We start from the raw sequence: 218,851 nt of genomic DNA, 5'->3' as shown, positions 1-218,851 counted from the left end.
GAATTCCGAGCTACGTGGAGTGCAGCTTCAGGCTGTGACCGTTTGCCGAGAGAGTGTGAGAAATGCGGGTTAGCGCTTTGCGGGTCGTCATTGGTTCAGCGCCCGTCGCCCGTCTTCACGAGGCGGATTCCAGCAGCGCCTCGCCGTCCGCCGCCTTCACTACGCGATAAAAGCACGTGGGACGCTTGGTGTGGCAGCAGCCACCGCCGTGCTGCTTCACCCGCAGCACCAGGGCGTCCTGGTCACAATCCGTGCGGATCTCCACGACTTCCTGGAATTCGCCGCTGGTGGCCCCTTTGTGCCACAGCTGGTTACGGCTGCGGCTCCAATACACGGCCTGTCCGAGTTCCAGCGTCATTTTGAGGCTCTGCTCGTTCATGTAGGCGAGCATCAGCGGCGCTCCGGTCTCCGCGTCCACCGCCATGGCGGGCATCAGGCCGTGTTCGTCAAACTTCGGGGCGAAGAGCATGCCTTCCTCAATGGCCTGCTTGGATTCACGGGCGGCGAACGAGATGGGAGCTTTGGCGGACATGTCGGGCGCATGCTAGCGGCTCTCCGAACGCGTGCAACCATTGGCTCCGACCCTCATTTGCCCGGGAAGATGGGCAGCATCTTGTTCAACAGGCCGGCGCCGGCCTTGACGCCGTTCTCCAGCACTCCACTGGCCCCATCGATGACTTTGCCGGGCACTTTGGCAGCCTCATCGCCCAGGATCGGCTTCAACAGCGTGTCGGCACCTTGGTTGATGAGGTTGCCTGGGGTGTCGAACACCAGCGACATGCCGGCCGCACCCATCAATCGCGCACTCAAGTCCTCCTTCGGCGAATCCATCGTCCCAGCAATGCGAACGCGGGTCCACTGCAAGCCGGGCGGTCCGTTCGGGTTCAGGGAGGTGAAGACGCGGTTGTCGGCCCCGGGGATGGATCTCAGCGTCTCCGGCGTGACTCCGAGCATGAAATCGCCTTCCACAGCCCTGCCAATGAAGGTCATCCGGCCTTCGATGCGCAGCAGGCCGTTCGACTGCACGATGACGTCCTCCACGTGCAAGGCCTCGCCCTGGGGGCGAAATGACGCGCTGCAAGCATCCAGGACGATTCGCTTGAAACGGGGGACCTTGGTGTACTCGACCAGTTTGTCGAGGATCGGCAGTCCCTGGAGCACTCCGCCCTGCAGGGAGGCGGCGGCCTTCCATGTCACGGGCGCTTGCGGCAGGCCGGAGGCCTCGATGTCGCCATCGATTTTGCCGGAGAGCCGGGGTTTCCAGGAGGCATCGAGGAATTCCTCCAGGGGGGCGCCTTTCACATGCGTGAATGTCTGCCACGCGCCGTGCTCCGCCTTCCAACTGCCGCGCACGGTGACCTCCGTCCCTTGTTTCCACCGCAGCACCGCGTTGCTCAACTGGACCTGCCCGGTCCCTACGCGCACCGAAGCCTGGGTGAGGTCCAGTTTCAGCGGGTCCTTCTGCTGCGGGGCGTTCAGGGGCGTTTGCAGCGTGCCACCATTCAATTTGATGCCCGCCGAGTTCTCGCCGCTGCTCCATCCGTTCATCCGCAGTCGCGAGTCCGCGATCTTCCAGCCTCCTTGCTCAAAAATGAAGCGTTGCGCATCGAAGCCTCCCAACTGGCTCTTCGTCGGGATGTGACGCCGCAGAAAGGCGGGGAGCCGCGCGAGGCCATCTTCATCGCTGCTGGATTCGCCGGACCACGAATCATCGCGCTTCGAAAACCGCAGGGCCAGATCATCTGCTCCCGCGTTCTGAATGCTCCACACACCCTGGCGGATGGCGCCGAAGTCGAGGCTGAAACGCACCCCGCCCGCGTCGATGTGCCATCCACCCGCGGTTTCGATCATCATTTCTGCGATGCCTGCGGCGTCATCACTCCACCGGACGGGAGCGATCCGTGCGCTGCCGCCGAACTTCGCCACGATCCTGGCCTCCAGCTTCTGGTGAAAGTCATCCTGGTGGACAAACGAGCGCAGGTAGTTCGTCACCAGCGTCGGGGCCAGCAGCATGAGCAGGAGGCCGGAGACAAGGATCAATCCGGCCAGCCACCACAGCCAGCGGAAAGGCGGGGACTTGGGCTGGCTCCTGCGGGCACGACGTTGCATTTTGGCAAAGAGTGAGATTTTTTCATCGCCACGGCCGCAGTCTCCGGCCTAGCTTGGCGCACCTTTTAACCGCTATGCTGAAAGCGCACAACGTCTGTCTTGAAGTCGATGGCCCGGGGGATTCGGAGGCGAATGCGTCGCTCCATCTCCTGCGCGAGGTCTCGTTTGAGGTGCCTCCTGCGCATCTCGTGGCGATCGTGGGGCCCTCCGGCTGCGGCAAGACCACTCTGCTGAAGGTGGTCACCGGCATCCTGCAACAGACTGACGGCGAACTGCTGTGGGACGGGCGCAATCTGAGTGAGGAGGAAGATCTGCACCCAGGCGACCTGGGCTATGTGCCGCAATTCAGCATCGCCTACGACCTGCTGACTGTGGAGGAAAGCATCGCCAGCGCGATGGCACTGCGCACGCAACTGGCCCAGACGGACGACTTTCTCGCATCACTCGATTACATCCTGGAGATCACCGGGCTTACCCATCTGGCCGAGCGGCAGGTGAAAGTGCTCTCAGGCGGTCAGAAACGTCGCCTCGGCCTCGCCTTGGAACTCGTGACCGACCCGTGCCTGCTGCTGTGCGATGAGGTCACCAGCGGTCTCGACCCGAAATCGGAACGTGAGATCACCGACCTGCTCCGGGTGCTTTCGCGTGGCCATCCGAAGCGTGTGGTCATCAATGTCACGCACAGCCTGGCCAGTCTGGATGCCTACGACAGCGTCATGGTGATGTACCAAGGTGTGCTGACGTATCACGGACCGCCACACTCCATGACGCACTATTTCGGCGTCGAGCATCCGGAGGAAGTGTATTTGAAGCTGACCGAGCGCAGCAACGGCGACTGGCACGAGTCCTGGGAGAAGTACCGCGAGACGTATTACAAGCGGCATGGCTTCGACGGCACGCGGGTGCTTCCTGAAGACGAAAATGCCGCCGTGCCGGCTGACGGACCTTCCCGCACCACCGTCCGCGAAAAACGCACCGTGGTCAGCCATGAGGCGCTGCCAAAGCCGCATGTCGATGTCATTCCGGAGCACCACGAGTTCCCGCCGATCGAGATGCCGTCGATGGTTTTGCAGTTGATCGAGCTGCTGAAACGGCGCTGGACCATTTTCCGCCGGGACAAGGCGCAGGTGTGGCTCCACCTTGCCATGCTGTTCGGCTTTCCTTTGCTCGTCGTCATCTTCGCCCTGGATGGCATCAAGCCGCTGCGTTCGCTCTCCACGCATCAGGAGGACAACATCGAAGTCGAATACCGGCAGCAGCAGCAGTTTGCCAGCGAGCAGCTCAAAGCAGGCGGCCTCGTCTCCGGTCTCGTCATGCTGCAGGTCGTGCTGGTCACCCTCATGGCCAGCAACAATGCCGCGCGCGAGATCGCATCCGAACGGCTCATCATGGAGCGGGAGAAGCTCGGCGGGCTGCATCCCTTCGCCTATGTCGGCAGCAAGGTCATCTTCCTCGGCCTGTTCGTGCTCGGACAAAGCCTGTGGATGGGATTCTTTGTCGATCTGGTCGTCGGCGGATTGCCTGGAGACCTCATCATCAAGCTGGCGCTGCTGGTGCTCGCGTCGGCCGCCATGACCAGCGTGTGTCTCGGCATCTCGGCGCTCAGCAGATCTCCTGAAAAATCGACCATTCTCTGCATCTACCTCGTCGGCTTCCAGCTTCCGCTCTCCGGAGCCGTCCTGACGCTTCCCGACTGGCTGGAAAACTGGGTGCAGCCCTTCATCGCGGCGTTCTGGAGCTGGAGCGGCAGCCTTTCCAGCATGCGCAGCACCGCGTTCTTTGACGCCGTCAAACGCGTGACCGACACCGATCTCGTCACACCCGGCATTGCGGCCTTCGTCTTGTTCGTCCACGTCGTCGTCGGCCTCGCCATGGCCTTCATCGGTGTGCAGAAAAGCCAGTGGGATTCATGAAGCCGGCCAGATCAAAGGTTCGGCAGGTTGTTCGCACACTGGCCTCCCCGGCATGTTTTGCCGTGCTTCTCACCTGTCTGGGCCTGCAGGGCGCGGAAGCGCAGATCTGGCAGGAACGCGCTGCGGAGCATGCAAGGTTGCTTTCACAGGTGAAATGGACGCCCGTGGCTGGGACGATGCCAAACCGGAAGGGCGGGTTCATTGAAGCATGGAAGGAGAACACAGGCGTGCTCTACTCCAGCGTGCGATCACAGGGGCGCTACATCGGTTTTGACCTCGGGCTGCGCACCTTCCTCGCGGCGGTGGAGAATCCGAAGAGCGTGCTCTACACCGAAGATCTCATGGGCAAGGTCTCGAACGCCGCCGCCTTCTATGGCGCCGTTTGCTCATCTTACACGAGTTACGCGCTCGGCTGCGGCATCTGGGAGGTGAGCCGTCGCTACGGGCCGCAGGTCAGTGAAGGAATCGTGCTGGTGGAACCGCAATCGGCTAAGTCTGCGCAGGTGGGGGACGTCAACTACACGCACTGCGAAGGGACATCACGACGATCCCATGATTAACTCGCTCCCGTCAAACGTCGTTGCAAGCGGCCGCCTGCCGCGAGCGTGGCTCATCGTCGGCGTGCTGTGGGTCGTCGCGGCGCTGAACTACCTCGACCGCATCATGATCACCACGATGCGGGATTCGCTCACGCAGGCGGTGCCGATGACGGACGCTCAATTTGGCCTGCTGACCTCCGTTTTTCTCTGGGTGTATGGTTTGCTCAGTCCGCTGGCGGGATTCCTGGCGGATCGTTTCAATCGCAGCCGCCTCATCGTGCTGAGTTTGCTCATCTGGTCGCTGCTGACGTGGCTCACGGGGCATGCGCGGAGTTTTGAGGAACTGATCGTCGTGCGGGCGCTCATGGGCGTGAGCGAGGCGGCGTATCTGCCAGCGGCACTGGCGTTGATTGCGGATTATCATCGCGGCAGCACGCGTTCGTTCGCCACGGGCATTCATATGACGGGTTTGAGCGTCGGCACGGGACTCGCGGGACTCGGTGGATGGCTGGCGGAGAAACAAGGCTGGCGCTTTGCCTTCGATGTCTTCGGTTGGTTCGGCATCGTCTATGCCATGGCGCTGTGGTTTGTGCTGCGTGATCCTGCGAAGCAAAGTAGCCCTCTCGCTCCGCGAGAGGAGCCGAGGACTGGCGATAGCTCTCCGAGTTCGCGAGAACACAATGCTCATCTTGCGGAGCAAGATGGCTACTCTGCTGCCGCCTCGACACCACGACTCGGTGATGCGCTCGCCAGCCTGTTTTCCAACCGCTCCTTCTGGCTGCTGCTCGCGTTCTGGGGGCTGCTGGCGCTTGCGGGATGGGCCGTGGCGGGATGGATGCCCACCTATTTCAAAGAGCAGTTCTCGCTCGGGCAGGGCGCGGCGGGGATCTCCGCCACGAGCTATCTCGCGGTGGCGATGTTTGCCGGAAAGCTCATAGGCGGTGCGTGGGCGGATCGATGGAGCCGCACGAATGATCGTGCTCGCATCCTGGTGCCTGCCATCGGCCTTTTCATCGCCGCTCCGGCCACGCTGATGCTTGCGAACACCAGCGTGCTCGCGCTCGCCATCGCCGGGCTGTGTTTCTATGGCCTCATGCGCTCGTTTTCGGATGCGAACCTGATGCCCATCCTGTGCCAGGTGGCCGACAGCCGCTACCGCGCCACCGGCTACGGCGTGCTGAATCTCTTCTCATGCCTCGTCGGCGGGATAACAGTCTATCTCGGTGGCGTGCTGCGGGATGCGCACATCAACGTGAGCACCCTTTTCATGGCCGCGGCAGCAGGAATGCTCGTTTGTGGCGTCTTGATGATCAGTGTGAAGCCCACGGCTTCAGCTTGAATGTGGTGGTAGCTTGTCGAGGCATGCGAATCGGCATCAGAGCATGACCGGCCGGATCACCTCGCCATAGACATCCGTGAGGCGAAAATCACGCCCGGCGTAGCGGTAGGTCAGCTCCTCGTGGTTGATGCCGAGGAGGTGGAGGATCGTGGCGTGCAGATCGTGGATGCTGGTCGGGTTTTCCTGCGCGGCGAAGCCGAACTCGTCCGTGCTGCCGTGCACGGTGCCGCCTTTGATGCCGCCGCCGGCCATCCACACGCTGAAGCCGTAGTGATTGTGATCGCGGCCGAGTTTCGACTTCGAGCCGCTCATCTCGACGGTCGGCGTGCGGCCGAATTCGCCGCCCCAGAGCACGAGCGTGTCCTCCAGCATGCCACGCTGCTTCAAATCGCTCAGCAGCGCCGCGATGGGCTGGTCGATGTCGTTCGAGAGCTTGCGGTGGTTCGTTTCGATGTTGTCGTGATTGTCCCACGGCTGGCCCGCGCCATGCCAGAGCTGCACCATGCGCACGCCGCGCTCCAGCAGGCGACGCGCGATGAGCGTCTGCCGCGCGTGTACGCCCTCGCCATACATCTTGCGGATGTGCTCGGGCTCCTGCGACACATCAAAAGCGTCCGCCGCCTCCATCTGCATGCGGAAAGCGAGTTCGAAGCTCTGAATGCGTGCCTCCAGCCGCGGATCGCTGCGCTCGGCCTTGTGCGCGGCATTGATGCGACGCAGCAGCTCGAGCTGGCGGAGCTGCACGCTCGTGTCGGCATGCGGGCTGCGGATGTTTTCGATCAAACGGTCCACCGCCTCATGCTTTGAATCGACATACGTGCCCTGAAACGCGCCGGGCAAAAACGCCGCCTGCCAGTTCTCCGCGCCTTTGATCGGCATGCCGCCGGGACACATCGCGATGAAGCCCGGCAGGTTCGAGTTCTCGCTGCCGAGGCCATACGTCAGCCATGCGCCGAGGCTCGGACGCGGCTGGATCGAGTCGCCGCAGTTCATGAGCATCAGCGATGGCTCATGATTCGGCACCTGAGCCTGCATCGAGCGGATCACCGCGATGTCATCCATGTGCGCCGCCGTTTTCGCGAACAACTCGCTCACCTCGATGCCGCTCTGTCCCCGTGGCTCGAATTTGAACGGCGAAGGAAAGGCCGCGCCCGTCTTTCGCTCCGTGATGCGATGACTCGGCACCGGTTTGCCTGCATACCGTGCCAGCGCCGGCTTCGGATCAAACGTGTCCACATGCGACGGCCCGCCATTGAGGAAGAAATGAATCACTCGCTTCGCCTTCGGCGCGTGGTGAGGCTTCGCCGCCTGCAAATCCGCCAGACCGAGCGCTGCCAAGCCCATGCCCGAGCGGGCGAGGAAGTCTCGGCGGGTGAGTGCGGGAGGCATGGGAGGGATACGCTTGGGTTATGCGCATGCTTGCTGCGCGAAGCGTCGTGGAGTGCGGCGGCAAGCGTTAGCGCGACACCGCTGTCGCCTGCCGGACGGTGCCCAATGGCCATAGAACACGTTCGCTGCGCTCGACGGCGGTGTCGCCGATGCAAGGTGCCCTTGCATCTCTGCCACCGCACTCCACGACGCTGGCGCGAGATTCGGTGCTCAATCCACAAACATGAACTCGTTCGAGAGCATGAGCACCGGCGCGAGCTGCCCTCACTACGCAGGGCTTGCGGGATTCAAGCGTCCAGCATCTCGTTCTCTTTTGAGAAACGGTCCCGGCTTCAAGACTGGCATCCCATAAAAGGATTCACCGAGCAGTTCGCCAAAGTCCGCGTGGTCGAGCGTGAGGAGCACGTCTGCCCATGCCAGTGCGCCAAAAAGGATTGGTTTGTCTTTCGGCACGGGAAAAACCACCGGGCGATTGATCGTGAGGACATCGTCCATGATGAGGATGGATGGACGCATGGCCGCCCAGTCCGCACTGGCTTGAAGAGGCAGATCAGGCAAATGACGCAACACCTCATCAATCGCGTAGTGAGTGGTCACCAGCAGCCAGCCATTGATTGAGGCCAGACGAAACACCTCGCGCGAGGCTCCTGTGGCAGAGGCAGCCGCCGAAAGCATGACGCTGGTGTCGAGGAAGAGCCTCATGCGCTTTGGCGAAATTGCTGCATGTCAGCCTCGTCCTCGGCGAACCATGCCGCCATCCGCTCTTTGCTGAACTGCCGCGGCGGTGGCAGTTCCCCACCCTCCGCACGCAGTCGGGCGGCCACAAACAGGATCAATTCCTGCTTCTGCTCCGGAGGCAGCGCTGCGGCGGCTTTTTCAATTTCAGCGAGTGTGCTCATGCGTTCAGTTTGAGGCAATGGAGCCCGTTAATCAACAAACATGAACTCGTTCGAGAGCATCAGCACCTGCGCGAGCTGCTCCCAGGATGTCAGCGTCGTTTTCGGCGAGGCGGTGAAGTCTTTTTTCGCGTCCCAGACTTCAGCGGGCACGTCGCCGCCGGAGCCGGCGATGGTTTGAGTGGTGCTGACTTGCGGTGACCAGAGGAATTGGTCGCTGTTCAGGCCGATGTCGATATCGACGATGAAATCGAGGGTGTCACCTTTCTGGAAGGCGATGGAGGTGAGGCTGAGGTCGGCTTTGGAGCCGTGGAGCTTGGTGCCGAGTAGTTTGCCGAGTCGGGAGTGGCTAACAAAGGCGCGGATGCCATCGCCGACCTTCGGTTCATGGATCAAGGTGGAGCGGAGGTCGTAGCGACCATCGGCAGGCGCGATCCAGCGACGCACGACGGCGTGCTGGCGGTTGTTGCCCGGGTGGCCGCCTTCGGCGGTGAGCTGTGCCCAGCCGAGCTTGGCATTCGGCCAGTCTTCGTCGCCTTGCCAGGCATGACCGGTGAAGTGCGGAAGCGGCGTGAAGGTCTTCACGCGGCCTGTTTGCTCATCCCATTCGCCAAAACCATGCTGCCAAGCTTTCGCCTGATCGTTTTCGACGACAACGGGCTTTTCATCGACGGCAACGAAGGACAGCGCGGAGGCCATTTCATCGGTTTTGGGGCTGCGTTGGAACAAATAGCGATACAGCAGGCCAATTCGCGCTTCGGGCGACTTTTCGGTCGAAACGCGTTTCACGAGCGCTTTGGCCTGCTGGACGAGAAACGGGTGATTGAGGCCAAATAGCGCCTGCTGCGGCACGGTGGTCTCGGTGCGTTGTGGGATGGAGAGGTCGGGATTCGCGAAATCGAAGGTGCGCATCACGGCGGGCAGATTTTCGCGATCGACGAAGGCGTAGAGCGTGCGGCGTGTGTTGCTGGCGGCGAAAAGCCGCTCGGGACGGCCACCGAGGCGCGGATTGAGCCGACCAGCGGCGGCTAGCCAGGCATCGCGGGCTTCTTCGAAGGTGAGACGATGCGGGACGTAGGACGAACTTCCAAGTTCGTCCATGGAACGAGCTTGGAAGCTCGTTCTACGATACGCCTCCGACATCATGATGAGCCGATGCATGTGCTTGATGCTCCAACCGCTGCGAATGAACTCGGTGGCGAGCCAATCGAGGAGTTCGGGATGAGTTGGCGCGCTGCCTTGCTTGCCAAAGTCGCTCGGGGTGCTCACCAAGCCACGGCCGAAGTGATGCTGCCAGATGCGATTCACCATGACGCGGGCGGTGAGTGGGTTGCGCGGGTCGATGATGGCCTGCGCGAGTTCGAGTCGGCCGCTGCCTTTGGTGAAGGGCGTTTGGTTGCCGAAGAGGCTCAGGAACTGACGGGGAACGGCATCGCCTTTCGTGAGCGGATTGCCGCGGGTGAAGACGCGTGGTGTGCTGGGTAGCGCGCGGTCTTTTAGAATGGTGGCGTAAGTCGGCGCGGTGCTTGTTTTGATGAGATGGCGGTCCACATCGCCCTGCGCCTTCCACAGCTCGGTGGTGACGCCGGTGGGGAAATACATTTCGATGTTCGCGATGTGCTCGTCGGGCACGAAAGCGGGCGAATCGGGCTGCTTCAGGCGTTCTTCGGTCAATTCGATGCCGGGATGCTTTTCGAGCCACGCGACGAAGCGATGGACGATGAAGGGATTGAGGTCGTTCGCGTCGAGGATCTGCCCGAAGACCTCCTCGGGATACTTGTCGAGCTCGCGCGTGGCCTGGAGGTAATCGGCGACGCGCTCACGCGTGCGTTTCATCTGCTCCTCGCGGCGTTTCGTCATGAGTTCGCGATTCTTTTGCTCCAATGCGGCGAGTTCGGCGTTTTCGCCGCTCGCGCAGGGCACGAGAGCCTCGGCGCAGCTTTGGAAGACACCGTAGAGCGCGTAGTAGTCGCGCGTGGGGATGGGATCGAATTTGTGATCGTGGCAGCGTGCGCAGGCGACGGTGAGCGCCTGCGTGCCGCGCATGACGACGTCGATGCGGTCGTCGATGATGTCGTGCGTGACGCCGAGGAAGCGCCGCCCGAGCGTAAGAAAGCCCATCGCGGCGAGATCGGGTGAATTCGGCGGCACGACCTGGTCCGCAGCGATTTGCAGGAGCAAAAAGCGGTCGTAGGGCATGTCGGTGTTTAATGCGTGGACGACCCAATCGCGGTAAGCGGAGGCATGCACCCAGTTCTTTTCCTCGCGGGCATAGACGTAGCCTTTGGTGTCCGAGTAGCGCGCGATGTCCAGCCAGTGGCGGGCTTGTTGTTCGCCGTAGTGCGGAGAGGCGAGGAGGGTTTCGATGAGCGTGGCGTAAGCTTCGTCGGACAGATCGGACGAGTCGGACGGTGGGAGGCCGGTGAGATCAAAGTGAGCGCGGCGAATCAGCGTGCGGGCATCGGCGCGAGTGGCGGACGTCGTTTGAAGATAGGCATCGATGCTGTTGGCTTTGCCGGGCTTCAGCGGCTGAAAGGCCCAGTGCTCCGCCGAGAAGAGACTCGCGGAGACTGACAGGACACTCAGTTGGAGGAGGCGGCGGAGCACGGCGGTGCTATTACGGCATCGACAGCGGCGCTTTGTCCGTTTATCTCGACGCATGTTCACAGGTCTCGTTGAATCCACCGGCAGCGTCATTTCCCTGGAGCCTCGCGGCGACAGCGCGCGACTGACCGTGAACGTGGGCGCGATGGCCGCCGAGCTGGTCGATGGCGAGAGCGTGGCGGTGAATGGCTGCTGCCTCACGGTGACGGCGAAAGATGCTGCGGCGCAGACGGCGTGCTTTGATCTGCTGATGCAGACGCTGAAGGTGACGAGCCTGGGTGATCTAAAGGCCGGATCGCTGGTCAATCTGGAGCGTGCGATGGCGATGGGAGCGCGGTTTGGAGGCCACTTCGTGCAAGGGCACGTGGATGCGACGGTGAAAATTCTCGATTGGAGCGAGCATGGGCAGGATCACCGGTTGGAAGTGGAGATTCCGGTGGAGCAGCGCGGTTTGATCATTCCGAAGGGCTCGATCTGCCTGGATGGCATCTCTTTGACCGCTGCGGAGGTGACGGAGAGCACGGTGGTGTGCTGGATCATCCCGCACACGTTCCAGGTCACGAATCTTCACACGAAAAAGCCAGGTGACCGGCTGAATGTTGAATTCGACATGCTGGGCAAGTATGTGCGCGAACTGATGCGGGCGATGAAGTGAGCGTCCATGAGGCCGGGCAGGCCGTTTCCTTTTCTCATGCCTGTTCTCGAAGTCGAATCCCTTACCAAAGCCTACGCGGAGCGTCCGATCCTGCGCGGCGTGTCGTTCAAGCTGGAGCAAGGCGAGCGTGTGGCGCTGCTGGGGCCCTCGGGCAGTGGCAAGACGACAGTGTTGAACTGTGTCGGCGGTGTGGATCGTGCGGACAGTGGTAGCGTGATGATCGCAGGCCAGGTTCTTGGCGATTTGAGCGCAGACGGGCTCGCGCAACTGCGGCGCAAGCACATCGGCACTGTGTTCCAGTTTTATCATCTGCTGCCGACGCTGAGCGCGGCGGAGAACATCGAGCTGCCGCTTCAATTACTCGGTGTGCCGACGAGCGAACGTGAGGCTCGGGTGCGGGAATTGCTGGAGCGTGTGGGCATTTCGCATCGGGCAGGGGCATTGCCGGGGCAGCTCTCGGGCGGGGAGATGCAGCGCGTGGCGATCGCGCGGGCGGTGGTGCATCGACCGACGTTGATTTTGGCGGATGAACCGACGGGAAGCCTGGATTCAGCCACGGGCGTGCAGGTGCTGGAGCTGCTGGCAGAGATCGTGAGTGAAACCAAGGCGGCGCTGCTGCTGGTGACGCACAGCCCGGAGGCGGTGAAACACTGCGAGCGTGTGCTGCGCATGCAGGACGGTCAAATCGTCGAAGGCGCATGAGTGCGGTGCTTCTCATCTTGAGGCGTTGTGCTTTGCGGCACTGGCGGCTGGCTTTGCGGCAGCAGATCGCGCTGATGTTGATCCTGGCGCTGGGGTCGAGCGTGTATCTGGCAGTGCGGCTGGCGAGCAACGCGGCCTTGTCGGGTTTTGAGACCTTCACGGATGGCATCACGCGGCAGCCGGACTGGACGGTGCAGGCCGTGAGTGGTGCTCTGCGCGAAGATGATGTGCGAGAGATGCGCGAGGTGCTGGGGCATCGTCCGGTGAGTTTGCTGCCGGTGGTGGAGGAGACGGTGACGCCAGCGGATGAGGGCGGAAATGGCGAGATCGGTTCGCGGGCGACGTGGCGGCTGCTGGGCGTGGATTTCGTCGCACTGCTGAATCTGCGTGGCGAGGCGCCGGCCGGTCTGGGCGCGAACTTGCAAGCGGTGCGTTCGGGCGTTTACGTGAGTCCGAAGCTCGGTGTGAAGGTTGGTGATGAGTTGAGGCTGATCGTGGATGATCGCGTGATCACGCTGACCGTGGCCGGTGTGGTGCCGGAGACGCCGGGAGTGCCGAGTTTGCCCAAACATCTGCTGCTGATGGATTTGCCGGGGGCGCAGTCGGTTTTGATGCGTGGTGACAAGGTGGATCGCGTGGAGGTTTTGGCACACGACAGTGCGTTGTTTCCGCAGTTGCGTGAGGAAACGGGTGAGTCGCTGAAATCGCGCTGGCAGGTGACGGGCGGGGCAAACCGGCGGCAGCTCGCAGGGACGATGACGCAGGCGTTCCGGCTGAACCTGACGATTCTCTCCCTGCTGGCGCTGCTGGTGGGCGGTTATCTCATTTTTCAGGCGCTGGATGGCGTGGTGCTGCGAAGGCGGGAGGAGATTGGGATTTTGAAATCGCTCGGCGTGACGGATCGGGCGATTCAAATGGCGTTTCTCATCGAGGCGGGGCTGCTGGGGCTGTGCGGTGGTGCTTTGGGCGTGTTGCTGGGCTGGTTCGGGGCACAAGGTGCTGTCGGTGGTGTGACGAAGACGATGAACGCGCTGTATGGCGCGACGAGCGAGCAGCAGGCGGCGCTGAGCTGGAGCGAAGCCCTGTTGGCGCTGTCGATCTCGATCCTGGCGAGCCTCATCGCCGCATGGTGGCCGGCGCGGATGGCCGCACGCACACCACCAGCGCAGATGCTCGGGCGACACGCGACGCCGTTTGAAGGCGGAACCGTGTGGCGTGTGGAATGGATCGGCTGGGCATTGATGCTGGCGGCCGTGTTGCTTGCGCAATTGCCGGTGTTGCGGCTGGCGAGCGGCACGCGGCTGCCGCTGGCGGGCTATGCGGCGGCGTTGCTGTGGCTGGTGGGTGCTGGATTGGTGGCGGGTGCGATGCTGAGAGGAATGGGCAGGATGGGACGGATGAGCGGAGCCGTGGCGAGAGTCGCGCTTTCGCATTTGCGGCGACCGACAGTGCGGCATCGCTTTGCGGTGGCTGCACTGGCCAGCGCGGTGGCGATGACGACGGGCATGTCAGTGATGGTGGCGAGCTTTGATCACACGATGCGCGGCTGGATCGACCGCACGATGAAGGCGGACATCTACGTGAGCAGCGCGGGGGCGCAGAGCGCGTCATCGACGCATTTGATTTCGTCGAAAACGGTCGAGACACTTGGGAAGGAGCCGGAGGTGGCGGAGCTGGCTTTTGTGCAGGCCAGGACGCTGCTGTGGAGCGGCGGTGAGGTGCTCATTCTCGGCGTTGATCCGGTGTTTGCGCGCAAGCATGGGCTTTACGCGTGGGTGGAGGCTCCGAAGCGTGGGGAATGGTGGAAGGCGGATGATGGCATCACTCCGGCGATCATGAGCGAGAGCTGGAGTGAGCGCTTCGGGACGCAGGTGGGCGATGTGATCGAGCTGGTGGGCCGCAAAGTGCGTGTGGTGGCGATGAATGCCGAGTATGGAAATGAGCGTGGATCATTGACGCTGCCTGCTTCAGCGTTTCGCGAGTGGTTTGAGACGGATGAGGCGTGGCGTGTGGCGATCATGCTGAAGCCGAACGTGGATGCGGAGGCGATGCGGGATCGCATGCAACGCCAGCAGCCGGGTCTGAGCGTGTTCACCAATGCGCACCTGCGGAGCGAGGCGCTGCGGATCTTCCGCCAGACGTTCGCGGTGACGCATGCGCTCGAGGTGATCGGCGTGATCGTGGCTGTGGCAGGTCTCGGACTGGCTTTGGCGAGCCTGATGCTGGAGCGGCGGGCGATTTTGGCGACGTTGCGATCGTTGGGCATGACGCGCAGGGAGCTTGCCAAGTCGGCGGCGCTGGAAGGGCTCGGCGTCGCCTGTGCGGGTGCGTTCACGGGCATTGTGGCGGGTTTGTGGCTGGGATGGTTGCTCGTCTATCGCATCAACAAGCAGTGCTTCGGCTGGACGCTGCAATTTCATGCCGTGTGGTGGCATCTGGCGGTGCTGGCGGCCGCCGTGATCGCGGTCGGCGTGCTGGTGGCCGCGCTGGTCGGACGATGGGCGGCGATGCTGCCGGCAGAACACACGGAGGAATGACATGCACGAGAATCTCATGATACCGAATGCGCGACAGCGTCCTGGAGTACTCCAGCGCTCTGGAGCTTTGCGAGAACCAGAAGGCACTCGAAAGCGCCGGAGGGCCGGCGCAGTCCAAAACGCTGTCGCGCTGATCGCATGCCTTTGCTTTTCAAGCTCCTTGGCCCAGACGACGGCGGATGGTTTTGCAATTCCGCAAGCGGGGCGTGTGTTTGAGTTTCCGCGTGATCATGGGAGCCATCCTGAGTTCCGCACCGAGTGGTGGTATGTGACGGGGCACCTGGATGCGGAGGCTGGACGGCGTTTTGGCTTTCAGGTCACGTTTTTCCGCCAGGCGAGGCGCGAGGATGGCAGGACGCTCCATTTGCATCTGGCGCACGCGGCGCTGCTGGATGCGCAAACGGGGCGGTTTGTGCATGAGGAGCGGTTGAACCGCGAAGGATGGGATGCGCAGTCATCTGAGACGACGCTGGCCGCGAGAAACGGGAACTGGTCGCTCAAGCTGGACGAGGCCACGCAGCGGATGCGCATCGCGGCGACGGTGAGGAGCGAGGTTTTGCTGCAACTGGAGCTGGAGGCGGTGAAACCACTGGTGGTGTTCGGAAAGGATGGCGTTTCGCGCAAAGGAGCGAGCGCTGAAGCGGCGAGCCATTACCTGACCTGGCCGCGTTTGAAGACCACAGGAACTGTCAAAGTGGGCACTGAGGAACGTCAGGTGAGCGGCGAGGCGTGGATGGATCACGAGTTTAGCAGCAGTCAGCTTGAGGCTGGGCAGGTGGGCTGGGACTGGGCGGCGATCCAACTCAAGGATGGCCGGGAGATCATGGTGTATCGCATGCGGCGGAAAGATGGCACCACGGACGCTTTCTCGACACTCGCAGTGGTGGAGCGCGATGGCAAAACGCGGCATGTGGCGAGCGATGCATTTTCCTGGGAGGTGCTCGGGAAGTGGAAAAGCCCCCGCAATGGCGCTGAGTATCCGATCCGGGCACGCATTCGGTTTGAAGGCGAATCATTTGAGCTGCGACCGCTGGCGGAGGACCAGGAGCAGGACGGCGGCATCACGCGGCTGCCGTATTGGGAAGGAGCCTGCGACGTGCTGGACGCGCACGGGCAGGTGGCAGGCCGGGCTTTCCTGGAACTCGCGGGCTATGCCGGTGACCTGGCGGGGCATTTGCGGTCCCAATGACCGGCTGGAGCGAACGGATTCGACTGGCAGCCGAATCTACGAGTATTTGACGTCCTTGCGCGGCTCCATCTCGAAGGCGGTCGATTCCTGCTCGGAGATGTTCGGCTTGAGGACTTCCTCGCGGAACTTGATGTAATGCGGGTCGTCCTGACAGATGGCGAGCTTGTCCATCGTCTCGACTTCGAGATAGACGAACCAGGGCCATGCGTCGGCCGGATTCACGCGCTTGCCAGTCTTGACGGCGAGCACCTCCGGCACGCGCAGGAGCATGACGCGAGTCTGCGACATCATCTGCTCCAGTTTTTCCTCCGTGACCTGGGGTTTGAGCTGAAACAGGCTGAGATAGGCGATCATGGAGGCGTGAAGGCGGGCTGAAGGAGCGCTGCGGACCGGCGGATCACGACTTCCAGTCGAGCACGCCCTTCTTCCAGGCGTAAACGAAGGCGACGAGCAGGATGGAGACGAACCCGGTGGCCACGGCCAGGATCGACGGACCGTGGGCGGCGATGAAGTCCTTGTAGATCACGGCCCAGGGGTAAAGGAAGACGACTTCGATGTCGAAGAGCACGAAGAGCATCGCCACGATGTAGAACTTCACACTGAAGCGGGGCTGGCTGTCGCCGACCGGGAGCATGCCGCACTCGTAGGCGGAGTCCTTGATCTCAGTGCGTTTGGCGGATTTGCCGAGCAATGCGGATGCGACCAGGGTCACGACGGCGAAGCCACCGGCGATGACGATTTGCAACAGGACAGGCAGGTAATTCTCAAACATGGGGGCGGAAAAAGACGCAGGATGGGTAGCGGAGGGCCGGGGCAGCGTCAAACCCGTAGAAAAGCAAAAGGGGCCGTCGTGCGCTCGGCAGGACGGCCCCAGTTTGGAGAAACGACGATTAACGACGGGCTGCCACCGCAGCAGTGCGGGCGGCGATCGCGGCGTTGTGGGCGGCACGGAGGCCTTCCAGGCCGCGGTAGGTCTTGCCCACCTTGGCGCAAAGGCCGCGGCTGACGAGGTTCTGCAGCTTCTCATAGGAACGCAGGCGGAGCATCTCCTCACCACCGCTGACGGCGTTCTTCAGCTTCAGGTTGTCATAGACCAGACCGAACAGGGTGTTGAACTCATATGTCTCCGGCTTGGAAAGGACATTGACGAGCTCGTCGGTGACATGGTCAGGGACTCGGCGTGAGAAACGTGTCTTGCGGGTCGGAGTGGTAGTAGCCATAGAGATGTTAAGCTAGCACGCCTTTACCAGGTCTGCGACGGATTTGTGCTCACCGCCCGATTTTTCTCCTACGCCGGGCATTGAGCACGAGAAATCTCCGCTTGACCACGTATGAACCTATTCGCCAATGCCTTGGGGTATGCACAACGGGTGGCCGGAGTGCCATGAATCGCACAGCACTGACCGTGCCCTGGCTGGGAAATTCCCTATTTTGCAGCAATCTTGTAAAGCGCGCCTTTCGCCCGCAGGAACAGCGCTCCATCAGCCACCACGGCGGAGGCCGTGATGGGTTCGGCCACCTGGTTTTTGCCGACCAGTTCGAACTTTTCAGGGGAGACGCGGACGATGAAGGTCTGGCCACGGTCGTTTGAGAACAGCAGCTTGTCCCCCACTACGACGGGGCCTGGCAGATGCTGGCCCTCCATGCGGTCCTCCCAGAGATCCTTGCCCGTTTTTGCCTCAACAGCGCTCACGATGCCGCCGCGGGTGGTTTGATACAGGACACCGCCCACCAAAACGGGCGCGGACTCGCTGGCGTTGCGCTTCTCCCGATCCCACAACACGTGGCTCTCGGTGATGTCACCGGTCATTTTGTCATCGATGCGAACGCCGAGCGTGTGAGCACGCTCCGAGCCGGTGTTGAGGATGAGCAGGTCACCGACACGCAACGGAGGAATGGCCGCGTTGAATCCGCCATGGCGGATCGTCCACAATTCCCGTCCCGTTTTGATGTCGTAGCCGAATGCCGCGCGCGACCCCACTGACACGAGCACCTCCTTGCCGCCGATCTCAAACACGCCGGGAGTATGGTAGGCTTTGCGCATGTCGCCATCGCGGGTGGGATGGCCGTCCTTGTCCAGGTCACCGTAGTCAGTGGTGCGGGCGGTCTTCCACACCGTCTTGCCGGTCTTTTTGTCCAAAGCGGTGACGAACTGCTGATCGATGCCATCGAAGGTGAGGATCAACAGGTCCCCATGAATGATCGGCGATGATCCAGGGCCGCGGTAGTGACGCACATTGATGTCGCGACGCTCCCAGACCTTTTCACAGGTCACCGGGTCGATCCGTGCGGTGCCGTAGGTGCCGAAGTGGACATACAGCGCATCGGCCTCCAGCACAGGCGACGGCGCGGCGTAGTTGTTCAGCGGGTTGCCCAGATCCTCCGGAGCCGCATTTTCAAAGACGACTTTGTGGTGCAGCACCTTCCCGCTGTGGCGGTCGATGCCATAAACGAACTGCTGCTTGCCGTCGGCGGTGGCAGCGGTGAACCAGATCAAATCCCCGCCAATCACCGGAGTTGAGTGACCTTCACCTTCGAGATCGATCCGCCAGGCGATGTTCTTCCCGGAAGCGCCGTCCCATTCGAGCAAAACCCGCGCCGCCTCGGCCGCCGGCACGATGCCATCACGCGTGGGGCCATTTTTCGCCGGCCAGAACAGCGGTGTGGTTGCCGGCTGGGCACCGAGCAGAGCGGGCACGAGGGCGAGCGAAAAAGCGGAGCGGAGGAGCGCGGTGGTCATGAGAGGGTGGAGATGGACGGAAACTGGAGAAGTTTCTTTCGCCCGGAAGAGAGCACGCACGGGCTCCCGCTCCAGCCGTATCCTTCACCAGCGTGAAATTGCTGTGCGAAACGCGCCCGCTGACGGCACAAAATCGGCGGCAGTCACGACAACCGCACAGGAGCATTGCCTTTGCTCCGGCTCTATGCTGGAATCGAAAACTCAACCACACCTCACCATGAAACACCTTCACCACATCATCGCGGCCATCGATTTCACGCCATCCTGCCGCAACGCGTTGCGTGAGGCTGTGCGCCGGGCGTCTCTGGATGGCGCGGCTGTCACCGCCGTCCATGTCATGGATGAGTTCCTCGTGCATGAGCTCAAAAAGGCGCTTGTCACAGACCAGGCCGCCGTCCGGGCCGACTGGCTGGAGCGTTTGAAAAAATTCGTCGCCGAGTCCGATGTCGGCGATGCGGCAGTGAGTGCCGAGGTGCGCATCGGTCATCCGTTTGTCGAACTCGTGGAGGCCTGTCGCGCCCACACAGCGGATCTGCTGGTCATGGGAGCCAAAGGATCGAAGAACGAGCCGCATCGCATCGGTGCGATTGCGGCCAAGTGCGTCCGCAAGGCGCCAGTCGATGTGCTGGTGGTCCGCGAAGACGCGCAAGGGCCCTTCAAGAAGATCGTCACCTGTGTCGATTTCTCCGAAAACTCGGCCAAGGCGGTGCAATACGCCCTCCATGTGGCCCGGCAGGATGGCGGAGCGGTGGACTGCCTGCATGTGTATCAAAGCGCGCTGGCCATGTCGCTCGATTACGGCGGCTTCGCCCCTTCCCTGCCTGGAACGATCGATCCCGAGGCGGTGGACAACTGGCGCAAAGACCTCGACGGCTTCCTCGCGCCTCTCATCCGGGACAGTGGCGGCGTGCAGGTCAACGCCTTGATCAAGGAGCGGGTGAACATCCGCGAGGCGATCCTCGATCACGTCGCTGAGACGCACGCGACGCTGGTCGTGCTCGGCACGCGTGGAAAAACCGGCCTGCGTGAGATGCTGATCGGCACCACGGCGGAAAAGATCGTCCAGAACGCCCCTTGCTCCATCCTGGCGATCAAACCGGATGGATTTGCCCCGGCGGCCGATTAAACACACCCCATGCCTCAAAAAGCACCCGTCGAGCCCAGCATTGCCGAATTGCAAGCTGCCCTCCAGGCCAGCGAGCAACGGGCCGCGGCCATCGTCGAGACCGCGGTGAACGCCATCATCACGATCGATGAGAACTGCATCATCGAGACGGCGAACAGCGCCACCGAACGACTGTTCGGCTACCGCCGTGACGAGATCATCGGCCACAACATCAGCATGCTCATGCCCCAGCCTTACCGGGAGAGGCATGACAGCTACGTGAACAATTACCTGCGCACCGGCAAGAAGCGCATCATTGGCATCGGCCGCGAGGCCGTGGGGCAGCGGAAGGACGGCTCCGTCTTCCCCCTGGACCTCTCCGTGGGCGAGGCGGTGCTGCCGAGCGGGCGGCGCATCTTCACCGGCATCATCCGCGATCTGACTGAGCGCAAGGCGCTCGAGGACAAGATCCTCCACATCAGCGAGGAGGAGCAGACCCGCATCGGTCAGGACATTCACGATGATCTTTGCCAGCAGCTCGCCGCCATCGGCTGCCTGGCCAAGGTGGCGCAGAAAAGCCTCAGCAACAGCGGCAGTCCCGAGGCGGCGAGCCTGGAGGAGATCGTCAAACTCATCGCAAAGGCCAACACGCGCGCGCGTGAGACCTCGCGCGGCCTGATGCCGGTCGTCCTCGATGCTGGCGGCCTCATGGCGGCCTTGAAGGAGCTCGCCGACAGCACCGCGCGCGCCTTTGAGATCCACTGCGAGTTCCGTTACGACAATCCGGTGCACATGCAGAGCACCCAGATGGCCGTGCAGCTTTTCCGCATCGCCCAGGAGGCTGTGTCAAACGCGATGAAGCACAGCCAGGCGAAGCGGGTGGACATCCACCTCGCCCGGCACAGCGGAAACATCGTCCTTACGGTTCGCGACGACGGCGTCGGCATTCCGGACAAGGCCTCCAAAGGCACCGGCATGGGCCTCTTGACCATGAATCATCGCGCTCAAATGATGGGCGGCACTGTCAAAGTCACACCACGCCCGACGGGCGGCACCCAGCTCACATGCAGCGTTCCCGCACCAGCAAAGCAGCCGTAAAAAACATCATCCTCGTCGATGATCATCCCATCATGCGTCACGGGCTCGCGCAGCTCGTGCGTGCCGAGGCGGGCCTGGCCGTCGCTGGCGAGGCCGGCAGCGCACGTGAGGGTTTGGAGGTTGTGGAGAAGCTCAAGCCCGATCTCGCCGTCATCGACCTCACCCTTCCGGACAAGAACGGGCTGGAACTCGTGAAGGACATCCGCGCCATGCATCCGGCCACCCAGTGCCTCGTGCTTTCGATGCATGACGAGACGTTGTATGGCGAACGTGCGTTGCGCGCCGGAGCGCGTGGCTATGTCATGAAGGAGGCGGCGGCGGATCACCTCATCACGGCCATCCACAAGGTGCTCTCCGGCGGACTGTTTGTCAGCGAGGCTCTGAACCTGCGCATGCTCGAGCAGGTCACCGGCGTCTCACGCAACAAGGCCTCCGGCATGGACGCGCTCACTGACCGTGAGCTTGAGATTCTCACGCTCATCGGCAAAGGCGTGCCCACGAAGAACATCGCAACGCAGCTCAACATCAGTGCCAGGACCGTGGAAGCTCATCGCGCCCACATCAAAGAAAAGCTCGCCATCACGGACGGTGCCGCGCTGGTGCGTCATGCGGTGCAGTGGGTCGAGAGCAGGTCGAAGTTATGAGCCCGCCTCGTCATTCCGCATGTTTGAAGGCCGTTTTTGAATGAGCTTTGCGCAATGCATCAACACCCCTTTTTTCGAAGGGCCGCTGGCGGATTTACGAAGGGAAAACAAGCCCAAAGATTGATTAAATTTGCGTTGACGCTCCTTGGGGCGCTCTCATAACCTCCGCGCACGGCAACAGCCGCCAACAACACTATGGCCAAGAAAGCAACCAAAGCAGCTAAGAAAGCTCCAGCTAAAAAAGCAACCAAGCCCAAAGCTAAACGGAAACCCAATCCTGCCCTCATGAAGCCGGTGCAGCCTGACGCGGTCCTCGGTGCCGTCGTCGGAACCAAGCCCGCTCCGCGTGGTCAGATCACCAAGAAGCTCTGGGACTACATCAAGAAGAACGGTCTCCAGGACGCCAAGAACAAGCGCAACATCAATGCCGACGACGCATTGAAGGCCGTGTTCGGCGGCAAGAAGACGGTGACGATGTTTGAGATGACCAAGCTGGTCTCCAAGCACATCTCCTGATTCAGTCCTGCATTCCTCGTCGCCGCGTCCGGCCCAGCCGGCGCGGCGCTTTTTTTGCCCGCGCATCACACCGTGTGCGGCACGTAGTCGATCTCCATGAACTCCGCCACCTCCGGAATCCAGCGTTGCCGCACGAAGGCCGTGTGATCCGGATGATCGTTGTAAAGCGCATACGCCGCAGAGTCATCGAACTCCATCGACAAGCCGAAGGTGTAGCTGTTCTTCACGCTTGTCTGCCGCAGGCACTCAAACTTCTTCACGCTGGGAATGCTGGCGAGTTCACAGGCGGCATTGAGAAATTCACGCTCGGCCTCGGAACCTGGGGCGTGTTTAAGACGGAAGACAACAGTGTGGCGTATCATGCGTGCCATCCAACGCGCTCAGAAGTCCCAGCGTTGCGCTTTTCCTTTTTCTGGAGCCACTTCGATGGAGTCGATCTCTGAATCCGGCAGATAGACACGCAGCGTGCCCAGCGGGCCGGAGTCCTTCAAATCGACATGCAGTTCCTGCCAGCCGCCCGCTTTGACCTCCAGCGCCGTTGAATGCACAAGGCTCGGATCGGCGGACGTGTTCGGCAGTGAGTCGATCTTCCCCGCTCCGCCAGCGGCACTGCGCACGCGCAGCTTCACCACAGCAGGCCCGTTGATCTTCGCCATCCCGTGTCCCAAAAAGGCAGCGCCTTTGCCAGTGCCTTTCATCGTCAAAATGCCATCCGCCACCGTCGCCTTGCAGCCACGTTCCTTCCAGTTGTCGAGCGGATCAGTCTTCTTGGCAGGCACTTTGGCAGCCACCGGCTTGTAGGCTGGATTCGGGCGCGGATAGAGCGCGCCTGTGTCTTTCAGGAAGCCGTCGATCAGGGCATCGAGCTCCTTCACCTTCTCCGGCATCGTTGTGGCGAGGTCCTTGGCCTCACCAAGATCGTTGGTGAGGTTGTAGAGCTCATGCGTGGCCGGATTGCCGAACCACCGCAGCAATTTGAAGTCACCGCTGCGCACCCACACGCCACCGGCACGATTCGCTCCGGCATGCGGATGATAGTTGAAGTAAGCGGTGCGGCCGAGATCGCCTTCGCCCTTCAACACCTTGGCGTAGCTGACGCCGTCAAAGGTCTGCTTCTCCGGTTTGGCGATGCCAAGCAGGTCGATCAACGTCGGATACACATCGACCGGTCCCACGACAGCGTCATCCGTGCCTCCCTGGGCGATCTTGCCGGCCCAGGACCACATCAAAGGCACGCGTGTGCCGCCTTCGTAGAGCGTGCCTTTGCCGTCACGCAGCGGCGTGTTCATGGTCGGCGGCTGAGAGCCAGCCCACTTCTGCCAGTCTTCGCTGGCGGATTTTTTGCCTTCAGCCGAGATGTTGCTGTGCGTGTTGCCGCCGTTGTCGGAGTAAAAGATGATGATCGTGTTGTCGGAGATTCCCTGCTTGTCGAGTTCGTCCAGAATTCGGCCGAAACACTCGTCCACACTCTTCAGCATCGAGCCCATGATCGGATTCCCCTGCCTGCCGCTGGGATCTTTCTTCGCCGCGAAGTGCTTCGTGTATTCCTCTTTGTGCCCCCACGGGCCATGCACGCCATAACACCATAGATTCAGGAAGAACGGCCCTCCTTTGCTGCCCTGGATGAATTTGACCGCCTCGGCCGCCTGCCGGTCCACGATGTATTCACCCACAGGGCCATCCGTGATGGTTCCGACGCGCTGCTTGGCATTCGGCTTGCCTTCCGGCACCACTGCATAGGGCGAGAAATATTCCCCGGGCGGACCCGGATCGGGATGGCAGTGGAACGCGACGTCAAAACCCTGCTGCTCCGGCCAATGTGGCTGCGTGAGACCGAGGTGCCACTTGCCGATGTGGGCCGTGCGGTATCCAGCGCTCTTCAAAGTCTCCGCCAGCGTGATCTGCGCCGGTTCCAGGTAGTTTTTGCTCTCCGGCAGCAGCATCGGCGCGTTCGCTGGCGCTGTTTCCGGCAAAAACCGATGACCCGCCGGTTGCGGCGGCTGGTGGCCGCTCGCCGTCGTGATGCCATGACGCGCAGTGTATTGGCCGCTCAAGATGCTCCCACGGGTCGGCGAGCACAACGGCTGCGAGTAGGCGTTGGTGAAGCGCATCGCCTTCTTTGCGAAGCGGTCGATGTTCGGCGTCTCGTAATAAGTCGAACCATAGACGCCCGAGTCCATCCAGCCCATGTCATCGGCGAGGAACAGCACCACATTCGGCTTCGAGGCAAAGAGCGAAGAGCTGAGGACGAAGAAAAGGGAAAGTGCAACGCGGTTCATGGCGCGCTGGGAACGACCGGCGGCGGCCGGGAATTGCGGTCAAAACAGAGTTTGCGCCGAAACGGGCCTGCGCTCTCCTCTGCGCCATGCTGGAAGCCTTTTTCAAGCTGCGTGAACATGGATCATCGGTCCGCACCGAGTTCATCGGCGGCGTGACCACGTTCATCACCATGGCCTACATCATGGTGGTCAATCCTGCGATCCTGTCCTTCGCAGGCATCCCCGCCGGCCCCGGTACGGTGGCTACCATTCTGACAGCGGTCTTCGGCTGCGCACTGATGGGATTGCTCGCAAACCGGCCCATCGCCGTGGCTCCTTACATGGGTGAGAACGCCTTCATCGCCTTCGGCCTCACAGCGCTCGGAATTGGCTGGGAGCAACGTCTGGGCGCGGTGTTTGTCAGCGGCGCGTTGTTTCTGATCACCACGCTGCTCGGAATCCGTGGCTGGCTGGCGAATGCGGTGCCTGTGAGCCTCAAACACAGCTTCGCCGTCGGCATCGGTCTGTTCCTCGCCTTCATCGGCCTTCATGAAACCGGCATCGTGACCAGTTTCGTCACGGGAATGCCTGTGCAAGCTTTGCAAACGAATGCCCAAGGACTGCTGGCCGCTCCAGCGGTGCCGGTGAAGATCGGAAACCTCCATGATCCGCAGGTTCTGCTCGCGATTGCCGGTTTTGTGCTCACGGCGGTGCTCATGATCCGCAAAATTCGCGGCGCACTGCTGATGGGCATCTTTCTCACGGCGGTGACAGGTGGTTTGCTCGGATTCGGTCATGCGCCCAAAGCCCTGACCGCGCTGCCGTTCACCGGTGAATATGATTTGAGCGCCATCGCGTTCAAACTCGACCTCGCCGGTGTTTTGCGGCTCAGTTTCCTGCCCGTGCTGCTCACGCTGTTCCTGATGAGCTTCCTCGACACGCTCGGCACGCTGACCGGGCTCGGCGCGGCGGCGAACATGCTCGACGAGAAAGGCAATTTCCCGCAGGTGGAGCGTCCGATGCTGGTGGATGCGCTGACGTGCATGTTCAGCGGCGTGGTGGGCACTTCGACGAGCGGCGCTTACATCGAATCCGCCACGGGAATCAGCGAAGGCGCACGCACGGGTCTTGCCGCGCTAGTCACAGCCGCCTTGTTTGCCCTGTCGCTGTTTTTCATTCCTCTGATCGAGCCGCTGCAGCAACTCCGCTTCGCCTACGGGCCGGCATTGATCGCCGTGGGCGTGCTGATGGCCGGGTCGGTGCGCCGCATCGACTTTGACGACCTCACGGAGTGGATTCCGGCCTTTGTGGCCATCGTGATGATGCTGTTCACCTACAACATCGCCAACGGCCTCACCGCCGGTCTCGTGGTGCACCCGCTGCTGAAGCTTGCCGCCGGGCGCAGCGGCGAATTGAGCGCAGGCACGGTCGTTCTGGTGCTGCTGTGCGCCGCGTATTACATCTTTGGCCTGCCCCACTGATTCTGTGGGCTCATCAGCGAGAAGCCTCCCTCGCTCACGCATACGCCCGCACCTCGACCACTCGCGCATGATCGAGGCCGTTGGTGGCGGTGATGTGAATGCGCAGGGCGGTGGTGGTCATCGTTTCGGGCAAAAAGTGCCTGCGGAGGCGCTGATGGTTGTTTTGGATGCTTTCGATGGTTTGCCAGCCTGCGGGCGTTTCGAGACTCAAGGCGTAATCACGCACCGTTTCGGGCTGCGGACGGCCCCAGAGCATTTTTTGCGTGTAGCCATCCGCCTGCGACAGGGTGAGGAGACGATGCAAACCGGTGTCGAAGACCAAAACGACCTCGCTGAGCGAAACGGGCTCGTTCCAGCGGATTTCGAGCGTGGCGGGAAGTGCACCGCTCATCCAGCGATGCAGGCTTGGAGACCGCCGGTCATTCGGCAGTTTCGTAACGATGCGCGTGATACCGCTGCGGATGAGTTCGGAGCTGGATTCGTTGGGTAGGCAGTAGAATGAGGGCAGTAGAATTTCAGATTTCATTCTTCTGCCCCCATTCTCCTGCCTATTGGATTGGAAAGAAGAGGCGGTGATCTTCGCGGCGGTGAGCACGAGATCGTGCGGGTCGTCGTTCGATACGCCGATGAGATAGCAATCATCGCAAAGGAGCTGCTGCTGGATAACGTGAACGAGTTTCGCATCCGCAGCGATGTCCGCAGGAAGCACGTTTTGCCTCAACGCGAGTGCCGCAGCGGTGCCGACACCTTGACCAACGACGGCGCATGTCGCCATGACGCGTGTGGAGGCAAAGGCGATGTGCGTGGCGGAGAGGTTGCGGCCGGCGAACATGAGATTTCGCGGGCCGGTGGAGACGCAGCAGCGCAGCGGAATGTCGTAGATGAAGGGCAGATGATGCTGTGTGCAGGGCGGCTCGTCAGGCGCATCGACGCCCTCGGGTGGATGCGTGTCGATGGGCCAGCCGCCGTAGGCAATGGCATCGGGAAAGGCACGTGACGCTAGCAGATCGCTCTCCGTGAGGATGTGCTGACCGATGAATCGGCGGCTTTCACGCTTGCCGGGCACGAAGCCGATCCATTCCAGCGCCCAGTGCGACGCATCAATCTCAGAGCGGTTCTTGACGAAGTCCCACACGCCGAGCGTGATGGCGAGCAACTCATCGCGGATGCGCTCGTTGTCCTTCAGCGTATCGAGACGGCCGCCCCACTCGATCCACCAGTAGCCGTATTCGAGACCGAGGTCGAAGCCGCTCTGACCGTAGGGTCGCAGCTTGAAATCCTCCGCGCTGAAGCGTCGCGCCCACGGCGGAGCTTCAAAAGGCATCTCACGCTCGTGTTTGCGCGCCTGGAACATGATCGAGGAGCCAAGCGTCTTCGCGTCCGCCTCGTCCTGCGCGAGTGATTCGCCAAACTGAGCCTTGCTCTCGCGTCCACGCATGAACGGCGCCCGGGCCTCGATGCCGAGCCGGCCATCGCCGGTGCAATCGACGAAAGTTTTTGCCCGAATGATGAACGCATCCTCGGTGGAGGGGCGTTCTGCCCGCACTTCGCTGATAAGGCCATCCTCGACCACGGCGCTGACAACCGTCGTGTTCAAATAGAGCACGAGGTTCGGCTCACGGCGGCATTTGTCATAAAGCAGCAGATCCATCAGCGCTGGCGAGCGTTGCGGATTCTGCACGGCGAGGTCGAGGCGCAGCTCCTCAATGATGCCGCCCTCGCGCAGCTCGTTTTGCAGCTCCTCTCCGCCGCTGAGCCCCGTGGCACCGACGATGTGCATGCGCACCTCGCTGCTCGCATTGCCACCGAGCACGCTGCGGTCCTGGCAAAGGATCACACGAGCGCCAAGCCGTGCCGCCGCGAGCGCACAACACACACCTGCGATGCCGCCACCGGCCACGAGCAGGTCTGTTTCGAGCGTGTGCGTGGTCACGGGCATGGCGCGTCAGAGTTCCACCGCCGTGCGGGCTGCCTTCATGCCGGTGGAGACACAGCGGAAGTCGCTGATGACATTGAAGAAGCGGAAGCCCATCGCGTGATAGCTCTTCACCTGCTCCGGCGCGCACGGAATGGCCGCGACCTTGCCGTGGCGCTGGCACGCGGCCACGACCTTCTCCAAAATGGCCCGCACCTCGGGATCGTCGGTCTTGCCGAACTTGCCGAGGCCCAGCGTGAGGTCTGCCGGGCCGACAAACAGCACATCCACGCCTGGAATCGCCGCGATCTCGTCGATGTGCGGCACGACCTCCGGCTCCTCGATCTGCACGGCGAGGAAGTTTTCGTCATTCGCCTTCGCCAGATACTCGGCAGGCGGGATGCGGCCAAAATCCGCCTCCGCATGAATGCCATCAAAGCCACGAGCACCGAGCGGCGGAAACTTCATCGCACACACCACCTCGCGTGCCTCATCGGGATGCTTCACCCGCGGCAGCATGATGCCACGCGCACCGGCCTCGATGAGTTGCAGCACATCCGTGTAGTTCGATGGCTTCACGCGGATCAACGCATCCGCGCCGCCGAGCCGGCAGGCTTGGATGAGCGCGTAAACCATCGCCGCTTCCACGCGCTTGTGCTCCAGGCAGATCCACACGGCATCAAAGCCGGACGAGGCGATCATTTCGACCAGCTCGGGATCGGTGTAGCACGACTTCGCCGTGATGACGGTCCCGCCGGAGCGGGTTTTTTGAAGGACGACGGAGGGCTGCATGAGGAATCAGATTTCGCTCAGCTTTGGCACGACGAACGGCGCACGATACTCGCGGGTGAGCAGGGCGTTGGCGGCAGCGTTATCGAGGAAGGATGCCTTGTCACCATTGACACGAAGATGCTGCCCGAGCGTGAGCTGGGTCTTGTCGAGATCGACACCGGCCTCGGCGAGGTAGTGCTTCGTGCGCTCCAGCGTGTCCTGCACGTCTTCGTGGACTCGAAGTGTGCCGAGTGCCTTCGAGATGTTGTTCACGGAGGTTTGAGCGCCGAGTCGATACGAAATGTTCGCGATGTGGCAGAGCGCGGTGCTCTGGTGGCCTTCCTCGATGTCGGCGGTGAGGTCGGTGTGTTTGCGACTGCGCACGGCGCGGAGGAAGTTGGCGAAGTGGTTCTCGGATTTGCCTTCGAAAGCACGCGCGAGATTGCCTTTCGGATCAAAGAGGCTTGTGTCGGCGATGATGCCTTCGCTGCCGTAGAAGAACCACATGGATTTGATCGTGGGATGAAACGGCGCGGTTTTGAGGCCTCGTGTTTCAGAGATGATGGTCTTGTCGCCAAAGTCGAAGATGCCGACCTGCGAGTTCGGCGTCTCAGCGACGTCCGTGTAGCCGAGACGGCCGCCGTAGCTGAGCACGCTGCGGCCCAAACCGGTCACGCCGAGGCCCCAGCGGCAGATGTCGAGCGAGTGGACGTTGTTGTTGCCGATCTCTCCATTGCCGGTGTCCCAGAACCAATGCCAGTCGTAGTGGAACTTCGGTCGCGTGAGCTTCGTCATCGGCGCGGGGCCGGCCCACAGGTCGTAATCGCACCTCGGCGGCATCACGCACTCCGCCGGGCCGCCGATGCTGCCGCGTCCGCTGTAGATGATGCTCTTCGCGAGCTTTACCTCGCCGAGTTTGCCCTCGCGCATGAATTTCACCGCCTCCGCCAAAGCACCACGCGAGCGATTCTGCGTGCCCGTCTGCGCGATGCGCCCGAGCTTCCGCGCCACCTGCACGATGCGGCGGCCTTCCTCGACATTCTGGCTCACGGGTTTCTCGACATACACATCCTTGCCCGCCTGCATCGCCCAGATCGCCGCCAGCGCATGCCAATGGTTCGGCGTGGCGATGAAAACGACATCCACCGCCTTGTCTTCAAGCACCTTCCGCAAGTCCTGCACCTTCTTCGGCATCGGCCGCTTCAGTTCGACGAGCAACGCGCCCACCTCATCCGCGCGATCGAGGTCCGGATCGCAAACATAGGCCACATCGCAATCAGCGAGCCTCGCCAACTCCCGCGCATGCGCCTTCCCACGAATCCCGCAGCCAATGATCGCCGCTGTGATTTTCTCATTCGCCGAAACCGCCGTCGTCTCGGCCCCCAGCAAAGTTTTCGGCAAAGCGACCGCCGCAGCGGCCATGAGCGAGTCTTCAAAAAAGCGTCGGCGTGTGGGTGTGAGCATGGTGGGAGGGAATACGGAGCTTTGATGGGCCTTCTGCCATGGGATGAGTCAGGTTGGCTTCCTCCTTGCGGCTTGACGCGAACTTGGCCAAAACTGGACCAGAGATCTATGTTTTGGCTGAATATAAATTTTTATATCTAGCCAAAACATGAACTTTGACCCAAGTTTTGGCTGGATATGAGTAATGCTCAAAAAACAACCCGCGTCATCGGACGCAAAGACGAACAGGAGAGGTTCGGCAAGGCGCTGACCTCTGCGGAGTCGGAGTTTATCGCTGTTTATGGTCGGCGACGGGTGGGGAAGACCTTTCTCATTCGGGAGTTCTTTGGCCCGGCAATCCGCTTTGAGCTGACCGGCATGCAGGGGGTGTCTCTCCGTGATCAACTCGCTAACTTCGCCTCCGCTTTGGCAAAGGCCAAAGGGCTGCGCGAGGCACTCCAGCCTCCGGCGACTTGGCAGGAAGCCTTCGCGCAGCTCGAACGACACATCGAGTCGCTGGGAGCGCCTGCGGAAGGCAGCAAGCATGTGATCTTTCTGGATGAGCTTCCGTGGCTGGACACATCCAGGGCGAAGTTTTGCCCTGCCCTCGAACACTTCTGGAATAGCTGGGCGTCGAAGCGGCGAGACATGCTGCTGGTCGTGTGCGGATCAGCCGCCTCATGGATGGTCAAAAATCTGGTCGAGGCCAAAGGCGGGCTTCATAACCGCGTGACTCGCAAGATCCGGCTTCTGCCGTTCACGCTGGGTGAGACGCGGGCATTCCTGAGGTCGCGCGGGGTGGACCTCACGGACTACCAAGTGATCGAACTTTTCATGGCACTGGGCGGTGTCCCTCATTACCTCAAAATGGCAGAGCCGGGCTGGTCAGCGGCCCAAATCATCGACCGCACCTGTTTCCATCCGCAGGGAGAGCTGCGGACGGAGTTCGACAACCTCTACGCATCGCTCTTCGACAAACCGGCTGAGCATCTGGCCATGGTGAAGGCTCTCGCAAAAAAGCCCAGCGGCCTCACACGAACCGAACTACTCGCCGCCGCCGGATTGCCCTCGGGTGGAACGGCTACCGGACGGCTCGAAGAGCTGGCAGAATCCGGCTTTATCCAGATGAGCGTCCCGTTCGGAAAACGTGAGAAAGACGCCGTGATCCGCCTGGCCGATGAGTTCTCGCTTTTCCATCATGCCTGGATCGCACCGCTTGGAAAAAAATCGGCGGACGAAGGCTACTGGCTGAAACAACGAGGCAGCCCCAAATGGCGTGCCTGGTCGGGATACGCATTCGAAAATGCCTGCCTCAAACATGCACCGCGAATCAAAGCAGCACTCGGCATCGGCGGCGTGCAGACCACGGAGGCACCCTGGCGTCACGCGGGCTCCGATGCCGCACCCGGTGCCCAGATCGACCTCCTCATCGACCGCGCCGATGGCACCATCAGCGTCTGCGAGATGAAGTTCTCCGAGGCCCCGTTCACCATCGACAAATCGTATGCGGCCGAACTTCGTCAAAAGCGCGACACCCTGCGCCGCATCACTGGCACTCGGAAGAACATCTTCCTCACCATGGTCACCACCTTCGGCATCGCGGACAATCCTTATGCCAAAGAGCTGGTGGCGAACTCCGTGGTGGCGGATGAGCTGTTTCGAGAGTGAGATTCGATCAGCCCACTCCTGAATAACTTGATGCGCTTCGGGGAAGTCTGACGACTTCTTCTACGAGGCTGGCACCCGCTGGATTCGTAGCGGCAAACGTGAGTTTGCCCTGCGTTCGCAGACAAGTTACTCCCTGTTCCACACTCAGCACAGTAGAGTTCGTTTACTCCCGATGTAAACTTGCCTCAGACCTTGTTGCCAATCCAGCCGCGCATGGCAGTCTGGCGTCATGAACGACACCACCTCCACCGCTGAAGCCATGCGCCTGCGCGCCTTGCAGGCGATGACGCCAACTCGTCGCTTGGACCTCGCGCTCAGTTGGAGCAAGTTGTTGCGAGATTTGATGCGTAGCTCACTGCGCCAGCAGCACCCTCATTTATCACCGGCAGAAATTCATCGTTTATACGCCGAACATCTGTTGGGCAAAGAGCTTGCCTTCAAAGCATACGGACCAACCTGAGTTCATAATTGTGGGGCAGCCGTCCCGGCTGACCCGTTGAGTCCGGAGGACTCATCCACACTCATTTTGCCATGCTCAACTCCGCCAGGTAAATCGCCGTGATCGTTTTGCCTGCGCCGTCCTTTTCATGGCTCGAATACCAGGAGACGAGTCCCTTGGTCGGCGAAAGCTCGATGAAGCCGGGATAGGAGTTATCGCCGCCGCTGGGGAGTTCGGCGAATTCGTGGAACTTATCGTCGTTGAGCCAGCCGATGGAGGTTTTCGGGCCTTTGTCTTTCGTTTGATGACGACCGCCGACGAGGATGTGATCTCCCCATTTCACCAGCATCGGGCCACCGACGAAGCGGTCAAGCGGGCGGCGGTTCCAGTCGATGTAGGGCGGTTTGGAACTGCACAGCATCGAGTTTCCGCTCCCGTTGCGATCCAGGGCCAGGACGCTGCCGTCTTTCTCAAAGAAGAAGGCAGTTTCATTGCCACCGCTCTCCTGAAAATAGGCGCGGTGGCGGAAGATGATGCCGTCATCGCTTTCGAGCATGATGGACTGGTTGTGACCGCGCTCGCCCATGCCCTCGACGGCGAAGCTGGCCTTCCGCCGGCCGCAGAGATAAACTTTGCCGTCGTGTGTGGAAGCTCGCCAGATGTAGTAGCCGAAGGTGCCCTCCAAGAGTGTCGGTTCACTCCATTGGGTGCCATCCGCGGAGGACACGGCGTAGCCGAGCTGCTTGTTCATGTCGTAGTCCTTGCGGTCGAGCAGTCCGGGGCCGGTCCACCACGTGCCGGTATAGACAAACAGGCGCTCTTTGAAGACGAGGAAGTGCGGATCACGCGTGTCGCGATCCTTCACGCTGAAGCGATGCACCGGCTGCCACGACACGCCTTCATCCGCGCTGCGCAAAACGATGACCGAAGCTGTGTTGAATACCATGTGACCGTCCGGACAACTGCGGAAGCACAGGTAAAGCGCTCCTTTGAAGCGCACGAGGTCGGTGAAGGCATTTTGTTCGCCGTTGTGGAAGACGCGGCGGATGTTTGAGACGGAAACCGGGGGCGGCTCTGCCGCCAATGACGAATGAGGAATGGTGAATGACGAGGCAAAAGCCCAAAGCAGTGCGAAGCGAAACATGGCGCGTTTACTCGATGAGTTTCGCCGCCTCTTCCTTCGCCTTCGCGAGCACTTCAGCCAGCGCGACGGGTTTACCGCCTTGGCGGAGGCTTTCATCGGCGGCTTCCATGAAGGTGAAGATCTCGATTGTCTCCTCCGCGCTCACTGGGGCGACGCCCGTGCGGAAGAACTGGCCGATCTGGCGGCAGAGGCCCTCGTAGCTCACCGCTTTGGCAGCCTGGCCGATGGATTTGCTGCCGTAGGCCACCGCGCCGAAGTCCGCCTTGCCCTTCACGATGCCGCGATACGCGCCGATGCGGCCATCTTTCCACACACCGGTCGCCACATCATGATTGCCTGCTTTGACACGCGAAACGGTCTCGCAACCCGTGCCCATGAGTGTGTAGAGCGCCTCGACGCCGTGGATGCCGTAGAAGAAAAAGTCCGGCGTGCCTTCCTGATACGAGCATGGCCCCCAAGTCTGAGCGCCCAGCAATTCACCGAGGTCCGCATTCGCCTTCAGAGCGACCATTTCCGCGCCGAATCGCGACGATGAACTGCTGAAAAACGGAACGTTGTGCTTCTTCGCCAGTTCCACGATGGCAATCGCCTCCGCCAGCGTGCCTGCGAGCGGTTTATCGATGAACACCGGCTTGCCCGCTTTGAAAATCTCCCGCGCTTCTTGCAGATGAATGCGGCCATCCACGCTCTCCAGCAGCACCACATCAACCTTCGCGAGCAGTTCCGGAATCGTCGGCACGATCTCCACGCCCATCTCACGCAGTTGCTGTGTGAACTTCTCCTTCCGAGTCGCGCTGGCCGGCATGTCCGTCCCGCCCGTGTAGCCGGTGGTTACCTTGATCCCCGCCAGTTCGCCTGTCGTCTCACCTTTGTTGAAGAGCTTCGTGAACGCCGGCACATGCGACGTATCGAGTCCCACAATGCCCGCACGGAGCGGTTTGAGGTCGTTTTGAGCGAAAGCAGCCGAGACGGCAAAAAGAGCGGAAAGAGCGAGAAGAGTCGATTTCATGGTCGCTCGTGAATACGGTGTCGAAGCCTGTCCGCATTCATCGGGCCTGCAGGTAGGCGATGAGGTCCGCCATCTGCTGCGGGGTGATGGCGGCTTCGAGGCCTTCGGGCATGAGGGAGATGCCGGGGCTGGTGAGGGATTTGATCTCGCTGCGCAAAACGGTGTCCGTGCCGCCATCGGCACGTTTGAGCGTGAGATTGCCCGCCGTCTCGCTGGCGATGAGGCCGCTCAAGGTGCGGCCGTCGATGGTTTCGACGAGGTAGAGGCTGAAGTTCGGCGAAACCTCGCGATTCGGGTCGAGGATGTTCGTGACGAGCTGCTCGGCGGTCCATGCGTTGATCGTGCCGAGGTGCGGGCCGACATCGTTGCCCTTGTCCGCGAACTTGTGGCAGACCATGCAGGCGGTTTCATAGACTTTGGAGCCGCGGGCGACATCGCCGGTCAAAGCCATGACCGCTACGTATTTGGCGATGACCTCTTTCCGGTTCGACGACGAGCCGTCGCCGATGAGTTTAGCGATGCGCTTGGCTAGCGCGGGTGTTTTCTGCCGTCCGAGCGTCGCCTTCGCGGCGACGCTGAGCTGCGCGGGCGTGATCTTCTTCGCCTCGATGGCATCCAGCAGCTTCGCGATGCGATCCGTGCGTAAGAGCAGGATGGTGGTGGCTTTGTCACGCAGCGCCGGCGTCATCTTCGGCCACGCGTCGATGAGCATGTCGGCGACGGCGGGCTCGCGGTAGCTGCCAAGGGCTTCGAGGGCGGCGAGTTGAAGATCACTGGCTGAAGAGGGCGAAAGTGCGTTTCTCAGCATGGGTGAAAAGCGATCGATCGAAGCCAGCGCCACCAGGGCGAGGCTGCTCTCATCTATCTCTTCATGATCACGGAGAGTCTTTTCGGACGTTGTGTCGATCCGCTTGTTCCACCATGCGGAGCAAGCCGTGCTCAGAGGCAAATCCGCCAGCTTTCGTCCCTTTTTGAGCGCACCTTTGGGAACAGAACGCGCTGCAATTTCCGCGAACCCGGAGGGAACGACCGGATAGTCAGACATGCCCCGCTCAATGCCTTCCAACGCCGCTGGCAACTCCATCGCCTCGACGGCCACTTTGGAATCGGCGGATTGCGCGGCTGCTTCCACGATTAGAGGAAACAGCAGCATCTTTTGCTTGGTGTCTTCTTTCCTCGGATCAAAAGCTGTAGTTGCGACTTTTGTCACGCCGGCACGCAGACACGCATTGATGGCAACAGGTGCCAGCCAGGGGTCCCGCGATCCGATGCGAAGAAGCGATTGCGCAAGAGTTGCGATTTGGGAGTCTGATGCATCGCTAAGACTGAAAACAGCGGCAAGAATACCCTGGCCCTGCTCGCCAGACCGCTCGAGCAGCTTTGTTTGCTGGTGCATGAGAATAGAAGACTGAATCAAAGAAATGGCGGACCTTACTTCTCCACTGATGACTGCCGCCTGATCAACAAGCCGACTGTCGTTCGAATCGAAAGCGTCGCGAAGTGAGTCGAATGCGAGTTGAGACAAGTCTCCGCTCTGGCCGGTCGCTGCTGCAACCATGGCCCATAGCGCTGTAATCCTCCCCTGCGCCGTCTTCCCGCTCTTCACCAGCTCCCGCAGCGGCTCCACAGCCTCTTTGTCCTGACGTTCAAAGAGCAATCGCTGCGCGGTTTCGCGGTGCCAGGCGTTGGGGTGGTCGAGGAGGGCGACGAGGTCTGTGGTGCTCGCTTGGCTGAGCTTGGGCGTGACTCGTTTTGTAGTCCCGGCTTTAGCCGGTGCTTTGTCTGAACCGTCTGAAGGCGGGACTACGGAACCGCGTGGGGTGAGTCGCCAGATTCTCCCGCGATCCCTTCCGCGCAGCAGATCGACGGCGGTGTGGATGTCGTCGGGGATGCTCCAGGGGTGCTCGATGACCTCGCGATACATGTCGCAGACGTGGAGGCAGCCGTCGGGGGCGTTGACGAAATTCACGGGGCGGAACCAGAGGTCGTCGCTGGTGCAGAAGTTTGCTTTTCCATCGACCTGCACGGCTTTGAAGGTGACGCCGTCGGGGACGAGCTTCATGCGGTAGAAGAGATTGCCGGCCACATCGGCGACGAAGGCGAAGTCGCGATACTCTTTCGGATACGCATCGCCGCGATAGACGGTGATGCCGCTCGATGAAGTGACGACGCCAGCGCCGACGAGCTCGCTTTTCGGCAGATGGCTGCCTTCCTGCACCCAGCGCTTCGCGCGGAACTCGCGCCAGGGCTCGGGCGGGCTGGTGCGATAGACGGGGAGCTGGTCGCCAGCCTCGGCGCAGTCGTTGAGGGCGCTGGGGACGACGAGATACGGATTCCGCGCGAGGTAGCGATACGGCAGGACGACGTGCTGGCAGGGATTGCGGATGTTGCAGAGGAAGCGGTTGCCCCAATCATCGAAGGTATTGCCAAAACGTGCGCCGCCGCTTTCGAGGCGCGCATCGCCGGTGCTGGGATCGAAGGAGAAGTCGTTTCGCTTGATGGGCAGCGGTTTGAAGTCTTTTGGAAGCGGCATGACGCTCTCGCTGCCGGGCACGCGTTGGATTTCGCCGCCGTTTGAGCCTCCGGCGATGTAGATGCGATGGTCGAGGCCCCAGATGGGGTTGTTCATGACGGCCTGCACGTTGAGCTTTTTGAAGCCGGTGAAGACCTTTTGCCGCACATCGGCCACGCCGTCGTCATTCGTGTCTTTGAGATACCAAACGTCCGGCGTGGCGGTGACGAAGATGCCGCCTTTCCAGCACGCAGCGCCGGTGGGCCACGACAGGCCGTCGGCGAAGACGGTGGCCTTGTCGAAGGTGCCGTCGCCATCGGTGTCGGTGAGCAGGCGCACCCTGCCGATGTGAGCATCCGTAGGGTTTTCCTGGCTGGGCTTGTGCGCGGCCTTGTCGGTGTAGGGATAGTCGTTCATCTCGCACACATAGGCGCGACCATCGGCATCGTAGGTGATGGCGACGGGATCGGTGACGAGCGGCTCGGCGGCGATGAGCTGCATCTCGAAGCTATCGAGCACATGGAAGGTCTTCGCGGCGTCCTTGGGCTCGACGGGCGGGGTGGAGGGGAAGTCGAGCTTCGAATTCGCGCTCCAAGCCACAGCGGCGAAGCACGAACCCAGGAAGGCGATGAGCAGATGATGCCGGATCATCCACTGAGCACGGCTGGGGCAGGCGTTTTCTTGCCTTCGGGCTTTGAATCGAGTCACTCAGCCGAATGATCCGTGACGCATTGCAGCCAGGTGAACACAGGCGTGTGCGGCGCATAAAGCCGACGAAGCTGGGCGTAGCTTTCCACTCCGGGCTGCTCATAGGGTCCGGATTCGCTCATGGTCTCATCCTGCTTCGGGGTGTGCTGGAGGCCGAGGACATGGCCGATTTCATGCGGGAGCCAGCTTTGCAGCGGATCGCCGATGAGGGAGACGGCGTTGGTGCTCCACCATTCGGAGGGATCGAGGTAGATCCGGCCGCGCTCAAGGCTCCACGGAAAGGTCGCATGGCCCATGTGGCCGAGCTGGCCGTCCCAGGAGCGGCCGGGCGGTGATTGGAAGCTGATCACGATGTCCGCCGGTGCCCCGACGGGCGCTTGGGAGAAAGTGAAGACACCGGCAGCCTCCCAGCATCGGAAACAGGTGCCGATGGACTGCTGCAGTTCCGTGGAAGAGAGACGGGTGGGCACACCAATGGCGTCGAGCCGCCAAGTCAGATGGCGTTTGTTCCAAAGCTGGGGTTTGGCGTAGCTGACAGGCATTCTCCGCACTGGATGCTCCTGCCAGGCGACTTCGTGATAGGCGCAGCTTCCCAGCAGCGCAGCTGTTCCTAAGGCAAGACTTAACGCGAGTGAATGTTGCTTCATGACAGACCCAAAATTCCGATCTTTGAGTCTCGCTTATGAGCCCGATTCGCATATGTAAGAATTGTAAATCCTTGTTTAGACGCATGTCATTGAGGACGCGAGCCAGGCTCCTGATCGATACGTCAAAGCCCTCGACAGCCCCATCGACGTCCATAGCTCGTCAGCCCAATCCTCAGCAGAAGCCCGGACGACACGAAGTGAGGGTGCTCCCGATTCCTCAGTGAGCGCTGAAACGGTAACCCGAGCGCTCGTTCACCCCGTAAACACCGGTGGGAGACAGGGAGTCTGCCGCATACAGCAGCCGCAACGACTCAAAATCCTTCTTTCCAGGCGGGCTAAACGGCCCTTTGCCCATGTTCGAACCAAAACGATCGGAATGTGGCAGGCCTAGAACGTTGCCAATGGAGTAAGGCAGCCAGGCCGTGATGGGGTCCCCGAGCCAGGCGAACGATTTCGTGGTCCACCATTCGGATGGATCGAGGTAGATATGACCGCGATTGGCAGTCCACGGAAAGGCTGCATCCGCCATCATCCCCAACCGCCCGTCCCATGATTTTCCCGGTGCCGAGTCGAAGCCGACCACGATGTCGGCTTTTCCACCACTGGAGGGAGAAAAGGTGAACACCCGGCCTGGCTCCCAGCTCCTGAAGCTTTTGTCGATCTCGCGAAGAAGCTCAGGTTCGGACAAATGGGCCGGAATCGGGGTCAGCGTGTTCAGCCGCCAGGTCAAATGCGGTTTGTGCCACAATCCGGGCTTGTAATAACTGACCGGCCTGGACTGCCATTCGGTGGCGCGCGGATACGCGCAATTGGCAAGGAGGCAAGGGATCAAGAGCAGGGGCGCGAGCCTGGACAGCGTGCTTTTCATGGTTGGTTGTATTTCTGCCACAATTCTCAGTTTGTCGATTGCTTGACGCAATTTTAAGAACCTCCTCAGAAAAGACGAGCCGAGTTTTGTTGCATTAAAATAATTGTAAAAAGTGTCCCTGGCCCTGTTGTAACTCATTTGGAGTCAGTGATTTAACCGCTGTTTTCCTAGAATTAGGTGGTGCGATTCCAGGGTTCGCGCACGATCACCACCTCTCTTGACCCTTTGCTTTGATTCGCCACCATGGCGGCCCTCCTTTTCCTGCCATGGCCTACATCAACGAAAACTACAACAAGCTCAAAGCCGGTTACCTCTTCCCCGAAATCGCCCGCCGTGTGAAAGCCTTCACCGAGGCGAACGCGGAGGCTGCGAAGCGCCTGATCCGTTGTGGCATCGGCGATGTGACCGAGGCGCTCCCCGAAGCCGTGCGCACGGCGATGCACAAGGCCGTCGATGAGATGGGCGACCGCAACACCTTCCGCGGTTACGGCCCGGAGCAGGGTTACGACTTCCTGCGCAACGCCATCGCTGAGCACGACTTCAAATCTCGCGGGCTGAACATCGAGGCCGATGAGATCTTCATCTCCGACGGCAGCAAGTGCGATACCGGCAACATCCTCGACATCTTTGGCGCGGGGAACAAGATCGCGATCACCGATCCGGTGTATCCGGTTTACGTCGATACGAACGTCATGGCTGGCAACACCGGTGATGCGAACGAAGCGGGGGCCTACGCCGGCCTGCACTACCTCAAATGCACGCCCGAAAATGGTTTCGTGGCCGACATTCCCTCCGAGCCCGTCGATCTCGCTTACCTCTGCTACCCGAACAATCCCACTGGGGCCGTCGCCACGCGTGCGCAGCTCGAAGCTTGGGTGAAATACGCCCTCGCGAACGGCACCACGCTCCTCTACGACGCCGCTTACGAGGCCTTCATCCGCGATCCGGAGCTGCCGCGTTCCATTTACGAGATTGAAGGCGCTCGCGACTGCGCGATCGAGTTCCGCAGCTTCTCGAAGAACGGTGGCTTCACCGGTGTCCGCTGCGGCATCGTCGTCATTCCGAAGGGTTTGATGGGCAAAACGAAGGCTGGTGGCAAGCAGGCCATCCATCCGCTCTGGAGTCGTCGTCACAGCACGAAATTCAACGGCACGAGCTACATCGTCCAGCGCGGAGCCGAGGCCATCTACAGCCCCGAAGGCAAGGCGCAGGTCAAAGCGCTCATCGAGCACTACATGGGCAATGCCACATTGCTCGTCGAAGCCTGCAAAAAGGCCGGGCTGGCCGTCTATGGCGGCGTGAACGCTCCCTACGTCTGGGTCGGCTGCCCGAATGGCCTCACGAGCTGGCAGATGTTCGACAAGATGCTCAACGAGGCAAACGTGGTCATCACGCCCGGCAGCGGCTTCGGCAGCGCCGGCGAAGGCTATTTCCGCATCAGCGCCTTCAACAGCCGCTCGAACGTCGAGGAAGTCTGCCGCCGCATCGCCGCGCTGGTTTGATCTGGCTTACGGCAGCGCCTGAAACCTCAGAAACGCCTTCTCCGTCGCCGCGGTGCTCACGGTGCGTGTGCCATCGGGATTGGTCGTGATCTGGTTTTCGGGCACGTCGGTCCAGTCGAGGAGGTTGGTGGAGGATTGCACCTTCAGCGTGCCCCATTCGGTGAAGACGGTTCGTGGACGATACGTGAGGCTCAACACACCGCTTTGCATCGCCGGCTGCGGCATCGCGGGCTGATCGAGGGCGAACTCGATCAAATTCGGCACGCCATTGCCATTTGAATCATCAGTGAACGTGCCGCTGAGGCCCTGGGCAGCCATCCATTCGTTGAATGGCAGGTTCGGATCGAGGCCGAGCACGGTCGTGGTGAGATAGTCGTCAGTCAGTGGCTCGATCGGAGTCGCTGGATAGGTGTTGTTGAAGGCCTGCACCACCATTTGGGCGATCTTCGCGTGCGCACAGGTGCTGGGGTGGAAGCCATCGCCGCTGAAGACATACCGCGGCCGGGCATCGGCATCCGCCACGCGATAGAATTCGATGCCGTTGATGCGAAACGGGTCGGTGATGAGGGCTTTCGTCATCTCATACACCCCTGGCACGAAACCGATGCCCTGCGTCTGTGCCCACGCGGCGAGGCTGGCGTTCAAAGAATCCATCGCAGCGGTGACGCGGGCGGTCTTCACGGGATCCGTGGGATAGCCCTGCTGAATCTTCGGAGTGCATCCAACGTGAGGCACGCTCACGAGCACGATGGGAATGGAGGGCTTCAATCCACGCACCCAGTCCACGAGCCACTGCAGGTTGCTCAGCGTCGTGTTCGTGACCTCAGGGCCGGCGAGGCCGTTGTAGATATTCGCATAGTAACTGTCTGCGTCATTGCCCCCCGCGAAGATCACGACGCGCTCCACATCGTAGCGAATGTGATTCTTGAGCGATGGTACCCACCAGAACTGGTTCACGGGATTGGTGATGAGGCTTTTCAATTCACTCGTCGTCGCTCCCGGCACGGCCCAGTTGTGCGCATGTCCTGTGGCCCGTATGTCCGCCCAGACGTCGAAGGAGCCCGTGTCAAACCAGTCCGTGCGGTGCTGATGGAGGATCTCGATCCAGTTCCGTGCCTGCCAGGAAGCCGGATTGCTCGGAAACAATCCCGGAAACTCAGCCTCGTACTCCTTCGTGAGGCTGTCGCCAATCACCAGGCACTGCTCCGCCTGGCTGGTGCAGGCCAGAAGCAGGAGCGCGGAAATCAGTTTTCTCATCCGGAACTCAGACGGAAAACGGACGTGGAAGTTCATCCAAAGGCGGGATCGTCGTTTCTGCCGCTCCGGTGGATCGCAACTTCGATGTCAGCACGGCTATTGAAACCGTGCACTCGATTCAAGGCAGCGTCATCTGCTTGCCTTCCATCCCGACCTTCCGGCCTTTCCTGCCATTGAACGTGTATTCGACCACAAGCGTGTTCGGAGCGGTGCGGGTGGCGGTGTTTTGCGTCTGGGTGACCATCACACGACGGCCGGTGAGCGGGTCAGTCACGACGACCGCTGTCTGGCTGCTTTGAACCAGTGTTTTTTGATTTTCAGCGGCGAGGCTGAGGTCGTCCGTGACGAGAAAAGTGAAGGGTTCCGTGAGGATGCCATCCGGGGGAAGATACTTCTGAAGCCGCTGCTTCACATTACGCGGCTGATTCCCCTCCAGCGAATACCGGGCGCTGAGAATGACAAGCTGCCCCGGTTTGAACCCTGCGACGGTGCTCTTCAGCTCGCCTTCCTTCTCGGTAATCGTCACTGCTTGTTTCGACACCCGGAATTTCCGGCCATTCATGGATCCGATCACGTCGGCAAAAGTTTCCTCCACCACGTCGAAGATGACGCCCTTGGAAAGCTGGGCAGTGCCTTTGGGGAAGCCGTCTGATCCCAGCACCTGGGCTGCCACAGTGCGCAGGAGCTGCGCTTGTTTCTTCGGGGCGTCAGCGGCGAAGCATGCGGCGATAGAAAACAACAGCAGGGATATCAAAAGGTTCTTCATGGGAGGATGCTGAGCTGGTTCCAGACGCAGGATTAGAGCTTCGGAGCGCAATAGATTCCAATAGAATTCTGGCTTCTCATACGAAATCCGTGATGGAACCAAAGTCAGCGTCGAACAAACGGCGATAGGTTCGGAAGGCGAAGTGGTCGGTCATGTTCGCGATCCAGTCGCATACGAGGCGGGCCCGTTGGCTAGCGGACTCTGACTGCTGGATCTCTTTTTCAATCGACGCTGGCATCAAATGCAGCCCCTTCGGCCGGGTGGGCTCGATGTAGCGGTCCCGCAGCACTTCGAACACGCGTTTGAGGATGAAGTCCGCCTTGTGATCGAGCTGTTGGAGCTGCGGACTGAGGAAGACGAGATCCAGGGCGATCTTCTTGTGCAGATCGGCCCGGCGACGCTGCACAGGATCGATCTGGAGGGCAAATTGATGCCGTTTCGTGCTCTGGCTGAGGAAATTGGCCGTCGGCACCAATTTGGTGGCGCGAATGCATTCGCCAATAAGGCGGTTCAGCCGCCCTTCGACGCGTCCGTCTCGCATCGCCTTGCAAAGAAACTCCACGCCGCTGCTGTCATCGCTGCTGAGCGTCTGTTCCGCCGCCCAGCGCTCGACCTTGGTCACGTTGATGAAGCCAGCGTGGATGCCATCGGCGAGATCGTTGAGCGAATAAGCGGTGTCATCCGCCCAGTCCATGATCTGGCATTCGATGCTCTTGAAGCCGTTGCGTTCCTTTCCGGGCGTGAGTTCGGCGGGAAATGCCTGGCTGCCCATCGTGAAATCCAGCCAGCGCTCCTGGTCGTCGTAGAGGTAATGATTCTTCGCGTCCGGCGTCTCGGCCCGCAGTGTCTTGTATTTCAAAACACCATCGAGCAGCGCCCGCGTGGGGTTCATGCCGGCACGGCCTTCGCTGAAAAGCGTCTGCGTCAGGATGCGCAGGGTCTGGGCGTTGCCCTCGAAACCACCGTAGGGCTTCATCAGCTCGTGCAGCGTCCGTTCACCGGCGTGGCCAAAGGGCGGGTGGCCGAGATCGTGGCTCAGGCAGGCACTTTCGACGAGATCGGGGTCGATGAAGCAGTCATCACCCAAAACGCCCCCCTGCTGGGAAAGCCAGGCACAGATGCTGCGGCCGATCTGCGCCACCTCGATGCTGTGGGTCAGCCGTGTGCGGTAGAAGTCATACTCGCCTGACAGAAACACCTGCGTCTTGCTTTGGAGGCGGCGGAACGCGCTGCTGTGAATGATGCGGTCGCGGTCGATTTGAAACGGATTGCGATATTCGCCGGGCTGCGCCGAGCGCGGATCGGAGGTTTCGAAGTCGAAGGAGGAATAAAAGCGATTCGCGGGCATGCAGGTCGTGCCCGCGATGTTGGCAGGTCAGGCGGACCGGGCAAGGACCAAGTCACCTGCGAATACCGGGCTGGCGGGCAGCCAGCAGCGGCCCATCCGCAGGTGGAGTGTCGGTTCGCGGGCGGCGTCTGCCATTCTCGAAAGCGGCCCTGAAAGGGAGCCGGTCGGCGTTTTGCAGCCGTTCGATCTCGTCCTCGCTCGCTCCCTTCGCGCGGAGCCTGCTGCGTTCATGGATGCGGGCTTTCTGGATTTCGAGCATGCGGTTTGAGACGGGGCGGTGAAGGGAGGCGTTCAAAACTGCCCCGTGTTCAGCAGCACCAGCGTGCATGCCTCCTCGCAGACAATTCCAGCTTTCGTCAAAGCTGTCTCCAATGCTGCATTTTCCGCGCCAGGATTGAAAATGACTCGCCGTGGTCGCAGCAGGGTGAGTTTCTCCTGCAATCCGGCGGAGATGGCCGGGCCGACGTACATCGTCACAGTGTCCACCTGACCGGTGATGGCGCTCAAGTCGGGCACCACCGGGGCTCCTTCGATCTCTGTCAGTTTTGGGTGCACTGGAACGACTTCATGGCCGTGGCGGCGCAGCAGGAGCAGCGCCTTGTGGCTGTATCGTTCAGGATTGTCACTGGCACCCACGATGGCAACGCGTTCGGTTTTCATGATTCTTCGAGGTCTTTTTCGTCGAGGTGGAAAAGGTGCAGCGCACGATGCGCTGCCGGTGCGAGCACGATGCCCATGACAGAGATGAACACCAGCCCGCTGAACAAGGCGTAAAACGAGGCGAACAGCTTTGCCGCGTCCGTGTCCAGCGTTCCCACCGGTCCCATGCCGCCGAGAATCATCGACGCATTCAACAGGCTGTCGATCCAGCCCAATCTCGCGTAGTGGTGATACCCCAGGACACCGATGGCCAGGGCAGACAGCACCACGGCGGCTGCCACTCCCAGATGTTTCACCACGCGCCACAAAAAGGCATGGCGTGGTGCCAGCGGTTCGGTTTTCGACTCAAACATGGCCCGCATCATCCCGGCGATGCTGCGAAATGCAACCTTGGCTCCTGCTTCCGTTCACTGCGACCTCTGCGGTGTAATTAAACATCTGGAGGGGAGCCAAACACTATTGCCATCGGCAGCTTGAAACTTTAATGCTAGTCCCCTCATGAACCCGAGACCCTGGATCATCGCCGAAACGAACTGGAAACACGTGCAGCAGACCCGCTATGAGGTCGCTGTTCTGCCTTGGGGCGCGACTGAGGCGCACAATTATCACTTGCCGTATGCCACCGACTCGCTGCAGAACGATGCCATCGCCGCCGAAGCCGGACGCATCGCATGGGAGGCCGGCGCGAAGGTCGCCATCCTGCCAAACGTGCCCTTCGGCGTCCAAACCGGCCAGCTCGACATCCCGTTCTGCATCAACATGAATCCCAGTACGCAACTCGCCGTGCTGGAGGATGTCATCTCCAGTCTGGAAGGCGTCGGTGTGATGAAATTCGTCATCATGAACGGCCATGGCGGCAACGACTTCCGCCAGATGCTGCGTGAGCTTCAGGCGCGTCATCCAAAGATGTTTCTCAGCACCGTGAGCTGGTTCCAGGCCGTGAAAGGCGATGACATTTTCGAGATCATCGGTGATCACGCTGACGAACGTGAAACGAGCCTGATCATGCACCTGCATCCGCATCTGGTGCTGCCGAAGGGCGAATGGGGCCCCGGCACGGACAACCGCTGGAAACTGAAGGCCATCAATGAGAAGTGGGCCTGGGCGCAACGGGACTGGCTGAAGGCCACGAACGACACTGGCAGCGGCGATCCACAGCACAGCACCGCCGACAAAGGAAGGCGCTATCTGGAGGCGCTCGGTGCCAAGATCGCCACCTACCTCGTCGAACTCGCCGCCGTGGACATCACGAAGCTCTACGAGCCGTCGAAATGATCCGCTTCCTCGTCAGCCGTTTCGTCCAAGGCGTCGTCGTCATCCTGGCGGTGATCACGATCACCTTCACGCTGTCGCAAATGGTGCCCGGGGGTGCGATCAGGAACGAGCGCAACGTCTCCGAGGAGACGAAGAAGGCGCAGGAGGAGTACTTCGGCCTGAACAAGCCGTGGATTGTGCGCCTGGGCCTCACCCTCAAGCATTACGTCACGCTCGATCTTCCTGACTCGTACCACTACAAAGGCCGTGGCGTGGACGAGATCATTGCCTCCGGGTTTCCGGTGTCCGCGACGGTTGGAATCGCCGCATTGGTGATCGCGTTGGGCATTGGTGTGCCATTGGGGGCCATCGCGGCGCTGCGGCCGAACACGCTCGAAGATCGTGGCAGCACTTTGGTGGCCACGCTCGGGATCTGCACGCCCAGCATGGTGCTCGGGCCGTTGATTGCCATGCTGTTCGGCTTGAAGCTGCGCTGGTTCAATGTGGCCGGCTGGTTTGACTCCACCGACTGGGTGCTGCCAGCGCTCACCCTGGGCGTCATTTACAGCGCCTACATCGCCCGGCTCGCGCGTGGCAGTCTGCGGGAGACCCTGGCGCAGGAATTCATCCGCACCGCACGAGCGAAGGGCGCGGGAGAGACGTCCGTGGTGTTTCTGCATGCGATGAAGCTCGCCAGTCTGCCGGTGCTGAACTTCCTCGGTCCAGCGGCGGCGGGGCTGCTCACCGGCTCGTTCATTGTGGAGACCATCTTCCAGCTCCCGGGCCTTGGCCAGTTCTTCATCGCTGCCGCCACCAACGGCGACCACCAGCTCACGATCGCCATCTCCACGTTTTACGCGGCTCTCATCGTGAGCTTCAACCTGCTGGTGGACATCCTCCAGGCGCTGCTGAACCCCCGCATCCGACTTCACGCATGAGCAGCCCTGCAATGACTGGCGTTTCCCCCATGCGTGCCGCCGGGCGGCGGCTCATGCGCAGCCGCATCAATGCCTGCGCGTTGGGATTGATCGTGATGCTCGTCATCCTCTGCGGCGTGGGGCCGGAGCTGTCACCGTACGAACAGTCGCAGCAGAATCTCGAGCTGAAGGCCACGAATCCCAGTCTCAGCCACTGGCTGGGCACAGATCCGCTCGGGCGGGACATGCTCACGCGCATCCTGCATGGCGGGCGAGTGTCGTTGGAGGTCGGGCTGCTCGCCACGGCCGTCGCGGCAGTGATCGGTGTGTTTTATGGCATGATTTCCGGCCTCGCAGGAGGACGCGCTGACGCGGCGATGATGCGCGTCGTGGACATCCTGTATGCCTTTCCATTCATCAATTTTGTCATCCTGCTCATGGTGATCGTGGGCCGCGAGTTCTGGCTGATTTTCGTCGCCATCGGCGCAGTGGAATGGCTCACCATGGCACGTGTGGTGCGCGGACAGGTGCTCGCCTTGAAGAATCTCGAGTTTGTGACCGCCGCGCGTGCCAGCGGCGCGGGTTTCTGGCACATCGTGTGGAAACACCTGCTTCCGAATGTGACCGGGCCGGTGATCATCTACGCCAGCCTCACGGTTCCAGGAGTGATGTTACTGGAGGCCGCGCTCAGCTTTCTCGGCCTCGGCATCCAGCCACCGGATGCGAGCTGGGGGGTGTTGATTCGTGAAGGTGCCAGTTCCATGGAGACTTATCCGTGGCTGCTGCTCTATCCCGGCCTCTTTTTCTCGGCCACGTTGCTCGCATTGAATCTCCTTGGCGATGGTCTTCGCGATGCCTTCGATCCGAAATCGATGTCGCAACACCAGGCCTGAAAAAAATTTCGTGGCGGCTGAATAGCCTGAAAGCGACCTCGTCTGAGAGAGCGGAAACAATTCCACTCTTCCATGAAAACACTCTTCTCTGTCATCGCTGCGGCTGCTGTTCTTGGCTTTGCAGCTCCCTCGTCCGCCAAGGCCGACACCTGCCACAATGGCGCCACTCGTGTGGTCGGTTACACCTCCTGGGGCGCTCCGATCGTGGCCCAGTATCGCATCGTCGGATATGACCGCTGCGGTCGCCCCATCGGCCAATGGGTCACGCTCCCCACACAGCGCCCTGGCTGCGGTCCGAGTTACAGCTCCGGCCATCACCATCATGGCCACAGCGGGTATCGTCCCTCCTATGGATCTCCGCGCAGCGGCATCAGTTTCAGCTTCGGTTTCGGCAGGTAGCAGCGCCGAAAACTGACCCGTGAAAAACCCACGCGGCCCCGCCAGTGCACGGCGGGGCCGTTTTGTTGCCACCTGGGGCATCGCATGTCATGGTCGTCACATGCAGTGGCTTGTCCGCATCCTCATTCTCATCGCCGCCGTGGCAGGCATCGCCTGGTTTCATCAGGTGCGCACGCACCGGCCAACGCGGGTGGAGGAGGCGAACCGCAAGGGAATCCTGCTGCTCGGCAATGGCACGGAGCCCGCCACGCTGGATCCGCAGCTCGCCAGCGGACAGCCGGAGCACATGATCTTCCACTCGATATTCGAGGGACTGATCGCACCTGCGGCCGGCAATCCGGACGGCGATGCTCCCGGTGCCGCCGAATCCTGGACGCACGACGGCACGTTCACCACATGGACATTCAAACTGCAGCCGCAGGGCCGATGGAGCGACGGTTCGCCCGTCACCACGGCGGATTTCCTCTTTGCTTACCAGCGAATCCTTTCGCCAAAGCTAGGCGCCGACTACGCGACCATGCTTTACCCGCTGCTCAACGCCGAGGCCTATCATTCCGGCAAGCTCAAAGACTTCACGCAGGTCGGAGTGAAGGCGCTGGATGATCACACGCTGCAAGTGACGCTCACAGGCCCGGCCCCTTACCTGCCGAGCATGCTGAAACACTACTCGTGGTTCCCGGTGCCGAAGCACGTCATCGAAAAGCACGGGAAAATCGATGATCGCGGCAACACACGCTGGACGCGTCCCGGCAACATGGTCTGCAACGGCACCTTCAGGCTGAAAAGCTGGCTCGTGAACCAGAATGTCGAAGTCGAGCGCAATCCACACTACTGGGACGCCGCCAGCGTGAAGCTCAATGGCATTGTGTTTCTCCCGATCGTCAGCGACACCACCGAGGAGCGTGCCTTTCTCGACGGGCAGCTCCACGCCACGCTCACGATGCCGCTGGCGAAGATTCCCGTCTATCGCGAGAAAAAATCTCCCTTCTTCCACTCCGATCCACTGCTCAGCGTCTATTTCTACCGCTGCAATGTCACCCGGAAGCCGTTTGACGATGTGAACGTGCGCCGTGCGCTCGCACTGGCGATCGATCGTGAGTCCATCACGCGAAACATCCTGCGTGCGGGGCAGAAGCCCGCCACAGGTCTCACGCCGCCAGGCACGCTGGCTGACTATCACACGCCGGACGTCATGCGCTTCGATCCCGCGGAGGCGAAACGCCTGCTGGCGGCTGCCGGTTATCCGGATGGGGAAGGCTTTCCGGTGTTCGACATTCTCATCAACACCAGCGAGGCGCACCGCACGCTGGCCGAGGCCGTCCAGGCCATGTGGAAGAAGCATCTGAACATTCCGGTGCGAGTGCTGAACCAGGACTGGGGCGTGAATCTCGACTCCCAGCGCAAGCTGGACTACGATGTCTGCCGCGCCGCGTGGGTGGGCGACTATCTCGACCCCTCCACCTTCCTGGCCATGTGGCAGACGGGTGACGGCAATAACAACACCGGCTGGAGCAGCCCGCGCTATGACCAACTCATCAGCCAGAGCTTCCGCGAAGGCGATGCGGCGAAGCGCCTGCAGATTCTCAAGGAGGCCGAAACCCTCATGCTCAACGAGGCTCCGGTGCTGCCCGTGTATTGGTACACGCATTCCTATCTCATGCGGCCGGAGGTCAAAGGCCTGCTGCCCTCGCTGCTGGAGCATCGCTGCTACAAGGCGGTGGAATTGAAGCCCTGAGGATTCTATTGCGAACGGAGCACCGCGTTGATGGCCTCCACCTGATCCTGCAGATCCCGCGTCGGGCTGTATTTCTTTTCGTTATTGCGGTGTTTCCGGATGGTTTTCCGCATGTCCTCCAGCGAGCGATCCACCTTGTCGTTGGTCAGTTGGTGCCGGATCATGCGGATGTGGGCGAGCACATTGTTCTGCACCGGTTCGAGCTGGATGGAGGTGAACTTCACCCGCACCACCTCGACCATGATCTTCAGCTCATGGCGCAACACGGTGTTTTCGAGCTTGTTGGCGGCGTCCAGTCGTCGCTTGTGCGGGAATTCCGCCCCGCCATTGGCGAGGGCCTCGGCGTTGGCCGCGTAGGCGTGAGCCTGGGCGAGGCGCTTGTGCCCGATCGGGTCCGCTCGTTGAGCCGGCAAACTGCCAGCGCACAGCATCTGGACGAAGAATACGCAGCATAGAGGGCGGTTCATGGCTGCATCTACGTGCCGGCCGCCCGCGCCTGTCAAAGACTGTGCGTTGTCATGAACGACGGCACGAAAAAGGCGCGGGAACCTTTTCCCGCGCCTCGCATCAGTCCTTCCATGTCGGGCCTGTCATCCGGCCTTGCTCCAGAGAGTTGTCAGAGTGCCTTTGAAGATGATTCTCACAGCCAGCGAACGGGTCAGCTCGCGGAAATGGGGGGACACCTCGCGTTCCACCGTCTCCCAGCCGCTGATCGCGTCGCCGTTGAAGAGGCCCTGGACACGCAAGCCCTCCTCGTGACTGCAAACGAATGCCTGGCCGCCGGTCTTTTCGATGGTCCAGCCGGGAGCGAGCTGCCATGTCACCACATGCTCCTGGGCGTCGCCCACGTTGTCGCAGATCTCCACCTGGCCCTGCGCCGCGCACACGGCCCGCTGGACCGGTCCGCCTTCGTGGGCGAGTCGCATCACGCAAATGTCATCGCTGATTTCCACCGCCGGGCGGTCGTGATGATCGGCCCACAGAAACGCGCCCATGCGTCGCGGTGTGGTGCGGCCACACAGCGGAACGGGTCCGTTATGCGCCTCCCACGAGGCCAGTTGTGCGCGCAAAGCGGGATCGCTGTAGTAGGCGCCGGTGCCGGGATCGACGACGAGGGCATGTTGCTCGAACCACAGCGAGACATGCAGCGCGTCGAGGTGGCCATGTGCCGCCATGGCGCCAAATCCCAGCGGAGACGCGTCTGCCCGCACCGTCCAGCGGGCGTCACGCCACACCGCCTGGCCGCTTTCGACATACCTGTGCCACGTGCTGCGTGCCGTTGCCTTCAGTCCTGCGGGCGGCGCTCCCATCCAGAAGCGCAGGCTCGCTCCCTCGGGCTTGTTCAGCAGCCAGCCGCGAAATTCCCCCACAGCCCGGCATCGTTTCAGCGCCAGCGGCAGTACCTGCGCATCGTCCGAATCGCCGTAGTCCCATGGCTCCGAAGTCTCGGCGACATCGATGAAAAATTGCGCCGCTTTCCTCATTCTGTCGGGCACCTCGCCTCCCAAGCCGCCGACGGCCGCCGCTGCATGCCAGCCCATCTCCCATGCGAAGAGATGATAATGCAGCGCCTGCTCCTGGTTGCCGCCATCCGTGGCGAACTGCCGCAAAAAATCGCGTTCGAGCAGCTCCCGCACGTGCATCACGGAACTCGTCATGCGTGCGAGCGCCGGCCAGCGCGTGATCGCCATCACCAACGCGGCCAGTTCTCCAATCAGGTGATTGTTCGCTGACGATCCGAACGATCTCCGCCGCCAGATCCACCAGGCATGCACAGGAACGATCCGCGCGGTCAGTTCATCCTGGCGGCGGGCCAGTTCCGGGTCGTTGCAGCCGCGCACCAGCGCGTCGAACCAGCAGAAGTTCATCAACCGCAGCGCGGCTTCGAGCGGGCTGGTCCAGTTGATGCCGTGTCCGGGCCGGTTGCGGTCACACCAGTCCTCCAGCCACAGCTGCGCCACGCGGATGGCATGCACGTCGCCATTCAACGCGCTGTGCATGGCCATGCGCGTCATTTCCGACCAGCGGTTGATCTCCCAGATGGCGCGTGCGTCAGCGCCATGCTCCAGATGACGATGATCGAGCTTCCGCGCCGGAACTTCGGGGTCAATCACCACTCCAAGCGTCGCATCACGATGCCAGCACGGCGGTGCGCCGACCTCGATGCTGCGCCAGCCGAACAGCTCCCATTCACCACGGACCAGCCGTTCCGCATCCGCCGCCAGTTGTTTGCGCAGCTCCTGCGGGACGCGTTCACGCCAGGGCAGCTTTGGGAAATCGGTGAAAGTGCCGTCCCAGGGGCTTCGCGAGAGCTTTTTCAGCTTCGCCGGCTCGGCAGCACGTCCCCAGCGCTCGATCACACGGCGGCCGATCTCGCCGACGCTCATGGCGCGCAATCGCTGCGCATACCACGAAGCCTTCTGGCCCAGTTTCATCACAGTGAGATGCTTCGTGCCTCGCGGATGGAATCCAGAGCCGCAAACGTCAGCCGCATGCTCTGGCGCGACTGCTCGTAGGGGAGAGGATGCTCAGCGCCCGCCTTCAAATAAGCCAGCCACGCGGCCATTTCCTCCGCATGACCTTTGGAGCTGAATTTCATCACCGACTTCTTCCGTTTCTGGAAGATGGAGAGCGTCATGAAGTTCTCGCATTCAACGACAAGGCCGTTTGCGAACACTCGGAACGACTCTTTCGCAAACGCGGAATCGCCCTCCGCTGAGTAGATCAATTGTGCGGACGATCCATCCGCGAATTCGAGCTGCGCCGTCACCGAATCAGGCACCTTCGGCCGGCCGATGGTCTGCGCCGTCACCTGAACCGGCCTGCCGAGCACGTGGCAGGCGAAATCGAAGAAGTGGCAGGCCTCGCCCAGCACACGTCCGCCGCTCTCGGCGACGTTCGCATACCAGTGATCCGGTGCCAGCACACCGGCGTTCACGTGGAAGGCCAGTGTCTTCGGTCCGGAAACCGATTTCAGCACTTCCATCATCGCAGCCGTGGCCGGGGCAAAGCGCCGGTTGAATCCCACCATCACGCTGCCGCTCGTTTTCGTCATCGCCTCGTCGATCTCCGCCAGTTCCTCACGCGTGAGGCACAGTGGTTTCTCCACGAACACCTGTTTCCCGCTTTGCAGCGCCAGCAGCACCTGGGCCGCATGCAGATGATGGCGCGTGCTGATCGAAACCGCTCCGCCCGAAGCTCCCAGCACCTTCGCAGCGTCGGTCCCAGCGTCGGCAAAGCTAAACTTCTCCTTCACATGCCGTGCGGAGAGGCCGGTGGCGTTCACGATGGTTCCGAAGGCGATTTTCCCCTTCAAATGCGGCAGCAGCATCGTCCGCGCGAAGTTCCCGGCACCGATCACATCGAGGCTGGTGCATGGCATGCGCGACAGCGTTTTGGAGTGCTCCAGCCCTCTGGAGCTTCCCGCAGGCTGCGAGACGTCCGAAAGCGCCGGAGGGCCGGCGCACTCCAGGACGCTGCGGCGAGCCGCCAAATCATACTGGACCACGATACCCACTTCACTTTCAAGTGAGTCGTACACGGCGGTGACTTCGTCAAAACGCACCCGCCTCGTGGTCACCGGCTTCAGATCAAGCTGCCCCGTGCGCATGAGTTCCAGGCACGCTTCGAAGTTCCGGTTCTCCGTCCAGCGCACATGACCGATGGGGTAATCCTGCCCGCCCCACTCATACTGCGGATCGTAGCGGCCGGGGCCGTAGCTGCGCGAGTAGCGCACCTGGATGTCTTTCATGTAGGCCGTCTTCCACGACAGTTCGGCGTCGTAGATGCCCACGATCACCATCACGCCGCGATCACGCAGACAGTCGATGGCCGAATCTGCCGCCTCACGACCTTTGCCGCCGACACAAAGCAACACCGCGTCCACGCCGTGGCCGCCGGTCCAGTCACGCACCTCGTCTTCGAGCTTTGATTGCCCCGGGTTCACCACGCGTTCAGCCCCCATCTGCCTGGAAACGTCCAATCGGGACGCGACGAAGTCGGCGGCCATCACGCGTGCGCCAGAGGCCTTGAGAAGGCTCGTTGCCAGCAGGCCCACGAGCCCCTGGCCCATCACCAGCACACGTTCACCGAGGCGCGCACCGCTTTGGCGCACAGCCTCCATCGAAATCGAGGCCAGCGTCGTGTAAGCCGCCTGCCAGTCCTCCACTCCTTCGGGAATTGGAGCCGCAAGCAAGTCTGGCACCGCGATCATCTCCGCATGATGTGCACACTCGGCCCCGCCGCAGGCGACACGATCTCCCACGCGGAAACGCGTGTTCAGTTCATCCACCGCCGCCACCACACCCGCCGCCGAGTAACCCAACGGGGTGGGCGATTCGAGACGGTTTCGCACCTTCTCCATCGCAGCCTTCCAGCCCAGTGTCTTCGCTGTATCGAGCACCTTCTTCACCTGATCCGGGCGCGCTTTCGCCTTTTGCAGCAGCGACATCCGCGCCTGCTCCACCTTCATCCGCTCCGTCCCTGGCGAAATCACTGAACACGTCGTCCGCACCAGGATTCCGCCTGGAGGTGGCACGGGAGCAGGCACGTCCTGAAGTTCAAGCCGTCCGTCCTGGTATTGGGCGAGTTGTCGCATGAGTTTCAAAATGATGGTTTCAGAAAGCTCACCAGCCACTTGTGCTTCCCGGCGCTGGTCTTCTCCACTTCACCCACTTCACGCAGCGTGAGAATAAAATCATCTCCCAGCTTGGCCAGCAAACCGGCACGCATGAGTTCCTGGCGGGAGTTTTGCCATCGAGGACCGGCTTGAAAGCGGCATTCGACCTCACCTTCGCGTTCTTGGACGAACTGTACCGCCAAAAGCCCCTCGAAGAGATCATCGTGCATGTTGATGGCCGTGAGAGAGATGCGGCGGCCGGTGGCGCTGATGAGGAACTCGTAATCACGACCCACGACCTCTGAAACCACGGCATTCGTCATTCCGCATTCGTCATTCGTCATTTTTGCCAGATCTCCGGTGCGATACCGGATCAGCGGCATGACGTGATTGTGAAACGAGGTGCCGATGATCTCGCGATTGCCATCGGCATCTGGTTCTCCGAACTCGACGAAGCCATAGGTGGGCCAGAAGTGCAGTTGATTCGAGCTGCGACTCTGTGCGGCGAGCACGACACGCTCGCTGTGGCCATACCAATGAAACACGCGGGTGTGGAAGAACTGCTCCAGGAAGTGCTGGGACTCCGCCGTGAGCTTTTCCGAACCGCAGAGCATGGAAGTGATCGGGAAATCGAGCTTCGTGCCGGTCTGCTCCATTGCACGCGCAAGCATGAGCGCCGCGCTGGGGTAGGCATGGAGATGTTGCGGCCGAAAACGATTCAGCGCGGCCACATACTCCGGCAGTCGTTCCGGTGTGAGGTGATACGAGGACAGGATGAGCCAGTTCCGTGTGGCGTCGTAGTAACTGATGCGGCCGGCCGCGCGGCTGGAGGTGACGCCGCCGCGGATCACGGCCACGCGATCACCGGGCTGGTAGCCACGTCGTGACCACTGCGCCTCCAGATAGGCCTGCTCCTTTGGACGGCTCACGCCTTTGTGCAGATAAAAGCCAACCGGCACACCGCTCGAACCGCCCGTGGTGATGTAAAGCCGATGCCTCGCATCAAACTCGGGATTCACCATCTGCTCACGATGCTGCAGCAGGTCCTGCTTGGTGAGCAGCGGATAATCTGCCAGTTGCTCCAGGCACTCAAAGCTGGCGGGATCCAGGCCGCGTTCAGCAAAACGCTCCGCGTAAAACGGTGCTTTTGCCGCTGCGAGGAGCGATTCACGCAGCGCATGGATCTGGTAACGACGGATTCTGTCCTCATCCCACGCTTCCACCGCCTGGGCTTCCTGACGGAACCGCTCATAGGCCCTGCCATGCCGCAGTGTGGCCGGAATGGTCCGGTAAACTCGTCCCACGACCGATTTGACCGGTTGCGGCGCTGCCTCGTAGAGTTTCAGCAGCGGATAAAGGGTGTCTTCGAGAGACATGGCGTTCGCGACGCAGGTCGCGAGAGTTCCTGGCAATGCCGCACTGGGCGGATCATCGGGCCACTCGGCGGCGGCGCAGCATCACCACAAAGCCCCAGCATGCGATCAACAGCGCACCACCGGGCTCCGGCACCGGAGCGAAGGAGAAGATGATGAGCGAGTCCTGATAGTTGTTCGAGTCGGCCTCGGGGAAAAGCGTGTTGGCGATGAGGTAGCCGTGCTGCGCCGTGTAACTGTCAAAGAAGGCGGCACTGCGGCCTTCCACGTCAGCGAGGATGTCCTGGAAGATGCCGGAGCGGGCCACGCCTGCGGGGGACAGATCGGCCAGATAGTAGTCCACGAAGTCACTCATGTCGGTGAAGTCCTCCTTCACTGCCTTGCCGTAGGTCTCGGCGAGGAAGTTCTGCACGGCGAACAGAGGATTGTAGAAAGCGTCATGGTTGCCGTAATTCGAGGCATCGCTGTCCTGCTCGGCGAAGCGCCCGGAGGCACCTGCCAGCGTGTCCCAGGGGAGGTAGGTGTCGAGCACATACTGCATGACGGCCACCTGTCTCGGAATGGCCGTGGTGTAGTAGCCGGCATTGAGGGTGTAAAAGTCCAGGCGCTCCTGGTTCTGCTGGTCCCACCCTTCGAGCACGGAAATGGCATCCACCGAGATCGTCTGGGCCGGCAGCACATTGCCGGGTGTGACTGGCTCGATGCAGAGCCACCAGTAGTTCTGACCACCGATCTCATAAACGCCTGCCGATCCATTGTCATCCACGCCAGTGATGGAAAGCGGATCGGCCCAGACCGGGGATGCCAGGGCTGCGGCTGAGATGATGGCAAGGACCCAACGCGAGTTCATAAGAGTTGAGTACGCTAAGGGGAAGTTCAGGACAGCGCGAGCACTAATTTATGGAAATTATAAACCAGTGCTGAGCCATCAATGCCCTCCGTTCGCCGTCAGCGCCTGCCGGGGCTGCTCCGTTCCCAAAATTCTCAACGCTGCCATGGCCGCGCCGAAGCCGTTGTCGATGTTTACCACGGTCAGGCCGCTGGCACAGGAGTTCAGCATGCCCAAAAGCGCCGCGATGCCGTGCAGGTTGGCTCCGTAGCCGACGCTGGTCGGCACGGCGATCACCGGGGCTGCCACCAAACCGCCGACCACGCTGGGCAGGGCCCCTTCCATGCCTGCGACGACGATCACCACGCTCGCCGCCCGCAGTTCATCAATGCGGGCAAGAACGCGGTGCAATCCAGCCACGCCGACGTCGTTGATGCGGTTCACGCGGGCTCCGGCGAATTCCAAGGTCTGCGCCGCCTCCTCCGCGACCGGCAGATCGGACGTTCCGGCACTGACGACGGTCACCGGTGCCGCCTGAAACGAGCGATCCATCTGCCCGATCCGATACAGCCGTGAAACGCCGTCGTAGCTGCCTGTCGGAAAGCGCTGCAACAGCAGCGATGCCATTTCGATGCTCACCCGCGTCGCGAGCGCGCAACCGTGTGCACCGACCAGCAAGGTGAGCGCATCGGTGGTCTGCGTGAGCGTCTTGCCCTCCGCAAACACCGTCTCGGGAAAGCCCTGGCGGATGGCGCGGTGCGTGTCCGCCAGCACCTGACCTGCCTCCACGAACGGCAACGTGCGCAGACGTTCCAACGCCTGCTCGGCGGGAAGCTGTCCGGCGCTGACCTGGGCGAGGAGTTCGCGAAGCTTCGATTCGTTCATGCGGCGCGGGCTTTGAGCACTTCGTTCATGCTGCCGGAGCGGAATCCGGCGAGATCGAGCGTGATGTAGGTGTATCCCACGGCCCGCAAGGCTGCCGTGATCTCGTTTCGTTGCTGCAAGGCCTGCACCAGGTCGGCTTCGGGCACCTCCAGCCTGGCGACATCGCCATGATGCCGGACGCGCAGCTCACGGAAGCCCAGATCAAACAGCGCGGCCTCCGCACGCTCGATCTGCGACAGCAGTTTCGGCGTCACGCTCGTGCCATACGGCACGCGGGAGGCGAGACAGGCGGCAGCGGGTTTGTCCCAGTTCGGTAAACCGACTGCTTTCGCCGCCTCACGCACATCCTTCTTGCTGAAACCGAGATCATGCAGCGGGCTGAGGATCTTCAGCTCACGCGCCGCCGCCCGGCCCGGACGGACATCGAGCGTGTCCTCGGCGTTCATGCCATCCAGCACATGCATGATGCCGTTTTGCTCCGCAAACTGCCGCAGAGCGCGATAGACGTGGTCCTTGCAGAAGTAACAGCGGTTGGGCGCGTTCGCCTGATACTGCGGATCGTTCGTTTCCTTCGTTGGCAGCAGTTCCAGTCGCGCGCCGAGCTGTTTGGCGAGCGAAACAGCCTCGTCCTTCTCGCTTTGCGGCAAACTGGGCGAAACAGCTAGCAGGGCGACGACATGGTCCGCTCCGAGCGCATCCACGGCGGCCTTTAAAACCAGCGTGCTGTCCACGCCGCCGGAATAGGCGACCGCGACGCGACCGAGCGGCTGCAAATGGGCGATAAGCTTCGAAATCATGAATGCGGCACCAAATCCTTCTGCAATCGCGGCGCAAGGCTGCGGATCAGTGAAAGGAGCATCTTCACCGTTTCCTCGTCATCACGACGACGTTCACCGCTCTGCTGCAGCGTGAGATTGTCCGTCACGCGTGCCATCACCGAGGGATAAGCCCAGCGATGGTTCACATTCCGCAGGACGCTGTCACGGAAACTGATGAGCTGACGTTCCAGGTTGCTCGGCGTGCTGACATCCGCGCCGACGAACCAGTAAACGTAGTGCGCCCGCAACGGCAGCTTGGAGCCGTCGGACAGCAGCACCTCGCGTCCGATGGCGAGGTCACGCACACGCAAAACCTCGCCGGAGAGCAGTTTCACCTCATGCACCCGCGAATCGGTGATCGTCCAGCCCTGGCCGTCGAGACAGACTTCGGGGCGATGGATGCTGCGGCTGTCATTGCCGGCAATGACGAGTGATGCATGCGCCAGATCGCGGTTTTCGAGCGCACGACCGGGCGTGCGATACTCCCGCTTCACGATGATCGTGTCGGCTGGCAGCAGCGCGCGCTCCTTCTCACTGGGCGGTTCGGATTCACCCACGAAACTGCCCGCCACCATCGGCAGGTCCGCCACGATGCCGATGTCGTCGCCACCCCTTGGCTGGGGTGAGAACTGGCAGAGCAGCATGGTCATGCCGCAGAGTGCGAAGAGAATGACGGCACGCAAAATCATGTCACCGAGGAGACCACCTGACGTGAAACCACCCGTCCACGGCGGGAACCTGGCCCGCCACAGAGCTGGTTCAGAACCCATGAGGCGCCCTGGAGCAGCAGCAAGGCCACGAGAAAGACCAGGATGCCCGTCAGTTCATGGAAGGCGGAAACCTCTTTCTGCGCATCGCCGATGGCCCAGTCCTGGCCGAAAATCATCGCCGCGAAGATCAGAACGAGAATGCGTGTCATGTTGGCGAGGATGGCGATGGGCAGGATCGTGCTGAATAACGCCAGCCTGCGTCCAAGCGACCGCTGGCGAAAATAACTGAACAAGGCGCCCACCACGAGCAGCGCAAACAGCGAGCGCATGCCGGAGCATGGCGCGGCGATGCCCACGCTGAACAAATCCCCCGCTTTCCGCCCGAGTTCGAGGTTCGGCATGGATTGCAACGCCGTACCGGACACCAGCGACTCGACGCCGAGGGTGTTCAGCACGAATCCGCTCGTCTTGACCATCATCAGGCGCATCTGGTAGCCGATGCTTTCCTCCAGAAACGGCAGCGGCCACATGAAGCCGAGCATCAGCCACGCAAACAGCATCACCCGGCTGCGCAGCCAGCCCTGCAGCCACAGCGATCCGCCTGCCAGCAGCAGCATGACGGTCGCGTAACCGCAGTAGAAGTTGTTCGCGCGGAAGCCGGCGAAGTAGAGGAGCAAGGCGAGCACGACGAGGGCAAAACCCCCGCGATTGGACGTCTCCGGCAGCCGGCTGACCTCCTGTCTGCGCCTCCACACGAGCCAGCCGACAATGAACGGCATCAGCGCACCATGCTGCCACGTGGGATCCTTCCACCGCATCAGCAATTCGGCCAGCAGCGTGCGCCGGAAGTGACCGTAGCCCGCCGCATAGGGCTGCACGGCCATCAGAAGCACGATCGCAGCCGCCGCCAGCCCCACGACGATGGCGCTGCGGATGTGCGAGGATGTCTTCTGTGGCGAACTCATGCGGCTTTGGTCTTCAGGCCTTCGCGGATGATCTGCAGCGTCCACAGCCCCAGACGGGCGGGAAAGATCAGGCTGGCACCCAACCGGCCACGATAGAGGACATCGAGGTGCCATTGCGTCGGCAGCCGGTATTTCGACCTCTTCGCGATGAAGCAGTCGTGAATGCGCCGCCCCAGGCTCTTGTCTCCGTGCCAGAAGGTCTGCGCGACGGTGAGGTAGGGCTCGAATCCGGGCAGTTCGATGCGGCTGAGCGAGTCGATGCGCACTTTGAAGCCGTGTTGATGTGCCGCATGCGTGTAGGAGCTGTCACCCGCGTAGTGCGGCCAGCGCTGGTCATCGGGAAAGCCGATTGTCTCCACCAGCTTGCGCGAAAAGGCGACCTGATAACCCGCGAGCACGTCCGCCACGTCAAACTCCGCTCCAGTGATGGGCGCACGGCCTCGCTTCAACGAATGACAGACGTGAACCTCGCCATCGACGATCGGTGTGGAGGCCAGTACCAGATCCGGCTGTTCGCGCACGATGCGGTCGATGCGACGCAGCGAGGTCTCATCGGGATGCGTGTCGTCATTGAGCCAGATGAAGACTTCAGCGCCCGCTTTGGCCGCATGCTGCATGCCCAGGCGCATGCCGCCGGTCCAGTAAAGGTCACCTGTCCCGCGGACCACGTCCACGTGCGGATGCGCCTGCCGCACAGCATCGGCCGTGCCATCGGTGGAGGCGTCATCGATCACCACGACACGCCATCCAGGCTGATCGCGGGTCCATTGCAGAAGGTCGAGACAGCGCAGCGTGAGGGCTTTGCGGTTGAAGACCGGTATCAAGACGCAAGTCATCGCAGGCTCAGTAGGGCGCGGGCAAGCTGGTCGGCCACAGCGGCGTGCGTGTAGCGTTCATGCAGACGCGTGGCAGACGCGTTCCGCTTGGTCTGGTAAAAGGCGGAATCAGCGACCAGCCGCTCCAGAAGAGCGCGAAGCCGCACGATGTCACCGGGCGGGAAAAGCAGATCTTCATCCGCCAGCACTTCAGGGATGGCACCGGAGGTGCTGCCGATGGCGAGAGCCCCGCAGGCCTGAGCCTCGATCAAAATGTGGCCGAACTGCTCCTCCCAGACATGCGGCCCTGTGCGCACCGGGTGGCTGCCGAGCACCAGCACATCCAGGCACTGGAGAAAGGTCCGCACCTCGCCATGTGGCACCGGCGGCAGCAAATGCAGCCATGGACGCGATCGCGCTGCGTCACAGATCCTGGCCGTCAGCGGCCCCTGTCCCATGAGCGACACGCAGACAGCCTGATTCATCGTGGACGCGGAGCGCTGCAAGTCATCAGCGGCCGCGATGAGATCCAGCAGACCTTTTTCATGAACAAGCCGGCCGGCGAAACCGATGATGAACGCCCGCGGAGGCAGCTTCAGGGATTCCCGCTGCCGTTCACGCGCGGCAGGCGTGAGAGGATGAAAAGCCTGCGTGTCCACGCCGAGCTGCGGGCAGACCATGACGTGTTCGTCTGGTGTGCCGTGGTCCTTGACCAGGTTGGCGGCGGCTTGATTGCCACACACCCAGAAATCGGTCCATCGAGCGGTCAGATCGTAAACGAGATCAAGAATGACGCCCTTCAGTCCGGGGCGGCGGATGTTCTCCCAGGTGAACTCGCCATAACGGCTCACTCGACCGCCCATGCGGCAGGCGAACAGCGTCTGCCATTTGACCAGGGACCACGGTTCGTTTTCCACGAGCACGTAGTCCCACGGCTGGCTCCAGATGACACCGCACAGACCCTTCAAGAAAGCCGCGGTGGTGAACGGCTTCACACCGAGGGCGGGCAGCTCGACATAGCGCCACGTCAGGGAGGAATCGTCCTGAGGCGGCACGATGGAGCCATAAACCGGCCCCAGATCCTGCGGCCGCACGGTGGCACAGGTCAGCGTGAAATGGCGTGCGAGCTCAGTGACCTTCTTCGCATGCTCGGGCACGGCATACGTGTGGCAGATCAGAAGCAGGGAGGGCTTCATCAAGTCGGATACTGCTTGCTGAGACGCTCCTTGTCACGCCAGTTGCGTGACCGGCCAAACAAGTTCTCCTTGATCCAGATCTTCAGTTTGATCACCTGGCGGACTGGCCACGATTCGCCATCACCATAACGCATGTCCTCGTTGTTGTTGATGCTGTGACGGTACTTGGTCAGATAAGGTTCCCGCGCATGCAGGATGCGGACCCTGGCGCCTGCATACCAAAGCGCATAGGCACGGAGGTTGTACTCCGAGCCAAACACATACTGGCGGACGTCAGACTCATAGAGCGCGATCCGCAAGGCACCCTGGTCCACATACACCGAGCGCGGTCCATGCGCCTTCTTGTAGGCGGCTTCCTCCGAGTCATTGATCTGAAGCCAGCGCGTAAGCAGCGCCTCAACAGCAGGACATCTGCGATAGGCCAGAACACCGCCGTTGGGTTCGCTGAAAATGGGCGGAACCTCGGGGGCAGGCATGGCGTAGCGAACGGTGTCGCGGCAGTAGGCGAACTCAAATTTGCCCAGAATGTCGAACACATCATCCACACGTCCCAGCAGCTCGGTATCAGAGTCCAGGTAAAGCGTCCGGGGGAAGGGGGACATCTGCATGCCGATGATCTTGTCCCTGAAAGTGCGGCGGATGTCAGGATGAACCGAGCATGAGCCAAAATGAGCGTGCAGCTCGTCGCCACGGGTGGCGAGATCCTCCGCGGAGGTCACGAGGTGAACCGGGATTTCCGCATGCACCCGCCGCAGGCTGCCGCAGGAGTGGATTGCCTCGGCCAGATGACGCTGACCGTAAGCGACATAAAGCACGCCGTGTTCAGTGGGTGTGTTCATTCTGTTTCCGGTGGAACGACACGGGCAGGATTGCCCACGGCGACATGGTGTGCCGGCACGTCGTGAGTGACGACCGCCCCCGCGCCGATGACGGCATGGTCCCCGATGGTGACGCCTTTGAGAATGATGGCCCGGGCGCCGATGAAGACTTCACGTCCGATGTGGACTGGTTTGACCGCCACTGAACCGTGCGTGCCCGGCAGCGGCAGCGCATGCGCGTCGTGATCCATGATCAGCACACCACTGCCGATCATGGTGCCCTGGCCGACCCGGATCTCACGACGGGCACTGAGCGTGCAGCCTGAAAGCCCGGCATCATCGTCGATGTGGATGACCGCCTCAGGTGTCAGCAGGGAGAAGACGACCGGCTGAATGAGCCCGATCTCGTTCAGTCGAGGTTTGCTCAGTGCCACGACGCGACGGCCGATCTCCAGCCTGGCTCCCGGCTGCCGGATGAGGATCGGCAGGCCGTAGAAACGCTGACAGCGATGCCAGACGCCGCCGCTGCGCAACGCCACGATGAGGCTGTTCAGTGCGGCCAGAAAAGTGGAGATCATGCCTTTGAAGAGGCCCGGATGAGCACATCGCCCAGTCGTGCCGCGTAGGTGGTGGCGTCCATGGCGTGCCTCAGGGGAATCTGCCGCGGCTTCCAGCGTCCCTCGATGAATTCAGCCAGCACACGGGCAATCTGCGGCGGATGAAAATCGATGAGCCGGCCATTCACGCCGTCTTCCAGGATCATTTCCGAGCCGTGATGAGGTGTGAGGAACAGCGGAAGGCCGCAGGCCGCCGCTTCGACTTCAACCAAGGCGAATGCTTCCGAGTACGATGGAAAGAGCAGCGCATCGGCCGCGGCGAAATACTTCTCCACGTCTGGCACCATGCCGGTGAAGGTGATCCAGTCGTTGTCAGGTCCGATCTGGTTGCGCAAGCCGGCCAGACGTTCTTCACGGCCGCCGACGACGAGAAACCGGACCTCGGGATGAGTTTGACGAAGGCAACGCAAGGCTTCAACAGCGAGGAGGAAGCCTTTGCGTCGGTAATGACCGGTGCTGACAAAGATGAAGACCTTGTGAGAGGGGTCGAAGTGGAGTTTCTCCCGTGTGGATTCACGCCATTGATCGCGGACACCCGCATGAAAGCGCTCCGGGTCGTAGCTGTTCGGCAGGACTTCGATCGGGAGACGCGGGTTCTCCGCCCGCATGTCATTCGCGACCGCCTCTGACACGCAAAGGACCGCCTTGGCGGTGGTTTCACGCAACGAACGACGGGCGCGCCGCAGGTGGATGCCGTTCGCAAGACGCTCGATGAAGTCACGCAGCGAGTGCGTGCCGAGCGTGCGCTGGCGGTTCTCCCAGTCGAACGGAGAAAAATGCACGTGGGCGACATCGCAGGCCTGGTGATACCAGCCGATGGCATAGATGATATCCGGCCGCGGCTTTTTGAGCACGCTGAACTGCCACCACGCACGCCAGAACACCTGCCATGCGAAGAAAAGACCACCCAGGAGCGGCACCGCGATGCGCGGCAGCTTCAAGACGCGGTCCAGCGGCAAATCCTCATCACAATACCAGCACCAGGCCTCGGCTTTGATTCCGCGTTCCTGCCAGGCTCCGAGTGAACGCACGACGCCCTTCATCGACGGGCTGGAGAGGCTCAGGTTCGGATCAATGATGAGAACCCTCATCGCAGCGCTTTCTGGAAGAGCATGAGCAGGCCGTACGGCGTGCCCGCACGACGCTGCTCGCTCGTGAGGCCGGATTCGGCATCCACCCACGACACGGGCAGGAAGACGCCATGCGCCGGCAGCTTCCAGACCAGGCCCATGCGGTCCGTCGTTGCGCGGGTGAGGAAGTAGTCGGTGTGCAGCGGCGTCATGCCATGCGGCGCGAACAGGGCCGTGAGGTCCGCGGCGGTGTAGCCTTCGCGGAAATGACCGTCGTTGGGAAACGGCTCCGGCGGATGCGGCACGGTGATGAGCGCATGTCCGCCCGGCTTGAGGACACGGCAGAGTTCCGCGGCGGCTTTTTCGTGATCTTCGATGTGTTCGATGACCTGGGTGCTCATCACCATGTCCGCGGACTCGTTTTCGAGCGGGATTTCCAGCAGCGAGCCTTGGATCAGGGTGGCACGGGGGTCGGAGCCGAGGTTTTCCTGCAGCCGGGTGAAGTTGCTGGCGTCGAACTCAAGCGCGATGACGCGTTTGGCGAAGCCTCCGGCCAAAGTGCGGCACACAAACTCACCTGAGCCTGCACCGCCATCAAACAACAACTGCGCAGGCGGCATTTTGGCGAAAGCCTCTCGCAGACGCGGCCATTCCACCCGGTAGCGGATGGTGTTGGCCGTGTAGCAGAAGCGGCGGAGGAGAGGACGCAGCATGTCAGCGCTGAGGTTTGCGAACGATGGCGAACAGACGTGCCGACCACAGGCCCGGGAAGCGGGTGCCGAGCCAGGCGAAGGGCTTCGAAAGCAAGGTCAGGAACGGCAGCAGTTTCTTCTGTTTGTAGAACCACGGCAGCGCCTGGAAGGTGAACGGCTCGCCGATGATGCGTTCGACCTCGAAGCCACTGGCTTCGAGCATGCGTCGCAGCATGGATGGATTGAAGAAGCGGATGTGAGGATCACGCCAGGGCGACTTGCGAGCGGTGTGCGGGCTGCCGCCCGGATTCCAGAAGCCGGTGAGGAGGAATTCGATGCGCTGCACGTAATGGGCGGCATTCGGCACGCTGAAGACGGCGTGTGAGCCGGGTTTGAGCGCGTAGCGGATGGCAGCCAGAGCCTGATCCGGCTCATTCAGATGCTCCAGCACCTCAAAACACATCGCACAGTCTGCGCTGGCCTCGTCCAGTGGCAGGCTGCCATCCTCACGAATACGGGCCACATTCAGGCCGAGAACAGCGGCGTTGGCGAGCGCTGTCTCTGAAATGTCGAAGCCCCGGTAGTCGATCTGCCGATTGAGCATGTCACGACCGTAGCGTTCGCCATTGCCGCATCCATAGTCGATGAGCCGCATGCCTGGCTTGAGCAGTTGGGAGAAGATTTTCCTTTCGATGGGGTGATTGACACCTTCGTCGGGATTCCAACCGTCTGATCTCTGCCAGTAAGTCTCGTAGTAGCTGGTGCTCATGGCGTGGTATGACGTTGGAAGGCAAAGGATGCGTGCGGATGTGCCGGGGCCTGCCGGTTCACCGGCTCGGGCTTGCGGGAGAGGCCCAGCACCGCGGCACAGGAGAGCCAGAAGAAGATGTTCACCGGGAAGACGGCCATCACTGAACCACTGACAGCCGAGATCAAGAGGATGGAGAAGGACAGCGCGATCATGGCGGAGGCAAACTTGCGGTCGGGTGCCGATTCGATCTGCCAGGCTTTCTTGTGAAACCAGCGCAGCATCACTGTGACAGCAGCGATCACGGCAAACAGGGCGACCGCTCCATAGCGCATGAGAATTTCGGAGATCGGGTCGTGGTAGTGATACAAGCCCTCGCTGTCACCGGCTTCTCCGAACCCGAAGAGCGACCAGGCGGCAGGATTCATCAGCACGTTGGAGAACCCGGAGAGGCGGTCCCAGTAGGTCCCGACCATGACCATGCGTGAAATGAAGCCGCCCGGAGCTCCCAGGGCCATGGCGCGTTCATTGAGCTCCTCCAGGTGATTGATCAGCCAGCCAGAGGACGCCACCAGGATCAGAAAGGCGGACACCACGCTGATGTAAAACGCCTTGGTGCGCCGATGGGAGACAAAGCACCACGTGGCGACGAGGGCGGCGGGCAGGATGAGCAGGGACGTGCGGCCCGTGGAGGCAATCAAGCCTGCGGTGTGGGCGACGAAGCAGAACAGCGCGACCGGACGCGAAAGGGGTGTCCGGCCGTTTTCACCGCGATACATGAATCCCAGCAGCAGACTGCACACGGCAAGCACGGCGTCGATGACGGAGAGGGCGGTGGGCGAGTTCAACGTCGAGAAAGCACGAACATCGTCGGTGTAGAGCTGCTTGATCTCGATGCTGAGGCCGCTGAGGAGGTACTCGACCTCGAAGTCGGCGAAACCATTGATCTGCTGGATGACGCCGTAGATGGAAACGGGCAGCCAAGTGAGCACGAGGGTCTTCCAAAGGGAAACCAGGCTGCCTTTCTCCCGGAACAACAAGGGAACGACGAACAGCAGAAGCGAGTAGAGGCCGTTGTTGGCGATGCTTTGCAGGACCGTGTTCAACCCGCCGCCACCCTGCTTGGCCGCCAGTCCGCCTGCCAGCATCATGAGAAAGACGCCCACCAGCAGCAGCGCCCAGTCGCGTCCAGAAACGCGGCGGGAGCCCATGAGCCCGCTGAAGACGAGTGAAACGACGACGCCTGAGAACATCGCCGGAGTGATGCCGAGCACGAATTTCAAATCCTCCTGCGTGACCCGCCCGCCGACGACCAGCAGACGTTTCAGCAGGTCGTTGTAGCCGCAGAAGATGATCCACACGAAGAAGCCCGCGCGCGGAGCCGCCAGCGCAAACACGAAGCCACCGACGAGCAGGTAGAGGCACATCTGGCCGATCGAGTTGCCCTCGGTCAGCACCACCGAAGCGATGGCATACAAGCCGCCGAGCATCAGCATGACAATGAGCGCGGTGGCTCCAGGTTTGCCTTGGTTCATGGTTCGGAAAGAGGTGAGACGGGCCGCCGCAGGCGGCCCAGCGTGTCTTCCAGCAGGCGCGGCAGTCGCAGAATGCCCTGCCACGTCAGTGACGTCAGGCCGCGTGTCGCAGGCATGATCGGGGTGCTGACGACCCAGGCGATGCTGTAGGCGATCAAAGTGGCCCAGGCAGCGCCCAGACCGCCATGCACTGGAATCCAGAGCCAGTTGAGGCCCATATTGATGATCAAGGCGAAGATGACGGCAGGCACGTTCGCCGACAAGCGGCCCTCGATGGTGAGATATTGGGTCCTGGCGATGCCAAGCGCGTAAGGGATCAAGGCCCAGGCATGAACGACCAGCATGGAAGCCGCAGGCCGAAAGCCAGCACCGAACAGCAAGCTGATGATTGGAGCCGAGGCGAGGACCATGAGCCCGGCGATGGGCACCGTGACCGCCAAAGTGACGCCGAAATAGTCCGCGATGCGGTTTGCGTAGTCAGGGCTGCCTTTCTGTTTTCTGTCCATGAGCGGCGGCATCATGAACCCGCACAACAACACGGGCAGAAAGTAGGCCACCTCGGACACACGCACCGCAGCACTGTAAAATCCGGCTTCTGTCTCACCGCGCAGGGCCTGCACCATGACCGCATCCAGACGCAGCAGCATGAGGAGGGTGAGCTGCGTGGCCAGTTCATACCAGGACTCCCGCAGCAACCGGAAAGACACTGTCTTGCTCCACCGCCAGGTCTTCCACGAGCCGCCGAGCTGGTGATAACGAACGAGCAATGCGGTGGCGACGGCGAGGCATTCGATAATGAAGGTCAGCGCAAAGAACCACAGCGGCGCCCGCCACAATACGCCGGCCACGATGGCCGCCACGCTGAGGGCGAAGCCGCCGAACTGGCACCAAGCCGCCTCTGGCATGTGGCGTTCGGCCTCGAACCATGCGATCACGTCAGTAATGGCATGCGTCAGCAATGCGAGGCCGTAGATGAGCAGCAGTGAAGCCTCGGCAGGCTTGAAAACACCGGCATAGATCACCAGGCCGGCAAACAGCACCAGCCCCGCCACCATGCGCGTGTAAAAGCTGGATCCCATCAGAGCGGCCTCGTCCGCTTCAGAGTGGAGCAGTTCACGCACCAGGACGCGATTCATGCCAAGCTCAGCCAGCGTGTAGAGCAGCGACACGAGCGCCAGACTTGCCGCGAGGGCTCCAAAGCCGGCGCTGCCCAGATGGCGTGCCAGCAGGCCGGTGACCACGACATTGAGGCTGAGCCTGAGAACGCGCAGGATGACCGACTGCGAGAAGCCGGAGATCATGCGGTGCAGGCCAGCGCGCGGATGCGGCGCCGACTGGGAAGGATCGTTCATGAAAACCGCCGTCAGGCGGCGGCAGAAGCCTGCTCGACCACATCGCAGAGGAGGTGGCCGATGAGGAGATGGCACTCCTGGACGCGAGCGGTGATGCTCGACGGTGCTTTGAAGGCCAGTTTGGCCTCGGCGGCGCAATCCGCGCCTTTTTCGCCGGTGAAGGCAATGGTGACGCAGCCGAGTTTGTTGGCGGCCTGGAGGCCCAGAAGGACGTTTTTGCTCGTGCCGCTGGTGGAGATGCCGATGACGACATCGCCGGGTTGTGCCAGCGCTTCGATCTGACGCGAGAACAGCGTCTCAAAGCCGAAGTCGTTGCTGTGCGCGGTGATGATGGACGTGTCCGTGGTCAAAGCGATGCCTGCCAGGGCCGGACGATTGATGCGATAGCGCACGACGAGCTCCGCCGCGAGGTGCTGCGCGTCGGCAGCGCTGCCGCCGTTGCCGAAAAAGAGGATCTTTTTGCCGTTCGTCAGCGCTGTGAGCCACGCATCGGCCAGCGGGGCGATTTCATGGCTCATCGCGCCAAGTTTCGCGATGGCGTCCTGATGCTCATCCAGGTGCGTCTTGAAGAGAGAGGAGAAATCGGTGCTCATGTCAGGAAAAGGCGGCGAGGAGTTCGTCGGGTGTCAGCGTGGCGGTGCCGAGCTTGCCCACGACGATGCCGCTGGCGTGGTTGGCGATGTCCGCGGCGTCTTGCAGCTTGAATCCGGCGGCGAGCGCGAGCGTGAGCAGCGCGATGGCCGTGTCGCCCGCACCGGAGACGTCGAAAACTTCGCGCGCGCGTGTCGGGATGTGATGCGGCGCCTTTCCGCGTTCAAACAGCATCATGCCGTGCTCGCCGAGCGTGACGAGCACGCTGGCGACATCCCATTTGCCGAGAAGAACGCGGCCGACTTCGAGCAGTTCCTGGTTTTCAAGCGGCGGGCCGGGCAGCAGATGATCTTCCAGACCTGCCGCGGCGAAGGCTTCGAGGCGGTTCGGTTTCACGAGCGAAACTCCGGCCCAAGGCAGGGGATTGCGCGGCGAAGGATCGACGGTGACGATGAGCTGGTGTTCGGAGGCGATTTTCGCGACCAACTGCATCAGCGGCGTCGTGATGAAACCCTTGCCGTAGTCTTCCAGAATGATGGCGTCGAGGTTGGGTGCGAGGTCGCGCAGACGGCGCTCGATCTCAGCGAGCTCGTCATCGGTCAGCGGCATCAGTTTTTCACGATCCACCCGGACGATCTGCTGCTGGCGGGCGGAGACCCGCGCCTTGGAGATGGTCGGAAGCGTCTCATGTACCAGCAGGGGCGCGGGATCAATCTGGTCCGCCACCAGCAGCGTGCGCAACTGATCCGCCGCCATGTCCCGGCCCACACGGCCCATGAGATGAGTGTGCGTCGAGAAGGGCGAGATGTTGCGGGCGACGTTGGCGGCGCCACCGGGATAAAACTCCTCCTTCGTCACCTCCACGACGGGAACGGGAGCCTCCGGCGAGATGCGACGCACGTGGCCCCAGATGAAGTGGTCGAGCATCACGTCCCCGATCACGAGGATGCGCACTTTCGCGAGGCTACCGAGGCAGTTGCGGGTGAAGTTCATTTTTTGCGGCGCTCGCGCACGGCGGCGGCGAGTTCGTCGAGCATCGTTTCGGTGGTGGCCCAGTTCACGCAGGCGTCCGTGATGCTCTGGCCATAGGTGAGCGGCTGGCCGGGCTTGGTGTCCTGACGTCCTTCGACGAGATGGCTTTCGATCATCACGCCGGTGATGGCTTTGCTGCCAGCGGCGATCTGTTCGGCTAGGGAAGCCGAGGCGACCGGCTGCTTGCGGTAGTCCTTGAGGCTGTTGCCGTGGCTGCAATCGATCATCACGCTGGCAGGCAGGCCACGGTCCGTGAGTTGATCGGCCACGGTCTTGATCGAGGCGGCGTCGAAGTTGGTGCCGCCCTTGCCACCGCGCAGAATGACGTGGCAGGCGTTGTTGCCCTTCGTGTTCACAATGGCGGCGACGCCGTCCTTGGTGACGGAAAGGAAGCAATGCTGGCCTTTGGCGGCCTCAATCGCGTCCAAAGCCACCTGAACGCCACCATCCGTGCCGTTTTTGAAGCCGACCGGCATGGAAAGACCGGAGGCAAGCTGGCGATGCACCTGGCTTTCCGTTGTGCGGGCACCGATCGCGCCCCAGACGACGACATCGGCGATGTACTGCGGCGTGATGACATCGAGAAACTCCGTTCCGGCCGGAATGCCGCGTTTGGTCAGCTTGATGAGCAAGTCGCGCGCGCCACGCAGGCCGCTGTTGATGTCGAAGGTGCCGTCGAGGTGCGGATCGTTGATGAAGCCCTTCCAGCCGATGGTCGTGCGCGGCTTCTCAAAATAGACGCGCATGACGATTTCGAGGTCGGCTCCGTGTTTCTGCCGTGCCTCAACGATGTGCTGGGCGTATTCGAGCGCTGACTTCTGATCGTGGATGGAGCAAGGGCCGACCACGACGAGAAGGCGGTCGTTTTTCAGCGTCAGGATGTCCTCACAGCGACGACGGGATTCTTCGACAAAAGCAGACTCCAGTTCCCCGAGGCGGAATTCATGCATGAGCAGCGCCGGCTGGATCAAAGGCAGGATCTCGGCGATGCGGATGTCGTCAGTGGGGTGCGAAAGGCTCACGGGAAACGAAGGGGGCGAAAAATGGGGCCGCAGCATGGAGGATTCTGGCCCGGAGGAAACTGAAAAAGTGCGCCGTCAGTCGTTCACTGTTCGCCCTTCACGCCGGAAGGCATGCTGCCGCCGTTGGTGCCCATGAATCGGGCACCACCGCGAGTCGATGGAGAAAGGTGCGCACGAGGACGCAGGCAGAAGGCCGCAGCCGCCTTGGATGGGGGCATGGGAAATATGCCAATTACGGAAATTTGGCACGCGGCAGGTATTTTAGCAAAGCTAAATATCAGGCTGACGGGCAAAGATCTGAGGTAACACATGCCATCCCACCAATTCGGACCTCTCGCAGGCTCTTGAGATGACGGTCCGGCAATTTCAGGCACGAAAAAGGGCGGTCGTCGCCGACCGCCCTCGTGGGAACTGTTGTGTCGATCGAATCAGATCTCCTCGCCCACGGCGTAGCGCACGAAGCGGCGGATGATGAGGTTCTCGCCCAGCTCGGTGATCTTGCCTTTCACGAGGTCGCGGATGCTGATGTCCGGATTCTTGATGAAGGGCTGCTCAAGGAGGCAGTTGTCGGCGTAGAACTTCTCCATTTTGCCGTCCACGATCTTGTCCACGATGTTCGCGGGCTTGCCTTTGACGAGCTCGGCACCGATCTCACGCTCCTTGGCGATGAGATCCGCAGGGATGTCTTCGCGCTGGAGGAAGCGGGGATTGGAGGCGGCGATGTGGAGGGAGATGTCCTTCACGAGCGCCTGGAAGTTTTCATTGCGGGCGACGAAGTCGGTCTCGCAGTTCACTTCGATCAGGACGCCGATGCGGCCGGCCATGTGGATGTAGGAGGCGATGATGCCTTCCTTCGTCTGGCGGTCGGCCTTCTTCTCAGCCTTGATGGTGCCGCTCTTGCGGAGGATGGTTTCTGCCTTTTCGAGGTCGCCACCGGCTTCGGTGAGCGCCTTTTTGCACTCCATCATGCCTGCGTTGGTCTTTTCACGCAGGGTCATGACGAGTTTTGCGGAGATTTCAGCCATTGTGTCGGTTGGTGAGGGTTGGGATTACTTCTTGGCCTCGGAGGCGGCGATGATGACGGGGTCGATCAGCTTCTGCAGGATGATGCGGATGGAGCGGATGGCGTCGTCGTTCGCGGCGATCGGGTAGTCGATGATGTTCGGGTCGGCGTTTGTATCGACCAGGGCCACGATCGGGATGTTAAGGCGGCGGGATTCATGCACGGCGATGTGTTCGCGGGCGGAATCGACGATCACCACGGCGTCGGGCTTGCCGCCCATGTTGCGGATGCCGCGCAGGTTGCGCTCCAGCTTGATGCGCTCGCGGTTGAGGCCGGCGAGCTCCTTCTTGGACATGAGCTTGAACTCAGGCTTGTTCTCAATGTCCTCAAGGTAGTTGAGACGTGCGATGCTCTTCTTGATCGTCTCCATGTTGGTGAGCGTGCCGCCCAGCCAGCGATGGTTGACGTAGAACTGGCCGCAGGCCTCGGCGGCCTGCTTGATGGCCTCCTGCGCCTGGCGTTTGCAGCCGACGAAGAGGATCTTCTTTCCTTTGCGGGCGAGGTCGGCCAGGAAATCGGCGGCCTTGTCGATCTGCTTGACGGTTTCCTCGATGTTGAGGATGTGGATCTGGTTTTTCGAACCGAGAATGAAACCCTTCATCTTGGGGTTCCAACGCTTGGTCTGGTGACCAAAGTGAACGCCGGCTTCGACGAGCTCGGCAAGGATCTGTGCTGACATGATGTTGTGTGAGAGCGCCTCTCTTCCGCACGCTTTGGAAAAGCGCTCAGCCGTGGGGCTGATCCGGTCGATTCGGCTTGGGGTGGACCCTTTGACCCGGCCAACGTGGCCCGGCAAAAGGGCCGCGATGTTACCGGCAACCCCTGCTGCGGCAAGTGGTTTTTCCGCCCCGAAAACGTCACCTGCTGACCGTTTTGGCGGGTCAAATCAGCTCCGAAATCGGCCTGCCGCCATCGACGATGAAGTTCGGACGGCCTTGATGGTCGTTGTACGTCGCATCCAGCGGCACGCCCATGTGATGATAAATCGTCGCGGCGAGATCTGACGGCGTCACAGGCCGCTCGGCGATCTCCGCACCGTCTTTGGTGCTCGCGCCGATGACCTGCCCGTGCCTGAACCCGCCACCAGCCATGCACATGCTCATCACGACGGGCCAGTGATTGCGGCCATCCGTGCTGCCTTGCGTGCCGAGATTCGGTGTGCGGCCAAATTCACCCATCGCGATGACGAGCGTGTCATCCAGCAGGCCCCGCTCCCGTAGATCGCTGACCAGCGTGGTGATGACGTGGTCGAAAACGGGCAGCAGCGGGCGCAATCCATTCCAAATGCCGCCGTAGGGCGGGATGTTGTCACCGTGGTTGTCCCAGGTGCCGGACGCGCCGTGATTGCTGAGGTCGATGGTGACGAAGGACGAGCCACGCTCGACGAGGCGACGTGCCAGCAGCGCCTGCCTGGCCCAATCGTGGTCGCCATAGCGGTCTCGCATCTGTTTCGGCTCCTTTTCCAAATCAAAGGCCTCCTGCGCACGGCCGCCGGCGACAATGTCGAAGGCTTTCTGGCCAAAACTGTCCATCGCGCCCATCATGCCGCTGGCGTCGATCTCCGCCCGCAGGCCGTCCATCTGCCGGCTGAGCGCCTGGCGTGCCTGCAAACGGTCCATGCTGAGCCCGGCGGGCAGTTGGAAGAGCTTGGCGGCGTTGTTGCCATCGAAAGGATCATACTGCGTGCCGAGGTAACCGCCCCAGGCCACGTGCGAGCGCGATTTCATGTTCAGCACCACGTAGGGCGGCATCGCGGGATGATTCGCGCCGTGATGCTTCGCCACGATGCTGCCGAAGGAGGGGAAATACTTCGCCTTCGGGTTCGTGCGCGGCTCGTTGGTCAGATTGGCCGTCTGCATGACCATGTTCGGCTCATGATTGCTGAAGCGGCAATCGACCGAGCGGATCAGCGTGAACTGATCCAGCATCGCCGCCTGTTTCGGCAGGAATTCGCAGATGCGCACGCCCGGCAGCTTCGTTTGGATCGTCTTGAACGGCCCGCGGTTCTCGATGGGCCGATCCGGCTTTGGATCCCACGTGTCGATGTGAGAGGGCCCGCCCGTCATCCAGAGCAAAATGACCGATTTGCCGCTCTTCGTCGCTTTGCCGTCTGCTCGCAGTTTCATCAAACCGGGCAGTGTGAGCCCGCCCAGCCCCGCGAGGCTCGTTTTCAGCACCGAGCGGCGGCTGTGCACGACCACACCGTCACGCACACGCGGATTCATGAAGGTGAACGCGTGTGACTCACCGTGGCCGGAGCAACTGTGATCGGGAGAGGACATCAGGCAGCCAATACGGAGGCTATGGGATGGCTCTAACTGATCAGCCCGCTTTCACCAGCGTCACCAGTTCCTGCAGCGACGCTTTGGCATCGCCAAACAGCATGCGGCAGTTGTCGCGGAGGAAGAGGGCGTTCTCAATGCCGGCGAAGCCCTTGCCCATGCTGCGCTTCATCACGATCACGGTGCCCGCCTTTTCCGCCTCGATGATCGGCATGCCGTAGATCGGGCTGCTCTTGTCCTCGTGCGCGGCCGGGTTCACCACATCGTTCGCGCCGATGACCAGGCACACGTCCACTCGCTCCATCTCCGGATTGATCTCCTCCATCTCAATGAGCTGGTCATACGGCACGTCGGCCTCGGCGAGGAGCACGTTCATGTGGCCGGGCATGCGTCCGGCGACCGGATGGATGGCAAAACTCACATCCACCCCTTTTTTCGCCAGTTCGTCGGCCAATTGCCGCACCTGATGCTGCGCCTGCGCCACAGCGAGTCCGTAGCCGGGCACGATCACCACACGTGCCGCCATGCCGAGCAGCAGCGCGGCCTCGTCCGCCTGCACCGGCTTGACGCTGCCAGTCGCTGAGTTCGCGTGGGCGGCGCTCGCATCGACTTTGCCGAAGGCGCTGAACAGCACATTGCTCACCGGCCGGTTCATCGCACGGCACATCGCCAGCGTGAGGATCGTGCCGGAGGAGCCCACCAGGGTGCCCGCGATGACCATGGCGACGTTGTTGATGGCGAAGCCGTCTGCCGCGACGGCGAGTCCGGTGAAGGAGTTCAGGAGGGAGATGACCACCGGCATGTCCGCGCCGCCAATCGGCAGCACCATCAGTACACCGAGCGTCAGGGCGAACAGGAGAAAAAGCACCATCAGCATCACGCTGTGCGCCCCGGCGGCCATCACGACAGCCAGGAGCAGGCACAGCAGAAGCAGGCCTGCGTTCAGCAGCTTCTGCGCGGGATAGGTGACCGGCTGGTCGAAGCGCCCTTCCAGTTTGAGAAATGCGATCACGCTGCCGGACATCGACACCGCGCCGATCAGCGCCGCGCACAGCATCGCCATGACAAACGTGAGGCTGGAGGCCCGCGTGACATGCGCAAACTCGATCGCCGCCACCAGAGCGGCCGCGCCTCCGCCAGCGCCGTTGAACAGCGCCACCATCTGCGGCATGGCGGTCATCTTGACCTTGTAGGCACCCGCCGCGCCGATCACGAGGCCGAGCAGGATGCCGGTGATGAGCAGGAACCACTTCCACAGCGACACGCTTCCACCGTGGGCATTGTGCAGCAGCGGCAGAACGGCCAGCAGCGCCAGCAGCATCCCCAGGCCGGCCACGAGATTGCCCCGGCGGGCCGTCTTTGGCGACGCGAGCAGCTTGATGCCGCTGATGAACAGCACGGAGGCGATGAGAAAGGCGAGCGAGGTGATCATGGCGGCGGCAGGCGTCTCATTTCTTCCGTTTGAACATCTGCAGCATGCGGTCGGTGACCATGAAGCCGCCGAAAACGTTGGCCGCGCCGAGCACCACGGCCAGAAAACCCGCGACGTGCTGGATGAATCCCTCCGCGCCTGCCAGCGCCATCATGCCGCCGATCAGGATGATGCCGTGGATCGCGTTCGTGCCGGACATCAGCGGCGTGTGCAGCATCGAGGGCACTTTGGAGATCAATTCGAAGCCGAGGAAGATCGACAGCACAAAAATGAAGAACACGAGCATTTCAGCGGGCATGACGGGATCAGGTGGCGGCGAGTTTTTCGTTCACGATGCGCCCGCCGTGCGTCACGACGCAGCTTTTCAGGATGTCGTCGTCGAGGTTCAGCTTCAGCGTCCTCGACTCCTTGTCCCAGAATTCCGTGATCAGTGCGGTGATGTTCGAGGAAAACATCTGGCTGGCATGCACCGGCACCGTGCCTGGCAGATTGGCCGTGCCGACGATCTTCACGCCCTTGCGGCCGGTGATTTGATCCGCCACCACGCCCTCCACATTCCCACCGCTTTCCACGGCGAGATCGACGACGACGCTGCCCGGTTTCATCGCGTCGAGCATCTCCTTTGTGAGCAAAATCGGCGCGCGTCGTCCAAAGACCTGCGCTGCGGTGATGACAATGTCCGACTCCGCGCACACACGCGTCATGCCCTCGCGCTGGAGCTTGAGCTGCTCGTCAGTAAGCGCTTTCGCGTAGCCGCCTTCGGTCTGCCCGGTTTCACCGACTTCGATCCTCACAAACTTCGCGCCGAGCGATCTGACCTGCTCCTCGACCGCCGGGCGCGTGTCAAAGGCATCCACCTTCGCGCCGAGGCGTTTTGCCGTCGCGATGGCCTGCAAACCGGCCACGCCAGCGCCGATGATGAAGACTTTCACCGGTTTGATCGTGCCCGCAGGCGTCATCATCATCGGAAAAATCTTCCCCGTCTGCGCAGCTGCGGTGATCACGGCCGCGTAGCCTGCCAGACTCGCCTGTGACGACAGCACGTCCATTTTCTGCGCCCGAGTGCTGCGGGGAATCATCTCCAGGCTGATCGCGGTCACCCCCCGCTGGGCCAGCACCTTGATGAGGTCCGGTGATTGGAACGGATCGAGCAACGCGATGCACACCGTGCCATCGCGCATCTGCGCCACGTCGTCGCCCGAGGGTTTGCGCACCCGTGCGACGATGTCCCCGCCTTGAATCATCGCCGCGCGATCGCTGCGCACGGTCGCCCCTGCGTTCGCGTAATCGTCGTCCGTGTGTCCGCAGGAGGCACCCACACCCGCTTCCACCTCGATTTCCAATCCCAGCGCCTTCAGCTTGGCCACCTGCTCGGGGACCGCCGCTGCGCGCGATTCTCCCGCATGGGTCTCCTTTGGAAAGACGGCAGTCATAGGCTGGTGGCGCTGACTACAACGTCGTCCAGGCGCCCCATCTCGCGGGCAGGAATCCGGGAGATTTGGCGCGGACGGGCTGTATTGGTGGAATGAATACGCTCCGAATGCCAGCTTTGCCGGAAGAAAGACGGGCGCTGCGATCCCTGGCCCTGTTTTGTCCGGCCATGCTTGCGGTGGTTGGTGGGACGGTGCTTGGTGAGATCCCGCGTCCCGACGATGCACCGAAGCCGCTGCCGCCTGCGGAAAGTGTGAAGCAATTCGCCGTGCCGGAAGGCTACTCGATCCGACTCCTCGCCAGCGAACCGCTCATCACCGAGCCCTCCGGCATCTGCTGGGATGAAAAAGGCCGCTGCTTTGTCTGCGAACTGCACGGCTACAATCTCGAAGGCCAGTATGACATCGACGAGCTGAACAAAACCGGCCGGCTCGACCTCGAAGTGCGCCGCATCCAGGCCAGCGAGGAAGCCAAGAAGAAAGCCGAGGCCGAAACCTACGGCACCGTGAAACTGCTGCGCGATACCGATGGCGACGGCGTCATGGACCAAGCCATCCTGTGGGCAGATCGACTACCACCCTGTCACGGCATCGCCGCTGCTAATGGCGGCATCATCGTGGCGTGCTCACCGCACATCGTTTTCCTCAAAGACAGCGATGGCGACGACAAAGCGGATGTGAATGAGCAGCTCTTCACCGGCTTCGGCTCGCCGATTCTCGAGCGTCGCATCAATTCACCGACTCGGGGACCCGATGGCTGGCTGTATTTCGGCCGTGGCAACGCCACCGGCACCATCACCGGCCCGCATTTGAAAAAGCCTGTCGATCTGCCGCCCACCGACTTCCGCATTCGTGCCGACGGCAGCGCCATTGAGCCTGTCAGCGGCAGCACGAAGACCACCGGCATGGCCTTCACTGACAGCGGCGAGCGCTTCACCGCCACCACCACGCATCCCGGCCTCTACGTCACGCCCATGCCGTGGCGTTACCTCACGCGGAATCCCGATGCCGCCGCGCCGGTGCTCGATGCACCGGCCAGCGACGACACACGCGTCTATCCCATCGCCGCGCCGCATCCGTGGCGCACGAAGCGGGAGCAGCATGCCGAATACTTCGCCTTCTACCGCAAAATAAGCCTCAGCGATGCCGCCGCGTCCGGCTACTTCACCAGCGCGTGCTCACCCATCGTCTGGCGCGGCCAGTATTTCGTCTGCGAACCCGCGCAAAACCTCATCCACCGCGCCGACATCGTGCGCGATGGCACACGCCTGCGACTCCAGCGTGTGAAGGGCGAGGAGCAGCGCGAATTCCTCGCCTCGCGCGATGCGTGGTTCCATCCCATCGCACTCACGCAGACGCCGCAGGGCCATCTCGCCATCGTCGATTACTACCGCGAAATCATTGAAGACTACTCCGCCATCCCGCGGCACCTCCAGCAGCAATACGGCCTCATCAACGGCCATGATCGCGGTCGCGTGTGGATCCTCGAAGCAAAGCAAAAGTGGTCCAAACCACCTCTCAGCACCGCCGACGCGAAAGTGCTCCAACTTCGTGAAACGGACGACACGTCCAAAATCGACCTCAAAGCCGCTTGGGAGCCTCAACTCGCCCTCCAGCTTGCTTTGAGCCTCGGACCGCAAAAAGACGCGCTTCTGACTCTCGCACGAAAACACGGCCAACTCCGCTGGATGGACGCCGCCATCGCCAGTTCAGCCTCCAAGATCGAAAAAGACCTCCTTTTAGCTCTCGCCGCCGATTCCGGCCAAAGCGAGCCCGTCATGGCCAATCTCGCCGGCATCATCGCCGCTCGCGGAAACGTCCAAGAACTCACCGAATGCCTCGCTGTCGTCCAAACTGGCAAAGCGCACGACATTCTGAAGCTCGGTCTCGAAGACACCAAGCCGCTCACGACCAAAACCGACGTGCCCGCGCCCACAGCGCCCACCGCCGCTCAAATCGCCGCGTGGGAAAAACGCGTCCCGGCCATTTTGGAAGCCTTGAAGCAGCAACCCGACCTCGCCGAAGGCAAAACCTTCTTCACCGCCATGTGCTCCGCGTGCCATCGCAGCCACGGCATCGGCTTCGCCGTCGGTCCGGATCTCGATGCCGAGTTCCAACGCGCCCCCGAGGTCATCCTGCGCGACATCCTCTTCCCCAGCGAAGCCGCACGGCCCGGCTACGACACCATCCACGCCAAAACGCATCGCGGCGAGACCCTGCTCGGCATCACCGCCTCCGATTCACCCACCAGCATCACCTTGAAGCTCCCCGGCGGCAGCGAACGCACCGTGTTGCGCAAACGCGCCGACATCCGCACGGTGCGAAATGTCTCGCTGATGCCCGCAGGCCTCGGCGAGGCCCTCCAACCGTCGCAAATCGCGAATATCATCGCGTTTTTGCGGTCGCCCCTTGAACCGTGAAGTCGGCCGGAGTTGACATCTCCCACGAAGTCCATGGAATGAGCGCATGCTCCGTCTGCTTCTCCTTCTCAGCCTTTTTGCCGTTTCTGTCTGCCCCGCCCAGCAGGTGATCCTCTTGAAGCTCGATGACGTCATCGCGCGGCGTGTCGGCACAAAGCCGGTGTCGGACCGCTGGCAGAAGGTGCATGATTATCTCATCGCGCAGGACATCAAAGGCTCCTTCGGTGTCATCACCGAGTCGTTGGAGAAGGACAACCCGATGTATTTTCAGTGGCTGAAGGACGTGCAGGCCGCCGGGCGCATCGAACTCTGGATGCATGGCTACAAGATGCGAGGCGCGAGCGACACCGGCGAGTTCGAGAACGGCACCGCCGACGAGCAACGCGCGATCCTGGCCAAAGGCGAGCGACTCGCGAAGGAAAAGCTCGGCTTCACGTTCCCGGCCTTCGGTCCGCACTGGAGCGGAACCACGGATGCGACGGACGAGGCCATGGAAGGCGTGCCCGAGGTCAAGATCTGGCTTTACGGCCCAGCGAAGCCAAAATTCTTCACACGCCTGAGCATCCCACGCGTCATGGCGCTCGAAAATCCGACCTTCGTGCCCGACGCGGACAAGTTCATCGCCTTCTACGAGAAGCACGCCGCGCAAAAAGACGTCCTCGTGCTCCAAGGCCATCCTGAGCAGTGGAATGACGAGCGCTGGTCCGGCTTCACGAAGATCATCGACTTCCTGAAATCGAAGAACGTCGTCTTCATGACCCCGAGCGAATATCTCGCCAGGCGCTCCGCCCATTGAGAGCCTGTCCGTGACGGCTGAAGTTCCACCTTGCATCAGCGGGTGGACGCGCCACTCTCCGGCCGTCTGATGAACCTCAAACCTGCCAGCCGAATCGCACTCGTGGCCGCTGTAAAAGCGGTGCGTGCCATTTGGCGTGCCTAATCCAACGGTTTGAGGAGCCTCGCTGACGCGATCATCATTTCAAAGATCCATCAGACATGATGCCAAAGGCAGCCCTCAAACCGGCGCCTCCATGAGCACTCCCTCCACCGAACTCCAGCATCATCCCCGGCGTGGCACGCTGTGGATGTTTCTTTCCCTGACCTGTTTCACCGGCAATGCGCTGCTGCTGAAAGTGCTCGCCTCGGTGCGTCACGCCGATCCATGGATGGCGCTCACGTTTCGCGCGGTCGTCGGCCTGCTGCTCACGATTGTGCTGTTTGCCCCGGCTGGATCGCTGAAGTTGAAGCGCTCGTTCCAAAGCTGGCTGCTCGCCTCGCGCGGGGTGCTCGGTGCGCTGGGCACGGCAGCGTATTACATCACCATCGGCCCGCTCGGGGCAGGGAAGGCGACGCTGATCGGCAACACCTGGACAATTTTTGCCGCGATCATGGCCGCCTTCGTCCTGCATGAGAAACTCGGCGTGGTGAAGGTGCTGGGAATCCTGCTGGCAATGGCGGGCCTCAGCCTGCTCACGGGCATCGCACCTGGAACCATCGCGCAGTTTGGACATCATGAGCTGATCGCGCTGACAGGCGCGGTGCTGGCTGCGGCCGTGGTGGTGGTGATCCGTCAGCTCACGCGCACGGAAAGCAGCGCCACGATCTTCTCGTCGCAATGCATCTACGCAGTGCTGCTGGCGCTGCCCTTTGCGATGTCCCATTTCAAGTCGCTTGAGACGATGGATGTCTGCCTTCTCACCGCGGCAGCCTTGTGCGCCAGCGTGGGGCAACTGGCGATGACGGAGGGCTTCCGTTTCCTGTCCGTGGCCGCAGGCGGGGCCTTCCAGATGCTGGTTCCGGTCGTCATCTCGCTTTCCAGCATCCTGCTATTTGCCGAGAGCTTCACGTTTGCGCAGGCGATGGGTGGCGTGCTGGTGCTCTGGGGCAGCTACCACACGGTCGTCGGTGGATTTGGCCGCAAGGTGACGAATCGATGACTCAGAACGCGAATCCGACGGTCACATGCAGAAAGCCGCTGCTTTCGCCAGTGCGGCGGCTTGGGTTGTGACCGTAGTCGATGCGGATCGGCCCGAACGGCAGGTGGTAGCGCAGCCCTGCGCCGATCGCCTGCCGGAAGTCGGAGGAGTAGGACAGTGGCGATGAGTTGTTGGCGCGTGAAAGACTTCCGATGTCGCCAAAGAACGCGATCTCGAAATTCGGCATGATCTCATAAGAAAACTCGGCGCTGGCGAACAGCGCTGAAGTGCCGCCGAGCGGTGTCCCGCCCGGAGTGACTGGTCCGAGCTCGCGCTGGCCGAAGGAACGCACGCTGTTCGGGCCGCCGTTGAACACACGGCTGTCGATGGGGATCTTCTCGGCGGCCGCGCCCTGGATCGTCGCCAGTTCGCCCCCCGCGGCGAATCGCCACTTCTTCGTGATCGGCCGATACCACGCGCCGCGCAGATCGGTTCGCAGGAAGCTCACGCCGGAGCCGAGGATGTCCGTGGAGCTTTCGATGCGGCCGGAGAGATACCAGCCTTTCTTCGGCAGGACGGGGCTGTCGCGACGATCCAGGGTCACATTCGCCCCGAGGCTCATGAGCGAGTAGTTCCTCGGCCCGGTCTGTGTGTCGTTCAGGATCTTCGAGCTCACCGTGTTGGCCGAGGTGCCGATGAAAACCGAGTAGCTCAGCGCCTGGTCCACGCGGCGTGCCACATCCAGGCCCAAGGCCGTGCCGATGCGGTCGTATTCGAACCGATTGAACTGCTCCAGCGCGAGACGCAGCGTGGCGGAGTGCTGGGAATTGAAGACCGCAGGATTTGTCACGCTCACAAACCCAACGGGCCCCGCGACGCTGTAGGTCAGCTCCGCTGCCAGCGTGTTGCCTGTGTCACGCCAGTTCGTGTTCTTGTAGGTCACGCCCACTTGTCCGCCGAGGAAGGTGTCAAAACCCAGCTCAAAGCCGAGCGTGACGGGTTTCGTCTCCTCGCCGGTGACTCGCAGATCACCGGTCGCGGCGTCGCCTTGAGGTGAAAGCACCCGTGTGTCCAGCAAGGCGAACATGCCGGTGTCCAGCGCCCGCTTGAAGAGGAAGTCCACCTCGTCCGCGTCGTAGATCCGTCCGGTCAGCGGTTTGAACTTCGCCATCAACACCCGCCGGGCGCCCCGGCTGAACTGCGGATGCGGCGTCACGCTGGCGATGCGCACACGTTCGCCCGGCTGCACGCGGAAAGTCACGTCCACCGTCCCGCCTGCCTTGCCGAGCGTGTAGTCCGCCAGCGTTTTCGCATAAAGCCAGCCGCGTTCCGCACAGATCGCCTCCAGCCGCTGCTCGATCTGCTGGACACGCGCTTCGTTGAAAGGCGTTCCTTGCGCCTCGGTCATCTGGGCCTGCATCTGCTTGTCGAGCTCGGGCGGCGCTCCGGTGATCACGGTGTGGCCGAAGACAAACTTTGGCCCTGCTTTGATCTCCAGTGTCAGATCACGTCGCATGTCAGGCCCGGTGGACGGTGCTGGCAGCAGCAGCGTCTCCGCATTCAGATAACCTTCGGCACGCAGACGGCGCTGCACGAGGCTGGTGCCCTGCTGGATGTCCGCCTCCACCCATTGTGGCAGCTTTTTGTCCACATGCTCGCGTTCCAGCGTCGGCTTCAGCAGGTACTTCTTCAGTTCTTCGTCTGGCAGCGGCGTCTCACCTTTCAAGGTCACCGTGCCCACTCGCACAGGCTTTCCAGGCTTCACGGTCAGCCGCAGGCCACCGGGCTCCATCTTCCACATCACCTCGGCCTCCGGCCAGCCTTCGCGAATGAACTGCTGCCGCGTGAAGAAGGCCAGATCGTCAGCCAGTGGCTCACCGGCAGGGCCGCTGCCATTCAACGTCAGCTGGTCCATCAGCATCGTCTTCAGGTCGTCCCACTGCGACTCCTCGACTCCGTCCACGCGCACGGTCGTCTGGCCGAAGCTCACCTCATGCGCTTCCAAAGCACCCGCCATCACCAAGGAGCACAGCAGCGCCGCCCAGTTGCGGCGCAACCGGCTGGCATTCGTCATTCTGCATTCGTCATTCGTCATTCGTCATTCGTCATTGGCATCATCATCCATCGCCCTCGCCGCCTGGCCGAAGCGCAGCACATAGCCCAGCAGCGCCTTCATGCGGCCTGTTTGCGTGAATCGGCCGATGAACCGCACCTTCGGCGTGATCTCGTACATCGCCTGCATGCTGTCATTGGCACGGTCGGAGCCGGAGGGATTGAAGGTCGTGTGCAGCTTCGGCGGCTCGTCGCTGACGGTCTTCTTCTTGTTGAAGATCTTGCGGTAGGTCTCGCTGATCACGAGGAAGGCCGCGCGTGTCATCGCCTCGCTGGCCATCTGGGCATTGTCGCCACCCAGGGTCATGCCCGTGCCGAGCAGCGTCACGATGTCCGCCTCCGACAGCGGTGGAGTGCTGGTGAAGCGCGTCTTCGGATTCGATGCGTCGCCGTAAACGTAAAGAGTGATGTCGTTGCTGCCCACACGCGACTCACCCCTCACATCCAGCTTTGGCGTGAAGGGATTGTCCGGATTCATCGTCACGACGCCCTTGGTGATCTTCAACAGGCTGAACGGCAGCTTCAGCACCATGCGATCCACGTTTGCGAAACCCGTCAGCCGGGGTGCGGCACCCGTTCCACCGAGAGCGATGTCGGCGGACACGGCGCCGTTCACCAGATTGCCAGCAATCACCACCGGATCGCGCGTCTTCACCTTCAAATCGAAGCTCCAGTCCTTCAGCATTGGCGGCAGCGCCAGTTTCTGATCCACCTTTGAGGTGGAAGGCGGTGGCGGCGGGAGTTTTTCGCCTTGCTGGATCATGCCGGTCACGTTTGGCAGCAGATTCACCTCCTGGAAGATGCGTCCGCGCACGGCTTCGACCGTTCCGCTCACACGAGCCGCCTTCTGGGTTCCCGCGCAGGTGATGTCCGCATTTGCTCGCACACTGGAGGTCGGATTGCGCATCACCAGCGCCTCGCGGGCCTCCACTTTGAGATCAAACTTCGGATCTTGCGGACTCGCTGCGTCGATCACACCGGCGAGCCGCACTTTGCCGCCGGCAAGAACGGCCGAGATGTCCTCGATCGTCGCCTTGCGGTCATGCGTGCGCACTTTCACGCGCACATCACGCACGCTGGGCATGTCTGCGCTCATGAGCCCGACTTCCGGCGCGTTCAGATCCAGCGAGGAATCGATCAGAGGCTCCTTCACCGTGCCACCAACGGTCGCATGCAGCCGCAGCTTCGCGGGCAGGGATTTCACCACATCCGGCGCAAACTCTCGCACAAAGCCCAGATCGCTCTCCGGCAGGTCCAGCGTGGCTTTGACCGGCAGATTCATCGCCAGATCGGGATTCTTCATCAGATCGGGCAATTTCACCGGCAGCTCGGCTGTCAGCGTCAGCGGCTGCAGCGGCTCCTGCACCAGCTTCGCATCAAAGGTGAGCCGGTTCGCCTTCAACGCCGTCGAAACATCCACTGCGGCCGGTTTGAACGATGCAGGAACTCCGGGAGCCTTCAGCTCGCTCACACCGAGCTTCACCCAAAGGTCGGCGGAATCGAGCCTGCCGCCGATCTTCACCTCCGCGTTCAGAATGCCCGGCGGCACATCCGTCACGCCCGCCGCGGCGGCAATCTCATGCACCGGGAGGTCCTTCGCACTCAAGACGACATCCAGCTGGCTGCCGTCAGGCACGTCGGTCTGCATCAAATCGAAAGGCGCATGCGCATGTCCGGTCATCAACTGCCGGTCCTTCTGCCACAGGCTCAATTCGGTGAGCTGCGCGTCCTTGTCGGTGACTTTACCGGCGGTGATGAGCTTCCACGGCCCCAGCACAGCCCGCAGCGTCTCGATCTGCGCGGTCGTGCCGTCAAAAGTGGTCTTCAGATCAACATCCGCCGCCTCCGGCATGCTGGCGGTCTTCACCTCATTCGCTTTCAACTCCACGCGGCCTTCGCCACGCCACGGACTCGCGTCGCCCTTCACGTCCAGCTTCATCGCGACGCTTCCCGATTCGATCGACGGCGCTTTCAACGCGGCGAGCAAGGCGTTCAGGCTCGTGAGCTGTGGCAGTGCGATGTCTCCATTCGCGACAAAGCTCCACGGCGCGGCCAGCTTGGCCTCAGCCGTGATCTCGATGCGGTTGCGATCATCCACGACGATGCGGCAGGGGTTCAGATGAGCCTCGCCCTTGGCCACGGTGGCCTTCACGGCCACCGCAGGCAGCGCCGCATCGCCCCACTTGCCGTCGGTGACGTTCAAATCGACCTCCGCATCGAGATTCATCACGTCGTTCGCGAGGAAAGCCGTTTTGCCAGTCGTGGCAATCTTCGCGGTGACCGGTTGGTCGAGCGGCGGAAGTCCGACCGTTTGCATGAGCCGCACCGGATCATCGATCTGCACCTTCCACGCGGCCTTCACCGGCATCGCGTCCTCCATTTTCATCGACGCATCGAGTGTGATCGTGTTGCCGTCGCCCAAAGCGAGTGCCGGCAGTCGCACGGTGGCTTCCTTGCCATCCAGGGCGAAGTCCACATCGACTTTCGGCAGCTTGTAGGCCTCGAAGACGAGCTTCTCGCCACCAACGTGGCCTTTCACCTGTGTTGGCGTCCCGCCGAGTCCCTGCGCGTCGAGTGAAACCAGCACAGCACCCTTCGCGGGCGGCGGCTTTGTCAGAAGCTGCGTCACATCACGAACCGCCACGTCCGCATGCGTCTTCCACGCAATCTTCTGCCACTGCGCCAGATCCTGCGGCAAAGTGGCTTCCGCCGTCACCTGCACCGTGTTGGTGCCGCGCACGATCTTCAGCGCGTCGATCTGCGCCCGGCCGTTCTCGACTCGCAACGGCAAGTGCACCGAATCAAGCACCGCACCAGCGGCACGGACGTTGGAAGCCTTGACGTCTCCGGTCACAGTCAGGTGATCCAGGCCTTCGGCGTGCAATTCGATGTTCGCATCGTCAAAACTGACATCAGCAGGCAGCTTGAAGGCTGCCAGATCGGCGCTGCTGAGCTTTTCCAGCTTCACATCCGCCTTGGCTTTCAAGGGTGGCGCAAACAGGCCGCTGGCGTCCGCATCCACTCGGACTGAGGCTTTTCCCAAAGCCAGTTCGACCCCGAGCTTCACCGCATCCTCCGGAAACTTTGTCAGATCGACCGCCAGCGCCTTCAATCGTGTTCCGTAAGGCAGGTCGAGGCCTGCGATGGTCAGCGTGCGCTCGCCCCACTGCACCTGGGCCTTCACATCGGCGACTCGAACATCGCCCGGCTCCATTTTGAACTCAGCCAGCTCAAAGACGCCCGGCATGCCCTCGCCGACACGCAGCGTGAGCCCGCGCACGATGATCCGGCCGCCATGCGCCAGCGTGATGACCGCGTTCACGTTCTCGATGTCGATGACTTTCGGCCACACGAGCGGTGGTGGAGCGTTCGATGACTTCTTCGGCGGCTCAGGCGCAGGTGTTGTCGCTGGCGGCAGCTTCCGCAGGTCCACCACGGCATCGACGTTCTTCAGCGTGATGCGTTTGACGATGTCGATGTCGCCGGTGCGGGCGAGCGTCCACGCGTCGTATTCCGCGCCGATCTCGCCGATGCTGGCCTTCTCCAGCAGCGAGCCGCTGGCATCAATGCCGCTGAGCTTCAAATCGCCCAGCACGGAGCCGTCCACACGCCATTTCAGTGTGATGCCCGCCAGTTCCGCACCTTTGATGCCGCCATAGCCGATCACCCAGCGTAGCAGCGGCGCATGGAAGACCACGGCCAGCAGCAGGAGTGCGAAGCCGGCCAGCAGCAGTCGTTTTAGCCAAGTGAGCCAGCGGCGCGGCCTTGTCGGATCGTTACGAAACACGCTCATTCGATGCCCGGGAATGGAGCAAGTTCAATGCTCATCCCGAAATCGATTTCAACGGCGCTACTTCAAATCCTCAGCCGTCCAGAAGCCAGAATGGCTCGCTGTGGCATCACGGACGGTCTTCACCTGCGCCGGCGTGACCGCCGGAGCCTTGTTGCTGAAGTTTGAGCGCACGTAGCTGAGCACGTCGGCCATCTGCTGGTCGTCGAGGCCCATCGGCGGCATCGGCAGAGGAGCGAGCTGCTTGAAATCCTCGCCGTTCACCCGGATCGGGCCGTTCAGGCCGTGCAGCAGCACTTTGATCACGCGGTCGGGATCGCCTTTGAGCCAGTCGCTGCCGATGATCGAGGGATAGATGCCCGGCAGACCTTTGCCCTCCGGCTGGTGGCAGTTCAGGCAAAGCGCGTCATACACCAGCTTGCCTGGATGCTCGACCACGGCGGCCGCGCTGGCGATCTGCTTCACATAGGCCGCCTGCTTGGCGTTGCCGCCAAAGGTGAGAGTGGCCAGCTCCGGCACGAACTGCGGCTTCAGGCTCTTCACCACCTGCTTCAGCGCATAGTCGATGAATCGGTCAGTCGGCTTGTCGAGCACCTGCACGGCGACTTCGACCGCCTGCGGCTTCAAAACATGCGCACAGGCCACCACCGCCTCCAGGCGCACGCGGGGATGTTCATCGTGCACTGCTGTGGCGAGAAGTTCCAGCGCGTTCGGCAGTTTTCCAGCAGCACGAGCTCCGTAAGCACGAACGCCCGCGTCTTTGGCCGCGAGCAGCCGTTTCACGAGCTCGGCATTCGTGGCTTCATGCGATTCAAAGATGCCGCTGACCTCCATCAGCACGCGTTCATCCTCGTTTTTTGCGATAAAGGCCTCCGCGGCCTTCAAAACCTCCTCCGTAGGCCGATCGAACAGCAGTCGCTTCGCCTGATAACGCGTCCAGCGCTCAGGCGACTTGAGTTGTTCGAGCAGCTCCGCCGGTTTCATGTCTGCCAGCGCCGGTTGCTTCACCAAAGGACGTCCTTTCGCCGTGATGCGCCAGATGCGGCCGTGGGTGCGGTCGCGGCGAGGATCGGCATAGCTGGCCTGATAGTGGCCGATGACGGGATTGAACCAGTCGCAGAGATACATCGCGCCATCAGGTCCGATGCTCACATCCACGGGACGGAAGGACGGATCGCTGGACTTCACGAGCTTCGGCAACTGCGTGCTCTTGAAGCCTGCGCCATCGTCTTCGAGGCGATGCAGCTCGACCACGCTGCCAAAATAACCGCCGATCAAAGCGCACCCCTGGATGTCATCCGGCAGCGCCTTGGTGCCGATGAATTCGAGGCTGTTCGTCTTCGGATTCGTGTCAAACAGCGCCCCTGTCGGATGATATTCATCAGGATCAGGCAGGGAGACGAGTCCGGGCACGCTGTAGTAGCCGACGGGGCGGTCGCCGCTCTTGTGAAACACCTGCAAGTGGTCGTCAAAGGCCACGCCCCAGCAGTTGTGGCCCGCTTTGCCGCCATTGAAGTAGCCTTCCAGCTTCTGCGTGCGCGGATCGAGTCGCCACACGCCGGCTTTGTCGAGCCGTGCGAGCCCGTGCGCCGTTTCCACGCGTGAAAACGCATGCAAACCCTGCGTGAACCACAATGCGCCATCCGGACCGTGGCAGATCGAGTTGGCGAGCTGGTGCGTGTCACCGATGCCAAAGCCGGAGAAGAGCACCGTCTTCTCGTCCGCCTTGCCATCGCCGTTCGTGTCCTTGAGATGCACGATCTGGTCAAAATCGCAGACGTAAACACCACCCGCGCCCGGCTCGACGCCTTGGACCATCGTCAGACCTTCCGCGAAGCGCGTCGATTTGTCCGCCTTGCCATCGCCGTTCGTGTCTTCGACGATGAGGATGAAATCGGAGGGCTTCACGCCGGGAACCGTCTGTGGATACGTCGGTGAGCAAGCGACATAGAGACGACCGCGCTCATCCCACGAGAACTGCGTCGGCTTCGCCACGCCTTCGGTTTCGGAGGCAAAGAGGTTCATCTCATAGCCCTCTGCCACGGTGAAGCCCGCCATCTGCTGCTCCGGTGTCAGGACAGTCTCGGTGACGACTTTGGATTCGGGTTTCGGCAGGTCTTCGACCTTTTCTCCTCTGGCCAGCGCATGGATGCGGGCATCCATCGCCGCGACCATGGGCTTCCGCACTTCAAAGCTCTCCCGCAACGATGGGGCGTCCTGCGCCGGCTTGCCAAACATCTGCGTCACGCGGTCGCCATACACGAAGGACCAGTTCGCCGGGCGCCAGCAGTCGAACCACAGGCGGTTTTTCTCAACGATCGTGTTTCGCAGCGCCGACAGGTCATCCGCGTCGCTCGACGAAGCGCCGAGTTGCTGCGCGATCTCGCGCGCCACCACGCGCAGGCCTTCCGCGTTCAAATGCAGGCCGTCATCGGTGAGGCGTGGCTGATTCGCGCCGCGGGCCGAAAGCGGCGTGAAGAGATCGATGAAGATCGCGCCGCGTTGCTGCGCTACTTCGCGCACGGCTTCCGCATACTTCTTCACATCCGAGTTCCGCAGCCTCAATTCGGGCGCATGCGAGGCCAGCGGCTTCTCAAACGGCATCGGCGAAACGAGCACGAGCCGCTGCGTCTGGGCGCTGAACTGGTCCAGCAGCCGATGGTAGGCCGATTTGAACTCTGCGAGGCGTTTCACGCCGTCAAAAGCCTCCACCTGACCGAATTGGGCGATCACGATGCCAGCGCCCGCCGCGTCGAGCTGCGCCTTCCAGTCGCCAAAGTTCAGATCGCGCCACTGCTCATACACGGTGTCGCCTTCCCAGGCCATCGAGCGAAATCGTGGCTGCTGCGCGGCAAAGGCGGTGCCGAGCACGGACTCCAGCTCGCCTGCTTTTTGATCACGCACGAGGTTCTCCTGCCCGGCGAGCACGATCACCTCGTCTTTGTCGAGCGTGAACTTGCCGTCTTTGAAGGGCTCGCGCTTCGCCACATTCGCTCCGGGATTGCCAAAGCGATTGAGAACGTCTTTTTCCTCCGGCACCATGGCGTCTGGAAGCGCTTCGATGGTGATGTTGCGGAAGGAGATCTGCGCCTTGCACTTGCCGTGGATCTGCAAGGCGATGAGCCCTTTCAAATCGATGCCCGGCTCACGTTCGGTGTAATCGACCGTGCGGACGCCGTTCACGAAGAGCTGGATGCGCTGCTCCTCGGCGCGAATCATGTATTGATTCCATTCGCCGGGCTTCTCCGCTTTTTCGATCAGCTCCTTCGCCGGCTGCTGCAGCATCTTCTTCCGGCGCGATTCGTCATACAGGCAGCCCGAATAGCCCGCGCCGATGTCCGCCTGAAAGCCGCTCATTTCGTTCGGCGGCTGAGGAATGCGCACGCTGCGGAACTGCACGCCGCCATTCACAAAGCCCTCCGTGCCCTCCAGCTTGTATTCCAGCTTCAGGATGAAGTTTCGATACACCTTCTTCGAGGTGAGGAACTCGTTCTGCGGATTGCCTTCCAGCGATCCGCCCACGATCACGCCGTTCTCGACGCGCCAGACCTTCGTTTTCTCGCCATCCCAGCCATTGAGCGTCTTGCCGTCAAACAGCGGCACAGGCTGCGCAGCGGCGGCGGATAGCAGGGACAGGGCGACGAGGGGCGTGAACAGGCGCTTCATGGGGAATACGTTTGGGGCTGGATCAAACGCGGCTCGCACCGCCATGCATGCTCAAAGTTTCTGCAAACATCCCCGGCAGACGTATGTTCTTTCCCCAAACCATGCGCCCCCTGATTTTCGCTGTCATTGCCTCCCCCTCATTTGCCCAGACAGAGGCCGATTTCATCACGAACCCGCGCCAGCTCACCTTTGAAGGCCGCCGGGCCGGTGAAGGCTACTTCAATGCCGATGGGACGAAGATGATCTTTCAATCCGAGCGCGAGGAGGGGAATCCGTTTTATCAGATCTACCTGATGGACCTCGAAACGGGCGACCAGGAACGCATTTCGCCCGGCATGGGCAAGACGACCTGCGCGTGGATCCATCCCGATGGCAAGCGCGTGCTCTTCGCCAGCACGCACACCGACGCGAACTCTAAGAAGCTTCAAGAGGCCGAGTATGAGGAGCGGAAGAACGCGAAGGTGCGCAAATACTCCTGGGACTACGACGAGCATTACGAGATCTGGGAATACACGCTCGCCGACAAGAAGCTCAAAAACCTCACCAACACCCGCGGCTACGACGCGGAAGGTGGTTGGTCGCCCGATGGCAAGAAGATGGTCTTTGCCAGCAATCGTCAGGCTTATGAAACGAAGCTCAGCAAAGAGGACGAGGAGCGTCTGAAGATCGATAAACAGTACTTCATGGAGATCTACACCGCCGATGCCGACGGCTCGAACGTGAAGCGCCTGACCGACGCGCCCGGCTACGACGGCGGACCGTTCTTCAGCGCCGATGGCCAGCGCATCTGCTGGCGTCGCTTCACGCCAAAGGGCGATGTGGCCGAGGTATGGACCATGAACGCCGACGGCAGCGATCAAAAGCCGCTCACGAAGCTCGGCGCGATGAGCTGGGCGCCGTATTTTCATCCCAGCGGCGAGTATTTGATCTTCACCACCAACCTCAACGGCTTCGCCAACTTCGAGCTCTACATTGTCGATGCCGCCGGCAAGCATGATCCCGTCCGCGTGACGAACACCGATGGTTTCGATGGCCTCCCGGTCTTCTCACCCGATGGCAAAAAACTCTCGTGGACCAGCGGACGCGCCAGCGGCGGCCAAAGCCAGATTTTCATCGCGGATTGGGATCACGATCATGCCCGCGTCGCTCTCGGACTGGGTCAAGAGGTCAAATCGGTCAGTCAGGTCAAGACGCCGGATTTGAACACGATGGGCTCGGAAATCGCTGAAGCGGATCTCAAGCAGCACATCACGTATCTAGCCTCCGACGAGCTGGGCGGCCGTCTTACCGGCACGGAGGGCGAAAAGCTCGCCACGCAGTATTTTGCCGATGTGGCGAAGCAGATCGGCCTCGCGCCGTTTGGCGACGACAACACCTACTTTGACAATTTTGACTTCACTGCCGGTGTGGCGCTCGGTGAAGGCAACAAACTGACTTTGGGCGATGCAGAGCTCAAAGTGGAGCAGGACTGGAAACCCCTTTCCTTCTCCCAAAACGGCGAAGTGAAGGCCGCGAAGATCGTCTTCGCCGGTTACGGCATCGAAACGCCCGAATCGGCCTCCATCGAGACCTATTCGAGCTACGCGCATCTCGATGTGAAGGACAAATGGGTGCTCGTGTTCCGCTATTTGCCGGAAGGCATCACGCAGGAGCGGCGCAATGAACTCAGCCGCTACTCCAGCCTGCGCTACAAAGCGCTCACCGCCCGTCAAAAGGGCGCACGCGGCCTAATCGTGGTCAGCGGACCGAACTCGAAGGTCGTGCAACAGCTCGCGCCGATGACGTTTGATGCCTCGTTGGCCTCCAGCGGCATCGCAGCCATCAGCGTGACCGATGCGGTGGGCGACAAATTGCTCGCGGGCACCGGCAAGACACTCAAGGAACTCCAGGACAAGCTCGACACGGGCGATTTGATGGGCGGCATCGACTGCAAAGGCACGCTCGCGGCGAACATCGTGATCCAGCAGGAGAAGAAAAAGGGCCGCAACGTGCTCGCCGTGCTGCCTTACGGCCAGCAGCCTGATCCACACGTCGCGCCGCTTATTGTGGGTGCCCATATCGACCATCTCGGCAGCAGCGGCGGCTCGAACTCGCGTGCGAAGGGCGATGAAGTGAACAAGATCCATCACGGAGCCGATGACAATGCCAGCGGTGTCGGTGGCGTGCTCGAAATCGCCCAGTGGCTGGCCGATTTGAAGAAACAGGGCAAGCTCACGCTCAAGCGCGACATCATCTTCGCCGCATGGAGCGGTGAAGAACTCGGATTGCTCGGTAGCAATCACTTCGTCGAAGCTTACGCGAAAATGATCAAGGGCGATGCCAACGCGAAGCTCACCGGCATGTTCGCCGCGTGCCTGAACATGGACATGATCGGCCGTTTTCAGAAAGCGCTCGTGCTCCAGGGCCTCGGCAGCAGCTCGCTGTGGGCGAAGGAGATCGAAAAACGCAACGCGCCCATCGGCTTGCCCATCACCACGCAAAACGATGCGCATCTGCCGACGGACAGCACCGCGTTCTATTTGAAGGGCATCCCCACGCTGAATGCCTTCACCGGCTCGCACGCCGATTACCACATGCCGAGTGATACGGCGGAGAAGATCGACTACCCGAACGCCGCGAAGATCACCAAGCTCATGGGACTCATCGCCCGCGGCATCGCCACCGCCGACGCCGCGCCGGATTACATCGCCATGGAAGCGCCGAAAAACTCCGGCGTGCGCACGGGACTGCGTGCGTATTTGGGCACCATCCCCGATTACGCCCAAGGCGACACCAAAGGCGTGAAGCTCAGCGGCGTGTCACCAGTCGGACCGGCGGCGAAGGCAGGCGTCAAAGCCGGCGACATCATCATCAAACTCGGCGGCAAGGACGTCGCGAACATCTACGACTACACCTATGTGATGGGAGATTTGAAGATCGGCAAGGAGACGACGATCACCGTGCAGCGCGATGGCAAAGAGGTCGAAATGAAGATCACGCCAGGGTCGCGCGATTGATCACCACGGCGGCGAGTCAAGATACCTGCTGTCCCAGGACAAGCAATTGGGACAGTAGCGCGCAGGAAAGCGTGATTCTTTGGGCAATTGAGCCGTGAGCTGTTTGCGTCGAGCGAGGTATTCCCCACGTTCCCGTTCGTACTCAGTCACCACATGAAACTGTCCGAAGCTATTGATGACAAGCCACGCTCCCAGCGCCAGAAGGACGGCGAAAAAGAGGAATGGTAGAGAGACCAATGAATCATCTGCCTTTTTGGAGTCCTGGAGAATCTGCCAGATCATGTAGCCTCCGTATGAGGCGATGCCCAGCCCGACGAGGACTCCTGCGAAACCTTCTCCACGCGAAACCAGGACAAGTCCTGACTTGCCGCCTTTGCTCCGACGAAAGGACACATATTTCCGCATGTCGTTCTCCCATTGGGAATCGACTGAATCCAGCTCCCGACGCAGTTGAACCTCCAGGATTGCGCTGGAAAGCGACTGAAGCTCTGACTCCGTCAGGCAATTGGCGCCACGGACTTTCGTCAAGATATCGGCATTCGGAAGGTCGGATGTCATGGCGGTGAGAGGAGCAAAAGATTGGCCACTGAAATGGCTGTCAGCGGGAAGGCAAGATTTGGAAATGAAGATCACCCGGCTCGCGGGATTGCGGCGCGGGTCTCCGCTGGAAACTGTCGTTCCGCTTGATCGATGCCCTCCACCACACCCACAACCACCCAGCTTGCGATAGCGCGGTTCGAGGTCTGTTCTCATCAACCGCTGGCGACCTGCTGCGGACTCGGAGGTCCGCGCTCCCTCACGGTCTGAACATGAACTCCGTGGTATTCAGCAATGACCAGGCCACGTCTCGATTGGATGCTGCATGGCTGGAGATCGCTGCACGCTCGCGTTTCGAAGCCTCGCGGCCCAGCAGTTCGAGAAAGAGATCGTCGGCGTTGCCACGCCTTTCGGTGGCCTTTGCGACAAGGGGATCATTCATCATGAATCGAGCCAGGTCATGCGAGACGGGTGTCAGGCTTTCATCGGTCCATTCACGTGTGCCGCGTCCGAGCATCCGCAGCGGGTGGCCAGGCTTTGGCACCTGCGGGATTTGAAGATCAAACTCGCCTGAAATCGCCTTCCAGATGACTTCGGAGGGCAGGCGGCGGATTTGCGGAGCTGGAGTGAGGTAGCATCCGTCCCAATCCATGGTGTAGTCGATGCCGGATCGTTGATAGGCATCGGTGCGGGCGAGGATGCGCTGGAATTCGCCCAGGCGGCCGCCACAGCGCAGGAACTCCTCGATGAGCACCTTGATACCGTGTGTGAAATCAGAGGGCGAGTTGACTTCCAGGCCGATCCAGGTGGGAGCACCGCGAGGTGAGGCGCTGAAGCAGTCGTTACTGGTGCGATTGAGGATTGGTTTGCGATGAATGCCATGCCAAGGCAGCGCGTCGTCCACACCTCCGATGGTCTTGTCCACCATCTGGCCGGGCATGCCAAACAAGCTGCTCCAGACACGCAAGGATGTCACGAGGGCGAAGCGGCGGCTGTCTTGCTGCTCCACGATCCAGCGTGCGACTTGCGTGAGCTTGTCCTCGTCGTCGTTGAGCATGGGGCGCCAGCTTCGATGGATGCGAGGCAGGGCAGGCGGAACAACGTCGCCGGGCTTGCCGTCACGGTAAAGGTAGTCGGATGGAAGGCGGACCACGTCTTTGCCGGCAAAACAGGCAGCAAACTCGTGGCATTCCCGCTCGGTGTGATCATTGAAGGGGTGATCGTGGCACATGGCGCAGTACAAATCCTCGCCCAGCACGGTGTAGGCCGTTTCCACACCGGTGCGCATGGCGTCATTCTGATCGCGCTGACGCATGTGGCCGCCGCCGATCATGTGGGTCACGATTTCGGCATAAGGCCGGTCTTCCGCCGCCGCTGTACGAAGCCAGCCGATGTTGGGATCGTCGTCCTTCACCCGAAACGCCTCCGCGAGCATGCGAAAGCGCACATCGGCGGCCCCGGGCTCTCTCACCAATGCTTCGGTGAGCTTCACGCGCTTCGCGGGCGATTTGTCGGCCAGGAAGGCACGAGCTTCCTCGGGCTTTGGCAGCCTTCCGGCCAGATCAATGCAGGCGCGGCGTAGAAAAACCGAGTCGTCCGCCAGGTCAGGCAGACTGGGAAGGGCAGGCGTGTTCTTCCACTTCTGACGTTGTTCCTTGAGCAGTTCGTAGTCGTGCATCAGTGCCGCGTCGAGATGAGCGGCGGCGACTTGGGCGCTGTCGGTTGGTGCGGGTGCGGGTGTCCGGGCGGTTTCTGCTTCGGGAGAGCAGGCGGAAAGAAGGACGCAAAGTCCGAGAGCGCGTTTCATGCGCCATCCAACGGGCAGATGTCATGTTTCGTTAGGGTTGCCTTGTTGCTGTGCCACAAGAGCCGCCCTGTTCCGCAGGAACAGGGCAACTTTCAGGAGGCTTGCGCTCCGGTTTCGGCACGCTAAGGAACGCGTCCCATGAAAATCCTCGTCACAGGCAAAGGCGGGCGCGAGCACGCGCTCATCACGGCACTCAGCGCATCGCCGGAGAAGCATGAGCTGTTCGCGTATCCTGGCAGCGATGCGATCGCGACGCTGGCGACCTGTGTGAGCGTGGCTGGATTGTCCCAGGCGATTTCGTGGAATTTGCAGGACCTCATCGAATGGATGAAGCAGAATCACATCGACCTGTGCATGGCGGGCGAGGAGGCGTTGCTGGTGAAGGATCGCGGTCTGGCGAATCTGTGTGCCGAGGCGGGCATCCCATGCTGGGGACCCTTGAAGGAGATCGCGCAGCTGGAGGCCTCGAAAGGTTTCGCGAAGAAGTTTTTGAAGCGTCACGGCATTCCGACGGCGGATTTCACGATCTGCACGAATGCCGAGGAGGCGAAGGCCGCGCTGACGGAGACGCCGATCGTGCTGAAGTTCGATGGACTGGCGGCCGGCAAGGGCGTGGCGGTTTGCACGTCGAAAGAGGAGGCGGAGCAGTTCGTGGAGGATGTGATGGAGAAGCGCTGCTTCGGCGCGGGCGATCTGCTGGTCGAAAAATGCCTCACCGGACCGGAGATCTCGGTCTTCGCGTCGGTGTGCGATGATTCGTATCAAATCCTCATGCCAGCGCGGGACTACAAGCGCATCCGCGACAATGACCAGGGGCCGAACACCGGCGGCATGGGTGCGGTGGCGTCGCTGAAACTGGCGGAACCGGCGCTGATGCAGCGCATCGAGCGCGAAATCGTGAAGCCAACGGTGGAAGGCATCCGCAAAGACGGCCTGCGCTACCGTGGCTTTCTCTACTTCGGCCTGATGCTCACGCCCACCGGGCCGCAGGTGATCGAATACAACTGCCGTTTCGGTGATCCGGAGGCCGAAGCCGTGCTGCCGATGGTGCGCGGCGATTTTGCGACCTATGTGTTTGAGGCGGCGAAGGGGAATTTGAAGCCGGAACTGATCCAGTTCGCGCCCGGCTGGAGCATCTGCCTGATTTCGGCCAGTGCTGGTTATCCGGCGTCATCGCACAGTGGTGATGTGATCAGCGGTCTGGAGCATGTGAGCGGCGCACGCGTGTATCATTGCGGCACGAAGAAGAATGCAGCCGGTCAGTTTGAAACGAACGGAGGACGGGTGCTCGCGGTCGTGGCGCAGGGCGAGACGCGGGTGGAAGCACGCGACAAAGCCTATGCGGAAAGTGCGAAGGTCACGTTTGACGGCCTGCAGCGCCGTTCGGACATCGGGAAGATGCATTTTGAGTGAGTGACCTGATCCCGCAGGGATCGGAGAAATCAGCCCGGGGGCGAAGACCCCGGGTACGCTCCAAAGAACATTGTCAGTTGGAGGCCGCATGCTGAAGGTAGGCGAGAAGGGAGCGAGGAGCCGTTGTGCGCTTCTTGCATCCCTGCCGGGATGCGAACTTGGGAGGGATCGGTGTGTCGTTTGATCCGGGGGTGGCGTTCGCTTCGCGAACTTACCCCCGGCTAATTTCTTTGATCCCTTCGGGATCGGATTTCGTGGTGCGGGCAAGCCTGCCCGCGAAGAGAGCGTTCACACTCGGGCAGGATTGCCCGAGCTACGAGCCAACCGTTCATCGCTCTCCAAGTGCCCCGCCCAGCCAAAGTGGCAGCGGAACTCGTAGCAGTTCTTCATTTGCTCGAAGGGGCCGGTCCATTCGGGCTTGTTGGAGGCCACGGTGATGGCGGAAGGCGTGAATCCGGTGATCGGAAGACGTTTGAGCGTGAAGGTGTCGTTGAGGAGGCGGGTTTTGCGCCAGTTGAAGCCCATGAGCTGGGCGCTGACGCAATCGACGGCCACGGGATGCGTTCCAGCCATGATGACGCCGCTTTCGACAGGATCGCAGGACATGGGGCCGTCGCCATCGCCGCCGATGATGCCATCGACGACGGTCAGGTAGCGAAGCGGCTTCTCACGGCGGCGGGCACAGCCGTCGAAGTAGAAGAAGCACTTGTGCAGGTCGATGATCATGCGCCAGGCGGTGTTGTTGCCGTGCCAGTTGCCGGAGCGCACGACTTCTTTGGTATCGCCAAACACGAAGCGGCCGAGTTTCTTCAGCGGCACGAAGAGTTTCGAGAGGAAGAAGCGGCCAAAGAGGATCTTTTTGGCGTTGCGCATCAGCGAGCCTTCGAGCGCACGTTTGGCCGTCGATTCGGCAAACTGGTCGCCGCCTTCCGCGGGTGTGCCTTCGGTGTGGCGTGGCAGCCAGTTCGTGCGCGGCGTGGTGCCGACGAGATTCTTCAATGCGACGGTGAGGCCGACTTTCTTGTGCGTCTTGAGCTTCGGCACGTTGATCAGCACGTCCGCATTCATCGGTGTGCGGCAGATGCGGTATTCGTGATGCGGGTCGGTGTGCTGACGGTTTGTCGTGGCGAAGTCATACGAAGCTCCGTAGAGCTTCCCGAGGCCGGGATGGCCGATGAATTCGCTGTCCGCGTCGAGATGGATGTCCACCGCGCCGGAGGGGTCGCTGGAGAGCTGACGTTTGGCGATGGTGACGCCGTCATCGATCGTCCATTCCTCACAACGCATGTCGAAGAGCAGGAACGCGACGCCGGGGAACTCGAGCGTGAGATCGGTGACCATCTGGTCGAGCTGATGCAGGCGGCGAATCGTGTCGAAGGATGAATCGCTCTGCGGCGCGTCGCACAGCGTCACAGAACCGCGCCCCTGGAGCTTTTTCGCCGCCCAGCGGGCCACTTCGCGCACGACGAGCGGATGCGTGATGATGGTGAGCCAGCCATTTTCGTCCTCGGGCTTGCTGGCATTGTGCTCCTTCACCCAGTTGGGCTTGATGACGACACGTTCGCCGGGCTGGATGAAATCGTCGGGGAGGTTCAGCGCGGCGATGGTGTCCTCGATCTGCTTTCGCACGGCGATTGGATCATCATACGAGCCCTGGCCGTGCATGACGGCGACTTTCGGAGAGCCAAACTGGGAGGGATCGAGCGTGTTCACGTGAGGGCGGCTATTTACCGGCCGAAGGTTGGCTTTGCAATGCCGCGTGCGCTGTCAAACGTCCGCCCATGGACAAAATCGTGCGGATCATCTGCGTGCTGCTGACGCTCGCCATGGTCGCGATGATCGTGCCTGAGCTGAGGGTGTCGGGCGTTCGTGCGAAACCGCTCGATCCGCCGTTCGTGCGGCTGACGCCGCTGGAAATGGCCGCGCTGCCGCTGGCGACGCGGTTTGACATGCCGCTGGGATCGGAGCACGGCGCGTTCACCTACAATGCGCGGGCGTTTCGCATTCAGCGGCACTTGGGCGATGATTTGAACGGCATCGGCGGCGGAAACTCCGATCTGGGTGACCCTGTCCATGCGGCGGGTGCAGGACGGGTGATCTATGCGGGCGTTCCAAGCCCTGACTGGGGAAACATGATCCTCATCGCGCATCGATTGCCGGACGGAGACGAACTCGGCCCCGTGGTGCAGACCGTATATGCACATCTCGAGTCGATGCGGGTGAGGGCGGGGCAGGTGGTGCAGCGTGGGGACGTGATCGGCACCGTGGGGACCGCGGCCGGTCGCTACTGGGCGCACCTGCATTTCGAGGTGCGCGTCGGGCCCTACATCAATCCTGGCCAGGGATATGCTGACACCGCCTTGAACCGCGTTGCGCCAGAGGTGTTCATACGTGCGCACCGTGGCGCGGATGAGAATGTCTTGAATCCGCCGCCAGAAAATGACTGAATCTGGAAAAGATGATTTGAAGGATGACGATTTGAACCCGTCATTCTCCGCCCACCCCGTCTCATGCGTTTGATCTGTCTCATCTGTCTGCTGGCCGTCACGGGCTCGCCCGCGCTGGCGCAGCCGGTGAAGTCCACGCCGGCACAGATCACCTGCGAATCGCTCAGCGCCGAGCTGTTTGCCGCCATCCGGGCCAATCCGGCCAAACTGGAAATGCGGCTGGAGGAGGCCCTCATCATCCGGGAGAGCTGCACGAGTGAGATCGTGACGGCCGCCATCGACGCCGTGAACGCTGATCCCGCGCTGGTGCAGAAGATTGTCAACACGGCGATGGACATCGCACCCGCGAAGGCAGCGCTGATCACGACGGCGGTTAAGAATTATCAGGCGCCATCAGTCGCGATGGCCCCCTTGGTCGAGGTGCGGCGGGCAGAGCCGGCCACGGCCACCTCGGCTCCCCAGGTGCTGCCCGGCGAGGAATTGCGGCGGGCAGAACTGCCGCTGGTGACGCAAAGCATCCCCATCGTGGAAGTTCGGAAGGCGGAGTCACCTGCCGTTGCGACTCCCATGGCCGTCCTGGAGCAGGAACGTGTCATGAACCTGACGGATGTGCCCAAAGCACGGCCGCTGCGGTAGCGCCGGGGCTGCCGGGAGGAGGCAGCATCACGATGGAGGCAATGGACTGACGACCCAATCGACTTTGCGTGAACGTGCCCGCGCGTGAAACAACGCGTAGATGCCTTGGGAGCAGCCGGCGGCGATCAGGAGCCACAGCGGGGAGAAAAACACGAATGCGACACACAGCATTCCTGAGATCACGATTCCCAGTCCCAGAGCGAAGATCAGCCACCACGTCATGAAGTGCCCGAATCGGAAACCATGGGCAGGAGACGACATCTGCTGGAGCCGGTAGTAGATGAACAGCGGCCTGATCAGAATCCAGAACACCGAGAGTGACAGGGCGATGCCGCAAAGCACCGGAATCCCGCGTGCCCGATCGAGAATGAGTGCCTGCGCGGCGATCACTGGCAGCACCAGAACCACCAGTCCTGTCATGCGGGCAAGGGTGATCCGCCGCGAAAGGCGCATCAGGTCGTGAATCCGCAAGGGCAGGCCTGCGAAGAAGGGCATGGACCCATGACCGAGCGGCCACGAGAACGTGGCGTACGGAATGCCGTTCGACAGAGGGAAGGCAAGCAGGGCCACGGCGCTGAGTGGCAGGACGACGACCCACATTTCCGCCGTCTCCCTGACCCAGGGCGGACTGAAGGTCATGATGAGAAACGATGCCAGCAGGAGCAGGGTCAGAATGGGGATGGCCTTCCACCAGAGGCTGGTCCATCCAGCCACTCCACCGGCCACGATGGCGGCCAGCTTGCGATCCCGGTCATTCATCAAGCGCAGCGCCAGTTTCTCGATCCAGCCGCGGTTGTGTGCGGGCTGTTCGTCTGCCCGGGCCTGCTGGATGGCAGCGAGGACGTCCACAGTCGTCGAGGCAGCCGTTTCCGGGAGCACAACGCCGGGTTCGTCGTCCGTATCGTCCTCCGGGGCACGCGATTCGCCGTCGGTCGTGTCTGGAGGACCGCCACCGTCCTCTGGAAACACCAGATCGTAGGTGATCGCCGCCCTGAGAGGAAAGACCGACCAAAGGACGGCTCCCGAAAGGAGAGTCAGCAGGGTCAAAGCCAGTTCGGTGCCGCTTTCGGCCGCGTGCATGGCCCAGCGGGCTGGCAGGAGCCAGGAAAGCGTGCTGCAGAGCGCCACCACCCATTCAGCGATCGGCTGGCCGGACGCGTGGCTCTTCTCCCACCACCACGCGTAGAGCAGCAGGCTGCCCCACACGATCAAGGCCCCGGTCCAGGCCTTTGCGATCAGCCGGCCCAGGGTGGAAAAGGGACTGTCATGCATCACGCAGGCGATCATCACCAGCCAGAGCAGGAGGCCGTTCCAGACGATCTGCGGCCAGGCCAGCGCAGGCAGCGGGAAACCAAGCCAGGCCCAGGAGGTGACCAGCATTCGTGGCAGCAGCTTCCACAATCCGCCAAAATACACGCCACGTGCCCAGCGGACGATGTCACGTCCGGCGACAGGCAGTTGCCACAGCACATTCGTCGTCGGACTCGACTGCATCAGCCAGTAGAAGCGCTGGGAGGACAGGCGCACGGTGACCACCACCACGCCCGCCAGCATGAAGTCCCGCCAGCCTTCCTGGCCCAGTTGCGGCTCGTTCCACCCAGCCAGCAGGCAGATGAGGAAGCCGATCAAGGTTTCCCAACCGACAAACTTCAGGCCGGCCGTCACCCGCGGCCACCATTGGTGGTCAGAGGGTTGCATCTTCGCCCCGCGCAGGGCCTTGGCTGCCATGCGCCGGAGATCCGCCTCGGCTTCTGGATGGTGGAAGAACATCGTCAAAGAGTCAGCGCAGGCCGCGCAGCACGTTTTCCTGGCCTTCCGGGCCGGCGGCGATCAGTTCACGGACCCGCTCACCCGTTTCCCACAGCGCGACGCGGCCATGCCGCAGCACACAGACGTGATCGGAGAAATCCGCTGCCAGATCCACCATCTGGGTGGTGTAGATCACGGTGGCACCGGCTTCCGTCATGCGGCGCACGAGCCTGCGGAACACGCCCATGCCGATCGCATCCATGCCGGAGGCGAAGGGTTCATCCACCAGCCACAATTCCGGCTGGATGACGCACACGCAGGCCATAAAGGCCTTCCACAACTGCCCTCGTGACAACGAGCCCGCGCTTCGATCCATCAAGGCGGCGATCCCGGTCTCCTCCAGCAGCGAAACCAGCTCTGCCTCGTGATTTTCAACCCGTGCGTCATACAAATCCGCGAGAGTGGCGATGTTCGACGCCACCGTGCGGTCCATGAACATGAGGGGCGTGTCGGGGGTGAAGAGCAGCCGCCGGCGCAGTTCGAGCACTTCCCGGCTGAAAGTCTGGCCGTCGAAACGAATCAGGCCTTCGTCTGGCGCCAGAATGCCGCCGAGCAGCGCCAGCAGCGTGGATTTGCCTGCGCCATTTTCACCAATCACAGAAATGATCGAACTGGGCGGCACATTGAGGCTGACCTGGTCGAGCGCGATGGTGTGGCCGAAGCGTTTCGACAGGTCGCTGAGCTCGATGTGCATGCGGCCGGATTAGGCCGAGCGACGAACGAACGTCAAGGAACGCCCGCATCGGCCACAGCGACGCTTCCATGCCTCCGAAGCCGCTCACTTCGCCGGAATCTCGTTCAGCGTGTAGTAGCCCACGGTGTGCAGCAGCGGCTGCTTCTCCGTGTTGCGGACGCCGTCGAGGTGGAGTTCGTGAATGTGGCCTTTGGTGAGCGGTGAGAGCGTCAGACGCACCGATTTGCCATCCGCAGCGACTTGGGCGGCGGTGATCTTGGGCAGGATCTCATCGATCTCGTCGCCGCCGTATTGTTCACGGTAGGCATAGGTGAACTCGCGCATGGAGTAGCTCTTCACATCGCCCGCGGTCGCAGGATCGACGGGCTGGGTGAAGGTGAGCTCAAAGCCGTCGTCCTTCGCGCGCATCTCGTGCACCTCGAAGGGCGTCTTGCCGGTCCATTCGCACTTTTCGAAGCAATACGGCTTTCCACCGCGTGCGCCCCAGCCACGGTCGCTGCCGCCGACGAACACGCGGCCTTCCTCATCCATGCGGCCGCCGATCAGCCCGCTGTTGAAGCCGCCGCGGAAGGGGAAGACGACGCCCTGTTTGATGCCGTTGATCGTTTCGAGGAAGACGCGGCTCAGATTGCTGTGCGACTGGTCGGCGACGAAGAGCTGCTTCGCGAACGGGCCGAATTTGCCGCCGCTGGTATCGCAAATGATCGCGCTGGCGCTGTTGCCGATCTTTCCGTGCACGAGATACACGGCAGGCGGCAGCAGTTGCTTGATGCGCTCACGTTCCTTCACCATGCGGTCGGGATCGCCGCCGGGACGGTCTTCTTTGCGGCCACGATCCCCCTGGAAGGCCTCGGGGACCGGATCGACCGGCCTCGGTCCCATGTTGGGCGCCAGATCATACCAGACGTTGCCGCCCGGATGTCCCTGGAATGAGCCCGGAACGAGGTGCTGCAGCGTGCATGAGCCGTGCCATGGCCCCTGGTTGTCGCAGTAATAGACCTCGCCATCCGCATCGAATCCGACGCCGCCGGGGCTGCGGATGCCGGAGCAGGTCGGGACCATGGTGCCGTCTGGTTTCACCCGCAGCGCCCAGCCGCGGAAGGGCACCTGGCTGCTGAACGAGCCGGTCAGGCAGAGCGTGACCCAAAGATCACCCGCTTTGTCGAATCGGCTGCCGATGGCGTATTCGTGGTAGTCGCCGGAGACGCCCCAACTGTCATTCACGTTGTCAAAAACGTCGGCGCGGCCGTCGCCATCGACGTCTTTGAGCCGCGTGATCTCGTAACGTGTGGTGGCGTAGAGGTTCTTGTCCTTCGGATTGTAGGCGATGCCGAGCACCTCGTGCAAACCGGAGGCGAAAAGCTGGTAGCTCACCTGTGAAGGGTCGTTGCTGCTGGCGCCGCTGACGATCCAGATCTCGCCACGGCGTGTGCCGAGCGCCAGCCTGCCGTCCGGCAGCAAGTCGATCGATCCGACCTCCAGGGCGGTCTCCTTCGGCGTCTGGAAGGTGGTGATCTTGTAGTAGTCGGCCTCGACCGGATCAGCCCCATCCTTCGCCAAGGCTACGGAGGGCAGAAGCAGTGAAGTGCTGAGAGCGAGGGGCAAAAAGAAGGTGCGTTTCATGACGGCGTCGCGTGAGAGTTTACTGCGCCCACTGATAAGTGATGGTCATCGTGCCCGCTTTGGCCGGGATCACGAGATTGGTGCCGGCGATTTGCGCGCCGGGGGCGGTGATGCGGAAGGATTTCGGACTCACCAGGGCAAAGGAGCCGTCCTTGGCCTCAAAACGACCGGCTCCGACGCGATACCAGGCATTCGCAGGCAGTTCGCCGGTGATCTTGACGCTGCGGATGAGCGTTGGCTTGCCATCGGGCTTGTTGCCATCGCCTTGCGCCGTGAAGCTTTCCTCGATCTCGGCGTTGTTCCAAGTGTAGCGGAAGGTCGGATTGCGACGTGCATCGAGCGTGTAGCCTTTCCACGCGAAACCGTCATGGCGCTTCCCCTTTTCCCACCGCGGCCACTCGGCGTCGGGCTTGTCAGCAACGAACAGCGCGGGCGTCGCCTCGCCTGTCGGCAGGATCACATCGTATCCCAGCGGTTTCTCGTGGCCGCCGCCGCGTGAGTTCCAGTGACGGGAGGCATCGATGAAGGCCCCGCGCCAGAATTCAGCCAGATTCATGCTCTCCGCGCTCCAGGCGATGTTGATGCCACCCGGATAGCCGACGGCGATGGCACGATTGCCGGCGCCCTGGATGAAGTTGCGGTAGATCACCGGCTCTTCCTTCACGGTGATCGGAATGGGCGCGTAGTCCTTCTGCTTTTTGGCGCCGCCCTTCCAGTTCGGGTGCAGCCACCTTGAAAGCGGGGTGATCTGGAAATCCGCTCCTTTCCAGGCGGCGTAGAGCTCGATCTGTCCGGCACCTTGGAAGTATTCGAGGCGGAATTCGTGCGGCCCCTGGTTGAGCGTGAGGCCCTTTTCCTTGATGTCGCCCGCCGGATGAATGCCGTCGTAGCTGATGATTTCGTTGCCATCGATGAACAGGCGGGATCCGTCGTCGCTGGAGAGATAGAACCGGTAGGAGCCCTTCTTGGGCGCGTCCAGCGTGCCGGTGAAGACGACGCCGAACTCGTTCTTGTAGTCGTCGAGCTTCACCTGGAGCAGGTTGTCCTCCACCTGGCCTTCGCGATGCGGTTTCAGCTTGGAGAAATCGGGGAGCACCGTCCAATCCCCGAGATAAAGCGCGAACCGCAGGTCTTTGAGGCCGCCGCCCATGGGGGCGACCTTCAATTCCCCGCGCATGGTCAGCGCGTGGCCAGGAAAGGTGCAGACGTAGGGATAGGTTCCGGCTTTCTCGGGCGCGGTGAAGCTGAGCTCCTCCTTTTCATGCGGGTTGAGCATCTTCGAGTGCAGCCAGATGCGCGGGTCGTCGGGCAGCCAGTTGCGTTTCAGCGCCACGTCCGGCTTTTCCATCTGCTTCAGTGCCATGGCGGCCGTGTCGGTGCCGGGTTTGCAGAAGACGAGGTTGTGCGGCAGGTCGTCGCCATTCTCAAAGACGAGCTTCACCGGCTGGCCGGGCTGCACCAGCAGCTCCGTGGTGTCGTATTTCATCTGCGCCGTCATCGTCTTGATGGTGAAGGCGGCAGGTTCGACCGCGGAGGCGCAGGCCGTGGCGAGGAGGAGGGCAGAAAGGGGGCGGATCATCACGGGCGCGGGTTTACGAAGGTGCCTCCGGCCGTCTTGCGTCGAAAAACGGAACGATTGCATGTGTCAGTCCACTTTGGGCTTGGCTGCGGTTCGTGATTTTGGTTATCTAACCGCATGAATGAACGCATCTGGCACCTGCTGAAAGCCTCGGACAAAGAAGTCTATGGACCGATCGATCTCGAAACGCTGCGTGGCTGGGCGGCTGATGCCAAGGTGTCCCCGCTGGACAAGCTCTCCAATGACGGACGCATGAGCTGGATGCGCGCGCCGATGGTGCCGGAGCTGCAGATGGATCTGCTGGTGCAGATGCCGGACAACTACCTCTACGGCCCCACGAACGTGGCGACGATCCAGGAATTCCTCGCCACGGGGGAGATCGACGAAAACGTCACCATCATCAATTGCGTGGACAACAGCGAGTCGCGGCTCTCCGAACTCGCCTGGTTCAAAGCCAGCCCGCACCACGTCCGCAGCGCCGCCACCACGCTTCTGGGCACGCAGTGGCCGGATGACAAGAAACTGCCCGGCGACGCCTCCCAGCAGTCGCGGATCGGCACGCTGGAGCGGCAGGTGATGGAATTGCAGCGCGTGGTGGACGAGTGGCAGCAGGCCTACAACAGCCTGAAGCAGCAATACGTCGAAATGGTGGGCCGCGAGCCGCTCTGAGGCGGTTCAGGAGGCGCCTGATTCACCATTTTCCTTCAAACCGGGCACGTCTTTCGCCTTGTCAGCGTAGCGGTCGAAGCGGTTCGAGAGAATCAGCAGCGTGGGTGCCCACAAGCCGACGAAAATGCCGAAACGCTCGGCATGGGCCTGTTCCTCGGGCGCATCTCCATTGAGAAACCACCAGATCCAGATGGAAAGCAGGATGGAGAGGACGCCAGCCTGGAAACAAATCGTGCTGAGGGTGCGGCAGATGGACGGATTCATGAAAACAAACTGCCATGAAGGGCCGCGTTCCGGCAAGCCAGGAATTCCGCCATCGCAATCACCGCACATCAAATGGCAGCCTGAGGCGGGCATGAGGACGCTTGAGAGCGGCGCGGGTGAGAGCATAGTGCCGGCATGTCTTTTCCCATCGAAGTCTGTGACGCTGGCACGGTGCCGCCCAGGCCGCGCGTGGCGCCGCACAAGCCGCTGGCACTGCCACGTGCCTCGCCGCCTGCGCTGGAGCCGCCCTGGCACGTGATCCTGCTCGATGACGACGTCCACACGCATGAGTATGTGATTGAGATGCTGGGTGCGATCTTTGGCCACGGTCACGAGCTGGCACTGAGGATGGCGCGCGAGGTGAACGCCTGCGGACGCGTGATCGTGGCGACCGTTCACAAGGAACTGGCCGAGCTGCGGCAGCAGCAGATCGAGGAGTACGGTCCGGACAAACGCGTCCCGGAGTGCCGCGGGTCGATGGGAGCGATCATCGAGTGCTCGGAGTGATGAACGTTTTCAGCGTCGTTCGCGCGGTTCTGGAATGCGGCTCAAAACCACGATGGAAACCAGCGAGAAAGCCGCGGCGGCCATTGCGACGAAGTAAAACGAACCGCTGAAGGTGTAAATGAGGCCCCCCAGGCTTGTGGCCAGCAACAGCGACCACACATTGCAGAAACTGAGCACAGCCTGGAGCGTGGAGCGGCGGTCCGGCGGGCAGAGCTCGGCCGTGAGCGTGAGATCACCCACGCGATCCAGGAACAGGCCGAAACCAAACACGAAATAGGCCGCCGTGAAGCCGCTGAAGCTCTCCGTCACGCTGACCCAGGCGCAAAGAATCACGCAGATGATCCGTGAAAGGATGAGCAGCACCTTCCCGCCGCTGTGATAACCCAGCCAGGCCGCCAGCATGCTGCCCAGAATGGTGCCGATGTTTTGAAACGACACGAAATGGCCTTCATCCGCCTCCGGTCTGCCGGTGGTGTGCAGCGCGTGCAGCGTGAGAAACGAGACCAGCATCAAATAACCCGTGCCGGTGAAACGGGCGGCGATCATCTTCAGCAACTGCGGCTGCGAACGGAGCAGGGAAGGCAGGCCGCGCAGGTAACGCCAGTAACTGCCGGTGTGGTGGGGCGCATGATGATGCGTGCAGGGCAGCTCCCGCATGAAGACCTGCGCCAGCCACGACAGGAACAGAAAACCGAAGGCGATCAAATGCAGCAGCGCATAACCGCGCTGTCCTGGCAGGTGCGTGAGCACCTGGTGGATCACCGCTCCAGCCCCCATGCCGATGCACGCCTGGATGATGTAGCGGGAGGCCCAGCCAGCGGCCCGGATGCGCTCCGGAACCATGCGCGTGACCATTTCCATCCACGCCACCACGCCCACACCACCCACGAGGCCGGAGGCCACAGGCGTGAGCACCACCACCGGCAGCAGCCAGGGCCCGGCATCCTGCGCATTCCACAGCAGCAGGCCCGTCACCAGGTAAGGCAGCCGCTGCAACAGGCCGAACGACATCACCCAGGGCTTGAAGTGCGTGAGCTTCTCCACCACCGGCGACACGAACAAACCGGCCAGCGCGAACGCCGCCGGCAGCAGCGCCGGCATGATCGCCACGATGCTCGACCTGCCGCCGAGCTGCTCCACCATCTTCGGCATCACCGTCTCCGGTTGCAGGAAGGCCAGTCCGCCCATGTAGAGACCGCCTTCAAAGCAGTGGCAGACGAAATTCCGCCGCACGATGGGCGGATGATGCGCGTGAGGGGGTAAGGCGGAATCTTCAGGCATCCAGGAGGCCGCCATGGTGGCGCAAACAGGCCCAAAGAAAAGCGATTCATCGGCACCGGTGACTCCGCGTCTCATTATCACCTTTTCCCTCGTAAAAATCCATCCGCGCAACCTTGCGCCGCGTTTCGATTGCTGGTTCAATCACACCACAACCCAACACCTGACGCGCCATGACTCTGAATCCCAAACTCACCAAGCTGCTCAACGAGCAGATCAACAACGAGATGTCCTCCAGCTACGTTTACCTCGCCATGGCCGCATGGTTCGAGGGCACGCCGTATGCCGGCTTTGCCAAGTGGATGTTCGCCCAAAGCCGGGAGGAGACCATGCATGCGCTGAAGTTCTACCAGTACGTCGTCGATCGCGATGCCAAGGTGGAGCTGCAGTCCATCGCCACGCCCAAAAGCGATTTCCAGTCCCCGATCGATGTGTTCGAGCACAGCCTCAAGCAGGAGGAAAAGGTGACGCAGCAGATCAACGACCTGTTCGAAGTTGCCGAACAGGTGAAGGATCACGCCTCGAAGAACCTGCTGCTGTGGTTCCTCAACGAGCAGATGGAGGAGGAAAAGACCGTCCGGGACATGCTCGACCGCCTGAAACTCGCCGGCAACGACCCTGCCAGCCTGCTGGTGCTGGATCGCGAAGCCGGCAGCCGGCCTGCTGGCGGTGGCGGAGGGAAGACAGACTTCGGCGGCGACAGGTGAAGCGTTTTCGATGGAAAAAGCCCCGTGAGGTTCAAGACCTCACGGGGCTTCTGTTTTTTTGCGCTGACGGCATGCGGAAGCCGGCATCGCAACGGTTCTGGGGTAAAAATTCGATGGTGGGAGGCAGTTCCGTTTCACCGGACTGCCTGTCGTGCCTTGTCAGGGTGCAAGGCGCGTGCCAACCCCGCCCATGCCGCTGCTTCTCGCTGGAAATCAGCGTTTCACGGGGGTTGCAACGTCACGGCGAAACACGTGACGGGTGTGCAAAACGCCTGTTTTGGCGGCACTGGGGATGCATCCTGCAACGTCAGGGCAGCAAGGCTTGATCCCACGGCCACAGCGGCGTGAATGTCGCCGTTTCCACCCAGCCGCGCACCGGTTCGCTGCCACTGGGGACCTCGACATAGCTCCAGGCACCCCGTTTCTCCAGCAGGCGCACCTGGCTGCCTGGCGGCAGATCGATCACGCTGCCGGAGGTGAGCGTGGCGGCGGTGAAGGCGCTGACGGTTTCCTTGGCGGTAATCACCACGATGTCATTCACCCGCTGGCCTGGCCCCGGCCGGATCGCGGCGAAGGCGGCGGAAGGAACGAGGACAAGCAGGCCGAGGATGCTGATCACCAGCGCACAGGCCCCGGCCGAGACGCGCCGCGAAGCGCACAGGATGCAGCGCATCAGCGCCAGCAGGATCATCCACGCGCCGGCTGACGCAGCGATGATCCAGGTGTTCTTGCTGAGCAACAGACTCCACTCCTCCAGCGGAGAACCTTCGTCGAAACGGAAGAAGCGCAGTTTTTCGTCGAGATGACGCAGGTTCTGCCGTGTCTCGGGATTGCGTGGCTCCAGCAACTCCGCCCGCTGATACCAGAGCGCCGCACGGCCGAAATCCTCCTGCCGGTAACGTGCATGTCCGATGATCGCGAACACGGCGGCGCTGAGGGCTGGCGGATCGCGGCGGGTGAGGGATTCGCCAAGATACTGCGCCTGGGTGAACTTGCCCGCCGCCAGCGCCTCACGCGCCTGCTTGTAGATGGCGTCGGGTGATTCGTCCGCCGCCGATGCCGAAATGGTCGTCAGCAGCGCCATGACCGCGATCATGGCCGACACGCGCTTCAGAAGCGGGGCCAGCACGCCCAGCACGCGGCTGCGTTCAGAAGAATCGAGCTTTTGATCCGCCGCAGGAGCCGCGGTGAAGCTCTGCGTCTCATAACGCTGGATGATCTGCTGCAATTCCGGAGCCTGCACATCGCCCGGCTGGCTGCGATGGATGAAATGAGCCGCTCGTTGCAGGAAATCGCGGTCGCTGAGCCCCGGTTCCTCCAAACCACGCCACAACTGCTGCAATTCACCCCGCAGGCCGCTGGTGGCCTCCTCGCGACGGCGGCGGAACCACGCCACCAGTGCCGAGAGGATCAGGAGGCCGGCAGGAATCGACTGGATGGCCCAGAATCGCATGCTGTTCGTCAGAGGCACGCTGGCGGCAGCCGTGTTCAGCCACGTCGCCTGGGCAGGCACAGTCATGAGGATGTCGCTGATGTTCGGCTTCGGCTGCTGCACGGCTGGCGGCGTCGGCGGAGCACCAGCAGCGCCCGTCGTGGCATCCGCACTGGCCGCGATGGTGCCCGGATTGATCCGCAGGGCGATGGGTTCCGTGCGGGCGGAGACAAATTTCTTCTGCGTGGGACTGAAGTAGCTCAGTTCAAACGGCGGCAGCTCCTTGTGCTGTTTTTCCGGCACGAAAACCATCGAGTAACCGATGCGGCGGTGGGCGGTGGGCGTGAGGTTTGGATCGATCGGGCCATCCACGTTGTAGCGACGTGGCGGATAGGCCTTCCAGCCGTCCGGCGGCATCAAGGTGGGCGGATTCAGCGCGTCGAAATTCCCCGAACCCTCGATCGTGATGTCCACGGCCAGCGGATCACCCACCGCCAGCTCGTTCGGCGTGGCCGAGGCGATGATGCTGAAGTCGCCGACTGCGCCGGTGAAGTTGGCGGGCTTGCCCTCCGGCAGCGGCAATACCTTGAGCTTCACCTCCTGGCTTTTGACCACCTGTTTGCGCGTCTCGCCGTTGCCCATGAACATGCCAAAGGGCATCCCACGGCGGATCTGGCGCGGATCCTCTGGATAAACCTCGAACAGCAGCTCGCTGCTGGCGGGGCCGACCTTCAATTCGCCCGCGTGGAGGGCGGAAAGCGTGCTGCGGTAGGTGATCACACTGTAGCCGACGCCGTTGATCACGGTTTCAGACTGGTCCGCCTGCTGCGGGAAACGTGCGATGGCGAAGTCGCTCTTGTTCACATCGATCAGACCGACACGACGCAGCATCACGCTGCGCGGGACAAAAAAAGTGGCGCTGATCGGCACCACCTCGCCTTGATAGACCTCCGTCTTTCCCACCTCGATCTGAAGCAGCGGAGCGTTGGCGTCCGCGCCTGTTCCGCCGGGCGTGGAAGGCGGTTCAGTGACGATGAGCCGCACTTCGTTCGTCTTCATCGTCTCGCCATTCACCTGCACGTCCTGCGGCGGGATCACGAACTCCCCCGGCTCCGTGCCGGCGACTCCCCAGGCCAGTTGGGTGGAGAAGACCCGCTCGTTGCCGCGGATCTCGATGTTCTGGGAGCTGGAGATGCCCGAGTTCATCCCGATCTGCACGGGCAGGCGCAACTGCGGCGGGGCGTTGATCGTGCCATTGCTCACCGCGATCACATAGGTGACCACCTGGCCGACCTGGGCGCGGTCCGGCTGGATGTAGGCACGGACGGTCGCCGCAGTCACGCACGTCGCCGTGAACGCTAGGAAAAGGGCGGCGAAATGAAGAAATCCGAATGACGAATGACGAATGCCTGGAAATTTTTTCATGTCAGAAAGCCAGGACCTTTCAGCGTGCCGTCGGGGGCTTTGAATCATTCGGGCTTGGGATTTCATTCGTCATTCTGGTTTCGTCATTCGTCATTGCCGCATCACCAGTCTTTCTTGTTGGGTGGCGGGGTATGGTAGCGGTTGGTGAGAGGCGCTGTGATCTCGTCCATGTATTGACGGATGATGCCCTCGGCCTCGCCCGGGGTGAAGCCGGTGCGCGGATTGCGATCGTTGGAGGCGGCGCCTTTTTTGTCGGATTTCTTCTCCTCGTCGCCGCCACCTTCGCCGGGTTGTTGGCCCTGCTGGCCCTTTTTGCCCTCTTCTTCGCCTTCCTTGCCACTGTCGGCGGCCTGGATGCGGCCTTCGGGCAGTTCTTTGGCGTCTTTGCCGCCGATGCCGTCGTCCGCTTCCTTCTTCTCGCCCTTGCCTTCATCTTCCTTCTTCTGGCCGTCGCTGTTCGGGTCGCTGCCTTCGTCGCCAGGGGATTCATCGCCCTCGTCTCCTTCCTCGCCGGACTGGCCTTCCTGTCCCTTCTGTCCTTTTTGCGACTTCTGGCCCTTCTGCCCTTTCTGGCCCTGGCCGTTCTGCTGCTGTTGCTCCATCTGCTTCATCACCTTGCGCAATTCGTCCAGCGCGGCGGCCACATGGTCGCGATTCTCACGCAGTTCCTTGTTGCCGGGATCGATCTCGACCGCCGCATCGAGATGACGCAAGGCATCCGTCCAGCGCTGGATGGTGATCTTCGGCTGCTGCTGCAGGCCGCGTGCCCCCTGGTCGTAGAGCGTGTGGCCGATGCCGCGGTGGGCCCGTGCGCGCAGGGTGGTGTCCTCCGTGTGCAGCACCTCGCTGAAATTCTTCACGCTGCCGTCGTAGTTCGTCATCGCATGCTCGGCGGAGGCCAGGCCATACAGCAGCTCCTGCCGCGCCGCGTCGTTGTAGGCCTTTTCATCGAGCAGTTTGCGATACAGGTCCCGCGCGTTGGCGTAGTCACCCCGTTCCAACGCCTCGCGTGCGTCCGCAGGCGTCGGATCGTTGCGTTGAATGAGGGAGAACAAGGTCTCCTCCAGGCCTCTGGCCTCGGCGGACGGTCCAGGGAGGAAGGCGATGACGGCCGACGCCAGCACAACGGGACGTGCGGCCGGGCGTGGCAGGGAGCTGATGATCCAGGCGAGCATGAGAAAGACCATACCCAGACCCAGCGGCCATGCAAAACGCTCAATCGGCCGGGAGGTCTGGCGGTTGGCCGACTGCTGCTCGGTCAGGCGGTCGAGCACGGGCTGGATCGCGTTGCGCGTCAGCGGCTGGGTGCCGAGTTTCAGGAAACGGCCGCCAGTCGCGGACGAGAGCTGCTGCAGCACGCCGCTTTCCAGCTTGGAGCGCACCACGTTGTTCGCCTCATCGCGCACGTAGTCGCCTTCGATCTCGGGATTCGGGATGAGCGTGCCTTCCTCCGTGCCGACGCCGACGGTGATGATGATCACGCCGGCGCTGGTGAGGCGCTGGATGTAAGGAACGAGGTTCTGGTCGGCATCGCCGCCGTCGCTGAACAAAACGAGCGCGTAGTTGCTCTTCGGCAGGTTTTTGATCGCCCGCAGCGTCACATCGAGCAGGTCGCCGATGTTGCTGCCGCCCCATTCGATGATCGTGTGATCGAAATACTGCAGCGACTCCATGATGGCGTCGTGATCGGTGGTGAGCGGCGCTTGGAGATACGCGCGTCCGGCGAAGGCCAGCAGACCCACGCGTTCGCCCCGCAGCTCCGTGATCAGATCGTGAGCGGCCAGCCGTGCACGCGTGAGACGATCAGGAGCCACATCGCGTGAAAGCATCGATCGCGAGGTGTCGATCGCGACGAAGACGTTGCGCCCCTTGTCCGGCACTTCGAGCTGCTCCTCTCCCCAGCGTGGCTGGGCCACCGCGAGCACCAGGCAGGCCATCGCGAGGGTGTAGAGCGCGTAAACCAGCCAGGAGCGGCCCAGCGAACGGCCGATCACCAACGCCGGGCGCAGGCGGGCTGCGGTGAAGAGGCGTTCCGCGTGCGAGCCGTGCGCGTCCACCCACAGCTTCAATCCCACAAGCACGGGGACGATCAGCAGGAACCAGAGCAGATGCGAATGGGCGAAGGTCATGACGTTTCTCAAGTGGCGGCCGGTTCGGGGGCCGAATGCAGGAAGGTCAGGGACAGCAGCAGGGCCAGGAACAAGGCGATGGCGGAAACCGCGAGCGGCCAGGGGAACAGTTCGTCCGTCTCGGTGATCTTGCGCCGCTCGATCTTGGTTTTTTCGAGTTGGTTGATCGTTTCAAACACCTCCTGCAGCGTGCTGAGGCTCTGCGCCATGTAGAACTGGCCGCTGCCGATGCGTGCGACCTCCTGCAGCGTTTTTTCGTCGAACAACTGCTGCCCCACCGGCGTGAACGTGCCGCGGCGCGGGTCAGGAATGCTGTGGACGCCCGGCGTGCCGAAGGCGATGGCGTAAATCTTGATTCCGAGCGTCGCCGCCAGTTTCGCGGCATCCGTGGGCGCCAGACGGCCGGAGTTGTTCGCACCGTCAGTGAGCAGCACGATCACCTTGCTCTTGGTGTTCTCACGACGCAGCCGGTTCGCGGCGGAGGCGATGCCGGAGCCGATGGCCGTGCCATCGCCGACGCGCTGGGTCTGCACGCGGTCGAGGTTGTTGATGAGCCAGTCGCGATCCAGCGTGAGAGGGCAGGGCAGGTAGGTTTCGCCCGCAAACGCCACGATGCCGATCTTGTCGCTCTTGCGGCCCTTGATGAAGTCCGCCACGACACGTTTGGCCGCCGTGAGGCGGTTCACCGGCTGGCCGCCGATGTACATGTCCTCAATCAGCATCGAGAGCGACACATCGAAGGTCAGCATGATCGAGATGCCCTCCGCCTTCTCCTCGTCATACGACAGCACCTTTTGCGGACGCGAAAGCGCCAGGATGCCGAACACGAAGCTGATCAAAACGAGGCCGAAGATGAAGCCACCGGCGCGATTGCGTGCGGGACGGCCGAGATCACGCAGCAGCGAGGTCGTCGGGAACTGGATCGCCGCGCGTTTGCCACGGCCGCCATGCAGCAGCGCGAACAGCGGCGCCAGCGGCAGCAGCAGAAGCCACAGCGGATGCAGGATCTGGAAGTCTGGGATGCCCGGGATCGTCATGGCCGCTCCTCCTGCATGCGTTCCAGTGCCTGATCGATGAGCACGACGGACTCCTCATGCGTGCGCGGTGCGGGCATGAAGGAGATGTCATCGCAAAGCCGTGCCACGGGCTCGAAACGCTCGCGCCAGATGCCCTGGGAGCGTGGGATCGGCACACCGGGCAGGCGGTCCGGTGTCCCCTCAAAGATTTCGTTCGTGGTGCGGGCCGGCGCGGGCACCGCGTAGCGCTCCTGCAGGTAGCGGCGCAGGACCTGCGACACGCGGTGGCTGATGTCCTGTGGCGGGATCGACTGTGCGCGCGCCTTGAGATCGTTCAGGGCCTTGAAGGCGGAACTCCATGGCTGGCGTTGTGGCGCGGCCGGCGTCTGTTTTGGCCGCGTCAGCAGAAACACCACGAACGCAATCAGCAGCACCAGCGCCAGGCTGGCGGCCCACGGAATCCACCACGGGGGCGGCAAGTCCACCTTGTCCGGCAGCGGCAGTCCGGGATGTGGCAGCGGGGCTGGGCCTGGGAACTGCGCCAGGACCATGTTGAGGATCGAAAATGCCTCCTTCATCCGCGCCTCCTGCGTTTGCGTGAACGAAAATACGATTTCAAGGCGGGCACGTAGTCGTCATCCGTCCTTACCATGATGCGCTCCACGCCGCTGCGGCGCAGCAGATGCGTCAATGCGTCCTGCCGTTCGGCCACACGACGCGCATACTGCTCGCGCACGGCCGGATGCGAGGTGTTCACGAGGAATTGCTCACCTGTTTCCGGATCTTCGAGGCAGACGCGGCCTGCATCGGGCAGTTCCAGCTCGCGCGGGTCCACGATCTGCGCCACCACGACGTCATGCTTGGCCGCCACGGCCCGCAGGCTCTTTTCCCAGTCGTGATTCGGTGTGATGAAGTCGGAGACGATCACGACCAGGGCCCGATGGGCGATGCGTTCCAGCGCCAGATCAAGCGCGGGCTTGATGTCGGTGCCGCGTTGCTTCGGCTGGATGTTCAGGATGTCACGCAGGATGCGCAGCGCGTGCGGTGCGCCTTTGCGGGAGGGCAGATATTGCTCAATGCCGTTGGAAAACAGCGTCAGGCCCACCTTGTCCTGGTTTTGCACGGCGCTGAAGGCAAACACAGCCGCGATCTCGGCCGCACGCTCGCGTTTCGAGTCCTCCTGGCTGCCGTAGTCGCCGGAACCGCTCACATCGACGCAGAGCATGACTGTGAGCTCGCGTTCCTCGACGTATTTGCGTACAAAAGGGTCGCTCATGCGTGCAGTGACGTTCCAGTCGATGAAACGCACGTCATCGCCCGGCTGGTATTCGCGGAAGTCATCGAACTCGATGCCCTGGCCCTTGAACCGGGAGTGATACTGCCCGCCGAGCATCTCCTTCACCATGCCACGCGTCAGCAGCTCGATGCGCCGCACGCGCTTCAAGATGCGCGTGAGCCTGGCGTCGTTGTCGGTGGCGGAAGGTGCGGACATCAGGAAGGCGATGTGTGGTGATCTTCGATATCAAGACGCCAGCGGCGTTCCACGTCGAGTGAATCAAAGTCTTTGATAAACCGGCCGACGATGCCGCGCATCGGGCCTGAGGGAACACCATGCAGAACCACGCGCTGTCGCAGTCCGGAGACCATCAGATCCCCGCGCTCCCCGAGCTTCGTGACGGAGTTGTCCAACAACCAGAAACTGGTGGACCTCACGGCGAACCACGGCAGCAGCTCCAGTGAGGCGTTCCAGCGGGAAACCAGCTTTTCGAGAGGCACTCCGTGCCCGCCCTGAGCCACTCTGTGCTCAACACGCAGGGCTGAGAGCTCGGGCGAATTCAGCGCGATGTAAATCAGAAAGAGGTCGCCGCCGAGTTCGCGGACGCGTTCAACCAGCGCGCAGTATTTTTTTGTGCTGAGAACCGTCTCCACCACGATCGCGGCACCGGACTCGACTCTTTGCACGATCAGCTCCTCACAGTGGTTGGCGGCGCGGATGAATGTCTTCTTGAGCAGGTCCGGCGGCACATTTTCCCACGACGGGTAGCCAAGCTCATTGAGAAAGCCGAGGGTCACCGCGTCAGGATTGATGAACTCGCATCCGGCGAGTGCGTCGCGAAACACCGGATGGCTGACCGTCGTGGTTTTGCCCGCACCGTTTGGCCCGGCAATGATCCAGAGTTCAGGCTTGGGCATGGGCGTCGGTTTGCTGGGCACTCGCCTTGCCGTCTTGCTCATCAAGATACTTCTCGATGGCCTTCTGCCGGGCTTCGTTGAAGCACCGCATCAGCAGGTGGGTGAATTCCGGACTCCGCGGGTCCACTCGATGGCGACCCTGCGCGGTCGAAGTTTCGACTGCGGCGTTCGCGTTTTCGAGGGTGGGCGGATTCATGGCAATGGAAGGGTATTGTGACGCGGTTTTATCATAAGGGACGGCTGGCGTGCCGCAAGCCCGCCATCAGGGCACCGGGAGCTTGTCGAGCAACGTCTTCACCACGTCCTCGCTCGTCACACCTTCCGCCTCGGCCTCATAGGAGAGCAGAACGCGGTGGCGCAGGATGTCGGGGGCGAGGTCCTTGATGTCCTGCGGGATGACGTAGTTGCGGCCTTGCAGGAAGGCCAGCGCCTTGGCGGCGAGGGCCAGATTGATGGTGCCACGGGGCGACGATCCGCAGCGGATCAGCAGCTTCAGGTGCGGCGCCAGCGTTTCGGGATGACGGGTGGCATTGATCAGGGCCACGATGTAGTCGCGGATCTTCTCGTCCATAAACAACTGGTTCACCACCACGCGGCTGGCGCTGATCGTCTCCACGTCGGTGATCTGGTTCACATCGAGCTTCGGCGCGGAGGTGGCCATGGCGTCGAGCACGAGGCGTTCCTCGGCGGGCGTCGGGTAAGTGACGCGCACCTTGAGCAAAAAGCGGTCGAGCTGGGCTTCCGGCAGCGTGTAGGTGCCCTCTTGATCGATCGGATTCTGTGTGGCGAGCACCATGAAGGGATCCGGCAGCTTGTGTGTGTTCTCGCCGATGGTCACCTGCCGTTCCTGCATCGCTTCGAGCAGGGCGCTCTGCACTTTGGCCGGGGCGCGGTTGATTTCGTCCGCCAGCACGAGATTCGCGAACACGGGGCCCAGTCGCGGCGTGAAGGTGCCGTCCTTCGGATGGTAAACCATCGTGCCGATGACGTCGGCGGGGAGGAGGTCAGGCGTGAACTGGATGCGCTGGAACTTCGCGCGCAGCGTTCCTGCCAGCGTGCGGACGGCGAGGGTCTTCGCGATGCCCGGCACGCCTTCGAGCAGCACGTGGCCGTTCGTCAGCAAGGCCACCAGCAGGCGGTCCACCAGCATGGTCTGGCCCACCAGCACACGGGAGATCTCAGTTCGGAGCGGAGCCACCCAGGCGGAGGCTTTGGCGATGGCTTCCTGGTCAGGAACGGCGGTGGGGACGGCGGAGTCAGGCATGTTAAAAGTGAGTACTGGTCAACGGGGCGGCTTCTCCCGTCAACCTTCAAGGCTCAGGGGAATAACGCCGGCCGTGCCTCTTTATGTTGCTGGAATTTCCCCTGATTCCGCCTTTGATCGCCACGATGACCCTCCAGGAACTCCGTGAACAAGTCTGTGCCGCCAACCGTGCCCTCGAACCCAGCGGCCTCGTGCGCCTGACCTGGGGCAATGTGAGCGGCATCGACCGCGAATCCGGCCTGTGGGCGATCAAACCGAGCGGCGTCGATTATTCCGTGCTCCAGCCGTCCGACATCGTGGTGCTGGATCTCGAAGGAAAAGTCGTCGAGGGCAGACTGCGACCCTCCTCGGACACCAAGACCCACCTGGTGCTGTACCGCGAGTTTCCGAACATCGGCGGCATCACGCACACACACAGCCTGCATGCCACGATGTTCTCCCAGGCCGGTCGTGAGCTGCCCTGCTACGGCACGACGCACGCGGATCATTTCCACGGCACCGTTCCGGTCGTGCGGGCCCTCACTCCGGACGAAGTGGCACAGGATTACGAGCGCTTCACCGGCGTCGCCATCGTGGAGCGCCTGCGGGAGCTGAAACTCGATCCGCTGGAGATGCCCGCCGTGCTGCAACTTCACCACGCGCCCTTCACCTTCGGCAAAAACGCGATGGATTCCCTCAACAACAGCATCGCGCTGGAAATGTGCGCGCAGATGGCGCTCGGCTCGTTTTCGCTCAATCCGGCGATGACGGCGATTCCAGGCCACATCCTGGAGAAACATCACCTGCGCAAACACGGTCCGGGTGCCTATTACGGACAGAAATGATCCGCCACACGATTCCACAGCCTCCCATGCGACTGTTTGCCCTTTCTCTTCTATCCGTGACCGTCCTCGCGGCCTGTTCGGTCGAAACCCGCCACCGTTGGTGGCAGACGCTCGACCCTGCCGGCTACAAACACACTCACAGCAAGGTCTTCAACCCGCAGAGATACCGGGATGAGCCGTCCGAGAAGATGACCGAGCGGGAGATGGCCGAATTCGACCTTTCGCAGTAACGACGCGTCACTTCTGCTTCGCCGCGTAACCGGGAAGCGGTTTGCCGTCTTCACCCAGCTTTCCGCAGGCCCAGAGCAGGCCGCGGGTGACGAGATCGAGGTAAACCGGGTCCTGCATGGTGCTGTTGTTGTGGCCGAGCGTGGTGCCGAACACGCGGCCCGCGCCATACTGGTTCGTCCAGATGCAGTGGTGGTCTTTCTTCGTGTCTTCACCGTAGGCGGTGGCCAGCGGCTTGAAGTTCTCCCACAGCTTCTCGTTCTTGTAGAGCTCGTCCTTCGGGTCCAGCCACTCCTTCGGGAAGCCTTTCATGATCGGATGATCCTCGGCGACGTTGCGCACCTTCAGGTCGCGGTTCTTTTCGTGGCTCATGGAGGTCTGGCCGATGCATTTGCGCCATTCATCGGTCTTCGCGGCACGATAGCTGTGCGTGGAGCAGTGCAGCATCACGGCAGGAACGCCTTCAAAGTGCGGCTTGGCGATGCCTTCGACGAAGGCGACGTCCGTCACCGCTCCAAAGCACTCGTTGTGCAGCACCACGTCGTAGCCTTTGGCCCAGCCCGGCTGTTTGTAGATGCTGACCTGATGCGTGCGGTCGTCCTTCACGCGGGCCTCCTCATGCACGATGGTGAATTCGACGTTCGCACGGGCGCTGATGCCTTCGCTCAAGATCAGCTTCTGGTTCTCGTAATCGTGACAGCAGCCGCCGCATACCATGAGGACTTTGAGGGGCTTCACGTCCTCCGCCTGGGCGAAGGAGAAGGCGAGCAGGGCGAGGGAGAGCGAGAGAATACGGCGCATGGCAGGATGGCTGGATTGAGAGGGGGCGATAATGCGCGGAAAGCCCCGCCTGTCTTTCACGATTATCTGTCCATGCGGCTTCAGCATTGCCGCCGCCCCGGATTTTTTGGTAAAAGGCTCCGCAAAATTCGTTTATGCGCGCTCGGATTCTACCCTTCCTGCTGGCTGTCGTCTGTTTTGGGCAATCAGTGACCCCTCCGGGCCCTGAGGCGGAGAAATATCACCAGATGCTGCTGAAGCGGCCGCAGCCCGGGCTGGTTTATGATCGCTTCTACGCCGCGTGGATGGAAACGGGCACGGCGGAGAGCCTGGCGGCCTATCTGAGCACACGGACCGAATCTGCCGCTGATCTGCTCGTGCTGGCGATCTTCCACGAGCAACGTGGCGATGAAACCGAGGCGCTGAAGGCCTATGCGGCGGCTTTGGAGAAGGATGCGAAGAACGCTCGCGGCTGGTTGCAGCGCGCGAAACTCGAAGCGCGGACGATGGAGTTCGAGAAGGCGCTCAAATCACTGGCCGAATCGGAAAAAGCCGGCGCTGAGGCCTCGATTGAACGGGAGATCGGCCAACTGCGAGGCCGCTGGCTGCTGCGCACGGGCAAACCGGACACCGCTTTGCAGGCGTGGCGGGATCTGCTGAAGGCGAACGCCGATGACGAGGACTTGGTCGAGGAGATCGTCGAATTGCAGCTCGATGAAGGTCTTTTCGCCGAGGCCGAGGCGCAGATGCAGGCGCTGATCAGCCGCACCACGGACGCCTACACGAAGACCGTGCGCAAACTGCGCCTCGCGGACATCCACCTCCGTGCGTCGAAGAAAGACGACGCGCTGAAGCTCATGTCCGACACGCTCGCGGACACCGGCCAGGGCACCTGGATCGAGGGCGAGGTGCTGGCGCAGATCGAGGCGACCTTCCGACGCGACGAAAACGTGAGCGGACTGGCGAAGAAACTGGAGGAACTGCAGGCCACGCATCCGCAGCGCACGGCGCTGGACCGCCAGCGGGCACGGGTGCTGGCCGAACTCGGTGAAAAGGACAAGGCGCTGGCGATCTACGCCACGCTGCTGCAAAAAACGCCGGGACAGCGGGATCTGCGCGAGAGCTACCTCGATCTGCTCGACCGTTTTGAGCAGTTCAAAGAAGCGATCGCGCAAACCAACGTGCTGCTGGAGCAATCGCCGGACGATCGCGAGCTGCTGATCCGCCTCGCGACCTTGCAGGAGCGGGCGAAGGACAAAGCGGCCTCGAAAGCCACGCTGGAGAAGTTTCTGGCCGCGAAGGCCACCACGGAGTTCGATCACCTGCGCGTGGCCCGGTTGTATGAGAGCTGGGAACGCGGCGATGACGCCACGGCGGCTTACGAGCGCATGGTGGCGGCGTTTCCTGCCAGCACCGCCGCGAAGGAGGCGCAGGCGCATTACTTGCATCGCAGCGGCAAACGCGATGCCGCGCTGGCGATCTGGCGTGACCTCGCCAAGAACGGCGACTTGGGCCAGCTCATGGCCGTCGGCCAGGCTCTGATGGCGCGGCTGGAATCGCAGGCGGCGATGGAGGTTTTGCAGGCACGTCTTGCCGAATTCGAGCGTGACGAACGTTTCCTCGGCCTGCTGGTGAACGCGGCGCTCGGCTCGAAGAAGGAAACGGATGCCGTTCCATGGGCGCTGGCCCGGGTTCGGGCGACTTCGGATGCTTCATCGCTCGATGATGCGCTGCGTCAGGCAGTGACCGCTTTGAAGTCGTCCGAGGAAAAGATGACGGCCACGCTGAACGAACTGCGAGCGAAGCCCGGCAGCGTCCAGGAGCGCATTTTGCTCGCTACGCTGCTGGAGGAAGCGCAGGACCGCCTCGGTGCTGAAAAGGTGCTGCGGGAAATGCCGCCGGAGCATGCGCTGGCCGCGCAGACACGCTTGGTGAAGCTGCTGGAGTCGCGCCAGGACTGGCTGCGGGCCGCGCAGGAGGCGGAAAAGCTCGTCAGCCTGCCTCAGGGACGCAATTCGACCCACGTTCAGCAGTTGGTCGATCTCGTGGAGCGTGCCGGAAAGCCTGAAGAGGCGCTGAAGTGGGTGGCGGAGTGGAAGAAGCTTTCGCCGGGCTCCACCACGCCCTGGTTGCGTGAGGCACGGCTGCTGCAGCAGTCCGGCAAGGCACGCGATGCTCTGCCGGTGCTCACCGCCGCAGCCCGGAAATTCGAGGACGACGAGTCCGTGGCAGACGCCCTGGCCTCCGCGTATGCGGATCTCGGCCAGATGAGCGACGCGGAGCGGATTTACCTCGGTTTGTTCGAGAAAGAGGAGAAGCCGGAGGACAAAATGCGCTGGGTGGCCACCCTGGCACGTCTGGCGAGTGATCGCGGCCAGTTGAAGCCGCTGATCGACAAGTTCGTCGAGCGTCAGCGCACCAATCGTGGCGATGCCTCGTCCTGGCTGGCGCTGGCGGAGATTCATCGGGTGGCAGGCAACACCACCGAGCAGGAACGGTCGCTGCGCGAGGCGATGCGGCTGCGGCCGGATGATGTGACTCTCGCTTTGCAGATCGCTCGTGCCGATCTGGACATGGGCCGCTGGAAGCAGGCGGTCGAGGGGCTGGAGCGGGTCGCCGTCCGCGACAAAGGATCACGCGTGGAGCAGATGATCGCCTCGATCCAGATCGAGTATGGCGACGCCAACAAAGGCTACCGCCTGCTCTACGAGATCGCCGGTGGGGCGCAGATGGCGGCTGATGATGCGCTGGCGCTCGCCAAAGGCATGACCGCGCAGCAGGACTGGAAACGGGCCGCCAGCTTCCTGGAGCCGCTCGTCCGGCAGCATGCGCAGGATTATCGCCTCGGCTACCTGCTGGCCGTGTCGCTGGAGGAGGAAAGCCGCACGGCGGAGGCCACCGCCCTTTTCATGCGTCTCATGGCGCAACAGGAGGAGCTGCCTTCAATCGCGGCCGCCCGGAAGACGCCCGACACGCGCAGCGCCTACCTGGCAAAGCTGGAGAAGCGCGTGCCGGAGGGCTTTGTCGATCTGATCCGCCTCACGGATTACGGCAGCGGTTACCAGGCCTACAACTACCGCAACAATGCGATTCGCTTTTCGGGCCAGACCGCCAGTCGCGCGGTCATGGCACCCGCGAGCCTGGGCAACTTGCGTTCCATGGGGCTGGCGCATCTGGTCGCGTTGTTGAAGCTGGAGACGACGGAAAAGCAGGCCGCGCTGATCGCTGAGGCCGGACGTCTGGGCGTCCCGGCGGCCCGCTACCTGGACATCTTTGACCTGGACCAATACCACCGTCTGCAGATGTCCCCGGATGCGCTGGAGAAGCATCCTGGCGATCTCGTCATCCTGGCCCAACTGACGAGCAATTGGGACAACGTCAGCCTCGACACGGCCACGAAGGCGTTTGAGGCCTTCAAGACAACACATCCTGAGCTGGCGGCCCAGGCGGCCCTGCAGGCGGTCCAGGCCGACAGTGAAAAAGGAGCGCCGATGATCGTCGCGGCCCTGGACGCCTTGGAGAAAGTGCCGGCGGAGGAGATGCTGAACGTGGGAACGGCCTTTTACTATTTGGGGTCCGCCATCGGTGGCTCCCAAAGCATGCGGGACAATTCCTCGTCCACTTTCCTGTCTGAACCTGTGCGCAAACGCATCCTGGCGCTCATGCTGAAGAACCTCGACCGCGTCAGTCCCGACGCGGGGCCGAATCCGATCATGAACACCGGCCTTCCGAATGCCGCGAACGCCTGCCGCACGCAGCAGGCGTGGCGGGAGTTTGTCGATCTCCTGGAGCGTGAGGTGCGCATCTGGCGGGAGCATGAACCGACCCGGCAATCATGGACAAAATCGGTGAGCCAGTTCAATCGCCGGTCGCAGAGCACCAGCACGGAAATGATCAAGCGACTGCCCTTTCCCGGCGGAATGGCGCTGCCGCCGATGCTGACGCTCTACTTCAGCCGCAAGGACCTCTACAATCCCGACCCCGGCGACAAAATGGAGCCCGAGCCGGAGGACTACGCCGGGGTGAAGCCGCTGCTCGACGGCGTGAAGTCAGCTCCGCTGCGCATGCTGCTGGCCTACAAGGCCGGAGATCGCGACCGCGTGAAAGCGGAGGTGCAGAAGCTGCTGGATGCGCCGAATCCCTCCGTGGATGACCTCCTGCTCGCGGCATCCTGGCTCAGCATCGAGGATCAATACGACCGCGTCATCGAGCTGCTCGTCCGCGCCTCAGGCATGGCCATTCCGGCGGAGGTGCGGTCGTCCTTCGACGCCGCGCTGGCTCATGCGGCGCTCAAATTGAAACAGCCGGCCGGAAGTCCTGGGCTGGAACCGGCGCAGATGGCCGTGCGCCGCCTGCGCAGCGCCCGTGTGACCTCTGAGCAGAAGGAGGAGCTGATCGCCGCGATGAAATACCTCGGCCTGGCCGATGAGGCCGATCAGTGGTCTCGCGTGGCCATCGTGGCCGCCCCGACCGTCACGCAACGTTCGTCCTACAGCTACAGCAGCTCGAACATCGACACGAAGAAGCTACAGCAACTGGCGGGCGGCAAAGACGAGGAGGCACTGGTGAAGGAGGCGGTGAAGCAGCTGCACAACGCCATTTCCTACATGAACAACAACAACCAGAGCTACGCGATCAGCCGTGCGAAGGAGATCATGCGCATCGCCAGCCGGCCCGCCGTCCAGGCAAAGGTGAAGGCCGCCTTTGATCCCGGCGAGTCGGCCACGCCGACGAAGCTCTTCGAGCATGCGCAGTTCCTTGAGCTGATTGCCGACCAGGCGGCCGCGCAGAAGACGCTGGAGAAGATCGTGGCGGTGAATCCGCAGCATTACGACGCCCGCCTGCGCCTCTGCGCCCTCATCGCCCAGACCGATCCGCAGCGGGCTGTCAAACTGATGGCCGAGGTGCCCATGGCCGCGTTTCAAAAGTCCAATCTCGGCAACCAGATCATCGAGCTGCTGAATCGCGACAGCTCGCTGCCTTTTGAGGGCCGCATGAGCATCACCGCCTCCTTTGCCGCCATGCTGGACGCCGCACCGCCGGGAGCGGGCGTGAAGGGCCTCGAATGGATGGTGGACCTGCCCGCCATCATCGCCAACCAGACCTATCGTGAGCCACGTCTGCCTCATTTATATGCCCGCCCCGGACACTCGGGCAACGATTCGTCGGAGCGCTACCTCCCCGCCGACAGTCCGCAGGGCAGGCGCCGTCGCGAGGTGCATGACCAGCTCTGCCTTGCCTTCATGAAACACCCGGTGCTGGCGGAGGAGGGTTTTCGCCGCTTCGCCTGTGTGACGCTTCAGGACAGCGGCAGGCTCGATGAACTGTCAAACCTTGCTCGCAAGGTGCTGGAAGAGGCGAAGCAGGCACCGCGGAACTCTCGCTCGACGAATGTGACCCGCCGCTACGGTTTCTATCAGGAAGTGGCGGGCTTCTGGGCTCCCGCTCCAGCCGAGTTCCTCGTCTGGCGTGCCTGGAAGGACAAGCAGCCAGAAAAGATCGAGCTGGAGGTGATGCCGCTGGCGAAGGCGGCGCTTGATCCAGCGCAATACACGCTGCTCCAGGCCGAGGTGAAGCTCTGGACGTGTCAGCCTGAGACCTTCGTCACCACAGCGCGTGCCTACCTGACCACGGCGTCGGCACGCGGCCGCTCGAGCTACGGCCAGGACCCCTTCGCCGTATGGGTGGTGGACCGCTGGGAGGAACGCGGTCTCAAGGACCTGTTGCTGGACGACCTGGTGGCCGACACACTGAAGCAAAACAGATCCTTCAGCAGCGCCTACGCCGTGCAGCATTACATCAGCATCCGTGCGCGGCTGAAACCGGAGGAGCCGATGGAGCCCTTCCTGATCCGCGTCATTTCCGCAGCTCTCGGCGACAAACGCGACACCTGGGTGAAGACCATGCAGCCCACGATCCTGTCGTATTATGGTCGTGGCGGCTCCATGAACAACCAGGCCGCCTACAGCCTGCTGCAGACGATCAGCAACCTCGTGCGCAATCCCGCCACCTTCGGTGCCGGTTTCCACATGGCCAGCCTGGTCGGTGCCACTGACAACGCGAACTGGGTGCGCAACAGCGAGTACAACATGGCCGCCGTGCTCAAATCGCCGGACAACCTGGTCTCCGCGCTTCATTCGCTCGGATGGGCGGGTGAAGCCGCCCAGCTTCGCCTGCCGGAGGAGCCGAACTGCCTCCAGGTGACGCTCTTGAAGAAGATCCGTGAGAATCGCGACACCGCGAATGACCTGGGCAGCCGTCTGGCGGCGCTGAAGACCCGCACCTTCGGCGTGGAGTTCTGCGAGGCCTTCTTGCAAGAGGCACCGGCACCCGCATTGACCGCCCTGCTGAAACGCCGTGCCGCCGACGTGGCAATGATCCCGGTGAACAGCGGCCCTGCCATCATGACGCTGATCAAATCGCAGATTCCCGCACTCCACCAGCCGGCGAACGCCGACCCCGCGCTCGTGAAGGTGCTGGAGCCCTTCCTCGGCGCTGAACAGAAGAAGTCACTCGATGAAATCGACCGGTGGATCGCTGCGACACGCACCGACGACATCACCACCGACCACGAGGCCTACGACGCCAAGCTCGTCGAGGCGCTGCGCACCTTGATTCCGACCGATCGCGACAAGGCTGAGAAGCTCTTCCTCGCCGCCTGCGCTTTGGTCGAGGCGAAGGAACGCTCCGGCGGCTGGGATGGCTACAGCAGCGGCAATGGCTGGACCGCGCGCTCAGAGACCTTCGACGATCTGCTCCGCAAAATGCCGAAGATCGAGGCCATCGGCTTTGTGATGCGGCTGTACCACACGGACACGACGGGTTACTTGGCGATGAACGGCTGGTCGCAGAGCTCCGGCTACGGTCAGGCGCTGATGGAAGTATGGCGCAACAACGGCGGCGGCGGTGCCATGGGCCGCGGACTCGATGCGATGCTCAAAGCGCTGTCCACGCAGCTCGGTGACACGCCGCACACGCTCGTCGGCATCGCCTTCCACGACTTTTTCACCAAGCTGCCGGCCGCCCAACGCGTCGCCGCGCTGAATTGGGCGGTCAAAGCGCCCAAGGATCATCCGCAGGCCGCGCTGGTTAAGGAACTCGACTTCGCCGGCCGCGTCTTCCTCGCTTTCGAACCGCAGACGGCGCAGAACGAAGGCACCAAGAAGGCCATCGAGGCTGCTGGCGGCCTGCAACCGGCCTGGGAGCACTATCGCGGCCATTTGAGCAACAAGAGCGTCAATGCGCGCGTGCGGCAGGCGCTGGCGCATCACCTGGCCTACAAGGCGGTCGATGGCATGGACGCGGAATGCGCGAAACTCGGCGCAGCGGCCGCTTTGGAGTCACAGAAGCAGAAGCACTGCCTGCACGGCTATCAATACGCCTGGATCATGCGCGGCTTCAATCGCCTGCCGGTCGATGACGCGTGGAAAGCGGCCGCGCAGGAGCACTGGGACGCGTGGCTGGCCCGCTGCAACAGCGGCGGCCTCTCGGCCTACAATCCCTGTGACTGGGTCATCAACAGCGTGCTGCGCATGACCGCACGCGCCGGCAACGACGACTGGATGCGTGAGATGCTGCGCCGCTTCCATCACACGCTCAGCAACGAGCCCTCTGGCATCGCCAGTCTCATGTCTGGCGGCCAGCCGAAACTGGCGGCGGAGCACTTCACCGCCGAGTGGCGCGGCTTCTTGATGGATCCGCAGAAGGAACTGCTGTGGAGCAAGGAACTCGTCGAAAACCTCCCCGTCTTCAAAGAAGCCTGCGGTGACCCCGGACTTGCCTTCCTGGGCGAGATTTACCTCTCCTACCTCAAAGATCCCGCCAAACACGAGCAGGCGGCCATTCCTGGCTTCAAGAGCCGCGACGAACGCTTCAAGGACCTCGCGCGACGTTTCAAGGAGACCAGGTTCAGCAACGATGAGATGCGCAAGGACAGCGTGGAGATCCTCAGCCAGTTCTACGACGCCGCGAAGATGATCCACACCGATGTCGATGCCATTGCTGCGAAGACGGACCTCAACGCACTGGCCGCCATCGAGGAAACGTGGGAGCACTGGCGCCAGCTGAAGCCGCTGCAATTCTCCCTCGGCTGGAAGGCGGTGCAGGGTGACGTGCAGCCCAACATCGCGGCCTACGATGTCGCTTTGAAGGCCCGCTACAGCCAGAGCTACTACCAGCGCTCCGCTGTCAAAGAAACCGGTTGGGGGCCGACCTGGGTGGCAAACTGGCACTGGTCGCACGAATCCGAAGCCGGCCGCGAGCCAAACATCCGCACGGTGCTGCCTTTCCTCGAACACGTGATCGCGAAAACACCCGAGGACTTGCGTGACCTGCACGTGGCCGACTGCATCTCGCAGAAGTGGCTCATCCATGTGGCTAGCAATGAGCAGCCCGTCTTTGAGAAATGGCGCCAAGGGCTGAGCGACGCCGACAAACGTGACTTCAAGAAGCGCATCCAGGGCCGCTGGGAAATGTGGGACTACATCCGGCAGTTCGCCGGCACGCAGAAGCACATGCGCCTCTCGCCCGAGCAGCGCGGCCAGCTCGTCGCCGCTGTCGCCAAAGACGAATGGTGTGCCACCAAGTATCCAGCCACCGGCCCCGGCATCCCGAATCTCGCCAACGACCTCGTGCAGAAGAGCCGCGTGTTCAAACCGGAGGAGTTTGCCGCCGCCGCCACCCCGATCGCCGAGGCCCTGCCGCGCATGGGCCGCACCGCCAGCGAAGCGGCCGATCTCCTCGCCGCCAACGGCAAAACGGACGCTGCCGCCGGCCTTTACGCCCTCGCCTTCCAGCACGCGCGGAAGGGCAATGAGAAAGACTACAACCTTGCCGCCGGTTACGCGGTCAAACAGGCCGAAGTCCTCGAACGCACCGGCAAAAAGGCCGAAGCGGCCCAAGTCCTCGCCCAGCTCGACGAAAAGCGCCTCGGCGCTGGCATCAAGAAAACCCGCGAAGCCGCCCTCAAACGCCTCCAACCTGCCGGATAGCCAAAACGGCGCGCACGATCTTCCCAAGCAAATCTTGTCGCTGACGTTCCGCTCTGATAAAACCCCAAACAATCCGCTCACACCATGCCTGCTCATGATCGCATCCTCGCGTTTGTCACCGCAGTGAAATCCCGTCTCGATCTCGCATGGCTCGTGCGAGTTCTCTGCGGCTCGCTGCTCGCCATCGGAGTCGCACTTTGCATCTGGTGCGTGTGGTGGGTGGCGCAAGGTTACGCCGTGCCGCGTATCGGCTACATCGCCGCCGCTGTGCTCCTGCCGCTGCTCGCGCTGGCACTGTGGCTCGCAGGCCGCGTCTCAGCGCGCAAGGCCGCACGCGTCGCCGATGAGCACTTTGATCTCAAGGACGCCATCAGTTCGCATCTCGGCTTCAGCGAAGCCAAGCGCGAGGGCGAATTCATCGCGCTTCAGGCAGAAGCCACCGCCGTACGCGTGCAGGCGCTCTCGCCGCACAGCCTGCCGATCACCTGGCCGCGGCGCGTGCTGACGATCGCCGGCGTGCTGTTGATGGCCTGTTTCGTCATGGGCTTCAAAAAAGCCTCGCCCATCGTGCTGGAACGCATCGCTTTGGAAGAAGAGACGACCCGCAAGACCGACGAGATCAACGAGGAACTCGAAAAGCAGATTGAGGACCTGCTCAAAACCGCCAGCGAGGATGAGAAGGAGCTGCTGCGTCCCGACGAATGGCGTCAGTGGGTGAAGGAACTGCGCGAAACGAAGGATCAAAAGGCCGCGATGCGCCAGTACGCCGAACTCGAGCGCAAATTGACCGAAGCCGCGCAGAAGCTCAGCCAGCGCGACACCGAGCAATTGCTTTCCAAGGCCGCGCAGGAAATGCAGCAGGTCGCCGAGCTCAAACCCATCGCCAAATCGCTCGAAGAGCAGAACTACCGCAACGCCGCCGAGCAGCTCCGCCAGATGAAGCTGCAGGCCGATGTGCGAAAACCCGACGAGGCGCAGAAGGAACTGGCAAAACTCAAGTCCGCCTCCCAACGCATGGCCGCCGCCGCGCGCAACTTCCAGCAGCGCACCGGCAAGCAGGGCAATCAGAACCAGGGCAACCAGTCCCAGTCCAGCCAGAATCAAAACTCCCAACAGAACGGCAACAACCAGCAGCAGGCGCAGGGACAGCAAGGCAGCCAGGGCCAGCAGAGCATGGACCAGCAGATGGCCGCGCTCGAACAGGCCGTGCAGAACCTCGAACAGCAGCTTCAGCAGCAAAACCAGTCGCAGCAGAATCAAAGCCAGTGCCAGCAATGCCAGAACCAAGCCAACCAGCAGCTGCAGAGCCTCTGTCAGAGCATGTGCCAGTCCGCCGGGCAGCGTGACATGATGAAGAAGCTGCAAAAGCTCAGCCAGTGCGCCGGCCAGTGCCAGGGCTACCTCGGCAACAAAGAATGCCAGAGCCTGGGCCAATGCCTCGGCCAGAAACCCGGCGGCAAAAAAGCCGGATGGGGCAGCTCCGAAGACCGCCGCGCCGAAAGCGATCCCACCCGCGACAACGGCAACCGCGACCAGCTCACCGGCCAGAAAGGCGCCGGCCCCAGCAACACCAGCATCGAATCCGCCGACAGCGGCAGCGGCAAGGCCACCCGCACCGCCACGCTTCAAGAAAAAGTCTTCCAGCGTCAGGTAGAAAGCTTCATCCAACGCGAAGACGTGCCCGCCGAGGTCAAGGAAGGCGTCAAAGAGTACTTCAAGGGCATCCAGCAGGTCGGGGAGGAGAAGAAAAATGTCGAATGACGAATGTCGAATGACGAATGGTCTGACGCGGATGCCGTGGGAGGAGGAAGGCGCGGCTTTTGTGGTGTGCGAAGGCGCTGAGGCCACCAAAGGCATGAGTTACGATCTCGAGGAGCGCACGGCGCGCTTTGGAGAGTCCGTCATCGACTTTTTGAAACAGGTTCCACTGAATCCGCGCACGAACCGGCTTGTTGACCAGCTCACGGGTGCCGGAACCAGTGTTGGAGCCAATTATGTCGAAGCTGATGATGCCGTCTCCAAGAAGGAGTTCATCAAGATCATCGGCACCTGTCGCAAAGAGGCTCGCGAAAGCATGTTCTTCGCCCGCATGATCGTTCGAGCCTGCCCTGAACTCCGGGACACCGCCGTCCCCGTCTGGCGAGAGGCCCGGGAACTACACCTCATCTTCTCCCGCATCCGCCGCACCGCCCAGGAAAACCTCAAAGCCGAGACCGCACAGCCATCCCGCTGCCTCTGACTCATTCGTCATTCTGCATTCGACATTCGTCATTCACCATGTCCACCACTCCCACCTCAGTCACCCACTTCAAAGACACCTTTGAAAAACTCCGATCCGAAGTCTCCAAATTCATCGTCGGCCAGCACGACATCATCGAGCAAGTGCTCACTGCGGTCATCTGCGGCGGGCATGTGCTGCTGGAGGGCGTTCCCGGCCTAGGCAAGACGGCATTGGTGAACACGCTGGCCAAGGCGCTGCATTTGAAGTTCCAGCGCATTCAGTTCACGCCCGATTTGCTGCCTGCGGACATCGTGGGCACGCAAATCCTCGTCGAACGCGCCGGACAGAAGGTGTTCGAGTTCCAGCCTGGCCCGGTGTTCTGCAACGTGCTGCTCGCGGATGAAATCAACCGCGCCACGCCGAAGACGCAGTCCGCGCTGCTCGAAACGATGCAGGAGAAGCGCGTCACCGTCGCCGGCAAGTCGCACGACCTCGGCTCGCCCTTCTTCGTGCTCGCCACGCAGAACCCCATCGAGCAGGACGGCACCTACCCACTGCCTGAAGCACAGCTCGACCGCTTCTTCTTCAAACTCTTCGTGCCGGTGCCCAGCCACAGCGACTTCATCGAGATCCTCAACCGCACCGGCGGCAAATCGACACCCGACATCAACGCCGTCGCCACGGGCGAGGACATCCTGCAAATGGGCCAGCTCGTGCGTGAGGTGCCGCTGGAGGCCAGCGTGCAGGATTACCTCGTGCAGATCGTGCGTGCCACGCATCCCGCCGACACGAACGCGACCGATCGCGTGAAGAAATACGTCCGCCACGGTTCCTCGCCGCGCGGCGCGCAAACCATCCTCGCCGCCGCCCGCGTGCGTGCGCTGCTTGATGGCCGCTACCACGTCGCGCGCGAAGACATCGCCAAAGCGGCCACCCCCGCCCTCCGCCATCGCATCCTGCTCTCCTTTGAAGGCGAAGCCGAGGGCGTCAAAACCGACGAAGTCATCGCAGACGTGATCGAGAAGGTGAAGGCATGACCAACAACGCGACAGCGTCCTGGAGTGCTCCAGCCCTCTGGAGCTTTTCGAGCGTCCCCAGTGCAGCGAAAGCGCCAGAGGACTGGCGCACTCCAAGACGCTGCCGCGACGATCCATACTCCGTCTCCGCCACCGCATGACTCTCACCGATCCAGCTTTCATCCGCCGGCTTGAGTCGCTGTATCTTCTCGCGAGAAAAATTCTCGGGGGTTCGCTCCAATCCGACCGCAGGAGCACCAAAAAGGGCGCGGGCATCACCTTTGCCGATTACGCGCAGTACTCGCTCGGTGACGACTACCGCAGCATCGACTGGCGCGTTTACGCGAAGTTTGAGTCGCTGCTCATCAAGCTGTTCGAGCTCGAAGAAGACGCCACAATCTACCTGCTGGTCGATTGCAGCCCGTCGATGGCCTCCAAGCAGCACTACGCGAAGCAACTCGCCGCCGCGCTCGGCTACATCGCGCTCAACACGCTCGATCGTCTCGCGGTTTATGGCCTCGCCGATCACTTGAAGCCGCTGTTTGATCCCTGTCGCGGCCGAAACCAGGTGATTCCCTTTCTGCGCTCGCTGGACGCCGCGCCGGCCTTCGGCGGCAACACGGACCTGAGCACCTGTGCGCGCGAGTTCGAAGCGCGTCATCGCCGCAAGGGCCTCGTGTGCGTCATTTCCGACTTCCTGTTGCCCGGCGGCTTCGAGGAAGGCCTCAGCCGCCTGCAATGGCACAAGCACGACGTCTTCTGCCTGCAAACCCTCGACGACAACGACCTGCGCTGTGAGTGGAAGGGCGATGTGACGCTCGAATGCGTCGAAACGGGCCAAAGCGAGCGCGTGACCATCTCGCCGCATGAGGCGCGCCTGTATGAGCAGGCCGTGGCCGAATGGAACGACGGCTTGAAGCAGACCTGCGCCAAACGCGGCCTCGGCCTCATGTCCACGACCACGGACATCTCCTTTGAACACGTCATCACCGACCTGCTGCGTCGCGGAGGGCTGGTGACATGAGTTTCCTCGCTCCAGCCTTTCTGTGGACGTTCGTGGCGCTTGCGCCGCTGGCGGCGATCTACTTTCTCAAAGTGCGGCCACGCAAGAAGCCGGTGACGGCCTTCTTCCTGTGGCAGAAGATCTTTTCCGAGAAGAAAGCCTCCGCGCTCTTCAAACGGCTGCGCGATGTGTTCTCGCTGCTGCTCATGGCGGCGGCATTTGCGGCGATCGCGCTCGCTTTGGCGGAGCCGGACCTTGCGGGCGATGAACGGAAGGATTTGCTGATCGTTGTTGATCATTCCGCGTCGATGTCCGCCAAAGACGGCACGACCACGCGGCTCGAAAAAGCCAAAAAGCGCGCGCGCGACCTCATTGCAGGCATGAACGGCACGCAGCGCGCTGCTGTGGCCTCTTTTGCCGAAGTCACGCGCATGCTCGCGCATCCCACGCGGCATCGGAAGGCCTTGCTGGAGGCGGTGGATGGCATTCAGCCCACCGAACTGCCCTCCCGCGTCGAATCGCTGCGCGCGCTGCAACCTGGCGACGAGTGGATGAAGGACACGCGCGTGCTGCTGATCACTGACGGCTGCCTCGACGAGCCGGATCGCCTTCCTGGTGTCGAAATCCTGCGCCTTGACGACGGAGCGAAAAACGCCGGCATCGCGCGTGCGGACCTGCGCAGCGTGCCGGGTGGTCCGCAACGGCTCGGTTTGTTTCTGCTGCCGGTTTCCTCATTCCCCGCGCCGGTGAAGACCGACATCACGCTCACGCACGTCGATTCCAACACGCTGGTGAAGCTGATTCCGATCGAATTGAAGCCCGGTGAGAATCCAGCGGTCACGCTGACACTCGATGACGCGCCCACCGGCCGCTGGAAGGCCACACTCGGGCTTGAGGACGCGCTGGAAGCTGACAACACGGCCTTCCTGCACGTGCCGCCGCGTCAACCCGTGCCTGTTGGCGTGGTGGCGGATGATCCGTTTTTCTTCCAGAACGCCGTCAGCGCCTTCGAGCGCAGCGATCAACTGCTCGCGCTCGCGCCCGATGCCAAATCCGCCAGGCTCATGCTCAGCAAGAGCAAGGTGCCCACCGATGTCAGCGCCATCGTGTTTCATCCAGCGGGTGAATCGACCGCATGGGCGAAGGTCGGCGACGAAATCGGCACGCCGGTGCCCAAGGTGTTCATCAAGGACCACGCGCTGCTGCGCTACCTCGACGCGGAGACGATGAGTTTCGCCGGTGCACGTCAAATCACCGCGCCCGCTGGATCCGTGGTGCTTGTGGCCGATGAATCCGGGCCGCCGCTCATTTATCTCACGCGCATTGGCGCGCAGACCGTCTGCGTGGTGAATCTCGATCCCCTTGCGGCCCAGTTTTATCTCAGCGCTTGGTTCCCGGTTCTGATTCACAACGCCGCCGCGCATCTCACGCATCGCGAAGATCTCCCGCCCGCCACACTCGCCACCGGCAGCAGCGCCCGCGTGCCCGGACGCGCCGACGAGACGCCCTACGGCCCAATTTTGACCAGCGGCTTTCACGAAACGGGTGAATGGACGCTCGCTGCCTCGCTCGTCTCGCCCGAGGAGAGCCTGCTGCGCAACGAGACGCTCAAAGAAAGCCTCAAGCCCATCGCCAGCGGTGAGGCGCCGAGCTACTGGCTGCTCGTGCTCGCCATCCTCGTGCTCGCCGGCGAGTCGATCCTTTACCACAGGAGGAAGGTTGGATGAGCGCGCCGATTGACATCCCGAGCGCAGCCATGCACACTCCGTCCCATGGTCACTGGTCCGGACGCTCTCCGCAAAGTGCGCTTGAATCAGCGCAAGCTCTCCTATCTGGAATTCCTCGCCCAGATGGAGCGGAATCATCCCCAGAACGCGAAGCTCTACGCCGAGTTCAGGCGCAGGCATTCGCTGAATCCTCTCGACAAGCCGGGCACCATCTCCTTTTCCGAGATGCTGGCGATTGGCTCACGCGGCTGAACTCAGCGCAGGCGGCGTTCGGTCGCGAGCATCGCACCTGGAGGCAGGAAGATGCAGGTCGCATCTACAAGTCCACCTATCCAAATCAATTCGGCCGCACGGCATTCTATGGCAGCGGCGGTCTGGGGAACACAGATGCCCTTCCGTTTGAGTACCTGACACGTCTGGCGCTTCACAACGAGATCTTCGGCGATGATGTGGTGATCGAATGCACGCTGGAAGATGATCAGGGGCGTCTGGTCACGGTCATCTCGCAGAGCTTCATTGAGGGAGATCATCCTTCGCAGGCCCACATCGACGAATACATGACGGCGGAGAGATTTGTGAAGACGCGTTCGGGAGACTGGTATCGTGCGACTGATGACATCGCGGCATTTGATGGTCATCCGGGAAACTTCATCCACACGCCAGATGGCAACGTGGTGCCCATCGACCTCGTGCCGATCCGTCATCCCGACGCGGACCATCTTTTTATGCTGGGGGTGCCGAAATCATGAGTTTCACCACCTTCACACCGCTGTTCTGGCTCGTGGTGCTTCTCGCTGCGGCGTGGGGCTACTGGCAGTCGCTGGTGGACCGGCCGTCAGGCTTGAAGATTGCGTCGTTTGCGCTGCGACTGCTCGGCGTCGTGCTGCTCGCGCTTGCGCTGTGCCAGCCGTATGTGGGCGAAGAGTCGGACGAGGCGCATGTGGTGTTTCTGGTGGACGTTTCGCAGTCCGTGGACCTCGAATCGGCCAAACAGGCGCTCAAGCAGGTGGATGCAGGCGTGAAGGCCCTGCGCTCGCAGGACACGCACTCGCTGTTCGCGATGGCGAACGGTCTGCGCGACAAGAAACTGCCGGACTTCACGAAGATGCTCGAGGATTGGACGAAAGGCGTCGCCGATGACGCTTTCCGTGCCCACACGCGACTCGGCGACTCGCTGCTCGCGGCAAGGTTGGCGTTCCCGGCCGGCAAGGCGAAGCGCTTGATCGTCTTCAGCGATGGCATCGACACCGAGAGCGGTGCGGACGCGGCGCTGGAGCAGTTGAAGCGTGAGAACGTCGATGTGCGCTTCATGCCATTGAAGACACTCAGCGAACCGGAGGCCGCGCTAGTGGCGCTGGAGAGCGCCTCCCCCTTCGCCTTCCACGGCGAGGTGCTGCGCCTGACCGCACGTGTGACGGCCAACCAGCCGATGAACTCCCGTGTGCGCCTCCTGAACAAAGGCGTGGCCGTGCAGGAGAAAACGGTGGCACTCAAGCCCGGCGAGGACGCGAAGGTGTGGTTCGACACCGAGATGACCACGCCGGGACCGAGCGTGTGGAGCGCGGAGATCGTGCCGGAGCGCGATCATTTCCCGATCAACAACCAGGCGACGACCACGATCACCGTGCGCGGCAAGCCGCGTGTGCTGGTGCTGCATCAGGACGAGAAAAAGATGCGGCCGTTTGCTCGCGCGCTGAAGGAGCAGGACTTCGACGTCGATCTGCGCGGCAAACGCGGCCTGCCGGAGAGCATGGAGGACCTGCTGGCCTTCGACGCGGTCATCCTGGCCAATTTCGCCGCCACCGACATGACGCCGCGGCAGATGAGCCTGCTGCGCAGCTACGTTTCCGACTTCGGCGGCGGCCTCATGATGACCGGGAGCGAGAACAGCTTCGGTCTCGGCGGCTACTACAAGTCGCCGGTTGAGGAAGTGCTGCCGCTGGTGTCGCGTTTTGAGAAGGAAAAGGAAAAACCGTCGCTCGCGATGGCGCTCGTCATCGACAAGAGCGGTTCGATGAGCGGCCTGCCGCTGCAAATGGCACGTCAGGCAGCCAAGAGCGCGGCGGAGTTGCTCGGACCGCAGGATCAGATCGCGGTGGTGGCGTTTGATGACCAGGCGCAGATCATCTGCGAGATGACGCCCGCCTCGCAGCAGGGGACGATCCAGGCGGCGATCGACTCCATCGCGGAAGGCGGCGGCACGTTCATGTATCAGGGCATGGTGGCTGCGAAAGACATGCTGGAGCGCACCACGGCGAAGGTGAAGCACATGATCTGTCTCACCGACGGCCAGACCAACGACGCGGATCACATGGGCCTCGTGCAGCAACTCGTCGATGGCGGCGTCACGGTGTCGTCAGTGGGCCTCGGTGAAGGTGCGGCGCGCGAATTGCTTCAGCAGATCGCCGAAGCAGGCAAAGGCCGCTACTACGAGAGCAACGATCCCGCGACGCTGCCGCAGATTTTCACGAAGGAGACCACGCAGGCCTCGAAGAGCGCGGTGCAGGAAGGTGTTTTCACACACATCGGGATCACCGAGCATCCGATGATCAGCGGTTACGAAGCGGAAGGACTGCCTGTCGTGCTCGGCTACGTGATGACGGAGGCGAAACCGGCCGCGCAGGTGCTGCTCGGCGCGGAGAGCGGCGATCCGCTGCTCGCGGTCGGTCGTTTTGGTCTCGGCATCGGTCTGGCCTATACGGGTGATCTCACAGAGATTTGGGGCGGAGAATGGCTCGCGTGGGACGGCTGCGGACGTTTCTGGGCGCAGGTGCTGCGCGGAGCGCTGCGGAAGGCCGATGTCGAAGGCCTCGAAGCCCGTGGCGAGGTGCGTGACGGCACCTGGGTGATGAAAATCGAACGCCGTGGCGAGGATGGCGCGCCAGTGAGCGGCATCGGCTGGAATGCGCAGGCGCTGGATGAAAACGGCAACACCCAGGACGTCGTCATTCGCGAAACGGGCCTCGGCCGCTACGAAGCGCGCCTGTCGCTCGGCACGCGCAAGCATCTCAGCCTGCGCCTGCATGACCGTGACCATGACAAACTCGAAGTGAAGCACTACCACGCGCCTTATCCGGCGGAGTATCGGCTCAACGGCAAGACACCCGAAACGATGCTGGCCCTGTCACGCTACGAGCCAGCGGCCATCGTCACCGGTCTCGCTCCCGTGGCCCAATTGAAGCCCGTCGGCCACTGGTTCGCATGGAGCGCGCTGCTGGCGCTGCTCGGCGGGGTGTTGCTGCGACGGATTTGATGGATGGTTGGAGTGGTGGATTATTGGATGAATGCTCCAGAGCAGCATGGGGCTGCGCCATCAATCCCCAGCCCACTGTTTTCGCGGTTGCTGATGCTACGCGGCGCTGCATATCACCTGCGCATGAAAATCGTTCTTCTCGACGCCCACACCGCGAATCCTGGTGATCTTTCCTGGCAGCCGCTCGAAGCCATCGCGCCCTGCGAGGTGCACCCACGCACGCCGCTGGATCAAACGGTGGCACGTTGTGCCGGCGCCGAGGTGGTGATCACGAACAAAGCTCCGCTGACGCGTGAAATCATCGCCGCGCTGCCGGATTTGAAATACATCGGCGTCACGGCCACGGGATTCAACATCGTGGATGTCGTCGCGGCGAAGGAACGCGGCATCGTGGTGACGAATGTGCCGGGCTACAGCACGCCGGCGGTCGCGCAGCATGTGATCGCGCTGATGCTGGAACTGACGAACCACGTCGGCCATGCGGCGAAGAGCGTGGAGGAGGGCGGATGGACGAAGTGCCCCGATTTTGCTTACTGGGACCATCCGATCATCGAACTGGCCGGCCGCACGCTGGGAATCATTGGTTATGGCGAGATCGGCAGCGCCGTGGCGCGTATCGGCGTCGCCTTTGGCATGAAGGTTCTCGCCTCGAAGCGCACGTGGAAGGAACCGCCGCCCGCAGGTGTCGAGGCCGCCGTGATCGACGACATCTTCCGTCAGTCCGATGTCATCAGCCTGCATTGCCCACTGACCGATGCCACGAAGCATCTGGTTGGCGAACGCACGCTCGGTTTGATGAAACGTGAGGCGTTTTTGATCAACACAGGCCGCGGACCGCTGGTGGATGAATCCGCGCTGGCGAAAGCACTCAACGAAGGACGCATCGCCGGAGCCGGACTCGACGTGCTTTCCGTCGAACCGCCGAAGGACGGCAATCCGCTCATCGGCGCGAAGAACTGCCTCATCACTCCGCACATCGCCTGGGCCAGCCGCGAATCGCGTTCACGCCTCATCGACATCACTGCCGCAAATTTGAAGGCGTTCCTGGCGGGCAAACCGGTGAATGTGGTGAACGGGTGAGCCTTGCCTGCGGTAAGCGAGTCAGTGGGCACGAGGGCCTTGTCCACGCTGGAGACGTCCTTGCGTGATTCGGGGTCACGGTGCATGGTCAATGCCATGGAACATCGTAATCCATTTCCAGGCATGAATCCGTTCATGGAGCGGCGCTGGCGTGATGTGCATCTCAAGCTGATCGCTTTCATCAGCAACGAACTTGGGGTTGAGCTGCCGGAGAGCTACTCGGCGCTGGCGGAGGAGCAGGTGAATGTCTTCGGTGGTGATGCCGGGGTGTATTATCCGGACATCAGCATCGTGGATGAGCCGTGGAAGCGGGGGCTGCCTCCGGTTTGGACGCCTGAGCATGAGTCCGGTGTGGAGAGGGTGGTGGCCGAGCCGGAAATCGTGAATGTGGAGACGCCGCCGGAACGCTGGGTCGAGGTGCGGCATGATGACGGCACGCTCGTCACTGTCATTGAAGTGATCAGTCCCACGAACCGCGACTCAGGCCGGCTCGCCTTTCTCACCAAACGCCATGACTACATCGCGGCCGGTGTGAACGTGGTGGAGATTGACCTTCTGCGCCAGGGACGGCGATTGATCGATATGGACGCCAGGGACTACCAACGGCGCTTCCCGAATGCTGGCGAGCATTACACAGTCTGTGCCATCCGCGCCGGCATGCCGGACCGGCGTGAGATTTACATCTGCCCGCTGCGCCAGCGGCTGCCGGTGATCCGCATTCCACTCCGTCCGCCTGATCCCGATGTGCCACTGGATCTCCAGAAAATGCTGGATCGAGTCTATGAAAGCGGGCGCTACTGGAAGCTCAACTACCAGGAGCCGCTGGAACCTGCGCTGCCAGAGGCGGAGCAAAGCTGGGTGGCGGAGCAGTTGAGCAAGAGCGGCTTTGTGGCATGAATGACCAGGGCAAACTCTCCGAGCAGCCGCGAATCACGCTCCCGCCTCATCGACATCACTGCTGCGAACTTGAAGGCGTTCCTGGCGGGGAAGCCGGTGAACGTGGTTAGTGGGTGAGGTTCCGCGGTTTTTCACGATTAGCCGAGGGGGGAAACGTAATAGCGGCCCCATCACTGGGGCCGGGCAGCAGCCCGCGCCGCCTCGATCACTGCCAAAGTCGTGCGGAAGTTGGTTTCCGACCTCAGGCGGCTCACCACGTCATCGTAGTCGAGCCAGCCACGCTCGGCTGCCTGTGCCAGAATGTTCAGCGTGCCTGCGGTGATCAGGCCTCGCTCACGAGCCGCACGCCGGCCGTCCATTTCATCGATCAAGATCACATCAGCATTCCATTCGAGGGCGAGCGTGATCGCCTCCGCCTCACCGGCGTCGAGGAGGCTGGCCAGCTCTGGCGGAACCTGTTGAGCGGAATGACACACCAGCCAGTCTGGCGGCTCCGCTGCCCACTCCCGCAAAACCGCCGGAGCACGCGGATGAAGACATTCCTTCATCACCGTCGCCGGGCAGTGAACCTTTCCAAACAGACGCGGCAGCACATCGAGCAAACCCAGCACCGCCAGATAGCGCAGCGGCGTCGTGTCACTCACGACGATCATGCGTTCAACAAAGCGCTGAGTTGCCGGCCGTCCTCCGTCACCTGCTTTACCGTAGTTCCCGGCCAGGCATCATGCGCGGAAAGAAAATCCTCTGTCTCCCAGCGTGACTCATGCCCCATCAGCACCCGCACCTGGGCGGCTGAAAGAATGCCCTGCCGGTAAGCCTCCACCGCAAAACCTTCCAGCAACACACGCGGCAGCGATGCCTCCGCCCGCTTCAGCGGCGCAGCGAGCGCCTCCGGGATGTCGAGGGTCATGATCATGTGCATTGGGTAACGCATGCCCCGCCTTTCGGCAAGATTCGAGTCTCAAGCGGTGATTCGGAACGGTGTGGTGTTTGGGAAATTCCTTTGGCAAAACCAACGCCTCTCTCACAAACTGGTCATCATGGGCCTCACGATTACCGCTCTCGGCATCTATCAGACTGGCAAAATAGCGCTCCCGCTTTTGCGAGCAGGCTACAAGATGGTCCGAGCCCAAATTGCTGACTCCAAAGAGCCGGGTGAGGTCGAATCGGCCGTCCAGGACATACTTGGAGAGCGCATCAAGACGCTGGTGGACGGAAAATTAGCATCCTTGTCGGCAAAGCAGCTCGAAGCCACGGATGACGCGCTCGTTCGCTTTACCGGCTTGGTCTTGCAGAGCCTCGTGAAGGAAGCGCTCACGCAGTCCGAGTTTACGGAGGTAAAGGACAAGCTCACCGCAGGATTGCCGGAATTGCCGCGCTGCTGGGGCATGTTTGTGGCACAGGGTATTCCCGGCATGCAACCGTTGATCGAAAAGGACTTTCTGCTCGCTTTGCAGGCCGCGCATGATGGCTCTGGAACGAGTCCCACGGTCGAACCAGCCTTGCTCTCCACGTTCTTTACTCAGTGGTTCCAGCATGGAGTCAGCGATGTGCTGTGGAAACAAGGCTGGCAGCAGAAATTAGCCGAAGTCGTCTGTCCGTGGCTGACGGCCGCTTTGGCGGATACCTTGATTACTGACCACCCGGTGGCGCTGACGGCATTTCGTGAAAGCATGCTGCGATTCCAAACAGAGCGTTCAGTGAAGCTGGGAGACATCGACAAGCGCACGAAGGAGATCGCGAAGAAGCAGAAGAGCGAAGGACGCAAATCGACCCGACGACACAAGGAACTCACGTCAGGCATCAGCAAAGTGGAAGCGATGCTTGTCGAGCAAACAGCACCAGGTCGCCTTGCGGCTTACAAGCGTGCCCTCGTTGCTGCGTTCTCAGCCTATCAAGAGCTTGCCATCGACAACTACGCCGCCGCCGATCAGGCCTGCCCGGACATTTGGGACATCTTTGTCCATCCCGCTTGCTCGGCGGAGCACCTCCGCCCGGAGGATATGGATGCCGCCCAGCGGGAGACACCGCCGCGCCTGCCCACACAGGACTTGTTGCCGCTGCTCGCCCACGACGACTACCGCCGCACCGTGTTGTTGGCCGATCCCGGCATGGGCAAGAGCACGATCATCCAAGCCCTCATCGCCCACCTTGCCAGCCGGCGTCCGCTGCCCGGAGCGCCCGTGCTCACCGGCCTGCTGCCCGTCCCGCTCATCTTGCGGGACCTCGTACCGCTGCTACCTCAGAATGAGGTCGAAAGCTGGACCTGGGACCGCCTCATCACCGTCCTCATCGAGCACTACCAGCGCGAAGAGACCGCCCCGCTGCTTTGTGATGCCTACAAAGACCACCGCGAGGAATTCTACCAACTCCTCCACTCCGACCCGAAACTCTTCTTCCTCATCGACGGCCTCGACGAGATCGGCGACCTCGCGAAGAGGCGGAAAATCGTCGAGTGCATTCAGGACGGCATCAAGGCGGTGAGCAAAGAGGCGCGGTGGTTGATCACGTCGCGGGTGATTGGGTATGATGCCGCTCCTGTGGACATCGTGGATCTCGCATCTGGTTTTAGTTTCACGAATATCCAGGCGGCAGGTGGAGTGACGGAAGACAAACTAATCCAATGCCTTGAAGACTGGACTCGTAGTTTTTTGCAGTGGTCAGGCTACCTTTATGATCCGCCGCATTCAGGGCATCCTCCGACCTTTATCGAAGCCGCTTTGAGCGCCAGCCTAGCAAAGGCATTGGTAAGCGAGGCATTTCCAAGCAATCGCAACTTTATTTTTTACCGAGAACAGCGTGTTGCCCAGCGTCTCCATCTATCTCCCTTCGACAACCAACGTCAGGACGCCTTCACCAGCCGCTGGTTCCGGCACCGGCACAGCACGGACTTCTCCAAGGAGCTAATGCGTGAGGTCCGCGCCCATCACCACGATGGCGTGCGCATCATCTCCCGCGTGCCGAACCTGCTGTGCATGATGAACATGCTCAAACGTAGCGGCAAACCGCTCCCCGATGGCCGCGCTGCTTTGTATGACGAGATCGTCAAGGCCTACCTCGGCGGAATCGATGCCGCCTACAAAATGCAGCCCATCCTCGGCAACACCTGCCCCTTCGAGCCAGCGGAGCGCCGCTTTCTTCTCTCCCTCCTCGGGGCTCTGATGCAGAAGATCCGGCTTGGAAGCGAGAAAGGAGACAAGGACGGCAATATACTCATCGCCATGCCCGAGTTGGCTCAGTTGCTCCTCCCGGCCATCGAGTCGATGCAACAGGCTGGGAAGGTGACAAGGGATCACAGTGCCACCGCCTTGCTCGACGAGCTGCTGCACCACATCGCCAGCCGCAGTGGCCTACTCATCCCGCGCAGCAGTGATGCAGACGGAAACACCGTCTATAGCTTCACCCACCTGTCGTTCATGGAGTTCTTCGCCGCCGAGTGGCTGGGCATGGAGTTCGACCGGCGCCAGCGCCAGCTCGCTCGGCACTCGGAGGCACTTTTGGAAGACATGCAGCTCACCGCTATGGAGCTGGAGCAGATATTCCCTCCTCCCGGTCCCATCCAGCACTCGCGTGAGTCCTTCAAAAACTTGCCCGCCCTGCCTGCTTGGCACGAGCCCCTCATCTTCCTGCTGGAGACGCGCAAAGCCGATGCCCCCACCCTCCTCCGCTGGCTCTTCCCCGCGCTGCACACCACCAACAGAGAACAGCGAACCGAAAAGCAGGAGCCGGCGAAGCCGCTCCTCCCGCTCGATGCCGTGCGCCTCCTCGTCAAACTCACCGCCGACCCGGAAATCCCTATCTCATCCGACAAGCGTCAGACTTGGTGGCTCATCCTATGGGACGCCTATCTGAGCTGGCCACACCTGGCATGGGAAAGTCGCGATGAAAAGAACTGGCCTGTTGCCTCACTTTTGCTGGAGAGAACAGAACACCGTCAAGAGGTCCTCGACGCCCTGATCGCTGTGCTCCCGGAATACTCTGGAAAACTGCTTATTCTGTATGAATGCACCACACTCACTTCGGAAGATTTGCGATGCTTTGCTGGAGTCGATGGTTTGCTTCATCTCAGTCTGGCACACTGCACCGGGCTCAAGGACACAGCATGGTTGGTCTCATTGCGGCAGCTCGAAATTCTAGACTTAGGTCACTGTTCCTGCCTGAAGGGCAGCCAAGCTTTTCAGGGGCTGGCAGGAATGAAAAAGCTAAAGACCTTGAACTTATTCAATTGCCCAGGTCTGATTGACACGGCACCGCTTGCGGAGCTGAGCGAACTCGAAATGTTGGACTTGGGTCTCTGCACTGGCCTACATGGGACAGACGCACTTCATGGACTCGAAAACCTATCGGCTCTCAAAGAACTTTACCTGTCGAACTGCACCAGCATCGAGAACCTGCCCGACCTCCGATCCCTGCGTGCCTTGCGGCTCCTCAATTTGACAGGCTGTCGAAAACTGAAGAATCTCGACGAGGTGAGACGACAACTCCCCACAGATTGCGTGATTTTAGGACCGCATGGTGAGCGGCTTTAGGAAACTGCCACGGGTCTCAAACAGGCGGCTGGCAAGATTATAAAAAGTCTTGCTGAATTGTCATCCACGACTCAATCACTCCGACCATCCATCACTCCATCACCCCGTCTTGCCACGGCTTTTCACGCTGCGAGGATCGCTGGTTCACGCCGTTTCGCTGCCTCAGGGCGGGCAAAACGCGTCAACAATTCGGCGGCGAGATGCGAAGGATCGTCTGAAAGGATCGTGCGCACCTCGCCAAAGCGGAACAAGGATTCCCGCCGACGCACAGTCTCGTTAAACGCCAACAGGCAGGCCTTTGGCCCGCTGGCCATGCCTTGAACGCGCTTCATCTCCTGGACGAATGCCTGCATCGCGGCGGCATAAGCCTGCTCTTCCTGTCGGGGAAACATGGCTTTCACGCGTTGCGGCATTTCGACCTCGCCTGCGAAGTTCAGCAGGCAAGGATCCTGACATGCCACGAGCACGCCCACATTCACAAACTCTCCGGTGACCGGGTAGGGCAGGAATTGCAGGAGGGCGTAGTTGCAGACGGCTTGGGCAGTTTTCATGGCAGTTTCCAAAACGTGTCTGGATCGGTGAACGGCAGGCTCAGGACGGATTCTACATGCTTCCTGTCCAGTTGCACGGGCATACTCTCATCTGCATCGAGATGGAGCCACTCCAGCGGCAGTTCTTCATACAGCTCGGGCAAAAGGCTCAGTGCTTCACGCAAGCGTGGTTCCATCCTCGCTCTGAATCCAGGCGGCCATTGTTTGAGCTGGCCTGCGAACACATGGGCATCAAAGAATCGCGCACGATCGAAGTCGTCATCGAAAGCCAGATTGAAATCATAAGCCCACAGCATCTCCCGGCGTGATTGGTCCTTCCAAAGCGCTCCTTCTTCATCCGAATCCGGCAAAGAGGGTATCTGCGTCACCATGAGGTTGGGATTTCCTCCCTTCGGCGAAAGGCTCCGATCCTCATTCTGAAGCCATAGATCCAGAAGAAGCAGCGCAGCCATGGTCTCCTCAGGCCAGCCTTGGGCGGACGTCCACGAAAGCTCCTGACCACTCTCGACCCGCATGGACGCAAACACCGTGCCCGTGCCCAGTTCCTTGATGTCTTTGCGCGTGCTTCCAGCGATCAATCCTTGCGGAACCTCTGCCAGCGCAAATGCCGGCACGCTGATTGGCAGGCCCTGCAAGAGGAGACCCGCCAGCCGGCCAGACAACAGCTCACAGCAAAGCGAACGCTGACCTGCATGGGCTCCTTTGACGTAGCAGGTCACCCAATGATCTGCCGAACAGATGAATGGCCGTGTCATGCCCTGCTCCGCACGCCCCAGCACTTCGGTGATGGTGACGTGCGGATTCATGGCATGGTCTGTGGTCATCAAAGCGCCGCGATGACTGCGTCGCCGATCTCCTTGGTGTTCACCTTTCGGGTACCGGGGGCGTTGCTGAAGATGTCGCCGGTGCGGAGGCCTTGGTCGATGACCTTCTTGACGGCGGATTCGATCTGCACGGCTTCTTTTTCGAGGCCGAGGGCAAAACGAAGCAGCAGCGCGGCGGAGAGGATCTGCGCGATGGGATTGGCGATGCCCATGCCGGCGATGTCGGGGGCGGTGCCGCCGCTGGGCTCGAAGAGGCCGAAGTAGAGGCCGTCGCCCTTCGGCTTGCCGAGGCTGGCGCTGGCGAGCATGCCGAGCGAGCCGGCGATCATGGCCATTTCATCGCTGAGGATGTCGCCGAAGAGGTTTTCGGTGACGAGGACGTCGAAGCTGCGCGGGGCTTTGATGAGCTGCATGGCGGCATTGTCCACGTAGAGGTGGGCGAGGGTCACGTCCGGGTATTCTTTGGCGACTTCGACCATCGTCTCGCGCCAGAGCACGGAGTTGGTGAGCACGTTGGCCTTGTCCACGCTCGTCACATGCTTGCGGCGGAGCTGCGCGGCCTTGAAGGCGACGTGGGCGATGCGCACGATCTCGCTCTTTTTGTAAACCATGGTGTCGATGACCTCGATGTCGCCATCGGGCAGCGTGGTGCGGCTCTTCGGCTGGCCGAAGTACATGCCGCCGGTCAATTCACGCACGCAGAGCACGTCGAAGCCGCCCTCGACGAGGTCGGGACGGATGGGCGAGGAGCTGGTGAGCGCGGGATAGCAGATGCCGGGGCGCAGATTGGCGAAGAGGCCGAAGTGCTTGCGGATGGGCAGCAAAGCGCCGCGCTCGGGCTGCTCATTAGGCGGGAGCTTTTCCCACTTCGGGCCGCCGACGGAGCCGAAGAGGATGGCGTCGCTGGCTTCGCAGGTTTTGATGGTTTTTTCGGGCAGCGCCTTGCCCACGGCGTCGATGGCGGCACCACCGACGAGTTCGTGGTGGTAGTGGAACGTGAGGCCGGAACGGCTGGCGACGGTGTCGAGGACGCGAAGGGCCTCGGCCATGACTTCAGGGCCGATGCCGTCGCCGGGGAGGACTGCGAGATTGAACGTGCGGGACATGAGGGTGGGGAAAGCGGCCTGTTCAGTGGATGAGGATGCGTGGGATGGCAAGTGGCGGGCGGAACCACAGCGGGCGAATTCCGCATGCCGCCGAACCAAGATCGCTCGCGCCGAACGCGAGGACGGTTGTCTAGAAATTGCAGTTCACATAAATCTTACTTCCGCCAAACCATAATGACCGCAATTATCGGCATTTATGCGACTCGACCTTGTGAAGATTCCCAGAACTGCCCTCAACAGCGTCCAGACAGGCTCATTCAAGGACCGCCGCCTCTTGGGATCGTTTGGCCTGATCGCGATGTTGGGACTGGGTGGGTTGGCTCATGCTGGCGAAGACGATCACGGCCTTTCCGACCAACTGGCAGCGGAAGCACAGATTTTGGCCCCGGCTTTTCCCATCATGGCCCCTGCGGCCACCGTGGCGACCGCCCGCATTTCGTTGGGTGAATGGGGAAACATCATCTCCTGGACGCCACACATTCCCGTCACTGCGGCGACGCTTCCAGACGGTCGTCTGCTGACCTTTGCCTCGAACCAGCGCACCACGTTCCCGGTAGGACCCGAGTTCACCTATGCGGCGGTGTGGAATCCGGCCACAGGCGTTTTCACCGAGATCAACAACACGCGTCACGACATGTTCTGCGGCGGCACGGCGATGCTGCCAGACGGGCGGGTGATGATCAATGGCGGGCGAAACACGACCCGATTGAGCAGCTTGTTCGACTGGCGCACGAGCCAATGGGTGGCGGTGCCAAACATGAACGATGGCCGCTGGTACAACACGAGCGTGGCCCTCACCGACGGCAGCATTTTCACCGTCACGGGTGACGGCGGCACGAACACGGCCGAGCGCTGGACCTCCGCTGGCGGCTGGTCCCGCCTGAGCGGCATCAACTGGTCCACGGTGGTCGGCCAGCCTGGTTATGTGACCCGATGGCACCCGCTGGTCGTGGTGGCGCCGGATGGCCGCCTGTTTCACGGCGGTCCGACACGCCAGATGAACTGGGTCACGACCACCGGCACGGGCACCCTGACTTACAGCGGCGTGAATGTCCCCGGCACCTTGTATCCGAAGGAAGGCTGCTTCGCCGTGTATGACGAGGGGCGCATCCTGGTCGCAGGCGGCTCCACAAACACCAATCCAAACCCCAGCGACAGCTCCACCGGCACCAGTTCGACTGCCGCCTTCACCATCGACATCCGCACGGGCACTCCGGTGGTGCAAAGCGCCCCCTCCATGAGTTTCGCACGCCAGTTTGCGAACTCGGTCATCCTGCCCAATGGCGAGGTGATGGTGATCGGTGGCAACACCTCCGGTCTGAAATTCAATGACACGGGGTCCGTCCTCACACCGGAGATCTGGAATCCCGCCACACGCCAGTGGCGCCAGCTCGCACCGATGAGCGTGCCGCGCAATTACCACTCCGTGGCGCTGCTGCTGCCGGATGGTCGTGTGTGGTCAGGCGGAGGCGGTCTGGGCGGCAACAGCGCCGACCATCGCGACGCGCAGGTCTTCACGCCGCCCACGCTTTACAATCTGGATGGCAGCCTCGCCACGCGTCCTGTCATCACGCAGGCGCCGTCCTACATCGGCGTGGGCACGACGTTTGCCGTTCAGGCCACGCCCGGCGTCACTAGGTTCAGCTTCATCAAGATGTCGTCGCAGACCCACGCGATGAACACGGACCTGCGCTACCTCAGCCTGCCGTTCACCGAGGCGTCTCCCGGCGTTTACAGCGTGACGGGTCATTCGAACCTCAGCGTGATGACGCCGGGCTACTGGATGCTCTTTGCCATCGGCGCAAACGGGGCGCACTCCGTCGCTGCGGTCGTTCAGGTCGATCCCACGACGTCGGTCTCCGTGGTCAATCCGGGCAGCCAGGTCAGCGCCGTGAACGCGCCCACAACGCTGGCTGTTTACGGCACGGCACCCGGCAATGGAGCGCTGACCTACAGTGCCACGGGGCTTCCCACCGGCCTCGTGATTCATCCATCCACCGGGGTCATCAGCGGCACGCCGACGAGCACGGGCACCTTCAGCAACGCACGTGTCACCGTGACCGATGGCATCACCAGCGCGGGCGCCACCTTCACATGGACCGTCACCCCGCCGAATGTGAGCCGCCAATTCACGAGCTTCACCTTCACCACCGGCTGGCAGATCAATGGCAATGCCGCGATGACGGGCGGAGTGCTCGTTTTGACGCCAAACGCGGGCACTCAGGCCGGTTCCGCGTTTCTGAGTGATCCGGTTCCTGTCTCCGAAGGCACCTCATTCACCAGCCGCTTTGTTTTCCGCATGAATGGCACGGGCGACGGTGCGGATGGCATGACATTCGTGGTGCAAGGCAGCGCCGCAACCGCACTCGGGGCCGCTGGCGGTGGTCTGGCGTATGAAGGCATTCAAAAGAGCCTCGCGATTGAGCTCGACACCTATGCAGGTGGCACCGATCCGAACGCGAACCACATCGGCGTGTTGAGCAATGGTGTCGTTTCACCCCACCTCGGCACCGCGACGGCACCGTTTGACCTCGAGAATGGAGCCAGCCACACCTTGTGGGTCGATTACGATGGCCCGGCAGACACTCTGCGCGTGTATCTGGTGCAAGGCGTGAGCACCACAAAGCCGGCGACGCCACTGCTCACCCAGACAGCGCTGAAGCTGGCCAATTTGACCGGCCCCAGCGCCTGGATCGGCTTCACCGGTGCCACAGGCGGCTCCACGAACACGCACGAGGTGCTCGCCTGGGAGATCAATGTGAACGCCTTTGCGCCCCCCACACCTCCCGTCGTGACGAATCCCGGATCGCGCAGCGGTGTCATCAATCAGGCTGCTTCGCTCGCCATTCAGGCCAGTGACATCAATGACGACACGCTGGCATTCAGCGCCACGGGACTGCCCACAGGTCTCGCGATCAATCCCGGCAGCGGCATCATCAATGGCACGCCCACCGTGGCAGGCACCTTTCCCGTGGTTGTGACGGTGAGTGATGGCAACACCAGCCCGGTCAGTGTTTCCTTCAACTGGACGATCAATGCCAACCTCGTCGTGCAGCCGCCGCTATCGGCGCCAGGAGCCTCCGGCGCTTCCATCGCCCTCACCGCTTCGAGCACGGGCGGCGCCAATCCACGCTTCAAGTGGAACTTTGGCGATGGCACGCCTGAAACCGCCTACAGCAGCAGCGCCACGATCAATCACACCTTCGTCAGCCCAGGCCGCTACACGGTCGTCATCACAGCCACCGATGACACGGGCTTGGTCGTCACCAGCACCTTTTTCCAGGCCGTGTTTGCGCCGCTCACCACGAAAAAGCCGTCGGTTTCCTCCAGCATCGTGTTTGAAGACCGTGCCACAGGCAATGACCGCGTGTGGCTGGTCAATCCAGACACCGACAGCGTCACCGTGATCGATGCCGTCACGCGTGCGAAGCTCGCGGAGACCAGTGTCGGCCTCGCGCCCCGCAGTCTTGCGCTCGCGCCGGATGGTCGGGTGTGGGTCACGAATGCGGAAAGCGCCACGATCTCGATTTTGAACGGCAGCACCTACGCTGTGGCCTCCACTCTGGCCCTTCCACGCGGTTCGCGGCCGTTTGGCATCGCCTTCGATCCGAATGGCACGGCGGCTTATGTGGCGCTGGAGGGCAGCGGGCAGCTTTTGAAACTGAATCCGAGCACGGGAGCGCAGATCGGCAGCTTGAATGCCGGACGCCAGGCACGTCACGTGTCCGTCAGCGCCGATGGAGCGCGTGTTTATGTCAGCCGCTTCATCACGCCGCCGGTTCCTGGCGAAAACACCGCCTCGCCGGTCACCACGGGCCGTGGTGGCGAGGTTCTCGTCGTCACCGCATCGACGCTGGCGCTCGAGCGCACGATTCTGCTCCAGCACAGCGAGAAGGACGATTCACCCAGCTCCGCGCACGGCCTGCCAAACTACCTCGGCGCCACGGCCCTGTCTCCCGATGGTCTCTCCGCCTGGGTGCCGTCAAAACAGGACAACATCAAACGCGGCACGTTGCGCAACGGCGTCGGCCTCAATCATGATCAATCGCTTCGCGCCATCGCCAGCCGCATCAATCTGACCACGCAGGCCGAGGATTACGCGGGACGTGTCGATTTCGACAACTCCGGCATGCCCAGCGCCGCGATCTTCGACCCATGGGGCATCTGTGTTTTCGTGGCGCTCGAAAGCAGCCGCGCCGTGGCTGTCGTCGATGCCTGGAACAAGACGGTCATCACGCGGTTTGATGCCGGGCTCGCCCCGCAGGGCCTCGCCATCTCGCCGGACGGCCGCACGTTGTTCGTCCACAACTTCATGGCCCGTACGGTGAGCGTGCATGACGTCAGCAGTCTGGTTCAGGGCGGCAGCGCCGCGCCGCTGACACTCGGCGTCGTGAACGCGATCAATGTCGAAAAACTCAGCGCCGCCGTGTTGCGCGGAAAACAGTTCTTCTACGACGCCGCTGATTCACGGCTGGCCCTGCAGGAGTACATTTCCTGCGCCTCCTGCCACAATGACGGCGGCCACGACGGCCGCACGTGGGATTTCACCGGCGTGGGGGAAGGCCTGCGCAACACCATCACGCTTCGCGGCCACGGTGCTCATGGGGCGCTCCATTGGACGGGCAATTTTGACGAGGTTCACGACTTCGAAGGCCAGATCCGCGCCTTCTCGGGCGGAACGGGCCTGATGAGCGACGCCCAGTTCAACACGGGCACGCGCAACCAGCCTCTTGGCGATCCCAAAACGGGTGTGAGCAGTGATCTCGACGCGCTCGCGGCTTACGTCACCTCCCTCACCACCGAATCAAACAGCCCGCACCGCAACAGCGATGGCTCGGCCTCCGCAGCCGCCGTCGCGGGCGAGCGCGTCTTCCGACAGCAAAACTGCGCGGCCTGTCACGGCGGCACATCGTTCACCAACAGCGCGTTGAACGTCTTCCGCGATGTCGGCACGATCAAACAGCCCACCAGTGGCAAGCGCCTCAATGGCACGCTCACGGGCTTCGATGTGCCCACTTTGCGTGGTGTGTGGGCCACCGCGCCGTATCTGCACGATGGCTCCGCCTCCACGCTTGCCGATGCGGTCACCGCCCATCAGGGCGTGACGCTGAATGCCACGGATCTCGCCAACCTCGTCGCCTATTTGGAACAGATCGACAACGCGCCCGCTTCCGCACCGCTGCCTGTCACGGTGGAACTCACGACCACCGCACCTGCCAGCGTGAGCGATCCATTTGTCGTCACGGCCACCTTCAGCCATGCCGTGACCGGCTTTGCGCTGGCGGACATTACTGTCAGCGGCGGAACGGCGAGCGCGTTCAGCGGTTCAGGCACCACCTACACGTTCACTGTCACACCGACGGCCAATGTGACGATTTCCGTGCCTGCGGGCGGTGCGCAGGATGCCGCTGGCGTGACGAATCTCGTGTCCAATGGGCTTTCACGCTCCTACACCGCTCCGAACAACGCGCCTGCGTTTGTGAGCCAGGATGTGGGCACCGGCTTCGTCGCCGGATCGACCAGTTTCGACGCTGGAACGGGGATCTACACGGTCAACGCCTCCGGCCAGGACATTTACTTCACGCAGGATGGCTTCCGCTTTGTGCAGGTCGTGCTCAATGGCGATGGTGAAGTGCGCGCCCGCGTGCGCAGCTTTGGCAACACCAATCCATGGGCCAAGGCCGGTGTGATGATGCGCGAGTCGCTCGCGGCGGGTTCCCGGCACGCCACGATGTTCATCACGCCGCCCGCAGCAGGCAATGGATTCGGCCTTGTGTCTCGTCTGGTGGCGAATTCGGCCACGAGTTACGCTGCCGGACCGGCGCTGAACGCGGTTCCCAACAACTGGGTGCGTCTCGTGCGTCAAGGCAATGTCCTGACCGGCTATGCATCCGCGAACGGCAGCACGTGGACGCTGGTGGACAGCGTCACCCTCACCGGATTGACCTCCCAACTGTATGTGGGGCTCGCCGCGACGGCTGCGGACAGCTTTGTGACAACAGCCGCCGAGTTCGACAACGTGCAGGTCATCGGAACGCAGGCCGTGGTGGCTCCGACGGTCTCTCTGACGGCGGCGTCAGCGATCGAAACCGGCCCGTTCACGATTCAGGCGCAGTTCAGCCAGTCCGTGACCGGATTGACCGCGAGCGACTTCGTTTTGACCAATGCCACCGCCAGCAATCTCACCGGCAGCGGCACCAGCTACAGCGTGACTCTCACGCCGGTCAGTCCAGGCCTCGTCACCGCCAGTTTGCCTGCGGCGGCGGCGCAAAATGCCGCCAACACGGCCAGCTTGGCTTCCAACACGGTTTCAGTCACTTACACGCCCCCCGTGGCGGTTTCGCTGGTGGGGCAGGATGTCGGCGCTCCACTGGTCGCGGGCAGCACCGTTTTCAGCGGCGGCGTTTACACGGTCAAAGGTTCCGGCAGCGACATTTTCTCCACGACCGACGGCTTCCAGTTCGCCCTCACCCAACTCACCGGGGACGGCGAAATCCGCGCACGCATCACCAGCCAGTCGAACACCAATCCGTGGGCCAAAACGGGCGTGATGATCCGTGAATCACTCACCGCTGGCGCTCGCCACGCGATGATGTTCACCACGCCGGCGGGCGAGAACAACGGCTTCGGCATGGTCTGGCGTCCCACGGTCAATACTGCCACCAGTTATGCTCCTGGACCGGCTTTGAACGCCGCGCCGAACAACTGGGTGCGCCTCGTCCGCTCAGGCACTGCCATCAATGCCTACGCCTCCGCCAACGGCAGCGCCTGGACGCTCGTCGGCACGGCCACACTCAGCGGTTTGCCCGGCACCGTGTATGTCGGACTGGCTGTTACCGCGTCTTCACCCGCGGCGCTGGCGACTTCGACCTTCGACAACGTTCAAATTGTCGGCTCGCAGGCCGTCGTGGCACCTTCCGTGACGCTCAGCGCCGCTTCGGCCATTGAAACCGGCGCGTTCACCGTGCAGGCGCAGTTCAGCCAGTCGGTGACCGGCTTGACCGCCAGTGATTTTGTCGTGACGAACGGCGCTGCCTCGAATGTGACCGGCTCCGGCACGAGCTACGGGGTCACCATCACGCCCACCGTCGCCGGTGCCGTCACGATCCAGCTTCCTGCCAGTGCGGCCCAAAACGCGGGCGCGGTCGGCAGCACGGCCTCGAACACAGTTTCGGTCACTTACGCACCACCGGCGACGGTCACGCTGCAGTCGCAGGACGTCGGCACCGTGCAGGTCGCAGGCAGCATGGCCTTCAACAGCGCGTCGGGCGTTTACACGCTCCAAGGCTCCGGTGATGACATCTTTTTCAGTGCCGACGGCTTCCGCTTTGCCCACATGCAGCTCACAGGCGATGGCGAAATCCGCGCGCGTGTCACCAGCCAGACCAACACCAATCCGTGGGCCAAAACGGGCGTGATGATTCGTGAGACACTCGCAGGAGGCGCACGTCACGCGACGGTCTTCACCACCCCGGCCGGTGAGAACAACGGTTTCGGCCTGGTCTGGCGTGCCACCGCCAATGCAGCCACGAACTACGCCGGCGGACCGGCGGTGAGCACGCCGCCGAACAACTGGGTGCGACTCGTGCGCAGCGGCGATTCGATCACCGCCTACACCTCGGCCAATGGCAACGCGTGGACTTTGATCGACACGGTGACGATCTCCGGCCTCGCCAATTCGGTTTACATGGGCCTCGCGGTCACGTCGTCGTCGCCCTTTGATCTCGCCACGGCCACGTTTGACAACGTGCAGATCGTGCAGGCTGCGGCGGTTCCCGCAGGCTCGTTCACGGCGACAAACGTGCTGTCGTCGGCTCCGGCGGAAGGTTCGGTCGCGGACAAGGCTCTCATCGACGTCGATTTCGATGGAGATGGCGTCAGTGATCTCATCGAGCAGGTGCTCGGGGCAGGTGATCGCTTTGATGGCGGCTGGTGGCTGACCGCCAACAGCGCCGGTCGTGTCGATGCCCATCTGGTGCAGTCGTCCGGCATCGCTGGCGTGACCTTCCAGCTTGAATCGTCGGCTGATCTGAAAACGTGGCAGCTGCTCGCTCTGGCACCACTGACCACAGATCTGGGGCAGGGGACCAGGCAGCTCACCTGGAGCGGCATCACCAGCCTTGGCGGGCAGACACTGGAGCGCGGCATCGTCCGCATGCGGGTCACGCTGAGCAATGGCACGAGCGCGGTCACTTCTCCGCAGGGCTGGCAGCGCTATGGCTTTGAAAATGGCACGCGCACCCTCGGCGTGAGCTTGGTGAATGCCCCGCTTTATGCCGGACGCATCGCGCAGACGGCGGAAGGCGCGGTGGTGCTCGAAAAGGCCGATGAACTCAGCCTTGCGGCGGCGGTGGCGGCTTATCTCGAAGTGCTCGATGGTGCGCATGCGGGCGACCGCCTTGAGATTTCGTCGCTGGCCGCCGGAACGGCGCAGGTGGCGCTCAGTTCGCCTCTGAGCACGCTCCAGACGCTGCCCGTGGATCTCGCCGGTGCGCGTGTGGTGGTGCGGCGGCACATCACACTGGCCCAGGTTTTCCCCGCGGACGTGTTTCAACCGGGTGCGACCACGGCGGCGGCTGATCAGGTGCTGTTCCACGAAAACGGAACCTGGACCACCTGCTGGCTGAACGGCAGCCGGCAGTGGGTTTCCGCTGCTGACCCAGCGGGAACCTCGCAAAACGCGAAAATCATTGCTCCAGGCACCGGTTTGATGGTCAAGACGGGCGCGTTGGCCAAATCGGTGACCCACACGGGACACGTCCGGACCACGCCGTGGCGTGCGTCGCTCCTCACCGGCCAGAATTTGCTCGCCTCACCCTGGCCGGTGGATGGCACCCCGCAGACCCTCGGTTTGACCGCTGGGAATGGCTTGACGGCTTCCACGAGCATGGCCACGGCCGACCAGATCCAGCTTTGGAAGGGGGATGCCACGCCGGGCGCCGCGACTTACGATGGGTGGTGGCTGCTGAAACGCGGAAGCACGCTCATCTGGACTGCCAAAGGCAGCGCCAGTCTCAAGGATGTGAGCGCGACGCTGCCATTGCGGTCAGGCTGGGCGTTTTTCCTGAAGGCGCAGCCCGCCACGGCCGACCACGGCTGGATTTTGCCCTGAGATCGGGGGGCGGGCGGGTTCACAAGTCCCCAAAGTTCCCCTTGCCAAAAAGGTCTTCTATGGTTCCTTCGCGGCCCTTCATCCCATACTGACACACACCGCCTGACAAGTTGTCCGGCATCCCCCAAACACCATGAGCGAAGCAACCACCATCGATTCCCCTTCTTTCAAGCTCCACGAAAAGGACACCGGCAGCGCCGACGTCCAGGTGGCCCTCTTGACGAAGCGAATCAACGCACTCACGCAGCACCTCGCCGCGCATGAGAAGGATCATTCCACGCGTCGCGGCCTCCTTCAGATGGTCGCCCGCCGCCGCAAACTGCTCGACTACCTCAAGCTGACGGCCAACGAGCGCTATCAGGCCTTGCTGAAGAGCCTCGGTCTCCGCCGCTAATCCGCCAAATTTGCCGAAGGGTGATGCTAAAGCATCGCCCTTCGTGTTTCTGCGCGTAAAGCCGAGGTCGGAGTGCAGACCGTCATATTCAGGACGCATGATCGTCCACGAATCTTGGCGCAGTCGCATCGTTCATTCCGCCCTCCCGCGCACCGGAGTCGGCCTCTCAGCTTTCCCGCCCGGCATTCGCCGGCGATGCCTCTTTTTCACCCACAACACAACCAAACACACAGCCAACCTATGGCCATCCACACACAAAACATCCAGCTCGGTGCTGGAACCCTCCAGATCGAAACCGGCAAATTCGCCAAACTCGCCGACGGCGCCGTCACCGTGCGTCTCGGTGACACCATCGTCCTCGTCACCGCTGTCTCCGCCACGAAAGTGAAGGACGGCCAGGACTTCTTCCCCCTCTCCGTCGAATACAAAGAGAAAGCCTCCGCCGCAGGCCGCTTCCCCGGCGGTTACTTCAAGCGCGAAGGCCGCCCCACGGAAAAGGAAATCCTCACCTGCCGCATGACGGACCGCCCGCTGCGTCCGCTCTTCCCGAAAGGCTACTACTACGACACCCAGGTCGTCGCCATCCTCCTCAGCGCCGACGGCGAGAACGACCCGGACATTTGCGCCATGAACGGTGCCTCCGCCGCTCTTTGCGTCTCCGACATTCCCTTCGCGGGCCCTGTCGGTGCCGTGCGCATCGGCCGCATCAATGGTGAGTTCATCATCAACCCAACGCAGTCCCAGCGTCTCGATAGCGACCTCGACCTCGTTTACGTCGGCAACAAGACCGACGTCATCATGATCGAAGGTGCCGCCAACGAGCTTCCCGAAGCTGAGTTCGTCAAAGCGCTGCATTTCGCCCAAGGCGAAGTCACCAAGATCGTCGCCGCCCAGGAAGAGCTCACCAAGCTCGCTGGCAAAGCCAAGCGCGAAGTGCCCCTCATGCTCGTCAAAGATGAGCTCCTCGAAATCGCCTACGCCGTCGCGGGCGACCGCATCGAAGGCGCTCTCTACACGCCGTCCAAAGTCGCCCGTGGCAAAGCCGTCGGCGCTTTGAAGGACGAAGTCGCTGAGGCCATCAAGGCCAAGTTCCCCGAGGCCACGCCCTTCGAGATCAGCCAGGCCTTCGACTACCTCCAGAAGAAAGCCTTCCGCATCTCCATCCTCGACAAGAAGAACCGTTGCGACGGCCGTGGCATCGACCAGCTCCGCCCGCTCTCCGGCGAGGCCTCCGTGCTTCCTCGCACGCACGGTTCCGCCAGCTTCACCCGCGGCGAAACGATGGCTCTTTCCATCGCCACGCTCGCCCCTGCTGATGAAGCCCAGGAAATGGACACCTACGCCGGTGGCCCCGACACGAAGCGCTTCATCCTTCACTACAACTTCCCTCCGTTCTCCGTCGGTGAAACCGGCCGCTTCGGTGGTCAGAACCGTCGTGAAATCGGTCACGGTGCTCTCGCCGAGCGCTCCATCGAGCCTGTCATCCCTGACAAGGCCACCTTCCCCTACGCCATCCGCGTGAGCAGCGAAGTCATGGAGTCCAACGGCTCCACCTCGATGGCCTCCGTCTGCTCCGGCGTCATGGCCCTCCTCGACGCAGGCGTGCCCATCAAGCGCCCCGTCGGCGGCATCAGCGTCGGCCTCGTCACCGAGTTCGAAGGCGACAACATGAAGCGCTACCTCACGATGCTCGACATCATTGGCAGCGAAGACCACTTCGGCGACATGGACTTCAAACTCTGCGGCACCAGCGAAGGCGTCACCGGCTACCAGCTTGACCTCAAGCTCCCCGGCATCCCGCTCAGCATCCTCGAGGAAGCCATCGCCAAGGCCAAGGCCGGCCGCACCCAGGTGCTCAGCGCCATGGCCCAGGCCATCGCCGAAGTGAAGCCCCTCAGCCCCTACGCCCCGCGCATCGAGATCATCAAGATCAACCCCGACAAGATCGGCGAGCTCATCGGCCCTGGCGGCAAGAACATCAAAGCCATCCAGGCCGAATCCGGCGCGGAGATCAGCATCGAGGACGACGGCACCGTCTTCATCTATGCCTCCCGCAAGGAAAGCCTCGAGCGCGCCGTCGAAATGGTCAGCGGCCAGTTCCAGGAGATCGAAGTCGGCAAGCTCTACACGGGCCGCGTCGTCAGCACGACGAACTTTGGTGCCTTCATGAACCTCGGTGGCAAGAAAGACGGCCTGATCCACATCAGCGAGCTCGCCGACTTCCGCGTCAACAAGACCGAAGACGTCGTCAAGACCGGCGACATCGTCACCGCCAAGTGCATCGGCATCGACGAGAAAGGCCGCATCAAGATGAGCCGCAAAGCCGCCATGAAGGAGAAGGACGCCGCCGCCGCCGCTGAAGGCGCCGCTGAATCTCCGGCTGCCTGATCATCCGGGACGAAAGCAACTCAATAACCACGAAGAGGCCGCTCCACCGAGCGGCCTCTTTTTATTTGGCGCAGTCGTTCGGTTCATCCAAAACTGCTCGAAGCATGTGCGTGCGGCTTCCGATGACAGAACAGGAATTCTGATCACATGGAGGAAGTGATTGCCATCGGAGGCTTGTTCTGAGAAAACGTCTGTCATTCATCCAACCCGAACCCGCCATGACCTCACGCCGCACGTTCATCACCCAGTCCGCCCTCGCCTTCACCGCGCTTTCCGCCAGCCGCGTGATGGGTGCCAATGAAAAGATCCGCATCGCCTCCATCGGCCTTGGAGGGCAGGGGAATGGCAACGCGGGACGCATGGCGAAGGTGCCAGGCGTGGAGATCGTTTATCTTTGCGATCCGGACACGAAGGCGCTGGAGAAGGCGAAGAAGGTGTTTCCGAATGCGAAGACCACGCAGGACCTGCGCAAGGTCATGGAGGACAAGGATGTGGATGCCGTGGTGGTGTCCACCTGCAATCACTGGCACGTGCTCGCCTCCATCTGGGCGATCCAGGCCGGGAAGGACGTTTACGTCGAGAAACCCATCTCCCACAACATCTGGGAAGGCCGCAAGCTGGTGGAAGCTGCGCGGAAGTACAACCGCATCGTCCAGGGTGGCACGCAGCAGCGCAGCGATCCGCTGCAGGACGAGATCAAGGCGTTCCTGGACGCCGGAACGCTCGGCAAGATCAAATATGTGCGCTGCAACCACTACAGCCTGCGCAACACCATCGGGAAGGTGGAGAAGCCGCTCACGCCGCCGGAGACGGTGAACTACGATTTGTGGCTTGGCCCGGCGAAGGACGAGCCGATCTACCGCGAGAAGCTGCATTATGACTGGCATTGGAACTGGAACACCGGCAACGGCGAGATGGGGAACTGGGGCCCACACATCCTTGATGACCTGCGCAACGTCGTTTTCCGCGACAAGGTGCCGCTGCCAAAGCGTGTGATCGCCGGTGGCGGACGTTTCGCATGGAATGACGCGGGCGAGACGCCGAACACGCACTTCGCCTACATGGACACGGGTGAGATCCCGGTGATTGTCGATTTCCACAACCTGCCACGCCAGAAGGGCATGAAGGCGCCGGATGTGTATCTGCGCCGCCGCACCGGCGCCTTCCTGATCATCGAATGCGAAGGTGGCTACTACACCGGCAGCCGTGGCGGCGGCACGGCCTATGATGCCGAGGGCAAAAAGCTGCACACCTTCAAAGGAGACGGCGGCAAGACGCACGCGGCAAACTTCATCGAGGCGGTGCGCAGCCGCAAATCGAGCGACTTGAAGGCGGAGATCGAGCAGATCCACTACTCCAGCGCGTGGTGCCATCTGGCGAACAACAGCTTCCGCCTCGGCCAGAAGTATGTCCGCGAGCAGGCGGAGGCGGCGGTGAAGGGCTTCCAGCCGTGGAACGACGTGATCGCCGATTTCCACGAGCATCTGGTCAAAAACGAGCTCGATGCCTCCACGCTCGACATCAAGATGGGGCCGATGCTGGAGCTGGATGTGGCGAAGGAGACCTTCATTGGTGAAACCGCCACGCCGGAGGCGCTGGCGCTGCTCACCCGCGAGTATCGGAAGGGCTACGAGGTTCCGAAGGAAGTCTGATTAAACACCAAGAGCGCCAGGGGTGACCTGGCGCTCTTTTCGTCGGGCGGCCGAGCGTCGAATTCGGTTACTTTGGTGGCGCAGGAGGCGTTGCGGGTGCCGGTGGGGTCGCGGGAGTCGCCGGCGGAGTCGCAGGTGGCGCTGCTGGCGCTGCTGGCGCTGCTGGCGCTGCTGGCGCTGCTGGCGCAGGCGTGAGTGCCTCCTTGGCCTTGGCTGCTGCTGCCTCGACGGCTTTCGCGACTTCAGCAGCTTTCTTCTCGGTCGCTGCTTTGAGCGCAGGCGCTTCTCTTTCGGCCGCAGCCTTCAATTCCGCCGCTTTCTTCTCAGCGGCGACCTTGGCCTCTTCCAACTGCCTGGCAGCGGCGTCCAGGTTGGATTTGGCCGCTTCTTTGATGGCCTCAGCCGCTTTTCGGTTGTCTTCCGAGGCTTTGGCAGCCTCCGGTGTCTTTTTGCAGGCTGTGACGCCGCCTGCGAGCATCCCGATCAGGAGGATGGGTGTGATTTTCATTGGATGTGACGTGAAACCGTGGTTCGCGGCCCGTCTGAAGCCAATACGCGATGCCGCGGCGGGGCGGCTGTGCGGTTTTTGCGTTTCCCGGGGTGGTTTGTGAGGTGGCGGGTGGACTTCCGGCGGCTTTTCCAGTTTATTTCCGGCGAAATTCTTCCCTCCCATGAACAACACGACCAGCGGCGAACACGACCTGAGCATCGAAAAGGTGAACCAGCGGGCACAGGACATCGAAGGCAAGCTGCCAAAGCTCAAGACGCTGTTCGAGCAGGGAAAGATCATGCTGGGCATGGTGCAGGACTACTGGAAGGGGAATTACCGCGAGGTTCCTTACTGGGCGATCGCGGCGGTGGCGCTGGCGCTGCTTTATGTGCTGAACCCGGTGGACATCATCATGGATGTGGTGCCGGGCATCGGTTATCTGGACGATGCCACGGTGGTGGCGTTCTGCCTGAAGCTGGTGCAGAAGGAGCTGGAGAAATACCAGCAGTGGTCGGCTGCGCAGAAGCAAAGTGGCAGCGGCCCGGTGGTGGATGTGTGACTTGTTCGCAGTTCTCGGTTCTCGGTTCTCGGTTGTTGGCGGGAAGTGCAAAAACAAAACCGCCGTGCAGGGAGTCTGCACGGCGGATGAAGGAAGGACTGTCCTCAGTCAGGCTTATTTGGCTGGCGTGCCATAGACCTGAACCTCGCAGTAGTGGTTCATGTCGTTGCTGGTGTTGCCGTTGCTCCAGAGACGGACGTAGCGGCCTTTGACACCTTTGGCGTCGATGATGCGGCCGTGGTTGGTTTCGACATAGGCCGGATCGCCGCCCTTGCCCATGGCGGAGGTGTCGTCGTGATCGGAGTTCCAGAGGGTGGTGACGCCGGTCTTGAACTCAGGATCATCAGAAACCTGGACGACGACGTCGATGTAGGCCTGGGCCTGCTTGTGGTAATGCCACATGGCGACCTTGTAGATGTTGGCCGGGGCTTCGAGGTCGATCTGCACCCACTGTTTGCCGGGCATGAGTTCGACGAAGGAACCGTCAGCGCCGTCGGCGTCGCCGTCGGTGATGAGGTTGAGGTCGCCGATGATCGGGGCGGAGTCAGAACTGGTGACTTTCTTGCCTTTGGCGAGGTTCACACTGCCTTTGGGAACCTGGATGGAAAGGATCGGCTTGTAGGAGCCGGGCTTTTCGAGGTTCGGCAGCTCAGCAGGCACCGGGGTGCCGATGAACATGGGCTTCGGGAACTCGAGCTTGATTTCTTCGAGGTCGCCAGCCGGAACAGAGGCGGCTGCCGGGGCGGCTGCGGAGGAGCCTTCGGCTTTCTTGTCTTCCGTCTTGCCGCAGGAGGCAAGGGTGAGGGCGAGCGTGAGGCCCGCGAGGGTGTGGATGGTGTTTTTCATGGGGAGCAGGTCGATTTGGGTTTCGAATTGAAAATGCCGCGGCAGCCGCGTTTTGACTTGGTGGCGCTGGCTCAGGCCTGGAAGTCCTCGGGGGTGAAGACGTATTTGCTGCCGGTCTTGATGGATTCGTAGGCCTTGAGCACGGTGACACAGGAGCGGAAGGCCATCTCGACGTTGCAGGTGAGGTGCGCGGGATTTTTCGTCTGCACGGCCTCGATGAAGTTCTGCACGTGGGGGGAATGCGGCTTGCGGTCGAGCTTGCGGTTCAACTCCCACTGGGACAGCGCCTTGCTCTCGCGGACATCGGCCATGCTGACCTTGCCGTAGGAGGGGGGCTTGGGCTTTTCCCAGTCACGTGGGTGCTCCCAGAACTTGTTCTTGGCCTTGTCGGCGGCTTTGGCAATGGGGGCGTCGTCGCCAAGGGCGAAGGCTTCCCAGTCCTGGCCGGGTTCGGCGTAGAGCTGGTTGCCGTTGGTGTCGAGTTCGGAGATGAGGGCGGTGCCGCCGGTGCCCATGTGCTTTTCATAAGCGCCCTGGGACCCGGTGGTGGTGAGCACCTGGTAGTAGCAGCGGAGGGCACCGTCCTTCGTCTTGAATTCGTAGATGCACATCACGTTGTCAGGCAGTTCGAACTTCGGGCGGCCTTCATTGCCATCGAAGTAATCGACGCCGCCGGAGGCGATGACGGAGACAGGCGTGGACTCGTACATCCAGTTGAACATGTCAATCTGGTGGGCGCCGAGGTCGGAAAGCGGGCCGCCGCCGTATTTGGAGAAGAAGCGCCAGTTGCGGAACTCCTCGATGTTGGCGTAGCCGTTCTTCACTAGGACATCCTGCGGGATGTCGTAGCCTTTCACCGCTCCCTGGGGGGCGCTGCCGGAGACACCACGGTTCCACTGAGCGTAGGCATGGGTGATGCGGCCGAGCATCTTGCCGGGCTTGATGACGTTGTCGCGCAGGTTGAGGTAACGCGGATTGGAGTGACGCTGGTGGCCGATTTGGAAGATCTGGGTGCCGAATTGCTTTCCGGCACGGACCATGTCACGCGCGCCTTCGAGCGTGTTGCTCATCATCTTCTCGCAATACACGTTTTTGCCCTTTTCGAGGCAGATGCGGGAATATGGAGCGTGGAGGAAGTCGGGCGTGGCGACGAAGACAGCCTCGATCGAGGGCTCCTTGTCGAGCATCTCGTGGATGTCGTAGTAGGTCTTCACCTCGCCTTCGACTTGGTGCTTGTTTTCACCGATGAAGCCGCCCCGGGTCTTGCGGATGGAGAACTCCCAGATGTCGCACATGGCGACCCACTGGATGCCGGGGACGTCCTTGGAGGCGACGCGCAGGGCATTGCCCTGGGCTCCGCAGCCGACGAGGGCGCATTTGACGGTGCGGCCTGGGGCGGTCTGCTGGGCGATGGCGCTCTTGCTGGTGGCAAGGTAAAGGCCGCTGCTGGTCAGGGCGCTGGTGCGGAGGAATCCGCGGCGGTCCATGAAGCGGGACAGCGGCGCTGGGGAAGGGGAAGGTTGGGAATTCATGGGGCGATCACTCGCTGGGTTTCATAACCATAACGAACCGCGGCGGCCATTATGCGTCCTTCTTGCGGAACAAAATGCCGTCGAGGGAGAAGGCCTTTGCCTTCGCGGTCACAAGGGCGGCCGCCACGATGAGAACCGAGAGGCCGATGTTGGACACGACTTCGGTGTCGTCAGGTAGGGCGGCGAGGCCGAATCCGAGCATCAGGAACACGAGGCCGGCGGCCAGGAGGCCGAATTCGGTGAAAATGCCCAGTGCCACCCAGATGCCGACGGGGATCAGGATGTAGCCGATCGTGCCGCCAAACGCCGTACACATGGACTCGGGCAGGAAGCTGTTCGTCGCCATGAGCTTCGAGATCGGCGGGCCTTTCTTGTCGGTGTAGTTGGCGATGCTGAAAGTGGTCTCCGGACCGTTGCCCCAGCGGAATTTGTCAAGACCGGCCATGAACAGGCGCATGCCGACCCACAGGCGCAGCAGGAGGTGGGCAAAGGCGTAATTCAGGCTGCCGCAGCATTGGGAGGAGGAGGAGTCGGACATGGTGGTCGGGTTGCTGGTTGAAATAGGGCCGCGACAGTGGCCTCGCAGCCCGGGAAATCCAGCGGAATTTGGGCGGTCAATACTTCGTAAAGCTGAACGACCCCCGCAGCTAAACGCCGGGGCAGCCGTGTGACAAAAGCAGCGGATTGGCCGGTTGCCTGCTGGCCGTGCTTGCCATTCCGGCCGTTCCCGCTTAAAAAAAGCCGCTTAATTCATCTATCTTCCCGAATCATGAGCGACCTCTCAACTCCCAAGCTCCCTGCCCAAGGCATCCTCGAACCCCTCGGCGATGAGGATCGCGACATCCTCAGCGGATACGGCGAATTCCTGCCTGTCCAGCCCGGCCAGCACCTCATTGAGGAAGGTCAGCAGCAGAACAGCCTCTTCTTTGTCGTCTCCGGCAAATTCCACGCCACGGCCATGCGCGGCGGGCACAAGGTCCTCCTCGGCTCCATCCAGCGCGGTGAAACGGTGGGCGAGATCAACCTCCTCGACCCGAACGTGGCCAGCGCCACGGTCACCGCTGTCGAATTCTCCCAGGTCTGGCGCATCGATGGCGACAGCCTCGAAGGCTACATCAACGAGTACCCGCGTGCCGCCGCCTGGCTGCTCATTGGTGTCGGTCGCACCATCGCGCATCGCCTCCGTGCGGTGAATGAGAAGATCGCCGCCTTCTACAGCGCTTAATTTCTCTGCAACGTGGCAATCCGGCCCGGTGCGTGCTTCAGTGCGTCTGCAACGGCCCTTTGTTCGCGCCGAAACCTCCCGCATGTCCGGCCTGCTGCCATTCCCTCCCGCCACCTCTTACGAGGCCATCCAGGTACTTTTCCTGCTCTTCGCAGGCCATGCGGTGATGGATTACCCCCTGCAGGGCGAGTTCCTTTCGACCTGCAAAAACCGGCACCTCCTCCACAAGCTGCAGGACCCCTCGCGGCCCCGGTCCATCTGGCCCTGGTGCATGACGGCCCATTGTTTGATCCATGCCGTCGCGGTGTGGGTCATCACCGGCTGTTTCATCACCTCCTTGGTCGAGTTCGTCCTTCATTGGATCATCGACTTCGCCAAATGTGAGAACCTGACCACCTTCAATCAGGATCAGGCGCTGCATTACCTCTGCAAGATCGCCTACGTCATCGCGGCGATGCTCTGGTGAGGTGGTTTCAAGCTTGAAGTTTCAGGTTTCAAGTTGCTTCCGCGCGACGATGCATCCTCGTCACACGTTGAAACTTTGAACCCGAAACTTGAAACTCTGATTTCATGCAGCGCACAGCGATCCTGAACGTCGTCGGTCTCACCTCCCGGCTCATTGGCGAGCACACACCCGCCATCCGCGCTTTCGTTGAGCGTAATCGTTCCGCGCTCATCGAGCCCGCCGTTCCCGCCGTCACCTGCACCGCCCAGGCCGCTTATCTGACCGGCAGATTGCCGCGCGACCACGGCGTCGTCGCCAACGGCTGGTATGATCGCGATTACGCCGAGCATCGCTTCTGGAAACAACCCGAGCAGCTCATGCACGGCGAAAAACTCTGGGAGGCGCTGCGCCGCGTCGATCCGCAGTTCACCTGCGCGAAGCTCTTTTGGTGGTTCAACATGTATTCCACCGCCGACATCGCCATCACGCCGCGACCGCTTTATCCTGCCGATGGTCGCAAGGTGTTCGACATCCACACGCAGCCCATGCCGCTGCGGGAGCGCATCAAAAAGGACCTCGGCCCGTTTCCCTTCCGCCATTTCTGGGGCCCTGGTTCCGACATCAAATCCTCCATCTGGATCGCCGAGAGTGCCAAATGGATCGAGGAAAAGCACTGGCCCGGCCTCTCGCTCGTTTACCTGCCGCATCTCGACTACAATCTCCAGCGCGTCGGCCTCGACATGGAGAAAATCCGTTTCGACCTCCGCCAGATCGACAACGTCGTTGGCGATCTCATCCGCTTCTACGAGACGCGTAACATCAAGGTCGTCCTCCTCTCCGAATACGGCATCACCGACGTCGAACAGCCCGTCCACCTGAACCGCGTCTTTCGCGAACGCGGCTGGCTCAGCATCAAAGACGAACTCGGCCGCGAAACACTCGACCTCGGCGGCTCCAAGGTCTTCGCCATCGCCGACCATCAGATCGCCCACGTCTATGTGAACGATCAAAGCCTCCTCGCCAACGTGCGTGGTGCTCTGGAGGCCACGCCCGGCGTCGCCCAGGTGCTCGGCAAGATGGAAAAACACCTCTTCGGCCTCAATCACGAGCGCAGCGGCGATCTCATCGCCATCGCCGACGCCAAAAGCTGGTTTACTTACTATTACTGGCAGGACGACCGCAAAGCGCCCGACTTTGCCCGCTGCGTCGATATCCACCGCAAATGCGGCTACGACCCCGCCGAGCTCTTCCTCGATCCCAACATCAAGTGGCCGAAGCTCAAAGTCGCCACCAAGCTCGCGAAGAAAGCCATCGGCCAGCGCATGCTCATGGACGTCATCCCGCTCGACGCCACGCTCGTCAAAGGCTCCCACGGCCGCGTTCCCGAAGACCGCGCCGACTGGCCCGTCCTCATTGGCGACTTCGACCAGCTCCCCCGCACCGGCACCCTCGCCGCCCACGAAGTCTGCAATCACCTCTTCCGTCTCTGCTCAAGCGGGCACGGGTATTCGGGCGTGGCGGTCTGAGGAGGCGAAACGATGCCCCATTGCCCAGTCGGCCTATCCAATCAACTTCAAAGCCGTATTCGCACAAACACATGAGGCGTCATTGTTACCATGCTGCCCTGGCTGTCACGCTTCTGCTGATGCTGCTGGCAATCGTTTGGCTTTGGCAGTCCCAGGCGAGCACAAGACTCGGGAGTAAAACCAGTCAGGTGCTGAAACTTCCCCAAGAGAAAAAACGGCTGTTGTGGTCCCAAGCGACTTTGATTGGGACAAGCTCTCCAAAAGCGACCTGCACTCACTTTCAGATCACTTTGGCGCGGCGAAATCGCCAGGTGGCTTTGAGCTTACCTTTGTTCCAACAGGCGAGACAATCATCGCCGAAGTTTATGAGGCAATGCCAGGAGAGTTTGTTTGCACGAAATTAATCCCGACTATCGAAAAGCGCGGTGATGGAGAGGAGGTTGTTGTATTTAAAGTTGATTGCCAAGCTCTCACTCTGGACGGCAACGTGAACACACGATTCTATGGATTCGAGAACACTCGCGAAGTCGAACCAGGCAACAGCTTGTCCATGGTTGAATTGGCCAGTGACGGTCAATATGAGATGCATTTCTGGGTTGAACCCAGATCGCGGGATCAGTTGTTGAAAGCGCATGTGAAAGGCCGCTTCCAAAAAAAGCCAACGCAACCTCAGAAAGCCGAACTTCCCGATTAGAAGTTGCTCCATCGCTCGGCGGCATCCTGCGCGATCTCGGCTGCACGGCGGTCGAGATCAACTCCGAACCGGATCACGCACATCTCCTGTTCCTCGCCTCACGCACGGAGACGTTGAGCGATGTCGTGTGCCAGCTCAGAACCGGCTCCAACCTCTGGCTCCCGGAGCAACGGCCTGAGTTGCACCATTTCCATTAGCAGAACGGTTACGGGGCCTTCTCCGTCAGCCAGTCCGGCGTCGAGGACGTGCGCGATTACATCCGCCGCCAGCGCGAGCATCATCGCGTAATGACCTTCCAGGGAGAGAATACCGCAAATTCCTCGCCAAACACGGCATCGAGTTCGACGAGCGATATGTGTGGGATTGAATCACGCTCTCCCGCGCTCCTTCAGAGCGCGATCTTCGGTGAATCGGTGGCCGTGGCCATCGCGTCAACTCCACGCGCTCGACGTTCATGACTCCAATACTCCACATCTCCATCACTCCGCGCTCCCCCGACCAACTGTCCCACGGATGCACTGACCTACTGATCAACTGGCTCACCGTCCACCGCCTACCCTCCCGCCGTGATCTGAACGATCTCGATCACGTCGCCATCACTTACCGTGGCCGTTTCAATCTCACGTGGCAGAAGCGCCATCTGATTTTGCTCCACCACCACCGGTTTGCCGCCGAGGCCGACGACATCGAGCAGCGCGCCCACGGTCATCGGCGTGTCGAATTCACGTTTCTCTCCGTTCAAAGTGATTTTCATGGCTGGAAAAAGGGTTCAAGCGGCCAGGATCGCCGGATCCCAGTCCTTCCAAACAGGATCAAGCCCGCGTCGGCTGAGCATTTCCGCCACGCCTTGGGCCGAGCGTTCATCCGCGATGCCAAACTGGCCTTCGGCACGCTTCGTTTCGTCCTTGGACTCAATTTCCACGCGACGGCCGCGCACCGTGAGATGCAGATCGTCGTTGCCAGCGCCGGTGTAACCACCGGGCTCGGTGTGACTGCCCGCGCTCATCACCGTGATGCCCAGCGGTGCCAGCGCATCGCGCAGCGGTGCTGACTCACGCGTGCTCAAAATGATGCCCACCTCCGGGAACGTGATGCGAAACGCACAGATCGTCTGCACCAGCGCCCAATCCGGAAAATCCGTCATCGGCGTGAATCCGCCCGCCGCCGGCCGCAGACGCGGAAACGCCACGGTGAAGGTCGATTTCCAGCAGTGCTTGTAGAGATGCTCCAAATGCGCCGCGAGTCGCAGCGCCTCCAAACGCCAGTCGCTCAGTCCAAACAGCGCTCCGATGCCGATGCGTCGAAATCCACCCTCGTAACCGCGTTCCGGGCACGCCAGCCGCCAGTCGAAATCCTTCTTCGGCCCCGCTGTGTGCATCTGCTCATACACGACGCGATCATACGTCTCCTGATACACCACGAGACCTTCCGCGCCCGCCTTGACCATGCGCTCATACTCCGGCGCCTCCATCGGCCCGACCTCGATGCCAATCGTCGGCACGAAATCACGCAACGCCCGGATGCACTCCTCCAAGTAGCCCTCGCTCACAAAACGCGGATGCTCACCCGCGACCAGCAGGATGTTCCGAAAGCCCTGCGCCACCAGATGCTTCGCCTCGGCCACGACTTGCTCCACTGTGAGCGTCACGCGCAGGATCGCGTTGTTGTCGCGCGAGAAGCCGCAGTAGCTGCAGTTGTTCACGCACTCATTGGAAACATACAGCGGCGCAAACAGCCGCATCGTCTTCCCAAAGTTCCGCCGCGTGATGATCTGCGACTCACGGGCCATCGCCTCGATCTGCGCCGGCCCCTTCGGCTCCAGCAACGCCGCAAACCGCTCCATCAGCGGCGTCTTGCGCGCCGGGAGGGCATCGAGCGTGGGAATGAAGGAGGTTTGCATCGGGACTGCTTTGGATAATCCGCAATCCGGCGTCTGCAATCCTCAATGCACCACGCAGATCACAGAACCGTCAGGCCAGCCTGATCTGCGAGAGCCTTTTGGTCCGCGTCAAAGCTCAGGAATCCGTCCACGCTTGTTTCGATGGCAATGGCGACATGAAACAAATCCATGCCACGAATGAGCATGTTCAGACCATGACTAGCACTGAGTTCACAGGCCGTTCGAACTGCATCCCGCCATTCAAATTCGACATGCGGCCAGTAGCCGAGCCGGACTTCCTGCTCCAACAATCGAATCATCCGGCGGGCATCGCCTGAATTCACCAGATGTGCTCGTTCCGCCTGACGCAGCAGGTTAAAGACCTCCACCCGATGCCACGGGGTCCAAATAAACTCCGGTTCGTCCATGCGGTCGAAAATGCTCACGGCCTTCAAGTGATGGCGGTCACGTCGGCATTTGTAGGCGAGCCACCACGAAGTGTCCGCATAGACCCTCATTTTTTCAAGCTTTGGATGAACTTCACCCCGTCAAACTTCGGCAGGCGACTGTCTCCCACCGCACGCTTCTCCGCGAGCGCACACGTCATCCGAGGTCGCGTCACGACTGCTGGCGCTGTCTTTGCTTTGGCTGGGGCGCGCTTGGCTTTCATAGGCTCAAACTATGTGTTCCAGCCGCAGAAGCAAGCCCGCAGGCTTCACCCGACATACTGCGTGATGAACACCTCGTTCCCCTCCGCGTCACGATAAATGCCGAGCAGGATCGGCTCGCCTTCGCGTTGCTGGGGAGATTGCAGAATCTTCGCGCCTGCACTGGCGATCTTGTCAGCCATCGTCAGCACGTCCTCATACTGAAAACTGAGGCCTGTGGGATTGCGCGAGCCGTCGTGACCGCCGTGCAGCGCGATGATTGCGTCGCCATGCCGCAGTTCGGTCCAGAAATCACTCACGAACACCTCCTCCAGGCCGATCACATCGCGGTAAAAGCTGACGGCGCGTTTCATATCGACCGCCATGAGCATGAACTTCACTTTTTCGGGCTTCATGGCGTTGAAACTGCCCGCGCGAGGCAAAACCGCAAGCGGCTCGCTTGGCGGGAGGCGGTTTCGGGTTAGCATCGGCACCATGGTGAAAAACATCGTCATCCTGCTGCTCGCCTCGGCGCTGGCGGCCCTTCTTGTCCTGCGAAAGGAACCTCAACCGCTGCCGCCAGTCGTTATCCATGAGACGGCTCCGGTCGTGGAGCCTCCGCAGCCAAGTTTTCCGACCCTTTTCTCATTGCTGGACGAGGCTCGCAAGAATCCTGCGTTCTCGGGCGCGGCGATGGGTTTCTGCCTCATCGATCCGAAGGGGGGAGTCGTGATGGAAGACAACGCGCAGACCGCCTTCATCCCAGCCTCCAGCCTCAAGACGCTGACGACAGCGACGGCGCTGGAGCTGCTCGGTCCTGACTTTCGCTTCACGACCACGGTCAAATCCACCGTGCCGATGAAGGACGGGGGCATCGCAGGCGACCTCGTGATCGTTGGCGGGGGAGATCCGATGCTGGCAATGGCCGATTTGAAGGCCTGGGCGGACGATTTGAAAAGCCGGGGCCTGCGACGCATCACCGGACGGGTCAGGGCGGATTCAACCTTTTTCTCAGGCAGTCTTTACGGCGACTTTTGGAACTGGGGCGACATCGGGAACGGCTATGGCAGCGGAGTTTCAGGTCTGAACCTCAATCACAACCGCTACACGCTGGTGTTTCGTGCCGGAGCCGCTGTGGGTGCTCCTGCGGACTTGCTGGGGATCAGCACAGCGTTGCCTGACATCGCCTGGAAGAACGAGGTGATGACCGGTCCTGAAGGTTCTGGAGATGGCGTGGTCATTCATGGTGGCGAAAGCACCACGAAGGTTCACTTGCGCGGCACGGTGCCTCTCGGCGCGGCGAAGTTCCAGGTCAGTGGTGCCGTCCCTGATCCCGAGGCCTTCATCGTGCACCATTTCAGCCGGGTGCTGGCGGCTGCAGGCATTCAGATCGATGAATCTGCAGGCGGAACCGCGAAAGCCGGGCATGAACTGCTGAAACATGACTCGCCGCCGCTGCTCGAAATCGTGAAAAGCATTCATGCCACCTCCGACAATCACGAGACGGAGTGTGTGTTCCGCATGCTGGGTGTGAAGGCCGGGAAAGCGCCGGAGGTCGTGATTCGCGAGCACTGGAAGACACGCGGGCTCGATTTCATCGGCCTGCGCATGGAGGACGGCTGCGGCCTGGCTCGCGCCGATTTCATCCGGCCGCTTGATCTCGCACGTTTGCAGTTCCTCGCGGGTTCCGGCCCGCAAGGCACGAATTACAAGGACTCGCTGCTTTCCAAAGACGGCCTGCGCTGGAAAGGCGGCGCGATGTCCGGGGTGCGTACCTACACCGGGTTTGCCAAAACCAAGTCGGGCGATGAGTTCTGCTTCGCTTTCATGATCAACCACTACGCCGATGGCAAAGCAGTTTCCGAACTGAGCCAGAAGGTGATGGATGCGATCTTGGGGCTGTGAGGCCTTATTTCAGCTCCTGGATGCGCAAATTGCGGAACTTGTAGGTCTGGCCCTTCTCGCCGTGATGCTGGATGGCGATCACGCCGCTGGCGTCCTTGTCATCGTCCACATCAGTGGTGAGAACACCGTTCACGAAGATCTTCAGGCTCTTGCCGCGGCACTCGATGCGGTAGGTGTTCCAGCCGTTGCGATTGAAGCAGTCGCCGGCGCGAGCGCGGAAGGCGGCCTCGCTCTCCTTGTTTCCTTTGATCGGGCTGATGAACCACATTCGGCGGCCTTCATCATACAAACCGCCGCTCCACTTGCGGTTGGCATCGCCGTCCACTTCGGCCTGGTAGCCAAAGACTTTGTTTTTCTCCACATGGGCGCGGAACATGAAGCCGCTGTTCGCCTGGCCTTCCGGCAGCAGGATGTCGCCTTCGAAAATGAAGTCGCTGTAGCGCTTTTCGGTGACCACGAAGAACTTCTTGTCGCCCGTGAGGTGGATCTCGCCGTTCACGACCTCGATCTTCCCCCAGTCATACGGATTCGTCCATCCGGTCATCGTCTTGCCATCAAACAACGACACCCATTCGTCGGCGGCGAAGGCGGAGAGTGCGATGGCAAAGGCGGTCGAGGCGAAGAGAGCGAGTTTTTTCATGGTGGGACGCCGAAAGTGGCAGGTTTAGGCTTCGAGACAAGGCTGTGCTTGATGTTATAACATCCGTGGATACGCTTCTCCCCATGGAACTCAAACTGCGCAAAATCGGCAACTCCGTCGGCGTTGTGTTACCGAAGGAGGCGCTGGCACGCCTTAATGCAACTGAGGGTGATACTCTCGAACTGACGGAAACTCCTGATGGCTACCGTGTGTCCGCAGCCCAGTCGGAATTCGCCAAGACGATGGCCGTGATGAAGAGCCTTTCCGAACGCTACCGGAACACGCTTCGAGAACTGGCCAAATGAACGAACCCTACTGGCTCACCCGGGAGGAATGTCTCGCGTTGCACGAACTCATGGTGGCGCTGCATGGCGGCACACTGGGCCTCCGTGACGAGACCCTTCTGGAGTCAGCTCTGGCAAAGCCCCAGAACGTGTTCGCTTACGGAAACCCAACGATGGCCGATCTCGCGGCGAGTTACACGATGGGCATCGTAAAGAACCATCCGTTCCTGGATGGCAACATGCGGACCGGTTTCATGATGGGGGCCGGTTTTCTTGAGCGAAACGGCTTCGAGTTTTTCGCCACCGAGGCGGACGCCGCCATTCGCACGCTGGCCCTGGCTGCCGGTGAGATGACCGAGTCTGCCTACGCCGCTTGGCTGGAGACGAACTCGAAGAAGGTGACGTGACGGCTCAATCCTGCGCCGGACGCCAGACGCCTTCGGTCATGACGATTTTGGGCGTGGCCGGAACACCGCGTTCGTTCTGCTGATACTGGGCCACGAGCAGATCGACCGCTGCCGCACCCAAAACGGCGGCTTGTTGGTCGATTCCGGCGCTTGCTGGGAGATCGGACCGCCAGGCGAGCGTGATATGCCGCGGCCGTTGTGCCTGCTGGAGGGATTCCAGCCACGGAAGCACCACATGGCCGCTGTCGATCACGACTTCGGGCCTCTCCTTGTCGAGCCAGCCCAGAAAATCCGTGCGAGAGGGCGTCTTCCGCAGTGCCAGCAATCCTCCTGGCCGGGCCAGCGGATGATGCGCCAGAAAACTGGCGGACCACGCGCGGAACATGCGCTCGTTGATGGTGCTGCCGCAGTAGAAGCCGATGCGCTTGACCCCTCGCTTCCGCAGCATGCGCAGGGCGGTCATCATGCCGAGGTAGTGGTGATGATGCACACGGTGCAGAGCCGGTCGTGCATAGCCGAGGCCGATGACCACGCTGCAAAACTTCTCCCACTGCATCGACACATGACCGCGGCTGCGTGAAATGAGCGGCGAAAGGACGAAACCGGGAATGCCACGAGCCTCCAGAATGCCGGAAAGCCGGCGACCGCTCATCCCACGAGCGGCGAGATGGAACTCCTCCAACTCAAAGCCCAGCCGTTGGGCCTGCTGACGTGCGCCGAGCACCAGTTGCTGAGACCACGAGGATTGCTCGATCTCCTGCGAAGAGCGTTCGGCCCAAATGAACGCGAGCGAGCGCGTCGAGGCGGTTTGGCGCCGCCGACGCATGTGCGTCATCAGTTTGGCGATCTCCGGGTCGGGTTGGTAGCCAAGCGCAGCCGCGGTTCGCAGGATCTTCTCGTGCAAATCCCCCGCCACATGACGTCCGCCGCGCAGGGCGCGTGAGACGGTCATTTTGGAGACGCCCAGCTCGCGGGCGATGTCGTTCAGGGTGGGGCCGGGCATGACTGTTACCGTAACAGATAACCCGTGATTGCTTTCCGGGCATCTTCTCGTTTAAAACAGCCCCCAACCATGAAAACCACCCTGTTTGCCTCACTTGTTGCTCTCGTCTCGGTCGCGCATGCGCAGCCCAAGTGGATCGAAGCCGAATCCTTCGCCAATCCAGGCGGCTGGGTGCTCGAAACGCAGTTCATCGACATCATGGGCTCGCCCTACCTTATGGCGCACGGCATGGGCAAGGTCGTCAAAGACGCCGAGACCGAGGTCGAAGTGCCCGCGGGCGAATACACGCTCTGGGCCCGCACGAAGAACTGGGTCGGCCCGTGGGATGCTCCAGGTGCTCCGGGACGTTTTCAGATTGCCGTGAATGGCGAGACCCTGAAGCACGAATTCGGTGCCACGGGCAAGGATTGGCAGTGGGAGAAGGCGGGACCGGTCAAAATTGGCGGCAAGGCCAAGATCACGCTCAAAGACCTCACCGGTTTCGATGGTCGCGTCGATGCCATCGTGCTGAGCGACGACACCAGCTTCACGCCGGACGTCAGCATGCGCAAAAAGATGCTCGGTCTGCCGGAGAAGGCTCCTGAGACGAGTGAATACGATCTCGTCGTCGTCGGTGGTGGCTACTCGGGCATGGGCGCGGCCATTTCCGGTGCGCGTCAGGGTTTGAAGGTGGCCTTCATCCAAAACCGCCCGGTGCTCGGCGGCAATGGCTCCAGCGAAATCCAGGTCTGGGCCATGGGCGGCACACGTCGCGGCCTGTATCCGCATCTGGGTGAGATCATTGAAGAATTCGCCGACCGCGCCAGCAACAGCCCCGCGGCCGATCCGCAGGAGTTCAATGACAAGCTCAAGGAGGACACAGTGAAGGCGGAGAAGACCATCGACCTCTTCCTCAACACGCATGTCTATGGCGTCGAGATGGGCAAGGACGGCAAAAACATCCGCAGCGTCACCGGTCTCGACACCAAGAGCGGCAAGGAAACCCGCTTCGTCGGCAGGTTCTTCGTCGATTGCACCGGCCACGGCAGCGTGGGTGCGCTGGCTGGCGCGGAGTTTATGATGGAGGAGAAAGGCCGCATGGGCATGAGCAACATGTGGGTCATGAAGAACCTGCAAAAGCCCGTGTCGTGGCCGCAGACGCCCTGGGCGCTGCCTTTGGAGCTGGAAGACTTTCCCGAGCCGCGTGAACTCGCCCCCGTCGGCAAAAAGAATGCCGCGAACCAGGCTGGTTATGACCTCGGCTACACACCGGTGGCGAATCCCGAGCTCTACGTGCATGGCGAGTGGTTCTGGGAGAGCGGTTTCGACAAACATCCCATCAACGACCTCGAACTCATCCGCGATCACAACTTCCGCGCCGTTTATGGCGCTGTCTCCGCGCTGAAAACGCTGAAGGCCGAAAAATACGGCACTTATGACCTTAGCTGGCTCGCCTACATCGGCGGACCTCGTGAAAGCCGCCGTATCGTCGGTGATCTGGTCTTGAATGGCGAGGACATGGTCAAAGGCATCATCCATCCCGATGGCTGCGTGCCCACCACCTGGGACCAGGACCTGCATTATCCGAAAGAGCAGTACATGGCCAAATTCCCCACCAATCCCTTCATCAGCCGCGCCGAGTTCGGCAAGCACACCGACCGCAAGAACGGCTACCCGGTGCCCTACCGCTGCTTCTACAGCAAAGACATCGGCAACCTCTTCATGGCCGGCCGGACCATCAGCGTCGAACGCCACGCGCTGGGATCCACCCGCGTCATGCGCACCTGCGGCATGATGGGCGAAGTCGTCGGTAAAGCAGCCTGGATCTGCGTGCGCCATCACACCACGCCGCGCGGTGTGTATGAGCAATACCTCGACATCTTGAAGGAACTCATGAGCCAGCCCGGCGCGATGCGTCGTGACACGCTCGAAGGCAGTCTCTACCTGCCGGCGAATGCAAAAAAGCTGCCTGAAGTGGCCATGGACAGCATCGATCCGAAGAAACTCGAAGGCATTGTCATTGATGACAAGGAAGCCGAGTTGAACGGCAAGTGGGCGCACGGGGAAGGATTGAAGCCTTTTGTGGGCGAATACTACAGTTACGGCAGCGAGAAGGGGGCCAGCGCTCGTTTCGCGTTCAGCGTGAAGCAGAGTGGCAGCTACGAGGTGCGCATTTTCTTCCAGCCGCATGAAAATCGTGGCAAGAGCGTGCCGGTGACGGTCCTGAGCAGCGAAGGCGAAAAGACCGTCAGCGTCGATCAGACGAAGAAGCCCGCTCTCCCCCAAGGTGCCCACAGCCTCGGCGTGTTCAGTTTCACCGCCGGTGAGGAAGCCGCCGTCATCTTCCGCACCGAAGGTGCCAAAGGAAACGTCCACCTCGATGCCGTGCAGGTGCTGCCGGCGAAGTGAGGTAGTCCGGTTGCTGTGCAGCTGGAGAACCTTGTTGCACAGCAACAAGGCAACTACGCGACGCCTCTGCGTCTGCTGAACAGCCCGTATTTCGGGCTGAAGATGTAGGCGAGGAAGAAGAAGGAGCCGAGGACGACGATGATGGTGGCGCTGACGCTCCAGCCGAGCGGATACGAGAGGAAAAAGGCGATCAAGGAACCGAGCGCGCCGAGAATGCCACCACCCCAGAACAGGGTGCGGGCGTTGTTGGTGAGCAGGTAGATCGTCGCCGCAGGCGCCACCAGGAGGCCGACGCTGAGAATGCACCCCACCGCTTGGAGGGAAGAGACGAGAACGAGAATGGTGACGGCGAAGGTGGCGTAGTTGAGCAGACGCACCGGCACACCGAGACTGGCCGCGATGTTGGGCTCGAAGAGATAGATGAGCAGCGGTCGTTGCAACGCGGTGAGCGTGATGACGGCGATCGCACTGATGCCAAAGGCGATCCACAGGTCGGAGTCGGCCATGCCAATGATGCTGCCGAAGAGCCATTCATCGAGTTTTTGCCGTACATCGAGGTTTTTCAGGATAAGCAGACCGGCGGCGAAGGCGGTGGTGTAAAGCACGCCCATCGAGGTGTCCTGATCGAGACGCGACGTGCGGGAAAGGAAGATGGAACCGAGGCCGACGATGAGAGCGGCGAAGATCGCGCCAGCAAGCGCGCTCCATTGTGACAGACCGGCGATGAGCACGGCCACGGCGAGCCCTGGCAGCAGCGAGTGCGATATGGTGCCGATTTTCAGCGCCGATTTGCGCAACACGACGAAGGCACTGACGAATCCATTGGCGAAACCGATCATCAAACACGCGAGCAGCGCCCGTTTGGCGATGGGTTCGGCGAGGAAGTCGGTGATCGTGGGCATGACTGATGAAGTGCTCAGTTCGCGGTTCTCTGTTCGCAGTTGTCGTAGGCGCTGGCGATGTTTTCAGGTGTGAAGGATTCGGCGACGGGACCGAAAGCGACCTGGTGGCGGCGGAGGAGGAGAACGTCGTCGTAACTGCCCTCGACGGTCTGCAAATCGTGATGGCTGGCGATCAGCAGGCGGCCCTCGGCCGTGAGTTCCTTGAAAAGACGGCTCAAATTTTCCTGCGCGGGCTTGTCGAGGCCGGTGAAGGGCTCGTCGAGCAGCAGAACGTGGGCTTCCTGAGCGAGGGCGCGGGCGATGAAGGCGCGCTGCTGCTGGCCGCCGGAGAGAGCGCTGATCTGACGATGCTGAAGGTCGAGCAGTTCCATGCTGGTGAGCGCCCGTTGGACGATATCGGCATCGTGCCGTGAATACTGGCGCCACCAGCCGAGGTTCGGATAGCGGCCCATTTCGACCAAACCGCGCACGGTGATGGGGAAATTCCAGTCAACGTCGCCTCGCTGCGGCAGGTAGGCGAGTTCATGGCTGCTGCGGGTGAGCGGTTTGCCGCGCCAGAGGATCTTGCCGCTCTCGGCCGGAATGAGGCCGACGAGGGACTTCAGCAGCGTGCTCTTGCCGGCGCCATTGGGGCCGATGAGCGCCATGCTGCGGCCGCATTCGGTGGCGAAGCTGATTTTCTCCAGTGCACGCACTTCCTGATACTGGACGCTGAGATCGACAACCTCGAGCCGGTGATGCTGCGCATGCTCGCAACCACCGCCCCAGCAGACGTGCTCTTTGGTCGAATGGCTGGCGGCGTGGCTCATTTCCAGGTGAAAGTGATCGCTTCGTCGAGACTGCCGGAAGAAGACCAGCGCGTCTGGCTTTGTGTGTCGAGGCCATCGGGCTCGATTTCGACGGTGAGGGCAGTGTCGGGCGTGTTTTCAGGCCAAGTGGCTGCCAGGAGGACATCGATGCCGATTTTGGGCTCGATCAGATTGGCATCGACTTCAATGGGCGACTCGTCTGCCGCGGTCACGAGTGACTGGTCGCCAATTTTCAGGCTCAGCGTGGCCGGTTTGTGCGCGTAGCGCAGGCGCACGAGGGCTTTCACGTGCTTTTCCTCCTTCGTTCCGGCCTTCGCGAGCGGCTTGTCCTGCGCATTGCCCGTGAGATGGCTGAGCGGAATCGCCAGCACGATGAACGCGATGATGAGCAAGGCGAGCTGGATGGGAGGAAAGCCGCGCATGGTCAGTTCGCGGGAGCGGGAGCCAGCGCGGCGACGATGGCGCGGACGTTGTGCGCGAGCATCGTCTCAAAGGTGTGCGCGTTCTTCGCGGTGCCGTCGGCGACGAGCGTGTCGCCAATTTTCACCCCCGTGCTGCGGGCGATCTCGGCCAGAACCTTGGGATTCGCCTGATCCTCGGGAAAGACGGCCTTGATGCCATGCTCGCGGATTTCCGCGATGGTTTCAGCCACATGCTTCGAGTCGGCATCGTCATTGCGGCCGACGCCGAGGAGGGAGATGGGCTCGAAACCGTATTCTTTGCAGAAGTAACCGAAGGCGGAGTGGGCGGTGACCAGCTTGCGATCTTTGCGCGACACTTTGGCGATCTCCTTCTGCGCCCACTTCTTCAACTCGTCGAAGCGCTTCGAGGCGGCTTTCGCGTTGGCTTCATAAGCGGCTTCGTTGGCTGGATCGGCCTCCGAAAACACCTCCGCGACGATTCGGGCAGCGCGCTTCATGTTTTCCGCGCTGTGCCACCAGTGAGGGTCAAGCTGGCCGTGATGATGATCATGGTTGCCACCATGTTCGTGGTCGTGGTCACAGATGTAGGGGATGGAAGGCACCTTTTCGCCGACTTCGACGAGTTTCACGTTGCTGCCGAGGCTGTCGCGCAGTTTGCCGAGGTAGGTTTCGAGTTCTTTGCCCGAGGTCAGCAGCAATTTCGACCCGCGCATGGCCGCGATGTCCTTGGGTGCCGGTTCGAAGTGATGAATGTCACCACCAGGCTTCAGGATTTCGATGAGTTCGATGTTGTCGCCGCCGACCTGCCTGGCCAGATCCGACACGAGCGGGTGCAGGGAGGCGACTTTGAGCGGGGCGGCCTGACCCACGACAAGAGACAGCGCAAAGACGGCGAGGAAGGTTTTCATGGGCGGTGGCTGGAGGCGTAACAAATAGTGGCTGGCGATAGCTGTTGCAATTTAATTGCGAGTCAGGGGCTTATCGTTTTCGGGTTTCTTGGGAGAGACGAAATCGGTTTCGGGCACAGTTTAGATTCTAAAGAATCAGGCTGGGGGTTTTGGATCTAGGAACAATAGGTGTATTCCTTTAAACGAGGCTAATTTGTTGTAACTCGTTCATTATGAATGACATATCTTTTTTTTCTGAGTCGGAAAAAATGGTTGTGGAGGAACCGTTGCTTATGATTCTATAAAGTAATATCCCAACCTGAATGCCGACCATTTGCTGGATTTCACCAAGCAATACAAGCCTCCACTGTCTGTGTGGCGGCTTTAGTTGTGTCGTGTCCAGGGTGTCAGAGACCGGATTTTCCCAACCGATGGGGGCCGCGAAGGCCCTTTGCCAACCTACCTAACTGATATGAAGACACTCCGCCAACACCGCAAACTGCTCGGCTGGTTCATGACATGCCTCATGGCTGTCTGGCTTCCGGGCCCTGCTGCCACAGCGGCCTCTGGAATCTGGATTGAAAAAGATGGGGGCACGTCATCCTGGCAGACGTTTGTGAACTGGCATGATGGCACCATCCCTGGTTTCGCTGCTGGTGATGTCGCAAACTTCAGTCTGGGCTTTCTCGGTGCCCAAACCATCAGTCTGAATGACACTCTCGCCATCGGAGTCCTCAATGTCGGCAACACTTCTGGCGGCTCCAATATAGCACTGACCGCCGGTGTCGGGGGAACGCTGGCCTTCAACAATGGGGGATCGGCTGAGATCAACAAGACTGGTGCAAACACTCTGTTCATACAGGCAAACCTGGGTCTGCAAGACCAGCTCGAGGTCAATGTGGACCAAGGCATTGTGGTGCTGGACGGTACCATTGATGGCATCAACGGCCTGACGAAGAATGGCGACGGCACACTCATCGTGCGCCGCGCCAACAACTACACTGGCCGGACGATTCTAAACGGCGGCATCACGGTGATCGCTCCAGCCAATAATGACTTGGCCGTGTTTGGCCCGTCCAACTTTCTGCAAGGGACCTATGTCAACAACGGGGCAACACTGGCCCTCAATAATGATGCGTCCAACGTGGCGGGTGACACCACAGGAGGCACCAGTTTCAATTCGGAGCCCCTCTTCCTCACAGGGCAAGGATATCAAAATCAAGGTGCGCTGCGTAAACTGCTTGGTCGTGAAGATAGCACATTCACTGGGACTGTGACCTTGAATGACGCGTCCCGGGTGCAATCAGACTGGGGCACCCTGACCTTGAGCGGAACCGTCATCACCAACAACTACGACCTGCGTGTCGGCGGTGCTGGATTTATTTCGCTCACTGGGGCTGTTTCGGGTTCGGGAACCATCACGCACTACGGTTTGAGCGGATTCCGCATGCAGAACGTCACAGCGGGGCAGACGTTCTCAGGAGCGATTGTGTCCGAATTGGGCGAAATCCGTGCGGACACCAACGACGCAGCCACGGGCTTCAATCCCTATGCCAATGTTTCGAGCTTCACGATCAAGAACGGCCTGCTGCAACTGACTGCCAACACCAGCGCGACTGCGGTGCAGAATCGCATCGACGATGACATTCCCATCACGCTGCAATCAGGCCGTATCCGGCTCGAAAATGCCGCATTCACCAATGTCAACGCCATTGCTTGGAACGAAGTGTTGGGACCGGTGACCATCGCCTCCGGCAAAGCATACATCGACATGCGTGATACGAACAACGCAACGGGCGAGCATGCCATCACGTTGGGCAGTCTTACCCGGGCACCGGGAACCACGCTCAGACTTGGCGGTGAAGGCGGTGTGGCCACGGAAATCGGCACGGCAACGCGATACCGGATTCTCAACAACGCCCTCACAGGGGGGGGGAACGTTCCATTTGTTGGCGGCTGGGCTTACTACAACGCCGAATTCCTCAAATACAATGATCCCAGCCTCGGTGGTTTCGGTTATCGGGCTCTGGAAGCTGCAGATTATCAGATAAACAGCGCTGAAACTGGCTGGACCAGCACCCAGAACATCAAGATCACTACGACCGCCACGACGACGCTGACCGCTGATCGGACGATTCAGTCATTGAACATGCTTGATGCCACCGCCCGTACCTTGACCGGGAACGCTGGGACAACGCTTACCATCGAATCGGGGGGGCTTTTGACGAGTGGCGGGGGGCACGTGATTTCGGTTCCCTTCCTCACCGCAGGGGCAGGCAGCAACTACGAACTGTATGACATTGCGTGGAGCAGCAACACGATTAGTTCCGTCATCAAAGACAACGGTGCCAACGCGGTTTCCTTGATCAAAGATGGTGGTGGTACAACCTCGTTCTTCGGGGGCAATACCTACACCGGTACGACCTACCTCCTTGAGGGCCAGTTCCGAGATGTGATTGGCTCCAACCGCGTAGCCTTGGGATCTGGGAATTTGAACATCGTTGGTTCTCCAATCGGCCAAGGCGTTTACGAAACCGATCGGGATTTCACACGCGCTCTAGGCACTGGAGTCGGGCAGGTGCAACTGACTGGCGGCACGGGGTCCGGCTTTTCAGCCTACGGTGCTCCGATCAACGTTAACTTTGGCGGAAGCGGTGCTGCGGTCACATGGGGCAGTGCAACCTTCAACCCCGGCGTGTTCACCCTGAATGGGGGCAATGCCACACATGTCGTCACCCTCGTCAATGATCTCAACCTGGGTGGTGAGCAGCGCTATATTCGCCTTGATGGCAACGCATCGGCCGGAAACCGGGCGGTGATCGGTGTGATTTCCGGTGACATTCTGAACGGAGGCATCGTCAAACGTGGCGGGGGTATCCTGCTCATTGACAGCCCTAAATCCTATCAAGGGGGCACTCTTATTCACGAAGGAGAAGTGTGGCTGACGGGTAGCGGCACTGCGGGAGCCAATGTGATGGGTAACGATCTCCAGATCCCGGCGGGTGGGCGTCTGCAAATCGAGGGCCCTGCCAACATTGGATCGAACCAGATGATCATGCTGCAGAACGCAGACGACAATAGCGCCGCGGCCATCGCATTTGGTCGCGGTTATGGGTCCGGTGAGGGCATCACCTTCAACAGTCTGGTCAACAACGGCGGGATCTTGCAGACGGGGCCGTACAACATCATGATCGGGAATCAGCAGACGGGTAATGACCGGCGCAATCGTGTGGCTGTGCAACTCACCGGGAATCATGAGTTTTCGACGGACGTTTTTGCCAGTCTCAAGGCTGTTGCTCCAGACGTGCAGGCGTGGTTCGGGGCGGATACTGGAAACGGCACTTACATTGGTTCGTTCCTGACCCCCACTGGGCGCAATAAGACGGGCAGTGTGGAAGCCTATCGATTCGGCTCCGGCACCGGAACTCTTACGGTCAGCAATGCCAACGTGCTTAATGCAGCCGTTCCACTCATCGTGGGCGCTGAGGATCAGACGGCCCGCACCTATATTGGCGGCGCGCTGTACCTGCCGAAAGCACAGAACTACACCGGCACTCTCACCACCACGATCGGCACCTCCGTGACGTATGGAACCCTGCTTGGTAACAGCGGCATCCTCATTGTGGGGCAAAACGGATCCCTTAATGCCGCCGACAACACCATTCTCTTCCGTGGTGGTGAATTGCGCACCGTTCTCAATCCAAATCTTGCCCATTTTGGACAGACAGACACGCAGTATGCGGCTCGGAATCTTGACATTCGCACCGCGACCGGGATCTATCGTCCGTGGGCGCTCAGTGGCGGCAGTTTCGGCAACGTGACGCTCAACAATTTTACGATGCGCATGGACGACGGCGACCGGACATTTGCAGTCAACAGCGCAGGCACCACTTACATCAACACCATCTTCAACGGCACCATTGAGTTGCAGAACGGCAGCACGTTGAGAAATGCGTTCTTTGAGGTTGGCAGCGACAACAGCTTCCAGTCGGGCATTGGTGTCCTGACGTTGAACAACGTGATCAGCCAGACCGGCTCGGCCGCTGTGAATTTGCGCAAACGCCAGGGCGGTGCGCTGATTCTGACCAGTGACAATACCTATGCGGGCGAGACCTGGGTGGAACAAGGGCGCCTCGTTCTCAACAACCTTGGTGCGGCCGGTGCCGCAGGTTCGACCATTCGCATGGAGATGCAGAACGACCGCCGGGGCGATCTCGAGTTCCGCATGGATGGTGTCGGCCCCTTCATCTTTGACAACAGCATCGTCACCTCGGGAAATGATGGTGGTGAAACTCGTGTGATTACGGTCGGTTCGTTCAGCGGAGCATCGTCCAACCAGGTGGTTCAATTGAATGGCAGCCTGACCATCGGTCACGGAGGAGCACACACGGTTGATGGCACTGGCAGCAATGCGATCTACTTCGATGGCTTCAATGGCTATCGCTTTGATGTCACAGGCACGACCAATTTGAATCGGGATATTGTCTTCCGCACGCGTGGAGCGCTCACCACTCTCAGCGGTGTGGTGGCAGGGGCTGCGGGGAATGATTTGGAGAAGTCCGAGCAGGGGACATTGTGGCTGAGCGGAAACAACACCTACTTGGGTGGCACCATCATCTCCAACGGTTACCTTGTCGCCGCCCACGACAACGCTTTCGGGTCGGCTACCTCCGACGTGACCTTCCGCGGCACTGTGTTCTCCCAGATTCTTGCTTCTGGAATCCGCACGATCAGCCGCAATTTCAACAACACCGCCACCGGCAGCACCCAAACTCTGGGAGGGCTGGACGCAGGGGCCAAGAGCTTCACTGGCAACGTCAACCTCTCGGCACGGGGCCTCACCCTGACGGCGATCACCGGCGGCGATGTCACATTCACGGGCGTGATCAGCGGAGCTGGCGCAGGCGGCATCAATAAGGTGGGCAACGGAACGGTCATCCTCAGTCCTGCCACAGGCAACACCTTCACTGGCGGAGTGACTGTGAGCAGCGGCACGCTGGTTGGCATGGCGCTCGCCAGCGGCAACCCATTCGGTGCCAACAACGCATTCACGGTGACCAACGGAACCCTTCGTCTGAACAACGACACTGCTGCAACGGCCTCGGCCGTGACCACCGGAGCCCTGACCCTCAACACAGGCAACGCAGCCCTGGTTGTGGACGGGAGTGGAGCAGGCGCAGGCGTCACCACGCTTGGATTCGGTTCTCTTGCGCGCAGCAACGCGGCAACGCTGACCGTCAAAGGCGTGAGCACGGAAATAGGCACCGCAGGGCAGGAGAAAGTGAACTTCTCGAGCGCTCCCTCGCAAACCAATGACATGATCGGCACCTGGGCGGTGCTTCAGGGAATGGGCGCTGACAACAGTGCGCACTACGCCACCGTCAGCAGCGGAAATCTCATCACGCATGTCTATGACACAACCGGTGATCTGGGCGTTGCGGTGACCGCAGCGACCACCACCCATGACGCCGGTGGCACCGCGAGCTTGTTGGCCGGCAACCAAAGTGTTTACGCCCTGCGTTCCAACTCACTTGTTGACCTTGGCGGGTACAGACTGAGCCTTGGTGCTGCGAACTCGGCAACGCTCGGTCAGGCAGGTTTGATCTTGAACGCAGGTGCAGACGTGGGTGGAGTGGCCGGGTCCGCGCTGCATTTTGGCACAAATGTCCTGTCGGTTTACACTGATGACGGCACATCCAGCATCAGTGCTCCCCTGACGAACTTCCGTGCGAACACGAACAACACCTTGAGCACTGTGTTGGTGAAATTCGGGCCTGGGACGCTTGAACTCTCGGAGGCAAACACGTTCCAGGGCAATGTGCAGGTAAATCAAGGAACGCTGAGCCTGACTGCCCCGAACGTAATCCCAACGTTTGGAAACCTCAATGCGGTGACTGGGTCCGTTGTGACGGTTCAACCCGGGGCGACAATTTTGCTCAATAACAACAACCAGGAGTTCGGCAACCTCGCCGGCATCAATCCTGGAGCCGAATTCCAATTCTCCGGAGGCGTGGTCGATCTCGGCACAGCCACGCTGGTGGTTGGCCGCGAGAGCAGCAATCAGACGTTCGGCGGTCAGATCATTGGTGGGGCCGGTTCTGTCATCCAGAAGGTGGGAACAGGAACGCTGACGTTGAGCAACTACAACGGTAACATGCCAAACTCCCTCGACATTCTGCGAGTGGATCAGGGTACAGTTTCGACCCGAAACAATGACCAGTCCTGGGCCACGCCCACGGCGTATGCATCGGGACTGCCTTCAACGACCGATGTCTATCTGCGCGGCGGCACGTGGCAGGTCCGGACCATCGGTGACAGCACCACCAACTTCCAGTTGATCGTTTTGGGCAACGACATTGTGCATCAAGGCGGGGATTCGACATTGAGCACGGTGCGTGACCAGGGCGTTGCCTCGAACAAGATCCTCGTCTTCAACAACTTGACCCTCGACAAGCAACGGTTCCTGGCGACGGGCGACAATGCCAATTATCCACGCTTTGACGGTGCGATCACTCTCACGGCGAATGCGCGCATCCAGACGGATGCGGTGCTGATGTTGAAAGGCACCATCTCAGGCAACTTCTCCTTGGAAAAGCGGGGTGGCAGCAACCTGGAGATCGGCGGTGACAACAGTTCCTGGAATGGTGGCATCGTGGCGACTGACGGAACCATCCTCTTCGGCACACGTGCTCCGGAAGATGCAGCACGGTATATGGCGGGAACCAACCTCTTTGCGCCAAGCCTCGCGGCGAATGCAGGCACGGGGGACATTGTCATCAATCGATCCACTGCGATCAGGCTTAACGCCCCCTCCAACGTGCTCTCCGCCCAAGGACAGCGAGTGCAGATTTTTGCCAACGAGACCGTGAATAGTTCCCGAGTTGAACTTGGCATGGATGCATCCCTGACCGACTATGCTCTCCGTTCCACCACCAATGGAAGTCTCGCCCTCAATCTTAATGAGGGCCTTTGGACCAACGCAATCGACCAGTCGAAGATGGGCAATGGCAAGTGGGGTGTGTCCGCCATTACCAACACATATTATGATGCCGCCACTCTTGGGGCAGGTATTGACAACGTTTACCGTTTCGGTGGCAGCAACGCCGCGACTCTTTCGATCACCCGCACCGGAGCCCTTTCTGGTTCGGCCTCCGTTGACGTGGGCCGTTCGCATGTCCTGGCAGGACAAAATCCTGGTTACACCGAAGGCGTTGTCCGTTTCTATGGCAACCAGGCCTATACAGGGGTGACCAACATCTACCGTGAGGCTGATGCGGGATCCATCGGAGCGATTCTTGAGCTCACCGGAAACAGTGCATCCTCCGTGTTCAATGTTTATGGTCGCCTGACTCTGCGTGGAGATGGGCGTGTGACCGATGATGCGGGCGCGCAGGTGAACACGGTCAATCTGATGCCCGGTGGCAACCTGCGGCTCGATTACAGCATGGACGTCTTTGACACCTATTTTGTCTCACGTCTGGACAACAGCAATCTCGGCCTCGGCAGCGATGAGAACAAATGGAGCGACAGCCAGGAGATGATTCTCGACGGCGCAGGCTTGAACCTGATCAACAGCAGTGGCCGCGTGAACTCAGAAACTGTCGGCCAGATCACCATCAAAGGCGGTGCCGGCATCACGCTTGAGCGGAATGGCGGCTCCGGTCAGATCATTCTCAAGACCCCGGCCATCGTCCGGTCTGGTCAGGCCACGCTGGCGGTCCGTCCCACGAGTTCGGCGGCGGAACTTGGCTCGGTCAATCTTCAATCCAGCAAGCTTTACGTCACTGGCACGGCTCCCACCGTCACCAATGGCATGGTGGCACCATGGATGATCGACTACACGAGCCAGCAATTCCTGAACTATAGCGCCGAAAACGGCTTCCTTGATGCGGTTTACACGGGCACAGGCACTGGTGACTCGTTCCTGTCCGGTCTGACAGCCACTTCCATCGGGCAGTACACGGCAGGAGACGCAACTCTGGGCGGGACGCGCAATGTTTACGCCCTTCGTGTCAATCATGAGGCCGCGAGCAATGACACCACCTGGACGGGCGGGCAGATCAACATTCACAGCGGAGGTCTGATCACCGACAACCGCGACAATGCCCGTGTCAACCTGGACACCACGAATGTTTACTTCGGCGATGGAGCGAATGCCGTGGAGGGCATCGTCTATGTGGATGAAAACGTCACACGCATGGGTGGTGTTGTGACGGCGGCGAATCTTACGTTGAACGGCCCCGGCGCACTACAGTTGACCAACAACGCCAACGCAATCACTGGCAAAATCCAGATGAACGGCGGCATCTTGTACCTGGATGGAAACGGCACCCGTGGCAGCGCGGATGAAATCATCCTCCATGCCGATTATTTCAACAACACCAATGCCGGACAGGTGCCCAGCCTGCGCCTGCGCCACAACAGCGCAACAACCACCTACACCGGCTTGACCGTGACGGTGGCCGAGAATGTCCCGGTGGCCACCATTCAGGGCGAGCGCTATTCCGGCACCGGCACCACCAATGCGGTGCAGTTCCAGACACTGAACGTCGTGGGTACCTCCGGGCCAGCCGGGACGTTACTGAACCTTTTCAACAGCAACTCCAATGTGGACGTGCTCGGCACCACCACCCTGGGCGGTAGCAGCCCCTTCGCCATCAATGTCAATGGCAACACCTGGCGGTTGGTGGACACGCTCACCGCGACTGCGGCTATTTCCAAATGGGGGGATGGGGTCCTGCGCCTTGATGGCAATAACGACGCCACTCTCTCCAGTGCCATCACACTCAATCGTGGTGAACTTCGTGTCACTGCATCCAATGTGGCCGGCACTTCCTCGCAGGCTGAAGGGACGGGGGCGCTGCGAGTCAATTTCGGCACGCTGCGTCTTGCTGCTCAGAACACTGGCACAACGAATTCCACGACCACATTCTTCGACAGTCCAGATCAAGATGTCACCATTGCCGGTCGCACCACGATTATTTATGACCGCAACGGTGGGACGCCTGCCTCAGGTTCCAACGGTGTCACCATCGGTGCCTCAGGCCTCGAATTCCGCACTGAGAACAGCCCGGTCATCATATTTGACCAGGCCAGCTTTGGTGACCACCTGCGCATCAACAGCGAGTTGGTGATCAATGATCAGCCTTTCTTTAGGACGCTCGACCCCACTTTGATCATCAACAACATCATTCGTGGAGCCGGCACCCTCACAAAGGGCGATTCATATTTGATCAACTTCAACAACAACGCGGCCAACACCGGCTGGACGGGAGGCTTTACCACATTGCAAGGCTACAGTCGTGTGACTCAGTCTGCCACCAGCTTCACTTTTGGCAGCGGTGCCGTCAATGTGGGCCCCACGGGCAACCTTTCTCTCAATTCCCTCACGAATATCGCCGGCGGAGCCGTGAGCAACTTCAGCAGTGGCTACACAACCCCCGTGGTTCTCGCCGTTTCTCAAAATTCGTTGTTTACCACCGGCAATCTTGCCGCGCTCTTTCCTTATGCGAACAATACCAGTCGAGTTGGAGCGGGGGGTATTCTTGGCCTGGATGCCATCACCTCGGGCACAACGATTGATCTCTCGACCTTCCAGGATGGCTATTGGACTCTGGGAACATCGCTTGGCGGCTCGACCTTCAATGGAGGAGCCGGAAGCATCATTGCTGGTGCTGAGGATGTGTATCGTCTGGGGGGGGGCGGATCCACTCTGACCCTCCAGCCGAGCACCGCTGGAGCCGCTGTGCTTTCGGGCTCAAGTCAGGTGCTGATAGGACGGCCGGATGCCTGGCACGGCTCGGGTTATAATGCGACCCCTGTGGTCTTTGGCACCAACCTGAACAACACCTACGGCGGTGGCACTACGATCACCCGTGCTCGTGACATCGGTGGGGGCTGGTATCAGTCCGCTCTCCGGGTGGATGGTGGCGATCAGGGCAGCACTACGTTTAGAACACCGCTGGGAACGGGTCGGGTCGATGTGTGGGGCCATCTGCGTTTCCAGGGTGCCAATGGCAGTCTGCTCAATTTCACCAACGACAACTACACCACCTTGGTGACTCACGCTGGCAGCCGTATCACCTTTGACAACCGCACTGCTTCGATCAACTCCGGCAGCGAGGGCCGTTATGACAATGAGGCAGACCTTACCCTTAACTCCGCGCACTTGCAGGTCCGTGGCACCAACAACGTCAATACCAGCGTCACCAATTTGGAGATCATCAAAGATCTGGTGATTTACGGCGGATCGCAAATTCGCCTGGACCGTGAGGGCACCGGGTATGCGGGTCTCGGCGTGCGTGACATCGTTCGCGGCACGGCGGACAATCGTTTCGGCACGCTGACGATCAACCATAACACCGGTCTGTTGGGGGCAAACACGGCAGCGGGCGGGGTCAACAATACGGAAGTCGTGTGGCTGACGGCGGCCGGGCCGGGCACCATGACCATGACCAACAACATGGTCGATCCGTGGATTGTCAGCCGAAATGCTGACCAGTTCCTCAAGTATGACACCACAAACGGTCTGCAATTGATCACTCAGGGGACGGCGCCGGCCAATTACCTGAACCCGGCCGCTGCCACGACAACACTTAACGGCACTGTGGTTCCTTTGAATGATGGAACCGAAATTCTCGACCTGGGTGCCGCGACTGCCGCGCAGACGTTGGGCGCAAACCTCAACGTCCACGCCCTGCGTGTGGCTCGTGACATCAACGTCGCGGCTGATGGCAACTTCAACGACATCGCCGTCCAAAGCGGGGGACTGATTTTCCTGGCCAACAATCCCACGATCAATGCCAATCTTTCGTTTGGAGCTGGTGGCGCGGGAGAAGCCTTGATCTTTGCCCGTCAGAGTACCGGGCAGATCAATGGCCGTATTTCAGCGAGCCAAGTCACCAAGTTCGGCTCGGGATTCCTCAATATCCGCAACGATCAGCCACAATTCTCCGGCCCCTGGATCATTAACGAGGGCGGCATCCAGTTCCTGACTCCGGGAAGCGTTGGAGGCGGAACCAATGAGATCGTGCTCAATGGTTCAGTGATGAGTGACGACGATGACCGCCAGGACGGTGGTGCCAGCATCCTGTTCACCGAGGTCCGATACAACTTTAACAGCGGTTCACCTGATCTTTTCGTTTGGAACCACGGCAAAATCACCTCCTGGGACAGCAACCTGATTCGCACCGTCACAGCAAGTGATCGAAATCAGCAGATTCCCGACATTGACCTGAAGACCACTGCCGTCACACCTGGTGCCTTGCATCCCGGCCTCATCCGTTTCCAGGTCGATGGTGCCCGAAGCACGCTTTTCACCGGTGCAGTGACGCTCTACGATCATTACAACATCAACGTTGACGCCACCAGTTACGGCACAGGCAGCACGACGGGTGTCCAGATTGGCTCCCTCATCAACGGAGGTCTCTTCGATGTTTACAAAGCAGGTGATGGCGTCCTGTCGCTGACGGACAACAGCGCCACCTTCGATGGCAATCGCTTCTTCTATGTGGATGAGGGGGCTGTCCGGGTTCTTCATGACGGCGCGTTTGGCGCGGCCGGAAACACCGCTGTCATCAGCCAGGGCGGTGCGTTGGAGATTGCCGTGGCCGATTTCGACCCGCTTGCGACGCTGGACCAGCGTCCTGGCTCAATTGAGCGTTGGGCGGTGGACGGTGCCAGGACTGGCACGGTCAACATGGGGGTTGGCGTGCATCTGCAGATTTTCCGCAATCAGACCGGAACGATGACCATCAATCTATCCGGCGGCTCGATCATGGGTTACCTTCCATCCGATTATGACCATGTTGGAGTCATTCACAGCCTCGGAAGCAATGTTTCGATCGACTTGCAGGCGAATTCGTTCCTTGGCCAGCCATTCCCAGCGTCTGAGACCGTCATTTATGACATGGGCAAGCAGAACAGCATCATGGGAGGCAACCCCACCGACTTGGCATTGCGTGGTTCCTACCTCCAAATTGACGGTGTCATTTCCGGAAACTTTGGTCTTACCAAAGTCGGTCAGGATGTCATTCTTCTCAATGGCGCGAACACTTATACCGGAGCCACAACGATCAAGAATGGCATCTTGCAGATCGGGCGTCACAATGCGTTGAACCCCGCCACTTCACTCGTGATGGAGGGAAGCGCCGGACAGTTTGATCTCAACGGTTACAATCAGGAAGTCAGCGCTTTGAGCGGCGCTGCTGGCAGTGTCAATAACGGTGGTTTTGACTTCAACACCCTGAACGTGAACCAGTCATCAAATACTACCTACGGTGGTACTTTGGACGGAAATGTGAGTCTGACGAAATCTGGAAGCGGTACCTTGACGTTGGCAGGTGCAAACTCCCACCGAGGCGGCACCACGGTGGCCGGCGGTATCCTGGCTGTTGGAGCCGGCGGAACTTTGGGGTGGGCGAATGGAACGCTCACCTCCACGGGGGGGACTCTCGATCTGGGCGGCACCAGCCAGACCGTGGGCGTCGTGACGATCGCCGGAGGCACCATTAGCAACGGAACTCTCACTGGCAGCGCCTACGAAGCGCAAAGCGGCACGGTCTCTGCCATTCTTGCCGGACCAGCCGGGCTCACCAAGACAACCGCTGGCACTTTTGTCCTGTCAGGAGCCAGCACGTTCAGTGGAGGCATCACTGTTGAGAATGGCGTGCTGGATCTCGGTGCGAGCACTCAGACTGGGGGAGCGTTTGTGCTGAAAGGTGGCAGTGTCATCAATGGCACGCTGAACGCCAGTTCGTATGAACTCCAGGATGGATCCATTGGTGCTGGACTGGATGGCGCTGTCGGAATCACCAAGACTACTGATGGTCTTGTGGTCGTCAGTGGAAGCAACACCTACACCGGCTCGACCATCGTCCAGCAAGGTGTGCTGGTTCTGGGATCGACGGCCGCCTTGCCTGCCTTCCCAGCTTCGGCGGTCATCGACGTGGCCGACGGGGCGTTCCTCTCCTTCAGAGCAGGTGGTGTCGGTGAATGGTCCTCGTCCGATATCGCAACTGTCATTGGTCTGACGACGTTCAACAACTCAGGGGGCATCGGATTCGATGTCACGGCTGCTAACGAGTTCACCTATGCCCAGAGCATCACCGGAACCGTGCCAGTGCTCAAAACGGGGTCTGGAACCCTGGTTCTGAGCGGAAACAGCACCCATGCCGGCCCGACAATCATTTACGAGGGCACCTTGAAGGCGGGTTCCGATGACAACTCGATCTTTGGCGCGGGTGGAGTGGTTGTTGTGGGAGGCACTCTCGACCTTAATGGCTTCGATCTCCGGCTGGAAGGTCTCCTGCTGGGGGGCGGCGAGTCTGGATCGACCGCCGCGGTCAACATCGGTTCCAGTTTGCTGACTCTTGGCGGCAACATCACTTACTCGGCGGACAACAACCCGCTGGGTGCCACGATCACCGCGGCAGTCTCGGATTGTGCCTTGAGTCTCGGCGGCGCGACCCGTCAGGTCTTCGTTGAGGACTCGTCCAGGGCGGCGGTGGATCTGGTCATAGACGCCAGGATCACCGATGGCGGCGCTCCGGCGGGCCTTGTGAAACTGGGCAATGGAACTTTGGTGCTGTCCGGTGACAACGCATTCACGGCACCGGTTTCTGTGCATGGTGGGGTCCTCTCCATCGCCAGCATGGCGAATCTCGGGGCAGCAGCCTCGGTCAACTTGGGGGCAACCTTGCAAATCACTGGGACGAGCCCGGTCGTCTTCGACAAGAACATCCTGATGACCGCCAACGGCACTTTGGACATTGCCAACCCCGCTGGAGTCACCTTGACCGGGCAACTCTTCGGTGCTGCCAATCTCACCAAGACGGGTGCCGGAGATCTCACTCTCTCAGGCGCGACCTTGTACACAGGAACCACCACCATCAGCGGAGCTGGTGGCCTGATCCTCGGTCACCGTGATGCTTTGCAGTTCAGCACACTGAACTCCAGTGCTAATGTCACATTCGCAAGCGCCGTCGGCGGCACATTCACCCTCGGCGGCCTTGCCGGCTCTTCCGGCATGGTGCTGGAAGACTCGGCATCAGCGCCAATCACCTTGGAGGTGGTGGGCAATGGCTCGACCTACACTGGAGTGCTGTCGGGCTCCGGTGGACTCACCAAGATCGGTCAGAACAGCACCCTCAATCCGACGGTCATCACCAACACCAACTTCACGATTGGTGCGGCGCAGACTTATACAGGAGCGACAACGCTGGCCGGATCGGTCACCGCTCCCGTGGGTTCCGGCAATGCAGCGAATGCGTTGATCCTGGATTTTGCCAATGCGGCTGCTCCTGCATCCAACCTCATCTCCAGCGCTTCCGCGCTCGTGTTTGGTGGTTCGGGTCAGAACAATGGCGGCACGTTGCAACTGAATGGCAAGGCTTCCACAGCGAACAGCCAGACCTTTGCCAGCACGCTCGTCGATCAAGGCTCATCCTTCATTTACATGAACCAGGGCACGGCCACGTCGCTCAGTCTTGCGCTCGGTGCCATCACTCGTAATCCAGGTGCCACACTGGACATCGCGTTGCCTGCTGCCGGCACAGTCTCGGCCTCCGGAACTCTGACCAATGGAATTTTGGGCGCATGGGCCACCGTCAGTGCTCCTGCCACGGCGGGTGCTGCGGCCAACTGGGCCACCATCTCCGGAGGAAACGTCGTGGCCTATTCCGGATACTCCGACATCACGACCACGGGGGCGACGATGACGAACAACGCCGCCAGCAATGTCCGCATCAACGCCGGAGCCACAGCCACCACCACCAACCTGGCGGCTGGCACGACGGACATCAACTCCCTCCTCTTTGCAGCCGCAAACACCGCTGCCGCCACGATCAACATCGGTGCCAACAACACCCTCCGCCTTGGTTCTGTGGGTGGCGTGCTTCTTGCGAGCGGCGCAGGATCCGCCACGATCGGCACGGCGATTGGAGCTGCCACCACCACCACCTATGTGGGCACGGTGGGCACGGAGTATGTCGTGGCAAACACCGGCAGCATCACTGCTGGCGGCGCTGCCAACACCAGTGGCGAGCTGATTTTCATCAACTCCACTCCAAGTGCGTCGAGTTCGCAGGTGCTCACGATCAATGCACCGATCGTGGACAACGGCAGCGGAGCGGTGTCGGTGACCTATTCTGGCTGGGGGCAGAAGCATGTCTTCGGCCGCAACACCTACACTGGCGGGACAGTGATCGACCTCGGTCGCGTCTATGTCCGCACGAATTCCAGCGCGTTTGGCACGGGTGATGTCACCGTCAAGGCTGGCGGACAGGTTTTCGCTCAAGACACTCTTCTCGCCAACAATTTCCTTCTCTCCAGCGCGGCCACCACAGAAGGTGCGGGCCTGGGCGGCCTTCGCCTCGACAACTCGATTGTCACCGGGACGATCACGCTGGTCAATGACGCTCAGATCAGCAGTGGGTCGTATGCGATGGTCGCGGGCCAGATCACTGGTTCGGGTGCCCTGCTGAAGCTTGGCAACGGCACCACGGTGCTTGGCAACGGCAGCAACAACTACACCGGTGGAACGGTTGTGACTGGCGGCACTCTGATCGCCCGGGTGCCTGGCGTCTTGGGATCCAATGTTGCGGGAAATGACATTTTCATCAGTGGTGCCAACAGCACGGCTGGTGCGTTGACCCTGAACTCCCCTTCTGTCGTAGGCAGCGATCAGCGCGTCACACTTGGCCTTGCTCCTTTGGGGGATTTGAACCTTGCCGTCGCCTTGGGCGTCGGTCCTGGGTATGGAGACGGCAGCAGCCTTCGTTTCCACAGCCTTGAGGAAAGCAACAGCTCCGCGCTGGGTGGCGAGGACATCTATCTTGTCAGTTCGGTCACGGGTCTTGCGGGTCGCATGGCCATCCACCTCAGTGGAAATTACGACTTCTCCACTGACATTGCGGCAGAGATTGCGGCCATCTCTCCCAACACACAGGTCTGGCTGGGGGCCAATCTTGGCAATGGCGTCTTCACTGGCAACACATTCTCAGCCACCAATGGCGCTCTGCGCCTTGGCGCTGGCGGTGGCACGTTGACCGTCAAAAACGCCAATGTGCTCACTGGAAACGTGCCGTTGGTTGTGGGTGCCACGGATCAGAGCGGCCGCGCCAATCTTGGGGGCATCGTTTATCTGCCGCAGGCCCAGAATTACAGCGGCACTGTGACCATCGGCTCAGGCGGCGTCTTGCAGGTGGGTTCCAATGCGGCTCTCAGCACTGGGAACAACACGCTCTACCTCATGGGCGGTGAAATCCGTCTCGACACGGCTGCTGGATCCTGGAATCAGGCCGACAGCCAGTATGCATCCCGTAATCTCGAAGTCGTTGCGGGCAATTCCATCCTGCGTGCCACGTCCCTCACTGGGGGCAGCTTCAGCCGCGTGACGCTGAACAACATCAACATGTATGACAGCGAGCGTGTGCTCACCGTTGGCACTGTGGGAACGGTCTTCAACGAGGTGGCGGTGAACAACATCGTTTTCAACAACAACGCCGCCACGGCCATCAATCAGTATCTTGATGTCGGCGTGGACAACAGCTTCCAGACTGGTGCTGGCATCCTTACGGTGAATGGGGTGATCAGCCAGACAGGAAGTTATCCTGTCAACCTGCAGAAACGTCAGGGCGGGGTGCTCATCCTCAACAGCGACAATACTTACGATGGCAGCACAAACATCCAGCAAGGCCGCCTCGTCCTGACCCATGGGGGTGCCGCCGGTGATTCCGGTTCGACGATTAATTTCAACACCAATAGCGACCGCCGATCCGACCTCGAAATCCGGTTCAATGACGCCGGGCCGTTCGTGCTCGACAACGTCCTCGCCACCACAGGTGGGAATGATAATAGCACTCGCGTCATCAAGGTCGGACCTGTCGGTGTCGGTTCGGAAAACAAAACGGTGAAAATCTCCACTTTGACGGTCGGTCACGGTGGCACCTTTGGCCTGGACAGCGGTGCCAGCAGTTCCATCTACTTCGACGGCTACAATGGCTACAAGCTCGACGTCACTGGCGGGATCGTGCTCAATCGAGACATCAATCTCCGCACCCGTGGAGCCTTGGTGACCGTTAGCGGGGTGGTTTCCGGTGATGCGGCCAATGATCTGAACAAACAGGAGCTGGGCACGCTTTGGCTGAGTGGCAACAACACCTACGCAGGCATGACCTACATCTCCAATGGCTTCCTCGTCGCCGCTCATGACAATGCGCTGGGCTCCGCTTCCACGAATGTCACGTTCCGTAGCGGTTCGATCTCGCAGTTGCTGGCTTCCGGGACACGCACCATTGCCCGCAATATTGAAAACACGGGCAGCGGCAGCACACAGACCCTTGGTGGTCTGGACTCAGGCATCAAGAGCTTCACCGGCAATGTCATTTTCACCGGCCGTGGCATGAACTTCGCTGCGGTCGATGGCGGCGACGTGACCTTCAGCGGCACCATCAGCGGTGCAGGCACCACCGGTTTGACGAAGGTGGGCAATGGCACCGTGTTTCTGAGCCCCGCTTCTGGCACTGGCAACACCTTCACTGGTGGCGTGACGGTGACCAATGGTGCGCTCGTGGGCCAGGCCCAGGCGACCAGCGGAAGTCCGTTTGGCGGTGCTGCGACAGCGTTCACCGTCACCAATGGAACGCTGGGTCTCAACGGTGCCGTAGGGGCGACCAATACCACCACTTCCGGTGCGTTGACGATCAACACGGGCAACGCCGCGCTTATCGTGAATGATGGCGGCGGTGTGGGAACGCAATTTACCTTCGGCTCGCTTGCACGTAGCAATGCTGCCACGCTGACGCTTAAGGGACTGACCACAAACTTGGGCACGGCGGGGAATGAGAAGATCACCTTCAGCACCGCCCCATCCCTGCTCAACGGCACGATTGGCACCTGGGCGGTGATTCAGAGCGCTGGCAACGCGGGCGATTATGCCTCGGTCGGCAGCGGCAACATCATCACTGCGACTTATGGTGGCTCGGGCGACCTGGACACCGCTGCGGGCGCGACCCAGTTGTTCAATGCCGGTGCCACAGGCGGTATTCTGACCAGCAACCGGAGCGTGTACGCCTTCCGCACGGACGCAAGCATCGACCTGGGTGGCTTCAGCCTCAACGTAGGAGCTCCAAATGCCGGCACACTTGGTCAGGCTGGCATCATCTTGAACAACGGTGCCGACATTGGCGGAGTGGCGGGATCATCGTTGAATTTCGGGACGAATGCCCTGTCGGTTTATGTCGATGACGCGGCGGAATCGAGCATCAGCGCACCGCTGACCCACTTCCGTGCCAACACCAACAACACCCTCAGCACGGTCTTGGTGAAATTCGGGCCAGGAACCCTGGAACTTTCTGGAACCAACGCCTTCCAGGGCAACGTTCAGGTCAATCAGGGCACTCTGAGCCTCATGACACCGAATGTGATTCCGACCTTCGCCAACCTCAATGCTGTGACGGGTTCAGTAGTCACCATACGGCCTGGGGCCAGCGTGTTGCTGAATGGCAATAACCAGGAGTTTGGCAATCTTTCCGGCACCAGCGTGGTGAATGCGGTTCAGAACACGGGCGGTGTGCTCGATCTGGGCACCGCGACTCTGGTTGTCGGCCGGGATGGCTCAAACCAGACCTTCTCAGGCCAGATCATTGGTGGCGCGGGTTCGAAGATCACCAAGATCGGTGGTGGACGGCTCACCTTGGACAACTGGGACACGGCCATGCCGAACTCTCTTGCCGTGCTCGATGTGGCGCAGGGCTTTGTCGAGTCCTGGGTCAACGACCAGTCTTGGGCAACCCCCACTGGGTTTGCCTCGGCCATCCCTTCGACTACCACGGTTTATCTGCGCGGTGGCGAGTGGGAAGTGCGCGCCATTGGAGATAACACAGGCGACGCTCAACGCATCAACATTGGTAACAACATCATCCACGGTGGCGGCGGCAGCTATCTGGATGTGAACCGTCCAGCGTGGGCTTCTGGCAGCAGCAAATTGCTTACTTTTGGCAGCCTTTCGCTGGGAGTTCAGTTCTTCGGCATCACCGCCGGCAACACCTACATCCCTCGCTTCGATGGTTTGACCACGTTGACGAACCATGTTCGGATCCATACGGACACCCAAGTCGTCCTGGCTGGCGGCATCACTGACAATGGCATGGGGTACACCCTCACCAAGACTGGGGCGTCAGATATGACCATCGCGGGAGACAATACAGCCACTTGGAGTGGAGGCTTGATCATCAGTGGTGGCACGGTGCTGTTTGGCACCCGAGGTGCAGATGACATTCTCTATCCAGGGACGACATTCGTTCCGAGCAGCACCGCGAACGCTGGCACAGGAGACATTGTGCAGAATCAGGGCTTTAGCGCCACCGGAGCGGCCACGGCGCTGCGTCTCAATGCACCAGGGAATGTCGTGTCCGGCCAGGATGTTCTGCTCTTCGGGACGGAACGCAACTGGACAACCCGGGTCGATCTGGGGACTGACGCCCCGCTCACCAGCTACAACCTGAAGTCCACCACCAACAGCGCTCTTGCTCTGGGAATCGGTGACGCGGGTCTTTACACCCAGGCACTCGACCAGGCTCGGATGGGCAGTGGCAAAGGCAGCCTTTCCGCTTATGCCAACACATTCTACATGGCCGACACGCTTGGTGTCGGTCAGGGAAATGTTTACCGGTTCGGTGGCAGCAATGCGGCAACCTTGAGCATCGTAAGGGACCGCGTTCTGACGGGTTCAGCTTCACTGGACGTGGGTCGCAGTCCGTTGGATTACGGAAGTGGCACCCCTCAGGGAACTCTGGCAGTGATCAGGTTGTACGGCACCCAGGACTACAGCGGGAACACCACCATTTACCGTGGCGCTGATTTTGGGTCCACCGGTAACTATCTTGAAGTGACCAATCGCATCTCGTCCCCTGTGATTGACGTCTATGGGCGTCTCGCCCTCCGCGGAGCGGGCACAGTGACTGACGATGGTCTGACCAATGTGAACACGGTCAACCTCCGTCCAGGCAGCGCCCTCCGCCTCGATTACAGCTATGATGTGAACGACCAGTTCGTGGTCAGCCGTCTCAATAACAGCAATCTTGCCCTATCTAACAAGTGGGGAGACAACACGGCCATGGTCCTTGATGGTGCGGGCCTCAATCTCGTCGCAGACTCGCAGAACTTCACCCAGGAAACCATCGGCCAGATCACCGTCAAAGGTGGCGCTGGAATCTACCTGGAACGCAACGGCACCAATGGGGGGATCGTCCTGGTCACGAACGCTGGCATCAACCGTGTCGGCCAGGCTACGTTGGCCATCCGTGAGAACGCGGACGAACTCGGGCTGAACCAGTTCCAAAGCCAGCGGTTCTACATCAATAATCCCGCCTGGATCACCGCCAACTCCGCCAATGGCATCTTGGCTCCGTGGATGGTCAATGCCACCCGCGGCACTTTCCTCGCCTACAATGAACTGACGGGCATCACCAACGCTCTCTTTACAGGCACCGGCACCGGGGCGGCATTCCTGGCCGGACTCACCAGCACCTCCATCGCCCAATACACGGCGGGTGATGCGACTCTCGCGGCGACTTACAACGTGTATGCCCTGCGTATCAACCATGAGGCGGCCAGCAATGATACCGTCCTCGGTGGTACCGGCCAGATCAACATTCACAGCGGCGGCCTGTTCATTGACAACCGTGACAATGCCCGCGTTGATTTCGGCACTGGTGCGGCGGTGTACTTTGGCAATGGAAGCACTCCGACGGAAGGCATCATCTACGTTGACGAAAACATTCTGCGCTTCCAGGGTTCCGTCACGGCCACAAATCTCACCATGTCCGGGCCGGGCGCAGTGCAATTTGCCAGCCAGAACAACAGCGGCATCACGGGCACGGTGCAGGTGAACAGCGGAACCCTTTACCTCGATTGGGCAGGCACAGGAGCTGGCCCTGTCGGTAGCGCAACCATCCGACTGCATGCGGACCATCTGAACAACAACAATGGCGGTCAGATGCCCGTTCTGGCGCTGCGCACGGACTCTGCGAGCCGCACCTTCAACAACAGTGTCATCATTTCCGAGAATGTGCCGCTCGCTCGTATCGACACCAATCGCTACACCGGCAGCGCTTCCGGCAACATCACCATCCAGAATCTCACCATCGAGGGTACCTCGGGTCCGGCCGGCACTTTGTTGCAGATCCAGAACAACAACAGCTACAATCTGATTGTGACCGGAACGACGACCATCGGTGGCAGCAGCCAGGTGGGCATCCATGTGAACACCGGCACCGTTGAACTCAACGGTGCGGTTACCAGTTCGGTCGGCCTGACCAAGACCGGCAACGGTGTCCTGCGGCTGAACGCCAACAACACGGGCCTGACGGGTGCTATCACCTTGGATCGTGGCGAACTTCGCCTTCAAGGCACGGGTACCGGCACGGTTCCAAACATCGCTGTCGGTACGGGCAACCTGATCTCGAACTTTGGAACCATCCGGCTCGCGAGTGCGGTGGCGGATCACGACTTCTTCGTCCAGACTGGTCAGACACTGTTTGTCAACGGCCTCACCACGATCACGCTGGACCGTAACGGCGGTGGCGCCACCAACAAATACTGGGGTGACAACAACGACGGCCAGATGATCGTCACGAGCAACAGCCCCTTCCTTGTCATCAACGGCAGTGACAGTCTGATCATCGAGGCCGGCGTCCTGATGAACGACATCCTCAATCTCCGCACGGATACCACGACCTACATCCGCGATATCATCCAGGGGACCGGTCGCATTGTGAAGATGGGCAATTATCTTGTCTTGGACAACAATGCTGCCAACACCTTCTCCGGCGGTTACGACTCTTACCAGGGGGTGACCCTGCTCGGTGCGACAAACGCCACTCTTGGCACCGGACGTGCCAGGTTCTTCTCCGGGTCTTATGTCTCCGCCATCAGCACCGCCAATTTTGGCACCACGGGATTGACCCTCATGGTCAGCAGCAGCACCGCCCTGACCCAGGTGGGTGTGCGTTCTGGCACCCTCGCCAATTATAATGCACTGACAGCGGCCATTACGGCGCCGGGAGTATTCAAGGGGAATGGTGCAGGCCTTCTGACCATTGATGCCGGTGCGACAGTCGCCTCTGATCTCGCGATGGCCACTCGCGACGGCGGTTTCTTCAACCTCTCGTTCCTCGGAGGTGGCAACGGCAACGGAACTCTTTCTGCGAACAGCGTCGCTCCATGGGGCGAAGGGGGAGCGGAGTTCCGTCTGGGTGGAGGTCAAGGCACACTCACTGTGAATCCGGCCACCGCCGGTGCCCAGTTTGCGGGCGTCAATCGCATGATTCTGGGGGCGGGCACGAATCTTAACTCCTACGGTTTTGTGACTTTCGGAGCCAATTCAAACAACACCTATTCAGGTGGTACGTTCGTGGCACGGAGCCGCAACTATGATGGCAGCTATCGAGGCTTTGGCCTGTCCTTGCAAGGCGGCGCGGATGGTGTCACGACGAACTTCCGCACTCCACTTGGTTCTGAAGCCGTGGATGTCTTTGGTGAAATTCGCATCGAAGGTGCTTCTGGCACCGCAGTAACGACAGGTGGGCTGACGAACGCCAACAATTGGGTGCTGCATCCAGGCTCCCGCCTGCGCTTTGACAACGGCACGCCATTCACCGGCAGCGGCACCACTGGTAACCTCGCGACGGGTGTCCTGGGCGGTGGCGGTCGCTGGGCGGATGCCATCGGCATCACATTGGACGCGGCGGTCCTGGAGATGGTGGGCGACAACACGGATCACGCTGCCAACCGTGAGATCATTGGTGACCTCACCCTCGTGAGGGGAACGGAAGTGGTGGTTCGCCACGTGGACAATAATGCACGGTTTGGAGCGGAACTTCAGGTCGCCAACCTCATCCGTAACACGACCACGACCACTCTCATGCTGCGCCATGATCCCAATGAGCTCGGCATCAACAGCGGTTCTGGCACCGGGGGCACTGGCGGTGGCGTCGAGCGTTTCATTGTCAATTCAGGGGTCGGCCCTGCCTCAGGACAGGTGCAGGTGACCAATAACATGGTTGACCCATGGATTGTCAGCCGCTCGGAGAACCAGTTCCTCAAATACGACGCCACCAACGGTTTCCAGATCATCACGTTTGGATCCTCTCCGTCCAACTACATCACCTCCGCGGGCGGCACGCTTACCGTGGCCACCAATGACGGCACGCAGATCCTCAATCTGATCACTGCCACAGCGACCCTCGGGGCAAACCTTGATCTTCATGCGCTGCGTCTCGACCGGGACATCAACGTCAGCGCGGATGGGCAGTTTACCAACATCATTCTGCGCAGTGGAGGCCTTATGCAGGCCGCTAACACTCCGACGATCAATGCGAATCTTCTCTTCGGGGCTTCGGGGCTTGGTGACGGCCAGGCATTGATCTGGGCGAACAACAACACCTTGCAGATCAACGGACTGATTTATGCCAGCGAGGTGGTCAAATCTGGAGTGGCGATTCTCAATGTCCGCGCTGACCAGCCGCAGTTTGCCGGCAACTGGGTGATCAACGGGGGCGGCATTCAATTCCTGACTCCGGGCGCTCCCAGCACCGGAGAAGTCATCCTCAATGGCAGCCACATGGCTGACAACGACAATGTCTGGAACCTGACCGAAGTCCGCTACAACTTCAACAGCGGCACACCGGATCTGTTTGTCTGGAATGGCGGGAAGATCAGCGCCTACGACATCAATCGTGTCTATGTGCCCACCGCCACGGACCGCTTGCAACAGATCCCGGACATTGACCTGCTGACCACGAACACGATTCCGGGGTCGGGACAGGAAGGAACCTTCTTCTTCCAGGTTGACAATGCCCGTAGCACCGTCCGCACGGGGACGGTCACACTCCATGACCATTACCTTATTCATGTGGAGTCTGGCAGCTACGGCCCAGGGGCGACCACTGGCGTCCAGCTCGGCGCGGACACCGGAGTCGGCGGGTTGAACAACCAGGGGCTCTATGACTTCCGCAAGGTCGGTGACGGCATCTTGATTCTTGGTGACAACAGCACCTCCTTCACTGGCAGCCGCAGTTTCGTGGCGGGCGAGGGCGGCGTGCGCGTGAACAGCAACGGAGCGTTTGGTGACAACACCATCAGTGCGGTGATCAACCCCACGGCTGCCTTGGAAATTGCCGTCTCCAACTGGCTGCCGACCGCGACCCTCACCCAGGCGTGGGGATCGATCGAGCGCTGGGCGGTCAGCGATGCTCGTGGTAATACGGGTGCTTACACGCTGCCGGACGGAGTGCATCTCCAGGTGTTCACTGATGTCACCACGCCTTCCTCCCGCACCATCAATCTCGCTGGCGGCTCCATCATGGGTTACCTGCCCCTGGACTACGACAAAGTGGCCGTGATCCAGACGATTCGCAGCGGCGTGACGATCAATCTCACAGCGGATTCCTTCTTGGGCCAGATCTATCCCGCCGGTGTCTCCAACGGTGCGAACTCCATCTTCTATGACATGGGCACGCTTAACACCACCACCAACCTCAATCCGAACGATGTCGGTCTGCGTGGCTCATATTTGCAGATCGATGGCAACATCACCGGTGTGGGATTCAACCTCACCAAAGTCGGCCAGGATCTCATCAAGCTCTCCGGCACTGGCAACACCTATGCCAGCACGACGGTTGAGAACGGGGTGCTTCAGATCGGGGCCAACAACGTGCTCCCTGTCGGCGGCACATTGACCACCAAATTTACCGGCATGTTTGACCTCAATGGCTACAACCAGGAGGTGGCCGCTCTTGCGGGTGACGGTGGCTCCGTCAACAACGGTGCCTTTGCGGACAACACCCTGACAGTGAACCAGGCGACGGACACCACTTACGGCGGACAGGTCAATGGCAACGTCACGTTCCGGAAGAAGGGTGCTGGAAAACTGGTCTTCACCGCTGTGAACAGTCATCGCGGCGGCACAGAACTCGAAGGTGGCACGCTGTCCATCGCCCAGGCATCCAGCCTTGGTTACGTCTCCAATGAGTTTCGTGCCAATGCCTTGCGGTTCCTTGGTGGTGCGCTCGAAGTTACTTCCAGCACCACCTTGGGCGCAAGCAGCGGCGTTTCCGTGGATGCCGGCGGTGGCACAATCGCCACGACCGCAGGCACCACGTTCACCATCGCTTCTCCGATCACCGGCGCAGGCAGTCTTACCAAAGTGGACACGGGCACCCTCTCATTCACCGGATCAGGCAGCACTCTCACCGGCAACACCAATGTCACAGCCGGCACCTTGCTGGGTGGCGCGGCCAACGCCCTGTCCTCCCAGTCCCGCGTGGTGCTCACAGGGGACACGGCCTCGGGTACTCTGGATCTCGGCGGCTTCGATCAGTCCGTCGGTTCTCTGGCGAGCACGGGCGGGACGCAGGGCAGTGCCAGTGTTGTGCTTGGCACGGGAATGCTGACGGTAGGTGGCGATGACACGTCTGATGCTGTGTATGCAGGTGCGATCAACGGGGCAGGAGTGCTCCGGGTGCGCACCCACGGTGCACAGACTGTCTCGACTGTCGATCACTCGGCGCAGACCTGGTCCACGGAGATCGCCAATGGCAGGTTGTCCGTGGCGAATGACGCCAAGCTGGGCTCAGGGGCCATCACCATGGGGATTGCGTCTGCCACGCAGGCTGACGATATGACCGTGTTGGATCTCCAGGGAGTCTCGCTTGCGAATGATGTGACTGTGAACGCCACAAACTCAGCAGGGGTCAGCGTCATCCAGTCAACGGTGCTCGATTCCGTCATCAGCGGGAATGTCACACTCAACAGAGACACCTTTGTAGGCGTGCAATCGCTCACTGGATTGACGCTCGGCGGTGCTGGCTTGGTGACAGGCGCTGGTCGCATCACCATGGTGGACGGCGGCAACCTTCTGCTGTCCGGAAACAATGACTACGGAACCGGAGCTGGTGCCGGGGCTGGTGCTTTGATTGATGGCGGCACGATTGTTCGTTCCGGCCGGGTTGAACTCAGCCACAGCTCCGCATTGGGAGCCAAGCATGTCGAACTGGGTGACACCCGGACCGTGATGACCACTGTCATCGATCGTGCCACCACCGTGGGGATCGCATCTGCCGGCGGTTCCTACAACGCCACGGGTGGCAGTGCCCAGTCTGGCTCGTTCACCGGCGTGTCTTCAACTGTGGACGGCTACACCTACGTCGCTGGTGACGTCGGCAAGACCATCCTCGTCAAGAACGAGGAGGCAGATCCGACTCGCAACGGTATCTACACCATCGTCAGCGTCTCCGGTGGCACGATGAGCCTCGTCCGTCATGCGGAGTTCGATTCACCGGCTGAGATGACCTACGGCACCCAGTTTGCTGTCGTGAACGGCACTGCCGCCGGGAAGTTCTTCTTCATGACGCAGACCAACGCCGACGAGTGCTGCCTGCCAGTTCTGGATCCTGTCCGCTTCCGGGAGGAACTGGTCACCAACAATGTCGGCCTGGTCGTCACGGCGGGCGCCCTGGATGTGACCAATGCGATCGACGTCAACGCGACTGCTGGCACGGGCAGTGTCACTATCGGGGGTGATGAGGGCATGACTTCAGGTGCTTCGACCTTCAGCGGGAACGTGGTGCTTCAGAATCTGCAGTCGGGCGTCACAGGCGTCGAAACCAAGACGGTCACTCTGACATCGGCCACCAGCGGTTCTGGGACTGGCATCACCTTCTCAGGTGTCATTTCCGAGGCTGATTCCGCCAATGACACCCTCTCCATCGAGAAGACGGGGACGGGAACCGTCACACTCACCGGAGCAAACACCTACCATGGGTCCACGCTCGTCACCGAAGGCACCATGCAGCTTGGCGCTGGCGGGTCGGTCAACGACACCTCCTTCGTCCGGATCGATTCGGGTGCCACCTTCGGAGCAGCGCCCGGCGGCTATGTCACAGACGCGACGATTGCCGGAACGGGTGCGATCTCTGGTGATCTCACGATTGGCAGCAACGTGGGGGCCATCAATACCACTGGTGTCATCAAACCTGGAGCCAGCACCGGCGGTGTACTGGTGAACGCTGGTGACCAGATCGGCACTTTGACCGTGAATGGGAACCTCACACTCGCCTCCGGCGCTACCCGCCTCGAACTCCAGCTCGGCTCCACCTTGGCCGCAGACGCCAACTCCAGCGCGGAGTTCACCACCCGCCTCGGAAACAACACCTTCGATGCATGGCTCGGTGACAACACCGACGGGCACCTCACCCTCTGGGAGTCCGGCACTGGCTCTCATGACCGCATCAACGGCACCGGCAGCCTCACACTCACCAGCGGCAGCACGATCGCAGTTGTCAACTCCGGTGCCACGATCGTCCACGGTGATGTGTTCAAGCTGATGGACTGGTCTTCCGTCACACTGGGTTCGTTTGACCTTGGTGGTGAATATCGTCCAGGCGGAGTCCTTGGGGATCTTGTGTTGCCTTCTCTTGACCCGCTTCTGGCCTGGAACACCGCCCTCTTCCAGTCCTACGGCATCTTGGTGGTCGTCCCAGAGCCTTCTCGTGTGCTGCTTCTGATGTTCGGTCTCTTGGGGCTGTTCTTCCGCCGTCGCCGCCGTTCCATCTGATTTGGATTCAAAAATGGAGCCCGGTCATGCGTTCTGGCGTGACCGGGCTTTCTGTTGCCTGGCTGAAAGGTTCAGGACCCGTCACCTTGAACGGCCGAACTCAATGCTTGGGTGACAAACGGGGGCTTGTCCGGGCTTGTCCTGCATTCTCACACTGTCTTTAATGGCCGGCACATGCTGATCCGGTGCTTGTGGGTGCTCGGAAAGCCATCCCGAAGCGGTGCCCGCGCGGAACCGGAATTCCTCGCCACATGCCCGTCGCGGAAGCACTTGGGTTATAGTTAGCGCGGTAGCAAGCGCTCCGCCACGCCTTGGGCGATGCTGATCAGGCGGCCCTTTTCCTCGGCGGAAAACTCATAGGGCTCCAGTTTGCCAATCCCTAAAGTGCCGCAAAGGCGCGAGCCATCGAGGACTGGCACCGCCAGGGTGCCCTGCACCTGCGTCTGCTTGGCGCCTGGTTTGGCCACGCCGGAGGTGTCGGTTTGCAAGTTGCACATTTCCACGGGCTCCCGCCGCTGCGCGGCCGAACCAGCGATGCCTTTTCCCATTGGAATCGACTGGATGATGGGCATCAGGGCCTCTGGAATGCCCTGATGAGCCACCAGTTTCAGGTGCTGGTCGGCCGGGTCCAGGCGGTGCAAGGTTCCCGTCGTGCAGCCAAAGTCGCTGATGGTCTGGGTGAGAAAGTCGGCCCAGGGAAAGTCTGAAGACGTTGTCATGGAGGGTGTACGCGTTGTTGGGACGGGATTATTCGTTGGCGGGAAGGAGGGCAGACGGTATTCTGCGCATCTTCGCCTGCCTCATGAAATCCTGCTTTGCCTTTTTTGTCCTTCTATGGGTGATGCCTGCCCTCGGCCAGCAGCGTACCGCAGCTGCGCCCACGACGCCGATCGTGGCCAAAAGCACCTACCACCCGGACAACTCGCACTCCGAGACGGTCGTGGACAAGAGCACGAACGAGCTGACCGAGTCCACCTTCAACTCCGCCGGTGCCCTGGTCAGCAAGAAGCATTACCTCCTTAACGAGCGCGGACTGCCCACCCAGGGCCACATCTACGACGGCCGGGGAAACCTCGTTGCCCGTTCCCAGGTCTATTTCGATGAATACGGCCGCGCCAAGGAAATGCGCAGCTTCAATCTCCAGGGCCAGTGTTATCAGCAGGTCATTTATGAATACGGATCCGATGGCAAGGCCAAGCAGCCCAAGGTCATCAACGTCGATCCTCGTGCAGCGCCTTCGATCAAGCCCGGCGTGATCGATTTCACTCAAAGCACCCCGGCACCTGGCATGGCGGCGGCCCAGCAAGGGGGCGCTGCCCAGCAGGTGCAGCCCGCACCGGAACCGCCCAAGAAGAAGTCCTTCTTCGGCCGTCTGTTCGGCGGGAAAGACAAGAAATAGCGCCCTGCCTGGATGGAATCCCCCGCACCCGGCCAGCGCTGGCTCAGTCAAAGCGAGCCCGAACTTGGGCTCGGCATCATTCGCACGCTCGAAGGCTCATTCATCGAGCTCCATTTCCCAGCGGCTGGCGAGACCCGCCGTTATGCACGCCACAGCGCCCCGCTGCAGCGGGCCTGCTTCCGTGCTGGCGATGCCATCACGCTCCGTGACGGCTCGGAGCACGTCATCGACGCCGTCACCGGGCAAAACGGCGTTCTGATCTATCAATGTGGCTCCGCAGCCTTCCCGGAGGCCGAACTGGCAGACACCCTCGCCCTCAGCGCACCGCAGGAGCGCCTGCTCGCCGCCAGCGTGGACGATCTTCAGGCCTTCGCCTTGCGTGCCGAGGCTGTCGAATGGCGCTCCCGCATGCAGGCCTCACCAGTGCGTGGATTCATCGGAGGGCGGGTCGATCCCATTCCGCACCAGATGTCCATCGCGGCAGATGTCACCACCCGCCTGCTGCCGCGGGTGCTCCTCGCAGATGAAGTCGGTCTTGGCAAAACGATCGAGGCAGGCCTCGTCCTCCACCGGCTGCACCTGACCGGCCGGGCTTCACGCGTGCTCGTTCTCGTGCCCGATGCGCTGCCGCACCAGTGGTTCATCGAGCTGCTGCGTCGCTTCAATCTCATGTTCAGCCTCTTCGATGAGGAACGCTGCACCGCGATCGAGGCTGGCGACCCGGAGGGAAATCCATTCCTCGACAGCCAGATCGTCCTTTGTCCCCTCTCGCTGCTCAGCGGGTCGGAAAAGCGGGCGCGGCAGGCTGCCGACGCTGGCTGGGATCTGCTCGTCGTCGATGAGGCTCATCACTTGGAGTGGACAGTCGAGGCACCGGGCATTGCCTACCAAGTTGTCGAATCCATCGCCAGCCGGGTGCCGGGTGTCCTGCTGCTCACGGCGACGCCGCAGCAACTCGGTGCGGAGGGCCATTTTGCGCGCCTCAGGCTGCTCGACCCGGATCGCTACGATGACCTGGACGCTTTCCTCGCTGAATCCAGCCGCTATGAGCAGGTCGCAAGCATCGTCGATCGCATTCTGCAAGGCGGTGACATGGCAGACGAGGATCGCGAGCTCTTCTCATTGCACTCACCGCGCGTGCAAAAACATGCCGCCGAACTCCACTCAGGAGACGAATCCGCCCGCCAGCGTCTCGTGAACGATCTCCTCGATGAATTCGGCACCGGCCGCGTCATGTTCCGCAACACCCGGGCCGTCATACAGGGCTTCCCGCCGCGACAATGCGAAACCTGCCAGCTTGCCATGGAGCAAGATTCGACCGTGGAAGACACGCTCATCCGCTGGCTGGCGGCCACATTGCGCGAATTGGGCGACGACAAGGTTCTCCTCATCTGCCGCACACGCAAACTCGCCGAGGACATCCACGAACGCCTGCTGCGCGAGATCAATGTGCACGCAGTTCTCTTTCATGAGGGGCTCAATCTGATGCAGCGTGACCGCCATGCGGCCACGTTTGCCGATCCTGAGGGAGCACGGCTGCTCATCTGCTCTGAAATCGGCAGTGAAGGGCGGAATTTCCAGTTCGCCCAGCATCTCGTGCTGTTTGACCTGCCACGTGATCCCGAATTGCTCGAACAACGCATCGGCCGGCTCGACCGCATCGGCCAGAAGGGCGTCATTCACATCCATGTGCCGTTTGTGGAAGGCACGGAGGGCGAGGTGCTGGCCCGCTGGTATCACGACGGGCTAGATGCCTTCGAACACAGCCTGCAGGGCGCCACGCAGTTGCTCCAGACCTTCGCGGCCGATGTGGAGTCGCTCTGTGCGCAGTTTGATCGCGACAAACTGGATGATTTGATCCATCGCACGCGTGAACTGCGCCAGGAGGTGCGCCGGAAGCTCGAACGCGGCCACAACCGCCTGCTTGAGCTCAATTCCTGCAAACCACGCCTCGCCGCACGCATCATCGAGCGCATCCGCGAGATCGATGCCGATGGTGATTTCGAGCGCTTCTTCATCCGCGTGCTCGATCACCTCGGCATGCATGTGGAGGAGATGTCCGGGCGCACCTGGTTCATCCGTCCGGACAATCTCGTCACCGACGCACTGCCATCGCTGCCCGCGGAAGGTCTCACCATCACCTTTGATCGCGAGCGGGCGCTCTCACGCGATCATGAGTCGTTTCTCACGTGGGATCACCCGCTCGTCACCGGTGCTCTGGACGTGCTGCTCGGTTCGCACACAGGGAATGCCGGTTTTGCCTTCTGGAAGGCATCGGGCGCGGAGGGATTGGTGCTTCAAACCACCTTCATCGCCGAATGCATCGCCCCGCCTGCCTTGCACGCGGCCCGATTCATGCCGGCGGTGCCGATCCGTGTCGCCGTGGATCATCAGGGACGCGATTTGACAGCGGATGCTGCCTTCGCCGGAGCCCGGCTCACCAAAGGCGATCCCACCCGAACCGTTCAGAATGAGGCCGTGCGGCATAAACTGCTGCCTGCGATGCTTTCAAAGGCGCAGCGACTCGCGGAAGGGCAGTTGCAGCAGTTCAGACAGCGTGGTCTTGCCACCATGGGGCGGCAGTTGGATGCCGAGATCGCCCGACTGGAGGACTTGCAGGTCCGGAATCCCCACGTGCGGCCGGAAGAAATCGATGCCTTGCGCCAGCAGCGCGAATCACTCGCTGCAGCCATTGAATCGACCACGTTGCGCCTGGATGCGGTGCGGCTGGTGCTGCGGTTGAAATGAAAAAAGCCGGAGTCTTGCGACTCCGGCTGTGATTCTTCGCGGGTTTGGCACCTCAGGCTGGCACACCAGTCAGACCGGGAGCCAGGCCACCCTCATCCTCGTCCTCCTGCTTGGCTGGACGCGGTTCAGTGGCTTTGGGCAGCGGCGGCGGGGGAGGGGGCTTGCTGCGGGTCTCGGGTGGATTGATCAGGCGGCCGTGCTCCATGATCTCCTTGATGTGGGAGCCGTCGAGCGTCTCGTATTCGAGCAGGGCCACCGCGATCGCATCGAGCTTGTCCTTGTACTTCAGCAGGATCTCTTTCGCCTTCGCGTAGGCCTCGTCGATGAGGCGTTTGACCTCCTGGTCGATCTTGCGCGCGGTGTCCTGGCTGTAATTGCTGGTTCCACGGCCCATGAAGCTGGCGCTTTCGTTTTCGCCGTATTCAATCATGCCGAGCTCACTGCTCATGCCCCAGGAGCACACCATGTTACGGGCGATGCGGGAGGCCATGCGGATGTCTCCGCTGGCACCGTTGGTCACGTCGCCAAACTGGATTTCCTCCGCCACGCGGCCGCCCATCGCGACGATGAGATCGTCCAGCAGCTCGCTCTTGCGGTCGTTGTGCTTGTCCTCCTCCGGCAGCCACATGGTGGAGCCAAGCGAAGGGCCGCGCGGAATGATGGTGACCTTGTGCAGGGGATCGGTGTTTTCCAGCACCTCGATGAGGATGGCGTGGCCGGCCTCGTGATAGGCGGTGTTTTCCTTTTCCTTCTCGGTCAGGGCCAGACTGCGGCGTTCGCGGCCCCAGCGCACCTTGTCGCGTGCCTCTTCGAGTTCCGGCTGGGTGATGGCCTTCATGTTCTTGCGGGCGGCCAGCAGGGCGGCTTCGTTCAAGAGGTTCGCCAGCTCTGCGCCGGAGAATCCAGGGGTGCCACGGGCGATTTTGGAGAGATCGGCGCTGTCCGACAGCTTCACCTTCTTGGCGTGGACGCGCAGGATTTCCTCGCGGCCCTTCACGTCCGGCAGATTCACGGTGACCTGACGGTCAAAGCGGCCCGGGCGCAGAAGCGCGGGATCGAGCACGTCCGCACGGTTCGTGGCGGCGATGATGATGATGCCTTCCTGGGTGTCGAAGCCGTCCATCTCGACGAGCAGGGCATTGAGCGTCTGCTCGCGCTCGTCGTGACCGCCGCCCATGCCGTGACCGCGATGGCGGCCCACAGCGTCGATTTCATCGATGAAGATGAGGCACGGTGCGTTCTTGCGGCCCTGCTCGAACATGTCACGCACGCGGCTGGCACCGACGCCGACAAACATCTCGACGAAATCAGAGCCGCTGATGCTGAAGAACGGCACATCGGCCTCGCCTGCGATGGCTTTGGCCAGCAATGTCTTGCCAGTTCCGGGAGGGCCGACCATGAGAACGCCCTTCGGAATCTTGCCTCCAAGGCGCTGGAATTTTTTCGGGTCCTTGAGGAACTCGACGAGCTCCTGCACCTCCTCCTTGGCCTCTTCCACGCCGGCCACGTCCTTGAAGGTGACCTTGTTGCGGTCCTGGGAGAGCATCTTGGCCTTGCTCTTGCCAAAGCTGAGCGCTCCACGGCCGGCGCTGCGGATCTGCTGGCGCACGAGGAAGTAGAAGAAGGCCAGGATGATGAGCAGCGGCAGCAGGAAGCCGATCAGTGAGCCCCACACGTCGTTCTCATACACCGGGATGAGCGTGAGGTTCTGCGACTTCAGCAGGTCACGCAGCTCCTCCTTCTGAAACTCGATGTTCACCGCCACGGAGAAGTCCTTCGACTCGTTCTTGGCGGTTGTGATGGCCGGCTTCTGGGATTCGCCATCCTGCTTCGGTTCCACCGGCAGTGGCTTGCTGAGATCCTGCGGCCCGGCATCGGGCGTCTTGTTGGCAGCCTTCTCGGCAAAGTAGGAGCCTTTGATGATCTGCTCGGTCGTCGTGTCCGAATTCACCAGCTTCAGAGGCTTGGTCGGATCGATGCGGCCTTCCTCGACGGTTTTCTTGAATTCGGCGTAGTCGAAGACCTTGCGGCTGGAGACAAGCCCCTTGTTCATCATCAGGCCGGAGATCAGCAGTGTGATGGCCAGGGCGAAAAGCATGAAGCCCCGCCAGTTGAACTGTGGATCCTGGTTGCGGCGGCCGGGGCCGTCGGGGCGGTTGTTGAAAGAGTCGTCTGACATGGGGGGAAACGGTTACCAAAGAGTAACGCGGCCCCAAGCATACATGCCGGTATTTTTTTTGCAAAATGCCTTTCCGGGCACGGGGGCGTGCTTTTTCAACGTCGCACAGCCTTAAATTCGCGTGTGAGATTGGTCAGCGAGTCCTCCACCCCCATGCGCTCCAGGCTGGACGCGCCCACGAAGCCGTCGGCGGTGGTCTTGCTGAGCACGAACTCGACATCCTTCGGCGTGTTCACCGGCCCGCCATGGGTGAGGGTGAAGACGTCCTTTTTCACGCTCCGTGCCGCGTCGATGATCTCCTGCGTGCGCTTGATCGTGAAGTCCCAGTCCACCACGGCGTTCACCACGCCGATGCTGCCGCCGACCGTGGTGCCGACGTGGGCGATCACGGCGTCCGCGCCGTTTTTCACCATCTCCACCGCCTCTTCCGGTGTGGCCACATACACGATGCTGAACAGGTCCATCTTCGTGGCCAGGCCCACCATTTCGAATTCCTTCTTCACGCTCATGCCGGTCTCCTCCAGCACGCCGCGGAAATGGCCGTCCACGATGCAGTGCGTGGGGAAGTTGTTCACACCGCTGAAACCCATGTTCTTCACCTGCTGCAGCCAGTGCCACATGCGGCGGCGTGGGTCCGTGGCGTGCACGCCGCAGACCACCGGGATCTCCTTCACGACGGGGAGCACCTCAAATTCGCCGATTTCCATCGCCACGGCGTTCGCGTCGCCATACGCCATGAGGCCACAGGTCGATCCATGGCCCATCATGCGGTAGCGGCCGCTGTTGTAGATGATGATCAGGTCCGCGCCGCCCTTTTCGATGAACTTCGCGCTGATGCCCGTGCCCGCTCCGGCGGCGATGATGGGTTCACCCTTAGCCAGCGTGGCTTTGAGGCGATCGACGACTTCCTGCTTCGTGTAGGGGTTTCCGATTCCGGTCCAGGGATTGGGCATACGAATTTATGATTTACGATTTCTGATTTATGATTTGGCCTCGTCGCGAGGACCCGGGTCATGATTGAAATCACAAATCGTAAGTCATAAATCATAAATCCTGCCGCCATGCACGCCAAAGCCGCCATCCAAGAGCTATCCGAAACGCACACGCACGGGCCGGACACGACCTTCCGGGTGGTTCGTGCCTCGGAGAAGGACACGCGCCCCTGGATGCGTGGCGCCCCGGTGTGCGCCACCCTCGGCACCCATCGTGTCGCCCACGCCGGCATCATGACGGCCCGCGCCCCCTATCGCATCGTCCGCATGCACCAGGGCGGTCTGTATTTCCTCGCCTGCCTGGAAGGGGAGGGCAGGGTGCTCGTGGATGGCGCGTGGAAGAAATGTGGCGCCGGCATGGCCGTGGCGCTGCCCCCTTTCATGGTGAACGCCTTTCAGGCCGTCCCTGGCAAGGTCTGGCGCTGCTGCTGGGTGCGCTACGAGCAGCAGCCCGAGCAGAAGCCGATTCTGAGCAGCAGTTCGCCGCTGATGGCACCGTTCGATGGCAAAGCCCTGTGGAATGCCATTGAAGGTCTGATCGAGGAGTCCGGCGGCGAGGCCAAACCGGCTGCCATGTTTCACTGGGTCGAGTTGGTGCAGCATTACATCGAGCGCTTCGCCCAGCCCTGGCAGGTGGATGACCGCCTGCACCGCATCTGGGAAAAAGTCGCCGCGAATGTCGGCTTTGACTGGACGCTGGATGAGCTCGCACGGCAGGCGCACGTCAGCGCCGAGCACCTGCGTCGTTTGTGTCGCAAAACGCTCGGCCGCACGCCGATGCATCACGTCACCTGGCTGCGCATGCGGAAGGCCGCCGAACTGCTTTCGACCACGAATCTGAAGATCGAGACCATCTCCCACGAGATCGGCTACCAGAACCCCTTCGTTTTCAGCAACACCTTCAAAAAGTGGATCGGCTGGCGGCCCAGCGAGCACCGGTCGCGAATGGGCGGGTAGGGAAGGGCGGTCATGCCGGTGTCGTAGGTCCTCTTTGAGGAGAATTCAAAGTACGACGTCCCTCGGGTGACCAGTCCCAGCTTCAAACCGCGAGCATCCGCCGATGTCTTGCCTCGAGCGCTCTCTCGAAGCTCACCAATTCCCGCATCAAGGCGTTGTATCGACCATGCGCCTCATTGCCGTGTTCGCGGCCGAGCAGGGCATAAAGCTGATGATCGGCGTCCAGTGCGTCGATATCAGCAACCTCGACCGCCATCCCGCAGCGTTGCATCCTTGGGCTGGCGATCTTGACCAGACAGGCGGCGATGCTTTCCCGATGATGTGTGAGATCGTCGAGCCCCTGATGGATCCAGTCGTTGGCAGGAAGGTCGTCGAGATTCATGGCGCCCAGCATACGCTCAAAGCGTGGTGATTTCCATCACACGTTGGTGAAGCGATTCCGGATCAATGGCCGGGTAACGGATCAACTGCGGCGCAATCTGCCCGAACAGCTCGCGGAGCCGCTCCGGGTTAGCCCGTATCGAATCATGCAGGCCACGTCGTGCCGGTCGCGAGGGTGATCACGTTCCACCTTCGACAACGCCTGCCCGTAGAAGTCGTAGTGATGAAAATCCAGCCTCCCATGCCGGGCGATGAACCGGCTGCGATCCTGCCAGCCGGGAAGAGCGGGGACGAACTGGTCCGGCGATGCTAGCTCGATGTTGATGTCGAGATCATCCTTCAAGCGCGGCAGGCACTCAAAGAACCCTTGTGGTTCGGGCTCGGCCTTCAAATCCACATCGATGGTCATCTCACGCCACCCCATGAGCACTGCCGAGACGCCGCCCGTGAAATACACGCGTCGCAAACTCGACGATCACCGATCGAAGCCGAGTCCGGGTTTGATTCGATTGGCAATCGAATCTACTCAGCGGCATGAACCGCCGCGCCTTCATCGCATCCACCCTCGCAGTCGCTGCTCATCGTCCTCTGGTTGCCGCGGATGCCGCGTCCGCGGCTGAACTCGCTCACACCGAGATCTGGCGTCGTTTCATCGACAAGTTTGGCATCATGATCGATTTCGCGGACATGCACGGGAAGGTGCCGCTGCCGACGCCGGAGGAA

Annotated in this window: 160 protein-coding genes and 1 pseudogene; 63 read left to right on the top strand and 98 right to left on the bottom strand. The window is 61.4% G+C overall.

Annotated features, from left to right (window positions below; genetic code table 11):
• Positions 1-115: 115 nt before the first annotated feature.
• Together hisI and IAE77_RS10000 are read right to left on the bottom strand one after the other, a co-directional pair.
• Positions 116-532 carry a phosphoribosyl-AMP cyclohydrolase gene (gene hisI / locus IAE77_RS10005; RefSeq protein ID WP_294225535.1) on the bottom strand — a complete coding sequence of 139 codons (417 nt, stop codon included), beginning with the start codon at positions 530-532 and terminating at the stop codon, positions 116-118.
• A gap of 53 nt (positions 533-585) precedes the next feature.
• On the bottom strand, positions 586-2,109 hold the full coding sequence (locus IAE77_RS10000) for a hypothetical protein (RefSeq protein WP_294225533.1): 1,524 nt from the start codon (positions 2,107-2,109) through the stop codon (positions 586-588).
• Positions 2,110-2,183: 74 nt separating this feature from the next.
• Here IAE77_RS10000 and IAE77_RS09995 point away from each other — a divergent pair, with 74 nt between their 5' ends.
• The 3 genes from IAE77_RS09995 (at position 2,184) to IAE77_RS09985 (ending at position 5,900) form a co-directional block, all read left to right on the top strand.
• Positions 2,184-4,022 carry an ATP-binding cassette domain-containing protein gene (locus IAE77_RS09995; protein WP_294225531.1) on the top strand — a complete coding sequence of 613 codons (1,839 nt, stop codon included), beginning with the start codon at positions 2,184-2,186 and terminating at the stop codon, positions 4,020-4,022.
• Between the two features lie 62 nt (positions 4,023-4,084).
• Positions 4,085-4,582: a hypothetical protein gene (locus IAE77_RS09990; protein ID WP_294225528.1), complete on the top strand. Its 498-nt coding sequence runs from the start codon at positions 4,085-4,087 to the stop codon at positions 4,580-4,582.
• Positions 4,575-5,900, top strand: coding sequence for an MFS transporter (locus IAE77_RS09985; protein ID WP_294225525.1), 1,326 nt, complete (start codon positions 4,575-4,577; stop codon positions 5,898-5,900). Before IAE77_RS09990 ends, IAE77_RS09985 begins: the two co-directional genes overlap by 8 nt.
• Before the next feature lie 36 nt (positions 5,901-5,936).
• Here IAE77_RS09985 and IAE77_RS09980 read toward each other — a convergent pair whose 3' ends face one another.
• From IAE77_RS09980 to IAE77_RS09965, 4 genes are all read right to left on the bottom strand, one after another.
• On the bottom strand, positions 5,937-7,289 hold the full coding sequence (locus IAE77_RS09980) for a DUF1501 domain-containing protein (protein WP_294225522.1): 1,353 nt from the start codon (positions 7,287-7,289) through the stop codon (positions 5,937-5,939).
• 267 nt (positions 7,290-7,556) lie between these two features.
• Positions 7,557-7,991 (bottom strand): hypothetical protein, encoded by a 435-nt coding sequence (locus tag IAE77_RS09975; RefSeq protein WP_294225520.1) that lies wholly within the window; start codon positions 7,989-7,991, stop codon positions 7,557-7,559.
• Positions 7,988-8,188, bottom strand: a complete 201-nt coding sequence (locus IAE77_RS09970; protein WP_294225517.1) for a hypothetical protein — start codon at positions 8,186-8,188, stop codon at positions 7,988-7,990. The genes IAE77_RS09975 and IAE77_RS09970 overlap by 4 nt, the downstream gene beginning before the upstream one ends.
• 27 nt (positions 8,189-8,215) lie before the next feature.
• A complete protein-coding gene (locus tag IAE77_RS09965; protein WP_294225515.1) occupies positions 8,216-10,792 on the bottom strand; it encodes a DUF1549 and DUF1553 domain-containing protein in 2,577 nt (858 codons plus the stop codon).
• 52 nt (positions 10,793-10,844) lie between these two features.
• Here IAE77_RS09965 and IAE77_RS09960 point away from each other — a divergent pair, with 52 nt between their 5' ends.
• The 4 genes from IAE77_RS09960 to IAE77_RS09945 all read left to right on the top strand — a co-directional run bounded on the left by IAE77_RS09960 (position 10,845) and on the right by IAE77_RS09945 (position 15,872).
• Positions 10,845-11,444 carry a riboflavin synthase gene (locus IAE77_RS09960; RefSeq protein WP_294225512.1) on the top strand — a complete coding sequence of 200 codons (600 nt, stop codon included), beginning with the start codon at positions 10,845-10,847 and terminating at the stop codon, positions 11,442-11,444.
• Between the two features lie 36 nt (positions 11,445-11,480).
• Positions 11,481-12,146 (top strand): ABC transporter ATP-binding protein, encoded by a 666-nt coding sequence (locus IAE77_RS09955; protein ID WP_294225509.1) that lies wholly within the window; start codon positions 11,481-11,483, stop codon positions 12,144-12,146.
• The gene (locus tag IAE77_RS09950) at positions 12,143-14,683 is read left to right on the top strand and encodes an FtsX-like permease family protein (RefSeq protein WP_294225506.1); all 2,541 of its coding nucleotides are present in this window, start codon (positions 12,143-12,145) and stop codon (positions 14,681-14,683) included. Before IAE77_RS09955 ends, IAE77_RS09950 begins: the two co-directional genes overlap by 4 nt.
• A gap of 160 nt (positions 14,684-14,843) precedes the next feature.
• Positions 14,844-15,872, top strand: coding sequence for a lipocalin-like domain-containing protein (locus IAE77_RS09945; protein WP_294225504.1), 1,029 nt, complete (start codon positions 14,844-14,846; stop codon positions 15,870-15,872).
• A 36-nt stretch (positions 15,873-15,908) separates the two neighbouring features.
• Here the strand turns inward: IAE77_RS09945 and IAE77_RS09940 are convergent, their stop codons facing one another.
• The 4 genes from IAE77_RS09940 to IAE77_RS09925 form a co-directional block, all read right to left on the bottom strand.
• Positions 15,909-16,226 carry a Dabb family protein gene (locus tag IAE77_RS09940; protein WP_294225500.1) on the bottom strand — a complete coding sequence of 106 codons (318 nt, stop codon included), beginning with the start codon at positions 16,224-16,226 and terminating at the stop codon, positions 15,909-15,911.
• A gap of 43 nt (positions 16,227-16,269) precedes the next feature.
• A complete protein-coding gene (locus IAE77_RS09935; RefSeq protein WP_294225497.1) occupies positions 16,270-16,644 on the bottom strand; it encodes an NADH-quinone oxidoreductase subunit A in 375 nt (124 codons plus the stop codon).
• Between the two features lie 118 nt (positions 16,645-16,762).
• Entirely contained in the window at positions 16,763-17,092 is a 330-nt protein-coding gene (locus tag IAE77_RS09930; protein WP_294225494.1) for a hypothetical protein, read from the bottom strand.
• A 206-nt stretch (positions 17,093-17,298) separates the two neighbouring features.
• A complete protein-coding gene (locus IAE77_RS09925; protein ID WP_294225493.1) occupies positions 17,299-18,612 on the bottom strand; it encodes a PQQ-binding-like beta-propeller repeat protein in 1,314 nt (437 codons plus the stop codon).
• Positions 18,613-18,829: 217 nt separating this feature from the next.
• On the opposite strand from IAE77_RS09925, the gene IAE77_RS09920 reads away from it, so the two are divergent.
• From IAE77_RS09920 to IAE77_RS09905, 4 genes are all read left to right on the top strand, one after another.
• Positions 18,830-19,738, top strand: a complete 909-nt coding sequence (locus IAE77_RS09920; RefSeq protein WP_294225490.1) for a universal stress protein — start codon at positions 18,830-18,832, stop codon at positions 19,736-19,738.
• 9 nt (positions 19,739-19,747) lie between these two features.
• Positions 19,748-20,815, top strand: coding sequence for a PAS domain S-box protein (locus IAE77_RS09915; protein WP_294225487.1), 1,068 nt, complete (start codon positions 19,748-19,750; stop codon positions 20,813-20,815).
• Positions 20,782-21,459: a response regulator transcription factor gene (locus tag IAE77_RS09910; RefSeq protein WP_294225484.1), complete on the top strand. Its 678-nt coding sequence runs from the start codon at positions 20,782-20,784 to the stop codon at positions 21,457-21,459. Before IAE77_RS09915 ends, IAE77_RS09910 begins: the two co-directional genes overlap by 34 nt.
• A 285-nt stretch (positions 21,460-21,744) precedes the next feature.
• Positions 21,745-21,975, top strand: coding sequence for an SWIB/MDM2 domain-containing protein (locus IAE77_RS09905; RefSeq protein ID WP_294225481.1), 231 nt, complete (start codon positions 21,745-21,747; stop codon positions 21,973-21,975).
• Positions 21,976-22,040: 65 nt separating this feature from the next.
• Here the strand turns inward: IAE77_RS09905 and IAE77_RS09900 are convergent, their stop codons facing one another.
• Together IAE77_RS09900 and IAE77_RS09895 are read right to left on the bottom strand one after the other, a co-directional pair.
• Positions 22,041-22,337 carry a Dabb family protein gene (locus tag IAE77_RS09900; RefSeq protein WP_294225478.1) on the bottom strand — a complete coding sequence of 99 codons (297 nt, stop codon included), beginning with the start codon at positions 22,335-22,337 and terminating at the stop codon, positions 22,041-22,043.
• 18 nt (positions 22,338-22,355) lie between these two features.
• Positions 22,356-24,254 carry a sulfatase gene (locus IAE77_RS09895; RefSeq protein ID WP_294225473.1) on the bottom strand — a complete coding sequence of 633 codons (1,899 nt, stop codon included), beginning with the start codon at positions 24,252-24,254 and terminating at the stop codon, positions 22,356-22,358.
• An 86-nt stretch (positions 24,255-24,340) separates the two neighbouring features.
• On the opposite strand from IAE77_RS09895, the gene IAE77_RS09890 reads away from it, so the two are divergent.
• Positions 24,341-25,714 carry an NCS2 family permease gene (locus IAE77_RS09890; protein WP_294225469.1) on the top strand — a complete coding sequence of 458 codons (1,374 nt, stop codon included), beginning with the start codon at positions 24,341-24,343 and terminating at the stop codon, positions 25,712-25,714.
• A 34-nt stretch (positions 25,715-25,748) separates the two neighbouring features.
• Here the strand turns inward: IAE77_RS09890 and IAE77_RS09885 are convergent, their stop codons facing one another.
• Genes IAE77_RS09885 through IAE77_RS09875 form a run of 3 tightly spaced genes read right to left on the bottom strand, consistent with a single transcriptional unit; the run spans position 25,749 to position 29,864 of the window.
• Positions 25,749-27,653: an FAD-dependent oxidoreductase gene (locus IAE77_RS09885; protein WP_294225466.1), complete on the bottom strand. Its 1,905-nt coding sequence runs from the start codon at positions 27,651-27,653 to the stop codon at positions 25,749-25,751.
• Between the two features lie 6 nt (positions 27,654-27,659).
• Positions 27,660-28,421, bottom strand: coding sequence for an aldolase/citrate lyase family protein (locus tag IAE77_RS09880; protein ID WP_294225463.1), 762 nt, complete (start codon positions 28,419-28,421; stop codon positions 27,660-27,662).
• A 6-nt stretch (positions 28,422-28,427) separates the two neighbouring features.
• Positions 28,428-29,864 carry a Gfo/Idh/MocA family oxidoreductase gene (locus IAE77_RS09875; protein ID WP_294225460.1) on the bottom strand — a complete coding sequence of 479 codons (1,437 nt, stop codon included), beginning with the start codon at positions 29,862-29,864 and terminating at the stop codon, positions 28,428-28,430.
• Between the two features lie 177 nt (positions 29,865-30,041).
• Between IAE77_RS09875 and IAE77_RS09870 the strand changes: the two genes are divergently transcribed.
• The gene (locus IAE77_RS09870) at positions 30,042-31,511 is read left to right on the top strand and encodes an ATP-binding protein (protein ID WP_294225457.1); all 1,470 of its coding nucleotides are present in this window, start codon (positions 30,042-30,044) and stop codon (positions 31,509-31,511) included.
• 229 nt (positions 31,512-31,740) lie between these two features.
• Complete coding sequence (locus IAE77_RS09865; RefSeq protein WP_294225454.1) at positions 31,741-31,971, top strand: hypothetical protein; 231 nt, start codon at positions 31,741-31,743, stop codon at positions 31,969-31,971.
• A 61-nt stretch (positions 31,972-32,032) separates the two neighbouring features.
• Here IAE77_RS09865 and IAE77_RS09860 read toward each other — a convergent pair whose 3' ends face one another.
• The 5 genes from IAE77_RS09860 to IAE77_RS09840 all read right to left on the bottom strand — a co-directional run bounded on the left by IAE77_RS09860 (position 32,033) and on the right by IAE77_RS09840 (position 38,976).
• The gene (locus IAE77_RS09860; protein WP_294225451.1) at positions 32,033-33,094 is read right to left on the bottom strand and encodes a sialidase family protein; all 1,062 of its coding nucleotides are present in this window, start codon (positions 33,092-33,094) and stop codon (positions 32,033-32,035) included.
• 7 nt (positions 33,095-33,101) lie between these two features.
• The gene (locus IAE77_RS09855) at positions 33,102-34,103 is read right to left on the bottom strand and encodes a Gfo/Idh/MocA family oxidoreductase (protein ID WP_294225448.1); all 1,002 of its coding nucleotides are present in this window, start codon (positions 34,101-34,103) and stop codon (positions 33,102-33,104) included.
• Between the two features lie 37 nt (positions 34,104-34,140).
• A complete protein-coding gene (locus tag IAE77_RS09850; protein ID WP_294225445.1) occupies positions 34,141-37,266 on the bottom strand; it encodes a PVC-type heme-binding CxxCH protein in 3,126 nt (1,041 codons plus the stop codon).
• Between the two features lie 53 nt (positions 37,267-37,319).
• On the bottom strand, positions 37,320-37,970 hold the full coding sequence (locus tag IAE77_RS09845) for a matrixin family metalloprotease (RefSeq protein WP_294225442.1): 651 nt from the start codon (positions 37,968-37,970) through the stop codon (positions 37,320-37,322).
• 217 nt (positions 37,971-38,187) lie between these two features.
• Positions 38,188-38,976, bottom strand: a complete 789-nt coding sequence (locus IAE77_RS09840) for a matrixin family metalloprotease (RefSeq protein ID WP_294225440.1) — start codon at positions 38,974-38,976, stop codon at positions 38,188-38,190.
• Positions 38,977-39,104: 128 nt separating this feature from the next.
• On the opposite strand from IAE77_RS09840, the gene IAE77_RS09835 reads away from it, so the two are divergent.
• The gene (locus IAE77_RS09835) at positions 39,105-40,340 is read left to right on the top strand and encodes an LL-diaminopimelate aminotransferase (RefSeq protein WP_294225438.1); all 1,236 of its coding nucleotides are present in this window, start codon (positions 39,105-39,107) and stop codon (positions 40,338-40,340) included.
• Positions 40,341-40,346: 6 nt separating this feature from the next.
• Here the strand turns inward: IAE77_RS09835 and IAE77_RS09830 are convergent, their stop codons facing one another.
• The 3 genes from IAE77_RS09830 to dgt form a co-directional block, all read right to left on the bottom strand.
• Entirely contained in the window at positions 40,347-41,597 is a 1,251-nt protein-coding gene (locus IAE77_RS09830) for a GDSL-type esterase/lipase family protein (RefSeq protein WP_294225432.1), read from the bottom strand.
• A gap of 118 nt (positions 41,598-41,715) precedes the next feature.
• Positions 41,716-42,363, bottom strand: coding sequence for a hypothetical protein (locus IAE77_RS09825; protein WP_294225430.1), 648 nt, complete (start codon positions 42,361-42,363; stop codon positions 41,716-41,718).
• A gap of 76 nt (positions 42,364-42,439) precedes the next feature.
• Positions 42,440-43,711, bottom strand: coding sequence for a dGTP triphosphohydrolase (gene dgt, locus IAE77_RS09820; protein ID WP_294225428.1), 1,272 nt, complete (start codon positions 43,709-43,711; stop codon positions 42,440-42,442).
• On the opposite strand from dgt, the gene IAE77_RS09815 reads away from it, so the two are divergent.
• Entirely contained in the window at positions 43,710-43,979 is a 270-nt protein-coding gene (locus tag IAE77_RS09815; RefSeq protein ID WP_294225426.1) for a hypothetical protein, read from the top strand. The genes dgt and IAE77_RS09815 overlap by 2 nt on opposite strands.
• A 23-nt stretch (positions 43,980-44,002) precedes the next feature.
• On the opposite strand, the gene IAE77_RS09810 is transcribed toward IAE77_RS09815, so the two are convergent.
• Both IAE77_RS09810 and IAE77_RS09805 read right to left on the bottom strand, forming a co-directional pair.
• Positions 44,003-44,371: a CoA-binding protein gene (locus IAE77_RS09810; RefSeq protein WP_294225424.1), complete on the bottom strand. Its 369-nt coding sequence runs from the start codon at positions 44,369-44,371 to the stop codon at positions 44,003-44,005.
• Positions 44,368-44,724: a hypothetical protein gene (locus tag IAE77_RS09805; RefSeq protein ID WP_294225422.1), complete on the bottom strand. Its 357-nt coding sequence runs from the start codon at positions 44,722-44,724 to the stop codon at positions 44,368-44,370. The genes IAE77_RS09810 and IAE77_RS09805 overlap by 4 nt, the downstream gene beginning before the upstream one ends.
• A 145-nt stretch (positions 44,725-44,869) precedes the next feature.
• On the opposite strand from IAE77_RS09805, the gene IAE77_RS09800 reads away from it, so the two are divergent.
• The 5 genes from IAE77_RS09800 to IAE77_RS09780 all read left to right on the top strand — a co-directional run bounded on the left by IAE77_RS09800 (position 44,870) and on the right by IAE77_RS09780 (position 49,569).
• Positions 44,870-45,646, top strand: a complete 777-nt coding sequence (locus tag IAE77_RS09800; RefSeq protein ID WP_294225419.1) for a creatininase family protein — start codon at positions 44,870-44,872, stop codon at positions 45,644-45,646.
• A complete protein-coding gene (locus IAE77_RS09795) occupies positions 45,643-46,563 on the top strand; it encodes an ABC transporter permease (RefSeq protein ID WP_294225416.1) in 921 nt (306 codons plus the stop codon). Before IAE77_RS09800 ends, IAE77_RS09795 begins: the two co-directional genes overlap by 4 nt.
• A complete protein-coding gene (locus tag IAE77_RS09790; RefSeq protein ID WP_294225413.1) occupies positions 46,560-47,435 on the top strand; it encodes an ABC transporter permease in 876 nt (291 codons plus the stop codon). Before IAE77_RS09795 ends, IAE77_RS09790 begins: the two co-directional genes overlap by 4 nt.
• A 72-nt stretch (positions 47,436-47,507) precedes the next feature.
• Positions 47,508-47,834, top strand: coding sequence for a hypothetical protein (locus IAE77_RS09785; RefSeq protein ID WP_294225410.1), 327 nt, complete (start codon positions 47,508-47,510; stop codon positions 47,832-47,834).
• A gap of 100 nt (positions 47,835-47,934) precedes the next feature.
• Positions 47,935-49,569: a peptide ABC transporter substrate-binding protein gene (locus tag IAE77_RS09780; RefSeq protein ID WP_294225407.1), complete on the top strand. Its 1,635-nt coding sequence runs from the start codon at positions 47,935-47,937 to the stop codon at positions 49,567-49,569.
• 5 nt (positions 49,570-49,574) lie between these two features.
• Here IAE77_RS09780 and IAE77_RS09775 read toward each other — a convergent pair whose 3' ends face one another.
• From IAE77_RS09775 to IAE77_RS09640, 28 genes are all read right to left on the bottom strand, one after another.
• Positions 49,575-50,036 carry a hypothetical protein gene (locus tag IAE77_RS09775; RefSeq protein WP_294225404.1) on the bottom strand — a complete coding sequence of 154 codons (462 nt, stop codon included), beginning with the start codon at positions 50,034-50,036 and terminating at the stop codon, positions 49,575-49,577.
• 123 nt (positions 50,037-50,159) lie between these two features.
• Positions 50,160-52,004 (bottom strand): heparinase II/III family protein, encoded by a 1,845-nt coding sequence (locus tag IAE77_RS09770; RefSeq protein ID WP_294225402.1) that lies wholly within the window; start codon positions 52,002-52,004, stop codon positions 50,160-50,162.
• Positions 52,004-54,166: a bi-domain-containing oxidoreductase gene (locus tag IAE77_RS09765; RefSeq protein ID WP_294225399.1), complete on the bottom strand. Its 2,163-nt coding sequence runs from the start codon at positions 54,164-54,166 to the stop codon at positions 52,004-52,006. Before IAE77_RS09765 ends, IAE77_RS09770 begins: the two co-directional genes overlap by 1 nt.
• A 5-nt stretch (positions 54,167-54,171) precedes the next feature.
• On the bottom strand, positions 54,172-55,563 hold the full coding sequence (locus tag IAE77_RS09760; protein WP_294225396.1) for a hypothetical protein: 1,392 nt from the start codon (positions 55,561-55,563) through the stop codon (positions 54,172-54,174).
• Positions 55,564-55,615: 52 nt separating this feature from the next.
• Positions 55,616-56,410, bottom strand: a complete 795-nt coding sequence (locus IAE77_RS09755; RefSeq protein WP_294225394.1) for a hypothetical protein — start codon at positions 56,408-56,410, stop codon at positions 55,616-55,618.
• A 78-nt stretch (positions 56,411-56,488) separates the two neighbouring features.
• Positions 56,489-57,274: a nickel pincer cofactor biosynthesis protein LarB gene (gene larB / locus IAE77_RS09750; protein WP_294225391.1), complete on the bottom strand. Its 786-nt coding sequence runs from the start codon at positions 57,272-57,274 to the stop codon at positions 56,489-56,491.
• Complete coding sequence (gene larE, locus IAE77_RS09745; RefSeq protein WP_294225388.1) at positions 57,271-58,071, bottom strand: ATP-dependent sacrificial sulfur transferase LarE; 801 nt, start codon at positions 58,069-58,071, stop codon at positions 57,271-57,273. The genes larB and larE overlap by 4 nt, the downstream gene beginning before the upstream one ends.
• Positions 58,068-58,781 carry an exosortase-associated EpsI family protein gene (locus IAE77_RS09740; protein WP_294225386.1) on the bottom strand — a complete coding sequence of 238 codons (714 nt, stop codon included), beginning with the start codon at positions 58,779-58,781 and terminating at the stop codon, positions 58,068-58,070. The genes larE and IAE77_RS09740 overlap by 4 nt, the downstream gene beginning before the upstream one ends.
• Complete coding sequence (locus tag IAE77_RS09735; protein ID WP_294225384.1) at positions 58,778-59,767, bottom strand: exosortase/archaeosortase family protein; 990 nt, start codon at positions 59,765-59,767, stop codon at positions 58,778-58,780. Before IAE77_RS09735 ends, IAE77_RS09740 begins: the two co-directional genes overlap by 4 nt.
• Positions 59,764-60,591 (bottom strand): glycosyltransferase, encoded by an 828-nt coding sequence (locus IAE77_RS09730; RefSeq protein WP_294225381.1) that lies wholly within the window; start codon positions 60,589-60,591, stop codon positions 59,764-59,766. The genes IAE77_RS09735 and IAE77_RS09730 overlap by 4 nt, the downstream gene beginning before the upstream one ends.
• An 8-nt stretch (positions 60,592-60,599) precedes the next feature.
• Positions 60,600-61,778, bottom strand: a complete 1,179-nt coding sequence (locus IAE77_RS09725; RefSeq protein ID WP_294225378.1) for a glycosyltransferase family 4 protein — start codon at positions 61,776-61,778, stop codon at positions 60,600-60,602.
• Positions 61,778-62,617: a hypothetical protein gene (locus IAE77_RS09720; protein ID WP_294225375.1), complete on the bottom strand. Its 840-nt coding sequence runs from the start codon at positions 62,615-62,617 to the stop codon at positions 61,778-61,780. The genes IAE77_RS09725 and IAE77_RS09720 overlap by 1 nt, the downstream gene beginning before the upstream one ends.
• Complete coding sequence (locus IAE77_RS09715; protein ID WP_294225372.1) at positions 62,614-63,174, bottom strand: acyltransferase; 561 nt, start codon at positions 63,172-63,174, stop codon at positions 62,614-62,616. Before IAE77_RS09715 ends, IAE77_RS09720 begins: the two co-directional genes overlap by 4 nt.
• Positions 63,171-64,304: a glycosyltransferase family 4 protein gene (locus tag IAE77_RS09710; protein WP_294225370.1), complete on the bottom strand. Its 1,134-nt coding sequence runs from the start codon at positions 64,302-64,304 to the stop codon at positions 63,171-63,173. The genes IAE77_RS09715 and IAE77_RS09710 overlap by 4 nt, the downstream gene beginning before the upstream one ends.
• Positions 64,301-64,996, bottom strand: a complete 696-nt coding sequence (locus tag IAE77_RS09705) for a class I SAM-dependent methyltransferase (protein WP_294225367.1) — start codon at positions 64,994-64,996, stop codon at positions 64,301-64,303. Before IAE77_RS09705 ends, IAE77_RS09710 begins: the two co-directional genes overlap by 4 nt.
• A gap of 1 nt (position 64,997) precedes the next feature.
• Positions 64,998-65,744, bottom strand: coding sequence for a class I SAM-dependent methyltransferase (locus IAE77_RS09700; protein WP_294225345.1), 747 nt, complete (start codon positions 65,742-65,744; stop codon positions 64,998-65,000).
• Positions 65,741-67,258 (bottom strand): hypothetical protein, encoded by a 1,518-nt coding sequence (locus IAE77_RS09695; RefSeq protein WP_294225342.1) that lies wholly within the window; start codon positions 67,256-67,258, stop codon positions 65,741-65,743. The genes IAE77_RS09700 and IAE77_RS09695 overlap by 4 nt, the downstream gene beginning before the upstream one ends.
• Entirely contained in the window at positions 67,255-68,610 is a 1,356-nt protein-coding gene (locus tag IAE77_RS09690) for a flippase (RefSeq protein ID WP_294225339.1), read from the bottom strand. Before IAE77_RS09690 ends, IAE77_RS09695 begins: the two co-directional genes overlap by 4 nt.
• Before the next feature lie 11 nt (positions 68,611-68,621).
• The gene (locus IAE77_RS09685; protein ID WP_345780976.1) at positions 68,622-69,128 is read right to left on the bottom strand and encodes an SIS domain-containing protein; all 507 of its coding nucleotides are present in this window, start codon (positions 69,126-69,128) and stop codon (positions 68,622-68,624) included.
• Between the two features lie 76 nt (positions 69,129-69,204).
• Positions 69,205-70,194, bottom strand: coding sequence for a PfkB family carbohydrate kinase (locus tag IAE77_RS09680; RefSeq protein ID WP_294225334.1), 990 nt, complete (start codon positions 70,192-70,194; stop codon positions 69,205-69,207).
• On the bottom strand, positions 70,191-71,255 hold the full coding sequence (locus tag IAE77_RS09675; protein WP_294225331.1) for a 3-deoxy-7-phosphoheptulonate synthase: 1,065 nt from the start codon (positions 71,253-71,255) through the stop codon (positions 70,191-70,193). The genes IAE77_RS09680 and IAE77_RS09675 overlap by 4 nt, the downstream gene beginning before the upstream one ends.
• Before the next feature lie 83 nt (positions 71,256-71,338).
• Entirely contained in the window at positions 71,339-71,473 is a 135-nt protein-coding gene (locus IAE77_RS09670; protein ID WP_294225329.1) for a hypothetical protein, read from the bottom strand.
• 210 nt (positions 71,474-71,683) lie between these two features.
• Positions 71,684-72,280 (bottom strand): translation elongation factor Ts, encoded by a 597-nt coding sequence (tsf, locus tag IAE77_RS09665; protein ID WP_294225327.1) that lies wholly within the window; start codon positions 72,278-72,280, stop codon positions 71,684-71,686.
• 24 nt (positions 72,281-72,304) lie between these two features.
• Positions 72,305-72,997 carry a 30S ribosomal protein S2 gene (rpsB, locus tag IAE77_RS09660; protein WP_294225326.1) on the bottom strand — a complete coding sequence of 231 codons (693 nt, stop codon included), beginning with the start codon at positions 72,995-72,997 and terminating at the stop codon, positions 72,305-72,307.
• 202 nt (positions 72,998-73,199) lie between these two features.
• Positions 73,200-74,543: a DUF1501 domain-containing protein gene (locus IAE77_RS09655; RefSeq protein WP_294225324.1), complete on the bottom strand. Its 1,344-nt coding sequence runs from the start codon at positions 74,541-74,543 to the stop codon at positions 73,200-73,202.
• Positions 74,544-74,640: 97 nt separating this feature from the next.
• Complete coding sequence (locus IAE77_RS09650) at positions 74,641-76,032, bottom strand: NAD(P)(+) transhydrogenase (Re/Si-specific) subunit beta (RefSeq protein ID WP_294225321.1); 1,392 nt, start codon at positions 76,030-76,032, stop codon at positions 74,641-74,643.
• 16 nt (positions 76,033-76,048) lie between these two features.
• Positions 76,049-76,330, bottom strand: a complete 282-nt coding sequence (locus IAE77_RS09645; RefSeq protein ID WP_294225318.1) for an NAD(P) transhydrogenase subunit alpha — start codon at positions 76,328-76,330, stop codon at positions 76,049-76,051.
• Positions 76,331-76,337: 7 nt separating this feature from the next.
• Complete coding sequence (locus IAE77_RS09640; protein ID WP_294225315.1) at positions 76,338-77,465, bottom strand: Re/Si-specific NAD(P)(+) transhydrogenase subunit alpha; 1,128 nt, start codon at positions 77,463-77,465, stop codon at positions 76,338-76,340.
• Positions 77,466-77,632: 167 nt separating this feature from the next.
• Between IAE77_RS09640 and IAE77_RS09635 the strand changes: the two genes are divergently transcribed.
• The 3 genes from IAE77_RS09635 (at position 77,633) to IAE77_RS09625 (ending at position 81,819) form a co-directional block, all read left to right on the top strand.
• Positions 77,633-79,882: a PVC-type heme-binding CxxCH protein gene (locus tag IAE77_RS09635; protein WP_294225313.1), complete on the top strand. Its 2,250-nt coding sequence runs from the start codon at positions 77,633-77,635 to the stop codon at positions 79,880-79,882.
• A gap of 46 nt (positions 79,883-79,928) precedes the next feature.
• Entirely contained in the window at positions 79,929-80,678 is a 750-nt protein-coding gene (locus tag IAE77_RS09630) for a DUF2334 domain-containing protein (protein ID WP_294225310.1), read from the top strand.
• A gap of 235 nt (positions 80,679-80,913) precedes the next feature.
• Entirely contained in the window at positions 80,914-81,819 is a 906-nt protein-coding gene (locus IAE77_RS09625) for a DMT family transporter (RefSeq protein WP_294225307.1), read from the top strand.
• Position 81,820: 1 nt separating this feature from the next.
• On the opposite strand, the gene IAE77_RS09620 is transcribed toward IAE77_RS09625, so the two are convergent.
• Genes IAE77_RS09620 through IAE77_RS09610 form a run of 3 tightly spaced genes read right to left on the bottom strand, consistent with a single transcriptional unit; the run spans position 81,821 to position 91,366 of the window.
• Complete coding sequence (locus tag IAE77_RS09620) at positions 81,821-83,872, bottom strand: BamA/TamA family outer membrane protein (RefSeq protein WP_294225305.1); 2,052 nt, start codon at positions 83,870-83,872, stop codon at positions 81,821-81,823.
• Between the two features lie 24 nt (positions 83,873-83,896).
• A complete protein-coding gene (locus tag IAE77_RS09615; RefSeq protein ID WP_294225302.1) occupies positions 83,897-87,703 on the bottom strand; it encodes a translocation/assembly module TamB domain-containing protein in 3,807 nt (1,268 codons plus the stop codon).
• Positions 87,704-87,760: 57 nt separating this feature from the next.
• Complete coding sequence (locus IAE77_RS09610) at positions 87,761-91,366, bottom strand: PVC-type heme-binding CxxCH protein (protein WP_294225299.1); 3,606 nt, start codon at positions 91,364-91,366, stop codon at positions 87,761-87,763.
• Positions 91,367-91,467: 101 nt separating this feature from the next.
• Between IAE77_RS09610 and IAE77_RS09605 the strand changes: the two genes are divergently transcribed.
• A complete protein-coding gene (locus IAE77_RS09605) occupies positions 91,468-94,362 on the top strand; it encodes a M28 family peptidase (protein WP_294225296.1) in 2,895 nt (964 codons plus the stop codon).
• On the opposite strand, the gene IAE77_RS09600 is transcribed toward IAE77_RS09605, so the two are convergent.
• A complete protein-coding gene (locus IAE77_RS09600) occupies positions 94,363-94,920 on the bottom strand; it encodes a hypothetical protein (RefSeq protein WP_294225293.1) in 558 nt (185 codons plus the stop codon).
• A 238-nt stretch (positions 94,921-95,158) separates the two neighbouring features.
• Positions 95,159-96,706, bottom strand: a complete 1,548-nt coding sequence (locus IAE77_RS09595; protein ID WP_294225291.1) for a DUF1549 domain-containing protein — start codon at positions 96,704-96,706, stop codon at positions 95,159-95,161.
• Between the two features lie 138 nt (positions 96,707-96,844).
• Here IAE77_RS09595 and purD point away from each other — a divergent pair, with 138 nt between their 5' ends.
• The gene (purD, locus tag IAE77_RS09590; RefSeq protein ID WP_294225289.1) at positions 96,845-98,119 is read left to right on the top strand and encodes a phosphoribosylamine--glycine ligase; all 1,275 of its coding nucleotides are present in this window, start codon (positions 96,845-96,847) and stop codon (positions 98,117-98,119) included.
• A gap of 288 nt (positions 98,120-98,407) precedes the next feature.
• On the opposite strand, the gene IAE77_RS09585 is transcribed toward purD, so the two are convergent.
• Positions 98,408-99,832, bottom strand: a complete 1,425-nt coding sequence (locus IAE77_RS09585) for a DUF362 domain-containing protein (RefSeq protein WP_294225286.1) — start codon at positions 99,830-99,832, stop codon at positions 98,408-98,410.
• A 68-nt stretch (positions 99,833-99,900) separates the two neighbouring features.
• Between IAE77_RS09585 and IAE77_RS09580 the strand changes: the two genes are divergently transcribed.
• Both IAE77_RS09580 and IAE77_RS09575 read left to right on the top strand, forming a co-directional pair.
• Positions 99,901-100,566: a M23 family metallopeptidase gene (locus IAE77_RS09580; RefSeq protein ID WP_294225278.1), complete on the top strand. Its 666-nt coding sequence runs from the start codon at positions 99,901-99,903 to the stop codon at positions 100,564-100,566.
• Between the two features lie 63 nt (positions 100,567-100,629).
• The gene (locus IAE77_RS09575; protein ID WP_294225275.1) at positions 100,630-101,202 is read left to right on the top strand and encodes a hypothetical protein; all 573 of its coding nucleotides are present in this window, start codon (positions 100,630-100,632) and stop codon (positions 101,200-101,202) included.
• A gap of 27 nt (positions 101,203-101,229) precedes the next feature.
• Here the strand turns inward: IAE77_RS09575 and IAE77_RS09570 are convergent, their stop codons facing one another.
• The 4 genes from IAE77_RS09570 to IAE77_RS09555 form a co-directional block, all read right to left on the bottom strand.
• Positions 101,230-102,930: a hypothetical protein gene (locus IAE77_RS09570; RefSeq protein WP_294225272.1), complete on the bottom strand. Its 1,701-nt coding sequence runs from the start codon at positions 102,928-102,930 to the stop codon at positions 101,230-101,232.
• Positions 102,931-102,982: 52 nt separating this feature from the next.
• Entirely contained in the window at positions 102,983-103,705 is a 723-nt protein-coding gene (locus IAE77_RS09565; RefSeq protein WP_294225269.1) for an ABC transporter ATP-binding protein, read from the bottom strand.
• Between the two features lie 84 nt (positions 103,706-103,789).
• Entirely contained in the window at positions 103,790-105,328 is a 1,539-nt protein-coding gene (locus tag IAE77_RS09560) for a hypothetical protein (RefSeq protein ID WP_294225266.1), read from the bottom strand.
• 19 nt (positions 105,329-105,347) lie between these two features.
• Positions 105,348-106,907, bottom strand: a complete 1,560-nt coding sequence (locus IAE77_RS09555) for a PA14 domain-containing protein (RefSeq protein ID WP_294225540.1) — start codon at positions 106,905-106,907, stop codon at positions 105,348-105,350.
• Positions 106,908-107,024: 117 nt separating this feature from the next.
• Between IAE77_RS09555 and IAE77_RS09550 the strand changes: the two genes are divergently transcribed.
• Positions 107,025-107,576: a hypothetical protein gene (locus IAE77_RS09550; RefSeq protein WP_294225263.1), complete on the top strand. Its 552-nt coding sequence runs from the start codon at positions 107,025-107,027 to the stop codon at positions 107,574-107,576.
• A gap of 6 nt (positions 107,577-107,582) precedes the next feature.
• Here IAE77_RS09550 and IAE77_RS09545 read toward each other — a convergent pair whose 3' ends face one another.
• Positions 107,583-107,840 carry a hypothetical protein gene (locus tag IAE77_RS09545; RefSeq protein WP_294225260.1) on the bottom strand — a complete coding sequence of 86 codons (258 nt, stop codon included), beginning with the start codon at positions 107,838-107,840 and terminating at the stop codon, positions 107,583-107,585.
• Between the two features lie 135 nt (positions 107,841-107,975).
• On the opposite strand from IAE77_RS09545, the gene IAE77_RS09540 reads away from it, so the two are divergent.
• Positions 107,976-108,347 carry an ATP-dependent Clp protease adaptor ClpS gene (locus IAE77_RS09540; protein WP_294225259.1) on the top strand — a complete coding sequence of 124 codons (372 nt, stop codon included), beginning with the start codon at positions 107,976-107,978 and terminating at the stop codon, positions 108,345-108,347.
• A gap of 9 nt (positions 108,348-108,356) precedes the next feature.
• On the opposite strand, the gene IAE77_RS09535 is transcribed toward IAE77_RS09540, so the two are convergent.
• On the bottom strand, positions 108,357-109,643 hold the full coding sequence (locus IAE77_RS09535; RefSeq protein WP_294225257.1) for an MFS transporter: 1,287 nt from the start codon (positions 109,641-109,643) through the stop codon (positions 108,357-108,359).
• 155 nt (positions 109,644-109,798) lie between these two features.
• On the opposite strand from IAE77_RS09535, the gene IAE77_RS09530 reads away from it, so the two are divergent.
• Entirely contained in the window at positions 109,799-110,332 is a 534-nt protein-coding gene (locus IAE77_RS09530) for a ferritin (protein WP_294225254.1), read from the top strand.
• Positions 110,333-110,639: 307 nt separating this feature from the next.
• On the opposite strand, the gene IAE77_RS09525 is transcribed toward IAE77_RS09530, so the two are convergent.
• From IAE77_RS09525 to IAE77_RS09490, 8 genes are all read right to left on the bottom strand, one after another.
• Positions 110,640-113,189, bottom strand: coding sequence for a BatD family protein (locus IAE77_RS09525; RefSeq protein ID WP_294225251.1), 2,550 nt, complete (start codon positions 113,187-113,189; stop codon positions 110,640-110,642).
• Between the two features lie 101 nt (positions 113,190-113,290).
• On the bottom strand, positions 113,291-115,318 hold the full coding sequence (locus tag IAE77_RS09520) for a VWA domain-containing protein (RefSeq protein ID WP_294225248.1): 2,028 nt from the start codon (positions 115,316-115,318) through the stop codon (positions 113,291-113,293).
• An 8-nt stretch (positions 115,319-115,326) separates the two neighbouring features.
• Positions 115,327-116,355, bottom strand: coding sequence for a VWA domain-containing protein (locus IAE77_RS09515; RefSeq protein WP_294225246.1), 1,029 nt, complete (start codon positions 116,353-116,355; stop codon positions 115,327-115,329).
• Entirely contained in the window at positions 116,352-116,912 is a 561-nt protein-coding gene (locus tag IAE77_RS09510) for a DUF4381 family protein (protein WP_294225243.1), read from the bottom strand. Before IAE77_RS09510 ends, IAE77_RS09515 begins: the two co-directional genes overlap by 4 nt.
• Positions 116,909-117,826 carry a DUF58 domain-containing protein gene (locus tag IAE77_RS09505; protein ID WP_294225240.1) on the bottom strand — a complete coding sequence of 306 codons (918 nt, stop codon included), beginning with the start codon at positions 117,824-117,826 and terminating at the stop codon, positions 116,909-116,911. The genes IAE77_RS09510 and IAE77_RS09505 overlap by 4 nt, the downstream gene beginning before the upstream one ends.
• Positions 117,826-118,527: a zeta toxin family protein gene (locus tag IAE77_RS09500; RefSeq protein WP_294225237.1), complete on the bottom strand. Its 702-nt coding sequence runs from the start codon at positions 118,525-118,527 to the stop codon at positions 117,826-117,828. Before IAE77_RS09500 ends, IAE77_RS09505 begins: the two co-directional genes overlap by 1 nt.
• A complete protein-coding gene (locus IAE77_RS09495; RefSeq protein ID WP_294225233.1) occupies positions 118,514-118,723 on the bottom strand; it encodes a hypothetical protein in 210 nt (69 codons plus the stop codon). The genes IAE77_RS09500 and IAE77_RS09495 overlap by 14 nt, the downstream gene beginning before the upstream one ends.
• A 66-nt stretch (positions 118,724-118,789) precedes the next feature.
• Positions 118,790-119,791, bottom strand: coding sequence for a MoxR family ATPase (locus tag IAE77_RS09490; protein ID WP_294225230.1), 1,002 nt, complete (start codon positions 119,789-119,791; stop codon positions 118,790-118,792).
• Positions 119,792-119,874: 83 nt separating this feature from the next.
• On the opposite strand from IAE77_RS09490, the gene araD reads away from it, so the two are divergent.
• Together araD and IAE77_RS09480 are read left to right on the top strand one after the other, a co-directional pair.
• Positions 119,875-120,615, top strand: a complete 741-nt coding sequence (araD, locus tag IAE77_RS09485) for an L-ribulose-5-phosphate 4-epimerase AraD (protein ID WP_294225225.1) — start codon at positions 119,875-119,877, stop codon at positions 120,613-120,615.
• Between the two features lie 26 nt (positions 120,616-120,641).
• Positions 120,642-120,845 carry a hypothetical protein gene (locus tag IAE77_RS09480; RefSeq protein ID WP_294225222.1) on the top strand — a complete coding sequence of 68 codons (204 nt, stop codon included), beginning with the start codon at positions 120,642-120,644 and terminating at the stop codon, positions 120,843-120,845.
• A gap of 7 nt (positions 120,846-120,852) precedes the next feature.
• Here the strand turns inward: IAE77_RS09480 and IAE77_RS09475 are convergent, their stop codons facing one another.
• Positions 120,853-121,644, bottom strand: coding sequence for a ThuA domain-containing protein (locus tag IAE77_RS09475; RefSeq protein WP_294225219.1), 792 nt, complete (start codon positions 121,642-121,644; stop codon positions 120,853-120,855).
• A gap of 188 nt (positions 121,645-121,832) precedes the next feature.
• Between IAE77_RS09475 and IAE77_RS09470 the strand changes: the two genes are divergently transcribed.
• The 11 genes from IAE77_RS09470 to IAE77_RS09420 all read left to right on the top strand — a co-directional run bounded on the left by IAE77_RS09470 (position 121,833) and on the right by IAE77_RS09420 (position 141,810).
• Complete coding sequence (locus IAE77_RS09470) at positions 121,833-130,613, top strand: tetratricopeptide repeat protein (protein ID WP_294225216.1); 8,781 nt, start codon at positions 121,833-121,835, stop codon at positions 130,611-130,613.
• 84 nt (positions 130,614-130,697) lie between these two features.
• Entirely contained in the window at positions 130,698-132,374 is a 1,677-nt protein-coding gene (locus tag IAE77_RS09465; RefSeq protein WP_294225213.1) for a hypothetical protein, read from the top strand.
• Positions 132,375-132,384: 10 nt separating this feature from the next.
• Complete coding sequence (locus tag IAE77_RS09460; protein ID WP_294225208.1) at positions 132,385-132,852, top strand: four helix bundle protein; 468 nt, start codon at positions 132,385-132,387, stop codon at positions 132,850-132,852.
• Between the two features lie 38 nt (positions 132,853-132,890).
• A complete protein-coding gene (locus IAE77_RS09455) occupies positions 132,891-133,871 on the top strand; it encodes a MoxR family ATPase (RefSeq protein ID WP_294225205.1) in 981 nt (326 codons plus the stop codon).
• A gap of 136 nt (positions 133,872-134,007) precedes the next feature.
• Entirely contained in the window at positions 134,008-134,874 is an 867-nt protein-coding gene (locus IAE77_RS09450) for a DUF58 domain-containing protein (RefSeq protein ID WP_294225202.1), read from the top strand.
• Positions 134,871-136,580 carry a BatA and WFA domain-containing protein gene (locus IAE77_RS09445; protein ID WP_294225199.1) on the top strand — a complete coding sequence of 570 codons (1,710 nt, stop codon included), beginning with the start codon at positions 134,871-134,873 and terminating at the stop codon, positions 136,578-136,580. The genes IAE77_RS09450 and IAE77_RS09445 overlap by 4 nt, the downstream gene beginning before the upstream one ends.
• 45 nt (positions 136,581-136,625) lie before the next feature.
• Positions 136,626-136,832 carry a hypothetical protein gene (locus IAE77_RS09440; protein WP_294225542.1) on the top strand — a complete coding sequence of 69 codons (207 nt, stop codon included), beginning with the start codon at positions 136,626-136,628 and terminating at the stop codon, positions 136,830-136,832.
• A complete protein-coding gene (locus IAE77_RS09435; protein WP_294225538.1) occupies positions 136,829-137,329 on the top strand; it encodes a hypothetical protein in 501 nt (166 codons plus the stop codon). The genes IAE77_RS09440 and IAE77_RS09435 overlap by 4 nt, the downstream gene beginning before the upstream one ends.
• A complete protein-coding gene (locus tag IAE77_RS09430) occupies positions 137,326-139,833 on the top strand; it encodes a VWA domain-containing protein (protein WP_294225196.1) in 2,508 nt (835 codons plus the stop codon). The genes IAE77_RS09435 and IAE77_RS09430 overlap by 4 nt, the downstream gene beginning before the upstream one ends.
• Positions 139,834-139,956: 123 nt before the next feature.
• Entirely contained in the window at positions 139,957-140,913 is a 957-nt protein-coding gene (locus tag IAE77_RS09425; protein WP_294225193.1) for a D-2-hydroxyacid dehydrogenase, read from the top strand.
• 84 nt (positions 140,914-140,997) lie between these two features.
• Positions 140,998-141,810, top strand: a complete 813-nt coding sequence (locus tag IAE77_RS09420; RefSeq protein ID WP_345780975.1) for a DUF4058 family protein — start codon at positions 140,998-141,000, stop codon at positions 141,808-141,810.
• Positions 141,811-141,980: 170 nt separating this feature from the next.
• On the opposite strand, the gene IAE77_RS09415 is transcribed toward IAE77_RS09420, so the two are convergent.
• Together IAE77_RS09415 and IAE77_RS09410 are read right to left on the bottom strand one after the other, a co-directional pair.
• Positions 141,981-142,463, bottom strand: a complete 483-nt coding sequence (locus IAE77_RS09415) for a hypothetical protein (protein WP_294225187.1) — start codon at positions 142,461-142,463, stop codon at positions 141,981-141,983.
• Positions 142,460-142,720, bottom strand: a complete 261-nt coding sequence (locus IAE77_RS09410; protein ID WP_294225184.1) for a UPF0175 family protein — start codon at positions 142,718-142,720, stop codon at positions 142,460-142,462. The genes IAE77_RS09415 and IAE77_RS09410 overlap by 4 nt, the downstream gene beginning before the upstream one ends.
• 592 nt (positions 142,721-143,312) lie before the next feature.
• On the opposite strand from IAE77_RS09410, the gene IAE77_RS09405 reads away from it, so the two are divergent.
• On the top strand, positions 143,313-146,339 hold the full coding sequence (locus IAE77_RS09405; protein ID WP_294225182.1) for a hypothetical protein: 3,027 nt from the start codon (positions 143,313-143,315) through the stop codon (positions 146,337-146,339).
• A 122-nt stretch (positions 146,340-146,461) separates the two neighbouring features.
• On the opposite strand, the gene IAE77_RS09400 is transcribed toward IAE77_RS09405, so the two are convergent.
• From IAE77_RS09400 to leuB, 3 genes are read right to left on the bottom strand one after another with little or no spacing between them, the layout of a single operon-like run.
• A complete protein-coding gene (locus tag IAE77_RS09400) occupies positions 146,462-146,890 on the bottom strand; it encodes a DUF3037 domain-containing protein (protein WP_294225178.1) in 429 nt (142 codons plus the stop codon).
• Positions 146,887-147,696: a HipA family kinase gene (locus tag IAE77_RS30910; protein WP_345780974.1), complete on the bottom strand. Its 810-nt coding sequence runs from the start codon at positions 147,694-147,696 to the stop codon at positions 146,887-146,889. The genes IAE77_RS09400 and IAE77_RS30910 overlap by 4 nt, the downstream gene beginning before the upstream one ends.
• Positions 147,697-147,713: 17 nt before the next feature.
• Positions 147,714-148,820 carry a 3-isopropylmalate dehydrogenase gene (leuB, locus tag IAE77_RS09390; RefSeq protein ID WP_294225173.1) on the bottom strand — a complete coding sequence of 369 codons (1,107 nt, stop codon included), beginning with the start codon at positions 148,818-148,820 and terminating at the stop codon, positions 147,714-147,716.
• Between the two features lie 400 nt (positions 148,821-149,220).
• On the opposite strand from leuB, the gene IAE77_RS09385 reads away from it, so the two are divergent.
• The 4 genes from IAE77_RS09385 (at position 149,221) to IAE77_RS09370 (ending at position 162,366) form a co-directional block, all read left to right on the top strand.
• Positions 149,221-157,932, top strand: coding sequence for an Ig-like domain-containing protein (locus IAE77_RS09385; RefSeq protein ID WP_294225169.1), 8,712 nt, complete (start codon positions 149,221-149,223; stop codon positions 157,930-157,932).
• A 133-nt stretch (positions 157,933-158,065) separates the two neighbouring features.
• On the top strand, positions 158,066-158,326 hold the full coding sequence (rpsO, locus tag IAE77_RS09380; protein WP_294225166.1) for a 30S ribosomal protein S15: 261 nt from the start codon (positions 158,066-158,068) through the stop codon (positions 158,324-158,326).
• Positions 158,327-158,566: 240 nt separating this feature from the next.
• Positions 158,567-160,714, top strand: a complete 2,148-nt coding sequence (locus IAE77_RS09375; RefSeq protein WP_294225163.1) for a polyribonucleotide nucleotidyltransferase — start codon at positions 158,567-158,569, stop codon at positions 160,712-160,714.
• 218 nt (positions 160,715-160,932) lie between these two features.
• Positions 160,933-162,366, top strand: coding sequence for a Gfo/Idh/MocA family oxidoreductase (locus tag IAE77_RS09370; RefSeq protein WP_294225161.1), 1,434 nt, complete (start codon positions 160,933-160,935; stop codon positions 162,364-162,366).
• A gap of 67 nt (positions 162,367-162,433) precedes the next feature.
• Here IAE77_RS09370 and IAE77_RS09365 read toward each other — a convergent pair whose 3' ends face one another.
• A complete protein-coding gene (locus tag IAE77_RS09365; protein WP_294225158.1) occupies positions 162,434-162,874 on the bottom strand; it encodes a hypothetical protein in 441 nt (146 codons plus the stop codon).
• A 163-nt stretch (positions 162,875-163,037) separates the two neighbouring features.
• Between IAE77_RS09365 and IAE77_RS09360 the strand changes: the two genes are divergently transcribed.
• Positions 163,038-163,415 (top strand): DUF1232 domain-containing protein, encoded by a 378-nt coding sequence (locus IAE77_RS09360; protein WP_294225155.1) that lies wholly within the window; start codon positions 163,038-163,040, stop codon positions 163,413-163,415.
• A gap of 114 nt (positions 163,416-163,529) precedes the next feature.
• On the opposite strand, the gene IAE77_RS09355 is transcribed toward IAE77_RS09360, so the two are convergent.
• The 3 genes from IAE77_RS09355 to IAE77_RS09345 all read right to left on the bottom strand — a co-directional run bounded on the left by IAE77_RS09355 (position 163,530) and on the right by IAE77_RS09345 (position 166,331).
• Positions 163,530-164,261 (bottom strand): discoidin domain-containing protein, encoded by a 732-nt coding sequence (locus tag IAE77_RS09355; protein ID WP_294225152.1) that lies wholly within the window; start codon positions 164,259-164,261, stop codon positions 163,530-163,532.
• A 71-nt stretch (positions 164,262-164,332) separates the two neighbouring features.
• The gene (locus IAE77_RS09350; RefSeq protein ID WP_294225147.1) at positions 164,333-165,793 is read right to left on the bottom strand and encodes a Gfo/Idh/MocA family oxidoreductase; all 1,461 of its coding nucleotides are present in this window, start codon (positions 165,791-165,793) and stop codon (positions 164,333-164,335) included.
• Between the two features lie 49 nt (positions 165,794-165,842).
• Complete coding sequence (locus tag IAE77_RS09345; RefSeq protein ID WP_294225144.1) at positions 165,843-166,331, bottom strand: TQO small subunit DoxD; 489 nt, start codon at positions 166,329-166,331, stop codon at positions 165,843-165,845.
• A 231-nt stretch (positions 166,332-166,562) separates the two neighbouring features.
• Here IAE77_RS09345 and IAE77_RS09340 point away from each other — a divergent pair, with 231 nt between their 5' ends.
• From IAE77_RS09340 to IAE77_RS09325, 4 genes are all read left to right on the top strand, one after another.
• Positions 166,563-167,018 (top strand): cyclic nucleotide-binding domain-containing protein, encoded by a 456-nt coding sequence (locus IAE77_RS09340; protein ID WP_294225141.1) that lies wholly within the window; start codon positions 166,563-166,565, stop codon positions 167,016-167,018.
• Between the two features lie 82 nt (positions 167,019-167,100).
• Positions 167,101-167,484 (top strand): DUF3307 domain-containing protein, encoded by a 384-nt coding sequence (locus tag IAE77_RS09335; RefSeq protein ID WP_294225137.1) that lies wholly within the window; start codon positions 167,101-167,103, stop codon positions 167,482-167,484.
• 104 nt (positions 167,485-167,588) lie between these two features.
• On the top strand, positions 167,589-168,989 hold the full coding sequence (locus tag IAE77_RS09330) for a nucleotide pyrophosphatase/phosphodiesterase family protein (RefSeq protein ID WP_294225134.1): 1,401 nt from the start codon (positions 167,589-167,591) through the stop codon (positions 168,987-168,989).
• 223 nt (positions 168,990-169,212) lie between these two features.
• Positions 169,213-169,683, top strand: a complete 471-nt coding sequence (locus IAE77_RS09325) for a hypothetical protein (RefSeq protein ID WP_294225132.1) — start codon at positions 169,213-169,215, stop codon at positions 169,681-169,683.
• 553 nt (positions 169,684-170,236) lie between these two features.
• On the opposite strand, the gene thiS is transcribed toward IAE77_RS09325, so the two are convergent.
• From thiS to IAE77_RS09305, 4 genes are all read right to left on the bottom strand, one after another.
• The gene (gene thiS / locus IAE77_RS09320) at positions 170,237-170,437 is read right to left on the bottom strand and encodes a sulfur carrier protein ThiS (protein WP_294225130.1); all 201 of its coding nucleotides are present in this window, start codon (positions 170,435-170,437) and stop codon (positions 170,237-170,239) included.
• A 15-nt stretch (positions 170,438-170,452) separates the two neighbouring features.
• The gene (thiH, locus tag IAE77_RS09315; RefSeq protein ID WP_294225128.1) at positions 170,453-171,583 is read right to left on the bottom strand and encodes a 2-iminoacetate synthase ThiH; all 1,131 of its coding nucleotides are present in this window, start codon (positions 171,581-171,583) and stop codon (positions 170,453-170,455) included.
• Positions 171,584-171,642: 59 nt separating this feature from the next.
• The gene (locus IAE77_RS09310; RefSeq protein WP_294225126.1) at positions 171,643-172,080 is read right to left on the bottom strand and encodes a PIN domain-containing protein; all 438 of its coding nucleotides are present in this window, start codon (positions 172,078-172,080) and stop codon (positions 171,643-171,645) included.
• A 197-nt stretch (positions 172,081-172,277) separates the two neighbouring features.
• Entirely contained in the window at positions 172,278-172,625 is a 348-nt protein-coding gene (locus IAE77_RS09305) for a VOC family protein (protein WP_294225123.1), read from the bottom strand.
• Positions 172,626-172,704: 79 nt separating this feature from the next.
• On the opposite strand from IAE77_RS09305, the gene dacB reads away from it, so the two are divergent.
• Complete coding sequence (gene dacB / locus IAE77_RS09300; RefSeq protein WP_294225121.1) at positions 172,705-174,114, top strand: D-alanyl-D-alanine carboxypeptidase/D-alanyl-D-alanine-endopeptidase; 1,410 nt, start codon at positions 172,705-172,707, stop codon at positions 174,112-174,114.
• Positions 174,115-174,118: 4 nt separating this feature from the next.
• Here the strand turns inward: dacB and IAE77_RS09295 are convergent, their stop codons facing one another.
• A complete protein-coding gene (locus tag IAE77_RS09295) occupies positions 174,119-174,754 on the bottom strand; it encodes a DUF1080 domain-containing protein (RefSeq protein ID WP_294225120.1) in 636 nt (211 codons plus the stop codon).
• Positions 174,755-174,837: 83 nt separating this feature from the next.
• Here IAE77_RS09295 and IAE77_RS09290 point away from each other — a divergent pair, with 83 nt between their 5' ends.
• Together IAE77_RS09290 and IAE77_RS09285 are read left to right on the top strand one after the other, a co-directional pair.
• Positions 174,838-175,059: an AbrB/MazE/SpoVT family DNA-binding domain-containing protein gene (locus IAE77_RS09290; protein ID WP_294225118.1), complete on the top strand. Its 222-nt coding sequence runs from the start codon at positions 174,838-174,840 to the stop codon at positions 175,057-175,059.
• Complete coding sequence (locus IAE77_RS09285; RefSeq protein WP_294225115.1) at positions 175,056-175,445, top strand: type II toxin-antitoxin system death-on-curing family toxin; 390 nt, start codon at positions 175,056-175,058, stop codon at positions 175,443-175,445. The genes IAE77_RS09290 and IAE77_RS09285 overlap by 4 nt, the downstream gene beginning before the upstream one ends.
• Before the next feature lie 4 nt (positions 175,446-175,449).
• On the opposite strand, the gene IAE77_RS09280 is transcribed toward IAE77_RS09285, so the two are convergent.
• Positions 175,450-176,448, bottom strand: coding sequence for a LacI family DNA-binding transcriptional regulator (locus IAE77_RS09280; RefSeq protein ID WP_294225112.1), 999 nt, complete (start codon positions 176,446-176,448; stop codon positions 175,450-175,452).
• A 69-nt stretch (positions 176,449-176,517) separates the two neighbouring features.
• On the opposite strand from IAE77_RS09280, the gene IAE77_RS09275 reads away from it, so the two are divergent.
• Entirely contained in the window at positions 176,518-178,836 is a 2,319-nt protein-coding gene (locus IAE77_RS09275; protein WP_294225108.1) for an FAD-dependent oxidoreductase, read from the top strand.
• 53 nt (positions 178,837-178,889) lie between these two features.
• Here IAE77_RS09275 and IAE77_RS09270 read toward each other — a convergent pair whose 3' ends face one another.
• The 4 genes from IAE77_RS09270 to IAE77_RS09255 are packed head-to-tail and all read right to left on the bottom strand — an operon-like array spanning position 178,890 to position 181,877.
• Entirely contained in the window at positions 178,890-179,738 is an 849-nt protein-coding gene (locus IAE77_RS09270; RefSeq protein ID WP_294225106.1) for a metal ABC transporter permease, read from the bottom strand.
• Between the two features lie 14 nt (positions 179,739-179,752).
• Positions 179,753-180,547 carry an ABC transporter ATP-binding protein gene (locus tag IAE77_RS09265; RefSeq protein WP_294225103.1) on the bottom strand — a complete coding sequence of 265 codons (795 nt, stop codon included), beginning with the start codon at positions 180,545-180,547 and terminating at the stop codon, positions 179,753-179,755.
• Positions 180,544-180,969, bottom strand: coding sequence for a hypothetical protein (locus IAE77_RS09260; RefSeq protein ID WP_294225101.1), 426 nt, complete (start codon positions 180,967-180,969; stop codon positions 180,544-180,546). The genes IAE77_RS09265 and IAE77_RS09260 overlap by 4 nt, the downstream gene beginning before the upstream one ends.
• Positions 180,970-180,971: 2 nt before the next feature.
• Positions 180,972-181,877: a metal ABC transporter substrate-binding protein gene (locus IAE77_RS09255; protein WP_294225098.1), complete on the bottom strand. Its 906-nt coding sequence runs from the start codon at positions 181,875-181,877 to the stop codon at positions 180,972-180,974.
• A gap of 505 nt (positions 181,878-182,382) precedes the next feature.
• Between IAE77_RS09255 and IAE77_RS09250 the strand changes: the two genes are divergently transcribed.
• Positions 182,383-209,472, top strand: a complete 27,090-nt coding sequence (locus tag IAE77_RS09250) for an autotransporter-associated beta strand repeat-containing protein (RefSeq protein ID WP_294225095.1) — start codon at positions 182,383-182,385, stop codon at positions 209,470-209,472.
• A gap of 281 nt (positions 209,473-209,753) precedes the next feature.
• Here IAE77_RS09250 and IAE77_RS09245 read toward each other — a convergent pair whose 3' ends face one another.
• A complete protein-coding gene (locus IAE77_RS09245; protein WP_294225091.1) occupies positions 209,754-210,191 on the bottom strand; it encodes a GAF domain-containing protein in 438 nt (145 codons plus the stop codon).
• An 83-nt stretch (positions 210,192-210,274) separates the two neighbouring features.
• Here IAE77_RS09245 and IAE77_RS09240 point away from each other — a divergent pair, with 83 nt between their 5' ends.
• Both IAE77_RS09240 and IAE77_RS09235 read left to right on the top strand, forming a co-directional pair.
• A complete protein-coding gene (locus IAE77_RS09240; protein ID WP_294225089.1) occupies positions 210,275-210,871 on the top strand; it encodes a hypothetical protein in 597 nt (198 codons plus the stop codon).
• Positions 210,872-210,883: 12 nt separating this feature from the next.
• Positions 210,884-213,619, top strand: coding sequence for a helicase-related protein (locus tag IAE77_RS09235; RefSeq protein WP_294225087.1), 2,736 nt, complete (start codon positions 210,884-210,886; stop codon positions 213,617-213,619).
• A 52-nt stretch (positions 213,620-213,671) separates the two neighbouring features.
• On the opposite strand, the gene ftsH is transcribed toward IAE77_RS09235, so the two are convergent.
• Positions 213,672-215,798, bottom strand: coding sequence for an ATP-dependent zinc metalloprotease FtsH (gene ftsH / locus IAE77_RS09230; RefSeq protein ID WP_294225084.1), 2,127 nt, complete (start codon positions 215,796-215,798; stop codon positions 213,672-213,674).
• A 95-nt stretch (positions 215,799-215,893) separates the two neighbouring features.
• Positions 215,894-216,751, bottom strand: coding sequence for a phosphoenolpyruvate hydrolase family protein (locus tag IAE77_RS09225; RefSeq protein ID WP_294225079.1), 858 nt, complete (start codon positions 216,749-216,751; stop codon positions 215,894-215,896).
• A 108-nt stretch (positions 216,752-216,859) separates the two neighbouring features.
• On the opposite strand from IAE77_RS09225, the gene IAE77_RS09220 reads away from it, so the two are divergent.
• The gene (locus tag IAE77_RS09220; RefSeq protein ID WP_294225076.1) at positions 216,860-217,747 is read left to right on the top strand and encodes a helix-turn-helix domain-containing protein; all 888 of its coding nucleotides are present in this window, start codon (positions 216,860-216,862) and stop codon (positions 217,745-217,747) included.
• Between the two features lie 82 nt (positions 217,748-217,829).
• Here IAE77_RS09220 and IAE77_RS09215 read toward each other — a convergent pair whose 3' ends face one another.
• Positions 217,830-218,129: a hypothetical protein gene (locus tag IAE77_RS09215; RefSeq protein WP_294225073.1), complete on the bottom strand. Its 300-nt coding sequence runs from the start codon at positions 218,127-218,129 to the stop codon at positions 217,830-217,832.
• Positions 218,130-218,210: 81 nt separating this feature from the next.
• A complete protein-coding gene (locus tag IAE77_RS09210) occupies positions 218,211-218,585 on the bottom strand; it encodes a DUF6036 family nucleotidyltransferase (RefSeq protein ID WP_294225071.1) in 375 nt (124 codons plus the stop codon).
• A 77-nt stretch (positions 218,586-218,662) separates the two neighbouring features.
• Here IAE77_RS09210 and IAE77_RS09205 point away from each other — a divergent pair.
• Positions 218,663-218,851, top strand: a pseudogene (locus tag IAE77_RS09205) (hypothetical protein); the annotation flags it as partial.

The organism is Prosthecobacter sp. (assembly GCF_014879935.1).
Classification (GTDB): Bacteria; Verrucomicrobiota; Verrucomicrobiia; order Verrucomicrobiales; family Verrucomicrobiaceae; genus Prosthecobacter.
The sequence above is the reverse complement of the archived record's forward strand: the minus strand, read 5'-3'. Positions and strand labels throughout refer to the sequence as shown.

Bases quoted from the DNA above. Each gene is read 5' to 3' on its own strand.
- hisI (WP_294225535.1), bottom strand. From the start codon at position 532: ATGTCCGCCAAAGCTCCCATCTCGTTCGCCGCCCGTGAATCCAAGCAG.
- IAE77_RS10000 (WP_294225533.1), bottom strand. From the start codon at position 2,109: ATGCAACGTCGTGCCCGCAGGAGCCAGCCCAAGTCCCCGCCTTTCCGC.
- IAE77_RS09995 (WP_294225531.1), top strand. From the start codon at position 2,184: ATGCTGAAAGCGCACAACGTCTGTCTTGAAGTCGATGGCCCGGGGGAT.
- IAE77_RS09985 (WP_294225525.1), top strand. From the start codon at position 4,575: ATGATTAACTCGCTCCCGTCAAACGTCGTTGCAAGCGGCCGCCTGCCG.
- IAE77_RS09980 (WP_294225522.1), bottom strand. From the start codon at position 7,289: ATGCCTCCCGCACTCACCCGCCGAGACTTCCTCGCCCGCTCGGGCATG.
- IAE77_RS09975 (WP_294225520.1), bottom strand. From the start codon at position 7,991: ATGAGGCTCTTCCTCGACACCAGCGTCATGCTTTCGGCGGCTGCCTCT.
- IAE77_RS09970 (WP_294225517.1), bottom strand. From the start codon at position 8,188: ATGAGCACACTCGCTGAAATTGAAAAAGCCGCCGCAGCGCTGCCTCCG.
- IAE77_RS09960 (WP_294225512.1), top strand. From the start codon at position 10,845: ATGTTCACAGGTCTCGTTGAATCCACCGGCAGCGTCATTTCCCTGGAG.
- IAE77_RS09955 (WP_294225509.1), top strand. From the start codon at position 11,481: ATGCCTGTTCTCGAAGTCGAATCCCTTACCAAAGCCTACGCGGAGCGT.
- IAE77_RS09950 (WP_294225506.1), top strand. From the start codon at position 12,143: ATGAGTGCGGTGCTTCTCATCTTGAGGCGTTGTGCTTTGCGGCACTGG.
- IAE77_RS09940 (WP_294225500.1), bottom strand. From the start codon at position 16,226: ATGATCGCCTATCTCAGCCTGTTTCAGCTCAAACCCCAGGTCACGGAG.
- IAE77_RS09935 (WP_294225497.1), bottom strand. From the start codon at position 16,644: ATGTTTGAGAATTACCTGCCTGTCCTGTTGCAAATCGTCATCGCCGGT.
- IAE77_RS09930 (WP_294225494.1), bottom strand. From the start codon at position 17,092: ATGGCTACTACCACTCCGACCCGCAAGACACGTTTCTCACGCCGAGTC.
- IAE77_RS09925 (WP_294225493.1), bottom strand. From the start codon at position 18,612: ATGACCACCGCGCTCCTCCGCTCCGCTTTTTCGCTCGCCCTCGTGCCC.
- IAE77_RS09920 (WP_294225490.1), top strand. From the start codon at position 18,830: ATGAAACACCTTCACCACATCATCGCGGCCATCGATTTCACGCCATCC.
- IAE77_RS09915 (WP_294225487.1), top strand. From the start codon at position 19,748: ATGCCTCAAAAAGCACCCGTCGAGCCCAGCATTGCCGAATTGCAAGCT.
- IAE77_RS09910 (WP_294225484.1), top strand. From the start codon at position 20,782: ATGCAGCGTTCCCGCACCAGCAAAGCAGCCGTAAAAAACATCATCCTC.
- IAE77_RS09905 (WP_294225481.1), top strand. From the start codon at position 21,745: ATGAAGCCGGTGCAGCCTGACGCGGTCCTCGGTGCCGTCGTCGGAACC.
- IAE77_RS09900 (WP_294225478.1), bottom strand. From the start codon at position 22,337: ATGATACGCCACACTGTTGTCTTCCGTCTTAAACACGCCCCAGGTTCC.
- IAE77_RS09895 (WP_294225473.1), bottom strand. From the start codon at position 24,254: ATGAACCGCGTTGCACTTTCCCTTTTCTTCGTCCTCAGCTCTTCGCTC.
- IAE77_RS09890 (WP_294225469.1), top strand. From the start codon at position 24,341: ATGCTGGAAGCCTTTTTCAAGCTGCGTGAACATGGATCATCGGTCCGC.
- IAE77_RS09885 (WP_294225466.1), bottom strand. From the start codon at position 27,653: ATGCCCGTGACCACGCACACGCTCGAAACAGACCTGCTCGTGGCCGGT.
- IAE77_RS09880 (WP_294225463.1), bottom strand. From the start codon at position 28,421: ATGCAGCCCTCCGTCGTCCTTCAAAAAACCCGCTCCGGCGGGACCGTC.
- IAE77_RS09875 (WP_294225460.1), bottom strand. From the start codon at position 29,864: ATGCTCACACCCACACGCCGACGCTTTTTTGAAGACTCGCTCATGGCC.
- IAE77_RS09870 (WP_294225457.1), top strand. From the start codon at position 30,042: ATGAGTAATGCTCAAAAAACAACCCGCGTCATCGGACGCAAAGACGAA.
- IAE77_RS09865 (WP_294225454.1), top strand. From the start codon at position 31,741: ATGAACGACACCACCTCCACCGCTGAAGCCATGCGCCTGCGCGCCTTG.
- IAE77_RS09860 (WP_294225451.1), bottom strand. From the start codon at position 33,094: ATGTTTCGCTTCGCACTGCTTTGGGCTTTTGCCTCGTCATTCACCATT.
- IAE77_RS09855 (WP_294225448.1), bottom strand. From the start codon at position 34,103: ATGAAATCGACTCTTCTCGCTCTTTCCGCTCTTTTTGCCGTCTCGGCT.
- IAE77_RS09850 (WP_294225445.1), bottom strand. From the start codon at position 37,266: ATGATCCGGCATCATCTGCTCATCGCCTTCCTGGGTTCGTGCTTCGCC.
- IAE77_RS09845 (WP_294225442.1), bottom strand. From the start codon at position 37,970: ATGAAGCAACATTCACTCGCGTTAAGTCTTGCCTTAGGAACAGCTGCG.
- IAE77_RS09840 (WP_294225440.1), bottom strand. From the start codon at position 38,976: ATGAGTTACAACAGGGCCAGGGACACTTTTTACAATTATTTTAATGCA.
- IAE77_RS09835 (WP_294225438.1), top strand. From the start codon at position 39,105: ATGGCCTACATCAACGAAAACTACAACAAGCTCAAAGCCGGTTACCTC.
- IAE77_RS09830 (WP_294225432.1), bottom strand. From the start codon at position 41,597: ATGAGAAAACTGATTTCCGCGCTCCTGCTTCTGGCCTGCACCAGCCAG.
- IAE77_RS09825 (WP_294225430.1), bottom strand. From the start codon at position 42,363: ATGAAGAACCTTTTGATATCCCTGCTGTTGTTTTCTATCGCCGCATGC.
- IAE77_RS09815 (WP_294225426.1), top strand. From the start codon at position 43,710: ATGCAGGTCGTGCCCGCGATGTTGGCAGGTCAGGCGGACCGGGCAAGG.
- dgt (WP_294225428.1), bottom strand. From the start codon at position 43,711: ATGCCCGCGAATCGCTTTTATTCCTCCTTCGACTTCGAAACCTCCGAT.
- IAE77_RS09810 (WP_294225424.1), bottom strand. From the start codon at position 44,371: ATGAAAACCGAACGCGTTGCCATCGTGGGTGCCAGTGACAATCCTGAA.
- IAE77_RS09805 (WP_294225422.1), bottom strand. From the start codon at position 44,724: ATGTTTGAGTCGAAAACCGAACCGCTGGCACCACGCCATGCCTTTTTG.
- IAE77_RS09800 (WP_294225419.1), top strand. From the start codon at position 44,870: ATGAACCCGAGACCCTGGATCATCGCCGAAACGAACTGGAAACACGTG.
- IAE77_RS09795 (WP_294225416.1), top strand. From the start codon at position 45,643: ATGATCCGCTTCCTCGTCAGCCGTTTCGTCCAAGGCGTCGTCGTCATC.
- IAE77_RS09790 (WP_294225413.1), top strand. From the start codon at position 46,560: ATGAGCAGCCCTGCAATGACTGGCGTTTCCCCCATGCGTGCCGCCGGG.
- IAE77_RS09785 (WP_294225410.1), top strand. From the start codon at position 47,508: ATGAAAACACTCTTCTCTGTCATCGCTGCGGCTGCTGTTCTTGGCTTT.
- IAE77_RS09780 (WP_294225407.1), top strand. From the start codon at position 47,935: ATGCAGTGGCTTGTCCGCATCCTCATTCTCATCGCCGCCGTGGCAGGC.
- IAE77_RS09775 (WP_294225404.1), bottom strand. From the start codon at position 50,036: ATGAACCGCCCTCTATGCTGCGTATTCTTCGTCCAGATGCTGTGCGCT.
- IAE77_RS09770 (WP_294225402.1), bottom strand. From the start codon at position 52,004: ATGAAACTGGGCCAGAAGGCTTCGTGGTATGCGCAGCGATTGCGCGCC.
- IAE77_RS09765 (WP_294225399.1), bottom strand. From the start codon at position 54,166: ATGCGACAACTCGCCCAATACCAGGACGGACGGCTTGAACTTCAGGAC.
- IAE77_RS09760 (WP_294225396.1), bottom strand. From the start codon at position 55,563: ATGTCTCTCGAAGACACCCTTTATCCGCTGCTGAAACTCTACGAGGCA.
- IAE77_RS09755 (WP_294225394.1), bottom strand. From the start codon at position 56,410: ATGAACTCGCGTTGGGTCCTTGCCATCATCTCAGCCGCAGCCCTGGCA.
- larB (WP_294225391.1), bottom strand. From the start codon at position 57,274: ATGAACGAATCGAAGCTTCGCGAACTCCTCGCCCAGGTCAGCGCCGGA.
- larE (WP_294225388.1), bottom strand. From the start codon at position 58,071: ATGATTTCGAAGCTTATCGCCCATTTGCAGCCGCTCGGTCGCGTCGCG.
- IAE77_RS09740 (WP_294225386.1), bottom strand. From the start codon at position 58,781: ATGATTTTGCGTGCCGTCATTCTCTTCGCACTCTGCGGCATGACCATG.
- IAE77_RS09735 (WP_294225384.1), bottom strand. From the start codon at position 59,767: ATGAGTTCGCCACAGAAGACATCCTCGCACATCCGCAGCGCCATCGTC.
- IAE77_RS09725 (WP_294225378.1), bottom strand. From the start codon at position 61,778: ATGAAGCCCTCCCTGCTTCTGATCTGCCACACGTATGCCGTGCCCGAG.
- IAE77_RS09720 (WP_294225375.1), bottom strand. From the start codon at position 62,617: ATGAACACACCCACTGAACACGGCGTGCTTTATGTCGCTTACGGTCAG.
- IAE77_RS09715 (WP_294225372.1), bottom strand. From the start codon at position 63,174: ATGATCTCCACTTTTCTGGCCGCACTGAACAGCCTCATCGTGGCGTTG.
- IAE77_RS09710 (WP_294225370.1), bottom strand. From the start codon at position 64,304: ATGAGGGTTCTCATCATTGATCCGAACCTGAGCCTCTCCAGCCCGTCG.
- IAE77_RS09705 (WP_294225367.1), bottom strand. From the start codon at position 64,996: ATGCTGCGTCCTCTCCTCCGCCGCTTCTGCTACACGGCCAACACCATC.
- IAE77_RS09700 (WP_294225345.1), bottom strand. From the start codon at position 65,744: ATGAGCACCAGCTACTACGAGACTTACTGGCAGAGATCAGACGGTTGG.
- IAE77_RS09695 (WP_294225342.1), bottom strand. From the start codon at position 67,258: ATGAACCAAGGCAAACCTGGAGCCACCGCGCTCATTGTCATGCTGATG.
- IAE77_RS09690 (WP_294225339.1), bottom strand. From the start codon at position 68,610: ATGAACGATCCTTCCCAGTCGGCGCCGCATCCGCGCGCTGGCCTGCAC.
- IAE77_RS09685 (WP_345780976.1), bottom strand. From the start codon at position 69,128: ATGAGCCATGAAATCGCCCCGCTGGCCGATGCGTGGCTCACAGCGCTG.
- IAE77_RS09680 (WP_294225334.1), bottom strand. From the start codon at position 70,194: ATGAACTTCACCCGCAACTGCCTCGGTAGCCTCGCGAAAGTGCGCATC.
- IAE77_RS09670 (WP_294225329.1), bottom strand. From the start codon at position 71,473: ATGCCCCCATCCAAGGCGGCTGCGGCCTTCTGCCTGCGTCCTCGTGCG.
- tsf (WP_294225327.1), bottom strand. From the start codon at position 72,280: ATGGCTGAAATCTCCGCAAAACTCGTCATGACCCTGCGTGAAAAGACC.
- rpsB (WP_294225326.1), bottom strand. From the start codon at position 72,997: ATGTCAGCACAGATCCTTGCCGAGCTCGTCGAAGCCGGCGTTCACTTT.
- IAE77_RS09655 (WP_294225324.1), bottom strand. From the start codon at position 74,543: ATGAATCCGCGTGTGCGTGACGGTGTGGTCGTGCACAGCCGCCGCTCG.
- IAE77_RS09650 (WP_294225321.1), bottom strand. From the start codon at position 76,032: ATGATCACCTCGCTCGCCTTTCTCATCGCCTCCGTGCTGTTCATCAGC.
- IAE77_RS09645 (WP_294225318.1), bottom strand. From the start codon at position 76,330: ATGCCCGCTGAAATGCTCGTGTTCTTCATTTTTGTGCTGTCGATCTTC.
- IAE77_RS09640 (WP_294225315.1), bottom strand. From the start codon at position 77,465: ATGACTGCCGTCTTTCCAAAGGAGACCCATGCGGGAGAATCGCGCGCA.
- IAE77_RS09635 (WP_294225313.1), top strand. From the start codon at position 77,633: ATGCTTGCGGTGGTTGGTGGGACGGTGCTTGGTGAGATCCCGCGTCCC.
- IAE77_RS09630 (WP_294225310.1), top strand. From the start codon at position 79,929: ATGCTCCGTCTGCTTCTCCTTCTCAGCCTTTTTGCCGTTTCTGTCTGC.
- IAE77_RS09625 (WP_294225307.1), top strand. From the start codon at position 80,914: ATGAGCACTCCCTCCACCGAACTCCAGCATCATCCCCGGCGTGGCACG.
- IAE77_RS09620 (WP_294225305.1), bottom strand. From the start codon at position 83,872: ATGACGAATGCCAGCCGGTTGCGCCGCAACTGGGCGGCGCTGCTGTGC.
- IAE77_RS09615 (WP_294225302.1), bottom strand. From the start codon at position 87,703: ATGAGCGTGTTTCGTAACGATCCGACAAGGCCGCGCCGCTGGCTCACT.
- IAE77_RS09610 (WP_294225299.1), bottom strand. From the start codon at position 91,366: ATGAAGCGCCTGTTCACGCCCCTCGTCGCCCTGTCCCTGCTATCCGCC.
- IAE77_RS09605 (WP_294225296.1), top strand. From the start codon at position 91,468: ATGCGCCCCCTGATTTTCGCTGTCATTGCCTCCCCCTCATTTGCCCAG.
- IAE77_RS09600 (WP_294225293.1), bottom strand. From the start codon at position 94,920: ATGACATCCGACCTTCCGAATGCCGATATCTTGACGAAAGTCCGTGGC.
- IAE77_RS09595 (WP_294225291.1), bottom strand. From the start codon at position 96,706: ATGAAACGCGCTCTCGGACTTTGCGTCCTTCTTTCCGCCTGCTCTCCC.
- purD (WP_294225289.1), top strand. From the start codon at position 96,845: ATGAAAATCCTCGTCACAGGCAAAGGCGGGCGCGAGCACGCGCTCATC.
- IAE77_RS09580 (WP_294225278.1), top strand. From the start codon at position 99,901: ATGGACAAAATCGTGCGGATCATCTGCGTGCTGCTGACGCTCGCCATG.
- IAE77_RS09575 (WP_294225275.1), top strand. From the start codon at position 100,630: ATGCGTTTGATCTGTCTCATCTGTCTGCTGGCCGTCACGGGCTCGCCC.
- IAE77_RS09570 (WP_294225272.1), bottom strand. From the start codon at position 102,930: ATGGCAGCCAAGGCCCTGCGCGGGGCGAAGATGCAACCCTCTGACCAC.
- IAE77_RS09565 (WP_294225269.1), bottom strand. From the start codon at position 103,705: ATGCACATCGAGCTCAGCGACCTGTCGAAACGCTTCGGCCACACCATC.
- IAE77_RS09560 (WP_294225266.1), bottom strand. From the start codon at position 105,328: ATGAAACGCACCTTCTTTTTGCCCCTCGCTCTCAGCACTTCACTGCTT.
- IAE77_RS09555 (WP_294225540.1), bottom strand. From the start codon at position 106,907: ATGATCCGCCCCCTTTCTGCCCTCCTCCTCGCCACGGCCTGCGCCTCC.
- IAE77_RS09550 (WP_294225263.1), top strand. From the start codon at position 107,025: ATGAATGAACGCATCTGGCACCTGCTGAAAGCCTCGGACAAAGAAGTC.
- IAE77_RS09545 (WP_294225260.1), bottom strand. From the start codon at position 107,840: ATGAATCCGTCCATCTGCCGCACCCTCAGCACGATTTGTTTCCAGGCT.
- IAE77_RS09540 (WP_294225259.1), top strand. From the start codon at position 107,976: ATGTCTTTTCCCATCGAAGTCTGTGACGCTGGCACGGTGCCGCCCAGG.
- IAE77_RS09535 (WP_294225257.1), bottom strand. From the start codon at position 109,643: ATGGCGGCCTCCTGGATGCCTGAAGATTCCGCCTTACCCCCTCACGCG.
- IAE77_RS09530 (WP_294225254.1), top strand. From the start codon at position 109,799: ATGACTCTGAATCCCAAACTCACCAAGCTGCTCAACGAGCAGATCAAC.
- IAE77_RS09525 (WP_294225251.1), bottom strand. From the start codon at position 113,189: ATGAAAAAATTTCCAGGCATTCGTCATTCGTCATTCGGATTTCTTCAT.
- IAE77_RS09520 (WP_294225248.1), bottom strand. From the start codon at position 115,318: ATGACCTTCGCCCATTCGCATCTGCTCTGGTTCCTGCTGATCGTCCCC.
- IAE77_RS09515 (WP_294225246.1), bottom strand. From the start codon at position 116,355: ATGACGATCCCGGGCATCCCAGACTTCCAGATCCTGCATCCGCTGTGG.
- IAE77_RS09510 (WP_294225243.1), bottom strand. From the start codon at position 116,912: ATGAAGGAGGCATTTTCGATCCTCAACATGGTCCTGGCGCAGTTCCCA.
- IAE77_RS09505 (WP_294225240.1), bottom strand. From the start codon at position 117,826: ATGTCCGCACCTTCCGCCACCGACAACGACGCCAGGCTCACGCGCATC.
- IAE77_RS09500 (WP_294225237.1), bottom strand. From the start codon at position 118,527: ATGCCCAAGCCTGAACTCTGGATCATTGCCGGGCCAAACGGTGCGGGC.
- IAE77_RS09495 (WP_294225233.1), bottom strand. From the start codon at position 118,723: ATGAATCCGCCCACCCTCGAAAACGCGAACGCCGCAGTCGAAACTTCG.
- IAE77_RS09490 (WP_294225230.1), bottom strand. From the start codon at position 119,791: ATGCCTGACTCCGCCGTCCCCACCGCCGTTCCTGACCAGGAAGCCATC.
- araD (WP_294225225.1), top strand. From the start codon at position 119,875: ATGTTGCTGGAATTTCCCCTGATTCCGCCTTTGATCGCCACGATGACC.
- IAE77_RS09480 (WP_294225222.1), top strand. From the start codon at position 120,642: ATGCGACTGTTTGCCCTTTCTCTTCTATCCGTGACCGTCCTCGCGGCC.
- IAE77_RS09475 (WP_294225219.1), bottom strand. From the start codon at position 121,644: ATGCGCCGTATTCTCTCGCTCTCCCTCGCCCTGCTCGCCTTCTCCTTC.
- IAE77_RS09465 (WP_294225213.1), top strand. From the start codon at position 130,698: ATGCCTGCTCATGATCGCATCCTCGCGTTTGTCACCGCAGTGAAATCC.
- IAE77_RS09460 (WP_294225208.1), top strand. From the start codon at position 132,385: ATGACGAATGGTCTGACGCGGATGCCGTGGGAGGAGGAAGGCGCGGCT.
- IAE77_RS09455 (WP_294225205.1), top strand. From the start codon at position 132,891: ATGTCCACCACTCCCACCTCAGTCACCCACTTCAAAGACACCTTTGAA.
- IAE77_RS09450 (WP_294225202.1), top strand. From the start codon at position 134,008: ATGACTCTCACCGATCCAGCTTTCATCCGCCGGCTTGAGTCGCTGTAT.
- IAE77_RS09445 (WP_294225199.1), top strand. From the start codon at position 134,871: ATGAGTTTCCTCGCTCCAGCCTTTCTGTGGACGTTCGTGGCGCTTGCG.
- IAE77_RS09440 (WP_294225542.1), top strand. From the start codon at position 136,626: ATGGTCACTGGTCCGGACGCTCTCCGCAAAGTGCGCTTGAATCAGCGC.
- IAE77_RS09430 (WP_294225196.1), top strand. From the start codon at position 137,326: ATGAGTTTCACCACCTTCACACCGCTGTTCTGGCTCGTGGTGCTTCTC.
- IAE77_RS09425 (WP_294225193.1), top strand. From the start codon at position 139,957: ATGAAAATCGTTCTTCTCGACGCCCACACCGCGAATCCTGGTGATCTT.
- IAE77_RS09420 (WP_345780975.1), top strand. From the start codon at position 140,998: ATGGTCAATGCCATGGAACATCGTAATCCATTTCCAGGCATGAATCCG.
- IAE77_RS09415 (WP_294225187.1), bottom strand. From the start codon at position 142,463: ATGATCGTCGTGAGTGACACGACGCCGCTGCGCTATCTGGCGGTGCTG.
- IAE77_RS09410 (WP_294225184.1), bottom strand. From the start codon at position 142,720: ATGACCCTCGACATCCCGGAGGCGCTCGCTGCGCCGCTGAAGCGGGCG.
- IAE77_RS09400 (WP_294225178.1), bottom strand. From the start codon at position 146,890: ATGAAAACTGCCCAAGCCGTCTGCAACTACGCCCTCCTGCAATTCCTG.
- IAE77_RS30910 (WP_345780974.1), bottom strand. From the start codon at position 147,696: ATGAATCCGCACGTCACCATCACCGAAGTGCTGGGGCGTGCGGAGCAG.
- leuB (WP_294225173.1), bottom strand. From the start codon at position 148,820: ATGTCCCGCACGTTCAATCTCGCAGTCCTCCCCGGCGACGGCATCGGC.
- IAE77_RS09385 (WP_294225169.1), top strand. From the start codon at position 149,221: ATGGCCCCTGCGGCCACCGTGGCGACCGCCCGCATTTCGTTGGGTGAA.
- rpsO (WP_294225166.1), top strand. From the start codon at position 158,066: ATGAGCGAAGCAACCACCATCGATTCCCCTTCTTTCAAGCTCCACGAA.
- IAE77_RS09375 (WP_294225163.1), top strand. From the start codon at position 158,567: ATGGCCATCCACACACAAAACATCCAGCTCGGTGCTGGAACCCTCCAG.
- IAE77_RS09370 (WP_294225161.1), top strand. From the start codon at position 160,933: ATGACCTCACGCCGCACGTTCATCACCCAGTCCGCCCTCGCCTTCACC.
- IAE77_RS09365 (WP_294225158.1), bottom strand. From the start codon at position 162,874: ATGAAAATCACACCCATCCTCCTGATCGGGATGCTCGCAGGCGGCGTC.
- IAE77_RS09360 (WP_294225155.1), top strand. From the start codon at position 163,038: ATGAACAACACGACCAGCGGCGAACACGACCTGAGCATCGAAAAGGTG.
- IAE77_RS09355 (WP_294225152.1), bottom strand. From the start codon at position 164,261: ATGAAAAACACCATCCACACCCTCGCGGGCCTCACGCTCGCCCTCACC.
- IAE77_RS09350 (WP_294225147.1), bottom strand. From the start codon at position 165,793: ATGAATTCCCAACCTTCCCCTTCCCCAGCGCCGCTGTCCCGCTTCATG.
- IAE77_RS09345 (WP_294225144.1), bottom strand. From the start codon at position 166,331: ATGTCCGACTCCTCCTCCTCCCAATGCTGCGGCAGCCTGAATTACGCC.
- IAE77_RS09340 (WP_294225141.1), top strand. From the start codon at position 166,563: ATGAGCGACCTCTCAACTCCCAAGCTCCCTGCCCAAGGCATCCTCGAA.
- IAE77_RS09335 (WP_294225137.1), top strand. From the start codon at position 167,101: ATGTCCGGCCTGCTGCCATTCCCTCCCGCCACCTCTTACGAGGCCATC.
- IAE77_RS09330 (WP_294225134.1), top strand. From the start codon at position 167,589: ATGCAGCGCACAGCGATCCTGAACGTCGTCGGTCTCACCTCCCGGCTC.
- thiS (WP_294225130.1), bottom strand. From the start codon at position 170,437: ATGAAAATCACTTTGAACGGAGAGAAACGTGAATTCGACACGCCGATG.
- thiH (WP_294225128.1), bottom strand. From the start codon at position 171,583: ATGCAAACCTCCTTCATTCCCACGCTCGATGCCCTCCCGGCGCGCAAG.
- IAE77_RS09310 (WP_294225126.1), bottom strand. From the start codon at position 172,080: ATGAGGGTCTATGCGGACACTTCGTGGTGGCTCGCCTACAAATGCCGA.
- IAE77_RS09305 (WP_294225123.1), bottom strand. From the start codon at position 172,625: ATGAAGCCCGAAAAAGTGAAGTTCATGCTCATGGCGGTCGATATGAAA.
- dacB (WP_294225121.1), top strand. From the start codon at position 172,705: ATGGTGAAAAACATCGTCATCCTGCTGCTCGCCTCGGCGCTGGCGGCC.
- IAE77_RS09295 (WP_294225120.1), bottom strand. From the start codon at position 174,754: ATGAAAAAACTCGCTCTCTTCGCCTCGACCGCCTTTGCCATCGCACTC.
- IAE77_RS09290 (WP_294225118.1), top strand. From the start codon at position 174,838: ATGGAACTCAAACTGCGCAAAATCGGCAACTCCGTCGGCGTTGTGTTA.
- IAE77_RS09285 (WP_294225115.1), top strand. From the start codon at position 175,056: ATGAACGAACCCTACTGGCTCACCCGGGAGGAATGTCTCGCGTTGCAC.
- IAE77_RS09280 (WP_294225112.1), bottom strand. From the start codon at position 176,448: ATGCCCGGCCCCACCCTGAACGACATCGCCCGCGAGCTGGGCGTCTCC.
- IAE77_RS09275 (WP_294225108.1), top strand. From the start codon at position 176,518: ATGAAAACCACCCTGTTTGCCTCACTTGTTGCTCTCGTCTCGGTCGCG.
- IAE77_RS09270 (WP_294225106.1), bottom strand. From the start codon at position 179,738: ATGCCCACGATCACCGACTTCCTCGCCGAACCCATCGCCAAACGGGCG.
- IAE77_RS09265 (WP_294225103.1), bottom strand. From the start codon at position 180,547: ATGAGCCACGCCGCCAGCCATTCGACCAAAGAGCACGTCTGCTGGGGC.
- IAE77_RS09260 (WP_294225101.1), bottom strand. From the start codon at position 180,969: ATGCGCGGCTTTCCTCCCATCCAGCTCGCCTTGCTCATCATCGCGTTC.
- IAE77_RS09255 (WP_294225098.1), bottom strand. From the start codon at position 181,877: ATGAAAACCTTCCTCGCCGTCTTTGCGCTGTCTCTTGTCGTGGGTCAG.
- IAE77_RS09250 (WP_294225095.1), top strand. From the start codon at position 182,383: ATGGCTGTCTGGCTTCCGGGCCCTGCTGCCACAGCGGCCTCTGGAATC.
- IAE77_RS09245 (WP_294225091.1), bottom strand. From the start codon at position 210,191: ATGACAACGTCTTCAGACTTTCCCTGGGCCGACTTTCTCACCCAGACC.
- IAE77_RS09240 (WP_294225089.1), top strand. From the start codon at position 210,275: ATGAAATCCTGCTTTGCCTTTTTTGTCCTTCTATGGGTGATGCCTGCC.
- IAE77_RS09235 (WP_294225087.1), top strand. From the start codon at position 210,884: ATGGAATCCCCCGCACCCGGCCAGCGCTGGCTCAGTCAAAGCGAGCCC.
- ftsH (WP_294225084.1), bottom strand. From the start codon at position 215,798: ATGTCAGACGACTCTTTCAACAACCGCCCCGACGGCCCCGGCCGCCGC.
- IAE77_RS09225 (WP_294225079.1), bottom strand. From the start codon at position 216,751: ATGCCCAATCCCTGGACCGGAATCGGAAACCCCTACACGAAGCAGGAA.
- IAE77_RS09220 (WP_294225076.1), top strand. From the start codon at position 216,860: ATGCACGCCAAAGCCGCCATCCAAGAGCTATCCGAAACGCACACGCAC.
- IAE77_RS09215 (WP_294225073.1), bottom strand. From the start codon at position 218,129: ATGAATCTCGACGACCTTCCTGCCAACGACTGGATCCATCAGGGGCTC.